The following is a 230,686-nucleotide window of genomic DNA, read 5'->3' as shown; positions in this document are numbered from 1 at the left end:
AAGGAGTAACACGCATATCTGTATTATTAATATAACGTGAGATGATACTGCAGTCTGTTTTATCAGTTTTTGTAGTAATACCAAGGCTTTTAGCATAGTCTCTCCCACCTTGGTTGAATGACGTACACCTCATAAAGTATAGGCACATAATTTTTCGTATCCACCAGTTGCCTCAAGACCAATTTTGGTTACATTATGCAAACGTAAAAAGTCCAGCATTTCATCAATGGATTGTACATTGTTTTCAAATATTTTATAATGCTCAAGTGGGTGAATGTGGAGATCTAATTTACTTTTGCTAACATCAATGCCAGCAATAATGTTTGATGAATTCATAATTCCTCCGTAATAATAACATATACTGCATTTTCCAGCCTTATATACGAGCCTAAAAGCTCAATCAGTTGTTCGGAACTTTCAGTATAATAAACCAGAGAAGAGAACCTTGCTGAACAACGATTCTTATAATCAAGGGGCGTGACGGTTCCTCTTCTCTGTGTGTCTTTAATATCACTACTTTGATATTTATAAAGACTTGTTCTTAACATATAAGGGAAGTGTCCTCTAGGTAAGATTGTGGAGTATTCGTTGTAGCATTTGGCTGTTCAATTACGCTAGTTGATTCTTTAGGTATACTATTTCCTTCAAAATTTCCATCTTTTTATTATGTTCTCTTTAGCATTTTGAGAGTGAATTATTCTAGTTTTGATATTTAACCGTTTTGTATCTGCTGTAATGATTTCACTTCCAATTTGCTATTCTTTACATATTGAATTGCAAGCACTAACGCTTTACTCCCAGAAGCTGTGGTACTGTAAGCTATATTTTGCAAAATAGCAGTTCTCCTGATATCTTTGCTATCTGAAACTGATTTCACACCTTTTGAGGTATTGATCACTAGATTTATTTTTCCATCTTTGAGCATATCAACTATGTGGGGTCTGCCTTCTCTCACTTTATTTACAGTTTGTGCAGCAATGCCATTATTATTCAGATAAGAAGCTGTACCTTTGGTTGCATATATTTCAAAACTCAGTTCTTTCAACATTCGTACAACAGGCAATATATACTCTTTATCATCATCTTTTACTGAAACCAGAGCTGTTCCTTCTGTTGGTAACTTGTATCCTGCAGCCATGTGCGTTTTTGCAAGTGCAGCTTCAAATGATGAGTCAATTCCCATCACTTCTCCTGTTGATTTCATTTCAGGACCAAGTAGAGTATCAATTCCCGAAAAACGCGTGAATGGAAAAACAGCAGCTTTAACTGCAAAATGATTGAAAGGCTTGTTTTCCTGATTCAATTTTTTACCCAAAATAACCTGAGTGGCAAGCTTTGCAATAGGAATATTGATTACCTTGGAAATAAAAGGAACTGTGCGACTAGCCCTTAAATTCACTTCAAGTATGTATACATCACTAGACCTCTTGCATAACTCGATTTCTGAAGGCAATTTTGTCGTCAAAGCTTGTCTGCGCTCCTCAAATACATTCGAGTATTCTGTGGTGCTCATCTGCACTTTTCCTAAAGATTTCTCATCACAAACAGGTTCTGCAAGAGGTCTATTCTCTTGAACAGCAAACTGAATGTTTATCAGACCTTTCACTTTTAATGCTAATGCTATTCTCTCAGTTTGGAGCTCGATCTCTTTTATTACTTCGTCACTCAATGTATTTGTCGGTATTGAGCATGTTGAATCGCCAGAATGAATACCAGCTTCTTCAATGTGCTCCATGACCGCTGCAATGAAAACTTTTTCCCCATCACATACAGCATCAACGTCAACCTCAACTGCATTGACTAAAAATTTATCAAGAAGCAGCGAACCATGCTCAAAGATTTTAGTTTGATCTAAGACGTACTCTTTAAAGCTCTGAGTATCGTGTCTAATCGACATGGATTGACCACCGAGGACATATGATGGCCTGACTACTAGTGGAAACCCCACCTTTTCTGCATTGGTTAACGCTTCTTCTACTGAATGGCAGATAGAACTTTCAGGTTGTTTTAAATTAAGTTGCAAAGCAAGATTTTTAAACCTCATGCGATCTTCTGCAAGGTCAATAGAATCAAACGAAGTTCCCAGAATTTTGAAACCTCTCTCGTTAAGCACTTTGGCTAACTTTAAAGGTGTTTGACCACCTATTTGAACTATTACACCAACCAGTGTGCCATTTTCTTGCTCTTTGCTTAGTATTTCAAGCACATCCTCTGCAATCAGTGGGGCAAAATATAAACGATCAGCGGTATCGTAGTCAGTTGAAACAGTTTCTGGATTACAGTTGATCATTATTGTTTCATACCCCATTTCTTTGGCGGCAGAAGCTGCATGTACGCATGCATAATCAAATTCAATACCTTGACCAATGCGGTTTGGACCACTTCCTAAAATGACAACCTTTTTTCGGTCAGAAATGTCCGCTTCGCATTCTGTCCTATTTGTAATGTTTCCCTCATAACAGCCATACATATAAGCAGTGCTCGATTCAAATTCAGCTGCACAGGTGTCTACACGCTTATAAACTTGTTTGATGCCAAATTTTTTTCTTGTTTCTTCGATTTGCTCTACTTTCTTATTGCTTAATTTCGCCAATCTTGCATCTGAAAATCCCATTTTTTTCAGCTCTAACATTTCATATGCAGTTCCAGGGAGGCCGTTTTCCTTGATTTTTTGTTCAGCCAAGATGATTTGCTGTATATTCTGCAAAAACCATAAGTCATAACCTGTAATTGAATTTATTTCTTCTATGCTAATTCCGTGGCGCATTGCGTCAGCAGCAATCAGTAATCTGTTTGGTAGCAATTTTGCTAATTGAGATTTTACGTGATCAATATCAATGTTCTCAGGAAACACTTCATCAAGTCCTGTAAGATCAGTTTCAAGTGAACGAAAAGCTTTCTGCAGTGACTCATTAAAAGTGCGGCCTATAGACATTACTTCTCCCACTGATTTCATGGAGGTTGATAGTTCACAATTCGTTCCTTTAAATTTCTCAAACTCAAATCGAGGAATTTTAGTGACGATATAATCAATCACTGGTTCGAATGCTGCTGGTATTATTGGAGCACAGTCGTTACGTATTTCGTCGAGCGAATAGCCAATAGCAAGTTTAGTTACAACTTTTGCAATAGGATAGCCTGTTGCTTTCGAAGCAAGTGCAGAAGAGCGAGAAACCCTTGGATTCATCTCAATCACAACGAGGCTTCCATCTTCTTTAGGATTCACTGCAAATTGAACATTTGCACCACCGGCACTAACATCAATTTCTCTCAGCACTGCTATAGATGCATTTCTCATTTGTTGATATTCAGCATCACGCAGAGTCAAAGCAGGAGCAACCGTAATACTATCTCCGGTGTGCACTCCCATCGGATCAACATTTTCTATCGAACAGACTATTATGCAGTTATCTTTACAATCGCGGATAACTTCCATTTCATACTCTTTCCAGCCGATAATTGATTCATCTATCTGAACTTCATTTATTGGCGAAATTTTGAGAGCACTTTCTGCGATATTGAAAAACTCCTCTTTATTATATGCTATGCCACTACCTGCACCACCAAGAGTGAATGATGAACGAATGATTGCTGGTAATCCAACGTAATCCAAAGCCTTTTTTATTTGTTCTTGATTTTTTATAATGATACTTTTGGGGTATTTCAGTCCTATTTTATCCATGGATTGGCGGAATAACTCTCTATCCTCTGCTTTTTTTATTGCTTCTCTATTTACCCCCATTAATTCTACGTTGTATTTGTCTAACACTCCATCATCTGCAAGTTTTATTGCACAATTGAGCGCTGTTTGCCCACCCATTGTTGGCAATATTGCGTCTGGCCTCTCCTTAATTATAATTTTCTCTATGATTTCAGGCAGTACCGGCTCAATATACGTCGCATCAGAAAACTCAGGATCTGTCATTATAGTTGCGGGGTTGGAGTTAACCAAAATGACTTTATAACCTTCGCTTTTTAATACTTTACAGCTTTGCGTTCCGGAATAATCAAACTCGCATGCCTGACCTATAACTATTGGGCCTGCTCCTATTACTAATATAGATTCTATATCTGTGCGTTTCGGCATAATTACAATAACGGTCTCTATTCAAGTAATGTTACCAATCTTTCCTGTATATGTGAATTTTTATTAAACCTATTAGCTAATTACTTTTAGGCTTGACGCATAACTGTACGAACATTGCAATTTGCGTGGCAGATTCCAGTGCTTGACACACAGCTGTACAAACATTCATTTTTGAAGGTAAATTGCACAGCAAATGATGTCATTCAAGTAGCTGACACTGGTTCCTTTATGACGGCAGTGCCCAGAGGTGTCATCCCAGTCTGGGATCCAGAAAACTTAACTTTAAATAAGTGGCTGCATAATAAAGACTAGATTCCAGACTGGAATGACACCATAGAGGCACTGGGATGACATCCTTCCTAGTGGAGATTACTCTCAAATCACAATGTTCATACAGTTGTGGGCTTAACGGTATCTTTGCAGATACTATGGTAATTTATTCGGGAGATTTGCTGAGCGGTAAGATTTTTCCTGATATGCTGCAGTCTTCAGAAGCTAATTCCACAAATTTATCTGTTAGTTTATCAGGTGACACCAATTCAGATCCAGGAAATGCCTGCTCACTACCCACAGGTCCTTCCGTGTATACAGCATTTACACATAATTTTGTATGTTTTGTCTCAGATGCATATATCTGCACCATTATTTCTAGTGCAACTTTACTTGCAGCATACGGCATCCAATATGGATAAGAGGAAGGAGAAAGTGTCACTTCTGAGGTCATGAATATCGCTCTTCCAGCATTAGACTTTTTTAGCATTGGATCTAAGTTTTTTAGTAAGTACCAATTGGCAGTAAAATTTGTATTCATTACGTTCTGTAGCTCTTCAATCTCACAGTCATGAATGGGGTTCAGTTTGCCTAAAATTCCAGCACACGCAACTAATATATCAAGTGCTCCAGATTCTGATAATTTCAGGCTTTCTATCATGTTTGTCAGTATCTTTACATTCTCAAAGTCTAGAAGATCAAGCTGAATTAGTTTCACAGAGCCTTCTTTAAATTCTTCAAGCTCTTCAATTTCATTATATAGTGGCTTGAGATTATCAAGAGATCTTGAAATCAGAATCACACATGCACCTTCTCTTATAAACCTTTTTGCAACAGCAGAGCCTATTCCACCTGAAGCTCCGGTGATTAAAGCTACTTTACCTTCTAACTTACCCATTTCTTTCTCCTTAGCGAGATCCATTGAAATATTTTAGCTGAAAATTGAATTTTGCTCCATATATAAAAATCAAACTTAGCATATAAAAAAATAGTAATGACACTACCACACCACCTAAACTTCCATATATCAAATCCAGTTGGTCAAAGGAAGCTTTTAAGTATTGCTTAAAAGCTGAAGCAGAAATCGTCCAAAGAATAACAGCTACACAAGATCCAGGAAATACGTCTGATAAATTTTGTTTTATGTTTGGTAACATAAAATATAGCCAAGAGACTACTGTGAAAAGTACAAATTCAATAAGTAAATACCTAGTATAACTTAGCCCCTGATAGGAAAAATCAATTAGCATTGGTACTAGTGTAGAAAACACTATAGTTAGAGTTATAATAAGCGTGATTACTAAAAATTGTAATATACTTAGTACTCTTCTTAATATATAAGGCGGCGAAACCGGAACTTTATAGGCCTTATTGAGTATTGTTCTAAGCCCTTCAATTGTCGATGAAGCGGTCCAAACAGCACCTACAATTGCTAAAGTTAGTAAGCTTTGCGGCGGGCCTGATATTATCTCCCTAATACGCGGCATCAAAGATGATAAAATATCCTGTGGCATGTTATCAATGATAAATACCCAGCCAATGTTGTACTGGTCTAAAAAATTTGCGAATGTTGACGCCACAGCCATTAAAACGATGAGAAAAGGAAATATTGATAACAGAATTAAAAATGATAAATACCCTGCATGCTCCACTCCATCATTATGAATTGTGTCAATCAAAGCACGATAAAGGCAATAAACGATGCTGTAAAATTTCTGTAGCACTGTAATATAAACGAACCAAGAAAAGTATTCTAAATGAAATAAAGGATACTTTTAAGCAAAAAATCCTCACCATTTACTTAAACTTAATCAATGTGATAGATAATCAAATATGAAACAGAAATTATCGGAGGCATAATGAAAAATTTTCTTCTACTTGTAGCTTTAATTCTCTCCTTTGCGTTTGATGCAGGTGCTCCTCCTACAAGTACTACTTTTGTTGATACAAATGATACAACATCATCGGTGATATGCAAGATAATAGGCTATACTCATGGCATAGGTGGACCAATGATCACAATAGTGATAATTGGTGCAGCGTTGCTTGCAATATTCGGCAGAATGCCGTGGCCAGCGCTTTTTGCACTCGGTGCATTCACTGCTGTGTTTTTTGGCGCTCCTGTAGTCGTTTCAAAAATAACACCAGGAAGTGTGATTTGTAAAGACGGTGCAGTAGCAAATAAGTAATAGAAATTGTTGGAGGCACAAACGTAGTTTTCTTTACTTGAAAGTGGTAAGTTTTACCACTTTCAGTGTCTATGACTACCTAATAAATTCTCTTTCTGTAATCATATCAGTTAAAGTCTGGATTCCAGCGCCACGCGCTAGAATGACAAGGCTTATCGTCATGCCGCCGCATACCGTCATACCGCGATTCATTCGCGGTATCTCATCAGCTAACAAGCAGCAGGATGACGGTTGTCGTTTAGCTATAAATGTTTAAGAAATTTACCAAATGAAAAAAAAGGCAAAAGAAGCCCCATGGTGGTTGGCTATTTACTATGTACTAAAATATCGGCGTTTTTTTATTCTAAAACGCTTGATTAAGAGCGATTTAGCTGCTTTTAACTTGCAACTAACCTACACCGCAAGTGTTTAAGAAATTTACTAAGCAGGAAAAAAGGCAAAGAAACCCCGTAGTAGCTAGCATTCAAATTCTCCCTTGTCAATTTGACGTTTTTTGCTGTCTTAAACGCTTTGTAAGCGCGTTTCGGCTTATATAGGTAAAAACCTAAAAATTTTTAAAGATATGCGATGCACGTAGTGCGAAAAATTAAACACGAGACGCCAAATACCCTAAGTTTTTTGTCATTAACCTGCACAGATTGCGAAGATAAATAAATAGCTTCAGTTTCATGATAAGAGGGCTGGCGGAGTTTGTCAAGTAGGTTTTGCATTTAATTCATTTGATAATTCAAAAAACTTGAAAGAATAAAGATAGCTATTGAAATTATCTTGATTTACATCAGTTATCCAAGTTTGACATTGAATACTTAACACTTCCTCCATTAACGCCTTTCTGTAATGTTTATCCAGATGAGACATTATATCATCAAGTAGAAGAAGTGGTGCCTTATTGTAATGAATACACCTTGCTTTTACACTGGATAAAATAATAGAAAGCAGTAATAACTTTTGTTCTCCAGTGGAGCACAGATTTATTGGTACGTTTCTTTTTTGACAAAAAACCCGAAAATTATCGTTATGCACACCAAAGGTTACTCTACCAGTCAATGAGTCTTTTTCTCTGTTTTCCTTTAGACGATTCTGAAAATATTCTGCAGTATCGTTCAAAGTTAGCTGGCTGCTGAATTTCAAACTTGCCTTCGGAAAAAGCTCACTGGAATGGTTATCAATTGTGTCTTGTAGTGTCTTTAAAACAGACGATCGCATACGTAAAATACTAACTGCATTAACGGCCATTATGTTTTCAAGACTAGAGAGCCAGTTTTTGTTCAAAATGTTCTTCCTCAATAGTTTACTTCGCTCATGTTTAGCTTTTCTATATTTCATGTAGCAGCAAGTGTAATTTTCCTCAAACAGTGAGACTATACGGTCTAAAAATTTTAATCTGTCACTTGGAGAATTAAGAAGAACATAGTCCATTTGTGGAATCAGCCATATTACATTGGATATCTTATACAAAGATGAATAACTCGATTGCGTTTTTCCATCAATTTGTATTAGTTTCTTATCAAAACTCTTTGCGATACCAATTGAATTAAAATCCATTCCATTAAAAAAATCATAGTGCACTATCCAATCTTCATTACTGAATCTATTTTGTATCTCACTGGCTTTTGCTTTTTTCATTCCATTGCTTTTAGCAAGCAACGAGATTGCTTCAAGTATATTAGTTTTACCAATACCGTTTTTGCCAGTTATTACAACTGAGCTATCATCTGAATCCAGTTCAAAGTTTGAGTGGCTACGAAAATTATGTAATTTCAGCTTTTTTATGTAGCAATGGGTAGCCATTAACCTATTCTTTAGTTTATATTCTCTTTACTTCTTCCAGAACCTCATCAACATGTCCACTAACTTTTACATTTTTCCAGATCTTCACTATTTTACCTTTTTTATCTATTAAAAAAGTAGTGCGTTCTATTCCCATATACTTTTTGCCAAACATACTTTTCTCTACCCAAACACCATATTTTCCCAACATTTCAGCATTCTCATCAGAAACTAAAGAAAACGGCAGAGAATATTTTGCTTTGAAGTTAGTGTGACATCTAACACTATCTTTTGATACACCAATTATCACTGTGTCAAGGAAAGAAAAATCATCTATTTTATCTCTAAAGCCTTTTGCCTCCATTGTACAACCCGGAGTATCGTCTTTAGGATAAAAATAAAGAACTACATTTTTTTTATCAAAAAATTCACTCAGTGATAAATTTTCACCAGAATCTGTTGGTAAGCTAAAATCGGGTGCATTATTTCCTACTGCTAATTCCATACCTTGCTCCATTAATAACACTTCTATCTATAGTAGTATATTGTAGTCAGAGTATCAAATTTTATATATAGCTAACAGATAAGATTCTTGATGGGGGCTTATTGATGAATTTCTGCCTACCTTCTCGGCTTGCCGCTTTTGATAAAGTGTGGTTTTCGTCTGATGTAAGGCCATATCAAATAGATCCTATTAAAAATCAATCGAATCTTCACATGTTTGTTCTTCATAAAAGAAGTTCAATGTTATCGTAGTACCAAGTTTTGCTTCACTTTTAATGTCAAAAGTTCCACCCATTAACTCTACTAATTTCTTGCTTAGCGGCAATCCGATGCCCGTACCTTCGTTTCTATACCCCGAATCTGCTTGGCCAAAAACAGACATAACTTTATATATGTCCTGCTGCATTATCCCTATTCCATTGTCATGAAACTCAATAGTTAATAAGTTTTTTTCTATATTTTCTTTTACCACCATTCTTATTAAACCACCCTTTGGGGTAAATTTGATTGAGTTTGATAATAAATTTATTATAACTTGTTTCATTCTCTTAGGATCTGCAATAACTAATAATTGCTTATTAGGTATCTCTTTTTTTAAATTAATCTCAGTTTCTCTTAATTTAGGTAATAGCATATTTATGCATGAATCCACTATTTTGTTCAGGTTAAACTTCACTTTTTCTACTGTTAAACTACTTGATTCAGCTTTAGAAAAATCGAGCACATCGTTAATTAAAGCAAGTAAATGCGTCCCTGCATTATATATATCGTCTGCATACTCCTTGTATTGAGAGTTATCCATTGAACCTAAAGTTTCATTTTTGATCAACTCTGCAAATCCAATAATAGCATTAAGAGGTGTGCGTAACTCATGTGTAACGCTTGCAAAAAACTTTAGCTTGTTTGCATTTTCTTGCTCTAATGCCTCTTTTATCTGCTGTAATTCAATGTTAGTTTTATGTTGCTTGGCCAGCATTTTGGTATTAGAAAAGTGCAAATAGAACATTATTAATATTAAAATTATTAATAATAAGCCTAAAAATAGGCCATATGCTATAACATAAGAATTATTGTAGCTTCGAAGAATCTTCAAAAAAAACGACGGTTTAGCGCTATTTTCATGGAATATAGGGAAAATAGAAGTTAATGTATTTCCTGTAGTATAAAATATTTCTTGGTTACTTAATAGTTTATCAATTTCATCGTTTGTAAGTAACTGTTCATAATCATAATCTTGAGTGTTAAAATTACTGAATATTATTCTGCCGTTTTGATCATACAGTATTAAGCTGAAATCCTTTACTTTGCTCACTGATTGTAATAATTCAGCACGTAGTTTTACTAGTTGGTTTATGTAGTCAAAATTTTTGTATTTAATGTGATGCTTTTCTATTAGTAAATAATGGTATTTTTTTATTATGCCATTTTCCAGTACGCTTTTTAAGTTTACACTTGAATCACGGTAAGAAGAAAGGAAATTACTCCTTAGTAAATAATTACAATATATCACACTGAATAAAATCATAAAAATTGATGAGAATAATGCGATAACTTTTGTGTATTTGTTTTTCCCCAGTGCAGAAAACATTAATTTACCTATCTTATACATATCCTTACTCATTGCGAAACAACGGCTTTTATGTTATTAATAATAAAATTTAGCATATAATATTTTATGACAATTTCTCCTATTTTGCCAGTTTATTCTCCTGTTAATATAAATTTTTCTCATGGCAAAGGTATCTACCTATATGATGTTGATGGTGAGCGCTACGTAGATTTTCACTCCGGAATAGCCGTTAGTAGCTTAGGTCACACTAATTCGCGATTAATTAGTGCTCTTAAATTGCAAGGAGAAAAATTATGGCATATATCAAATACCTATAATATACCTGCTGCCAATAATTTTGCAGAAAAATTAATAAACAATAGTTTCGCTGACACTGTATTTTTCTCAAATTCTGGATCAGAGGCAGTAGAATGTGGACTTAAGATTGCTAGGATCTATCAAAATGGAAAAGGCAATAAAAATCGTCACAGAATTTTAACATTTCATGGTGCATTTCATGGAAGAACCTTTTTAACTTGTGCTACAAACGATAAACAGAAATTTTCTGAATTACTAAATCCCTACATTGATTGGTGTGATAACATCGAGCCCAATATTGAGAGCGTAAAGAAAGCAATTTCAAGTGGTATAGGCATTATATTAATAGAACCAATACAAGGGCAAGGTGGTATCAAAGTAATGAATGAAGTCTTTATGAAAGAACTAAGAAGGCTGTGTGATGAAAATGACATATTGTTATTTTTTGATTGCGTACAATGCGGTGCTGGTAGGACAGGAAAATTATTCGCATACGAACATATAGGAGTGGAACCTGATATATGTGCTCTTGCAAAGGGAATAGGAGGGGGGTTTCCGCTGGGGGCTTGTCTTGCAACTGAAAAGGCTGCTAAATATATGGCAGTTGGTATGCACGGTTCCACTTTTGGTGGCAATCCGCTTGCAACCTCAGTAGGTAATGCTGTGCTCGAAGAATTGCTCAGCCCCGGCTTTTTGAAAAATGTTGAAATTAGAGGTAAATACTTAAAAAATAAACTAGAAGACTTAGCAAGTAAATTTCCAATAATAGAGGAAGTAAGAGGGAAAGGGTTAATGCTTGGAATAAAAGTGAAAGCAGACAATCAAAAGTTTGCAGAAGAGTTAAGTCATCGCGGCTTGCTTACTGTTGGGGTAACATCAGACAACGTTGTGAGAATTTTACCTCCACTCATTATCACTGAAAAAGAGATTGATGAAGGCATCGAGATTTTGACTCAATATTTATCTGAGAAATCTTCTGATTAGATACTTGCATTAATATGAACGACAATCTGGTATGCTTAGGAATTATTACCTCTCCTCACGGAATTAAAGGAGCTGTTAAAGTAAAAACCTTTACTGAAAAGCCTGAAAATATCTCCTTATATGGTAAGCTAATAAGTGGTGATGAGAATTATAAAATAGACTCAGTATCCGTCATAGGTGATAATTTAGTAATAGCTACAATAAGCGGAGTAAATTCCCGTAATGAAGCAGAGCTTTTAAGGAATAAGAAGCTATATATAGAAAGAAGCAAGTTACCAGAGCTAAATGATGAGGATGAATTTTACCAAAGTGACCTTGTAGATATGGAAGTAAGGCTGAAAAGTAATGAATTATATGGCTATGTAAAATCTGTGTATAATTTCGGCTCAGGGGATATATTAGAAATTTTAGTTATCAGCACAAAAAAACGTATTATGCTGTCTTTCACTAAAGAGATATTTCCACATATAAATATAAAGGGGAGGTATATAGTATTAAATATACCAGAATTTATTGACTAATAAAGACTTTGATATTTATATAAAGCTATTTATAATTATAAGATCAAATTGAAAATGTAATTATGGCAGAAAGAGCTAACGATATCAGACCAGGTCAGGTGTTGGAACATAACGGCGGATTATTTTTGGTTGTAGGTATTATGCATACTCAACCTGGTAAAGGTGGTGCATACATACAAGCCGAAATGAAAAACATCAAAACCGGAGCAAAACACTATGAAAGATTTCGTTCTGATGCAACAATCAGAAGGGCAATTTTAGATGAAGAGGAATATGTTTACCTTTTCACTGAAGGAAACATTGTAAATCTTATGCATCCAAGTAATTACGAGCAAATCACTATAAATTTGGACTTATTGGGAGAAAAAAAAATTTATTTACAGGATAACATGAAAATTAAAGTTGTAGCTTATCAAGACAAAATAATTTCTGCGCATGTGCCTGATTATGTTACACTTGCTGTGAAAGAAACAGAGTCTGTTATTAAAGGACAAACTGCTACTGCTTCTTATAAGCCTGCAATTTTGGAAAACGGAATGCGCGTTAACGTGCCTCAATTTATAAAAGAAGAGGATAAAATTGTAGTATATACTCCAGGTGACAGCTATTATGAAAGAGTGAAAGAGTAAAAGGAAGAATGTCCCTCTCATCACCACGAATTAATGTGATGCTTGATTCTGTGCGTAATGCTTCCAAGCAGCTTATGCGCGATTTTAATGAATTGCAAATTTCTAATGTTAAATCAGCAGACTTTATTAATAAAACTTATTCAAAATCCAAGCAAACCATATACGATTGCTTGCACGACTACAAACGAGACTATGGTTTTATTTTTGAAGATGATACTGATCAAGAAGTAAAAGATAACACTTATACCTGGTTTATTATGCCTATAGAGGGCAGGGAGAACTTTTCTAGTTGCATGGTTTATTTTGCAGTATCAGTCTGTCTCATTCATAAAAATAAAGTTGTGGCAGCTGTAATTGATGCTCCGGCTCTTAGAGAAACTTTTTGGGCAGAAGAAAAGAAAGGTGCTTTTCTTGAGGATTTTAGATCTCGTCATGTAAAAATGCGAGTGAAAAGCCGTGAAGGGGGTCTAATAGATGTAAGTGGTAATTTGTTAAATAAATTGCTGCCTGGCAATAGTAATGTACGCTCCATAGGTTCAACAATTTTAGGCTTTGCATACCTTGCGGCAGGAAGGCACAGTGGAATAATTTACTCTGGAGTTAACAAATATAAAGCCTTGCTCGGTAGACTTTTTCTGCAAGAAAGCGGTGGAAGGCTAACGGAAGACAACGGGCTAATCATTGCTGGAGATATAAAACTATAGCTAAAGTAATTTATGTTCACCTACAATTTGATAAGCGTAAAACTCGTCATTCCGCTACTTGTTAGCGGAATCCATGCTGAGATATCGCAAATAAATCGCGGTATGACGTAGGGCTGTACTAGCTATAGCATAAGCAGGCTACAGAGATAGACAACTTTTCGAAAACTTTTACAAGAGATTCTGTTAAATGCTCTATCATTTCATCGGTATGATAAGGTGTAGGGGTAATACGGAAACGCTCAGTTCCTCTTGGAACTGTCGGGTAATTTATATGTTGAACATATATTCCATACTCATCAAATAATAATTTTGATGCTTTTTTGGATAACTCTGAGTTGCCAATTATTATTGGAATTATATGAGTTTCTGTTGGAATGAAGTTAATTCCTGCATTTCTCAGTGAGTTTTTTACTTTTTCAACGACTTGCTTTTGCTTTTCCCTTTCAATGTTGCTCGATTTTAGGTGCTCAACGCTTGCCTTTGCTGCCGCTGCTAAAACAGGCGACATAGCAGTGGTAAAAATAAATCCTGGAGCGGAACTTCTTATTACATCTACCAAGCTCTTTGAAGACGCTATATACCCACCCATCACTCCAAAAGCCTTTGATAGTGTACCTTGAATAACGGTTATTCTATCCATCAGACCTTCTCTTTCTGCAATTCCGCCACCATGTGAACCATACATGCCAACTGCGTGCACCTCATCCAAATAGGTAATTGCATTATGTTGATCTGCCAGGTCGCATATTTCTTTAAGCGGAGCTACATCACCATCCATTGAATATACGGATTCAAGTGCTATTATTTTTGGTGTCTTTTTGTCTATAGACTTGAGTAACTGCTCTAGATGATTAACATCATTGTGTTTAAATATATGTTTTGGCCTTTTTCCTGATTTTATGCCTTCTATCATCGAAGAATGGTTCTTCTCGTCTGAAAAAATTACTACGCCCGGAATAACAGATGATAAAGTGCTAAGTGTTGTCTGGTTAGCGAGGTAGCCACAAGCAAAAGTTAAAGCAGCCTCTTTTTTATGCAAACAAGCTAAGGATTTTTCAAGTTCAACAACCTCTTTTGTTGTACCAGATATATTTCTTGTTCCTCCAGCACCAACAGATGAATTTTGGATAGCGGCAATTACACTCTCATTTTGTGACATTCCCAAATAGTTATTACTGCACCAGACTATTACTTCCCTATTTCTTTCATAGTCCATAATGTGGGGGAGCCTACCTGGTAATGACGCAAAGTGCGTAAATTCACGGTAGCGCCCCTCATCTTTTATATCTTTTATTTTATTCAAGAATATTTCTTCGTAGTTTACCAAGTCCTTATTTACCGATAATTAACATAATTATAATAAATTATTAAATGGTAAACTACTATATTTATTATACATGTACGGCAGTAGGTACTTTCCCCGTGTTGAAAGATTTTTCAACCTCGTTGTTTTCAACTTGGCTTTTAGGTGTACAGCAGTATATAACTGCAGCAGCAACCAGACAACAAGCTCCAACTGCTATTCCTGCAGCTAGCATTTCCAAATAAACTGCAATAGCTACTCCTGAAACAACTCCAGCTACTGCTAACGTCCATGTAGCTATGGTAGGCCACTTACTCTTTTGCGTATTTTGTGTTGCAGTAATAGAGGTTGATTGATTGTTTATAGCACTAGTTTTTTCTACTGCTGCAGGCTTTTCCTTACTGTTAATAACACCTCCAATTGCAGACACATTGTCAGCATTCGAAGAAACTTCACTTACCCCCAACTTCTTTTCACAACCCGTAATTTCTGGAGTTGTGGTAAGTGTACTATTGCTTCCGGTATTATTAGAACTTGTAGATTGGTCTCCTGAATTTGGCAAATCGTTGTTCAGTGAAATATTAACATTACCTTGTTTTGTATTATGGTTTTTAATTTCTTTTTTAATTTCTTCTACTTTACCCTTAAAGGGACCTTCTTTATTTTTTACATATTGTAGTACAAGAGTAGGAGAGTTACTTTTTAGAATATTTTCGAGTTCTTCTCTTGAGTTAGTACTGGTTTTGCTTATAAGTCCATCAATCTTTTTCTTAACAGGACTGGCAAGTTGCTTAACACCTTTTTTTCCGCTGCCTTTTTTGATTTCACCCTCCTCAAAATTATTAATTAAAGGCTCCTGCGTTGAAACCCCTGTGTTATTTAAGATAGCATTTTCTTCCTCCCCTGCAAGAACATTTTTTTCTGTCTGTTGACTGCCAGCGCTTTTGGATTTTGGGTTTCTTTGACTGCTTGGTTGATTGTTATTCTCTTCATTTACTACAGCCGTATCGCCTTTTATAACAGGTGATACTGCATTATCACTGCTGCTTCTTTTATTAACTTGTGTATTCGCTTGTGTCTGTATATTTGCTTTACTGGAAGTATTGATTAATTTACTACTTTCTAACAAATTTCTAATTAGATATAGATGACTCAAAGTATCTCTATTTTTTTGATACTCATTACGAGTCATACTTGGAGAAAGTTCCATACTTATTTTTTCAAGCTGTTCTGCAATTACTGGTAAAGCTTTCTCAAATTCTTCCTTGCATATTGCCTGAAGAGCTGCGAATTTTAGGTCAACATGCTGACATAAGGGTACAACAACTCCACAACTAGCTTCTTTTATTGCATTTCTCAGTATATTTTGTATGGTTTGCCTGACTACTTGCTGTTTATTATTGAGTATGCTTTGATAAATTTGAACATGAGCTAGAACACTGACTATAATGTCTTGACTTTCAGTATTAGACAATGCAATCAGAATTGATTCATATATTTCATCAAACTCGTTGTTTTTAGATTTATGATCAAGATAATTAATAACATCATTGCTGCATTTAGCACATTTTTCACACAAGTGCTCGATAAATGCAATATTACCAGCATCCAATGCAGTTTTCAGAATTAAATCATAAATTTCTTTTCTGCCACGAGCTCCTATGTTTTTCAGGATTTGTTGCCCTAGTATTGTAATAACTTTATCATCTGCAAATGCTTGTTCATATACATCGTAAATGGCACGATCTGCACTATTAGTGTATCGTTTGCACAGGTATTCAATGACAGATGTGTGTTCCTGGCTTATCGCAGTTTCTAACAAGGTAGCAAAGCTCTTTTTTAATAACTCTTCTGTTGAGGCTTTTTTAGTTAGCTCATTAGTATATCTTTCAAATGCATCTAGCACTATCGTGATGAATTCTTCATTTTTGATCAGAGACGCTGTTTCAAGCACACCATACAAAGGATCAGGTTTACTTGTTTTTAACACCTGTCCAAAATCTCTTAAAACGTATTCGACAAAAACTGCATTTAATAATTCTTGCTCTTTTCTTAATGCTATAACTGAGAAAAAGCCAATCTTATTGGATTGGCCAAGTTGTATGGATTGATCTTTTAATTTATCATAAATCCCATCAGTATCATGGAATCTTCCTATAAAAGCTTTAACGTATTCTTGACCACCAACAAGTACAGGTAAAAGACTTAAATTTCCTTCAGCAAAAAGAAAATCCTGATATTGCTCTACTAGCTTGTCATTAGCTGCAATTGCCAATAGTACCAATTCTTTTACTGAATAATCATACTTGAAACCCTCTTGATCAAATTTATATTGTGATAGTACATTTGAATATATATGTTGATGGTTGCTTCCGTTTTGTAACTCCAAATTAAGTTGATTTGAACAGAAATCTTTGAGATTTTCATTATCCAGCGTAATAGACCTGCCTTCATAATCTTCAATATTTTGTACAACCTTGTCTAATTCTTCACAATTATCTTCTTGTATAGCTTGATTTAAGATATTTATAATCTCAGCAAAAGTTAAGTTTTTAGGAATGATACCATATGAATCTTCATCTTTTAACTCTACAGTAAACGACCTATCACAACCATCAGGAAAGTTTGCAAGTATTGCATTCTCTAAACTTAGATCTTCAGGGGGTGTGCTACATGGAGTAGCTGGTATCTCTTGACTTTCGCTATCTAAAACTTCAAACTCTTCTTCAATACCTGAATCTTCAGAATCTGGTTTTTCAAAACCATGCCAACTTTTGATTAATCTTTCAGAATTTGATTGGCCCTGTGAAGTTGTATCTTGTGATACAAAGTCTCTAAAATTGGAACCAAACATGTTTTACCCCCTAACTAGCAGCTAAGCTAAGTATAGCATTAAACAGAAATCTTGCCAAGCAAATTATTCAGTCTCTTAGCAAAGCTGCTCGCGTCATCCATCTCTTCGCCTTCCACGATGCAAGCTTGGTAAAACAATAAGTGAACCATGTCCTCCAATGTTGGGTTTTCACCACTTTCAGCATAAGATTTCATTATACTCTTTATTACAGGATGCTTAGTGTTAATTTCAAGCACCTTTGGCGTGCGGTAATTTAGCTGCTTTTGTTCACGCAAAAAACGCTCCATGCGAAGATCCATAGCACCTTCATCAACCGCTAGGCATACGGGACTATCAGTCAATTTTTTGGAAATTTTTACGCTTTTTACTGAATCTCCAAGCACTGTGGTAAAATATTGCAATATAGTTTCCTCAGTTTTTTCTTCATCCGATTTGTTTTCTTCATTTTTCTTATCTTCTTCTGAAGAGAATTTTTCCAAATCAACATCAGCGCGAGTCACAGACTTAAACTTTTGATCTTTATATTCATGAATTACACTAGTCCAGAAATCATCCACTGGATCAACGAACAGAAGAACCTCCAGCCCTTTACTGACGAACCCCTCAAGTTGCGGACTGTTTTTCACTGAATCGAGGCTATTTCCGGTGAGATAATAGATATGTTCCTGCTCAGGCTTCATTCTGCTTATATAGTCATCAATGCTGACTAATTTCTCATCACCAGTACTATGAAATCTGCAAATTGAGAGTAGTGCTTCTCTCTCATCAGTTGGCATAGCTTCACAAAGACCTTCCTTTAAAACTGCACCAAAATTGGTCCAGAATTTTGTATATTCCTCTAAATTCTCTTTTGCTTTTCTACCGAGCTCTGATATCACGCGCTTAGTGAGGGATTTTCTGATCTGCTCAACAACACGATTATTCTGCAACGTTTCTCTGCTGATATTAAGAGGCAAGTCCGGTGAATCAACAATACCTTTCAAGAAACGTAAATACTGCGGTATGATCTGTATGTTATCTTCAGTGATAAATACTTTATTTACATATAACTTCACAGAGCAACGTCTATCTGGATGGAATAAATCAAAAGGTTTAATAGAGGGAACATAAAGCAAATTTGTATATTCTATTGCACCTTCATTTTTATTATGCAATATCATCCAAGGCTTCCCGCCAACGTGGGCAACACTGCGGAAAAAATCGTTGTGCTCCTCTTGAGTAACGTCATTTTTTGGCTTAGTCCAAATTGCAGCCTTACTGTTTAACTTTTCACTTTTTCCTTCTTCATCTATGAATTCAACAGGAAAATTTATATGATCAGAGTAAGTAGTGACAATGTTTTCAACACGAAATTTATCTAAAAACTCACTCTCTTCAGGATGCATAATGAGCGTAATTTTGGTTCCGCGAGGGACTTGATTATCTGATTTACTTATTGAATATTCTCCATCTCCCTTGGATTTCCAGACCCAAGACTCCTCCTCTCCAGCTTTTCTTGATTCTACTATTACTTCTGATGCAACCATAAAGCTTGAGTAAAAACCAACACCAAACTTCCCAATCAGCTCCACAGTTTGGCTTGAATCCTTGCTATTCTTAATCGCATCCAAAAACTTTTGCGTACCAGAGCTTGCAATTGTACCAAGATTGTCTATTAAATCCTGTCTATTCATTCCAATGCCATTATCAGTGATATATAGCTCGTTCTTATCTTTATTGGAGCTGATAGTGATTTTTAATTCGTTACTCAAATCTAGCAAATTAGGGTTTAGTTGAGATTCATAGCGCAACTTATCACATGCATCTGATGCATTTGATATTAATTCACGCAGAAAAATGTCTTTATTGGTGTAAAGTGAATGAATCACTATATTCAGTACTTTCCCTACCTCAGCGTCAAATTTTAAATTTTCAGTTTCTTGTACATTATGCATTTTGAGCTCCATTATTTGCCTACTACCCTAACAATTTAAGTATTGAATCACGATCTTTCAAGGTCACGTACACCAAAATTAATGTGGGTGTAGTTATTATGACACCCAATTTATGGGATCTCTTGCATAACAAACTTTTGGCAGCGCATTGGATGAAACGAAAAACTTACTTGACACCCTTCGCCAGCCCCCTTATCATGAAACTGAAGCTATTTATTTATCTTCGCAATCTCTGCAGTGGATTAATGACAAAAAAACTTAATGTATTTGGCGTAAATCATGCTTAATTTTTTGCACTATGTGCACCTCATGTCTTTATCAAATTTCTAGCTACACAAGCTGAAATACGCTATTTAAAACATCAAAAAACGCCAACTTAAAAAATGGATAGTGAATAATTAGCTACCCTAGGGTTTCTTTGCCTTTTTTTCTGTTTAGTAAATTTCTTAACGTTTATAATTTAGATTAGTTGCGGCTTAAAAGCGGCTGAATTTCGCTTGTCAAGCGTTTAAAACATAAAAAACGCCAATATTTTAAAGCGGATAATAACCCCAGGGCTTTTTTTGCCTTTTTTTTCGCTTGGTAAATTTTTTAATACTTAGATTAGTTGCAATTTAAGAGACCAGAAATGGTCAGTGCTTGGCACTGGAATAACGTCCTCCTTTGTTATCCCAGTGCCCAGACACTGGGATCCAGGAAACTTAATTGCAAGTAATGCATTAGATTTGGTGAGTATGGGTTTTATGTTATAGAATGAAACACTTTTGGTGAATTTGTAAAGAAAACTGGATCCCAGTGTTTGGGCACTGGGATGACACCATTCTTTTTCCTGGATTCCAGACTGGAATGACACCATTTGTTGTGTTTAACAAAGTTCGTACTTAGCTTCATATTAGCCGTAAATATTTAAGAAATTTACTAAACGAAAAAAAAGGCAAAAGAAGCCCTGGGGTTATTATCCGCTTTAAAATATTGGCGTTTTTTATGTTTTAAACGCTTGACAAGCGAAATTCAGCTGCTTTTAATTGCAACTAACTTACGCTGCAAATGTTTAAGAAATTTACTAAGCAGAAAAAAAGACAAAGAATCCCCGAGTTAGCTAGTCTTTTACTATCTCTGTCGAGTATTGGCATTTTTTGATGTCTTGTAACGCTTTATAAGCGCGTTCAGCTTATTTAGATAAAAATCTAGATGTAGATGAAGTTTTGTAAAGACATACAGTATCTATATACTGCAAAAAATTGAACATAAGACGCCGATACATTAAGTAATCCTTACCTTTTAATCTGCAGATTGGCGAAAGCAAATACAATAGCTTCACTATCATGATAAGTGGGCTGGCGAAGTTTGTCAAGTAAGTTTTTTCGTTTCTATTTCCAATAAAAGTTCGTTATATGGTTATGCAAGAAGTCTAATGAATCGCGGCATGACGTCTTAGCTATAGATGCTGGTCTGTGTGATTTCAAGAGAAGCTTAGTAGATAAGTTGTGTTTTAAACCAGATTCGGTATTTTAAACTGAACATTTTCAATAATACCACCTGGCATAACTGAAATTTTTACACTCAGGTTTACTTTTAGGTAGTCCATTAATTCATCAACCAATATGTCAGGAGCGGAAGCACCTGCAGTGATTCCTATCTTTTCTACGCCCTGGAACCAGCTTTTATTTACACATCTGTAATTATCAATCAAGTAGGCTCTTTTTCCTCTAGCAGTGCACAGATCTAATAAGCGGTTTGAATTTGAGCTATTTTTACTTCCTACAACTAATACCATGTCTACAATTTCAGCTAGCTTTTTAACAGCATTTTGTCTGTTTTGCGTTGCATAGCATATGTCCTTTAAATCTGGACCTGTTATGCCTGGAAACCTTAATTTCAAGGCAGCAATAATGTCACGGGTATCGTCGATGCTTAACGTAGTTTGTGTAACATAAGACAAATTATCTGGATCTTTAACCTTTAAATCATATACATCCTGCAAAGTTTGCACTAAAGTGATAGGATTGTTTACTCTTCCCCTAATTCCCTTAACTTCTGGATGGTTTTCATGCCCAATGAGAATTAATTCTTTACCACTGTTTTCATACCTTTTTGCTTCTTTATGCACTTTGTTGACTAAAGGACATGTTGCATCAATCACTTGAATACCCTTTCTTTTTGCCTCATCTTCTATATTTTTTGATACTCCGTGCGCGCTGAAGATCAGTATTCCTTCATTATCTTCAATTTCCTCGATACTGCTTACAAAAACCACTCCTTGTTTCTTAAAGTCCTCTACTATATATTTATTGTGAACAATTTCGTGTAGCACATAAACTTGGCGCTCGTTTTTGTATTTTTCTAAAGTAATAGCTAATATGTCCACAGCTCTTTTTACCCCGGCACAAAAACCTCGTGGTTCAGCTAAGATGATTTCCATTTTTGTCAAATCAAGTAAATATGCAAGCATTACTTAAAAATAAGCTCCGCTCACTGTGTTTTATAGTACCATTATTTATATTTTATATAATAATTATTTTTCGCATATTCTCTTTAACATTTGATCAACTTACTACTTCAGAAAATTTTAGAAAAGATAATATAGTACATAAACAACCTGATATTTTAGATAGAAATGGAGTGGTAATAGCAACAAATGTGCCCACAACATCACTATATATAGATGCAACCAAAGTAAAGAATCCGGAAAGTATAGCAGCACAACTGTGTTCTACTTTGCATGACCTCGAATACAAGAACTTATATAGAGTACTTACTTCAGAAAAGAAATTTGCTTGGATAAAGCGGCACTTGACTCCAAAAGAATTACTAGCGATCAAAAACGCTGGTGTACCAGGAGTAAATTTTTATGACGACATAAAGCGTATATATCCTCACAGTAATTTATTTTCACACGTGCTTGGTTATACTGACATAGATGGCAACGGTATTGCAGGAGTTGAGGCATATATAAGTAAAAACAAACAACATTCTGTTATCCAAGTACCTGATATACAGTTGTATGAATGTTGCAACTTGAAAGCAATTCCTGCACAACAATTCCCCACACAACAGATGGTGTCATCCCAGTGCGTGACACTGGGATCCAGATATAAAAATACTGACAAATTACGTGATGAACAACGGATTCCAGAAACATATGTCAAAAACAATGTTTGTGATGAAATTGCGCATAAAACTGGATTCCAGTGTCAGTGCACTGGAATGACACCAGACCAAGCTTCTGCACAATCTTCTGTCATCCGACAGGGATGGTCACGCTCTGCTGATCAATATGTTCAACTATCCTTAGATACACGAGTGCAAAGCATAGTGCATGAAGAGCTAACTAAAGCTGTAAGCAGATATCAGGCACTTGGCGGAGTAGGAATTGTTTTAAATGTGAGAAATAGTGAAGTCATCTCGATGGTCAGCCTACCTGATTTTAATCCCAACTTACAGAATAAGGCAGAAGACGTACAAAAGTTTAATCGCGCCAGTCTTGGGGTATATGAGATGGGGTCGGTATTAAAATACTTTACAATAGCCGCAGCGCTTGATGCGAACGCTACAAAAACTAGCGATTTATATGACGTATCAACACCAATCACCATTGGAAAGTATAAAATTCAGGATTTTCATAAATCTAAAATTCCAAAAATTACTGTGCAAGATATATTTGTAAAATCATCCAACATTGGTGCAGCAAAAATTGCAGTCAAACTAGGTATTGAAAAACAGGTAGAATACTTTAAAGCTATGAAGCTATTTTCTCCTTTGAAAATAGAAATACCAGAAAAATCCACACCGATAATCCCGGATAAATGGAGTGAAAACACTTTAATAACAGCATCTTATGGTTATGGCATAGCTGTAACTCCTATACATCTTGCACAAACTGCAGCAGCATTAATCAACAATGGGATATTTCATAACGCAACCTTGATGTTGAATAAAAGAAGTATAGGAGAGCAAATTATCTCAAGAAAAACTTCCAGGGAAATGAGAAAATTATTACGTGCAGCAGTAACAGATGGCACTGGCAGAAAAGCAAAAATAAAGGCATATTCAATAGGAGGAAAAACTGGATCGGCGGAAAAAGTTGTAGATGGTAAATATAGCAAAGATGCAAACATAGCATCATTTATAGGAGTGCTAACTATGCTTGACCCAAGGTACATAGTGCTAATTGCTATTGATGAGCCTCAAGGGATGCACCATACCGGGGGAGTAATTGCTGCGCCTATAGTAAGAAACATTATAAATAGAGTAGCACCTATACTAAATGTTACACCTGAGATGTAAAATTATGATTGCTTTACTATAATTTCAAATTTATCATTACCAAAATCCTTATTAATATACCAAGAACCATCATCTTTAGTTACAAATTCAAGACCTTTAAGGTCTTTTTTTATTGTCTTTCCATCTTGACCATCAATAGCGATATTAATATCGAATGTAATAATGTCTAGATTTATCATAGCTTCTTTCCCGCTGCACGAATTTAGACTGAACTTGCCTAACATGACATCATTAAAACTCACTTCCCCTGTATAGACATCACACTGACCGTCCACACAACACGTAGTTTCAATATAGAAAAGATCTGACATACAAAATACCTTAAAAAAAAGAACTAAACATATATGGCCACTACACCACACCGCTAACAAGTAGTAAAGCGTCGATAAACCTAAGTTACTTTAGCTACGTAGCCATAATACAGCTAGAAATGTAAAATTCAACAGTTAATTGTGTGATTAATAGAGAAGTCTTATTTAGTACACCTTATAGGAATGGCTGTTTAGTTTTTTTGTTAATCTTTTTTACCATGCTGTCAATCATATGCTTTATCCCTTGATATACAGAGTATGTACTTTCGTCGCTACGCATATAAGCAGAACAGGAAAATACATTATGTTCTTCGTCTTCTATTGATAACTCTGTATCGCATTTTATGTGCTCGCCGCCAAGCCTTTCTATCAACTGTTCTCTGTCATCTCCTATAGTTACCTTAACCTTACTTTCTTCTTTACCTATCTTGCTACTTAAAATTGAAACAATGATGGCTGGAGATATGCATATCGCTCCTATTGGCTTTTTTGTAACAAAAAATTCTGAAACTAATCTTTCAAATTCAGGCATTACTGTCACCATGTCTTTACTTTCAGCTAAGTCAGATAAATTTTTCGCAACCCCGTATCCACCAGGTACAACTAGCATGTCAAAATTTTCAGCTTTGGCTTCTTTTAAGTCATATATTTCGCCTCTTGCGATTCTTGCTGCTTCCACAAGTACATTCCTTTTTTCTTTTGTTGCCTCTTTTGTTCTATGATTCATAACTTGTGTGATATTGATATCAGGTGCAAAGCATTTAACATCCACTTCCTGCTGATCAAGCACAAGCAAACTTAAAACCGCTTCTCTTACCTCTGCACCGTCAAGGTGACCACACCCTGATAAGACCACAGCAGCTTTTAATTTTTTTTCACCCATAAAGTACCTTGATTTCATATAATCTAGATATTTTAATACAAATTCTATATTTGGAAAGGGGTATGTTATATCAATTATAATATAATTAATGATTAGTATGTATAATTAGGCATATTTATAATCAACGAAGCTGAATATGGAATCTAGCAATAGTATGTTTTTTGACACTGACTATCCAGAACTAAGAAAAGCTATTTCAGATATAATAGAAAGTATTGCACAATCCTCACAAGAGGGGAAAAAAGAGTTATTTACAACCCTATCAGAACAAGTTAAAGGGATGAACCTCAAAGATTTAGGTTTAGCAATTAATGACCAAGGCTTGCAAAAGGAAGTAAATAAAGAATTATTTATAAAACTCATTGAAGAAGCACTTAAAGGGTTAACTTCTGAAAACGTTGACTCAAAAATAATAGAAGAGGCGTTAAAATCTGTTAATCAGCAAGCAATAAGTAATGTTATAAATAATAATAAAGGTCCGCTGGACAATCTAGTCAATTATTTTAAATCAGCATCTGCAAATGAAAAAATAGGAATAGCTTCTGCTGGAATGGTATTAGGAGCAGCATTTTCTCCGCTTATTGTGCTTGCTACATTAATAGCGCTTGTAGCTATTGGAGCACGTTATGTAGGAATAGGTATAGGAAAGGCAGGGGAAAAAATAAAAGAAGGTGCGATTGAAACAGGAAAAGCAGTAAAAAGTTCATATAAGGATTTAATAGATAAATTACCTACGATTCAAGACAGAGAGAATAACTTTAGTAGATTAAGAACAAACGTGCTTGAAACTATTGCAAACATTAGTCTTAAAGATAACGAAGGCGTTGACGCTAAAAAAGGTTTTGATGATGGGAAAAAAATATTAGAAATGCTTCAAAATGAAAGGCAGCGATCTGCTATACAAGAGTTAGTAAAGAATGGAACCATTCAAAATTTTTCAGAAGATGATATGAGCAGACTTCTGGAAAAGGGCCTCAGTACTCATGTAGCAGATATGAAAGCACTTAATGATCTTATAAATAAATTTCAACCTGCAATTATGGCTATTGGTAACGGTAAAATAGAAGATGTAGAACAAAAAGTTAATGAGAAAGCTCAGGAAATGGAGCCAGATTCTCAATTAGGTGATTCAAGTACTGAACGAGTGAGTGAAGAAGAAAATAAAACCCTCTGATGGCTTGGGGAGGGAATGGGAAAGATAGGGATCTACTCCTTTCTATCCACTTTCTTGAGCAATCCACTTCCACATCTAACACACATCTCAGTGATTATAATATCCAATTTTTGATCATGTTTTTCTACAGGTAAATCTTTACAATATTGTTTCTCATAGGCTACACCTATAAATATTTTTCCAAGTGGCCGCAGTTTTTCTATCATTGTATCATACCAACCACCGCCAAAACCTAATCTATTAAAATGATCATCAAAAGCAATAACAGGAGTAATGATTGTGTCGGGAATTACATCTTCATTTGTTTCGTTCCATTCCTCAAATTTTAGTAACTTATTTTTATTAGGAATTGCTACTTTATAATCTAAATCGAGTAAACTATGCATCAAAGGCACAACATCTATTTCCTCATCCATTGGAATGTAAGCTGCTATTGTTTTGCCTTTAACGTAGCTTAAGTTCTGATTAAAGAGATTAATAAGGGAATTTGCCGCATAACTGGAATAACTTTCATCAATATCTTTTCTTATAGCTCTATATTGCTCTCTTATTTCCTTTTTGTGCTGTTTAATATCTTTGAACATGATCTATCCATTTTGCAGTAAGTTTTTCTTGTAAACTATTTTGCTTCAAGCGCTCACTTAAAAAGTCAAAGTCAACACACCCCATATCCTGGTCTTGATTACTGCAACTATAAACAAAACTCCTTTCTCCTGTTTTCGCATTTATATGTTGCTGCACACACTGAGCGCAGATTTCTTTCATCATACACTGCATAGGAGAATTAACTGATGATATCGCTATGTGGCCTGATTTCAGATATGGCTTTAAAATTGTTTTTCTAGCTTCATTCACAGCTTTCATCATTTTGTCAGAACCAATAGTGATAATTTTATCTATAACGTTCAAATTAATACCTAATCTTCCTTGTTGATAAGAGACTATTGCATCAACTATATTACCATGAAAGGATTTATCTTGATCTCTGCTTGTTTCTATCAATCCTTCTTCACATGCCCAAACTACTGCATTTGATGCACGCTCTATCAGTGCTCGTTTAAATACATCACTTAACTTCTTATAGCCAGCAAAGTACAAAACCTTGTTATTATTTTCAAGACATGCCTTCCCTATCGAAAATAACACTGCATTTCCAACTCCACCACCAATTAGCATTATATTCTTCATGTGCTATTTTAACTGCATTTGTTCAAATTTTTTGAAATTTTATAGAACAAAGTAATTTATATAGTTCTATACACAAAGACAAGGACACTCTCTGACTTCAACTATACCGATAACTGATAGCTGCATTTTTACGCATATCATCTAATAACAAGTTGCTTTGTATCATAATCTTTTGTTGGTACATTTTCTGTTTGATTGCTTCTATACCCGCTACATTACTCTTGATATCACACAACATCATCAACTTTGCAGTGCCATTTTCTCTCAATTCTACTATTTCATTCACACTTGTTTTACTAAATAAAATCTGTAAATCAGGATTTAAATCTCGCATTTTTATTTCAAATTCCTTTGCGTTTGGCAACTTAAAATTATCTGCCAATTTATCAAAATTTAAACAATTAACTTTTTGCTCCTTGAGATTATCTAATAAACTTTCTGAACCTTCAACCACAATCTGTTTTAATTTTAAAGTGCTTTCCAGCAGTGCATGATTAAGTTGTACTTTATCTATTACTTTTATAACAGAGTAACCTTCACTAAAACTGAATGGACCTGCTATGTCGCTGGTTTCTAATCCTTCTAAAACGCTCTTGAGTTTTCCTTTTAGCTGACTTAAATTAACTGTTGCTTTACGCATCTTTATTGGAGATTCTGGGTTATTACTGTTGCGTAATTTTTTTACTAAATCTTCAGCTATACCATAAACGTCCTTGTCTTTTTGATCAGGAATTATAAACTCTTGGAACGTGATAAGATAATCCGGCTTTTCTGTTTGCCTTTTTACATCATCTACTTCTTTATCGCTTATATTAATAAATGGCACAATTCTTACTTCAATAATTTTGCTCCACAGTAACTGACATTTTATTTGTTTTCTTAAAATACCAAGATCTATATTATGCTTCTCTATGTATTGATCAACTTCATTAGCCTTAAGTTTAAAACTTTGGGTTAAAAATAACATAATAGCATTATCTAACTCCTCGTTGCTCAATTTTATATTCAGCCTCTGTGCTTCATTGATAATGATAATTTCGTCTATTAGCTCCCTAAGCACTTGAGGCTTTGCTTCTTTTTGATTAACACTTTGAGTGCCAAACAATGAATTTATAAAGTTGATGCGTTTTTCGATATCTAAATTTGAAATTGGTTCACCATTTACATCTGCAACAATTTCAATCTCGGTTGCAAGCAACCTAAGTGGCAACACTATCAACAGTAAGATTAGTATTTTATACATACAAGTAAAGTTGTTTAGTTAATAACCAATTCTATAATAAATACTGAGTCAATGCTAGCCAACTTTTTAATAGTGACCTCAGTGACAATGGAAATAAAAACCATTGCAACAAAATCAGGTACGCTGGTAAATAGGCTAAAAACATGCTAATATAGCGAATTTAGACCGTGCTCAAAACAGTATACGGAAGGAGAGGGATTCGAACCCTCGATACGACTTTTGGGTCGTATAACGGTTTAGCAAACCGCCGCCTTCAGCCGCTCGGCCACCCTTCCAAATTTAGAACCTAAAGATTATATAATACCAAGACCTCTACCGCCTGTCTAATGCTTTTAATTGCAATATTTGTATCTGTTCAGATGCATGGCTAATGCTGAAACAAAAATTCCAGTGCTCCCTTTCTTGTCATCCCAGTGCCCAGACACTGGGATCCAGGATTTTGATTAGCACTAAGTTGGTGAGCATATAAGTGTTATGTTAAAATATAACGTTTTTACGGAAAGTCTGGATCCCAGTGGGCTTTGTTGCATCGCTCTTCGGATAGTAGGTAACGTACAATAAATTCATGAAGCTATCTCAAACTTAGCCATGCCTATTTCAGTAAATTTGTTAAGCAAATAACACTTGAGTAGCAGTTCCTTCTCACGATTAATTTCAGATTTGCTCCTAAAACTAAACCCAAATATTCGCTTCAACCTTGAGAAAAATCCTTCAATATACGATCTTTTTCCGTAATTTACTTCTTCTTTCCATCTTTTTATACCATTCTCACCATGTAATTTCATTAACTGAATAGCGGCATTTCTATCAAGCATATAATCCAATTTTGGATGCTCTGCTGCGTTGTTTTTCGGAGGAATTTTCGTTTTTATACCATATTGATTACACAGCTTATAGAGCTTTTCTCTGTCATATGCCCTATCTGCATATAGTACTTTTATGACATACTGAAAATCGACTTCTTTTAGCAAATCACAAGCTCCATAGTGATCAGAGTAGACACCGTTACTGTATTTTACAGCTATGGCTTTTTTGCTGTTTGTATTCAACATTACATGCAATTTTCTTGTCTGTTCATAGCTGCGATACTTTCTATCTTCGCTATTTTCTTTGCTATGACCAGGAGTGTTGTTGTATATACTAATTCCTGTACTGTCTATAGCAATTTCGATATCTTCCATATTATTTTCTGCAATCATTGATCTTAATATTGAGTTTCTTAAACCTTCTTGATGATTGTGAATAGCTGATAACTTGCAAATTTTTCCCAATTTGCTCAAGGTATCCTGCTATAAACCCAACTGTTTGCCTCAGGCCTATTCTAAATAAACAAGTTATTATGTGCACCAAAATTACAACTTTATCGCTATAAATATTGTTGCCACCTGGTATTTTTGGACCATTCTCGTACCACTTTTCTATGGCTTCGTTGGTATAATGAAAAATATTTCCTCTTTTTTCTAGAAATTTGTTATATTCGCTATGGTTACTGACCCTCATTTTTTGTGGCATATTTTTTCTTTCAAGGTTAAATGGCTATTTTATAATGAATTTTGTCAGTAGCCACCAGATTTTTCAGTTGCTATGCAACAAAGCCATCCCAGTGTCAAGCACTGGGATGACAAGAGGGGAGCTACTTGAATGACAAGAAAATGGTACTGGCATAATAAGAAAGAAACACTGAGATGGTGAAAGAAAGAATATACGCGAGCAGCACCCATAGGGTAGCGCGTGACGCTGGAATCCAGTTTTTTCCTATTACCACAAACCGTAGCTTCATTAGTTAGAATAGCATAACTAGCGAGTACGAAACGGAGAAGTTTTAATTTGAACTACAGTTTCAGTGCTATTTAACATATATGCCTTCATACGCAAAAATGCCAGTATATGATATCATGCCAATCAATATATAATTGAATTATGGTAGAAAAGCTCTCTAATATTAAAGGCTCAAATACTCCTTTGCTTGGTCAGTTAAAACGCGTCCTCTTGGTGTGCGCTTTACAAAACTAATTTTGATTAAATAAGGTTCTACTGTTTCTTCAATATTGCCAACATCCTCAGATAGTGCAATAGATATAGTGTCAATTCCAACAGGTCCTGAGGTGTTGAATAAAAATCTTAGATAATTCATATCAAGTTTATTGAGTCCCATTTTATCTACACCCAATTTTAGTAATACAGAATCAGCGACTTCATAAGTGATTTTTTTATCATCTTTCACTTCAACAAAATCCCTTATTCTTCTGAGTAACCTCAAAGCAATTCTTGGAGTGCCGCGCGCACGGCAGGCAATTTCCCGTGCTGCATCCTCTTCAATTTCAGCAGAAAGAACTCTTGCGCCTCTTTTTATAATATTAACCAGCTCCTCAAAGGAATAAAACTCAAGATGCAAAGGAATGCCAAAACGATCTCTGAGTGGCGCAGAAAGTAATCCAAGCCGTGTTGTTGCTCCAATTAGCGTAAATGGTGGTAGATCTATCCTTAAAGTGCGAGTAGATGGGCCTTCACCTACTAATATGTCCAGGCAGAAATCTTCCATAGCAGTATATAAAACTTCTTCAATGCTGCGATTTAATCTATGGATTTCGTCGATAAATAGGACATCTTTTGCATTTAAAGTGGTAAGCACTGCGGCCAAATCTCCAGCTTTACTAAGTAAAGGACCAGAAGTTGCGCGAAAGCTAACTCTTAATTCTTTAGAAACAATTTGTGCTAAAGTTGTTTTGCCAAGCCCTGGAGGACCGTACAATAAGACGTGATCTAAAGCTTCAGTTCTCGTCTGTGCAGCGTTTATAAACACTTTTAAATTTTGTATTAAGTCTTTTTGTCCGACAAAATCATCAAGTTGTTCAGGTCTGATGTTGATATTGCGCGCATCTTCAGTATATTCTTTACCGCACGATATTGATTTCATAATGTTGAGAGCTCCTTAAGCGCCATGCGAATAATATCCTTAGTGTCCAGATTTGGCCTGTATTTTTTTATCGTATCATAAGCTTTCATTTTTTCATACCCAAGATTGATCAATGCTGAAAGGGCATCTTCATTGATTGGATGAAAATTATTGTTATTTATTTCTAGTTTACTCACTTTGCCACTCAATTCAGTGATGATTCGATTTATGAGTTTCAGGCCAAGTCCACTCATCTTGAGTGTTACTTTATCCTCATTCATAATTGCCAAAAATAGCTGTTCTGGAGTTAATTTGCCCAAAATTGACATTGCAGTTTTATAGCTAACGCCGCTTACTTTGACAAGCAACCTCAAGCACTGCTGTTCTTCTTCGCTTATAAAACCATATAGCTGAGCGACATTTTCTCTGTTATTTGCATAGGTTTCGATAAGTAATTTAACTCTACTTCCGATGGAACATGCATTTAAAGTTTTGGCAGAAAGGTGCACTATATAGCCAACATCATTCACGTTCAGGATTATGTGATCACTGCGCACTTCATCAACTATTCCGCTTAGATTTCCTATCATTTTTAGCACTGTATAGGGTTCAGTTTAGATACTCCTGGATCTTAGGTCAAGCAAACGAACATTATAACAGGGAAACGTGGCTAAAAAACCACTTGACAAACTCCGCCAGCCCCCTTATCATAAACACTGAAGCTATTTATTTATCTTCTCTGTACAGATTAAATGACAAAAAAACTCACGTATCTGGCGTCTCATGTTTAATTTTTTGCACTATGTGCACCTTATGTCTTATAAAATTTCTACCTACATAAGCTGAAACGCGCTTATAAAGCGTTTAAAACATAAAAAAACGCCAACTTAAAAAATGGATAGTGAATAACTAGCTACCCTAGGGTTTCTTTTGCCTTTTTTTCTGTTTAGTAAATTTCTTAACGTTTATAATTTAGATTAGTTGCGGTTTAAAAGTAGCTGAATCGCGGTTATTAAGTGTTTAGAATAAAAAAACGCCATACTTGAAAGTATAATGTAAGTAATTAGCCAATCATGGGGCTTTTTTTGCCTTTTTTTTCGTTTGGTAAATTTCTTAATGTTTATAGCTAAACGACAACCGTCATCCCGCTGCTTGTTAGCGGGATCTATGCTAAGAGATACCGCGGATGAATCGCGCGGTATGACGGTTCGTGGTGGCATCTCGTCATCCCGCTACGTGTTAGCGGCTAAGAGATACCGCGGCGGTATGACGTCTTAGCCATAGATTACCTGATCTCACCATCTTTCCGGTTGTTTTATACATAATTCTCGGATTTTGAAAGTTCACTTTGAATAAATTGCTCATATTCTTTATCCTCTGGTTCTTCAAAAATCTCAGGATAATGTTTACTGGAACGAGTAATTATTGAAATTAGCTCTTGCTTTGTTTTTCTTAGTAAAACCTTTCAAAGAGAGTCTGTTCATCTGGGCGCGTAGACGATCGATACTCCTTTCTATCAAGTGCAACCAAAGCAAAACCTGTTGCAGCCATATGCTTACATGGATCATAATACACAAATGCAGGACAGGAACATGTTCCACTCAAAAGAGGACCATCGTGCTTTAGTGTTACTCGATATACATTTGATCCAACTACCTTTGATTTAGCTTGAGATTCATTAACAGATATAATCTGTACCTTTCTTTTGTCAAAATAATCCCTTCCTCTGGAGCGGTAGGGTTCTTTGATAAGACCTGTGATATCTTTATAATACAGTCTCATTTTTACCTCCTTTAAAACCCTCAATTTTCTAATATATCCTTTCTTCCATAAAAATTTATTAACTCACCACGACTTTTATATGGCCCTGCGGACAATTTTATAGTGCTATAGCTAACTCAAGAAAGGTTTCCCTACGTCACACCGCGATTCATTCCATAACTGTATGAACATTCATTTTTGAAGGTAAATTGCACAGCAAATGGTGTCATGAAAGTAGCTGACACTGGAATCCAGCCTTGCCGTAATCTCATCAAGAACGTTGTGTTTTAACATAAAACGGCTACTTTTATACTTAGAGTTTGTCCACAAACCAAGGAATACGTAGTATATAAAGAAAGAATATTGAGGTAAGAGATGAGGAAAAAATATCCAACAGATTTAAGTAAAAGGGAATGGGCAAGAATAGAAAAACACTTCAGAGTATCGTACAAGAAAGGAGGAAGGCCACCAAAATACAGTAAGTGTGAGATAGTAAATGCAATTCTTTATATACTGCGCACAGGATGTCAATGGCGCTATTTACCACACGATTTTCCGCCGTGGAAGGCTGTGCATGAACAGTTTAGAAGATGGAAAAAGCAGAGAATTTTTGAGAAAATGAACTATGATATCACTAAATATAGTAGGTCAAAAATGGGAAGCCGAGCGCATGCATAGTGGACAGTCAATCGGTAAAAACCACGGAAAAAGGGGGGGCAAAGGTTATGATGGTGCGAAAAAGGTAAAGGGGAGAAAAAGACATATAATCACAGATACTCAAGGATTTGTGCTTGGTTGCTATGTAGGAGCTGCAAGCGAAAATGACAGAGATGGGGTGAAGATGGCATTGGACAATATGAAGGAAAAATACAGCAATATTAAGAAAATGTGGGCTGATATGGGATACCAAGGAAAAGATTTAAAGGATTACGTAAAGAGAGAATATGGGATAGATATTGAAATTGTCAAAAGGCCTCCATGTAGGTTTTGGGTGCATAAAGATACACCACTAGAACTATTGCCACAACGGGATCCTGGATTTTCAGTACAGCCGAGAAGGTGGGTGGTAGAGAGGACTTTTGCTTGGATCAATAGAAATAGAAGGCTATCAAAGGAGTACGATTTACTTACAACATCTACTGAAAGTTTCATATATCTGGCTATGAGTAAAGTTATGTTAAGTAGGGAATATGCTTGATTTACTGGTTTGTGGACAACCTCTTACATAACCATATAACATTGGGAATAGAAACAAAAAACTTGCTTGACACCCTTCGCCAACCCCCTTATAATGAAACTGAAGCTATTGTATTTGCTTTCGCCAATCTGCAGATTAAAAGGTAAGGATTACTTAATGTATCGGCGTCTTATGTTCAATTTTTTGCAGTATATAGATACTGTATGTCTTTACAAAACTTCATCTACATCTAGATTTTTATCTAAATAAGCTGAACGCGCTTATAAAGCGTTACAAGACATCAAAAAATGCCAATACTTGACAGAGATAGTAAAAGACTAGCTAACTCGGGGATTCTTTGTCTTTTTTTCTGCTTAGTAAACTTCTTAAACATTTGCAGCGTAAGCTAGTTGCAATTAAAAGCAGCTTAATCTTGCTTGTCAAGCGTTTAAAACATAAAAAACGCCAATATTTTAAAGCGGATAATAACCCCAGGGCTTCTTTTGCCTTTTTTTTTATTTGGTAAATTTCTTAACGTTTGTAGCTAAACGACAACCGTCATCCCGCTACGTGTTAGCGGCTAAGAGATACCGCGGCGGCATGACCTCGTCATTCCCCTACGTGTTAGCGGTATCTCTAGATCCCGTGACGGTATGACGGTTCGCGCGGTGGCATGACCTCGTCATCCCGCTACTTGTTAGCGGGATCTAGAGATACCGCGAATGAATCGCGGTATGACATAGGGAACCCTTTCTTGGGTTAGCTATAGATTTACTTCGCATATTCAGCTAATTTTTATTACAATTACAACAAAATAATTTTGGCTTTGATGAAAACTGTATATGTATGTCAATCCTGTGGTCACAGCACTGGCAGGTGGGTAGGGAAGTGTATTGCATGTGACAATTGGGATACAGTTGTTGAGGAAATAGCAGTAAAAACGGGCAAAAGAAGTATATCTGCGCCAATTTTAATAAAGACGTTATCGGGTAGCGAAATTATCACTCCAAGTCGTTTTTTAACAGGAATAGAAGAATTAGATAGAGTTTTTGGTGGAGGTATCGTTCAAGGTGCTAGCATTTTAATTGGTGGCGAACCTGGAATTGGGAAATCTACCCTTTTGCTTAGAATTGCAGCTAATGTTGTGCAACTTTCCTCTTTTGAATGTCTTTATGTATCCGGCGAGGAATCTTTAGAGCAAGTGAGCCTCAGAGCAAAGCGTCTTAAGATAAATGAACCTAAAATTAAGCTTTTGTCTACAGTGTCTTTAACTGATGTAGTAGCAACAATAAAGGAAAACAAAAGTATTAAATTCTTAGTAATTGACTCTATACAAACAATGTATGATAGCAGAATTATATCAGCACCAGGAACTGTAACTCAGGTCCGCACTTGCGCACATGAATTAACCATTCTTGCGAAACAATATGGTATTTCCCTCTTAATAGTTGGCCATATAACTAAGGATGGACAAATAGCTGGACCTAAAACTTTGGAGCATATGGTGGATACGGTATTATATTTTGAAGGTGAAAATAGCAATCAATACCGCATTTTGCGTACTATTAAGAATAGATTTGGCCCTGCAAATGAAATTGGTGTTTTTGAGATGTCTGAAGCAGGACTTGTGCCTGTTGATAACCCATCATCATTGTTTCTGATGGCCCATGACAGAGAAGTAGTTGGCAGCGCCGTATTTGCAGGAATTGAAGGTTCAAGACCAATTTTAATGGAAGTGCAAGCATTAATAGCAGGGACTAATATGGCAACCCCAAGAAGGGCAGTAGTTGGGTGGGATATTAATCGATTGGCTATGATCATTGCGGTGCTAAATGCTCGTTGCAAAATGTTTTTGCATGATAAAGAGATATACCTAAACATTGCAGGGGGACTCAAAATACAGGAACCATCGGCTGATCTTGCTGTTGCTGCTTCCCTTATTTCAAGTGTAGTAAATTTACCGCTGCCAACTTCTTCAATAATCTGCGGTGAAGTTGCACTTTCAGGAGAAATTAGGAACATCTCGCATGCTGATCTCAGACTAAAAGAAGCACAAAAGTTAGGATTCAAAAAAGCAATTATGCCTAAAAATGGCAATTATTCTTCTCATGATATTGAAATAATCAAGCTTGGTCACGTAAGGGAATTAAGAGAAGTCTTTAATTACAATTAAATAACGCTTCAGCAAATTCTTTACTAGTAAACTCCCTTAAGTCCTCTATATTTTCGCCAATTCCTATAGCATGTAACTTTATCTTATAAGCTTCTGCAAGTCCAATTACCACTCCGCCCTTAGCAGTGCCATCTAACTTTGTTACGATTAGCCCGGTAACATTAACCATTTTGCTAAATGCTTCTAATTGGCTATAGGCATTTTGGCCGGTAGTTGCATCAAGAACTAAAATAACGTCATGAGGGGCAGTATCATCCAATTTCTTTATCGTTCTATATATTTTTGATAACTCCTCCATAAGGTTCACATTATTTTGCAGCCTTCCTGCTGTGTCAATTAGAACAACATCAACGTTGTCTTTTATAGCTTGACTTACAGCTCTATATGCCACACTTGCAGAGTCGCTACCGTACTCTCCAGTAACAATCAAGCAATCAGAACGTTCTGCCCAAATGTTTAATTGCTCACTAGCAGCAGCTCTAAATGTGTCGCATGCAACAAGCATAACGGATTTTCCCATTTCCTTATATTTATATGCAAGCTTACCTATAGTTGTGGTTTTACCATTACCGTTTACTCCGCATACCATTATTATATGTGGTTTTTTGTTCAAAATTAACGGTTGCACAACTGGGCTCAATATAGCTTCTATTTCGTTCATTAACTGCTGCGAGATAATATTATACTCAACTTCCTTGTCAAACTTGATGCTTGTGAGCCTGTCAATAATCAACTTGGAAGTTTTATGACCAATATCCATGCTAATTAGCAATTCTTCTAGCTCATCTAAAAGCGACTGATCTAATTTTTTTTTGTTAGAGAAAATACTTTTTACTCCGTTGCTAAAGCGAGAAGAAGTTTTTAACAAGCCTTTATAAAGGTTACCAAATAAACTCAAGAGAATACTCCTTTTTAGTTACAATATAGAGAATGACATGCACTACATGTATTTGTAAAGTAAATACACTCGTAACCCATATATTTTGTGAGTAAAATATACTGTTTGCTAGTGCATTTTTCTTTAGTTTTTAACCTAAATATGTTATAATGTAGAATAGCGGTTCACAGGTAATTTTATGAGTTATAATGAGAAAATTTTAGATCATTACGAAAATCCAAGAAATGTTGGCTCTCTGGATAAAAATGATCCAAATGTTGGTACTGGTTTAGTTGGTGCACCATCGTGCGGTGATGTAATGAAATTGCAGATAAAGGTCAATGACAAAGGTGTTATTGAAGATGCAAAATTTAAAACTTTTGGTTGTGGTTCTGCCATTGCTTCAAGTTCCTTGTTAACAGAGATGATAAAGGGGAGAACCATCAGTGACGTTACACAGATAAAGAATACTCAAATAGTGGAAGAGTTGTCTTTACCTCCAGTGAAGATACACTGTTCGGTACTTGCTGAAGATGCTATAAAGGCTGCTATTCATGACTATCAAAGTAAACAAAATAAAGGTGGACATTGAGAACTAAAGCATGAGTGAATATCAAGGAGTAAACGCTATAAAGAAAGATAAAAAACTTATTACTATAACTGCGAAAGCAGTAGAAAGGATAAAGTATTTATTGGACCAAAAGAAGCATACTAACCTTGAGAAATCAGAAGAAGCAATAGGAATAAGAGTGCTAATTAAACAAAAAGGATGTTCTGGTTTAAAATATGATATTGAATATGCGTATGATACTCGTCCTTTAGAGTCGATAATTGAGGAAAACTGCAGTGATGACCAAAAAGTTAAAGTGTTGATCGATCCAAAATCCGTCATGTTTATTCTTGGCTCTGAAATGGATTATGTAGAAGAAAAATTTTCATCGGGTTTTGTTTTCAAAAATCCTAATGAGAAAGGAAAATGTGGTTGTGGAGAGAGTTTTCATGTCTAGCAGCTATTTTACATTGTTTGAAATTGAACCAACTTTCAATATCAGCTTTGATGAGTTAGAGAAAAAATATATTGAGCTAAGCAAGACTGATATAAATGAAAGACAGTCCAAAAACATGGAAAATATCAACAAAGCTTATCAAGTGCTAAAGTCACCACTAGAACGTGCTGAGCATTTGTTGAATCTTTTTGGTGTGGGAAGCCCAAAGGATCATCCAAATTCTGAAATATTAAATGAATCAATGGAAATAAGAGAGTACTTACTAGACTGCGATGATCTACAATTTGCAAGCAGGATGATTGATGAAAAAATAAAAGATTGCGTTAAAAACCTAATTAACACTTTTGCTGTAAAGAATTTTGATGGAGCTGCTACACAAGTCTTAAGATTGAAATATTTATATAAGTCATTTGAGGAGGTGAAAAAGAATGCAACCAATTCAAATTTCTGAACCAAATTCAAGTGAAGTAGTTTTTGGTATAGATCTTGGTACCACCAATTCTTTAATTGCCATGGTAAATAAAGCTGGCAACGTGGAGATATTTAAAGATGAGCAGGGAAGAGAGCTACTGCCTTCTGCTCTTTCATATGAAAATAATACATTGAAAACTGGCTGTGACGTCGGTCAAAATGCAATCTACTCAATAAAGCGTTTAATGGGTAAAAGTGTTGAAGAATTAAATAAAGAAGGCGTCAATTTTGAAATAGATCATGAAAGCGAAAAAGTTATTAGAATAAAATGCGCAGAGGAAAAGTATCTTACTCCTGTTGAGATTTCTGCTGAGATATTAAAAGCTTTATGCAAGAGGGTAGAAGAGTCTACAGAGATGAAAGTAAAAAAAGCAGTGATTACTGTGCCAGCTTACTTTGACGATTCAGCACGTAACGCAACTAAATATGCGGCAAAATTAGCTGGAATAGAAGTTCTTCGCCTCGTTAACGAGCCAACCGCTGCAGCGCTTTCTTACTCCATTGAAAAGAACAATAACAGTGGAATATATGCAGTTTATGACCTTGGTGGTGGAACATTTGATATTTCGATATTGAAATTGCATCAAGGAGTGTTTCAAGTTCTTGCAGTTGGTGGTGACACTAAACTCGGTGGAGATGATTTTGATCATTTGCTTAACCTTATTGTGCTTGATAAGTATAGAGAAAAGGTAGGTTTAAACAAAGAATGCTCTAGTGTCATCCCAGTCTGGGATCCAGAAAGTTTGATTACAAATGAACACACTAGAAAGTTATATAATAAGAACTGGATTCCAGTGTCAGCTACTTGCATGACAACACTTATTGAATCACGTATTGTAAAAGAATACCTGAGCGAAAACACCGTAGGCACTTTTGAATTCAATATTAACGGTGAATTATTTGAATGCGAAATTACCAGAGAAGAATTTGAACATGCAATCAGTTCTTTGGTCAATAGGACTATCAATATAGTCACTCGTACTATAAGTGATATAGATCTTAAAATTGATGATATAAAAGGAGTAATTTTAGTTGGTGGTGCAACTAGAACACCATTGGTTCAAAATTCACTAGTCGAACTTTTTGGAAATAAAGTACTAAATGACGTGGATCCGGATAAAGCAGTTGCCATTGGGGCAGCTCTGCAGGCTCATGATTTAACTTCGAGCTCAAAAGATAGGAATATTCTCCTGGATGTTCTACCTTTATCACTTGGCATAGAAACTATGGGAGGCATAGTTGAAAAAATCATACCAAGAAATACACCACTACCAGTTTCAGAGATAAAAGAGTTTACAACTTATGTTGATGGGCAACTAGCAATGAAAATTCACGTTTGTCAGGGAGAACGTGAAATGATAGAGGATAACAAATCTCTAGCGCAGTTTGAACTAAAAGGTATACCGCCACTGCCTGCAGGTTCTGCAAGAATTGAAATAGAATTTACAGTTAATGTTGACGGAATCTTGACTGTTACTGCAAGAGAAAAAGCTACTGGAATTGAGCAGACAGTTGAAGTAAATTCAAATTTTGGCTTGAGTGAAGCTGATGTTCAAAATATGGTTAACCAGTCAATAAACAGCTTTGATGAAGATATGAAGGCTCGTTCCCTTGCAAGTGCTAAAATTAATGGAAATAAACTCATACACTTGGTTGAAAACAATAATAACCTTTTCACTGATCAAAAGTTGAAAAACCTATTACAAAATGCAAAAAACGCTTTACAAGGCAATGACATGAATGAAATTAACAACACTATCGCCGAGTTAGAAAATTCCTCTTTAGAGTTGTGTGAATTAACAAATAGGTAGAAAAAGCTTACACAACCTTGTGCAATACCCTATTTAACCTCAAGGCAACAGGTAACCTGAAATTAAATGGTAACCAATCAACCTTTCCTAATTTAAATGATAAACCAACTATGCTTACACGCCCAATGATATTTTCCATTGGTACAAAACCAACTTCAGGAAACCTGCTATCCAAAGAATTATTTCTATTGTCTCCCATAACAAAAAATTGATCGTTAGGTACATAATAAACCGGAGTGTTATATGATAGCTTATTAGAAATGTTATCTACCAAAATCTCATGCTCCTTGCCACTTAAAAGCGTTTCTATATATCTTGGTATGTTACGATTCGACTCATAATCAAAAAAACTTTCAATTTGCCTTCGCTCTACTTTCTGATCATTTAGGTATAATTCTCCCTCTATCATTTGCACTTTGTCACCTGGTGTTCCTATTACTCGCTTAACAAACCTGATGCTGTCATTTCTTGTGGGTTTGAAAACTACTATGTCGCCACGCTTTGGAGGGGTATAAAAAATCCTGCCGCTAAAAATGTTTGGAGAAAATGGAAAGGAGTGTTTACTGTAACCGTATGAATATTTACTAGTAAAAATGTAATCCCCTTCAAGTAGGGTGCTTTTCATTGAACCAGAAGGTATATGAAATGGCTCGAATAAAAAACTACGTATTGATAGCGCAATCAACAGTAAAAAAAACAATGAAGATAAAAATCTTCCCGTTCTTATCACCCAGTTTTTGCTTAGTTCTTCCAACTTTTCCAACTTTGTTTTTCTTATAGATTAAGCTTATTATAATACATAAATTAAAAAATGGTAATATGAAATTTTACTTGTGAATGTCATTCCTCTATTCAAAACAATTTTGAAAAGGCGGTTCATTTCTTTCAACGGTGTCATCCAAGTAGCGTGACACATAACTGTACGAACATTGCAATTTGCAGGTGGCAGATGAAAGTAGCTGATGCACATCTGTACGAACATTTGCTTTTGTTAAGGTAATATGGTGTTATGAAAGTAGCTGACACTGGAATGGCTTTGTTGCATCGCTACTTATGAAAGGCTAACTATAGTTAGGATTATAAGTAACCTATTGAAAATCTTGTTTTTTTGCAATCAATCTGATCAAATTTAAGAATAGTAATTTGTTATTTATATTAATAAATTTAATTCTATTGAAAATAGCTAAAGCATTGAAATTCTTGAATTTTAGCCGGATTGGTAAATGGTAGTGAAATTTCTTTTACTCAAATTTAGGTATTCATTGACCGTTCTTGTTATAAATACCAGAATAATAAGCTACTGATATTCGCTATCTTTTTTATCTTTAATCCATCATAGCTAGCGATGCAACAAAGCCCACTGGAATCCAGGTTGTAACCGTTCACGGATTGTGAGAATGAATAAAGAACTAAGCAGTCGTAACTTTTGGAAGGGATTTTGGCCATTGAGACGTGATGTCAAAAATATCGACAACATTCTTTCCACAAATCTTTCTCCATGTTCCGACCAGGTGAAAAAGCTGTTTTTACGATAGCCGTCTGATTTGCCGTTCTGCAAGGTTGTTGATTGACTTCAGGCTTTCGTAAAAACTTCCACACCATATCCTCGGCCTTAACATCTTAATGGCCATTCTCAAACCATTTACAAGCCTTGTCATTTCATGCCCCCCCTTTTTGAATTAGTTGTGTAGCATCTTTTAATATTAGCAAGGCCTATAATAGTGCAACACTGCCTTACGTATTGCCAATCCAAATTCTACTTGCTGTAAAATAACACAATCTGCTACATCGCTGCTAATCTCAATCCCTCTGTTTATTGGCCCTGGGTGCATAACAATCGCATCTGGTTTTGCGTATGATAGCTTTTGTGAATCAAGTCCATACAAATAAAAATATTCTTTCTCTGAAGAACTATTATTCATGCGCTCTTTCTGCAATCTCAAAAGCATAATTACGTCAGCATCCTTTATACCTTCAATTAATGAATAATGGACTGAATCTACTTCAGGAAAATGCTTACAAATCAAAGTTGGTGGTGCAACCAAGTTTATCTCTGCTCCAAACATTTTTAGCAATCTTATATTTGATCTTGCAACTCTACTGTGCAGAATATCTCCACATATCACAACTTTGAGGTCCTTTATTTGCTTTTTGTGATTGCTGATTACAAGATAGTCTGCAAGAGCTTGAGTTGGATGTTCACTACTTCCATCGCCTGCATTGATTAGCGAGCAGTTAACATACTTTGCCAGTGTATTAATGATACCACTACTTTTATGCCTGATTATTATGTAATCAGGATTCATTGCATTTAATGTTTTGATCATGTCTTTTAGATCTTCTCCCTTGTTAATAGAAGAAGATCTTATTGGCAAAGTTACAACATTTGCTCCAAGGCTTTTTGCTGCTATTTCAAAAGACGCAAGTGTACGCGTTGAATCTTCAAAGAATAAATTTATTACTGTCTTATTTTCCAAGATATGACTATTTGCAACTTCTTTTTTAAGGTACTGGTTGGCCAACTCAGTTATATTTTCTACATCATCGACTGTAAGGTCTGAGATGTTTAACAAATTCCTTCTCTTGTTCATAGTTTCCTTTTCAACTATTTGAACCTATTCTACTTTCTTATTACCTTTTTTCAATAGACTTCTTGTGCAGCAATTGTTTTGGTGAAAGAACGGAAAAAGATAGTAAAGTCAAAATTAAGTTAGAAGGAAGAAAAAGTTCAGCGAGTCAAGAGTAAGGTATATTAGCATAAATCTTTCATCCCAATGTTTAGTGGCGCTGGGGATTACTTCCACTTACACTCATCCGCTATCATAACAGCCTCAAAAAGATGCTTCTCAAGTTCACTTAGAGGCAAATCACTTTGTGAATAATTTCCCCAAGATTTTAGTATATCGGAAGTTTCAACGCCTTCAATAATAGGATATTCTTGGTTTTTTTTAGCGTATAACTCTTGAGCCTGCTTGCTTACTAAAAATTCCAATAAGACTATAGCATTTTCCCTGTTTTTTGCGTTTTTTGTTACTGCTGCACCACTGATGTTTACCATTACACCGTGATCGTTGCGATTAGGAAAAAAAGCCCCTAGCTTGTCTGCAACATTCTTTTTATTTTCTGATGAAAGAATTCTCGCAAAGTAGTAGCTGTTTACTATTGCAACATCTCCCTCACCCGCTGCTACGGCGTAAATTTGATCAGTATCACCACCACTTGGTTTTCTTGCCATATTGCTCACAATTCCGCTTACCCATTCTTTCGTCTTTTCAAAACCATTATTTGCAATCATAAAAGCAATTAACGATCTGTTATATGGACTTGTAGAAGAACGCACTAATATTTTTCCTTTCCATTTTTCATTTGCTAAATCTTCATAAGTACTTAAGTCCTTAGGGTCTACTGACTCTTTATTGTAAACCAATATCCTAGCTCTTTTTGTAAGACCAAACCAATAATCTTCACTGTCTCTAAATCTTGCAGGTATAACACTTTTTAAAACCCCTGAATCTACTTGAGATAAAAGTCCTCTTTTTTTTGCTAGAATTAAGTTGATTGCATCAGCAGTCAAAAATAAGTCAGCTTCACCACCGTTTTCCATTCGTGAAAGTAGCTGAGAATAATCATCAATGATGTAACGTACTTTAATACCTGTATTTTTCGTGAATTCATCAAACAAAGTACGTACTAATTCTTCTTTGCGCGATGAATAAACATTTACCACTTGTGAGTCATTAGTTCCGTCGTTTCTGTATAAATAAGTAATAACTATCAATATAATTGCTATTAAGGATGTGAATATAAAGGCTTTTTTCATATTGGATAAAAAATAACTTCTTTCAGTTAAAGTTACCAAGATGGTACAACTTTAGCAAGTGTAAAGTTCGTTAGATAAATCATAAAAACTTCCTTGACAAGCTTCGCCAGCCCCCTTATTATAACACTGAAGCTATTTATTTATCTTCGCAATCTCTGCAGTGGATTAATGACAAAAAACTTAATGTATTTGGCGTAAATCATGCTTAATTTTTTGCACTATGTGCACCTTATGTCTTTATAAAATTTCTAGGTTTTTACCTAATATAAGCTGAAATGCGCTATTTAAAACATTAAAAAACGCCAACTTAAAAAATGGATAGTGAATAACTAGCTACCCTAGGGTTTCTTTTGCCTTTTTTTCTGTTTAGTAAATTGTATCCGTTCAGCGGAGTGGTAGAATAAGGTAGACAAAGCAAGATAATAAAGATAATCATAGAGCAAAAGTGAGGTAATGTGGTGAACCTTTGAGAACTTTGCAAAAATTTACAGCAAAAAATAGAAAAACTGAAAGCAGAGATAGAAAACTTAAAAGCAGAAAATAAAGCTTTAAAGATAGAGAACGCTGAATTAAAGGAAAGGCTCGGTTTAAATTCAAAAAACTCATCCCTGCCCAGCTCAAAAGAGCTATACAAAATAAAAAAGGACAAGCCAAAAAGCGAAAGGAATGTTGGCGATCAGGTTGGGCATAAAGGAAATTTTCATGCCACAATGGAAGCGGATAAAGTAGTAAAAATAGAGTTGCCTAATATTTGCGAATGCGGAGGAGAGCTTGTAATATGCGGAAAACCTTATGTTCACCAAAAAGTTGATCTTCCGGAAATTAGGCCTTATGTAGTAATTGGAACATGGTCGTTGTTGGAGATGCAGAAAAAGAAAAAGTAGCAAGTTACCAGAAGGTGTTACGCCAGATACATTTGGTCCAAGGGTTAAGTCTATAATTGCAGCACTCAGCGGATTTTACAAAAACTCAAAGCGTGAAGTGGCTAGTATCATAAATGACATTTTTAATTTGAACATAAGTGTTGGCAGCATATCAGAGGTTGTCCACAAACCAGTAAATCAAGCATATTCCCTACTTAACATAACTTTACTCATAGCCAGATATATGAAACTTTCAGTAGATGTTGTAAGTAAATCGTACTCCTTTGATAGCCTTCTATTTCTATTGATCCAAGCAAAAGTCCTCTCTACCACCCACCTTCTCGGCTGTACTGAAAATCCAGGATCCCGTTGTGGCAATAGTTCTAGTGGTGTATCTTTATGCACCCAAAACCTACATGGAGGCCTTTTGACAATTTCAATATCTATCCCATATTCTCTCTTTACGTAATCCTTTAAATCTTTTCCTTGGTATCCCATATCAGCCCACATTTTCTTAATATTGCTGTATTTTTCCTTCATATTGTCCAATGCCATCTTCACCCCATCTCTGTCATTTTCGCTTGCAGCTCCTACATAGCAACCAAGCACAAATCCTTGAGTATCTGTGATTATATGTCTTTTTCTCCCCTTTACCTTTTTCGCACCATCATAACCTTTGCCCCCCCTTTTTCCGTGGTTTTTACCGATTGACTGTCCACTATGCATGCGCTCGGCTTCCCATTTTTGACCTACTATATTTAGTGATATCATAGTTCATTTTCTCAAAAATTCTCTGCTTTTTCCATCTTCTAAACTGTTCATGCACAGCCTTCCACGGCGGAAAATCGTGTGGTAAATAGCGCCATTGACATCCTGTGCGCAGTATATAAAGAATTGCATTTACTATCTCACACTTACTGTATTTTGGTGGCCTTCCTCCTTTCTTGTACGATACTCTGAAGTGTTTTTCTATTCTTGCCCATTCCCTTTTACTTAAATCTGTTGGATATTTTTTCCTCATCTCTTACCTCAATATTCTTTCTTTATATACTACGTATTCCTTGGTTTGTGGACAACCTCTCAAATCTTACTATTACCAACAAATATGAGGTTCGTGAGCAAGTCGCCATCCTTCTGCTAAATCAAAGAGACGTTTATATCCTTTCCAAAGAGTAATTGGTCCTGGTTTTGGGTCGCTTTTTCTTGCTAAATGACCTCCAAGTTCACGAAACGGCTTCTTTTATAGTAGGGGCTATATTTGGACATGGTTTCCTGTGTATTTTAACATATAAAACTTTCCATTCTTCCTCAGCTAATAAGGCAGTACATGGTAATGTTGGGTTAGTTCTTGCAATTGATGTAATAAAGAAAATTCTCCAAGCAATAATGCTCATGACTGTTAAATACCTCATTAATCTTTCTGCTGTTCCAAGTCTACATTCCTCAACTTTGAGACCGGATTTAAAATTTTATGTAATATCTCTATTTTCCATCTAAGGCAATATCAACTAATTTTTTCAACAGCTTCATCGAAAGTATTAACTGAAAGATTCGTTAATAGCATCCATTCTAGCGGTTTTTTTTTAAGGGAAGGGGAGTTTTCTCAACAACATAAACTGCATAAAGTGGTAATTTAGGTAGTTCTTCCGTCTTATGCCTAATATTATTCTTAGATGGATTCATCATAAACTTTCCAAATCTAACTTCCAAACGTGCTGTTCTTTTTGGCTTATTATCTTTTACAGGAACTTCAACTTCTACCGTACCTGCACAATGAGAGGATTTAATAAATGCCCATAACTTCTGCTCACCTTTTTCAGGATATCGAGATTTTCTATTTACTGCTCTATCTCTGCATGCTCTAACTAGCACTGCCGAATTAAGACTATGTGCAAGCTCAAAAAAGTCATATATATCTGCTTCTCTATCGCATACAGTTATAGTCTCAGTTTGAGTTGGATCAATAATATTATTTGTTTTTCTTAAAGTTTCCAACCACTTTACGCTTTCTTTATCTTCAATGCGATCGCTCTTTTTTTTAAGGTTCTCAGTTTCTTCAGGTCTTGAATAAACTTTTTGATCTAGTATCCCTAGTACCAAACCTTCTATACTAACGGCAAGAGCTGTACGCATTATAATACCTTTTGCAGTATCATAACTGGACAAATTTGCTAATCCGCTTGTTTTTTTATGGTTATTATATACAATGTAACTGGTATCTTGAATGACAAGAACCCTCTTGTGAGCTTTTGTTCTCTCAACTGTTTTATCAATGTGTGAAGCTAGAATATCGACTTCTTTTACGTTCTCATTTTAAAAAAAACGATATGCTGCTTTTGCTTCTGACCAACTTCCGCATGCCTCATTAATTGAGCTTTCAGGTAAACTTATCAAACTGTCAGCAATATTTACTAATCGGTCAGTTAATCTTTTATCTCCAAGTACAGCATCTCCAAATTCATTTTTAGCCCATTCATTACTCTCGTTTGCCATTTTTATACCCTCAATATTTGCAAACTCTAATATTGTAATACTTTATTTATAAGTACATTTATATTTGTGGGTAATAGTAAGGAATGACACCGTCTTGGATGGAAACCAGTGTCAGCTACTTTCATGACAGAGGGGGGTGGGATGACAGAAGATGATGGAGTGACAGGGAGTAATACAAAAAGTTTCGTCATCCCCATTGAATCGGCTTTAAAATCGATGTTCAAAGTTGAAATTTCCCTAGAAGATGCGGGAAAAATCAGAAAAGGTCAGGAAGTTGTATTAAATAACTTGCGTAATTTAAAGAATCATGATATTTGTTGTGCGGTGGTGGGTAGTGTACCTATTGCAATCTGCAGTTTTATTTATGGTTGTGTGAAACCTATTCGTGTTTTTAATATTTAAAATGAGGTTTAGATGTCGATAACATCCGAAAAGAAAAAGAGTTTGATAAATATATATGCAATTAAAGAAGATGATACAGGCTCATCTTTTGTACAATGTGCAATTTTGACCGAGAGGATCAGTAACTTAACTGAGCATTTTAAAGTGCACAAGCATGACCATCACTCTAAGCGTGGTTTACTTATATTGATAGGTAGAAGACGCAAGCACTTAAATTATATAAAGCGTAAATTTGGTAATGAAGCCTATCAGGAATTAATAGAGAAGTTAGGCATTAGAAAATAATCGAGGAATTTAATATGTTTAAAATTATAAAAAAATCTATAGAGTGGGGTGGTCGTCCCTTATCTTTAGAAACAGGAAAAATAGCACGCCAAGCTCATGGTTCAGTAGTTGTAAATTACGGTGATACTTCTGTTTTGGTAACTGTTGTACGTAAAAAGAAGGAAGAAAGCGTTGATTTCCTACCTTTAAATGTGCAGTTTATCGCAAAAAGCTATGCCATGGGTAAGATCCCTGGCGGGTTTTTTAAAAGAGAAGGCAAGCCATCTGATAGAGAAACTTTAATCTCAAGAGTAATAGATAGAAGTATAAGACCACTATTCCCAGAAGGATTTCATGATGAAATTAGTGTGGTGTGCAATCTATTAACTTATGATACAGTCAATCCTCCTGAAGTGCCAGCATTGATTGGTGCTGTTGCAGCTCTTGCAATTTCTGGTGTTCCCTTTCACTTTACTATAGCTGGAGTGATGGTTGGTTGTGATGAAAATAATAACTATATACTCAACCCTTCTGTTCAAGAGATGAAAGCAAGCAGCTTGGATCTGTTTTTGTCTGGTGATGAAAATTCAATTTTAATGGTTGAATCAGAAGTGAAAGAGCTCTCTGAAGAAAATGTTTTTAATGCAATAAAATTTGGCCATGAACACCTTAAGCCTGTCATTAAGCTCATAAAAGAGTTTGCTGATACAATTGGCAATAAACCTGAGAGCTTTGCCCCTATTGATGCATCAGATATAACACAAGAGCTCGAAAAATACGGTAAAGATTTTGAAAAAGCATATTCGCAAACAGTAAAACAAGAGCGAGTTCAAGCTCTAGAAGCGATCAGAGAGAATATATTGAATACTCTTAAAGAAACTGGAAAAGACGAAAAGTTAATTACGTATGCAGTAAAAAACTTTGAAAGATCTTTAGTACGTGAAATAATTAGGAAGAAAAGTGTAAGGATAGACGGTCGTAAGCATGATGAGATACGTCAGATAGAAGTTGAAGTTGATATTCTGTCCAAAACTCACGGTTCTGCACTATTTACAAGAGGCAATACTCAGGCACTGGTTGTTACTGCTCTTGGCACCACTCAAGATGAGCAAATTGTGGATGATATTGAAGGGGATAGACGTGAGCATTTCATGTTGCATTATAACTTTCCCTCATTTGCTGTTGGAGAAACTTCTGCTGCGCGTGCACCAGGAAGAAGAGAAATCGGTCATGGCAAACTTGCTTGGAAAGCAATTCATCCTGTTTTACCCGATAAGTCTGAATTTCCTTATACAATAAGAGTAGTGTCCGAAATTTTGGAGTCTGATGGTTCTTCTTCTATGGCAACAGTTTGTGGGACTTCTCTTGCTTTAATGGATACGGGTGTGCCAATAAAGGCCCCTGTTGCTGGAATTGCTATGGGTCTCATCAAAGATAAAGACGAGTATGTAATACTTTCCGATATACTTGGTGATGAAGATTATCTTGGGGATATGGACTTTAAAGTAGCAGGAACTAGTGAAGGGGTTACGGCGCTACAAATGGACATGAAAATTTCTGGTATAAGCTTTGAAATTGTTGAAAAATCTTTAGAACAGGCAAAAGCTGGAAGATTACATATTTTAGAAAAAATGAATGCAGTGATTTCAGAACACAGTGATGATGTCAAAGACCATGCACCAAGGATGTTATCATTTTACATAGATAAAGACAAAATTTCTGCTGCTATAGGTTCTAAGGGGAAAAATATACGCAGTGTGTGTGAAAGAAGTAATGCAAAAATTGAAATAGGAGATGATGGTAAAGTTTCTGTTTTTGCTACGAGTGGCACTGAAGCTGAAATTGCAAAGAGTATGATGATTGATTCAATAACAGAACTAGAACAAGGTTCTATAGTTGATGTCAAGGTTGTAAGAATAGAGAAGTCTATTGTAGAGCTTGAATTTCTTAATGGCAGAAAAGGAAAAATGCACATAAGTGAAGTAGCTAATGAACATATAGATTCTATAGAGAGCGTACTTAAACAAGATGATACTTTCAAAGCACTAGTAATTGACTTCGAAAAAGGTGGGTGTCCAAAGTTGTCAAGACGTCGGGTTGATCAAGAGACGGGAGAGTTTTTTGAAGGTGAGCTTTACAACGAGGAAAGGAAAGATGGTCCAAATGACAGGGATAATTATTACAATAATTCATTTAGTAGAAAACCTGGAGGAAGTCACCATAAGAGGCCTCCTCGTCCTCGTTCTGGTTTCAGCAATAGAAATAGGCCGAAATTTGGTAATAATGATTCATCATCAGGTTTTTATTAAGAGTAAACTTCTTGCGTTACCTCTCGTCATTCCAGTGCTTAACACTGGAATGACACCCTTTCTGGTGAAGGTTGTTCTCAAATCACAATGTTAGTACAATTGTGGTGTTAGCTATAGCTAACCCAAGGTATCCGTTCAGCGGAGTGGTAGAATAAGGTAGACAAAGTGATCTAAAAAGATAATCATAGAGCAAAAGTGAGGTAATGTGGTAAACCTTTTAGAACTTTGCAAAAGTTTACAGCAAAAAATAGAAAAACTGAAAGCAGAGATAGAAAACTTAAAAGCAGAAAATAAAGCTTTAAAGATAGAGAACGCTGAATTAAAGGAAAGGCTTGGTTTAAACTCGAAAAATTCATCTCTACCGAGCTCTAAAGAATTGTACAAAACAAAAAAGGACAAGCCAAAAAGCGAAAGGAATGTTGGCGATCAGGTTGGGCATAAAGGAAATTTTCATGCTACAATGGAAGCGGATAAAGTAGTAAAAATAGAGTTGCCTAATATTTGCGAATGCGGAGGAGAGCTTGTAATATGCGAAAAACCTTATGTTCACCAAAAAGTTGATCTTCCGGAAATTAGGCCTTATGTAGTATAGCATTTCTCATAATAGTCCGAACAGGTCATAGGAAGGCAGAATCAACAGCACGACGAAAGGATTCGAATAGAGGAATGTTTTTCCTGGCTCTGTTTTTTATAGCAAACCAATGATGCTCAATTTTGTTGAAATCTGGAGAATAAGGCGGCAGATACAAAATTTCTGCACCAACCCCTTTAGCAAGCTTTATCAGACTTATGAAAAGTAGCATTGTCAAGAATGACAGTCTGTCCAGGTTCCAAGATCGGTGTCAAAAATTGCTCAAACCATCCATTAAAAACATCCATATTACAGTGGCCTTCAAAGGTTAACGGAACAACTATCTTTCTTCCACTTAAGGCTGCAACCATACTGATTCGTTGAGTTTTCTTTCCAGATTTTAAGGCATAAAACCGCTGTCCTTTCTGGCAATATCCTTAGGGGTAGTCTTCGGTGTTATCAATGCCAGACTCATCTATATACACTAAGTTTTTAGGTTCTTTTGTCGCTATAATTTTCAAAAATTCAGCACGTTTTTCTTCGTTTCTTTCCTTGTATCCATATGTCTTTTTTTGCGCGTAAATCCAATTTTTTTAAGGGCTCGATAGATCGTTTGGATACTAACGTTGTTCCAAAGTTTAGCCATTTCCGATAGAGTCTTTCCTCCGTGTTCTCTGGCAAATTTGGCAAAGGTACCCCAGTCGGTAATTTTGTGATTGTAACCCCCATTTCCAAGTTTTTTTGATTGAAAGTCTCCTGTTTCTTTTCTTCTTTGCTGCCACTCCCATAAAGTAGTTCGTCCAATCTTAAATCTTGCTGCCACTGTTTCTCTGCTTTCTCCTTCGTCTAGCGCTTCCATTGCTTTTTTTCTTAAATCATAACTATATGCTGCTGGCATTCAACCTCCTTATCATCATCTACCCTTATCCTATCACATCCGGACTTTTATGGAAAGAGCTATACTTGGTAGAGTTAAATTTCCTGGATCCAAGTAGTCGGCTACTCGGATGACAGAAGAAGGTACTGCCGTCATAAAGGAACCAGTGTCAGCTACTTGGATGATACCTTTTTTCTACTTAGTTTGGGTTATGCAAGAAGTCTATTATAATCAGGCTTTAAGTGTGCGGAAGTAATTTTTTTCGTTAAAGTAAAAAATTTTTTCTATAGCTGATCAAAGTGGGATCAAGAGAAACTTACCACTTTCTTTACAAAGGGTTTGATGTTACCATTTGACTGCCTATTCTGAATTTATTGAATGAACGTTAACATAAAGAATCTAGTTCATGCTTTCTCTAAATTGCCAAGTTTAGGGCCATCATCATCACGCAGGTTAGTTATACATTTACTCCAAAACAAAGAAAAAGTTATGCTACCACTTGCATCTTTGATTAAAGAGCTAGCAGATCTTATAATAGAGTGTGAAGTTTGCGGAAATCTAGATACTAAGTCACCTTGTTCTATTTGTACTAACCCAAAACGTGACACTAAGTTACTGTGTGTAGTAGAAGAATTAGGTGATCTATGGGCGTTTGAAAAAGGAAATATATATTCAGGTTTATACCATGTTTTGGGTGGCAGATTGTCTGCAATAAATGGCATAGGTCCAAAAGAACTCAACCTTGACACTATTCTGAAAAGAGTGACAGAGTCTAAAATTGAAGAGATAATTATCGCAATTAATCCGACATTAGAGGGCCAAGTTACTGCACAATATATAATTGAATTGCTAAAAAATTTGGATGTGAAAATATCACGCCTTGCTTGCGGCATACCAATGGGCGGAGAAATTGACTATCTTGATGAAGGAACGCTGAGGATAGCACTTACTTCAAGACAAGAATATGAGTTAAATATAAAATAAGACATGTGCTTAAAAAAACTTATATCGCTAATAACATTCAAAAAGAAAAAAATAGTGCCACCACTTAAAGTGGTGGCTTGGGAAAATGACCACCTAAACTATAAGCAATTTTCAGGTAAATTCAACACTATAATTAAAACAATTGATCAGTCTTTTACAATAATATCTTTGGAAGGATATGATGGATGGGGCAAGACGTTTTTTTTGAAAGAATGGGTAAAAGAGTTAAAACAGCAAAATGAAATTGCAGCTTATTATAGTGCATGGGATATCAATGCATTGGACCAACCACTGCCTTCTTTTTTAAATTTCCTATTTGAAGATTTATTTGTATCGTATAAAGTAAAAAGAAGTGTTATACAACAGTTCAAGAACATAAACCAAGAGCTATTTTCTCTAAACACACTAGGAAAGCTGATCAGTAAATCTCCACTTGCTATGCTTTCAGTATTTCTTGATGCTGCAAAAGAGGCTGATAAAAAAGACATAGGTTTTGTCTTGAGTGAATTAAGTCTTCTCCAAAGAAGAAAAGAGAGTACTAGAGATTTTAAAACACAGTTAGCGGATGTGGTTAATAAAATCAGAAAAGACAAAAACATTTATATAATGGTGGATAATCTTGATGTGTGCCGTCCTAAATTCGTTGTCGATTTTTTGGAATCTATAAAGTATATGCTTGATGTGGAGGGGCTGGTTTTCATTATTTCTGTAAGTAAAGATAAGAGTAATGTACAAAGAGCAATCAGCACAATACTTGGACCAAATTTTGACCTAAAATCTTTTACTGATCTCTCTTTACATTTGCCAAAACAACCGATAGAAAAATTTACAAAAGAACTATTTGAAAATATTAAATTACCGAAAAAGTCAAAAAATTTGATTGTAGATAGTTTTATATTTTATACAGAAAGCCTGTCACTATCGTTAAAAACAATAGAATACTGCGTAAAAAAAATAAAGCTGTGTCTTCTGAATCACACAAGAGAAGAATTACCTGATCCGAATTTGTTTTCATTTTTGGTAATACTGCAATCGATAAATATTGATATATATGAGGAATTAGGTTTTTCATATCAAAGAGCATTGGAAAAAATTGAAAATGAATATAAATCTTTAGTTCTAAATGGTCAAGAAGAATGGGAAAAACTTAAAACCTCTCTAGAAACTGCTTTTGCAGAGAGGGAGTCAAAAATTAACAAAGCTATAAAGGATATACTATTTTGAAAAGATACCCTACCTTTACATATACAAAGATAGGGTAACATTTGATTAACGCCCTTTTACTATGTCATTACCTTGTTCAAACTTTCTGATTAATTCGCTTACATTGACATTAGATAATTTTTTACCTGCAGATTTGTCATTATGTGAAGCATCAGGTTTACGAAGGTCTTCCTTACTGTTACTCCTAGTAATATTACATCTAACAATGTTTGAATTATTAGACTTATCGCTTACATCTGAAATATTGCTTTTTTCACTACATGAAGACGAATTACTCGACATATTGCCTAAGCTAAAGAGCTTTTTACCTTGATAGATTGGATTCCAATCAAGTGGATTATAAGTTTTTTTGCTAGTCTCAACCTTTTGGTTATTTTGCTGTTTAGGAGAAAAACCAAGTTTTTCTCTTTCTTTCTTGCTTAGCGTTTTGAGAAATTTTACGGTTTCTAATTCATCAGTTGCTTGTACTTTATGTAAATCAAAGCTTTTTTGATGGTTATCCTGCTTAACATTTTCCATCATTTTATCTTTTATTGTTCTATCCTCATCATCAGAAGTGCTGCTACTAATATCACTGATACCACTATCCCCTGAATTGCGGCGTTGTTTGTTAGGAGTGCTATGAATGTTGTCTTCCATGAGTTTTTGCATTGTTGGGCCAAATGTTCTTCCAAGATTGCTACTCACTGTTTTATTACTATCATTTGCTTGAGAATGAGGTACATTTCGCTCAAAAATTGCTTTTATTCCAGCAAATTTAGCTTGGGAAGATTTCGGAGGAACAGGTGGGGCAACCATGCCTTTTGAGTTAACCTTTCCTTCATTTTGAGGAAAAATTTTTGGATTATTTTTTTCTACCGTAGTATTCATTTTTTTACCTCTAAACCTATTAACTAATAAAAGTATAAACTTAGAGGTATTAATTTTGTAATAACAATGCTAATAGATTACCGCAGTTTCAATAAGCATCACCAGAGGATTCTCTATATAATGCTTAAAGGCATTCAAAAACTTTGCTCCGAGTGCCCCATCAACTGCTCTATGGTCAACAGAGAGCGTTACTGTCATTATTTCTGCTATTTCTATTTTCTCATTCATAACAATTGGTTGTTTTTTAGATGCACCAACTGCCATAATGCAAGATTGCGGCGAATTGATTATAGCACTGAAGGCTTTTATACCAAACATCCCTAAGTTGGAGATAGTAAACCCTCCTCCTTGAAACTCTTCAGGTTTCAATTTTCCAGATCTTGCTCTGCTTACTAAATCTTTCACTTCTTTTGATATAGATAAAATACCCTTTTTATCAGCATTTTTTACTATAGGAGTAATTAGCCCATCTTCAAGTGCCACAGCGATTGAAATATCTATATTTGAATATCTCAGTATTTTATTATCTATCCACGAAGAATTTATATCAGGAAATTTTTTCATGCTGAAAGCTGCAGCTTTTATGATTAGATCATTAATTGTTACTTTATTGTTTTCATCTGCTGAGTTAATCTCGTTTTTTAACGATATTAACTTATCAACCTGGCAATCTACAGTTAAATAAAAATGTGGAACATTCTGTTTTGATTCAGTCAGGCGCTGTGCTATCACTTGGCGCATGTTGCTTACTTCAACTATGGTATCTTTCTCAGGACTTTCAGTATGTATACCACTGCCTAAAAACTCCAACACATCAGCCTTAATTATGCGACCATATGGTCCTGTACCTTTTAATTGCTGCACATTAACCCCTTCATTTTGAGCTATTTTCTTAGCTAATGGGCTTATTTTTGTTCTACCTTCTGCATAACCCTCTGTCATCTGAGTAGCTGACACTGGGATCCATTCTTCTTTTCTAGATCCCAGCGTCAAGCACTGGGATGACATTGAGGGGTTGGATTCCAGCGTCACGCGCTGGAATGACACCGAAGAATGACTTATTGGCTTTCCGTTTAAATCTTGGTGTTCTGATTTTTGATTATCAACAGCACTTTTTGTCACTTCCTTTTTAACTGCACTATTGATGGAAGTTGAAGTATAGTTGTTAAGTGGACTTTCATCTTCTCCTTCTTCCAGCATTAAAGCTATTGGTTGATTTACAGGCACGCCACTTGCTCCTTCTGTTACTAAAATTTTTGCTAAAACTCCTTCATCTATAGATTCAAACTCCATTATGGCTTTATCAGTCTCTATCTCAGCAATTACGTCGCCTACTTCAACTTTGTCTTGTTCTTTTTTATGCCACTTTACAATTTTTCCTCCAGTTTTGCTCATTGTCGGTGAAAGAGCAGGCATTAATATTTCTATAGGCATTGATTTTGCATTTAAAGATCTATTCAATTTTTAATTTACTCTTTATCTTATGTCAACCTAATCGTGAATTATGATGAATAAGTCTGTTACACTATCCCTCACGTTATCCCAGTGCGTGACACTGGGATCTTGGTTCAGTACTATTATCCTATTGTTTTTATTATTTAGCCATAGCTTGTTTGCTAACAACTTTGTTTCAACCAAATCAAATAAGATCAACATGAGAACGGGGCCAGGGTTTCACTATCCTGTAAAATGGATATACACTTGCAAAAATCTGCCCCTGAAAGTGATAGAAGAGTTTGAGAGTTGGAAAAAGGTCTGCGATATAGATGAAGACTGCGGATGGATAAAAGGCAATCTTCTTAGTGATAAGCGCTACGCGATTGTAAAAGAAGATACTTATGGATATCAAAAACAGAGTGTAGACAGCAAGATTACTATGAAAATAGACAAGTTTGTTGTGATGAAGATAGAAAAATGCAACGAAGAATGGTGCTTTCTTTCCACCCCAAAACGCAAAGCATGGGTACAAAAAAAACATATATATGGGGTTGATTAGGTTGACAGAAGATCTGAATTAACACTAGTTTCTGGGCCTTCTGTAGCATGCTCTTCAGATGAAGCAGAGGGTTCTTGAGGCTCTGGAGACTGTACAGGGTTATCACAGAAACTCCTTAACATCTCCTCAGCGGATGAATCTAAAATTTGTACAATAGACTTTTCACTCTGCTCTTTTAGCGATTGATCCACTCTAGAAATCAACTCAGAAAACTCGCTACCTGATTTTTCAGCTTCATTTTTTATTTTACTTTCTACGCTTGCAATATTGCCTTGTTCAATTTCTTCTTTTGTTATGTTGAACGAATTTGCAGCATCTTGATATCCAATCTTGCAATTTCCACAACCAATTATGCAAAAAGCAATAGAATTAGATATTTCGCTTGCAGCCCACTTATGTATAGCGTAAGCCAAATAATTGTCATGGTATTTAATGCTAAATTGTTGTTCTATTAGCTCAGAAATTTTATTCTTTAGAGACATAAAGTACCCTCCTTACATTCGTTATACCTTTTTGTTAAGATACAGCAATTACACCATTTACTACATGCTTTACTTTAATTAATTATTAAAACGAGAGCATAATTTTCAGAGTTATATCTTTTTACCTTAACAATTCTTTTTTGAGTTCCTCTTTAATTATCCCACTTATATTCACGTTAAGATCCCCTACCCAAAAATCAGTCATAGTTTCAAGATCGTATAGATCCTCTATTACTTTTTTAATAGCAGCATTTATTTCTTCTTCGTCAAATTCCTTTATAATAGGTCTAATCTTCACATACCCTGGAGAGCCTTTACCATAAATTCCTTTGCTTTTATTAATGCAGCCACCTGCACCAGATCTACTGCTTCTCAAACCACTTCCACACTCTACTGTTTCATACTTGATTTCACCATTTTCTATATATGCTATTTGATTGTCTTGTGTAGACTCCAGTTTATCTGCCTTTACAATTTTCTCCTCTAGCTTTAAATCTTGCTTATGAATTACTGTTTCCCCATAACCCTTACCACCGTATGTTCTATACTCACCTCCACCTGCAACAGTAATCAGTTGCTGGCAATGTTGCTTCTGCGAATTGCACATTTCTATGAAAACAGGTCCCCCGTCCTTATCTGAGAGGTTACTTTCCTGGTTACCCCCTCCCCCTGTGACTTGCACCTTAATTATAGGATAATTAGGATCGATTTTCAGTTTAGCTTTAATATAATCTCCTGGCATCCCTACTCTGCTTTCAGTAGAATGGCATTTTTGATTGTCACAGCCACTACCTTGTATATGACCTGCTTCACCACTTCCCCACGCTTCTATTTTAATACGATCAAATTTTATTGATAAGTCATCTGTATAAACATCTTTATTTTTATGATCATAGGATTTTTCATTATTTTTTTCAAGATCTGGTTTCTTATTTTTCAGATGTTCCTTGATTATCTCTTTTAATTTTTCTTTTAATTCCTTTTTGAGACCTTCTAAATCGAACCTACACAATTTATCAGCGTAAAAGACCTCCGTTCTGTTTGCTTTAATTGGTGCTTCTTGTTGTGTGACAACGCCATTTGTATTTTGTGAAATCTTTGTATAAAAAGGTTGAGTGTTTTCTTTGTCTACATATCGTGTTGAACGGCTGCATGTTCCAGTAAAGCAGATACAACCATCATCACCTTGATTACATTTTTCTCTATGCTCTACATCCGTCAATTTGTATACTACTTTCAGTCCTTTACTAGATTTAAATGTATCGTCTATCTCATCATTTCTTTTTACACAGTAACTGCATTCTCCCTTCTTCTGCTCATTTTCATCAGGGAAGAAAACATACTCTTGCTTATTAAATATTATTTTATCCAACCTCTCTTGAGTTTCTTTCAAAGGGTAAACTATTTCCTTGCTTGGAAGATAATAGAACTGATTTGATTCCTTGGAGTAAACAGCATTGTATTTAGTATATCTTGTTCCCATTAATTTTAGTGGTATTATTTTATTTTCTCTTTTAAGAACAAACTCCTCTGGTTCTGGCTGCCATCCAGAAAGACAAAGCATTTTACTGTTAGAATTTCCTTTATACTTTACTTCTATTTCCGGCTGCCCAGAGTTATTAAATTCACATTGAATAGATTTGTCTTTTAACTTTTTCTCAAAATCATTAAAACTATAAAAACTTCCGCCTTTAGAACATTTAATTTGCACATCAGGAACATAGCCATATTCTTTCAGAACTTTAAATTGTTGCGGATTACTTTCTAATATACCTTCTATAATATTATCAATATTACTATCAGTTGTTTTTGCTACTATTGCTGGTTTTACTACTTTTAAAGATAGGGGGCCAATGTTTATAGGATGGTTGAGGTCAGTATTAACATTAAAAGTACAGGAACCATTACTATAGGTTCCATGTGCTTTAGCACAAGTGCTCTCACTCATCTTCATTTCTACTTTCAATGTATTTTTATTTACTATCTCCACTATCTCAGGTTCTGGAGCAGGTGGTGCAGGAAAACAGCGGACGAACTGTGGATTTTGTTCATTTATACTTTGAGTTCCAAGGTATTCAGCACAGAGCTGGCCCTTTTTTCTATAGGTTTTGAAGTAGTACGTGATGCCATCTTTGTCTAAAATAGAGCGCCACTCAGCTTTATTTTCTCCATACCCTTTAGGGAAATCTAATTTTTCTCCAATCTCTCCGTCTCTTCCTTTCAGATCACCAATGATTACCTTAACCTTAGGATTAAAGTAATCATTGTCTTTATCTGTTATAGGAACAATTCTAACTTGTGGAGGTGAAATTGCAAGTTGCTCGCAAAATGGAGGGGGACTAGGTGCAAGTGGCACGGGAGCACATTTTACTGCCGTTTGGTAGCAGGTATCACAGACTTTTTCCATCTCCCCAGGACGAAAAATATTCTCATCCGAAAATACTCTAGAACCCCATGAAGAAGTTCCTGACATACAAGCCCCTTTTTGACTGCAAGCACATATTTTAGGAGAGTTAGCGAATCTTCTTTTTTCCTCATCAGTAACACCGTTTGCCCATTCCCATTTAAGACCCCGAGCAATTTCTCCTCCAGCTTTTGTTTTATCCCCTTCCCAATCAATAAAAGCTGCAGCAGAAACTCCAGCTCCTGTACCTTGCGTTCCATATATCTTGCGGCAGGATTCCCCACTTTGTAAGTCATAACAATAACTTTGTCCATCATAAGCACATACTCTAATTTTGGGATTAAAGTAACCATCAACTCCTTGATCTTTTATTGCTTGCACCTTAATTTCCTTTACCCAATCTCCACCAACTATTGCTTCCAACCAAGTATTACTTTCTACAAATGTTGGACAATCAGCATATCCTTGATACGAAAGACCAAGTATCAAAAAAAATATCAATAAGAAATTAAGCCTTACACTTCTCATAAAATACCGGTAACCACTCATTAACTTCTTCTCCTTTTTCCTTTATTGCCTCGTACATATACTTTATCGTCTCTTTGTTAGCTGAAAGTACATGTATTTCTTGCATATTCTTTAAATCTAAATTTAAAGTTACTAATCCTTTATACTGTTTTATCAAAAATAAACCTTCCTGCGTTGGCGTCTGCAGAATTATATTCAGCTCCTCTTTTGATAAAGAAAATGCTTTCATGTATAATCTATTTGCATTGACGTTCGGCATCAAGATTCTTGTATCAACATGTTTATCTAAATATTGAGTAAATTTGCTAGCAAATGCGAGATTTAAATTTTCAGTACTTAGGATTACTACAACATTTAGTTCCGTCATTCTTTGCATCCAGTTATCAAACTCTTTCTCTGTAGGAAAAATATTACTTATCTCCCATGCTTCATCCAAAACAAGTATTGCAGGCGAGCCATCACATTTTGCCTCAAAAGAATATAAAAAATAGTAAAGTATCACGGACATACATTCCTTTTGTTTTGTAAGGTTTGCGGTGTTGAGAGATATAATTTTTGTTTCCCAGTCAATATCTGATTCATTACCATCTTGAAATAAGTAAGCAAAGTCACCATCGTCACACCATCTACTTATCTTACCCCCAAGGAGCAAGAGCACCTCAGAAATTTGTGAAATAGAACGTGATTCCTTGGGTATAGCAAATATAGAATCCACAATTTTTCTTATCTTTTCTTCTACGTCCACCAAGCTCGTATCGGCTACCATTCTTCTGATCAGTTCAACCAACATATTGCGATTGGAAGCACTATCTTCAATGTTTAGTGGATTAAATTTTAGGCTTTTGTCCTTATATTTTGGATCGATTATGTAATATTTACCACTCACTGCTTTAGTAAAAATTATTGATTTTCCAGTGTTATCCAATATGACAATTCTTGGGTTAAACTTTCTTGATTCTGATAATAGAAAATTAATGAGTGAAGTTCTGCCTGAATTTGGAGCTCCGAGTATCGTAGTATGGCCATTATTTCTTTTTCCATGAAAATTAAAGAAGTAAGGATTTCCTTTTTTTGAGAAAAAAATCATTACCGCTTCTTTCCACCTTCTTCCTTTTAATGTACCTGACGTAAAATCGTGCAGCATAGCAAAGCTGCAAGCGTATTTTGTTAAGATATTTTTCGGTTGCGTAATAAAAGCAAAATTGCCTGGAAGTTGTGCCCAAAAATGACTTTCCATATGTAAATCAGTTCTAAACATCATGAAGCCAACTAATGACATTATAGAAGATAAATCACTAATACTTTCAGCTAACTTATTCCTATCATCTGCAAATATTGTAAAAATAATTTTCTGTTGGCAGAAGTCTATACTAGAGGTCTTTTCAAGCTCTATTATTTCTTCAATTCCTGAGCTTTTAAGTAAGGTATTATCCTCACTAATTTGCAGCATGTTGATTTGTTTTTTAAATTCTTTTATTGCTTTGTTATTACTAGTAAATATCATTATTTCTGTAATGATAAATTCAGATTCAAGCTGCAAGCATCTATCTATATTACCTAAAGAGATTTCCCGGTATTCTTTTATGCTGAAAATAGAGCCAAATTTCTGTTGATTTTCAAATATTGTTTGAAACGTATTGAAACCAAAAGCTATTTTAAAATTTCTAATATATTGCGACAGGTCCCTTTCATGTATTGGATAATCTTTGTGCGTTAATGTAACAATATAGTGGAGAAATTCTATCATTTCAGAATATATTTTACCTTCACTAAACCTTAGACTCAGTTTTTTAGCTCCAAAAGGTCCTAAATCATTTTGAATTACGTCAGTTATCTTTTGCAACTCCTGATGGCTTTCTTGTAAAGACAACTTATGCTTATTCTTTATTCTATTGAAAAAAAACGAATTATTAGTATGCTTGCCAAAATCGCTAAACAATATTACAATGTATAGTTCATTTATATACTGTAATTTACTATCAGTTAGTTTATTAAACCACGTTGAATGTAGGTTGTCAGAGAAGTCTTCAGTTTTATTCCATTTCAAGCTCAGTTTATTGCGCTTTCTAACGGTATGAATCCAAACGGTAAAATACAGGCTATTAATATTTTTTGATATGCTTTTTCTAATTTCAGTTCTGAGGTCGCTGTAGTTATCAACAGAAGAATAATCTTCTAACTTGATTATTTTTAACAATTCTCCCTGTTTTGTTAGTATGGTTTCTTCATCGTAATGACAAGCATAAGGAACAAAATCTAAATCAATGCTTTCTAGTAATGCTAAGTTGTTCTTTTTTTTAAGCTTAGAGTTAACTGTTGGTACTTTTAACTGCATATGCGTATTCAATAAAGATAATTAAAAAAGATAAAAATACTATCTTAATTTTTATCTTTTTTTTCGCTATCGGATTGTAATTTTATATCTTTCGCAAAGTTAAATTTTTCTTTTAAGTAGTCTGTTGCCTTTTCTGTACTACCGAACACCAGGACCAGTACACCAAACATTATCATAAAAAAGATTAGACCTCTGAACACTACTGCAAGTATCACTGCAGCTATACACAACCCTATGATTGTTGAAGGACTCATATTTTCTACAGTATCTTTAACTGAAAATGAAGAAATAAAATTTTTTACCGTTTCTTGTATACCCTTTAATTCATCACTCGCCGAACTTGCTTCGCTAGAATATGATGCAAAAATGAAACTTAATAAGGCTATAAAAACCAAAACTTTATTCAATTGAATGCGCATCAACTAAACACCTTTTAAACATTCCTCAAATATAACAACTTTTATATCAATAGGCAAGAACTGAATTCACTTATCCACTACAAGTAACACATATTTAATTTTTACCGCTGCGAACATGCTGTAAGCTCTTATCATCAACAAGAGGACTCACATTAATGGATGTTAATTTACTTGATAGGAAGTTTGAATGCAATTCAGCTACTGCTGCTATAGCAAGCACTGCAACCATAGCAAGTAGTCCTGCTCCTATCAATCCTGATGTCATTGCTCCTGCAACAATGCACCCTATTGTGGAGAGAGCACAACCTGCTACAAATGCAACGTGAAGATTTCTGTTATTGGGTTGTTTTTCAAGTGGAGTATCTTCACCCTTTTTCTTATTCAAAGGAAATTTCTGCACGATTGTAATGGCGTTTTTTCTGTCCCTTTTTTCTTCGGGTTGCATTGAATCTTTTGCCTGGCTGCCTGTCATCTGAGTAGTTTGACTATTTGTATCCATACTTTCTTTTTCTCTGGATCCCAGTGTCACGCACTGGGATGACACCTGTGGTGACTCTTTCTCAACTTGATCTTCAATCTTTTTATTATATTTAGAAGGAAATCTTCGTCCACTTGGCCCTTTGGACCTTGTTTTAGTTAGTTGTGCTAATTTTGTCTTTCCTTCATCCTCTGGTTGTAAGCCATTATCTCCTTCAACAGAGCTCAATGTTGAGTTTAAACTTTCCTCAGATGAAGTGCTTGCTATTGATGTTAAACTGTTTTTTCTACTATTTATTGGTGATATCGAGTTTTTTTCACTCAGTCCAGGTGAGTCTATTCCACTATCTGAGTCATTGCCACTACTGAGTTTAGAAGTTTGCTTCTCCTCTATTTCTTTCACAACCTTGCTATATTTTTCAAACACTTCCTCTGTAACATCTGAATTACTAAGTATTTTATTATCACCACTTTTTTTCTCAGCTACATTCAAGGGTGTTTCTTGTGTGTTGTTTTGCTCTTCAATATGTTTTAGCTGCATTTGATCTTCAATATTTTCTTCAACAGCATTTGGTATTGAGCTTACACTGCTGCTCCTGTTAGTAATATCCAAAATTGTTTGTACTATTGCTGCCTTTTTTTTTGAGTCTAGTTTTTTTGACTCTGTTATTTCTGCTTTCAACGCTGGAAGAAAGTGTTGGATATAATTATTATAATGTTCTCTTTTTTTCCCCACTGATTTTTCTAACTCAGCTAATGCTTCAGGACTAGTTCCTTGCTTGGATGACTCTAAGTGTTTTGCAATAGCCTGCTCATTTTGTCGTTCTCTCAGTATTTTTTCCAATTCAGCCAATGTTTTAGGACTAGCTACCTGCTTGAACAACCTTTTGCATTCTTTGGAAGTCTCATCTTGATTTTCTTGATAATTTTCTGCTGTTACCTTTTTGTATATAGTGTTGCTCAATTGTTGGTTAATATCTCCTTCCTTACTCTTAGGTTTTTTAAAGGGACTGTGCATAACATTCCTCCATACATAATAAAATGTATAGATACCTCTTTAGCGTTAATTTTACATTAAAACTGGGCAATTATGCCATATTATAAATAATTGCGGCAACTTGCTTATTGGAAGGTCGCTTAACTATTTGCTTTCTGGGCTTTCTACTTCTACAGATTTGCTATTAATATGATTCTTTGCTTGTTGAACTAACATATCCACTACTTCTTTTACAGGCTTTTCCCTATCAACCATGCCAACACTTTGGCCGGCCATTAAAGATCCTGTTTCAACATCTCCTTCAATCACTGCCCTTCTTAAAGCTCCAGCCCAGAACTTTTCTATTTCAAGCTGCCCATCTTCTTTTGAGATCTGTCCCTTTTGGTATTCATCAATAACTTCTTTTTGACGCTTCATGAAGTCATCGCTTGCTTTGTTGGCTATAGCTCTTACAGGAATTACAGGAAAATCAGCACTTATCTGTACAGAAGGTATTGCATTACGTGCGGCCGATTTAATAAACACTTCCTTAAAATTTTTGTGGGCAAGTGACTCATTAGTGCAGACAAATAATGTACCTATTTGACAGCCACTTGCTCCCATTTCCAGGTAATTAACTATCATTTCACCTCTTCCTATTCCACCTGCAACAAACACCGGTATTTGTTCATTTTTAAAATGAGGCAATATCTCTTGTGCAAGAACAGAAGTGCTAACTGGACCTATATGCCCACCTGCTTCCATTCCTTCTATTATCAATGCATCTACTCCCATTTTTACTAACCTTTTCGCAAGGCTTAATGCTGGTGCAAAGCACATAACTTTAATGCCTGCACCCTTGATTTTTTCTATATTAGGCTTTGTTGGCAGTCCACCGGCAAGCACTATATGGCTCACTTTCGTTTCAATACACACATCTATCAACTCACTCAACTTTGGGTGCATAGTAATTAGGTTTACACCAAATGGCTTGTTAGTTAATTTTTGTGTCTCTATGATTTCTTTTTCCAGTAAGTCTGGGAACATTGCACCACATGCAATCACACCAAAACCACCAGCGTTTGAGATTGCTGAAACCAAGTTTCTCTCTGAAACCCAGCTCATAGCACCACCCATTATCGCAAACTCACTGCCAAGAAAATCTGTTCCTTTTTTCCAGAGGCTACTTAACATATAACCTATATCATGCGTTTAAAAATGTTTTGCTTATCTATAAATGTGTGCTTTAAGGCGCCAAGTATATGTAAGATTATAAAGAGTACCATAAAATATGCAAGCATCGAATGTAGCTCGTTAGCCGTGTTAGCTAGATCTTTGTTTTGATTAATCAACAAAGGGATATGGAAAAAATATTTGATCTGTTTGCCAGAAGCAGAAGACATGACATAGCCAGATAGTGGCATTAGCACCATTAAAGAATATAAACCAAAGTGCACTGCTTTACTTGTATTGATTACAAACCGAGAAAAATTTGCTGGAAGTGGTGGAACATAAGTAAAGACGCGAAAAAATATGCGTACTATGATTAATCCAAGAATAGTGATACCGCAAGCCTTATGAATAGCGTATATGTTGAACTTAATTTCATTGCTAAGTGGTAAGCTTTTCATATAAAGTCCAGAGCAAAGCATACCGATAATAAAAACAGCCATCAACCAATGGATAACTCTTAAACCTAGGCTATATTTATCGTCTTCCATTTTGATTACCCTAAAGTAGCATTTATATAATAGAAAAACTATTTTTCAATCAAAATTATTAAAGCAATTTAGATTTACCGACAATGTAGCTATACAAATTCGACCCAGCCGAGAGTCAAGTAGCAGGCACTGGCATCTAAGTCATAGAAACGGATCAAATGCAAAACTTACTTGACACCCTTCGCCAGCCCCCTTATCATGAAACTGAAGCTATTTATTTATCTTCTCTGTACAGATTAAATGACAAAAAAACTCACGTATCTGGCGTCCCATGTTTAATTTTTTGCACTATGTGCACCTTATGTCTTTATAAAATTTCTAGGTTTTTACCTAATATAAGCTGAAATGCGCTTATAAAGCATTTAAAACATCAAAAAACGCCGATTTAAAAAATGGATAGTGAATAACTAGCTACCCTAGGGTTTCTTTTGCCTTTTTTTCTGTTTAGTAAATTTCTTAATGTTTATAATTTAGATTAGTTGCGGCTTAAAAGCAACTAAATCGCGGTTATTAAGCGTTTAGAATAAAAAAACGCCATACTTGAAAGTATAATGTAATACCAATTCCCATTACAGGGCAAACAGATGGACAATGATGGAAGAAAAGCCATACTGAAGTAAGTAAAATAGCGAGGTTTAAATGGCATTAAGATCAAAATTATTGGATGAAAAAGTAGTAGAATCAGCAAAAGAAATGCTGAAGAAAGTAAGGAATAATGCATATGTTTCAAAAAAACTAAATGCTGTAATTGCAGCAAAAAAGTACAGTATAACGGCTGTAGCAAAAATATATTGCATTTCAAGAAGCGCACTAACTTCGTGGGTAAAACTCTTGAAAATTGGCAGAGAAGAAAAACTGTTTGCTCCTTCACAACGTCGTAGAAAAACTAAATTAAATCAGGCTCAACTACAGCAAATTGAAGAGTGGATAGAAGAAAATCCTAATATCACCATTAAAGAAATGAGAATAAGAATCCAGGAAAAGTTCGGATTAAATATCAGCAAATCTACAGTACACCGCCATATGCAAAAGATGAAATTCTCATATATTACACCAAGACCAGTTCATAATGGACAAGATAAAAGCAAACAAGAGGAATTCAAAAAAAAATCTCAATTGAGCTATTAGCAAGTATCCAGAAAAAGAGCTATTTTTCTTTGATGAATCACGGTTTGGCACACATTCAAAAGTTGGACATGGGTGGTTTAAAAAGGGGATTAGAACACAGGTTAAAACAAAATTAGGTAGGCAAAATTTCTATCTCTATAGTGCAGTTAATCCTAGAAATGGAGAGAGTTCTAGCTTATTTGCACCAAATGTCAACACTGATTGCATGAACATATTTCTTGAGCAAATTTCGCAATATCTAGAAACACGAGAGGCTTTTCTCGTTATGGACTGTGCTAGTTGGCATAGGTCAAAAAATTTAAAGGTACCTAAAAATATCGACATTATATACCTACCTCCATACTCACCTGAGCTAAATCCTGTTGAGAGGCTTTGGTTATATATAAAACAGAACATTTTGCGCAATAAAATATACGATACAATTGCTCTACTTGAGGGTGCTTTGTGCAAATTTATTACTTCTCTTGCCAGCTCCACAATTAAACAACTCTGCAATGTTTCCTATTTGACTGGACAACAATGAGAATTGGTATTAGTTAGACTTCGTGGTAAATATGTTGCCGTCCACTTCCGCCTAACAAGTATAATGCGGCTTGACAAATTTATTGTCATCTCAGACCGCGGAGAGAACCATATGCTACTTTTAACTTATGTAAAATTACCAAGGATTATGGAGAAGATATGCTGTTTTGATTTGTGTGAAAATTATTGTTGACTTATGTGCAATTAGAGAACCTAAGTCACTTTAGCTATAATTCAGAATTGAGAGCTTTTAATAACTCTCTAACTCCCACTTAGGTCTTGGTGCAAAATTGAGAGAATCTATATAGCTTTTCTGTAACATTTCAATTCCTGCCCATCCAACCATTATTGCATTATCTGTACATAGGTTGTTGGGAGGAAAAAATATGTTTAAGTTTATGTGTTGTTTTAATTTTTCTCTCAAGAAATTATTTGCTGCAACTCCACCGGTAATCACAAAGTCATTGATTTTGATATTTAAAGATTCGGCCATAATAATCGCATTACTAACCCTGTCCAGCAGTATGTTACTAATACACTCTTGAAACGAAGCACATACATCACACACATCTTGCTCGCTCATTTTAAGTTCTTGCACTAAGTTTTTTACTGCTGTTTTAATTCCAGAAAACGAAAAGTTACATCCAGAACGTTTTATCATTGCCCTTGGCAATTTAAATCTTGCACCATTGCCTTTTTTAGCTAACTTTTCAATTAATGGCCCTCCGGGATAGCTTAAACCCAGCATCTTAGCAACTTTATCAAATGCTTCTCCTAGTGAATCATCGAGCGTTTCTCCAAGTTTAATGTATTTACCTACATCCTGTGCAATTAAAAATTGACAGTGACCACCTGATATTAGTAGGACTAAAAATGGAAATTTTACCTCATGCAGTAACCTAATAACCAATGCATGCGCTTCTAAGTGATTCACTGCAATGAACGGTTTTTGTGCCACATGTGCAATTGCTTTAGCCATCATTGTACCAACTATTAATCCACCTATGAGTCCTGGTCCTGATGTTGCTGCAATTGCATTGAGGTCACAAAAGTTAAGGTTAGATTTTTTTACAGCGCTTTTTATCAGGCCACTTAAATGTTCCATATGAGCACGTGAAGCTATCTCAGGAATCACCCCACCGCGTTTTTTGTGTTCTACTTGAGAAAGAATCTTGTGAGCAAGGACTTGCTTGTCACTATTTACAATCGCTACTGCAGTTTCGTCGCAGCTTGTTTCAACAGCTAAAATGGTTTTCATGTATATTCGAGCACTTTATTATCAAAACTATATCTTGAAACGCTGTAGAAGTTAACTGCAAAGTTAACTTCTACAGCTAAAAGATTTACCGACAACCGTCATCCCGCTGCTTGTTAGCTGATGAGATGCCGCGAATGAATCCACAACTGTACGAACATTATGATTTGAGAGCAATTTCCACTAGGAAGGTGTCATTCCAGTGCCTCTATGATGTTATCCCAGTGCTTGACACTGGGATCCAGCTTTTTCATAATCATCAAAATGTTGTATTTTTACATAAAATGGCTATTTTTATGCTTACCAACTTAATAAAATTCCTGGATCCCAGTGTCTGGGCACTGGGATGACACCCCACTGGCTTTGTTGCATCGCTCTTCGGATAGTAGGTAACGTACAATAAATTCATGAAGCTATCTCAAACTTAGCCATGCCTATTTCAGTAAATTTGTTAAGCAAATAACACTTGAGTAGCAGTTCCTTCTCACGATTAATTTCAGATTTGCTCCTAAAACTAAACCCAAATATTCGCTTCAACCTTGAGAAAAATCCTTCAATATACGATCTTTTTCCGTAATTTACTTCTTCTTTCCATCTTTTTATACCATTCTCACCATGTAATTTCATTAACTGAATAGCGGGATCTAGAGATACCGCGGCGGTATGACGATAAGACACAAAGCCTAATGGAAAAAACTGCGAACGCCAGTGAAAAACATAGCAATTTTATTTTCATTTGCAGCTTTTATCACATCTTGATCTTTCAGCGAGCCGCCGGGCTGAATTATAGCTGTAATTCCATGTTTTGCACTTTCTACTATGCTATCTGGGAATGGAAAAAATGCATCTGAAGCAAGCACTGCACCTTTACATTTTTCACCTGCTTTTTTCACTGCAATGTTCACACTATCTATTCTGCTTGTTTGCCCTGCGCCGATGCCAATAGCACAACCATCTTTTGCTATAACTATTGCGTTGGATTTCACATGTTTACATATTTTCCAGGCAAAAATAAGATCTTCCTTTTCTTTTTCTGTTGTAGTGCACTTTGTTACTTGTTCTGCTTTTATTGTGTGGTCATTATTTTCTTGCACCAAAAACCCACCAATAACATTTTTAGTTTGGTATTTCACATTTTGTTGAAAAGATTTATGAATAATCACTCTTAAATTTTTCTTTCTTTGTAAAATTTTTAGTGCCTCATTGTTTACCGATGGTGCTATCACTACTTCCAAAAATATCTCGTTTAATTTTTCCGCTAGCTTTAAATCTATCTCCCGGTTTAAGGCAACTATACCACCAAAACTGCTTACTTCATCGCACGATAGAGCTTTTTCATATGCCTCCAAAGCATTATTACCAATAGCAGCGCCACATGGGTTATTATGCTTGATTATCACTGCTGCAGGCTCTTTAAACTCAGAAATTATGTTAAGTGCGGACTCTATATCTACTATATTATTATAACTCAACTCTTTTCCATGTAGTTTTTCCAACGGATATTCTGTAAATTGATTACTATAAAATGCAGCTTTTTGATGGGGATTTTCACCATACCTGAGTTCTTGTACTTTATGCCCGTATAGAGCAAAAAACTCTGGTAACTCATTATTTTTACTCTGGGATAAAAACCAACTGTGAATATTAGAATCGTAGTGTGCAGTGAGAGCAAATGCTTTGGTTGCTAAGTGTTTTCTATATTCCAATGTTGTTTCATTGTTATTTTTTATCATCTCAGCTTTTAGTGCTTCGTAGTCTTGAATGCTAGAAATAACTGAAGTAAAACGAAAGTTTTTTGCTGCAGCTCTAATTAATGCCACCCCGCCGATATCAATTTGTTCTATAATTTGCTCTTCATTTGAGCTGCTACTTACTGTCTCCCAAAATGGGTATAGGTTAGTTATAAGCAGGTCTATTGGCTCAATTTCTAGATCTTGCACTTCCTTTTTGTGCTTTTCTCGATCATAAAGTATTCCTCCATGAATTTTAGGGTGTAAAGTTTTTACTCTACCACCCAGTATCTCTGGAAATTGCGTATAATCTGATACTTCTTGCGTTTTTATTCCGGCATCAGATAGTGCTTTATAAGTATTGCCCGTTGAAAGAATTTCTATTTGTTGCTGCGTTAAAAACGATGCAAGATCAATTATATTCGTTTTATCGTATACTGATATTAAAGCTCTTTTTATTTTCATTTTTATATGGAAAGTTTTTTAAGATTATATCTAAGAAAAGAAAATTTGTCTATATATAGCTACTACGTCATACCGCCGCGGTATCCACAACTGTACGAACATTGTGATACAAGAGACCAAGAAAGATGTCACCCAGTCTGGGATGGCTTTGTTGCATCGCTCTTCGGATAGTAGGTAACGTACAATAAATTCATGAAGCTATCTCAAACTTAGCCATGCCTATTTCAGTAAATTTGTTAAGCAAATAACACTTGAGTAGCAGTTCCTTCTCACGATTAATTTCAGATTTGCTCCTAAAACTAAACCCAAATATTCGCTTCAACCTTGAGAAAAATCCTTCAATATACGATCTTTTTCCGTAATTTACTTCTTCTTTCCATCTTTTTATACCATTCTCACCATGTAATTTCATTAACTGAATAGCGGCATTTCTATCAAGCATATAATCCAATTTTGGATGCTCTGCTGCGTTGTTTTTCGGAGGAATTTTCGTTTTTATACCATATTGATTACACAGCTTATAGAGCTTTTCTCTGTCATATGCCCTATCTGCATATAGTACTTTTATGACATACTGAAAATCGACTTCTTTTAGCAAATCACAAGCTCCATAGTGATCAGAGTAGACACCGTTACTGTATTTTACAGCTATGGCTTTTTTGCTGTTTGTATTCAACATTACATGCAATTTTCTTGTCTGTTCATAGCTGCGATACTTTCTATCTTCGCTATTTTCTTTGCTATGACCAGGAGTGTTGTTGTATATACTAATTCCTGTACTGTCTATAGCAATTTCGATATCTTCCATATTATTTTCTGCAATCATTGATCTTAATATTGAGTTTCTTAAACCTTCTTGATGATTGTGAATAGCTGATAACTTGCAAATTTTTCCCAATTTGCTCAAGGTATCCTGCTATAAACCCAACTGTTTGCCTCAGGCCTATTCTAAATAAACAAGTTATTATGTGCACCAAAATTACAACTTTATCGCTATAAATATTGTTGCCACCTGGTATTTTTGGACCATTCTCGTACCACTTTTCTATGGCTTCGTTGGTATAATGAAAAATATTTCCTCTTTTTTCTAGAAATTTGTTATATTCGCTATGGTTACTGACCCTCATTTTTTGTGGCATATTTTTTCTTTCAAGGTTAAATGGCTATTTTATAATGAATTTTGTCAGTAGCCACCAGATTTTTCAGTTGCTATGCAACAAAGCCATCCCAGTGTCAAGCACTGGGATGACATCGTTTACTATGTGCCATATTGCAATGTTCGTACAGTTGTGGGCGGCATCTCATCAGCTAACACGTAGCGGAATGACGAATTTGTTGTTTTTCAAATCGTAGAGCCACTTTAGCTATAAATCAACAAAAACTAATTTCCGCTTTTGATAGAGCTTGCAACAATTTGTTTTGCTTCTTCTACACCAACCCATTCTCCAACTGCTACTGTTTTTCCCTTTTCTAGATCTTTATAATGAGAAAAGAAATGAGTAATTTTATCTAGTAGATTTTTAGATAAATCAGAATAGTTCTTTATATTGTCATAATAGCTATCAACACTGGAAACAGGCACTGCTAATATTTTCTCATCTTCTCCTTTTTCATCTTTAGTGAGTAATGCGCCTATTGGACGTACCGATATTAAAACACTAGATGCTAAGGGAAATTGAGTTAGCACCAAAACATCCACAGGGTCACCATCACCTGCGCAGGTATTTGGTATAAATCCATAATTGCAAGGATAAGTCATTGAGGTAGATAAAAATCTGTCAACTTGTAACAACCCAAGCTCTTTATTAAATTCATACTTTACAGGCTCAGCATTTGCACTTATTTCAATTACCACATTCACCGCATTTGGTCCCGCTGTTATTTTACTTAAATCCATAAATTACCTCTTAACTTAAGAATAAGCATTATACAATATGTGCTTTTAAGTTGCTACATTTATGTAGTTCTAAGCTTATTTTGCATGGAGCGGTATTCTGCACATCATCGACTGTTGAAAGTGGTGGTTTCTGTGATAATTGAAATAAAGCATATACTATTACAATAGTAAGCACCGCACCAACTATCAGGTTAGTAAGGTTGTCTTGTGGCAAAACATTCTTTATTGAGTTGAACAATTTTTGCTCCATAAAGAAATAATCAGCAACATATAACCCAACAGATAATACAAACATACCTAAAATAAGTTTACAGACTGTGTTTTTATGGTCCTTTTCTTTTTTCTTGCTGACAATGAGATCTGGCCTATATTCATTCTCTTCTGGCAACACTGAGTAGTATATATTCTCAGGGCTCGTTATTAATTGTTCAAATTCATCACTATTTTGGTTCTTTAACAGTTGCTCTAGGGTGTTTTTTGTATTTATAGGACATATTAATCCATTCATTTTCAATTCTTCCTCTTGCCAATCCATATTTTCACAGTCGGCTGTATATTTGATGGTTCCATCTCTACTTAGTAACTCGATTTTGCTTAACATTTGTGATAATCTCACAATGTAATCAAAATACAGTGGTGTATTGATCATTTTAGCTTTCTCATTAATATATTGATTAAGCGATAAAATATCTTTATCTTTGGAAATATCATTATCTTTGGTATGTATAGAAAATATGCCATAACTAGAAAATAGTAATGCTATATCTTTATCTACTTTTATATTGTGGATAGAATAATAGTGATCGATTACTTCTTTACATAAGCTAAATTCTTTATCAAATTCATTTGCATAATTTATCTTTAGTAACTTTTTAACATTATTAAGTACTTGTTTCTCAAAATCATTATTATTGTTAAATAAAGTTTTGCCTTTTGGATTCGCTAAAATATTAAGAAGCTTTAATTTTTTTTGATCTTCTGTTGATTGCTCACCACTAATTATTGAACTTAACTGTTCCTCTAATTCACCCTTGCTAACTGACATATATATCTTGTCGATTACTTCTTGAGTATTGAGCTGAACATTTTCTATAAGAATTCTATAAGCTTGAGCATAAATTAAGAATAGCCCTTGTAGACTAAACTTTAAGTTAAAATACTTATCTAATGGTTCTTTTTCTTTTCCAATGAATTCAGGCAAACCAAAATGATTTCTATGATCTCTCCATTTTAATCCAGCATGTTGATAACTGCCCCAACGAATAAACAAAGCCTCTAATAAATTGCCCTTGCCAACAATTTTTATTAATTCTTCAACTTCTTTAACCATTGCTAAAACCTATAATGTTCTACTTTATAGTATAAGGGATACATGGCAAAATAGCAATAAATGTTATTAGACTTCTTGCATAACCCAAACTAAGTAGAAAAAGGTATAGCTATACCGCCGCGGTATCTCAGCCACTAACAAGAGATCCCGCTAACACGCAGCGGGATGACGAGACTTATCTTTATGCCGCCGCGAACCGTCATACCGCGATTCATTCGCGGTATCTCTTAGCCGCTAACAAGCAGCGGGATGACGGTTGTCGTTTAGCTACAAACATTAAGAAATTTACCAAATGAAAAAAAAGGCAAAAGAAACCCTAGGGTAGCTAGTTATTCACTATCCATTTTTTAAGTTGGCGTTTTTTAATGTTTTAAATGCTTTATAAGCGTATTTCAGCTTGTGTAGGTAAAAACCCAGAAATTTGATAAAGACATAGAGTGCACATAGTGCAAAAAATTAAACATGAGACGCCAGATACGTGAGTTTTTTTGTCATTTAATCTGTACAGAGAAGATAAATAAATAGCTTCAGTTTCGTGATAAGGGGGCTGGCGGAGTTTGTCAAGCAAGTTTTTTTGTTTCTATTCCCAATGTTATATGGTTATGCAAGAAGTCTATTGTATGTTTACACTCTGCATTAAAGCTTTTAGTTAAGAGCATATCCATCCACCGCCGATAACTTGCTCATCTTTATACGCTACACAGGCTTGACCTGGACTGATGCCAAAGTAATCGTCGTTTAAAATGACACAGGCTTTATTTTTTTCGTCAGTTGAATGTATTGTTGCTAAACTTCCCGCATGTGATGATCTCAGCTTCACAGTTACTTCCATACCTTCCTTTGGTTGTTCTAACCAATTTAACTCCTTGATCAATATTTTTTTTTGCATTAATACGTTGATCGGACCTACTATAACCTCATTATTTTCTGTATTAATTTTTATCACATAAAGAGGTTCATTGTGTGCGATACCCAAGCCCTTTCTTTGCCCCACTGTAAAATTTACTATGCCACTGTGCTCGCCTAGCACTTTTCCATTAACATCCACTATTTTACCTTTCTGTACAGATTGTGGAGCTAATTTAGCTATTGTTTTACTATAGCTTTCGGAAACAAAGCATATATCTTGACTGTCCGGCTTTTCAGAAATTTGTAAGCTGAAATACTTTGCTAATTTTCTTATATCACTTTTATAGAACCCACCTAGTGGAAATCGCAAAAGCTTCAATTGCTCTTGAGTTGTAGCAAACAAAAAATAACTTTGATCTTTACTTTTATCAATGCTTCTGCACAACTTTACCTCACCATTTTTTTCTAACCTTCTCACGTAATGTCCTGTTACGAGCACATCCGCACCAAGATTTTTTGTAACTTGTAATAGATCACGAAATTTTACCGTTTGGTTACATCTCACGCATGGTATGGGAGTTTCCCCACGCATATAGGTACTCGCAAAATCCTCTATTACTTCCTTTTTGAATATTTCCTCATAGTTTAAAATATAGTGAGGAAAGCCAACACTTTCAGCTACACGCTTAGCGTCATAAATATCCTGTCCAGCGCAGCATGCACCCTTTCTTGCGTTAGCATTACCGTCAGTGCCATAGAGTTGAAGAGTCACACCTATCACCTGGTACCCAAGGTTATGTAGCAGTGCTGCAGCAACCGAGCTATCAACTCCCCCGGACATTGCAACAACAGCCTTAGTCTGGTGCGGAGTTTTATCTTTTAGCAGAGGTTCAATTTCAAATTCTTTTAGCATAACCGCCTTAATTTATAAACGCAAATCTTGTGTCATTCCAACATACAACTGTGCAAACGTTTTGATTTGGGGGCAATTTACATAGTAGATAATGTCATGAAAGTAGCTGACACTGGAATCTAGCTTCTATTACACAAATTCATTAAAACAGCATATTTATTTGTAATCAAGTTTCCTGGATTCCAGTGTCAGCTACTCGGATGACACCCTTTTCTGCTAGAAGTTGCCTTCAAATTACTTGGTGCATGACACTGGGATCTCATTTATATTACATAATTCCATCAAAACAATTCGATAAACTACCTTCAAAAATAATTTAATCTTGCTTGAATAAAACATGGCCAAAATAATCCATGTTTTCAAGCACTTTTCCACTACCTAAGGCAACACAACAAAGTGGGTCATCTGCAACACGAACCGGTAATTTTGTTGTTTCACTGATAACTTTACCTAGATTACGTAATAATCCACCACCACCGGATAAAACTATTCCTCTATCGACTATATCAGAAGAAAGTTCAGGTGGAGTGCTCTCCAGCGCAGTCTTAATAGCAGAAATTATCTGATGTACAGGCTCTATTAAACTCTCTGCAACTTGGTATTCTGATAAAAGCATTTCTTTTGGCATGCCACTCACTAAATCCCTGCCTTTAATTATCATTCCCTCTTTGTTATTTTCACCTGGCAGACTGGCTGAACCTATGCTTTTCTTAATTTTCTCAGCGGTTGTTTCACCGATTAATAACTTATGATTTTCACGAATATATGATTTTATTGCTTCATCCATAATATCGCCACCTACTCTGGCAGAACGTGAATAAACAATTCCGCCTAAAGAAATAATTGCAACTTCAGTTGTACCGCCTCCTATATCAACAATCATAGAACCCTCAGGTTCAGTAACCGGGAGCCCAGCTCCGATTGCTGCAGCCATTGGTTCTTCAATTAAAAATACTTCACTTGCACCAGCACTTTCTGCTGCATCTTGTATAGCACGCCTTTCAACTGGCGTGGATCCAGATGGAACGCATATGATAATATTAGGCTTATTAACAGTGAATTTTGTGTTTGCACTGCGTATGAAATATTTTAGCATTTCTTCCGCACTTTTAAAATCAGCAATAACTCCATCCTTTAAGGGCCTTATCGCCTCTATTTCTCCAGGCGTTTTTCCAAGCATCATTTTAGCTTTTTTACCAAAAGCATAAGGAACGTAGCTTCCTTTTTCTTTTATTCTTGCTACAACTGAAGGCTCATCAAGCACTATTCCCTGATTTTTCTGATAAACTAAAGTGTTTGCAGTGCCAAGATCTATAGCAATATCGCTAGCAAATAAACCTTTGAAAGTGAAAAGACTACAAAACTTTTCGGTTAATTTTCGAACAAAATTCATACGCAACTCAAGAAAATCATTTATTAAGACAAATTATACTTTCCAGATAAGTAGCTAATGCAGCACTCAACGTCTAAACCCTTACCTGTTACTTTTTTTAACAGTTCCAGGCCACACTTTGCACTGTATATATTTTGAGATAACCAACTGATAAGTAAACTAAAATCTCCTTTTATTATAGCACTTAATGATTCGTAATGATTCTTTTTAACGCAAGAGAAAATCTGCACAGCAGCAATTAAAGCAATAATTTTTATAGGAAAGTAGCCCATAACACCGCTTGCCCAATATTCATCTTGAAAATAAGTGTTTAGCTCATTTTCAGCTTTTACTGGAATTTTATAGTGCTTCATACCTTCCAGCCACGCATCATGCAGGTCTTTGACTTCCAATGTACCATTTATTATATCTTGTTCTAACCTAGTTCTCAACATAATATGAGCTAACAGACTAAATTCATCTGCATTTTTTAAAAAAGAAGAAAGGTTTATTTCATTGAAAATCAAGTACAAATTTTCAACACTGCTAACTTTCTCGTTAGTTTTGCCTTCTATAGCAAATTTCTCTTTTATGTGTGGTTGAATAAACTCAATAAATTCTCTGGATGTTCCAATCATCCTTTCCATGAATAACCCTTGAGTTTCATACATAACATGTCTCGTAATTGGGCTACTTATAGAATTTTGCGCTAAACATTTTTGATAAATTGCATAACCACTATGCCGTAAAAGAGAAAATAAACCATAACAAAAGTCAGATTCATCATAATCTATAGGGTAGTAATAAGAAGTACGAACCTCATGCAGTGCGACACCCATTTGCTGTAAACATGACGAGCCAAGTTCAATCTGCTTCTGAGTAGCAACTTTTTGTATATTAGTAACCTTATCCTTTTTCTGCTTTTCAATTATTTTATCTACATTTCCACTAAAGAATTTGCCTACCTTGGGAAATATTTCCTTTATATTCTTTTCTGTGATATCAGAGTCATAGTCAGCAAGCAGTGAGTCGTATTTTGAGCATTTTAATTGCTGCGATTTTATAGAAGCTACTTCGCGAATGAGTTTGATTAAATCAGTAAAACGTTCTTTTAGTTTTTCCAAGTTACTGGCTTCAGAATTGGTTAGCCTCCATAAACTTTGGCATTCAACTTTAGCTTTGGACAAAGATTTTACTAAATCAATAGGAACAGCACTGTTGCTCTTATGTATTCTCTCTATTAACTTTAGCTGCTGAGTATTTGCACTTTTTTTGTTACCAAGAGCATCTGCTAATGATTCCTTTATTACGTCATGAGAGATAATTTCATGTCTGATTTCTTCTAGAAGGCTCATTTGTTCAACTTTGTCCTCTATATTCAATTGGCTTTGGTTTAGTACTTTTAGCGTATTTTCGATATTCTTTACCCTATATAATACTTCCTCTAAAAACTTATAAGATTGCATATTTGTTCATTATTTTAGAAAACATCTGTTTAATACCGTAATAGATTAATAATAAAGTTAAAAGTATATTTGCTTAAAGTACAATAAAAAATTGTACTTTTTATTCTTTTATTGGATTTTTCTACTCAGAGTCCAGCATATTATAGGAAAATTAATTGTAAGGTTGTAGAAAAAGTATTTAGTATTTTATTTCTCTTGACTATATTACAATATGGAGAGATATTAGCTACTGAAATTAAAGTTACGCACTATTTAGAATTTATGGAGGTTTAGTAATGTGGAGTAGACTGGTTATAATGTGCTGTTTTTGTTTATTACTTACTGGTGTAAGTTCTTGCCCAAAAAAAGGAGCAAATACAACAAATAAAATAAATTCTGTTGTTAAGCAGATAGGTAATAAAAGAGTTTTCTTTGGTTATGATGAATCTAGTATTGCTGAAGTAAGTGCAGATGCATTACTTGACGTAGTGGAGGTGTTACAAGATAACCCTGACGCGAAGGTTACTTTAACTGGTCACACTGACAACCGTGGTTCTCATGAATATAATCTTGCGCTAGGCGCTAGAAGGGCAGATGCAGCTAAAAAATTTATGGTTAGTTGTACACCCTACATAGAAAACAGAATAAAAACTGCTTCTAAAGGTGAAACTGAGCCTTTGGTTAATGTAAAAGATGATTCTAGAAATTCTAAATATGAAAAAGAGCATGCTAAAAATCGTAGAGTGGAATTTTCATTTTCTGGAATAAAGAAATAGTTTCTTGCATTAAAACCTGGATCCCAGTGTCAAACACTGGGATGACATAAAGAAAGGGCACTGGGGTAGACAAAAAAGGACAAACTTGTCATATTTCGTTGCTTGTTAGCGGGATCTATATATACCACAAATAAGTCGCGGTATGACGTAAGAGATCTGACCTGTCTGGCCATCAAGAGACATAATGGAATTAGAGTTATTATTTCAAAATGTGGTTAATAGTTTTGCTTTCTATAACAATCAAGTTGCAGTTGCAGTATCAGGTGGTGTAGATAGTATAGTCTTACTGCACTTAATGACTAACTGGGCAAAAAAAAACAAGCTTTCACTTCCTACAGCATTAACAGTAAATCATGGGTTACGTCCAGAGTCTCAAAAAGAAGCTGATTTTGTTGTAAGTTATGCAAAGGAACTTGGAGCAAAGGAATCGTTCATATTAAATTGGGAGAAGCAAAATATTAAAGGCAATATTCAGTTACAGGCACGAAAAGCACGGTATAAGTTACTAGCAGAGTGGTGTAAAAATAATAATGTTAAATATTTACTTGTTGCTCATCACAAAGATGATCAAGCAGAAACGTTCTTGTTAAGATTAGAGCGAGGTAGTGGCGTAGATGGATTATCATCAATGGACTACAAGTCTTTCCTAAATGGTATTTATATATTTAGGCCATTGTTAAATTTTAGTCGTAGTGAAATAGAAAAGTACGCTAAGCTTCATCGGTTAAAATGGGTCGAAGATAGAAGCAACTATGACTTAAAATACAGGCGAACTTTATACCGTAACTTACTTAAAGCAAGTGATAATCAAGAGATTTTAACAGAGCGAATATGCCTCACAGCCCTTCATATGAAAAGAGCTGCAAAAGCGTTGATGCACTACACACGCCTTGCGTTTAATGACTGCGTTAATGTGCATGATCTTGGTTATATTGAAATTAAACTAAGTGAGTTTTATCAATTGCCAGAGGAAATAGCCTTGAGGCTTCTTCTTTACTCCATAATGGCAATTGCCAGTAAACATTATAAACCAAGGTACAACAGCCTTATCGTAATATTTAATAAAATATTGCAAAAGGATAGTAATGTTAACTGTACACTTTCTGGGTGTAAAATAAGAAAACATGGAGAAAATATCTTGATAATTAGAGAATCGTCAAAGATACAAGAAATTACCTTAAACCTACCTTTAAATGAATCTACTCAATGGGATAACAGATTTAGCTGCACAATACTCGGAAATCAAGAGTGTTCAGTTATCATCGCTCCATTAAAAAAAACACAAAAAGTTCCTGAATTTCTGAAGGATTACAACTGCTGCCCTGAAGTTTTCTATTCTTTGCCTGTAGTGCTAAAAGATGGAAAGGTGCTTGCTTATCCTGATGTAAATTATAACGGAAAAAATACCAATGACGATAAGGTTCAATGCATTATTAATAGCACGATAAAACAAAATTTGGTAAGCTTGATTAGTATTTAGTTAGAAATAGAAATGAAAAAATTTTTAGAAGGCTTATTGATCTGGTTAGTAATTATTGTTCTTATTTCAGTTGCTTATATTCAGTTCAGCGGAAATGTAGGTAAAAGTAAAACAATTATACCTTTTTCGGAATTTTTAACCAGATTAGAAGACAATGATGTAGAAAATATTGTCATAAAAAACCAGAGCATTGAAGGCAAGTTCAGGGACGGTTCAAGTTTCAATTCAAGCGGTGTCATATATAGCGACCTAATAAAAAATTTACATGATAGAAAAGTGAGATTCTCCTTTTCAACTGGAGATTCTGCCATGAACGTAATTGGTGGATTACTTATCTCATGGGTCCCAACATTTATCTTTATTGGCTTCTTGCTATTCTTTCTTAAACAAACACAAGCGGGGGGCAACAGAACTATAAGCTTTGGCAAGTCAAGGGCTAGACTCATTACTAGTGGAAAAAAAGTAACATTTGATGATGTTGCCGGAATTGATGAAGCAAAAGAAGAGCTAGTAGAGATCGTTGATTTTCTTAAACAAAAGCAAAAATTTCAAATATTAGGTGGAAAAATACCAAAAGGGTGCCTTTTGATTGGCTCTCCTGGAACTGGTAAAACTTTACTTGCTCGTGCAATTGCAGGAGAAGCTAATGTGCCATTCTTTAGTATTTCTGGATCTGATTTTGTTGAAATGTTTGTGGGTGTTGGTGCAAGTCGCGTTCGTGATATGTTTGATCAAGGCAAGAAAAATGCTCCTTGTATAATTTTTATAGATGAAATAGATGCGGTGGGTAGACATCGTGGCATTGGTCTTGGTGGCAGCAATGATGAAAGAGAACAAACATTAAATCAGTTATTAGTTGAGATGGATGGCTTTGAGTCTAATGAAGGTGTAATAATAATTGCTGCGACTAACCGTCCGGATGTCTTAGATCCAGCACTGCTTAGACCTGGTCGTTTTGACCGACAGATTACTATTTCTTTACCCGATATAAATGGGCGTGAAAAGATATTAAATACTCATATAAAGAAAATATCAATAGCACCAGATGTAAACGTGAAAACAGTTGCAAGAGGAACACCAGGCTTTTCTGGAGCTGATTTAGCAAATTTAGTGAACGAATCTGCACTTATTGCTGCAAGAAGAAACAAGAAGATTGTTACCATGGACGATTTTGAATATGCACGTGATAAAGTGATGATGGGCGTAGAAAGACGATCCCTAATTATGACAGAAGAGGAAAAGAGACTGACTGCATACCATGAAGCTGGTCATGCGATAATTGCTGTTAATATGCCTGCTTCTGATCCTATACACAAGGCAACAATTATTCCACGCGGTAGAGCACTCGGTTTAGTTATGAGACTACCAGAAACAGATAGAGTGTCCCTCACAAGAGAAAAGATGATAGCAGATATTACTGTTGCTATGGGTGGAAGAGCGGCAGAGGAGCTAATTTTTGGCTACGATAAAGTCACAAGCGGTGCATCTTCGGATATAAAACAAGCATCTGATTTATCACGCGCTATGGTAACAAAATGTGGAATGAGTGACAAAATAGGTCCGATCTATCACAATCGCGAACAAACCATGCATGGTTCTGAGATAATTTCTGAAGATACGTTAAAACTTATAGATGAAGAAGTGAAGAAAGTTGTGTCTTCTTGCTATGAAAAAGCAAAAGAGATTTTGACCAAGCATAAGAAAGGCTTAGATCTCATTGCCGAAAATCTACTGGAGTTTGAAACTTTAACAGGAGATGAAATAAAGGACATATTAAATGGGAAAAAAATTGTTAGAGAGGAAAATGAGAAGAATGAGAAAATAAAAAAATCCTCTCTCTATGAGAGTTGACCTCATCTTAAAAATGTTAATCAGCTAACGCTGCAATAAAACAATTTAGAATTGTAACTGTCAATATAAATTGTATTAAAATATTCATAATATTGCATTTTCATCACAATAATGCTATCATTCAGTTAGTATTAATGTTTAATGAGGTGTGAGTAATGATTGATATAGCTTCTATTGGTGTAAGTACAGTTATTGATCAGAATTATAGAAGAAAAGCACAATTATGTTTATCAGGATTATTTGTAACTGTGTCAATAGCAACTGTTACCTGGTTTATTTTCCCTGCGTCACAAAATGTATTAGCTCCGTTTTTACTTCCGGCTATGTTCTTGCTCTTCACTTTATCGATGGGTTATTACATGTTCATATTTAGTTGTGAAGAAAAATCTTTGGTAAAGAATGTTCTTGGTATGGTTGAACCGGCTGAATCGGTAAAGAGAGTGCATTGCCAAGAAAATATTAAGTCCTTATTAGCAGAAGTGAGAAGTACTACGAAAGATAGGTTTCGCAACGTGCTTGTTAATCTTTGTTTTGAAGATCGTAGTAAAGCACACAAACTTGCATTATATGTGAAAGAAATTGACGATATTGTGTCTTCAATAAAAAATAAAGACCTCTTAGACCATTTTGATCAATTTTTTACTATTACTGAAGTAAGCAATAAAAAAAATAGAAGTGAATTAATGAACCTCGCAAGGGCATATAAGATGATAAGTGAAGAAGATCCAGACAAAATACAGGGTTTTTAGCTACTCAAACAAAAAGTTATTCATATGAAATAATGTTACCTGAAATTGATAATTTTCTATCACAAGCTAGGTGATTTTATCAATAATTTCATTGTGTACGTGATTATCATTTTTTGTTTCAATTCCAGTGATAACACTGCACCTAACGGGCTCTTTTATGGCTATTTCCTGAAATCCTTTTCTGACCTTATTGTAAAAATTAACATCCATTTCTTCATATTTATTCTTGTCTTTTGCTCTATTTAACCCAACTTTAACATCAATATCTAGAATAAATGTAATATCTGGACATTCAATTTCCACTAGCTTATGTAAGTCCCCTATTAGCCCTAAGTCAACTCCAAACCCATATCCTTGATATGCAATAGTTGAATCAATAAACCGATCACAAATCACTATTTTTCCTTCTGCAAGAGCTGGTAATATTAATTTTTTCATATGTTCGCGCCTCATCGAGATAAGTAGCAAGAGTTCAGAAATAGAATCAATATTATTCGTTAACAATACTCCTCTTACCTTCTCTGCAAAGTTAGTGCCACCTGGTTCTCGAGTCAATACCACATTATTTTCGCCGCGAATTTGCTTAAAATGATTTGCAAGTAGCTTAGATTGTGTTGTTTTACCAGAGCCGTCTATTCCTTCGAAAGTTATGAACATAAGTTTTATAATTATAATACTAAAAAAGAATATGCAAACAGTATACATAGAAACCGTTTGACATTTAAATAATAAGACCGTAAATTACATGTGGTATAATAATATTCTATGGTTGCTCTGAATACTCCTAAAGTTGATTTTAGTTTTACTGCAAAAGATTTTAATCTTTTGGGAGTAGACAATAAATATTATGCATTAAGTGACTGTTGTGGAAAAAATGGTCTTATTATAATGTTTATATGCAATCACTGTCCTTACGTTCAGTCAATTATTAGCAATCTGGTAAGCGATGTTGATCAATTGAAAAAAGATTATCAGGTAAACACCATTGCAATAATGCCAAATGATGTAAATGAATATCCAGAAGATTCCTTTGAAAATATGATTAATTTTGCCAAGGAAAATAAGTTTACATTTCCATATTTAATTGATAGTACACAGAAAATAGCTAAAGAATACGGGGCTGTTTGCACTCCTGACTTTTTCGGCTTTAATTCCAATTTAAACCTTTGCTATCGTGGACGTTTTAACGACACAAAAAAAGAAAAGGTTCAAAGCTATGAAGTAGGAAGTAGTGACTTATTTCAAGCTATGAAATTTATTGCAGAAACTGGTAATTCTCCAATTGACCAAAAATCAAGTATTGGCTGCTCAATTAAATGGTCTAATTCTACAGGTTAAATATCATGCACAGTGGCTCTCAGCATTTGTTTGATATTATAATTTTACTTTCTGCTGCTGTGTTTATAGTCATAGCATTTTGGAAAATGAATATTAGTCCAGTGCTTGGTTACTTCGTTGCAGGTGCAGTTATTGGTTCTCACGGATTTAATCTGATACACTCAGCTGAAGCAATGGATAATCTTGCAGAATTTGGTGTAGTTTTTCTATTATTCATTATAGGCCTTGAATTGACATTTGAACGCCTGATCGCTATGCGTATTCATGTATTTGGGTTCGGTTCTCTTCAAGTTATAGTTACCATGGTAGCAATATGGTGCATCGCTCTTGCTTTCGGAGTGAATACGAATATAGCAACAGTGATTGGTGGTGGGCTTGCGCTATCCTCAACAGCAATAGTGTTGCAGGTTCTGCAAGAAAAAGGTTCTCAAGCAAGTCAGGTTGGTAGATTGTCGATAGCAGTGCTATTAATGCAAGATTTTGCAGTGGTACCATTAATAGTATTGGTACCTTTACTTACTGGCAATTCTGAGCACAGCCTGATAAGCTCATTGGCAGGTTCATTGGTGCAAGCAGCTATTGCATTAGTGCTGATATTTATAACTGGTAGATTATTGCTTAGACCTTTATTTTCGGTTATTGCTAAAATGGAAAGTAATGAGGTCTTTATATCAACAACGCTTTTAATAGTATTAGGAGCAGCATTTATTACTGAGCAATTCCATTTATCGTTGGCATTAGGTGCATTTGTCGCTGGATTGTTAGTTGCAGAAACAGAATACAGACACTCAGTGGAACACGCGGTACTACCATTTAAAGATTTGTTTCTTGGCTTATTTTTCATGACTGTTGGTATGTCCATCAATACCGAACTTTTACTCAATAAGTTGCCACTAATCACCTTATTATCGATTATCCTTATCGTTTTAAAAACATCTATCATATATATATTGTGTAGATTTTTTGGGTTTAAGAGTGCACCTGCTATACAAGCTGGGTTACTGCTTTCACAAGGCGGTGAATTTGCGTTTATTTTATTTCGCTTAGCGGATGAGCTAAATGTGCTACCAAGTGAAATCGCTCAAGTACTTATGATGGTAACTACAGTAACCATGGCTTTCACTCCTCTTTTATCGGGGCTTGGAGATTGGATAGCAAACTCATTTAGCACTGAGAAAACAATATTAGATGATGAAGCTGTTGAAACAGATACACAAGATCTTTATAACCATGTGATAGTTGCTGGATTTGGTAGAGTGGGATATATGGTAACAAAAATGCTTACTGCAGAGCATTTAAGTTACGTTGTTGTAGATATTCAATCGAAAATAGTCAAAGAAGGAAAAAGTGATAGTTTTCCTATATATCTTGGAGATGTTACAAGATGTGAAATTTTAAAATCGGTAGGAATAGAAAGAGCTCAAGCTCTCGTTATTTCAATAAAGAATGAAGTTACTATAAAAAAAGTTGTTTCTTTAGTTGCAGCAAATTTTCCGCATGTAAATATTGTAATACGCTTACCAGATCTGAGTAATGTGGAGGTTTATAGAGATCTAGGAGCTAGTAAAATTATTCCTGAAACATCTGAGATAGGATTGCAGCTAGGTGGAGCTGCACTGAGCCTTAGTGGTATTAGCGAAAGTGGAGTTACGTCTTTAAAAAGTAGATTTAGAAAAGGCAATTATAGTATGTTAAAAGACCTTGGTAGTGATAAAGATGAATAACTACTTCTCTAATTTTATGTACAGAAAGCTTCAAGCTTTGTTGAGGTCAGATGCATGGCTAATGCTGAAACAAAAATTCCAGTGCTCCCTTTCTTGTCATCCCAGTGCGTGACACTGGGATGGCTTTGTTGCATCGCTAGCTATGATGGATTAAAGATAAAAAAGATAGCGAATATCAGTAGCTTATTATTCTGGTATTTATAACAAGAACGGTCAGTGAATACCTAAATTTGAGTAAAAGAAATTTCACTACCACTCACTAATCTGGCTAAAATTCAAGAATTTCAATGCTTTAGCTATTTTCAATAGAATTAAATTTATTAATATAAATAACAAATTACTATTCTTAAATTTGATCAGATTGATTGCAAAAAAATAAGATTTTCAATAGGTTGCTTATAATCCTAACTATAGTTAGCCTTTCATAAGTAGCGATGCAACAAAGCCCACTGGCATCCAGATTGGGCACTAAGTTGGTAAACACGAAAGCGCTTTACAACGTTTTTGATGGAACTGTGCAAAAGGACTGGATGCCAGTGGGCTTTGTTGCATAGCAACTGAAAAATCTGGTGGCTACTGACAAAATTCATTATAAAATAGCCATTTAACCTTGAAAGAAAAAATATGCCACAAAAAATGAGGGTCAGTAACCATAGCGAATATAACAAATTTCTAGAAAAAAGAGGAAATATTTTTCATTATACCAACGAAGCCATAGAAAAGTGGTACGAGAATGGTCCAAAAATACCAGGTGGCAACAATATTTATAGCGATAAAGTTGTAATTTTGGTGCACATAATAACTTGTTTATTTAGAATAGGCCTGAGGCAAACAGTTGGGTTTATAGCAGGATACCTTGAGCAAATTGGGAAAAATTTGCAAGTTATCAGCTATTCACAATCATCAAGAAGGTTTAAGAAACTCAATATTAAGATCAATGATTGCAGAAAATAATATGGAAGATATCGAAATTGCTATAGACAGTACAGGAATTAGTATATACAACAACACTCCTGGTCATAGCAAAGAAAATAGCGAAGATAGAAAGTATCGCAGCTATGAACAGACAAGAAAATTGCATGTAATGTTGAATACAAACAGCAAAAAAGCCATAGCTGTAAAATACAGTAACGGTGTCTACTCTGATCACTATGGAGCTTGTGATTTGCTAAAAGAAGTCGATTTTCAGTATGTCATAAAAGTACTATATGCAGATAGGGCATATGACAGAGAAAAGCTCTATAAGCTGTGTAATCAATATGGTATAAAAACGAAAATTCCTCCGAAAAACAACGCAGCAGAGCATCCAAAATTGGATTATATGCTTGATAGAAATGCCGCTATTCAGTTAATGAAATTACATGGTGAGAATGGTATAAAAAGATGGAAAGAAGAAGTAAATTACGGAAAAAGATCGTATATTGAAGGATTTTTCTCAAGGTTGAAGCGAATATTTGGGTTTAGTTTTAGGAGCAAATCTGAAATTAATCGTGAGAAGGAACTGCTACTCAAGTGTTATTTGCTTAACAAATTTACTGAAATAGGCATGGCTAAGTTTGAGATAGCTTCATGAATTTATTGTACGTTACCTACTATCCGAAGAGCGATGCAACAAAGCCATCCCAGTGTCACGCACTGGGATGACAAGAAAGGGAGCACTGGAATTTTTGTTTCAATATTTGTACATAAGCCATGCATCTGAACAGATACAATGTTATAACTAGAGATAATTTTTAAATGATTGATATTTATGAACTACGACTTTTCTTGTTGTCCACTTGTTCAACATTACCCTTCTCAAGTTTACTATCTACTTCTTTTGTGTGTTCATCATCTATACTAGTTTCATCTTTTATCTTACTAGGGTAATCTTCCTGCGATTTTTTATATGCTTCCATGTTGTCATATATAGGGTTACTGATGATTTCTATTTTTTCAGGTGTGAAAATCCTTGCTAAAAATCTCCTTATTATTGGTATTGACCTTAAGAGATCTCTTAGCTTTGAAGATTCTTGTCTTTTGTTTAGAGACTGTTGGTCTATTTTAGAGGTTTTTACACCATACTTTTTATCATCAAAATTTATTGTAGGCTTTCTTTTATTCGAAAGAACACTTTGGGCCTTTGATCCATTGGTTCCTTCAGGTCCTTGAGGTGTAGAAATTGCAGGTTTAACCTTAGTTTCATCGTATTCCTTACTCATCTTTCATTTCATTATGTAATATTACTAATATTGCATAATAATAGCTAAATTACAATTAATTGCAAGGTAAAAATATTAAAACAATTGTAAATTTTGTCAGTAAAAATATAATAGAACTTTGAAATTAGAGGTTCATCTATATGGGATACAAAATTGCTGTTATTGGAGCAACCGGAAGAGTAGGGCGTGAGGTATTAAGCACGCTTGCTGAATTTCAAGATGAGGCGATAGATTACGTTATTGCACTTGCATCGAAAAAATCAGAAGGGAAGAAGGTGAGCTTTGGTGACAAAGAGTTAACAGTTTTATGCCTTGAGGATTATGACTTCGTTGGAACTAATGTAGCCATTTTCTGTGCTGGATCTCATGTTTCTGAAGAGTATGTACCAATTGCAACACAGGCTGGATGCATCGTGATAGATAACAGTTCCCATTTTAGAATGAAAGAGGGTGTGCCACTCATTATTCCAGAGATTAATAAAGAAAAAATTATGGAATATAAAAACCACAACATAATATCCAATCCAAACTGTACTACAATACAGATGCTGCTAGTACTACATCTATTACACCAAAAAGCAAAAATAAAGAGAATCGTTGCTTCAACTTATCAATCAACTTCTGGTGCAGGCAAAGCAGCAATGGATGAGCTCTATGACCAGACAAAAAAAATCTTTATGAACGAAGCTAAAAAACCCAAGATATTCTCTAAGCAAATAGCATTCAATTGCATTCCCCATGTAGGAGAATTCATGGAAAATGATTCTACAGAAGAGGAATGGAAGATGCAAGAGGAGACAAAAAAAATTTTAGAGGAAGATATAAAAGTTACTGCAACTTGTGTAAGGGTACCCGTCTTTATCGGTCACGCTATGGCAGTAAATGTGGAATTTGATCAACATATCACTGAAGAACAAGCTCGTGAAGTGCTAAGTGAAGCCGAAGATAGTGGAGTTTTAGTGTACAACAGGCGTGAAGATAGTGAATACATAACTCAAATTGATGTTGTACAGGAGAATGCTGTATATGTATCGCGTATTAGAAGAGACAATACTGTTGAGCACGGATTAAATATGTGGATAGTGGCTGACAACCTGCGCAAAGGCGCAGCATTAAATATAGTGCAGATTCTTGAGATTTTGATAAGAGAGCATTTGTCAATCAAGTGCATATAGAGCGCACGTACGTTGTAATTCGAAGGAAATTTGTATACCACATGGCAGCGCGTGACGCTGGAATGGCTTTGTTGCATCGCTACTTATGAAAGGCTAACTATAATTAGGATTATAAGCAACTTATTGAAAATCTTGTTTTTTTTGCAATCAATCTGATCAAATTTAAGAATAGTAACTTGTTATTTATATTAATAAATTTAATTCTATTGAAAATAGCTAAAGCATTGAAATTCTTGAATTTTAGCCGGATTAGTGAGTGGTAGTGAAATTTCTTTTACTCAAATTTAGGTATTCACTGACCGTTCTTGTTATAAATACCAGAATAATAAGCTACTGATATTCTCCACCTTTTTTATCTTTAATCCATCATAGCTAGCGATGCAACAAAGCCGGCTGGATTCCAGTGGGCTTTGTTGCATCGCTCTTCGGATAGTAGGTAACGTACAATAAATTCATGAAGCTATCTCAAACTTAGCCATGCCTATTTCAGTAAATTTGTTAAGCAAATAACACTTGAGTAGCAGTTCCTTCTCACGATTAATTTCAGATTTGCTCCTAAAACTAAACCCAAATATTCGCTTCAACCTTGAGAAAAATCCTTCAATATACGATCTTTTTCCGTAATTTACTTCTTCTTTCCATCTTTTTATACCATTCTCACCATGTAATTTCATTAACTGAATAGCGGCATTTCTATCAAGCATATAATCCAATTTTGGATGCTCTGCTGCGTTGTTTTTCGGAGGAATTTTCGTTTTTATACCATATTGATTACACAGCTTATAGAGCTTTTCTCTGTCATATGCCCTATCTGCATATAGTACTTTTATGACATACTGAAAATCGACTTCTTTTAGCAAATCACAAGCTCCATAGTGATCAGAGTAGACACCGTTACTGTATTTTACAGCTATGGCTTTTTTGCTGTTTGTATTCAACATTACATGCAATTTTCTTGTCTGTTCATAGCTGCGATACTTTCTATCTTCGCTATTTTCTTTGCTATGACCAGGAGTGTTGTTGTATATACTAATTCCTGTACTGTCTATAGCAATTTCGATATCTTCCATATTATTTTCTGCAATCATTGATCTTAATATTGAGTTTCTTAAACCTTCTTGATGATTGTGAATAGCTGATAACTTGCAAATTTTTCCCAATTTGCTCAAGGTATCCTGCTATAAACCTAACTGTTTGCCTCAGGCCTATTCTAAATAAACAAGTTATTATGTGCACCAAAATTACAACTTTATCGCTATAAATATTGTTGCCACCTGGTATTTTTGGACCATTCTCGTACCACTTTTCTATGGCTTCGTTGATATAATGAAAAATATTTCCTCTTTTTTCTAGAAATTTGTTATATTCGCTATGGTTACTGACCCTCATTTTTTGTGGCATATTTTTTCTTCAACAGTTAAATCGCTATTTATAATGAATTTTGTCAGTAGCCACCAGATTTTTCAGTTGCTATGCAACAAAGCCATCCCAGTGTCAAGCACTGGAATGACACCATTTGCTGTGCAGTTTACCTTCAAAAATGAATGTTCGTACAGCTATGGAATAAATCGCGGTATGACGGTTCGCAGCGGTATAGTAACTCGTCACCCCGCTACTTGTTAGCGGCTGAGATACCGCGGCGGTATGACGTAGAAGCTATACTTTTATACTCACCAACTCAGTATCCAATCTGGATCCAAGTAGTCAAGCTATTCGGATGACACCCTCATAAAGTGAAATGAGATCCCGCTAACACGTAGCGGGATGACGGGAAAAGAGGTACTGGGAGACATCCTTCCTGGTAGACCCAAATCACAATGTTCGCACAGTTGTGCGTCACGCGCTGCCGAACACTGTATGGTTATACAAGAAAAATTAAGGCTTAAAAGGAATTTTAAGTATCAGGACTCAAGGTTTTTATTCCTTCTTAATAAAACATAAAAAGCCCCTTTACCACCATGTTTTTTCGTAGCTTGTTGGTAGTATAGAACCATATGCTGGATTTTAGTGTCATTTAACCATTTATTTAAGTTACTCTTTATAGTGTCTGTTTTATTTGTTGCACTGCCGTATCCCGTAATTACCAATAAACATCTATTTCCTGCTCGATAATTTTTGATAATAAAATCTATCAATTTACAGTAAGCATCCTCTATATTATAGCCGTGCAAATCGAGCTTATCGCTTATAAAACATTTACCCCTATCAATCTTTGATTTTGTGTTGTAGTCAAGACAAAATGATGAGTTACTATTATTGGTATTAAGAAAATTCCCTTGTAAGTCGGAGGTACCTTTATCAACCATAGACTTTATATTTACTTTATGATCAACTTTCAAAGTAACTTTTCCACATTCTATTGGCTTAACATTTTTTTGCCAATCCAACTCATCGTCCGACATAAACGCATTAATCGAATTGTATAATTTTACAACAATATCCAAACATAGTAAAATGTTGCTTATTCTATAAAAACCCGATTTTCAATAATACGATGAAATCGTCAAAAACTAATGAGAATTTTTGGCTGTATGGAAAGCACACCTGCATGTCAGCACTGAAGAATAAAAATAGGCGGTGTATAGAACTGTTAGCAACAGAAAATTTCTATAGAGAGCACAAAAAAGAAATTAGGCAATGTGTAGACAGTAAGGGCATTAAAGTTCGATTAGTAGAAAACAAAATACTTAATGACGTTGTACCCAAAGGTGCTAACCATCAGGGAATTGCTTTAAATGTTGCCCCTATTCTTTATAACTTAAGCGTTGAAGAAATAGCTGAAAGCTCAAACGACAGCTCTACTATAGTCATTTTAGATCAAGTCACTGACACGCACAATATTGGGTCGATTTTAAGAACTTCAGCTTGTTTTAATGTCAACGCATTGGTTTTACCACATAACCATTCACCGAGTGAAAATGCATCTATTGCAAAAGCAGCAAGTGGGGCTTTAGATATTGTTCCGCTAATATACGTTACAAATATAGTAAAAACTATGCAGTATTTAAAAAAGGTCGGCTACTGGTGTTACGGGTTTGATTGCAATGCTAAAGAAAATATAGATGAAATAAAGAGTCTTGAGAAAAAAAGAGTAATTATTTTTGGTTCTGAAGAGAAAGGAATGCGGAGGTTAGTTAAAGAAAATTGTGATTATCTTTTAAAGATCCCAATATCAAACGTAATTGACAGCTTAAATGTTTCAAATGCAGCAGCAATAGGCCTATATTCTATTTATATTAAAACAAATGCCAGCGCATAGCTGTTTATAATAAAAACACTTGATAAAAATGTGGTTTTATATTATAATGTGTTAAATAATGGACAAAAGGAGTTATATTATGTCTTATATGAGAAATGAACAGGATATTCGCTCTCAAGGCGTTTACTATAGCGCTGGGCTTAGAAGTTACCTAACTAAAGTATACAATTACATGGCTTTAGCTTTGGGCGTCACAGGGCTTGTTGCATTTTTAACAGTATTTTCTGGTCTTTTTCAAGTAATTTATTCTAATCCCGTTCTATCGCTTGTGGTGATGTTATCTCCGGTTGCATTGGTGTTCTACATGTCTTATAGAATTCAACACCTAAGTGCTCAGTCTGCCGTTGCTATATTTTTCTCGTTCTCAGTGTTAATGGGGCTTTCCTTATCTTATGTTTTTATAGTTTATACTGCAGAAAATATAGCAAGGGCGTTTTTCATTACATCAATCATGTTTGGCTCTATGGCTTTATATGGCAATACTACAAAAAGAGATCTTACAAGTATGGGCTCTTTCTTGATTATGGGAGTTTGGGGGTTAATCATTGCGTCTATAGTAAATTTATTTCTTGGAAGTAGTCCTCTCCACTTTGCAATATCGTTCATATCAGTAATAGTCTTTACCTTAATGACTGCGTATGATGCTCAAAGAATCAAGGACGTTTATTATAAACATAATGACGGATCAGAAGTTGCTACTACTAAATTGGCAATACTCGGTGCAACTAATCTTTATTTTGACTTTATTAATATATTTCTCAATCTACTCAGGTTACTTAACTTGTTCAACAATAGGGATTAGATGTTTTCCTTTTTAAGGAAAGGCAGTAAGAATTCTATAGTTTTCTTTTTAGTATCTTTAGTTGTGTCGATGATATGTCTTGCATATGCATCGGTACCTCTATATAGCATTTTCTGTAAAGCTACTGGGTATGGTGGCACAATAAGAAAAGTAACTAACACAACAACAAATATAACTAACCAAAAGATCAGGGTCCATTTCAATGCTGATATAATGTCCGATCTACCTTGGGAGTTTAAATCAGAAACTAACTACGTTGACGTAAACATAGGAGAACAAAGTTTAGCGTTTTATTACGCAAAAAATCTATCTGATCAGCCTTCATTTGGAATGGCGGTGTATAACGTTACGCCTTTCAAAGCAGGTAAGTATTTCAATAAAATTGCATGCTTTTGTTTTGAAGAACAAATGTTGCTACCAAAACAAAAAGCAGCTATGCCCGTATCTTTTTATATAGATCCTGAGATAATGCTTGATAACAATACAAAAGATTTGAGCGAAATAACACTGTCATACACGTTTTTTAAGCTTAAGTAACAGAATGTTTGCAAACCATGTCATTTCAGTAATCAATAGGGTGTCATCCAAGTAGCTGACACTGGAATGACAGGAGGTAACGCAAGAAGTCTATTGATTGTGAAAACAATAACTTTGCAAAATATTAATTGTTAGATAACATAATCAAAGTTTTTGTCTTAATATTCATCATGGTTAGAGCTATACAAATTAAAAAAACTGGGGGACCAGAAGTATTAGAATTTGTAGATAAGAGCATAGGTGAGCCAAAAGGCGAGGAAGTCTTAGTGCGTCACACAACTATCGGCTTAAATCGTTATGATTTAGAGCACAGAAAAGGTACACGCAAAATTAAAAATTTACCATCAGTGCTTGGAGTGGAAGCAGTTGGGGTTATTGAAAAACTTGGTAAAAAAATCAGTGATGGATTCAAAGTTGGAGACAGAGTTGGATATTGCACAGCTCCTCCAGGGGCATATTGTGAAAAGCGCATTATACACCAGAAATATCTGATAAAAATTCCAGATGACATATCTGATGAAGTTGCTGCTGCAGTGCTGTTTAAAGGTATGACAGCTCACTATTTAGTTAATCAATCTTATAAAATCAGGCCTGGTGCTTTCGTGCTAGTTCATGGAGCTAATGGTGGCTTAGGGCAAATAATATGTCAATGGGCAAAGGATAAAAAAGGTGTAGTGATAGGTTCTGTAAGCTCTGATGAAAAAATGAAGATAGCTTTACAAAGTGGCTGCACATACGCAATAAACTACAATGATAAAGACTTCGTTTCTAAAATTATGGAGATTACGCAAAACGGAGGAGTAGGTGCAGTGTATGACCCCATAGGTTACGCTACAAGTAAGCTCTCTTTTGAATCTTTAGGCAGGTTCGGCATATACGTTTCCTATGGGCAGATATCAGGTAACGCTCCTATTAGTTTTTCTTTACTTAGTTCACGTTCGTTATTTGCAACTGGAACCTCAATATACCATTATAAGCATGATAGATTCACATTAGTGCTTACCACAATGGAAATCTTCGAGATGATAAGAAAAAAACTTTTAACTGTACGGATCAATAAAAAATATAAATTTGATGAAATAATTCAAGCACATCACGATATGGAAAATAGAAAAACGAGTGGGTTAAATATTATTAAAATCTCTCAAATAAATTAATAGTTAAAATTAACCATTCATTAAATTATATCAACTAGAATTTCACATATTTAATTCTCCTTTTGGGGGAATTAAAAGCATATAGCTAAACTGACTTAGGCTTACCGACGATTTGAAAAACCATCATTTCGCTACTCGTTAGCGGAATCTATACCGCGAATAGACTTCTTGCATAACCCAAATTAAGTAGAAAGAGGTATCATCCGAGTAGCTGACACTGGTTCCTTTATGACGGTAGTAGCCCCCCTTCTCCTGTCATTCCAGTGCTCTCTTCTTGTCATCCCAGTGCCCAGACACTTGTATCTTTATGATGTGAGGCATTAGAGCTAAAATACCTCACAGGGAGGGTGAAGCTGATGCGACACTAATGCCATTAAGGCCGAATCCCAGATTTTGCTTCCCTCCCATAGAGTTAAAGACTGAACAGTATCTTTTGGAATTATATCCCGTATTACAAGGTTAGTCTAAACTCTCAGTTTATTTATAGTCTTGGAGGCAATTTTATGCAAGTAAATGCTATTTTGGGTGTGGATATTTCAAAAAAGAAATTTGATGTTTGTTAGAGGTTGTCCGGAAACAAGTAAATTCAAGCATATTCCCTCTTTAACATAACCCTACTCATAGCTAGGTATATGAAATTCTCAGTGGATGTTGTGAGTAAATCATACTCCTTCGATAGCCTTCTATTCCTATTAACCCAAGCAAAAGTCCTTTCTACAACCCATCTTCTTGGCTGTACTTTAAACCCTTGTTCTCTTGTTGGTAGTAGCTCAGGTGGCGTATCTTTGTGCACCCAAAATCTACATGGAGGCCTTGTAACAATTTCAATATCTATGTCATATTCTTCCTTTATGTGATTCTTTAAATTTCTTCCTTGGTATCCCATGTCAGCCCACATTTTTTTAACTTTAGTATATTTTGTTCTCATATTGTTTAATGCTATTTTAATACCATCTCTATCATTTTCGTTAGCAGCGCCTACGTAACAACCTAGTATAAAACCCTGAGTGTCTGTAATTATATGCCTTTTTCTACCCTTTACTTTTTTACTTCCATCATAGCCTTTGATCCCCCCTTTTCTGTAGTCTTTACAGATTGACTTTCCATAAGATGGTACAAGCCTCCACCTTCTAGGTGGAGAAACTTTAGTTTGTCAATGTCATAACTGTACTTTATAAAGTATAGTTATGACGGAATATGACAAAGGAAAACACACTGTATTTTATCATAGGTACCATATAGTCTGGATTACAAAATATCGGTACAGAGTATTAACTAAGGCTATGAAGGAGAGAATACGAACAATCATAGCAGAAGTATCTGAAGAAATGGGGATTAAGATAGAAAACGGAGTAATATCATCAGATCATTTACATTTATTCGTAGTAATACCTCCTCATATAGCTGTGAGTGATTTTGTTCAAAGAGCCAAAGGCAGGTCTTCACGCAAAGTTCAACAAGAATTTCCAGAGCTAAATAAAATGTACTGGGGAAAGCGTTTTTGGGGAAGAGGATACTTTAGTGCTACCAGCGGACATATCACAGATGAAGTCATTAATGAGTACATCAATAAACATACAGATGCACATCAGCCTCATTCTATATCTAGTATAAGATTGGAGTAGCTTTAGCTTCTCATCGCGCTTCCAGCGCTATATCCAACCTTTCGGCTCTCAGCCGATAGTGGTTGAGTATCTACTATACAGGCACTCGGCTGCTCATTCCTTCCTATTTTTCTTCTACTATATTTTGTAATTTCATAATTCATTTTCTCAAAAATTCCCTGCTTCTTCCATTGCCTGAACTGCTCATACACAGTCTTCCATAGCGGAAAATCATTTGGTAAATACCGCCATTGACACCCTGTACGCAATACATAGAAAATTGCTTCTAATATTTCTCTTTTGCTATACTTTGGCGGCCTTCCTCCTTTCTTGTATGATACTCTGAAGTGTTTTTCTATTCTTGCCTATTCCCTTTCGCTTAGATCTGTTGGATACTTTTTTCTCATCTTTACCCCGTACTAAAATTTCAGATATTATAGCCTTTTACTTGTTTCCGGACAACCTCTAATACCAATTCCCATTACAGGGCAAACAGATGGACAATGATGGAAGAAAAGCCATACTGAAGTAAGTAAAATAGCGAGGTTTAAATGGCATTAAGATCAAAATTATTGGATGAAAAAGTAGTAGAATCAGCAAAAGAAATGCTGAAGAAAGTAAGGAATAATGCATATGTTTCAAAAAAACTAAATGCTGTAATTGCAGCAAAAAAGTACAGTATAACGGCTGTAGCAAAAATATATTGCATTTCAAGAAGCGCACTAACTTCGTGGGTAAAACTCTTGAAAATTGGCAGAGAAGAAAAACTGTTTGCTCCTTCACAACGTCGTAGAAAAACTAAATTAAATCAGGCTCAACTACAGCAAATTGAAGAGTGGATAGAAGAAAATCCTAATATCACCATTAAAGAAATGAGAATAAGAATCCAGGAAAAGTTCGGATTAAATATCAGCAAATCTACAGTACACCGCCATATGCAAAAGATGAAATTCTCATATATTACACCAAGACCAGTTCATAATGGACAAGATAAAAGCAAACAAGAGGAATTCAAAAAAAAATCTCAATTGAGCTATTAGCAAGTATCCAGAAAAAGAGCTATTTTTCTTTGATGAATCACGGTTTGGCACACATTCAAAAGTTGGACATGGGTGGTTTAAAAAGGGGATTAGAACACAGGTTAAAACAAAATTAGGTAGGCAAAATTTCTATCTCTATAGTGCAGTTAATCCTAGAAATGGAGAGAGTTCTAGCTTATTTGCACCAAATGTCAACACTGATTGCATGAACATATTTCTTGAGCAAATTTCGCAATATCTAGAAACACGAGAGGCTTTTCTCGTTATGGACTGTGCTAGTTGGCATAGGTCAAAAAATTTAAAGGTACCTAAAAATATCGACATTATATACCTACCTCCATACTCACCTGAGCTAAATCCTGTTGAGAGGCTTTGGTTATATATAAAACAGAACATTTTGCGCAATAAAATATACGATACAATTGCTCTACTTGAGGGTGCTTTGTGCAAATTTATTACTTCTCTTGCCAGCTCCACAATTAAACAACTCTGCAATGTTTCCTATTTGACTGGACAACAATGAGAATTGGTATTAGGTATATTTTCAAACTCACCAATTAAAGTTTTTATATCTTGTGGTAAATCAGAGACAAATTCCATGTATTCCTTACTTTTTGGGTGGTATAAGCCCAGTGTATAAGCATGTAGTGCTTGTCTGTTGAAATTACGAATAAAACTAGAGTTTTTAGCATATTTTGTGCTTTTACTACTATTTTTCCCATAAACTTGATCACCAACTATAGAATGTCCTATGTGGCTCATGTGGACTCGAATTTGGTGCGTTCTACCTGTTTCTAAAGTGCATTTAACGAGGCTTGCTTGTCCTATAACTTTCTCTACTGAGTAATGAGTGATTGCTAATTTGCCCGTTGTTTTTGTAACACACATCATTTCTTTATTACCACGCTTTGGAGCAATGTTAGTTTCTATAGTTCCCTGCTGGGAAGATAATATTCCCCAAACTACTGCTAAGTATTCCCGCTTTATTTTGCGATTCGATAACAATTCAGACAAAAAACTATGGGCTGCTTCATTTTTTGCAATTACCATTAGCCCACTAGTATCTTTATCGAGTCTATGAACAATTCCTGGTCTTACATCAAGGTGAGCGATAACTGCGTTCAAAAGCGTATCATTGTTTGTCCCAGCACCTGGGTGCACTGTTAATCCACTTTGTTTACTCAGAACTATAATGTCCTCATCTTCATAGACGATATCAAGTTTTATGTCATAATTAGGCTCAATTGATGTGGATATGTCAGGTTGAACGAGATGCACCACATACTCTTCATCTGGTTTTACTATGTAGTCATTATTAATTATCGGTGTGCCAAGTAATTTCACCTGCTCATTTTGTATCAATCTTTGCGCTTTGCTGCGTGATATGTTGCATTTTTCAGCTATATAGGTGTCTAACCTTAATTTCTCTTTATCATTATTAACACTTAAGGTTACTTCTAAGTGGTCTATAACAACTACCCCGCGCGAGCTACTGCAAATGCTGCTTGAATATTTTGATCTACAAAATCAACTTTTGTACTAGGAAGATCACCTTGTTTTTTAATATGGCAAATTGTTTGAGAGCCATCTTTCCAGTGAATTATTATTTTGTTATCAAAATCCCGTAATGTTGCCTCAACCTTTTTTTCTTTATTATCTTTTTCTTCCAGCTTAATAGATTCTAATAAATAATATAGAAAGTCACTTGGGTTGCCATTGATTTTTTCTTTCCATTCATCTGTTTTTTCTTGTTCAGATTTTTTTTGCTCTAACTTTTCCTTCTTTTGCTGCAGCTTATTTTGTTCTGCTTCCAGCTCTAACTTTCTAACTGTGTCACGTAGTTCTTTGACTTTATTTTCTAACACTAATAATTTATTAGTATTATTTCCATTGTTAGCTTCTAAATCAGGCGTACTTGGTTGAGCTTGCTTCTTTTTTATTTCTTCTAATTCATTCCTTACTACGTTTAATTGCATCTTCAATTCCGTTTTTTCCTTTTCTGTATCCTCTTTTAACTTTTTTAGCATGCTAAGGAACTCGTTATTATTAGACTGCGTAGTTGATTGAAGCCAGCCTACAAAGCGGCTTGGTTCAAATCGTTCAATCTTATCTTCAGCAATTTTAATAGCATTCTCTAACCTAGAAAAAGTACCTTCAATATCTAGTGAATGTGCTTTTTTTGTCAATTCTTTAGTGTTGTTTAAAACTTCTGAAATTTCTGCATGTAGCCAATCTAAATCTTTTTTGATGTCTTCTCTGATTTTTTTTAGGTGATCAAGCGTTTCTTTAATGTTAATATTTGCAGGCTTTAAAAGACTATTATCAAGTAAATCGCAAGCTTTTTTAAGGTTACTGTCAAATGAGTTGCAAAGCGGACTAAGTAGTTTTTTCATTAGAGATATTAGTTCATTTTCCCTTTTACCAAGCTTATTTTCTACTACTGATACAACCATGCCCTTTCCAGACCAGTATGGAAATAGAAGACCTAAAGAACTGTGTTTTCTAATAGTATGATTTTCATGATCCACGCTATTACTTATTAGATTGCTAAGTGTTGATATGATGCATAAAAGAATAGCGACTAATAAAGCTATTAATATTATTGGAGCATTAATGGATTGTGATATTGCTGAAACTACTATAATAGCACCAAATACATATGATCCTGTAAACAAGAGAATCCTATTTCTATTTTCTGCTTCTATATCTTCTAGTATTTTTCTCTGCGTCTTAGAAATTGGTAAAACTATTGAAAGCTTTTTCCTCTTACGATCTAAATTTGTTACAATTTCAATTTTTTCGGCTTCTTGAACAATCTGGCTGTACTGTTCATCAACTTGATAGTTTCCTACTTTTTTATCTATCTCATTCTCTTTTATTTTTTGTGTATTTATAAAGTTTATAACAGCAGTAAATAAGAAAACTGCAAGAGGAATAAAGGCAAGAGGTGCTGGCGTGAACGCAAATCCAGCAATACTTACTATAACAGGCTGAATAGAAAAGGTAGTAAATGCTATAAGAGTAGCAATGGTACTTGCTATCGATATAGTACCAGAATACTTTCTTATAGAGCTCAAAATTCTACTGGGCTAGTCAGAAAGTTTTCTAAATCCTAAAAAATCAAAATAGTCTTTGAAAGGATCTTTAGTGTCTGTAACCATAACATTTTTCTAGTTTAAACTTATTTAGGTATACATTAACCAAACCTTAAAATCAAGTTTCTTAATTTTTCAACATGTGCCAAGGCCTATTAGAGCGCACTTTATTAATCTTTATGTAACGATTTGTTAACCAAATTGAATGTGTGCCATATGTTTTTAGATTGGCATATTTGATAGTTTTAGTATTACAAACTGAATAGTCGAATTCACTTAATTGAATTATTAAATCAACTTTATCACAATTTTCTAGAATATCTTCTTCCTTATAAGCTAGCAACACTGATTTATTATTTCCTTTATTATATATACAGCCATAATCGTTACACTTTAGCCTTTTATCTGAGTTATTGTATTTTTTATGATTCAAAATTTGGTTCTGCCCATTTTGCTTCGCCCATGTTTTGACAACAAAGTTCCTATTTTTCCTGGTGAGAGAATATAGTAAGTTATCACTTTCTTTTACAGCAACATTATCAGCATTTATTAGTATGTCGGGGGTTTTATATGCGGTGCTAAAGCAAATACCCAGCACAATAAAGAAAATTCCGAAGAAACGCCAATTTCTTTCCCACAAGCACAGCCACAATAAACCAAGTGTTATTATAATAATTGATGATGCAGGAAAAGTGCGAATGGGAATAACCAAATACTGAAGACTAGCGATAGCGTTTGTTATATACAAAATGCTGTCAATTGGGCGTTCTATAAGTGGCGCTATAATCCATTCAATACCGAAAGGAATCAACAAAACATAGATTATTCCAAGTGGAATAATAATTAATGTAACTATTGGTATAGCAACTAAATTTGTGATAATGCCACTAATTGAAAAATAATTAAAATTGTATATCGTGTACGGAACAGTTGCTAAACTTGCTATTACTGAGCTAATCATTATCGACACAAAATATTTCATTATTTTTATTTTGAACAATTTATTAGCATTAATTTGATAACTGGCAACCAGTGCCAAAACAGCAGAAAATGACATCTGAAAGCCAGGCTTTAAAATTACTTCTGGTTCTATGATAAGTATCACTGCAGCAGCAAACGCAATTGCTATTAACCCTCGATATTTTCTCTCTATCATTATTGCAACGAGTACTAAAATCACCATGATGTAGGCACGCTGAGCAGAAATTTGCATACCAGTAATCAACAAATAAAACGTGGTTGGCAAAATGGTAAGAAATGCAGATATTTTCTTGGTGTTATACTTAAGAGTCAAAGTTTCAGATATTGCGAATAAATTACGAAACACTACAAAAAACAGACCAGCAACGAATGATAAATGCAAACCAGATATGGCAAACAAATGTGCTATACCTGAATCTCGTATCGCGTCCATAGTTTTTTGATCTATGCCGTCTTTTTTACCGATCAGTAATGCAGAAATTATGTCTACATGTGGTTTTTTGATATTTTGCTGCAGGTTTTCATAAATGTATTGACGGAAAGATTCTATATACTCTAGAAATTTCCTTGCTTCAGCCTTTTTGTGCAGGGTTATTTTGCTTGTTGCAAAACCTGTTGCACTTATTTTCTGGTAATATGCTATTCTTGCAAAATCGTATGCATACTCCGAAGGCGCAATTTTTGGAGGGAAGAGTTTTGCTGATAATTTTACTTGATCGCCTATTTTAATGCCTTTTTCCACTTTGGTTCTAACTGATATTCTGATGTTATCTAGAGCTCTATCCGGTGTCATTCCAGCGCGTGACGCTGGAATCCATATCTTTTTTTTCTGGGTAAGGTCAAGTACTGGGATGACAAAAGGGGGCGCTGGGATGACAGGAGAGGATTTTGAGATAGTAGGGGATTTTTCAACAGAAAGCAGAAATTGTTTATATGAGCCCCTGTCGTTAATATCCTTCACTGTGGCAACGATATCTTTTACATATCTCTCTTTATCAAGAATTTGAGTATCAACTAAAGCTGTTCTTAATTTACTAGCTGTAAATCCTATGAGCACTGCAATTAAAGCGATACACAATATCGCGTACCTTTTACACAATATTGCAATCAAAATTAGTGTGGGTAAAAGCAAAAGAAAAATAGATATGCAGCTTGGTTCAAAACTTAGGGAAAAATAGGTTAGAATTCCTACACACTGAAAAACAGGAAACCACAGTATCAAGTTATATTGTTCATTGCGCAGATTGTTACGTATATAACTAACTATTATGTCAAGAAAAGTTAATAAGTGTGTCGATATTTGCATGTGGTGAAATTTTATTTTTCTTTTTTCATTATTTGTATATATAATAACTAAATAAGCAACGACGCGGGATGGAGCAGCTCGGTAGCTCGTCAGGCTCATAACCTGAAGGTCGTAGGTTCAAATCCTACTCCCGCAACCATTTTTAAGGATATAGTTGTTCCACTTTCCAATCGCTTCCCTCAACAAGAGTGTATCTAAATCTAATATGCTTCCTATATTCACCTTCTTGCCAAAATTCAATTACTTTTGGGATTACGCAAAATCCCACCCAAAAATCAGGACGAGAAACTTGTGTATTGTGAAATTCTTTTTCCTTCAATTTTATAGCTTGCTCAAAATCTTGCCAATCTTTCAGAATGCTCGATTGTTTTGAGCACCATGCGCTAATTTGACTACCCAGCGCTCGAGAAGAGAAGTATTTGTCAGTTCTTTCATCGTTTAGAAGTTTAACCTCTCCTTCAATTCGCACTTGCCTAGCAAATTCTATCCAATGAAACACTAACGCAGCTTTGGGGTTCTCAGTCAATTCTTTCCCTTTTTTACTGTTTACGTTAGTGAAAAACACAAAACCTTCTTTGCTATATTCCTTTAGTAATACCACTCTTGCAGATGGAATACAGTCTTTGCTACAAGTTGCTAGCGTCATTGCAGTTGGTTGTTCACACGGAGAATTAAGTACTGCTTTGTACCACTTTGAAAACAAATCAAATGGATCTTTTTCAAGTGAAAATATCATATCAAAAAATAAAATCTTAATTCTGGCACGCGTTGCAAAAATAAGTGCTACGGCCATTTTGTCGTATAAGTGTTATGATATTATTGCAAATCTTGCAAGGTTTTTGAACTTTACCATATACGTAAAAGTTATTTTGAAAGTATCCAGCAGATCCAGATGGCTGTGCATAATCTTTCAGTGTTGAACCACCTGCAGCAATTGCATCACTCAGAGTATTTTTTATTTCAGCAGCAAGTTTTTCGCACTCTCTATAGGTCAAGTTTTTTGCTGACCTGAGTGGTGATATACGGGCTCTAAACAAGCTCTCAGAAGCATATATGTTGCCTACGCCAACTATTGATTTATTGTCCATTAACGCTGATTTGATATTCACTTTTTTGTTTTTCAGCAACTCCTGTAAATAGTCTCCACTGAATTCATCCGTGAGGGGCTCTATTCCAAAATCGCTAAAAAAATCCGTTTCTTGTTCTTTATTTAAAACGATAACTAATCCAAATCTTCTTGGGTCATTAAAAATTATTGAAGTATTGTCAGAAAATAAAAATACCACGTGATCATGCTTATTCCGCATTTGATCGTGGTCAGCATATATAAGCTTTCCGCTCATGCCAAGATGTATGATTACAGCCACACTACCATCTGTATTCCAGATGGTATACTTACCTCTACGCTTGATGTTGCGTATGACTTTGCCCTTTAGCATATCATCAATATTTTTTGTTATTGGGGCACGTAAATTCCAATTATTCACTATAACATTACTGATTTGCTTGTTTTTAATTTTATCAAGCAAAAAATTAGAGATTACTTCCACTTCCGGTAGTTCTGGCATGATACCTCCTTCAAAACTTAAGTTTCTGATGGTAATTTTGTCGTTCTCAAATACATTCGAGTATTCTGCGGTGCTTTCTCCTAAAAATTCCTCACCACAAACGAGTTTTGAAAGGGTTCTCTGTCTACTCTGTTGCTGCTTTTTTCTTTTCAAAATATTTTGCTTTAAAGCTTTCGCTAATCTTTTTTTCTCCTCTTCTTTTTCCTTATTCTTTTTTGTGTTATTCATTATCATAATATATAAACTTGCCGTTGTAGCTCAGGTGGTAGAGTACGTCATTGGTAATGACGAGGTCCCAAGTTCGAGTCTTGGTAACGGCACACTGATTATACTTATAATATTGCATAACTTGTAAGCAAGGCTTAGAAGAAAGTTACAGAGGTAAGTTGTCATGCTTTTTCCATATCCTTTCTACCTTCTTGTTTTTGAGTAGCTCTAATGCTTTACAAAAGTGATACCTTGTTTTACTTGGCACTATAATGTCATCAATGTATCCATATGATGCAGCAAAAAATGGGTTAGCAAATTTTTCTTTATATTCTTTAATTAACGTTTGCTGATCTTTTTCGTGTCGAAATATAATCTCAACTGCACTTTCAGGGCCCATCACAGCTATTTCAGCAGTTGGCCAGGCATAATTTATATCACCTTTTAGATGTTTCGAATTCATAACAATGTATGCACCACCATACGCTTTTCTAGTGATAAGGCTAATTTTCGGCACGGTCGCTTCAGCGTAAGCGTAAAGCAGTTTCGCTCCGTGTTGTATTATATTATTGTATTCTTGATTTGTACCCGGCAAAAATCCTGGAACATCAATAAGTGTGATGATCGGAATGTTAAATGCGTCACAAAACCTTACAAACCTCGCAGCTTTTCTTGAAGAATCAATATCCAAACATCCTGCAAGGTGCATAGGTTGATTTGCAACAATACCGACAGTATTTCCTCCAATTCTACCAAAACCAGTTATGATATTACGAGCAAAATCAGGTTTCAGTTCAAAGAAATTCCTTTCATCACAAACTTTTTCAATGAGTTCATACATATCATAAGGAGTATTAGGATTGCTAGGAATCAGAGTATTTAAAGATTCATCAATATCATTAACTGAATCACAGGTTGATTTAGGTTTCGGTGATTCTTGATTATTTGCTGGTAAGAAAGTAAAGAATTCACGCATTTTTAGCAGCATTTCAACATCATTATTGAATGCAAAATCCGCTACTCCTGTTTTGCTTGTATGAATTTTTGCTCCACCGAGGTCTTCGAAACTTACATCTTCGTAGGTAACCTTTTTTACTACATCTGGCCCGGTTATAAACATATATGAACTGTTTTTCACCATGAAAGTAAAGTCAGTTAATGCTGGGGAATAAACTGCACCTCCTGCACATGGGCCCATAATTAAAGAAATTTGTGGTATAACACCCGATGCATTTACGTTTCTTTGAAAAATTTCTCCATAACCAGCAAGAGAATTTACTCCTTCCTGAATTCTGGCTCCACCAGAATCATTTAGTCCGATAATTGGAACTCTGGCATTAATTGCCATATCCATAATTTTGCATATTTTTTTTGCATGTGACGCACCAAGTGAACCACCAAAGACAGTAAAATCCTGAGAATAAACAAAAACTTTTCTGCCATAAATAGTACCATGACCAATCACTACCCCATCACCTAAAAAATTAGCATTTTGCATGCCAAAATCATTTGCATGATGTTTTACGAATTTATCGTATTCTGCAAAAGAACTTTCATCGAGCAATATACTGAGCCTTTCTCTAGCAGTTAATTTCCCTTTTTCATGTTGTTTGGTAATCCTGTCAGAACCGCCTCCTTTTTCAGCTTCTAGTGCTTTGGTTTTTAGATTTTCTAGTATTTTAAAGTCTTGCATACAATAAAGTAGTTTTCAAATTAGTTGTAGACTTTATTAAGTTTACAAACCCTACTAACTATACACATACACTATTGCTATATGCAACAATGTATGTATGATAATTGTTAATGCTCTGGTGATTCATGGTCATACCAATTCTCATTGTTGTCCAGTCAAATAGGAAACATTGCAGAGTTGTTTAATTGTGGAGCTGGCAAGAGAAGTAATAAATTTGCACAAAGCACCCTCAAGTAGAGCAATTGTATCGTATATTTTATTGCGCAAAATGTTCTGTTTTATATATAACCAAAGCCTCTCAACAGGATTTAGCTCAGGTGAGTATGGAGGTAGGTATATAATGTCGATATTTTTAGGTACCTTTAAATTTTTTGACCTATGCCAACTAGCACAGTCCATAACGAGAAAAGCCTCTCGTGTTTCTAGATATTGCGAAATTTGCTCAAGAAATATGTTCATGCAATCAGTGTTGACATTTGGTGCAAATAAGCTAGAACTCTCTCCATTTCTAGGATTAACTGCACTATAGAGATAGAAATTTTGCCTACCTAATTTTGTTTTAACCTGTGTTCTAATCCCCTTTTTAAACCACCCATGTCCAACTTTTGAATGTGTGCCAAACCGTGATTCATCAAAGAAAAATAGCTCTTTTTCTGGATACTTGCTAATAGCTCAATTGAGATTTTTTTTTGAATTCCTCTTGTTTGCTTTTATCTTGTCCATTATGAACTGGTCTTGGTGTAATATATGAGAATTTCATCTTTTGCATATGGCGGTGTACTGTAGATTTGCTGATATTTAATCCGAACTTTTCCTGGATTCTTATTCTCATTTCTTTAATGGTGATATTAGGATTTTCTTCTATCCACTCTTCAATTTGCTGTAGTTGAGCCTGATTTAATTTAGTTTTTCTACGACGTTGTGAAGGAGCAAACAGTTTTTCTTCTCTGCCAATTTTCAAGAGTTTTACCCACGAAGTTAGTGCGCTTCTTGAAATGCAATATATTTTTGCTACAGCCGTTATACTGTACTTTTTTGCTGCAATTACAGCATTTAGTTTTTTTGAAACATATGCATTATTCCTTACTTTCTTCAGCATTTCTTTTGCTGATTCTACTACTTTTTCATCCAATAATTTTGATCTTAATGCCATTTAAACCTCGCTATTTTACTTACTTCAGTATGGCTTTTCTTCCATCATTGTCCATCTGTTTGCCCTGTAATGGGAATTGGTATTAGTTAATTTGTAGGTGTAATGTGGCTAGAAATGTTTTGAATGAAAATGAGTACCACGCTTTAAAGCAGTTGTTTTTAACATTTAATATTCAAAAGGAGGATGTGGTAAATTCTGACATTAAGAATATTAAGAAAAAGCTTAGTCAACAATACCGTAAATTATCGTTAAAATATCACTCAGATAAAAACCCAAACAATAAAGAAGCGGAGGAGAAATTTAAGGTTATTGCATTAAATAAGCCATTTTTTGAAGAATTTATAATAGAGCCATTGGAGAAAGGTCTCAATAAAAGAAATAATTTAATAAAAGAATTACGCGGTAAGTTGTGGAGTCGCAGTTATGAAGAATTGCAAAAATACTTAGATGATAAGTGCAGAAATAAACTCTATAATAAGCAGCAGTCAATTAACAATAATGTAACTGCTTATGTAAAATATTCTTCTTATTCAAATCTCTTAGGAGTTCTTTTAGTATCCTTCACATCAATTGCATTTTTAATAATTAATGGTATTTCTTCTAATGTACCAATAGCAGTAGGTTTTCTTGCTCCCTTGTTAGCAGGATCTATTTTGAGTCTAGCTGTTAAGAGCATTTATACTAGAAATGGGAAAGAGTTTAATCATCAGACTAATATTTTATTATTGTTTAACTTTGACCAAGAATGCGAAAATTTTTCAAAGAGTGATAGGACTAAATTAAAGTGGCTAAAAAATTCAGTTATTTTGAGCAACACAATCTGTACATCTTTAATGTTTTTCGGTGTGGGATTAGATTTAGTTGCCAACGGCTTTGGTATAACTAACTCTATGATGTTATCCGGCTTATTACTTTCATTACCATTCACGCTTTTAATTGTTACTTCACCTATTTTAAATGCTGCAAGTAATTATATTCTCAAAAAGACAGCTATAAATTCAATTGAGGAGCAATTTAAAGGTGATGATCAGTTTATAGAAGTCGATAACGAAAAGCCAAGCAGTACTATGAGCAATCAAAGTTATTTCCCCATCGGTCAGTTAATATCATCAAAGTTAGCTATTCTCCATAGCGAAGTCTCTAGCTAGGAACAATGAGCCACAGATCAGTATGGTTTTGACGTTTTGGATAGAGGCTTTTAATATGTGATTTGATATTGCATCGCCAATTGACTCACACTCCATTGCTTTTATTCCTATGTTATTGGCTTTTTCCCTAATCAAGTTTGTATTTGTTGCTTTAGGCTCAGATTTAACACAAACCGCACATAATAACTTGATATATGGTTTTAAGTGTTCTAAGAACTCTTCTACATTTCTGTTACGAGTAACACCAAAAATTATACAGACACCTTCAGCAAAGTTATCTCTTACCCACTGAAATAGTACTCTAGCACCATCATTATTGTGCGCACCATCTAAAAATAATTGCCAATCTTTTGGTAGTAAAGAAATTAAATTGCCCTCTTTTATACGCTCCAGTCGTGCAGGCCAATAAGTGCACTGTAAACCTGAAGTGATATCCTCTTCTCCAATATCAAATCCATATTTTCCACTCAAAATGCTACATGCTGCAATAGCATTGCCTGCATTGATTATTTGGTGATCACCCTTTAAAGACGGCAAAGGAAATTCTATTGATTGAATAGCTGATTGGAAAACCATTTTGTTGTTCTTTTTTTTGCAATTCCATTCAAAACCTCCTCTATACAGAGGAGATTTCTTATTTATTGCATGGAATTCTAGTGTATTCATTATAGATTTTTCTTGTGGTACTATTACGCAAGGAACATTAGGTTTCATTATTCCAGCCTTTTCACCTGCTATGGTCTCTACAGTAGGGCCAAGATATTCCGTATGATCAAGTGCAATGGAAGTAATTATTGTTAAAATCGGACTATCTATAACATTTGTTGTATCAAGTCTCCCACCCATACCCACTTCAATTAAAGTTATATCGGCTTTATGACGAGAAAAAGCTAAAAAAGCTGCAATAGTTGCAGCTTCAAACAGAGTGATAGGTTGTTCTGCAATTACGGCACGGCATTCTTCTAACAAGCTATATAATTCATTATCGTCGATATAACTGCCTGCAATAACTATTCTTTCATTAAAATTCACCAAATGTGGAGAAGTGTATGCGTGTACCTTATACCCTGCTGCTTGCATTATATATCTTATAAATGCTAGTGTTGAGCCTTTCCCGTTAGTTCCAGCTATATGAATTACGGGAGGCACTTTTTTCTCGGGATTATCTAGTTTACTTTCCATAAGATGGTACAAGCCTCCACCTTCTAGGTGGAGAAACTTTAGTTTGTCAATGTCATAACTGTACTTTATAAAGTATAGTTATGACGGAATATGACAAAGGAAAACACACTGTATTTTATCATAGGTACCATATAGTCTGGATTACAAAATATCGGTACAGAGTATTAACTAAGGCTATGAAGGAGAGAATACGAACAATCATAGCAGAAGTATCTGAAGAAATGGGGATTAAGATAGAAAACGGAGTAATATCATCAGATCATTTACATTTATTCGTAGTAATACCTCCTCATATAGCTGTGAGTGATTTTGTTCAAAGAGCCAAAGGCAGGTCTTCACGCAAAGTTCAACAAGAATTTCCAGAGCTAAATAAAATGTACTGGGGAAAGCGTTTTTGGGGAAGAGGATACTTTAGTGCTACCAGCGGACATATCACAGATGAAGTCATTAATGAGTACATCAATAAACATACAGATGCACATCAGCCTCATTCTATATCTAGTATAAGATTGGAGTAGCTTTAGCTTCTCATCGCGCTTCCAGCGCTATATCCAACCTTTCGGCTCTCAGCCGATAGTGGTTGAGTAAGAAAGCTTTTTATGCGATCAAGAGAAAAATCATTCGGCCTGCTACCAAGTGGCTTAGGCCAATGAGGCATATATATCATAGATTATTGTTACATTTTAATTCACCTATCACACTTGCTATGCCATGCGTGTCAATCTTCTCACTAAATTGAGAACGTTGATTAATAGCAATACTTATTCCACTCATTACAACATCACTTATCAAGAAAGAACTGTGATTTTTAGTAACTTTAAAATCAATATTTGTAAATTCTTCATCACCGTAAGAGAACCTTGTGCCAATTAAGCAAGTTTCATCGTCAACTGCTTTTGTACTCATTATGATCATTTCACTATTACTCATGTATTTAGATAAAATTTTAACGCACAAACGTGTAAGATACACTTCATACTCTCTTAAGAAATCTTCCCTTTCCTTCTGGGTAGTCAAAACCCCATATTTTCCCATGACAAATCGAGATATTTCTTTGAGGTTAACATTATTCTGAATGACCTCCTGAAGCTTTTCGTGTACATGCTCTAGGTTTTTTCTATTTCCTTTTGTAGATATGCTGTCTACTTGTTGCTTCATAGTATGCACAAAAATTTTGTGATCTGTACAACTAGTGTAAGCTCTTGAAGAAATTACAATAAAAACAATAATGATTAAAACTTTAGTAATATTCATAAGATATACTTAAAATGCAAAGTTTGATAAAGATTAAATAATAATCGCTGACTTTTAATATACCTATAGACATGCCCTGTGTAAATCATCTATAATTCAAGTAGGGGTCTGTGCTATGCGTTATGAGTTAAGTTAAATTTCCCGAGCGATAATTTCTAGAGAAGGGAATTGCCTCTGCTGGTTTCGTTGAAACTAATATGCGATGCCCACCTTAACTTCAGGTCTCAGGAATCTACTAAGGCTGACGGTAGATACGGATCCTTTTTTGATTGGTACTAAATTTATGCTTCATCAATACAGAGAACAAGGTACCTTCCTATGTTCGCCTAATGAAGTATTCCAAATTGTAATTGATGTTGAAAGGTATCCTGATTTTGTTCCTTGGTGCAAAGCCGTTTATATAAAAGAAAAAATTGACAATCAAATGGTTGTGGACCTTCTAGCAGCTTTTCATGGAATTAAAGGAAGATATACATCAGAGGTAACCTTTCTTTCTCCAAGTAGAACAAATGAAGGTTGGATAAAAGCTGTATCATCAAATGGAATATTTAAACATCTATGCAATAAATGGCAATTCATTCCCATAGATGAAAATAAAACTATGGTAAAGTTTTATATAGAGTTTAAGTTTAAGTCCAACTCATTTTCAACCCTATTAAACTCAGTATATAAATATACACAAAGTAAAATAATTGCTGCATTTAAAGATAGGGCTGAAAGCCTTGCTAAACAAAAGTTATCTTGACATTATTAATATAAATGTATAATTTTTTTTAGTAAGTTAAGTGTTTAGATTGTAATGATTTTTAGACTATTGTTTTTATTAATTTTCATAAGTGTTAATTCTTATGCAGTTGTTAAGCAAGATTTATACGATAGCCAATACATTCAAAAAAAACCCAATGAAATAACATCAAATGAGCTATTATCGCCATTACCTGATGATAAATTATTAGGAGATCCAAAAGCACCAATTCTAATGATAGAATATGCTTCATTAACTTGCTATCACTGCTCTCTTTTTCATAGGAATGTTTTTCCTAAAATTAAAGAGAAATATATAGACACAGGTAAGATGTTATATATATTTCGTCATTTTCCTTTGGATTACAGAGGGCTAAAGGCTGCAATGCTAAGTCATTGCTACGAAAAACAAGAAGACTACTTTAATTTTAACAAAGCTGTTTTTAACTCAATAGATTCGTGGAATTACTACAATTTAAGTGATTTGACTTTACTACAAAGAATTGCTGCACTAAGCAACTTAAAGCAAGATGCATTTAACCAATGCATTAATGATAAGAAAATAATGGATAAAATCGTAAATGATAAATCACTGGCAATTAATAAACTTGGTATCACAGCCACTCCAATATTTTTCATCAAGCTTAACGATGATAAATCATATATAGAGCATAATAAAGTTAAACATGGAGGGTATAAAGAGCTGAAATATTTCACTAATGTGATAGATAAATTATATGGAAAAGCTATAGTGAAGTAATACCACTGTAGCTTACCATATAAAAGACTCTATGCTGAGTCATTGTTTTTCACTACTGTTTGTTGTTTTTTACGCTCAAACTCTCTTTTTTTACTGTGCCAAGTGTAGTAATACATAGCGATTTTATTCTCTATTAATACTATTGTCCCATCATAAAACTGAACCATATCCATAACTTTTCTCTGAGCTTCATCAAAACGTTCTTTATACTTTTCACGATAAGCTGGATTATGTAGTAACATAACCCCTTCATTCTTGTTAGATTTTTTGTTTAACGTTTCAACTTCACCAGCAATAGTATAAGACATATAACCCCCTCTAATTGATTATAAAAATTATATTTTAAAAAGAGAAATGCGCATAAACAATCCCTTTAATTCTAGCATAATAATCGACTGTTTATTATACTAGTTAACTATAGTACGATATATAATAATTTTTGTCACTTAAAATTTTATACTATGAAATAATAACTTAAAATAAATGTTTTTATTATTTTAAACTATATTATTATATTTATAAATTGTGTATGAATTAAGTCTCCCTAATTTATAATATATGCGTAATAATTTTAGTATAAAATTGTCATACATAAGAAATCTATTTGCAAAAGAATATAAAAAAATAGAAGAATATTGTATTCTTGAAAAAAAGCAACATATTCAAATTGGCCCTGAAGAAGGAAAGCTATTAAGTTTATTTATAAAAATCCAAAAAATCAAAAGTATTGTTGAGATTGGCACGTTATACGGTTACTCGTCGATTTGCATGGCAAAAGCTCTACTAAAAGACGGTCATATATATACAATAGAAAATAATCCTCAACACTCAAGAATAGCAAAAAAAAATTTTAGTGCTTTTAATCTAAGTGATAAAATTACTCTAATAGAAGGCGATGCACTGGAAAAAATTAATGAATTATCAGCAAAAGCACCATTTGACATGATATTTATTGATGCTGACAAAAGTAGTTATCCTGAGTATTTAGATTGGGCAGAGTCATACATTAAACAAGATGGGCTAATCGTTGCAGATAACACTCTACTGTTTAACACAGTATTTTTAGAATCGCCTCCAAAAGAAGTATCAGAAAAATCATGGCATGCCATGAGGGAGTTTAATAATAGATTATCAGATGAAAAAAAATATTTCTCTATATTGATTCCAACTGATGAAGGAATGACTGTAGCTTTAAAGCTAACATAAGTTAAAAATCAAGGTCAGCATAATGTTTAGGAGGGATTAAACCAGAAATCCTCTCTAATAATATCTCACGAAAACAAGGCTTTGATTTAACAATGGAGTACCATTCTTTTAAAATTTTACTTTTTTCCCATGGAAAACTACTTACATAATCCATTACGGAAATATGCGATGCTAAAGTAATATCAGCTAAAGTGAACTTATCAGTTGCAAGCCAAACGTTCTTGTTAATTAAGTGTTCGATGTATTCCATATGGCAAGGCAGGTTATGCTGAGCTGCATGAAGAAATCTAGAGTCAGGGCTGCGGTTAGTAATTACTTTTTCATTCATAATATACTTAGTAACTTCATTGTAAAATTTGTTATCGAACCAATTGATTAGAGCGCGTATTTTAGACTTAATAATAGTGGATGAACCAAGTAATTTGACGTCGCTATTGTAAGTCTCTTCTATATATTCACAAATGGCATTACTATCCGCTATTACAAAGTTATTATCTATTAACACTGGTACTTGCCCGGTTGGATTGATCTCCATAAATTCATTCCGCTTTTCCCACGGATTTTCATACACTAGATCACAGCCTAATTTTTTTTCTTTTAGAAAAGCTCTAACTTTTCGTGAAAATGGACAAAGAGGAAAATGATATAAAATCATAATGTTCCTCTTTTGGTATACCAATATCCTTTTTTTGTTACTCTATGGCTTGACCTACAACTGTACGAACTTTCTTTGTAGTCGACAGAAGTTTGCGTAGCAGGTGGTGTTATTCCAGTGCTTGACACTGGAATCCAGTTCTTGTTATACAATTGCCTAGTGCGCTCATTTACAGTTAAGTTTTCTGGATCCAAGTAGTCAAGCACTGGGATGACATCCTTTTCGGTAAAAATTGCTCTTATATCACAACATTCATACAGCTGTATGCCTAGGCACTGGGATGACATAAATAAGCGCTGAAATGACATAAATAAACATTGGAGTGACAATCTTGTAGTGACTTGCATGACAGCTAACTTCTCGTTTATTTTAAAGTAATGTTGCAAGAGGTCTAACATATAAATTATAAGACTAATATAGGATATACCTTGCTAAATAAAAAAAAAAGTATAATATTTTATAAGGTATGCAGGCAAAAACTCTGTAATTTGGTCAGATCAGAAATGAAGCAGCCATATCAGAACCTTTTTGGGTTGCATACCTATTTCATTATTTGTTTTATCCGAGGCTATGAATATAGCATTAAAACATCGTCCTAGTAGCTTCAAAGATCTAGTAGGTCAAGATATATTAGTGCGTGTATTAGAAAATGCTTTTATTTTAAACAAAATCCCACAATCTATACTGCTCTCTGGTAGTAGTGGAGTTGGTAAAACCACCACTGCAAGGATAATAGCTTTATGTTTGAATTGTTCCCTGGGGCCAATTTTTGAACCTTGCGGATCATGTGAAAATTGTCTAGCAATAAAAAATTCAAGCCATCCAGATGTAATTGAAATCGATGCGGCAAGTCACACTAGCATTGACGATATTAAAGTAATCCTGGGAGATATTTGCTATTCACCTATAAGCTCTAAATTCAAAGTCTACATTATAGATGAAGTACATATGTTATCCAGCAGTGCATTTAACGCATTACTTAAAACCCTAGAAGAGCCACCATCTAGTGTAAAGTTCATTTTAGCAACTACGGAAATAAAAAAAATACCAATAACTATTATTGCACGTTGTCAAAGATTTGATTTACACAACATTCCTGTAGCTAAAATAGTGGAACGTTTAAATGATGTTGCACAAAAAGAGAGTTATTCCATTGAAAAGGGAGCATTAGAATTAATTGCACGACATTCTGGAAATTCAATGCGTAACGCCTTGTTTTTGATGAATCAAGCAGTGCTATATAGCAAAGATGGTGCAATATCCACTAAAAATGTGACAGACATACTTGGCCTAGTGGATAAAGATATTATATTCGATCTATTAGGAGCAATATTAGATGGTGATTTACAAAAAGCTCTATCAGTGTTTGACAAGGCGATAAAAACAGCAAACCCACTTAGTATTTTTGAAGGTCTATTGCAAACAATTCAGTTAATATGCCGTTTTTTAATTACGAAAGAGATTGATAGTGCAGTTACAGAGCATGAAAAGAATAGGATAAAAGATTTAAGTATAAAGAGATCTTTAATATTTTTTTCGAGATTGTGGAAGGTGTTGCTTAAAGGTATTCAAGATATAAAAACTTCAACATGCAACGATGTTGCTGCTGAAATGATGCTAATTAGTCTTTGCTATCTCTCTGATCTACCTTCTCCAGAACAGGTGATCAAAAAAATTCTTTCACAGAATGTAGAGCAAGGAAATAGACAGGGCAGACCTGTTGCACCTTCCCCCTCTGTCATCCAAGTAGCTGACTACTCGGATCCAAAAAAATATGTGGAAAGTAAACAACAACCCCACTCTGTCATCCGAGTAGCTGACACTGGGATCCATGTGGAAAATAAACAACAAAATTACGATTTTGATAAGATTTTGCAACTATTAAGGCGGAGTAACCAAATTTATCTTTACAAACAACTGTGTAATAATCTACAATTAATAGATTGTAAACCTGGATATTTAAAATTAAAAGCTGTATCTAAGTTGGATAGTAATTTTTGCAATGATTTAAAAAATTACTTAAGCCAGGTGACTCAGCAAGAGTGGGTTATTGCAGTTGATACAGGTTATATAAACAGGGAAGTGAGTAATTTAAATTATGCACCTGCAGTTAAGGATATCCTTGACACGTTTAAAGGTGCAAAAGTAGTTAATATAGAAAATAAGGAGTAAGTTGTGGATTTTAGTCAAATAATGAAACAAGCGCAAGAGATGCAAAAAAAGCTTGCAGAAGCTCAAGAAAAATATGTTGGAAAAGAGTTTCAAGGTATTTCTGGTGGTGGCAAAGTTTCTGTATTAGCGGAAGTCATAAAAATAGGTAGCTATAAAGCTAAAAAGGTGAACATAGACTTAGAACTTATGAGAAATGAGGAAAAAGATATAGTAGAGGATTTAGTAACAGCAGCGTTTAATGATGCCGTTAAAAAAGCAGAAGAAGATATGGCGAATGCAACTTCTGATCTTGCAGGTATGATGGGTTTACCATCTGGGTTTAAACTTCCTTTTTGAATTTACTACTGAAGTTTCTTTTAGTGTAAGTATTTTTTTTCTAATATTCCCAACGCTAGTACTTCTTCATATAATGTACCTATACTAGCATAGCCCTACGTCATACCGTGATTCATTCCACAACTGTACAAACATTGCAATATGGCACGATATCACATAGTAAACGATGTCATTCCAGTGCTTGACACTGGAATCCAGCCTTGCCGTAATCTCATCAAGAACGTTGTGCTTTAACATAAAACGGCTACTTTTATGCTTACCAACTTAATAAAATTCCTGGATCCCAGTGGGCTTTGTTGCATCACACTTTATGAGATGGTGATTTATGGTAAATTCATGTAACTATCTCAAATTTAGCCATACCAATATCAGTGAATTTATTAAGCAAATAGCATTTGATTAGCAGTTCTTTTTCTCGATTTATCTCAGATTTATTCCTAAAACTAAATCCGAATATTTGCTTTAATCTTGAGAAAAACCCTTCAATATAAGATCTTTTCCCATAATTTACTTCTTTTTTCCATTCTTTCATGCCATCTTCACCGTATAATTTTATTAACCTAATAGCAGCATTCCTGTCAGACATATAATCTATTTCTGGATGTTCTGCCGCATTGTTTATTGGTGGAATTTTTGTCTTTATATCATATTTGTTACACAACTTATAAAACTTGTGCCTATCACATGCTCTATCTGCATATAGTGCTTTTATGGCATGCTGAAAATCAACTTCTTTTAGCAAATCACAAGCTCCATAGTGATCAGAGTAGACACCGTTACTGTATTTTACAGCTATGGCTTTTTTGTTGTTTATATTCAACATTACGTGCAATTTTCTCGTTTGCTCATAGCCACGATATTTTCTGTCAGTGCTATTTTCCTTGCTGTGACCAGGAGTGTTGTTGTATATACTAATTCCTGTACTGTCTATAGCAATTTCGATATCTTCCATATTATTTTCTGCAATCATTTATCTTAACATTAAGTTTCTTAAACCTTCTTGATGCTTGTGAATAGCTGATAACTGCCAAATCTCTTCCTATTTGTTGCAAATACCCTTTTATAAACCCGACTGTTTGTCTTAAACCAATTCTAAAGAAACTGACGATTATATGCACCAAAATCACAACTTTATCACTATAAATATAGTTGCCGCCCTGCATTTTTGGACAATTCTCGTACCAATTTTCTATGGCGTCATTGATATAACAAAAAATGCTTCCTCTTTCTTGGAGAAATTTGTTATATTCATGGCAGTTACTGACTCTCATTTTTTGTGGCATATTTTTTCTTCAACAGTTAAATGGCTATTTATAATGAATTTTGTCAGTAACTGCCAGTTCTTTTCACTTGAGCGATGCAACAAAGCCATCCCAGTGTCACGCACTGGGATGACATCATCCTTTTTTTTGGATTCCAGCGTCATGCGCTGGAATGACACCTCTCTTGGGCTCTCTTAGCTATAAATATTAAGGAATTTACCAAACGAAAAAAAAGGCAAAAGAAGCCCCGTGGTTGGCTAATTATACCAATTCTCATTGTTGTCCAGTCAAATAGGAAACATTGCAGAGTTGTTTAATTGTGGAGCTGGCAAGAGAAGTAATAAATTTGCACAAAGCACCCTCAAGTAGAGCAATTGTATCGTATATTTTATTGCGCAAAATGTTCTGTTTTATATATAACCAAAGCCTCTCAACAGGATTTAGCTCAGGTGAGTATGGAGGTAGGTATATAATGTCGATATTTTTAGGTACCTTTAAATTTTTTGACCTATGCCAACTAGCACAGTCCATAACGAGAAAAGCCTCTCGTGTTTCTAGATATTGCGAAATTTGCTCAAGAAATATGTTCATGCAATCAGTGTTGACATTTGGTGCAAATAAGCTAGAACTCTCTCCATTTCTAGGATTAACTGCACTATAGAGATAGAAATTTTGCCTACCTAATTTTGTTTTAACCTGTGTTCTAATCCCCTTTTTAAACCACCCATGTCCAACTTTTGAATGTGTGCCAAACCGTGATTCATCAAAGAAAAATAGCTCTTTTTCTGGATACTTGCTAATAGCTCAATTGAGATTTTTTTTTGAATTCCTCTTGTTTGCTTTTATCTTGTCCATTATGAACTGGTCTTGGTGTAATATATGAGAATTTCATCTTTTGCATATGGCGGTGTACTGTAGATTTGCTGATATTTAATCCGAACTTTTCCTGGATTCTTATTCTCATTTCTTTAATGGTGATATTAGGATTTTCTTCTATCCACTCTTCAATTTGCTGTAGTTGAGCCTGATTTAATTTAGTTTTTCTACGACGTTGTGAAGGAGCAAACAGTTTTTCTTCTCTGCCAATTTTCAAGAGTTTTACCCACGAAGTTAGTGCGCTTCTTGAAATGCAATATATTTTTGCTACAGCCGTTATACTGTACTTTTTTGCTGCAATTACAGCATTTAGTTTTTTTGAAACATATGCATTATTCCTTACTTTCTTCAGCATTTCTTTTGCTGATTCTACTACTTTTTCATCCAATAATTTTGATCTTAATGCCATTTAAACCTCGCTATTTTACTTACTTCAGTATGGCTTTTCTTCCATCATTGTCCATCTGTTTGCCCTGTAATGGGAATTGGTATTACATTATACTTTCAAGTATGGCGTTTTTTTATTCTAAACGCTTAATAACCGCGATTTAGTTGCTTTTAAGCCGCAACTAATCTAAATTATAAACATTAAGAAATTTACTAAACAGAAAAAAAGGCAAAAGAAACCCTAGGGTAGCTAGTTATTCACTATCCATTTTTTAAATCGGCGTTTTTTGATGTTTTAAATGCTTTATAAGCGCATTTCAGCTTATATTAGGTAAAAACCTAGAAATTTTATAAAGACATAAGGTGCACATAGTGCAAAAAATTAAACATGGGACGCCAGATACGTGAGTTTTTTTGTCATTTAATCTGTACAGAGAAGATAAATAAATAGCTTCAGTTTCATGATAAGGGGGCTGGCGGAGTTTGTCAAGGGATTTTTGACGAAATGATTCTGAAAGCAAAGAGCGGGAGAAGGGGTTCGAACCCTCGACCTCAACCTTGGCAAGGTTGCGCTCTACCAACTGAGCTACTCCCGCAATTAAATTAACCTAAATTTACTTAATTATAGGCATATACAGCGATTTGTAAACCCCGTGTACACGAAAAATGTGAGAGCCCATAAATTTGCGTGGTTCCTTCTATGATCTTTTCGTATACTTAAGACTCATTTTTGATTATCATAGGTTTTCAATTGTGCCAAAAAATGTATTAATTTTATGGGAATATTTTTATATAAAGACGACTTGCCAGCTAGTTCAATACCAGATGATATAAGGTCTATAGCTGTTGATACCGAGGCAATGGGGCTACTTCATAGCAGAGATAGATTATGCCTTGTGCAGCTCTCTTTTAATGATGGCAACGCTCACTTAGTTCAACTCAAGAACGATTATACAGCGCCAAATTTGAGAAAAATATTAGAGGATAAAAATATAACTAAAATATTTCACTTCGCGCGATTTGATGTAAGCATAATACGTTATTACTTGGAAACTTGGGCACTTCCGTGCTATTGCACAAAGATAGCTTCACGTTTAGTTCGTACTTACACAGATAATCATAGCTTAAAAGAGTTGTGCTTAGAGCTGCTTGATACCAAACTAAATAAGCAGCAGCAATCTTCTGATTGGGGAGATGAAAATTTAACAGACAAACAAAAAAGTTATGCTGCATCTGATGTTTTGTATCTCCACAGGATAAAGGAAAAGCTAGACTTAATGCTGGAACGTGAAAATAGAAAAGAATTGGCCCAAAAGTGCTTTGAATTTCTTCCTACTCGCATTGAGTTAGACTTAATGGGTTGGGAAAACGTGGATATCTTTAACCACCAGATGTAATAGAAGTTTTTTGTTTGTGCAAAACACTTTAGGGCAATTTTTCAAGCTCTGCGGTAAGAATTTAGTTGATTAACTGCTAATAGATACGCTATATTTTACAAAAATTTAGGTATTTTATGAGTGATGATATTACATCGGTAAATGATCAAAATTTCAAATCTGAAGTCACTGACTATAAAGGGTTTGTTCTGATAGACTTTTGGGCAGAATGGTGTGGGCCATGTAAAAGTCTAATGCCACGTATCGAACAATTGGCTAAAGACAGAAAAGGCAAGATTAAGATCTGCAAATTCGACATAGATGAAGGGACTGAAGTGCCAAGTAAGTATGGAGTGCAATCTATACCCACTTTAATCATATTTCAAGATGGTAAGGAAATTGCACGCAAAATTGGTGCAACAAATGATTTGTCAAGTTGGGTTGATAGTGAAATAAGCTAATAGACAAATTTGCTTTTGTGTGTATTATAAATATTGATAAAAGGGATTGTAGCTCAGTCGGTTAGAGCAGTTCGCTCATAACGAATTGGCCGTAGGTTCGAGTCCTACCAATCCCACCATTGTATTGATCTTAGCATGATCGTAACAATGAGAAAACTATAGTATATGAACTATATATTAATGTAATGGGGGAAATGATGGAATTTACTAAGTCTCTAAATAACAAGTTAGATGAATTGCGCTTACTAAATCATCCATTTTACCAGTCATGGAATACAGGAAGCTTAAGCTTGCAAGCTTTACAAACCTATGCTAAAGAATATTATCACCACGTTGCTGCGTTTCCTCGTTATATCAGTGGTATACATTTTTTGTGCCCAGATCTAAAAATGCGACAGGTTTTGCTTGGTAATTTGATAGAAGAAGAACAAGGTGATGAAAATCATCCAGAGTTATGGAAGCGTTTTGCTGAAGGACTTGGAGTAGCACGGTCTGATCTTCTTGAAGATGCACAAGTTAAGGAGACACAAGAATTAGTTGACGGTTACTTTGATATTGTACGATCAGATTTTGCTTCCGGTTTGGGTGCACTTTATGCTTATGAACGTCAAACTCCAGAGGTTTCTAAGTCTAAAATTGAAGGTTTAAAAAAACACTATTCAATAAGTGATGAGCGTTCTCTTCAATTTTTTACGGTCCATATGCATGCTGATGAATGGCATTCTGAGGAATGTGCAAATCTTATTGAAGATCTAGATGAAAAAGAGCAAGATAAAGTTATGCAGGGTGCTCAAAAGGGAGCAAGGCTCTTGTGGGGTTTTCTTGATGGAATGATGAATGCTAGCGTGTGTTAGTAGTTGTAAGTAGCTTAAACTCAGTGATGTTGGAATGCAATGTCTGCATGTAATCTTCTTATATCTGACTTACGGCTTTGGGTTCATTTAGGCTATAGTGCAGAAGAGAAGTATCATTCTCAATTAGTTAGTGTTAATATTGATTTTACCTTTAAATCCCCCCCTTTAGGACTTACAACTGACCGGCTTGAGGATACTATATGCTACTTGGAGGTAGTTCAGAGTATTCAATCTCTCGTTCAAAGCAAGCAATTCAACTTAATCGAGCATTTAACTCATGATATATACAGGACCATTAATAACCTTGTGATGCAAAAAAAGCTTATTATTTCTTCTATAGGCGTAACTATTCACAAAGTTGCACCACCTGTCCCCAGTGTGCATGGAGGTGTTTTCTTTACTTATCGTAATGCGTTGCAAGAATGATTTACATTTCTATTGGCTCAAATATGGGGAATCGCTTTTCCCATTTACAAAAGGCTGCTCAGTTACTGCAGGAACGCTATTTTAAAAATTTAAAATCTTCAATTATTCTGGAAACTAAGGCTATTTTACCGAATGATGCTCCACCTGGGTGGGACAGGCCATTTCTAAATATGGTTGTGTATGGAAGTTGTTCTTCTTCTCCTGAAGAGCTGTTAAAGGGCCTTAAACAAATTGAATGTGACATTGGCCGTCTGCAGGTCTATGAAAAATGGGCACCTCGCGTTATTGATTTGGATATTTTGTTATGGGATGACCTGACACTTGATACACCCTACCTTAAGATTCCTCACCCAGAATTGATAAACAGACCATTTTTGCTTCACTTGATGGCAATGCTGAGTCCCATGGCAGTAGTTAACAAAACGTTTGGTACTGTTAACCCTAACATTAAGGATTGCTTTTTAAGGAGTTTTACGCTTTCACCAGAGCTTATAGGTATTGTCAATATTACTCCTGATTCATTTTCAGATGGTGGTCTTTATTATGATGCAGATCAAGCAACCAAGCAGGCACTGCGGCTGTTATCAGATGGTGCAAGCATAGTTGAACTTGGTGCTCAATCAACAAGACCTGGCTCCTCAATACAAACTCCAAAAGCAGAGTATGCACGCTTAAAACCAGTGCTTGATGACCTTAATCAATATATGAAAGTTGGTGACATTAAAGTCAGCATTGATAGTTTCTGGCCAGATGTTATTTTGAACGTTTTGGAGCACTACAACATTGCCTGGGTAAACGATCAGAAGGGAGATCTAGATGATAATACCTTAAAAGCGATTGCTAGCAGTGGATGTAGTATCGTTATTATGCATTCACTCTCCATACCACCACATAGTGACAACATTATCCCAAGTGACATTGATCCAATTGATACCATAAGTAATTGGGCAGAAAGGAACATTAATAGATTACTAGCTCTAGGTTTTGATCAAAGCTCGATCATTATTGATCCTGGTATTGGTTTTGGCAAATCTATGTACCAGAATATCCAGATTTTACGCAGTATAGAAACGTTACAAAATTTTGGCTGCAAAGTTCTGGTTGGTCATTCTAGAAAGTCATTTATTTCTTCTTTTTCTACAGAACCTGTCTTTAACCGAGATTTAGAAACAATTGCTTTATCATCTGCATTGCACAACAAGGTTGATTTCCTTCGAGTGCATAATGTGCGTGATCACATGCGATTCTTTGTAGCTCAAGCTGCTTTACAGGGATGCTAGTTATCGGAATTATGGCTGTTGATCCCAAGGGGGTAATTGGAATAAATAATGGATTGCCCTGGCATTATCCAAGTGAGTTAGATCATTTTCGTCAGGTAACTGACAAACAAGTTATTGTTATGGGAAGAAAAACATTTGAAACTATGCCTCAAAACATATTGAAGGATCGTATCCCTGTTGTTTTTTCTCGTAACAAATTAAATTCTTGTTTTAACAGAGGAGTAAAATGCACTATTATTTCTTCTATGCAAGAGTTTTTGTCAATCCAAAGTAGTTCTAAAGTCTTCATGATTGGTGGAGCACAAATAGCGCACCTTTTTTTGGAGTATGATCTAATTTCAGAGTTTATCATAACAGAAATTCACAGACTTTATAAAGGTGATGTATATTTCAACTTAACACTTCTTGATGGATGGTATAAAACCGCTCTTGCTCAAACAAAAGATTATACTATATGCAAGCTGACACGTTAATATGCATGTTGAAGCAATTTATACCCACCGCATTGAATGTGGAGAAGTATTAGAGCAGGTTCTTGATCGCTATGTTTCAGAGTTGCTAAGAGAGGAAGTTGTTCTTGCTATCACATCAAAAATCATTTCTATTTGTCAAAAACAAGTGGTTTGCAAAACTGCTTGTTCTAAAGAAGAGCTAATCAAAAGAGAAGCTGATGCAATTGTTGATGTAGACCATAATTCTTACGGCATCTATTTAACAATCAAAGACAATATCTTAATTCCATCTGCTGGTATTGATGAATCAAATGGTAATGAAATGTATATTTTATACCCAAAGGATGTTCAGAAAACAGCTCTATCAATATGGAACTATCTCAAGACAAAACACTGCATAAAACATCTTGGTATTTTGATTACAGATAGTAACATAACACCTATGCGCCTTGGGGTTACGGGCGTTGCTCTTGGTTGGTGTGGATTTGAACCACTTTATTCCTATATAGGCAAGCCAGATCTTTATAATCAACCACTGCAAGTAACACAACTCAACCACTATCGGCTGAGAGCCGAAAGGTTGGATATAGCGCTGGAAGCGCGATGAGAAGCTAAAGCTACTCCAATCTTATACTAGATATAGAATGAGGCTGATGTGCATCTGTATGTTTATTGATGTACTCATTAATGACTTCATCTGTGATATGTCCGCTGGTAGCACTAAAGTATCCTCTTCCCCAAAAACGCTTTCCCCAGTACATTTTATTTAGCTCTGGAAATTCTTGTTGAACTTTGCGTGAAGACCTGCCTTTGGCTCTTTGAACAAAATCACTCACAGCTATATGAGGAGGTATTACTACGAATAAATGTAAATGATCTGATGATATTACTCCGTTTTCTATCTTAATCCCCATTTCTTCAGATACTTCTGCTATGATTGTTCGTATTCTCTCCTTCATAGCCTTAGTTAATACTCTGTACCGATATTTTGTAATCCAGACTATATGGTACCTATGATAAAATACAGTGTGTTTTCCTTTGTCATATTCCGTCATAACTATACTTTATAAAGTACAGTTATGACATTGACAAACTAAAGTTTCTCCACCTAGAAGGTGGAGGCTTGTACCATCTTATGGAAAGTCAATCTTCTTGATGCACTGGCAACATCTGCTGTTTTAGTTATGGGAGAAGGGGCAGAGCAAACACCGATGGCAATAATTAGTGGTGCACCAAAGGTTCACTTTCTTACTCATCCGCCAACTACAGAAGAAGAAAAAAGTGTGAAGATATCTATGGAAGAGGACCTTTACTCTCCTCTCCTCATGCGAGCCCGCTGGTTAAAGAGTTAAAGAGGAACTTAAAAATTTGCTATTAGACTTCTTAGAGTTTGTCCACAAACCAAGGAATACGTAGTATATAAAGAAAGAATATTGAGGTAAGAGATGAGGAAAAAATATCCAACAGATTTAAGTAAAAGGGAATGGGCAAGAATAGAAAAACACTTCAGAGTATCGTACAAGAAAGGAGGAAGGCCACCAAAATACAGTAAGTGTGAGATAGTAAATGCAATTCTTTATATACTGCGCACAGGATGTCAATGGCGCTATTTACCACACGATTTTCCGCCGTGGAAGGCTGTGCATGAACAGTTTAGAAGATGGAAAAAGCAGAGAATTTTTGAGAAAATGAACTATGATATCACTAAATATAGTAGGTCAAAAATGGGAAGCCGAGCGCATGCATAGTGGACAGTCAATCGGTAAAAACCACGGAAAAAGGGGGGGCAAAGGTTATGATGGTGCGAAAAAGGTAAAGGGGAGAAAAAGACATATAATCACAGATACTCAAGGATTTGTGCTTGGTTGCTATGTAGGAGCTGCAAGCGAAAATGACAGAGATGGGGTGAAGATGGCATTGGACAATATGAAGGAAAAATACAGCAATATTAAGAAAATGTGGGCTGATATGGGATACCAAGGAAAAGATTTAAAGGATTACGTAAAGAGAGAATATGGGATAGATATTGAAATTGTCAAAAGGCCTCCATGTAGGTTTTGGGTGCATAAAGATACACCACTAGAACTATTGCCACAACGGGATCCTGGATTTTCAGTACAGCCGAGAAGGTGGGTGGTAGAGAGGACTTTTGCTTGGATCAATAGAAATAGAAGGCTATCAAAGGAGTACGATTTACTTACAACATCTACTGAAAGTTTCATATATCTGGCTATGAGTAAAGTTATGTTAAGTAGGGAATATGCTTGATTTACTGGTTTGTGGACAACCTCTAAGCTATGGGAACGCTGGCGCATTAGATTTTGATTTTATATTAGAAAATGAAAAGCTAAAAAATAAAATGAAAGGACAGAAAGTAAGAGTTATAGTGCTGACATTAGCCAACTGAGAAACAGAGTTTTTGACCGAGATTTTGGAGCAAAGCTTATGTGTTAAGGTGGCACATAGAGGAGTGCTATAAACGACTCAAAGTAGGAGCAGAGTTAGAGAATTTTTCTGGAGAGGCTGTATTACAAGAATTTTGGGCAAACTTGGTCATGTGCAATATATTATCGCTTCATATATGTGATGCACAAGGGCCTTGGAACCCAGATCAAATTACTGAGTATCGTTTAAATTTTTCAGTTTTATTTAGTGTAATGAGACAGAAACTCTATCAGGTACTTATTGCACCAAAAAACTTTCAAGCCCTTTTTAAGTATACGCGCTAAAGTTAAAATCCGACCGGGACAGCCGCAATAAAGTAGATAAGCCTAAACGCCATCATGTCTTTAGGAGAGTTTGCTAATGAAAGTTCTTAAGTTGACGCCATTGGCTGAACGGATACGGAATGACACCATCCTTTTTTTTGGATTCCAGACTGGAATGACACCTCTGGACACTTCCGTCGTAAAGGAACCAGTGTCAGCTACTCGGATGACACCTTTTTTCTACTTAGTTTGGGTTATGCAAGAAGTCTAATGAAGTGAAAATAAATTTATTTACCAAAATAGAGTTGCCTTGGTCTACAGATCTTAGTTTCTTTATCATTTATCATTTCATACCACTGAGTAACCCAACCAGTGGTTCTTGCAAGTGCAAAAATAGGCGTGAACATATTTGAGGGAATATCGATAGCATTCATTATTATACCTGAGTAAAAATCAACATTTGGATATAACTTACGCACAATAAAATATTCATCCTTTAAAGCTATTTCTTCAAGTTTTTTTGCAATTTTAAGCAGTTCATTATTTTGTTCTAGTTTACTTAGAACCTCATGGCAAGCGCCTTTCAATATACGCGCGCGCGGATCATAATTTTTATAAACACGATGTCCAAATCCCATCAATTTAAATGGATCTTTATCATCTTTAGCTTTTTCGATGAATTTATCTATATCTCCACTTTGCTCTATCTCTTTTAGCATATTTATAACTGCCTCATTAGCTCCACCATGTGCTGGTCCCCAAAGTGTAGCAACTCCTGCAGAGAGGCTTGCAAACAGATTAGAACCAGCCGATCCCACCAATCTGACAGCCGCCGTAGAAGCATTCTGTTCATGATCAGCATGGAGAGTAAATATTTTATCCAGAGCTTTTGCAAAAAGGGTGCTTTTATCATTATCAACAGCATCGCCAAATATCATCTTTAAGAAATTTTCACTGTAACTTAATTCATTGTTAGCATTTATGAATTCCTGATTGTTGATATGCCCATAAATCATTGCAATAATTGTGGAAACTTGCGCTATTGCAGAAATTCCAAAATCTAGATCTTCACCATTGATATTGTTGCCATGCTTTTCATGGTAAGATGCTGACAAACTTGCAAAACATGCAACTAAGATTGACATAGGGTGAGCAGTTTTTGGAAATGCTTTAATTACATTTGTAACTTGCTCTGATACTTTGGATGATTCTTGTATTTTGAGAAGAAATTTTTTGTGTTGCTCTGAACTGGGTAATTCACCATAGAGCAATAAATAAATCACAGCAGTAAAATTATTATTCTCTGCCAAATCAGCTATATTATGTCCCCTATATTTAAGAACTCCTTCATCTCCATCAATGAATGTAATTGTAGAAGAGCATGAAGCTGTAGAAACAAACCCTGGATCGTAAGTGAATAATCCTGTCATCTTATATAAATCCTTGATATTTAACACATCAGGACCTGTTGTTCCGCTTAATACAGGTAGCTCGATTTTTAATCCATTACTTAGTTCTAATAGCACTTTTTTATCCATCACTTAAGCTACTTAAATTTTATACAGAATATACAAACTGAGGAGTATATATTAATACAGTTAACTTTACATTAACCGTATTAAGCGGTCATCAATGCTTTTACTTTTGCATTTAAGCGACTTATTTTACGCGCAGCAGTATTCCTATGAATAACACCTTTATTCACACACTTGTGTAAATTAGATTCAGCATTCCGAAATGCCAGAACAACATTTTCTTTGTCGCCAGACTTGATTATATCAACCAATTTTCTAATAGCGGTGCGAGTTTTACTTTTCCGCATCTTATTTATTAAAGTGCGTTTTGCTATTACCTTTATCATTTTTTTAGCACTCTTATGATTTGCCATATATTAATACCTAAAATACTGTACTTTCCTTTTAATTATAAAGTTTTTTTGTTAATTTGCAATATCAGTTTTTTCTATGGTTAATCTACTGCTTCTCTCTTCAATAATTTTTTCTAAACTTTGCAAGAATTCATTTTTGTTTAACCCAGAATATATTGGGGGCAATATTTCTATTACTGCCTTTCCGGGATTTTTTCTCAGAGAAAGTATGCTTTTTGGCCAAAACAAACCAGTGTTTAAAGCAACCGGTAACACAGGAACAGATAATACGCTATATAAAGCAGCAATACCTGGTTGATATTTTATATTTTGGTTTATAGTTGTTCTTGTACCTTCAGGAAATATTATTATGCTTCTATTTTCTTTTATACGCATTTTTGCTAGTTTGATTATATGGCGTATAGAACTGATACCATCTGAACGGTTAATAAAAATCATTTTCAGCGCTATAAGATGCAAACCAATGAATGGAATCCATTTCAATTCACGTTTTAAAATAAAAACCGCTTTTCTAAATAGTAGTATAAAAATAAATGTTTCAAATGGAGATTGGTGTTTAGATGCAATGATAAAAGGTTGCTTAGGGATGTTTTCCATTCCCCTCACTTCATATTTAATGCCACATAATAAACGCAGCATGAATAATACAACTCTCACCGAACAGACGAGGAAAATGGTTATTACACACTCAGAAAAGAAAATTACAGGGAGAGTAATGAAAGTATAGAATACCTCCCATAATATAAGAAAGAAATTAAACAATAAACTTGAAATCACAAACTCACATAAATTTATTTAAATTTAACTTTATTACAAATTAAAAACAATAAATTTAATTATTGATCATCTGAGTAATAGGATGCGAATCAGCTAATTTGTCCTTTAACTTTTCGTTAGCAATATGAGTATATATTTGTGTTGTAGAAAGGTTAGTATGGCCAAGAACTTTCTGTATCAACACAATATTTGCTCCGCTATCCAGTAGATGGGTAGCAAAAGAATGCCTAATCACGTGTGGAGAGATCTTATTTTCATCAATATTGCATTTTCTTGCTAACTCCTTCATTAATTGAGCGACCCTCTGCCTTGTAATTGGTTTATTAGGTTTATCACCTGGGAATAGCCAATCAGACTCCTTTCTGTTAGAGAGCAGATTGTCACGAACTGATAAATAATTTCTAAGGCTCTGCAATGCTTGTTCATTAAAAAGAATTTGCCTCTCTCTACCACTTTTTCCTTTTATTATTATATAGCATTCTTTGTTATTACTGTTTATTAAATGCGACACTTCACATAATTTCATACTAATTAGTTCAGAAACACGCATTCCAGAAGAGTAAAGGATATCTAAAATCGCACATAGCCTTTTACTGCTTATCTCTTTATTCGATTCGCTTGCTGATTTTCTCACTGCGTCCATTAGCAAAAATATTTCTTCGACACTTAAATACTTAGGCAAAGGACGAGAAACTTTTGGATTCTTTAATTCAGCATCATTAGCCGGCGCTGGATTAAAATCTATTATTCCGTCATTAAATAGACACTTATAGAAATTTTTCATAGCGGATATTTTTCTTGATATAGAGCTACTTTTATATTTTTTTTGTGTACATAAAGATTTCACATAATCTTTAATATTGGTTTTGTTTACACCAACCAAGGTAGTGCCGCTTTCCAATAAAAATTCTTCAAGCTGGTGTAAATCCGAACGATAACTTTCCAGAGTATTTTGTGTAGCGGACCTCTCTGAAGCTAAAGCATCTATGTAATATGTTATGTAAAGATTTTCTTTTTTATTTTGCGACTGTTTATTTTTCATTATCAGCCCCTATATTTATTTCTTTGGCTATAATTTGATTAGAAGTGTTCCCTGTGTTTCTTATGAGAAAATATGAGACAAATAAAGCATTTATCAATAGAGTGAACATCACAAACTTTTGCTTTAACCTTTTTCTTAAATTTAATCTTACTCTTATCATAGTTAAATTATAACGTTAAATCTATAAAAAACACCTTATAAAGTGAGCTCTACTATAAATATAGAATACTTCTTAGCTGTATCTATCTATATTTATTATAACATAACATTGATTATAATTCTAACATGGACAGATAGAGATTTCAATTACGTTAGTGTTATGGGTGTTAATAAATTTTTAATATACACCTTTACAAAAGAAGAAATCAAATGGCATCTTTTTTTAATAAAGTGCTAATAAAAGGAACGGTCACATTCGACCCTATAGATTCATTATCTATCTTCTCTATAATTTTATCAATGCTATAGAAAGAACGTTCTATTCTTGCTAAAATATAATTAATCACTTTTAAATCAATTTTTAACTGTTTATCTGAAAATCGTTTTATTAGCATAATTCTTAATAATTCCTCGCTTGCAGGCAAAATTTTTACGCTGATAGTTGATAATATTCGAGAACTTAAATCTCTTAATTTGAAGTTAAGCTTTTTTGGTGAAATTGAAGAAGTGATTAGCAGCCTCTTGTCACTTTCTTTCATGTAATTGTAACAATGTAATAACATTGCTTCATCTTTAATGTTTTGTACGTCTTCTAAAATAAAAGCATCGCTATACCTAATCTCGCTTACGAAGTTATTCACATTGATAAAAATTGCATCGTTTATTGATTGCCAAATATGAGCAAGATGAGTTTTACCGGAGCTTTTAGGTCCAAAAAGAATCAGACATTTCCAAGATAAATCATTAACTACCGAATTATACACGTGCTTATTTTCATCTAAGACGATGTAATTCTGCCGACTATAATCAGCTTGATTGTTGTTAAATAAATTTAATTGCACGTTGAACCTCTTACGTAACCTCTTTCTGGTAGTAATTTTTGCGCAGAAATTTACTTACGCTCCTCAAATGTGTCAGGTATTCTGGGCTCATTTCTCCTCTTACCATAAATTGATTATGCAAAAGGTCTGTTAGCCGTTTTTATAAAGCTCACTTTTAAAATATTTATTGATTGCATATTCTACTGATACATTGAACATTGCTATTATTGGAATAAAAAGTAATATACCTATAAATCCAAAATATGAAGCGCATATAGTAATTCCCAGAATAATTACAGTTGGATGTATATGAACTTTTTTTCCTATTAATAAAGGAACTAATATGTTTGAATCTATTAATTGCCCAACACCAAATAATAGCAAAACAGCAGCACTTTCAAACCATCCACTAAATTGAGTGATAGCGCTCAAAAACCCAATAATGGTATATAATAATGGCCCTACGTAAGGTATGAACGTTAACATTCCTGATAAAATTCCAATAACAATAGAGTGTTTCAATCCGATTATGCTCAGGCTTACAGAGTAAAAGATCATCATGACAATACATACATTTACCTGCCCCTTTAGATAATTAGATATAATGAAATCCACTTTGAAAAAATAATCTGCAATTTTTCCCCTGTAAGGAATAGGGATTAATTTATTAGCTTTTTCTATAATTAAAGGCCAATCACGTAATATATAGAAAAACACTACAGGAGTAATCACCATTAATGATACCGTGTTAAAGCTTGAACTTAACACTTGGATTATAAAGTTACTAGCAATATCAAGAGCATTCATGAAATAAGATACATAGTTGCTGTAATTTTCTGCTAGATTTTTAGATAAGTGATCAAATAAGCTATCCTCGATTTTTATATTAAGAAATTCTAATACAGAGGGGATTACTTTAAGCTCTAATGAAGGCACTTTACTCACTAAGAAATTTAATATTGAAGTAATTTGAACATATATAATAGGTAAAACAAATGTTATGACTAGTATAAAAGCTATTAATAAAACAAGTATTATAAAAATTACAGAACATGAACGTGGTATTCTATACTTTTCAAACTTAATTACTAGCGGATTAAACAAATATGCAATAATAATAGATATTAAACATGGAAAAATCATAGTACGCATCAGGAATAACATCCCTATTATAAAAAGCAGTATGAAACAAATAGTTATATGACGTTTTTGCATGTGTTTAGCATAGCTAATTTACTGAAAAATATGCAATTTATTTTTCCTATGTTGAAAGTATTTTACGATTTGTAATACTATCGTTTTTTACTAAAATTTAGTTGTTTAATCCGCAGGCGAAGATAGATTTTGAGCTCTCTAAATATCTCTTTTGCTATTATAATTATGCTAGTTAATAGGGGAAGTAACTTTTATATGATGTCAGAAATTTTATTTTTCGGAAAGAATCTTGGATAGAGAGGAAAGCTTCTACAAAAAGAAATATGTGCGCTAAGAAATACAAAATAGCAGCATTAATAGTTGCAGCGGGAGTAGGCAGTAGATGCAATTCTACGATTCCTAAGCAATATATAAAACTGGCAGGTAAATCTGTTTTATTTCATACAATTAAAAGATTTCTGGCTAACCAATATATAGATTACATAAGAATAGCAATTAATAGAGACCATGAAAGTTTCTATGAGAAAGCTATATCACTAATTACAGACACTAAATTACTAAGCCCTGTATACGGAGGAGAAAACAGGCAAAGTTCAGTTAAACTAGGGCTTGAAAGCTTACAAAAAGTTAACCCAGATTTTGTAGTTATACACGATGCTTGTAGGCCTTTTGTGTCAGATGTTCTGATAGATAACTTGGTTGAATCTATGATTAATGATCAATATACAGGAGTAGTTCCAGCAATAGAAGTTGAAGACACTATGTCATTGGTGAGTAATAGTTTTATTGAATCTACGATTTCAAGAGGAAAGCTCAGAGCCATACAAACCCCTCAAATTTTTAATTTCAAAGAATTATTATCATGCCATCAATCAGTCAAAGAATTTACTGACGATTCATCACTAATGGTAGAGCACAAAAAACATGTTGCGATCATTAAAGGTGAGAAAAGCAATTTTAAGTTAACCACAAAAGAGGATATCAATATGGCAAAGCTTCTTTTTGAAGAGCCAAAATTTCGTGTCGGAGCCGGTTATGATATACATAAGTTCATTAAAGTTCAAAATGGTGCTGAAAGCTTTATAAAAATTTGCGGTGTGAAAATTGAACACAACATGGCAATAGAAGCGCACTCTGATGGTGATGTTGCAATACATGCAATCGTTGATGCAATACTCGGAGCACTGGGATGTGGCGACATAGGAGAGCACTTTCCTCCTAGTTCCTCTGAATGGAAAGATTGCAATTCATCTCACTTTCTTGACTTTGCTGCTAAAAAAGCAAAAGAAAAAGGGTACAGCGTGTCTAATTTAGATATTACTATAGTTTGTGAAGAGCCTAAAATATCGCCTTACAAAGTAGAAATGAAGAAATTCATATCAAAAGCATTAGAAATTGATGATGAATTTGTAAATATCAAAGCAACCACTGCAGAGAAATTAGGTTATATTGGAAGAAATGAAGGAATAGCAGTGCATGCTTCTGTGTTATTGCATACAAACTTTTATTGGGAATAGAAACGAAAAAACTTACTTGACACCCTTCGCCAGTCCCCTTATCATGAAACTGAAGCTATTTATTTATCTTCGCAATCTGTGCAGGTTAATGACAAAAAACTTAGGGTATTTGGCGTCTCATGTTTAATTTTTCGCGCTACGTGCATCGCATGTCTTTAAAAATTTTTAGGTTTTTACCTATATAAGCCGAAACGCGCTTACAAAGCGTTTAAGACAGCAAAAAACGTCAAATTGACAAGGGAGAATTTGAATGCTAGCTACTACGGGGTTTCTTTGCCTTTTTTCCTGCTTAGTAAATTTCTTAAACACTTGCGGTGTAGGTTAGTTGCAAGTTAAAAGCAGCTAAATCGCTCTTAATCAAGCGTTTTAGAATAAAAAAAACGCCGATATTTTAGTACATAGTAAATAGCCAACCACCACGGGGCTTCTTTTGCCTTTTTTTTATTTGGTAAATTTCTTAATATTTATGGCTAAACGACAATCGTCATCCCGCTACTTGTTAGCGGGATCTAGAGATACCGCGGCGGCATGACGTAGGACTGCTGTCATTCAAGTAGCTGACGCTGGAACCCAGCCTTGCTGTAATCTCATCAAGAACGTTGTGTTTTAACATAAGATCAGCCACTTTTATGCTTACCAACTTAATAAAATTCCTGGATCCAAGTAGTCAGGCTACTCGGATGACACCTTCACAAAGTGAAATGAGATCCCGCTAACAAGCAGCGGGATGACGGGAAAAGAGGTGCTAGAATGACACCGTTTACTATGTAACATCTCATCATATCACAATGTTCGTACAGTTGTGGCGGTATGACGTAGAAAAACTGTTAACTTAAATCTATATTGACATGTCCCATTTTACGCTTATCCCTAACCTCTTTTTTCCCATATATGGTTAAACTAGCTTTTTCGTTGCTCAAATACTTATGAGAATCATATATATCATTACCTATTATATTTTTCGTCATACAAGGAAAGCGTAATACTACTTCCTGCATAGGTAACCCGCATATTATCCTAACTAGCTGTTCAAATTGACTAACGTTACATGCATCCAAGCTCCAGTGGCAAGAATTGTGAGGTCTGGGAGCTAGTTCATTAACTAACAATTCGTTATCTTTAGTAACAAAAAATTCAATAGCCAGAATTCCTATTACATCAAGCGCATTTGCTATTTTCTTTGCAGCTCGTTGTACCTCTTGAGTTAATTTGCTATCTATTTTAGCTGGCACTGTTGAAGTATCAAGTATTCCATCAACGTGGTAATTTTCTGCTATAGGAAAAAAAGCTACTTTACAGTTTTTATCTCTTGCAACGACTATTGAAACCTCTTTCAGTAAATCAACACTTGCTTCAAGAATGTACTCTGTATTCCAATCAAAGGAAGCAAATTGCTTCACTTCAGAATCATTCTCAAGCACATATTGTCCTTTTCCATCGTAACCCATTTCTGTTGTTTTCAGCCTTATTGGATAGCCAAAAGCTCTACTGCTTTTCAGTAGCTCATTATAATTTTGTATACTCTTATAGTTAGCAGTTTTTATACCCAAGTTTTTAATAAAATCCTTTTCTCTCAGTCTGTTCTGCGAAATGTGTAACGCTTTTTTACCCGGATAAAAATTTACATCGATATCAATTGCACTACATGGAATATTTTCAGACTCAATAGTAACTAAATCCACACTCTGTGCAAAAGATTCAAGAGCTTTCTTATCAGAGAAATCTGCTATTGTGAAATCATCAGCAACAGAGCAAGCCGGATCGTCTTTAGCACTGGCAAAAACATGTGTTTTTTGTCCAAGTTTTGTTGCAGCGATAGCAGTCATTTTACCTAATTGTCCACCACCTATTATTCCTATTACTTTTTTGCTAAGCGCATCTGGTTCGTTCATACTATAAATTGATATTTCCTAATTAAAGTATACTTGAAAAATCTATGAAAAAAGCATATAATTAGAATATTATCTTTTTATCATGAATATTCTATAATGATTCTAGAATACACATTGACTACCAACTTTGTTGAAGTTACAGTTTTACCAATTTACATTGAAGAGCAATCCATTCCTTATGAAAATTGCTATGTATGGATGTATAACGTTAAGATAAAAAACAAAAGCCAATCAACTATTCAATTGTTAAGTCGTCATTGGCAAATAATAGATTATAAGGGCAAAGTAAATGAAATTGCCGGAGTTGGTGTTATCGGAGAACAGCCTGTGATAAAATCTGGAGAGGTATTTAAATACACAAGTGGAACATACTTAAATGTACCGTCAGGAATAATGCAGGGTAAGTATGAATTTCTGAATGAAGAAAGCATAAAAGTTTTTGAAGTTATGATACCACCCTTCTCTTTGGATAGTCCATACATCAAAACTAGACCCCATTAACTGTCAAAATAGTTTATTTGTAACCAGACTGCATTCTGTGATTTTTAGCAAAGCACGATCTTTCATTTGAGCTTTCTTCAATTTAAAATAAATACAGAAACTAGCTATCTTCAAAAATATGGTTGAATAATTGTTAATAATAGTGTATAATTATTAATATTTTCAAGCATTTTTGCCATGGCTCTCTCAAAATTTCTCGATCCTCGCAATGATTTGTGTTTCAAAAAAATCTTTGGAACGGAAAAAAATAAGAATATCCTGATCCACTTTTTGAACGATATTTTAGGGTTTACTGAGATAAATGCAATACAAGAAGTTGAGTTTCTTAGCACTATTATGGATCCCGAAGTTGCCTCTGATAAACAAAGTATTGTTGATGTTCTCTGCAAGGATTCTCACGGAAATAGATATATAGCAGAAATGCAGCTCGCTAGAGACAAGGGCTTCGAAAAACGCGCTCAATTATATGCCGCTAAAGCCTACTCAAGACAATTAGATAAATCTGGCAACTACATTGATTTAAAGAAAGTCTTCTTTATTGCTATATCAAATTGTAACTTACTTCCTGAAGAAGTTGATTATATTTCTACTCACAATATACGTGATATAAAAACTAACGGCCATTACTTAAAAGATTTTCAGTTTGTCTTTATTGAGTTGCCTAAATTCGCAAAAAATAAAGTAGAGCAGTTAGAAAGTATAGTAGAAAGGTGGTGTTTCTTTTTTAAATACGCAGAAGAAACAACAGAAGAGGACTTAAAAGAGATAGCAGAAAAAGCGCCAATAATAAAGCTAGCATATGATGAATTAGACAAGTTTCGTTGGAACGAAAAAGATTTAGTAGCCTATGAAGAAAGGATAATGGATCTACGCAAAGAAGAAGCTATTCTTGAATACAGACTTGATCTTGCTGAAGAGAAAGGTATACAAAAAGGTATAGAGAAAGGGAAAATTGAAGAGAAAATTGAAGTCGCAAAAGCAATGCTGGCTAATAATGTTGATGTCAACACTATTGTTAAGTTTACTGGCCTTTCTATTAGTGAGATTGAAGAATTAAGTGGAAATCTGTGAACAGTTACGTTTATTTTTTATCCTTATCATCAAGTGTAAATAAGGTTATTGTAGAGATTAAGCCTATTATAACTATTATTAACGAAAATGGGGCAGCTTCTCTATAGCGCTCATCGCTTACAAGTTCATATATTCTAGTTGATATAGTTTCAAAATTAAATGGTCTTATAATAAGTGTTGCTGTGAGCTCTTTGATAGTATCCATAAATACGAGCAAAAATCCCGATAATATACTCTTCTTGATGAGAGGGATATGAACATTCAAACATGTGGAAATAGGTCCATGACCCATAGTATATGCAGTCCACTCAATTTCATTTGGTGTTTTTTTGAGCCCTGACTCTACCGCCTTGAAAGATATAGCAAAAAAACGGAATAAATATGAGTAAACTAATGCGCCAATAGTTCCTACTAAGCTAATTTCCACAACATATTGAGTAATGAAAGAGGATATTCTGCTTAAAAATATTATTATACTAATTGCGATAATTGCATTTGGAATTGCGTAGCCTAAAGAAATGAGACGCGCTATATTGTTGATTACCTTATTTTTACGCGCCGTATATCCAATCATTATTGCAATGCTAATTGAGATTAATGCGGTGATAAATGATAAACTAATGCTATTTGCTATTATGTTATAGAATCTTGCTTCGTATATGAAAAACCCCTTCTCTATGCTCCAATATATGAGCGGAATCATTGGCAAAATAAAACCTATTAATATCGGCAATACACACATAAGATAAGCAAAGATCAACTGTATAGCGCCACTTATACTCCGTTTGTTGTGATAATCTGAATTGGTATTGATTGAAGAGTAGGATATTCCTTTTTTTTGTAGTTTTTTTTCGATAGCTATTAGTGTTGCAACGAAAATCAACTCTGCAACTGCTAAAACAGTAGTTGAATATTTGTCATGCAGTAAAAACCAGGTGCGATATATTCCTGTCGTAAAAGTATCGATAGCAAGAAACTGTGGTGTGCCGAAATCTGTAATTACTTCCATTAGTACCAAAGACAACCCAGCTATAATTGATGGGCGTATGGAGGGTATGATGACAGAAAACAGGCTCTTCAATGAGGAGAACCCAAGTGTTGACGCAACAGTGACTGAGTTACTAACATTCTTTAGACTTGAGCGGACTAACATATAAACGTATGGATATAGGCTGAATCCCATTACTAATATTCCACCACCTAGGGATTTTATTTCAGGAAACCAATAGTCACCTTTGCTCCACTCTAAAATGTCTCTTAATGAGCTCTGCACCGGACCTGAAAACTCTAGTGTATTTACATAGACGAACGCTACTATATATCCAGGAATCGATATTGGAAAGAACAAAGCAATCTCAAAAATTTTACTTCCAGGAAATGAAAAAAATGTGGTAAGCCAAGCTGGAATTACTCCAAATATAAAGGATATTCCCCCCACTCCTATCATCAAAATTAACGTATTCAGTATATATTCAGGGAAAAGTGTGCTGATTACCCATCCAGAATTTGCTGATTCTGTAAATAGAATCGATATTAACGATAGTATAGGACAGACGAATAATATACTTACTGAAAATAAGAATATATTTTTAAATACTCTCAAAAACATTAATTTGGATCTATATTTGATATTAAAATGTTATATGTAAAAACTAAAGATATCCAGTAATTAACAGCCGTACTATTGAATATCTTTATAATTTTGTATATCATGTTTTTAGTTGATAAGTGAATAATCATGAGCTTCGTCATTGCAACTTTCTATCACTTTGTAGAACTCTCTAATTATTATGACATGAAAGACGAAATAAAAACTGTATGCGACAACATTGAATTAAAGGGTACTATACTCCTTGCAGAAGAGGGTATTAATGCAACCGTATCTGGTGAAAGAAACGCGATTGATAAAATATTCGATTTTCTACGTTCTGATTATAGGCTAAGGGACCTTACATGGAAAGAGAGTGCAGCAGAATATCAACCATTTAGCAAGATGAAGGTAAAATTAAAAAGAGAGATTGTGAATCTTGGTGTAGGCAATCTTGATATTTCCCTTAAGGGTAAATATGTTGATCCAGAGCATTGGGATGATTTTACTTCTCAACCTGACGTTTTAGTAATAGATACACGAAATGAGTATGAAGTGAAATTAGGCAAGTTTAAGAATGCAATTAATCCACACACACAATGTTTCCGTGAGTTTCCTCAGTGGACAGAGTCATTTTCTGAGAGTAAAGACCTGAAAGTGGCTATGTACTGCACTGGTGGGATTAGATGCGAAAAATCTACAGCATATATGAAAAGCCTTGGATTTAGTGATGTTTACCATCTTAAAGGCGGCATTCTTTCTTACCTTGAAAAAACTTATAATAAAAATGGTAATTGGAAAGGAGAATGTTTTGTTTTTGATGATAGAATTGCTGTTGATAACTCACTTACTCCAAGCAACACAATAAAATGCATATTCTGCTCAAATCAAGTTTCAACTGATAAACTGAAATCAGTTCCACGTGGCCAAGTGGTTTGTTTCAACTGTAAACTTTAGCATTAGAAAAAAGCTCCTGTACTAGAATTTAACACGGATCTTCAACAACTCCTTCGTGGTTGCATATTGTTTAATTCAGTGCTTTCAAGATATGTACTCACAGCATAACCCACCCCAGCTCCGAGTAACGCGCCAACCACAGCAGATGCAATAAACGCTGCAACAGAAACACCAACAGGAGTTAAAGCAGCAGCCCCTAAACAATATGCTGCAACTAGACCAATAACTAAACCAACTGTTGCTCCACAAATATAGTATTTGCTACTGCTTTTAAGTTTTTCTTGCGAGTTTGATACCTCATCCTGCAATTTTACGTTTGCACCTTTACCGCTAATCTTGTAACCAATTATATTAAGTGAAGGAAGATTTTTTTTGAGTTTATCTAATTCTTTTGCAACTTCATTGCTAATCTTGCAACCAATTAAATTGACTCAACCACTATCGGCTGAGAGCCGAAAGGTTGGATATAGCGCTGGAAGCGCGATGAGAAGCTAAAGCTACTCCAATCTTATACTAGATATAGAATGAGGCTGATGTGCATCTGTATGTTTATTGATGTACTCATTAATGACTTCATCTGTGATATGTCCGCTGGTAGCACTAAAGTATCCTCTTCCCCAAAAACGCTTTCCCCAGTACATTTTATTTAGCTCTGGAAATTCTTGTTGAACTTTGCGTGAAGACCTGCCTTTGGCTCTTTGAACAAAATCACTCACAGCTATATGAGGAGGTATTACTACGAATAAATGTAAATGATCTGATGATATTACTCCGTTTTCTATCTTAATCCCCATTTCTTCAGATACTTCTGCTATGATTGTTCGTATTCTCTCCTTCATAGCCTTAGTTAATACTCTGTACCGATATTTTGTAATCCAGACTATATGGTACCTATGATAAAATACAGTGTGTTTTCCTTTGTCATATTCCGTCATAACTATACTTTATAAAGTACAGTTATGACATTGACAAACTAAAGTTTCTCCACCTAGAAGGTGGAGGCTTGTACCATCTTATGGAAAGTAAAGTAAGATTTGTAAGTTTGGTTAATTCTTTTGCAACTTCAACACCAATATTGCACCCAGCTAAATGAAGTGAAGTAAGATTTTTGAGCTCAGCTAATTCTTTTACAATTTCAACACTAATCTTGCACTCAGTTAAATCAAGTCTTGTGATATTTGGTATGCCTACTAACTTACTTACATCCGTGTAATCTAACCTACATAAAGCTGGAGTGTCGCCCTGTGTGTAAAATATCATTTATCCCACCACATTATTAGAGTATATTTTAACTTTACCTAATATTTCAATAACAGTCTACTTCTTACCCTTAATCAACTCTAAAGCCTTCTCCAGATCTATACTCTCAATATCTGCACTCTTGCCCAAAGCAACGTTTGTTTTACCGCATTTTATATAGAATCCGTACCTACCGTTGCAGATAAAAACTTCTTTTCCCTTTTCATTAACCCCGAGAGATTTTAACTCTTTGCGTGGACTGTTTGCAATAATTTGTACAGCTTCGCTCAATTCTGTATTCAGCACCTCTTTGGAGCTTTTCTTAAGAGAAAAGTATCTACCATCATAGAAAATATAGTACCCAAATCGCCCAAGGCCTATTTTTACTTCCTTTCCGGTTTCAGGGTGTTCTCCGATTACTTTTGGCAAGGAAAGTAACTGAGTAGCGGTGCTCAGATCAATCTCATTAACATTTATATCTTTTGGTATGGAAACCGTTTTTTTCTTTTTTAACTCGTTATTAAACTCAAGATAAAGTCCAAAAGGACCCTTTTTGATCATCACTTCTTGGTTTGTTATATCATCTATACCTAAACTTTTTGGATATTCTGAATTGTCGTTACTGCCCGTAATTTCTTTTGTATGGTTGCATTCAGGATAGTTAGAACATCCAAGGAACACCCCGGCTTTTCCAAAGTTCAATTTCAATATGCCACCTAAGCAAGCAGGACATTTCGTATTCACCTCTTTTTTTCCTTCTTCTGAACAAAACCAATCGATTACCAAATCGTGAATGCCGCTGAAAACTTCATCATGCGTCATTTGCTTAACAGAGTTTACATGACCAAAAAATGGCACCCAAAAGTGGCCTAATTCTTTTTTCCAATCTGCATGTCCATTTGAAATTAAATCAAGCTTTTCTTCCATTTGTGCTGTGAAATCATACTCTACACAACGCTGAAAAAAAGTTTCTAAAAATATAGTAACGATTTTACCACGACTGCTTGGAATAAACCTTTTGCTATCCAATGAAACGTACTCACGATCTTGTAATACCGAAATAATTGTTGCATAAGTTGATGGTCGACCTATACCGATTTCTTCCATTTTTTTTACGATACTTGCTTCACTATAACGAGGTGGCGGTTGAGTGAAATGTTGTTTTGGCTCAACTGAAATCAGCTTGCATGCTTCCCCTTCCTTCATGGCAGGTAGCAGGCCTTCATTTTCGGCTTCCATGTTATCTTGATAGACTCTATAAAAACCATCAAAGAATATACTCGACCCACTTGCTCGCAGAACTACTTTTTGATCAGTAGAACTAATTTCAACTACCACTTGATCAAGGATCGCCGACTCCATTTGACTTGCAATGGTCCTTTTCCAGATTAAATCGTACAATTTAAATTGCTCTGGCGTTAAGTAATCCTTAATACTACCCGGCGTTCTATTGATATCAGTTGGACGAATTGCTTCATGTGCTTCTTGAGCATTTTTGACCTTTTTTACATATTTACGAGGAGACTGCGGTAAATATTTATCACCATATAATGACTTAATTGACCCTCTAATTGAGTTTATAGCCTCATCTGCAATATGAAACCCATCTGTACGCATGTAAGTTATCAACCCTACAGTTTCACCACCAATATCGATACCTTCATATAAATTTTGCGCTATGCGCATAACACTTTTCACATTAAAATACAGTTTATTCACTGCATCTTGCTGAAGACTTGAAGTAATAAACGGAGGAAGTGGGTTTCTCTTAACTTGCTTGCGTTCTACTGTGCTTACAGCATATTGCCTTGACTCAATCTCCCTGACTAAGTTCTTTGCTTCTTCTTCATTCTTAATATCAAATTTTTCTAGCTTTTTATTGTCATAGTGGCTTAGCATAGCAAAAAAAGCCTCATCTTTGCTATTTTGCATTTCTGCCTTTATGCTCCAATACTCCTGTGTTATAAATTTACTAATTTCATCTTCTCGTTCGCATATAATCTTTAATGCAACAGACTGCACGCGTCCTGCAGACTTGCTCCCCGACAATTTTGTCCACAGCAGTGGTGACAAACTAAACCCAACTAGATAATCCAAAGCTCTACGTGCTTGTTGTGCACGCACTAAATCCATATTTATTTCACGTGGATTTTTTATAGCCTCTTGTACTGCTCTTTTTGTTATCTCATTAAAGACTACTCTATAAATGTTGTTTTCATTACTGATTGCTTTCTTTTCTTTTAATGTCTCTATCACATGCCAAGCCATTGCTTCCCCTTCTCTGTCTGGGTCTGTTGCAAGATATATATCTGATGTTTTGCTTGCGGCTTTTACTAGCTCTTTTATATATTTTTCTGCTTTTTCAATGGTTTCATACTTTATAGCAAAATCATTATCCGGATCGACAGAGCCGTTTTTTGCTGGAAGATCCCTCACATGTCCAAAGGATGCAGCTACTTTGAACTCTTTACTCAAATATTTACCTATTGTCTTTGCTTTCGCAGGTGATTCAACTATTAATAATGCCATATTGTTAATTATTTTAGTACTTAAAGATAATATGTTGAGAAATATACGATGAAAAGTAAAAAAATATTTTAATAGGTCTTGTGAATTTTACAAAGTAGGTTGTTCATGGTTTCCAGAAAACCCTTGGACGTTGCTATTTTCAAGTGACTTTGAAGGCTGATTACAATAGTATATGATCGCAGCAGCAACCAGACAACAAGCTCCAACCACTATTCCCACCGCTAACATTTCTAAGTGAACTGCAATAGCTACTCCTAAAGCAACTCCAGCCACTGCCAGTACAGAGGCAGTTACAATAGGCAGTTTGCTCCTCTTTTCACTTCGTGAACTTGGTTGTATATTATTGTTCTGGATGTCATTTTCTTGATCTGAAACTAGTATTTTAGTACTGCCACTTTCAGAAGCTATGCTACTAGAGTTACCGTTGGTTGTTAAAAATTCTGGTTGTGTACTTTGTTGATTACCATTACTTTCGAGTTCTGAAGAAGCCTCACTATTACTTGCACCTATGTGTTTAATAATGCCAGTTATTTCACTTACAGGCTGAGGAACTTGCTCATCAACACTAGAAGAACAAGCTTGATCAATGTTTTGATCATCAGGGCTCTCGCTTGATAGGTTATTCTCTATAACCTTTGCAAACGCTCTTACTTTCAATGTAGGAGCATGCCTTTCTGCAAAATTTTCAAAATCTACGAAGTTAATTAGAGTGATTCCTCCATTTCCTAACTCTTTTCTAAAGTCATCTTTGTGAACTTTAAAAAAGTTTTCTATACCAGCAAATATCATTGCTTGAAAATCACGCCTATAATGCGTTGATAAAGCATCAATTAGCGGCTCATGATTGTGCAGAAAAATTTCTTTTTTTATTTCGTTAGCTTTATTAATTAGAGTATAAGCATATTCTGGATATTGCCTTTGTAAGCTTTTTTGGTTATCAAACTTACTGCATATATCTTCATTTTTTTCCCATATACTTACTAATGTACTAGTGTCACTTTCCTTCAAAAAGTCATGTAGTAACTTATCTTCCTCCTCAAGTTTTTCGTATTCACCTAGGCACCTATTCCAATATTCTGACATTTCCCTTGTAAAATTAGAATTATGTTGTACTAGATATTCTGGCTTTTGTGCATTGGAACCTTGTAACTTAATTTCATGTGCTATCAGAAACTCCGCTGCACTTTTGTGTTTCTTTTCAACAGCCAAATGCAAAGGAGTTTTGCCATCTGCGTTTTGTAAATTAACATCAGCCTCTGCTGCTAATAGAGCATTCACTGTATCTGTATGGCCATTCACAGCAGCCCAATGTAAAGGAGTCCATCCATTTTCACCCTTCACATTAACACTAGCCTTACTTGCTATTAGAACTTCTACTATCTCTTTATGGGCATTTTTAGTAGCCCAATGTAAAGGAGTTTTGCCACGCGCGTTTTGTAAATTAACATCAGCCTCTGCTGCTAATAGAGCATTCACTGCATCTGTATGGCCATTTTCAGCAGCCAAATGTAAAGGAGTATCGTAAAGCCAACAATCTCTCACATCAACATCAGCCCCTGCTGCTAATAGAGCATTTATTGCATCTGTATAACCATTTTCAGCAGCCCAATGTAAAGGAGTCCATCCATTTTCACTCTTCGTATTAACACTAGCTTTACTTGCTATTAGAACTTCTACTATCTTTTTATGGTCATTTGCAATAACCCAATGTAAAAGAGCCCATCCATAATTCCATAAACCATCACTCGTATTAATATTAAATTCTTCTGCCTCCAATAGAGCATTTACTGCTTTTGTATGGCCATTTTTAATAGCCAAACGTAAAGGAGTTTCTCCATTATCATCTATTGCATCAATATCAGCCCCTTTTGCTAATAAAGCATTTATTGCACCCGTATGGCCTGTTTCAGCAGCCCTATGCAAAGAAGTTTGTTCCTTCTTACTTTTTGCATTAATATTAACCCCCGCCCCCGCTTTTATTAGAGCATTTACTACCTCCTTGTGACCAATTTTGGCAGCCCAATATAAAGGGGTCAGTCCATTCATATCTTTCGTATTAACATCAGCTCCATTTGATATCAGAGCTTCTACTACCTTTTTGCAGCCATCCCTAGTAGCCAAATATAACAATGTAAGTTTAAAAGAGGCAAGACCTGTATATAAGGTGAATTTATAATTTATGTTAAATCTATCATTTTTCCAATCCTGGAATGTACTTAAATCTATCCTCTGTAACCTCTCTTTTATCTTTTCGATTATGTTACTCTGATTTAAATCACCATCAGCATTTACTGCACTTAATATTTTTATCCACTGTTCATATTTCATAACTTTTCTCTACTAAACACTATACAAGCGTTTTATCCAGTACTTCAGCAACTGTCAATTTTGCTAACAAATCACGTAAAAATTTGTAGAAAACACTGGACTCCGTAGCATTACAAAAAATCCAATTATTTTCTTGCATTACTCTCTGTCATTCTGTTGCTCCTTTCTTGTCATCCCGCCGCGAACCGTCATACTGCCGCGGTATCTTAGCATAGATCCCGCTAACAAGCAGCGGGATGACGAGCTTATCGTCACGCCGCCGCGAACCGTCATACCGCGATTCATTCTCGGTATCTCTAGATCCCGCTAACAAGTAGCGGGATGACGGTTGTCAGGCTAGCTGTCATCCCAGTGCCCAGACACTGGGATCCAGGATTTTGATTAGCACTAAGTTGGTGAGCATATAAGTGTTATGTTAAAATATAACGTTTTTACGGAAAGTCTGGATCCCAGTGGGCTTTGTTGCATCGCTCTTCGGATAGTAGGTAACGTACAATAAATTCATGAAGCTATCTCAAACTTAGCCATGCCTATTTCAGTAAATTTGTTAAGCAAATAACACTTGAGTAGCAGTTCCTTCTCACGATTAATTTCAGATTTGCTCCTAAAACTAAACCCAAATATTCGCTTCAACCTTGAGAAAAATCCTTCAATATACGATCTTTTTCCGTAATTTACTTCTTCTTTCCATCTTTTTATACCATTCTCACCATGTAATTTCATTAACTGAATAGCGGCATTTCTATCAAGCATATAATCCAATTTTGGATGCTCTGCTGCGTTGTTTTTCGGAGGAATTTTCGTTTTTATACCATATTGATTACACAGCTTATAGAGCTTTTCTCTGTCATATGCCCTATCTGCATATAGTACTTTTATGACATACTGAAAATCGACTTCTTTTAGCAAATCACAAGCTCCATAGTGATCAGAGTAGACACCGTTACTGTATTTTACAGCTATGGCTTTTTTGCTGTTTGTATTCAACATTACATGCAATTTTCTTGTCTGTTCATAGCTGCGATACTTTCTATCTTCGCTATTTTCTTTGCTATGACCAGGAGTGTTGTTGTATATACTAATTCCTGTACTGTCTATAGCAATTTCGATATCTTCCATATTATTTTCTGCAATCATTGATCTTAATATTGAGTTTCTTAAACCTTCTTGATGATTGTGAATAGCTGATAACTTGCAAATTTTTCCCAATTTGCTCAAGGTATCCTGCTATAAACCCAACTGTTTGCCTCAGGCCTATTCTAAATAAACAAGTTATTATGTGCACCAAAATTACAACTTTATCGCTATAAATATTGTTGCCACCTGGTATTTTTGGACCATTCTCGTACCACTTTTCTATGGCTTCGTTGGTATAATGAAAAATATTTCCTCTTTTTTCTAGAAATTTGTTATATTCGCTATGGTTACTGACCCTCATTTTTTGTGGCATATTTTTTCTTTCAAGGTTAAATGGCTATTTTATAATGAATTTTGTCAGTAGCCACCAGATTTTTCAGTTGCTATGCAACAAAGCCCACTGGGATCCAGAAATTTTAATTGTAAGTAAGCATACTGGGTTGATAAGTATAAAAGTAGCTAGAAAATAAACATTTTTGATGAGATTATATGGAAAACTGGATGCCAGTGTCAAGCACTGGCATGACACCCTTCACGGACTTTTAAATTACTTTAGCTATAAATATTAAGAAATTTACCAAATGAAAAAAAAGGCAAAAGAAGCCCTGGGGTTATTATCCGCTTTAAAATATTGGCGTTTTTTATGTTTTAAACGCTTGACAAGCGAGATTCAGCCGCTTTTAATTGCAACTAACTTACGCTGCAAATGTTTAAGAAATTTACTAAGCAGAAAAAAAGACAAAGAACCCCCGAGTTAGCTAGTCTTTTACTATCTCTGTCGAGTATTGGCATTTTTTGATGTCTTGTAACGCTTTATAAGCGCGTTCAGCTTATTTAGATAAAAACCTAGATGTAGATGAAGCTTTGTAAAGACATACAGTATCTATATACTGCAGAAAATTGAACATAAGACGCCGATACATTAAGTAATCCTTACCTTTCAATCTGCAGATTGGCGAAAGCAAATACAATAGCTTCAGTTTCATGATAAGGGGGCTGGTGAGGTTTGTCAAGGAAGTTTTTTCGTTTCTATGTTGTCAGCTACTTGGATGACGCCAATCTGAGTTAACTACACCAACTCACATTCAGCAAAAAAGAAAGCTATCTCCTTACGAGCATTTTCTAGACTATCCGAGCCGTGGACTCTATTTTCACTAATATCATCAGCAAAATCACCCCTGATTGTGCCTTTATCTGCCTGCTTTGGATTGGTAGCTCCCATGATTTGTCTGTATTTACTTACTGCATTTTCACCAACTAAAACTTGAACTACCACAGAACTAGAGGTCATAAACTCTACTAATTCCCCAAAAAAAGGCCTATCTTTATGAATTTCATAAAACAGCTCTGCTTGTTTTTTTGTTAGTAACATCATTTTTTGTGCTGTGATTTTCAGCCCAGATTGTTCGATGTAGGAATTTATATTGCCTGTAATATTATTTTTTACTGCATCAGGTTTTAAGATTGAAAGTGTCTTCTCAATTGCCATATTATTTCCTTATATAGAATAGTACATTTATAGATTTATTTTATTACAAATTTTAATTTCATAGAAGTGATTTTTTATCTATAATTAAGGACAAATCATCAAGGAGGTATTGTATGGGTAAATGTTGTAAAAATAACACTACTAAACAAGCTGAATCTACTACTAAAAAATTAGTAAGTAACTTTAAGTCATCGCTTTTGTGTGGAACAAAAGGGTTTTTGACTTTTAGTCTGGCATTTTTAAGTTATTTGGAATATAGTTCACATCATAATACAAAATTAAAAGAAGGTGCTGCCTTTGCAATGAAAAGAAACACTATTCCATTTCTTGAAATGACAATCATAGCACCGCTTGTTTGTTTTGCACTGCCAGCTATGCTAGGCAGTATGAGCCTCATGCAATGCGCACTTTTATGTGCTGCCTTAATGATTGCCACATGTTTTATTGTCAGAACTTTTCATCTGCGTGAGAAGTTAATGGAAAAAATCACTAACCATAGTAGAAAAGAAATAGACGCGGAATTTAAGAAAGATACTATAAAATTTCCTATTTTTGATCAAAATAGAAAACACATCGAGTATAATTCGCCCAATTCAGGGCAACCACTGAATGAAACGAGTAGCACCTCTCTTTTCGTTAAAGTTTTACTTTTCCCTCTAAAGGTTCTTTTGAAGGTCCTGCAAAGTTGTATAATGCTATCTTTAGCTGCTGTTGAACTTCTTGAAACCGTGCCAAGTTTTTGTGTTGATCTGTTTTTTGATAGAAGTTTTGAATCCACACAGAGTAACATGCAGAGATTTGGCCACTTATTGTATGCAAATGTGAGAAATTTAGTGCCTATAACTAAATTTGATGAGTGTGTAGCTAATTTTATAGGTACCCCGAAAGTAACTTGTTGTAGTAGTGCGTAGGTGAAAAAGGCAGTTATCTTATTTAATCTTGGCGGGCCTGATTCACTAAATGCGGTCCGTCCTTTTTTATTCAACCTTTTTTATGACAGGAGAATAATCAATCTACCGAATCCCTTTCGGTTTCTTTTAGCAAAGTTTATATCTGCGAAACGAGAAAATACTGCACGAAAAATATACGAGGAAATTGGAGGTAAATCGCCAATTCTAGAGAATACAAAAATGCAAGCTAATGCTTTAGAACTAAAATTAAACGAAAATAGAAACCATGTACACAAGGTATTCATCTGCATGCGCTATTGGCGTCCATTTGCTAACGAAGTTATTGAAAGTGTAAAACAGTTTGATCCTGATGAAGTGATTCTGCTGCCACTGTATCCACAATATTCAACTACCACAACTCTGTCATCCATCGAGAATTGGCAAAAAAATGCTAAACGGTATGGCCTAAAATGCAATACAAAAATGATTTACCGTTATTATGATAACCAAGATTTTATTGAAGATCACGCTAATCTGATAGCTAAGTACTATAAATTGGCTAGCAAAATCGGTAAACCAAGAGTCCTATTTTCAGCCCATAGCTTACCTCTTAGTATTATTAAAAAAGGCGACCCTTACGCTTCACAGGTAGAAAGAAGCGTAGAGTTAATAGTAGAAAAGTTAGCTATTAATAACTTAGATTGGTCAATATGTTATCAGAGTAAGATTGGTCCTGTAAACTGGCTAGAGCCAAGCACTGAAAGTGAGCTATTACGCGCAAAAATTGATGGTGTACCTGTAGTTCTATCACCTATATCTTTTGTTTCTGAGCATTCAGAAACTCTAGTTGAACTTGATATAGAATATAAAGCAATTATCAAGGATGGATATTACTTTCGCGTGCCAACTCTCAGTGCCGATTCTTTGTTTATTAAATGCTTGGCTGATTTATGCATAAATCTCCCTTAAAGCCCTGATTTATAGTGCTTTTCTTTTAGGATTTTATGTGATAGAATAACAGAAAGTTATTATTTTATTAACTATTTCATGCCAAGCAAGCTAAAAGAAAAATCAAATACGGTTGCACAAAAGGTACATGATGCTTATAATCATGATATCAGGAAGGCAATCTGCATCACAACAGGTTTAACAGCCCTATTGTGTAAGATTTCACTGCAATTTTGCTGCGAGTTCATTGACAATAATAGATCCAATATCTTTCTTATACGGAATGTTGCTCGACTAGTAAAGTTTCCGACATCTATTCTATACATTGCCCATTCTGCATTTACTCTACAGGATCTAATTAAGGATTACAGAAACCCTGAGAGTAAAAAAGAGCCGGCAAAAATTGTGGGTAAATCGGCTAATCTTGCAAGCAGCATCATAGAAGCATTGATGATGTTGAAAGTCATCCATTTTTTTACTAGGAGTAATGCAGACGTAATAAGTCACATTCACTTAACATCAACGATCCTATTTCTGTTTATTTCGGAACCTATAAGCTACTATTATTCATGGAGAAAATACCTAGATAATAAGGATCCTGAAAAGTCTGCTAAGTGTAAGAAGGACCTTATTATCAGCACATTAACTTTGTCATTAGGTTTGTTAAACTTCATATTAAAAAGAATGGAGACTGCAACCATACCAATAAACTTAGGTAATGGTATAATCTATAATTTCAACTTAAGCGTAACAGTTAGCATAATATATAGTGCAGTATTTCTGGCAGTTCAGCTTGACAAATTGTTTCAACAACCTGTCAATGATGATCCTTCCACTGAACTTGATAGTGCTGGCCATAACCATATTCAGCACGGTAATGATGGTAATGATCTGCCCGATGGTAACGCTGTGGGAATGTAAGGGTTAGAGGTGAAAAGATTTTATTTCTACTGCCAACGCTAGTACTGCTAATTTGCTAACAATACTCCAAAGTGACAGAATTTTACCTTCCACAACCTGGCTAACATCATGAAACTCACAGTCAGTGGCATTCAAGCTAGAATATACATCTTTTCTGCTATTACATCGGTATAAGTAACATGTTGGAGTATCTCCTATATAGTATATTAGCGGTTCTGCAGAACTGCTTTTAAACATGTCAATGGTTGGTACACCTTCTTGTATAATAACGCTATTGATTGCTATTCCTTCTTTTATCTTTTTCATTTTATGACGCTTTTTTTTATTGAGGTTTAATATTTCCTCTCCACTTGTTGCTGTTATAATGCCCATCCCATATGTGCCATTGCTTGCTTTGATAAAAACGTAAGGTTGTGTTTTTATTTCATATTCCTCATATTTTTTTTGCACTAGAGATAATATTTGGTCAACTTTAGTTGCTACTGCTCCTAGTGACAAATCATCATCAAAATCAACTCCATCACAGCTCTCTGTAAGCACAGAAATTAGCCATGGGTCTATTTTAAATTCGCCACAAAACTCAGATGCTAATTCTTGATAGATTTCAAAATACTTAAATTTCTGCCTGCTATGCCAACCGTATAGTGGGCTTGGTACTATATCTTGCTTTACGTCTTTCAGCGTGTCTGGAATGTGGCTCGTCATATCACGGTTCAGTATAATAACATCAGGCACAAATCCTGAAGTTGTCTTTAGCAGAGAGTTTTCTTTCACAACAGTTTCATACTGTTCTATTAAATTGTATACTTCATTATGTAAAAGGCCAATTCTAGCTTCAAAACCTGCGAGTTGCAGTACTTTCTCTATAACAAATACGTTTTCTATATACATTTTATTGCGTGTATAATTTTCCGGTATTATAAGAACCTTTTTGTATTGATGTCTTTTAAAGTAGCTTTCTATCAATCTTGCTGCCATTGTTCTTGATTCTTCACTTAAGTTATTGAATCCTGCAGGAAATAAATTAGCGTCCACTGGGGCAATTTTGTAGCTGGAGTTTCTAAGATCTATAGAGCTATAAAATGGCGATGTAAGGCCATTAAATTTTGCTTCGAACCAATTATTTATACTTTTTTCCAAATCTGGGTGAATTATGTTTTGCATCTGCACTTTAAATGTTATAAGGAAGGTATTATGTTATAAGCTATAGTTGAACATATTTAGTAAATTTGACTAAAGATTAAAGTATAATGAGATTCTTATTTAAAGTGATAGAAAAATGATTCAACACGATAACAATAAAATGTATGGCACTACTATACTGTCAATTAGAAAAGATAAAAGTGTAGTAGTAATAGGTGACGGACAAGTTTCACTGGGCCACACTGTTATAAAATCTGGAGCAAAAAAAGTTAGGCGTCTTTCTGGTGATTCCGTAATTGCTGGATTTGCCGGGGCAACAGCCGACGCATTTACTCTTTTTGAAAGATTAGAATCTAAACTTGACAAGCACCCAGGGCAATTAGTGAGAGCATGTGTTGAACTTGCAAAAGACTGGAGAATGGATAAATATCTGAGGAAATTAGAAGCTATGATGATCGTTGCGGATAAATCTATTTCATTAGTAATTACGGGAACAGGTGATGTTCTTGAACCTGAAGATGGAATCGCAGCTATTGGCTCTGGGGGAAATTTTGCTCTATCTGCAGCAAGAGCTTTAATTGACATTAAAGGAATATCAATAGAGGAAATTGCGAAAAAGGCTATGAAGATAGCTGCTGACATATGTGTTTATACAAATCATAATGTGATTATTGAAAAAATAGAGGAGTGATATGTCTTCCAAGCAAAAAACTTTATGCACCAATTTTTCCAATCAGCCTATAACCCTTTCAGAAGGACGGTCTTGTAGTAGTGACACCTACGATGAAAAAAATGACCTCTATAAAGATACTAAGAGTGGTTTTGATTCAAATGACAGCGATGTTCAAGTTAATGACAGTACTCAAGTTTTGTTAGATGACCTGCCACCACAGAAGATAGTTAAAGAATTGGACAGATTCATAATCGGACAGGATGATGCAAAGCGTGCTGTTGCTATTGCGCTCAGAAATCGTTGGCGTCGCAATCAGGTTCCATTTCCATTGCGTGATGAAATCATACCTAAGAATATATTGATGATCGGTCATACAGGGGTTGGTAAAACTGAAATAGCTCGCCGCTTAGCAAAACTTGCCGGTGCACCGTTTATAAAAATTGAGGCAACGAAGTTTACTGAAATAGGATACGTTGGACGTGACGTTGATTCGATAATACGTGATTTAGTTGATGCAGCAATAGTTTTAGTTAAAGAGAAAGCCCGTAAAGCCTTAGCTAAAAAGGCTTTAATTTTAGCTGAGAAAACAATAGTAAACTCTATGGTAGGCGAAGATGCAACCGAAGAGAGTAAAAAAATTTTTAGAGAAAGGTTGAGGAATAAAGAGTTTGAGGACGGAGAAGTTTCTATTAACGTCAGAGAGAGCAAGAGTATGTTACCTACTTTCGATATACCAGGCATGCCAGGTGGGCAAGTTGGTGTGATGAATGTAACAGAAATAATGGGCAAGATGTTTAACGGGAGCAAAAAAACAAAAACTATTACGGTGAAGGTAAAAGAAGCGCGTGAAATATTAATTAATGAAGAAAGTGAAAGGCTAATGGATGAAGATAAGATAATCAAAGAAGCCATTGATCTTGTTAGTAATGACGGTATAGTATTTTTGGATGAAATAGACAAAATTGCAGCGCGTACAGAAGTAAAAGGTGAAGTAAACAGAGAAGGAGTGCAACGCGATCTGTTACCATTACTTGAAGGAACAACTGTTACAACTAAGTATGGCCATGTAAAAACAGACTATATATTATTTATTGCATCTGGTGCTTTTCATCAGTCTAAACCATCTGACCTCTTACCGGAATTGCAGGGCAGATTACCGATCAGGGTAGAACTTAAGGCACTTACTCAAGAAGATTTAATAAGAATATTAAAGGAACCAGAATCTAGTTTGTTAAAGCAGTACATAGCTTTAATGAAAACAGAAAATGTGACACTTGAGTTCACTGATGATGGTATAAAAACCATAGCTGAAATAGCGTTTACAGTTAATAGGCAAGTGGAAAATATAGGCGCAAGAAGGCTTCACACTGTTATGGAGAAGCTTTTAGATGAGATAAGTTTCATTGCTTCTGAGAAAAATAGCGAAAAATTCATTATAGACAGCAAGTATGTAAAAGATAAACTTGAGTCAATTTCGAAGCAGCCTGATTTATCTAAGTTTATACTTTAGGAAAAACGAAAAGCCTACTTTAAGTAGTATAGAAAGTGTTCAGAAGGTCAGCCAGTAGACCTAAAATTTCAGCTATATTCTTTAGGCTGTTTTTCAACAGTAGAATGGTGTGCTGCGACCTCTTGCTTAACATCTAAGCTTAAGTCAATTATTGAGATATTTTCTTCATCATAATCTATGTCTTTTATTAACATATCGTCAGTAATAGTCAAAAGGTCAGGCGGAGAAAGAATAGTTCTTTTATTACCAGCTCTCATTCCCACAACTCCAAGCTCTATAGCAAGTGGTATTTTTTTATCGCCAACCCTAAATTGCACTGTTTGATCTTTGGCTATATATTCTCCATTATGCTCCTTTACGCTATATTTAACCGATATCTCATCACCGCACCTTACTTGTTTTCCAGTCTTGTTAATTAAGTCATTAAAAACCATCAGATTATTTACTGAGTCGGGATATTTATCCTTTACTTCGATCAGTTTGACGTAATAAGAATTAAAATTCATTTTGTTATCATTGGCAATAGTAACTACACGCTCTCCGCCTTCTTTCATACCTATTACCCCTAAACTCACTTCTTTTAGGTTATCTTGACCTATTTTCAAAGTAACATCAGAAACTTTGCTAGGGAGTGTTGCTAAGTTATTATTAGAAATTTTATATATTTGCAGTAGGACTTCCAGGCCGCAGAAAGCCTTGCTGCCACTGCCTTCAGTAATTTCATAAAAATTTATCGAATCTTCTTCTTTTTGCTGCGTCATTTCTTCTAAATATTCTGTTAGCCCATGCTTTTCAATATAGCGGTCAAGTGCTGATTCAAGTATTGGCTTCACTAGGTAATGTGCTATCGTCTGTATCAAACCACCATGCGTGGCACTTATCTCATAAAGCTTGTCCTTTTTTTCCGGTTTACCTTTGTTTATATAGACAATAGTAAACACAAAAGCAGAAGTTAAAGTGAGAATCATTACTATGGAAATAAGCATTTGTAATATAATTTTTCTAACCATCTTTCTTTACTTGATTCAATAAATCATATAAATAATTAGTATCCCCTGAAAGCGCACTCAAATTATCCAAGCCTTGTTTAAAGAGGCCGTCTATATAGTTCTCTACTTCACTTTTACCAAGCACAGACATAAGATTATTTGTTTTATCTTGTTCGTAGTCTTCAATATCATCCTTAGCTTGAAAGATAAGCCCTAGATTTATTCCATAGTTATATAACGCTTTACGTTGCTTGTCTATAGCATTTCCTATTATAGCGCCTATTTCACATGAAGCTGCAAATAGTTTTGCGGTTTTCATCAAATGAATTTCTTTTATTTTGTTAAAATCTGCACCAATATCTAAAGCCTGTCCTCCCACCATTCCCCTAATTCCTATTGCCTGAGAAAGAACTTTTATGATCTCACAGCGTTTCTCATTTAACGAAGATAATACCTCAAAAGCCAGAGTAAGTAGTGCATCTCCGGCAAGCACTGCTGTTGCTTCATCAAATTTTTTATGGCAGCTTAGCTGGCTTCTGCGAGTATCACTGTTGTCCATGCACGGTAAATCATCGTGAATTAGAGAGTAAGCATGAACAAATTCAATTGCTGCAGCAACTGATATTACTTTTTTAGCTTCCGCGTTAAACACTCGCGATGAAGCTACGACTAAAAAGGAGCGTATATGTTTTGCAGGAGCAAGGAGTATATAACGCATAGCTGATATAAGCTTATTCTCGCTATTTTCGGGTAAGAGTCTATTTACTTCTACAATAAGCAAATTTTTTGTTGTTTCGTCTAGCATTTTTGAATTGTTAATTGTTTAGCACGTAACGCTAGCCAGCTAGGGCAGTAGAAAACTTTACTGTAGTTTACCAGTTATAAAAGATATTGCAAACATAAAAATTTTTTATAACATCAAAGAATAGGTTATTTTTTTGGTAAGAAATGTGAATAGCGAACTAGCAAAGAGCACTAGAGAAGACATAGAAGAAAAAGTAAAAAAGATTATACTAGAGCACATTAGTAAGGATGTAGAGAAATTCAACAGCTCTTCAAAGCTTTCGGAGCATGGTACAGACAGTTTAGATGCAGTTGAAATCATCATGGCGGCAGAAGAAGAGTTCGGAATAGAAATTCCAGATGAAGACGCACAAAAAATGGAAACTATGGAGCAAATAGTTGAGTACATTAATAATAAAAAAGGCTAATAGTTAGTGTTAAATGAGCAGAAGAGTAGTAGTCACTGGTGTTGGTTTAATCACTCCACTAGCGGCAGATGTTGACAACACTTGGTCAAGGCTAATAAAAAGTGAGTCTGGCATAAAAGCAATCAATACGGATAGATTTGACTCTTCTGATCTTGCTTGCAAAATTGCAGGGCAGGTGCCGTTGCAATCAGACAACATTGAGCACCATTTCAATCCACTAGATTATATTTCTGAGAAAGACTCAAAAAGGACAGATCGTTTTATTCATTACGGTATTGCAGCAGCTATTCAGGCAGTAGATGATTCATTAATTTTGGAAAGCCAAAATATCAATCGGGAACGCGTTGGTGTAACTATTGGCTCTGGTATAGGTGGTCTTCCGTCAATTCAGGAAAATGTAATTACCATGCAGGAAAAAGGGCCCAGACGTGTCAGTCCATTTTTTGTCCCTGCAAGTCTAATAAATTTGATATCTGGCCATATTTCTATTAAATACGAATTTACAGGTCCAAACGATTCAGCAGTAACCGCATGTGCAACAGGTGCGCATGCAATCATAAACTCAGCAAGAACTATAAAACTTGGTGAAGCGGATGTTATGATTGCAGGTGGAGCAGAAAGTGCACTGTGTAGAGTTGGAATTGCAGGTTTTGCATCTATGAAGGCGTTATCAACTAAATTCAATGATAAACCCAAAGAAGCTTCAAGACCATGGGATGCAGAACGCGATGGTTTTGTTATGGGTGAAGGAGCAGGTATATTGGTGTTGGAAGAATACGAACATGCAAAAAAAAGGGGGGCAAAAATACATGCTGAACTGGTTGGGTACGGACTCACAGGAGATGCGCACCACATTACAGCACCACATCCAGAAGGAAGAGGCGCATTTAAGGCAATGCAGCTTGCTTTAAAGAGCGCACAAATTAATCCCAATCAAGTAGGGTATATCAATGCACATGGAACTTCAACGCCACTTGGAGATAAAATTGAAGTAATAGCAATGAAACAGTTATTCGGTGACTACGTTTATAAAATACCTGTTTCTTCAACTAAATCTTCTATAGGACATTTACTTGGTGCTGCAGGGAGCGTTGAAGCAATATTCAGTATTCTTGCGTTAAATAATGGAGTTATTCCGCCAACCTTAAATTTACACAAGCCTTCAGAAGGATGTGATTTAAATTTTGTACCGTTTAAAGCTCAGGAGCATAAAATTCAATATGCACTTTCTAATTCGTTTGGTTTTGGTGGCACTAATGCATCGCTCATATTTGGACAAGTTTAGTTGATGTTACCCCAGTGTCTTCCTCTTGTCATTCCAGTACCCTCCTCTTGTCATGCAAGCAGCTCTCCTACTGTCATCCCAGCACGTGACACTGGGATGACAAACGGTTGTGAAAGGGAATACATATAAAAATTAAACTATCAATAGCAATTCAAAAAGAAAAAATATTCTATTCATCCCTGAAGAAGTATTTTATTGACAATTTATGAATAAAGATCAGTAATGCAGAAAAGGAATTGATAGGAGTATGCATGAATTTAACCACTATTAATTGTACGTTATTTGTTGTAATTACATATTTTTTGACGTGCATTATAGCTTGGTGCTTACCTTTCAAATACATAACATTATTAACAACATTTGTTCCGGCTTCAGTTGCAATTTTGCTAACCATTTATAATAAACAGAAGGTAAGGGATCTTTTTAAACTTAGTTCGCCAAAAAACTGTCTATTAGGGTTTATACTTATTCTGGTAAGTATGCTAATTTCCAATGGTCTTTTGTCAATTTACTGCGGTTTTTCATTTTTCCGAGAGTCTTTTACGTTAGACCGTGTAAAGGATTTGAGTGCAGTTTTGAGTCCATTAGTGATGTTATTTGTTTTATTATCAACCTTTGTGATGTGGATCATTATGTCTCTTGGTGAAGAGATCGGTTGGCGTGGCTATCTTTTGAAAAATCTTAAAAGCAAAATATCAAATTTTTATATCAGAGCAATTATTGTCGGTATTATTTGGTCAGTATGGCACATACCAACTTATGTGGTTGCTGGCTCAGCTTTGTGGAAGGATGGCTTTACATTCCCGACTATTTGTGCTTATACCCTTTATATTTGTGCAATGTCTATAATGTTTACCTGGTTGTTTGAAAAAGACAACTCGATTTGGCCAGTAACTATTGCTCATGCAACAAATAATCTTGTGTATAGTGTTTTGAGCATCCTAATGCCGTCTCCTCCTCTGTCAACTTTCGATGCAGTAATTCGCCTTACATTAGGAGCAGCTGGTTATTTCATTGTTGCAATTGGTGTTATTTGGTTTGATAAAGCTCGAGAGCGTCATTTGAGTAATTCATAGTATAAAATTTCGGGGGCAATTCGCATCAGGTGTCATGCAGGTAGCATGACACTGGGATGATGAGGAAGAAAAAGCAAATTTTGCCTTTTACGGTCAATCTATTATACTTAGTAAGACTTCAATAAACTAATGAATTATACTTTATATCTAATTAAATGCACAAGATATTAATAAGAAATAACTACAAACCTTTGGTCGGAAAAATCAAGATTAATGGCTCAAAAAATGCTGTTTTACCAATAATGGCAGCAAGTCTATTAAGTAGCTCCCCGGTAATTTTGCATAATGTACCTGATTTAATTGATGTGCATCTAATGTCTAAGTTGCTTGAAAGTCTTGGAGCAGAAGTAAACTTTATGCACAATAAAAATTATAAAGCGAACCATACTTTGAAAATTGACTGCAGCAATATCAACAATCACGTGATGCCATATAAAACCGCAAGTAAGCTAAGAACTTCTTTTCTAATATTGGGTCCAATGCTTAGCAGATTTGGCAAAGCGAGAACAGCATTTCCTGGTGGATGCAACATTGGAAAGCGTCCCGTTGATATGCATATTAAAGCATTAGAAGAAATGGGAGCTAAAATTGAAATTGACGGCTATAATATAATTGCAACAGTGAAAGGAAAGCTACAAGGAAAAGAAATCACATTTGAGAAAATAAGTGTTGGCGCAACAGAAAATGTAATAATGGCAGCAACATTTGCAGAAGGAGTGACAACAATAAACAATGCTGCAACTGAGCCGGAAGTTCTTGATTTAATAGATTTTCTGAAGAAAATGGGTGCTGATATTGAAATTGATAATACAAAGGTCATAATAACAGGAGTTGAAGCACTAAATGGATGTGTTCATAAAATAATACCAGATCGCATAGAAGCAGGCACCTATGCACTAGCTGCTATAATAACCGGTGGTAAGTTGGAGTTGGAAGGAATAAATCTATCTGATATAAGGTGTATTACAAATGAGTTGGAGACTATAGGAGCTATGGTTGAACTGTATGATGGAGGCATTGTTATTTCCAGAAAAAATGGCTCTATTAAGTCTGCTAACGTTGCGACAGATCCATACCCCAATTTTCCCAGTGATATGCAACCACAACTGATGTCTGCAATGTGCATCGCTGATGGGATATCAGTAATTGAAGAGAACATTTTTGAAAACAGATTTACACATGCAGATGAATTGAGAAAGTTAGGTGCTAATATCAGCATCGAGAAAAGCAAAGCTACTATAAGTGGAATAAAAAGCTTATCTGGAGCTAATCTATATGCTACTGACTTAAGATCAACAGCAGCTTTGGTGCTTGCTTCTTTGGTAGCCGGTGGAGAAACTATAATAAACAATTCACATCATTTATGGAGAGGATATGAAGCAATGCATGAAAAACTCAATTCATGTGGAGCTGATATCTCCATTTCGTCTTGAGGATATTTTATGAATGAAGCAACCAAACGAACTATAGTAAAAGAAATAGATGCAATCTTATATGAAGAACATAAGGTATTAGACCATGGATTTATTCGAGTAGTGGATTATATGGGCTCTGATAGCGCTATAGTTCAAGCTGCTCGTGTTTCTTATGGTAAGGGAACAAAACAGATAAGTCAGGATGAAGCACTTATAAAGTATTTAATGAGACATCATCATACAACTCCATTTGAAATGTGTGAAATTAAGTTTCACGTGAAACTTCCAATTTTTGTTGCAAGGCAATGGATAAGGCATAGAACTGCAAATGTGAATGAATATTCAGCAAGGTATTCAATACTTGATAATGAATTTTATACACCTAAACCAGAACAAGTTGCAAAACAATCTGACAATAATAAACAAGGTAGCGGGGAAGCTTTTGATCCAGATACCTCAAAGGAAATAATAGATTCTCTAACAAATGACTCTAATTTAGTATATTCTCATTATGAAAAATTTATTGAGCAGGGGCTTGCAAGAGAAATTGCCAGAACTAACCTAATGCTTAATTACTACACGCAATTTTATTGGAAAATAGATCTGCATAATCTCCTTCATTTTTTGAAGCTTAGAGCTGATGAGCATGCCCAATATGAAATCAGAGTTTATGCAGAAGTTATGCTGGATATAATAAAAAAATGGGTTCCACTGGCCTACAATGCCTTTGTTGAATATTGCCTAGAATCAGCCTGTATTTCAAGAACTGGTCTAGAAATAATTCGCAAATTAATTAAAGGGGAAAACGTTACTAGAGAAGAAAGTAATATTGGTAAAAGAGAATGGGGCGAGCTGATGTCTATACTTGATAAACAATCTTAAAGATAAAGGCATACGTGTCAATCTCCTCTGTCAGTTAACTCTCGTTCACCAGATTGAATCTTGCTTTTTACATCACATTAACTCATCACTTTTATAGAACATCTCATTAAAATCATTTAGAGTTCCAAAATCCTGACCCTTGATAAACAGGTGATCATTAGCAACATGTGCTTCATCAAGAGTAAACAGCTCGTAATGATGATTGTGAGCGGGCCTAACAATTTCATTATATAAAACCATTACTTGTTCGTAGTTATATCCATCGCCAGCATGATATTTACCACGTACGGTATCATAAAAATTCTTTACATCATCATATGTCACTTGCAGCTCCACCTTATACTTTCCCACTTCAAGAGGACTTCCTGTCTTTATTTTTAAGGGATGTTGTGAATTTGCAACACTGTTAGAAGTTTCTGCTTCAATATCAGAATTTTTATCCATATTTTCTATCACACTTGCCATAACAGTTTCTTGTTCATCTTCTGTTGGTTTTGTTTGTTTTTCAGTCTTATTACTGCTACTGTCAGTTTCCACAGTTACTTTTTTTACTTCTATATCTTTTTGAGCTTTCTCATTACTTTGCTTGTGTATTTCATCTCCATGCAATTTTTTCTGCAGAGCTTTTTTCGTATCAGCATAATCATCACGATTGCTTTGCAAAGCTGGTTTATAACTGCTGCTATCATCCGCTTGCATTTGATCTATATAGTTAGATTCTTCTTCCTGTATAGTATTTTTTGCGTTATCCTCACCAACCGTTCCTTTCTCCCCAGACTTGGCTTCACTCTCTACCACAACTTCTTCGTCTACTTGCTCATCATCAATTGTAAATTCAGTACCTATCTGATTGCTATCTTCCTCCAATTCATTAGATAATTTTTCAGATAGCTGGTCACCACTCAAATATGGTTCCTTTGAATATTTAGCATAATTATGGGGATCGGTTCTGTTTTCTGAATAAAACCCACTTTCAAAGTCTGAGTAGGAGCTTTGATTGAGCACAAAAAATAAGTTTTCATAATTAACCAGCATATCACTATCAGGGCTAACAAAATTTAAATATTCATCGCCTTCCCATTCTGGGTGGTGTCTATACTCTGCTATGTAGTATTTACTAGAGTCGAGAGGTATCTTGTCACCTTCTTCCCCATCAAGTTGTAAAACTACTGCTGAATGCCCATTACCTAAATCATTACCTTTTACCACTTTGAATATTTTAATCTCATCCTTTTCTACAAGTTCTTTTAACTCCTCGTTCTTTTCATTTAACTCTTCCTCCCTTTGTCTTTCTGCTTCTCTTTCTCTTGCCAATCTTTCTGCTTCTTCATCAGCTTTCTTCTGCAGTTGTGAGAATACATTTTGTAATATATCTTGTGTGGTTAAGCTATTTGTGTTGCTTAAAAAATTATCTAACACATTTGATGCAATTGGTGACAATTCACCGTGATCATCAAATACTTTTTCCTTTGCTTTATCATAGTGATTTGGGTTATAGATTGCATACAGAGGATAAAAACCATAATCTGCAATTGACGCTCCGTCAGGTGATAGTTCCATTGAGAATCCATAGTAATTAAGTGGAAGATTGGAGGTTAAATATTTACCGTTATCATCCCTAACGTGTAGCTCACTTCTACCATTGTGCTCACTATATTTGTTGTAGTAGATATAAAAATTCTCATGGTTAAGATTGAAGTGATCATCTAGATTATCGAATTGAATTGTACTGCCAAGCTTCTCCCGCAAAAGATTTTTGCTTTCATCTGTAAGCTTTATATGTGCAGAAAAGTAGTATCGATCTATAGGTTCGCCTTTTTCTATTTCAAAGGTCAAAGTAATCTTGTCGTTGACCATTGGTAGCCTCCACAAATTCTATAAATCATTTTATTTATCAATCATACGGTCTGTACTATGAAAAATGTGTTAAACATTAAGATTTTCTCTGTACCGATTCATCTATATTGCCAAGCTTAATAAAGTTACAAGCTCTTTAAAACAATGTTAAACTCAATCACTATGGCAAAAACAGTTGACGTATTACTACCACTTCCAATTGATCAGTTATTTTCATATGCAATTGAGGAAAGTACTGAGATTTTACTTGGAGATTACGTAGTAGTGCCATTTGGCAAAAAACGCTTAATCGGAATAGTTTGGAAATACAGTGATAAAAGTAACCGAGAATTAAAATTTATTGAGCAAAAAATCGATTTACCAAATATTAGACCAAAATTGATTGCATTTGCAGAGTGGGTTGCGCAATACAACTTAATACCTATTGGTATGCTTGCCAAAGTGATAATGGGAGGAGTGTTAAAAGTAAATCACATAGATAAATTGGTTTGTGTTGAACAAAAGCAGGAAATAAGTGAAATAAGCTGCAAATTGAGTCCTGAACAGCAGGTAGCTAGTGATAAAATAATCAGCAATTTGAACGAATATTCAGTGACTTTGCTTGACGGTGAGACCGGGTCTGGAAAAACCGAAGTTTATCTCTCTGTGATTGCACAATTGATTAAGAATTACACTGCCGTTCCAAATGCTGCTCAGACTTTACCATCCCAGTGCCCAGAGACACAACTGTACGAACATTGTGATTTGGGTCTACCAAGAGGGTGTTATCCGAGTAGCCTGACACTGGGATCCAGTTTTTCATATAACCTCATTACAAATGTTTATTTTAACTTAAAACCAATACCTAATTTACAATCAAAATTCCTGGATTCCAGTGTCAAGCACTGGAATGACACCTTTGTACTCAAGGCAAAACCCACTGTAACATTTAGCATACCGTCTTTGCCACGTACTAGTATGACACCAGAATATGTTGAAATGACATCAGGAGAAGGTAATGCGCAAGTGCTAATCCTCTTGCCTGAAATTGTTTTAACTTCACAATTGGTAAACCGTATTCATGGTCAGATATCAAAAAACTTAGTTGAATGGCACTCAGAGCTCACTCCAAAAACTCGCCGGAATAATTGGCTCAGCATAGCGAATGGAAATGCGCAGATAATTATTGGTGCACGGTCAGCGCTTTTTTTGCCTTATAAAAACCTAAAATTGATTATCGTTGATGAAGAGCACGACTCATCTTTTAAACAAGAACAGGGAATTATATATAATGCTCGAGATATGGCGATAATCTTAGCCAAATTTGAAAATATTCCGATTATTTTATCATCAGCTACTCCACTGCTTGAAACGATTCATCATGTTAAAAACGGGAATTACAATCATGTAAAGCTAACTAAACGATTTGGTGGTGCAGAATTGCCACTCATTAAAGTAGTAGATATGAGGAACAACAAGCAATGGATCTCCTCTGAGCTTTTTGAAAGCATCAAACAAACCATAGAGAAAAAACAGCAGGTTATGCTTTTTCTAAACCGCAGAGGGTATGCACAACTGGCAATTTGTAAAAAGTGTGGATATAAAATTTCCTGCTTAAATTGTGCTGTTTGGCTTACATATCACAAGAAAAAAAATGCTCTTTTGTGCCATCATTGCTCTTATCAATTAAAACTTCCAGAGAAATGCTCTAATTGCCAAAGTGAACAGCCATTGTCCCTCTACGGCATAGGAATTGAAAGGTTGCTTGAAGAAATGGTGAAATTAATACCAAACGCAAAAACTGCGATGATAAGCAGCGATCAGAAGTCGGTTAGTAACGTAATTGACTTGATATTGAAAGAAGAGGTGAACATTATAATCGGCACACAAATAATTGCTAAAGGGCACAATTTTCCCAAATTAACTTTGGTTGGAGTAATGAATGCAGATTTGAGTCTCGAAAATTCTGATTTGAGAGCAGCGGAAAAGACGTATCAATTATTGCACCAAGTTGCAGGCAGATCAGGAAGGTTTAATGAAAAAGGAATGGTAATAGTGCAAACCAATAATCCTGAAAGTTCAATAATAAAAGCATTGCTGCATCAAAAAAGAGACTCATTTTATGAAATCGAACTTAAGTCAAGACGCGAAGCCAAAATGCCACCATTTAGCAGATTAATAGCGCTTATAATCTGTGGTAAGAATCAGATTGCAACACAAAAAGCAGCGAATGAAATAGTAAAATCTCTTCTTTGTCATCCAAGTAGCTTAACTACTTGTATCCAGGAAAAAAATGTAGGTGTAGACAAAAAGGAATTTGAAATTCTTGGCCCATCACCAGCAGCGATAAATTTTTTAAATAATAAGTATCGGTATAGGGTATTATTAAAAATACACAATAAACACAGTTTATCTATACAAAAAAAGCTGAAATATTGGATTAAAAATTGTAACTTGAATTCGAGTATTGCAGTGATAATAGATGTTGATCCTGTGAGTTTTTTTTAACGAGTTCCGTTAAGCCTTCTTGCCAATTACCACAACATTCTCACTGAGAAAAAAATAATCAGGTACAGCCATATTTTTCGGTGCAGGACCCCCAATTACTCGACCTGATGTATCATAATATGAACCGTGGCAAGGACAGAACCAACCATTACCATCTCTTGTAGCGTGGTCAACCGGTACACACCCAAGATGTGTACATATTCCAAGCATAATTAACCATTCGTCTTTTCCTTCGTATACTCTCTGCTCATCTAATTGAGGATCCCTCAAGCTCTTCACATTCACAGCTCTTGCAGCCTCAATTTCTTGCTTTGTGCGTCTACGAATGAATACTGGTTTACCTTGCCACTTTACTTTTACTCCGTGTCCTTCCTGAATTCCAGACAAATTCACCTCCACCGTGGAAGTTGCTAGAACTTCAGCAGAAGGATTCATAGATTTAACCAGTGGCCAAAGTCCACTTGCGGCTCCTATACCTGCCATAGCGCATGTAGTTAATGTTATAAAATCTCTCCTACTCTTATTTTTAGTAAGATCTTTAACAGGAGGTGTTTTTTTATCCTCTTTGTCTGCCAGTGGTTTTTTATTTTTAGTTAATTTTTTGTCCATTGATCTTTACTTAGCCATAAGTATATATTTTAATTTAAATACTGCGTATTAATCAACAAAAACTTGCGCTTTTTGTTTAACCTATACTACGGTTAAGAAGCGATAGAGTTTTCAACTTCAAAAATACTATCTTCAGTGGAATCAGGATCTTCAATTTTCGCTACTGACACCACTTTTTCTCTACTTTCTGTTTTAAACAGAGTGACTCCTTGAGTGCTGCGTCCTGCAATTCTAATCTCATTGACCGAAATGCGAATTAACTTTCCTTTATCTGTAATAAGCATTATATTATCACCCTGCTCAACCGGAAAACTAGCAACAACATTACCGTTTCTGCTAGTAGTAAGAATATTGGTGATACCAACACCACCCCTGTTAGTTACTCTATACTCATACGCAGAAGTTCTTTTACCAAAGCCATTTTCAGTAATAGTTAATATAAACTCCTCATTCACTGCAAGTTTTAAGAATAATTCGTTATCTATTCCTAAATCATTCAAAGTCTTTTCCAATTTAGAATCAATGGAGTTATTAATTGCAGTCCCCAGTCTTTTTGCAAGTGGAACTTTTAAGTAAAGTTCTTTTGTTTCTGTTGCTACACCTATCCCATTTAATATGGTCATGGATATCACGCTGTCATTCTTTACAAGTTTGATACCTCTTACGCCATCTGAATTGCGACTCTTAAATTGACGCACATCACTTACAACAAATCTGATACTTTTTCCAAGCGTTGTTGAAAGTAAAACATGGTCAATTTCATTACATACCTTAACCGATACTAATTTGTCTCCTTCATCGAGCTTTATTGCTATTTTTCCATTGCTTGGAATATAGTGAAAGTCCGCTAAAGAGTTACGCCTTATGTTTCCATAGGCAGTAGCAAAAACTATGTTTTGATTTTCGTCATTTTCACTTGGCAATGGCATGATATTAGTTATAGTTTCACTATCGCTAAGCGGAAATATGTTAACAAGCGCTCTTCCACGTGCAGTTGGTTCTGCAAGAGGCAACTTATAAACCTTTAATCTATAGACTCGGCCAATATTAGAAAAGAATAAGAGGCTAGTGTGAGTATTTGTCACAAATAATTCTGTAATTACATCTTCTTCTTTTAATCCCTGTCCTAGCTTTCCTTTTCCACCACGACGCTGAGTTCTGTAGTGAGAAAGTTTCACACGCTTGATATAACCATTCATAGTTACGGTTATCACCATATCCTCTTGTGGAATTAGATCTTCAGCTTCAATGTCCGCGTCTGACTCCTCTATTGAAGTTTTTCGCGGCACAGCAAATCTGTTCTTTATTTCTTGTAGATTGTTTTTTATTTCTTTCATCAACTTCTCTCCTGAGCCAAGAAAAGCGATATATTCTTTTATCAGGTTGATCATTGAACTTAGCTCAGCTTCTAATTTGTCTTTTTCAAGGCCTGTTAAACGCTGCAGTTTCATATCAAGGATAGCCTTAATCTGTAGCTCAGTTAATCTATACACTCCATCTTTCAAAAAGCTTGAGCTATCTGAAATCAACTCGATAATAGTGTTGATTTCATTCGAAGTTTTCCATTCTTTATTTAAAAGTTCTCTACTTGCTTCCGCAGGATCTTTTGCACCGCGGATGATTTTTATCACTTCATCTATGCTGAGGACCGCAATGTAGAGCCCTATGTATATATGAGCTTTTTCTCTCGTTTTTCTTAGACGAAATTCTGTTCTCCTGATTAACACTTCTTTTCTAAAGTCAACAAAAGCAGCTATGATTTCTTTTAACGACATCAAAGCAGGCCTGTTGTTATTGAGCACTAAAGTGTTAACACTAAAACTACTTCTTAGTGGAGTTAGCCCCAATACTTGATTAAGTATAAAACTTGCTTCAGCATTTCTTCTGAGGTCAATTACTACTCTAATACCAGACTTATCGGACTCATCCCTAATTTCTGTTATACCATCAATTCTTTTTTCTTTTACAAGCTCACCTATCTTCTCAATTAATTTTACTTTATTTACCTGGTAAGGTATTTCATCAATCACTATTGCTTGCCTATCTTGTGGCAGATCTTCTATATGAGTCTTGCCTTGCACAACAATTGATCCACGACCAGTTGCAAATGCTGATCTTATTCCAGACCTTCCAAGAATTGTTCCCCCAGTTGGAAAATCCGGCCCTGGCATCACTTCAAGTAACTCATCCAAAGTAACTTCAGGATTATCTACGTATAACATACAAGCATCTATTATTTCTCCAAGGTTGTGAGAAGGAATATTGGTTGCCATACCAACTGCAACACCACTTGCACCGTTTACCAATAGATTCGGAAACTCTGCAGGCAGCACAACTGGTTCTGTTTCATTTCCATCGTAGTTTGGCCTAAAATTAACTGTATCTTCATCAATATCATTCAGTAAAAAGTGCGACACTTTTTGAAGTCTTGCTTCTGTGTATCGCATTGAAGCTGGTGGATCTCCATCTATCGAACCAAAGTTACCTTGCCCATCAATAAGTGGTAAAAGAAGAGAAAAATCTTGAGCCATCCTGACCAAGGAATCGTAAATAGCTGCATCACCATGTGGGTGATATTTCCCCATTACGTCCCCAACTATACGAGCCGCTTTTTTATATGGCTTACCGGCATCGAATCCAGCTCTTGACATTGCATATAATATGCGCCTGTGAACAGGTTTAAATCCATCCCGCACGTCAGGTATAGCCCGGCTTATGATAACGCTCATTGCGTAGGAGAGATAAGAATCTTCCAGCTCTTTTACTATTGAGATTGGTACTATATTATCCTGCATTTTTTATACTTTAATTGAAGTAATTAATAATACTAACATTCAGTTAAGCAAATGGGCAATGACAGACTTGAACTGCCGACCTCCTCGGTGTAAACGAGATGCTCTACCAGCTGAGCTAATTGCCCCTTTAGATTTAATTCTATAGCTCAATATTATTATTGTAAACAAAAATAGCAATAAATTGTATCCGTTCAGCAGAGTGGCAAAATAGGTAGACAAGGTGATCTAAAAAGATAATCATAGAGTAAATGTGAGGTAAGTCCTTACAATAAATGGTGTCGTCCAAGTAGCCGACACTGGGATCCAGAAAAAAGAATGGTGTCATTCCAGTGCTTGACACTGGAATCCAGCTTTTTCATAATCATTAAAACGTTGTATTTTAACATAAAACAGCTATTTTTATGCTCGCCAACTTAATAAAATTCCTGGATCCCAGTGGGCTTTGTTGCATCGCTACTTATGAAAGGCTAACTATAATTAGGATTATAAGCAACTTATTGAAAATCTTGTTTTTTTGCAATCAATCTGATCAAATTTAAGAATAGTAATTTGTTATTTATATTAATAAATTTAATTCTATTGAAAATAGCTAAAGCATTGAAATTCTTGAATTTTAGCCGGATTAGTGAGTGGTAGTGAAATTTCTTTTACTCAAATTTAGGTATTCACTGACCGTTCTTGTTGTAAATACCAGAATAATAAGCTACTGATATTCTCCACCTTTTTTATCTTTAATCCATCATAGCTAGCGATGCAACAAAGCCATCCCAGTGTCAAGCACTGGGATGACACCCTCCTAATAGGCCAAAATCACAATGTTCGTACAGTTATGCATTTGTTGTGTAAATTACCTTTGCAAACAAATGTTCGTACAGCTCTGTTTCACACACTTTGCTTCAATATTTGCACATTAGCCACTCCCTTGAACAGATACGATAAATTAGATTTAGGTGAGCTATAAGCTTTTATGAAATCTTTGAGTGCGTGCTGTGAAGTTTTATAAATTTTAGTCTTGCTGTCACTTTGTATAAAGGTATTTTTTCACTCACATCTTTCGAAGTTGTAGCCATGTTCAACAATTTTAAGTAGAATATTGTAGCATTTTGAAAATCTGAAAGTTTATCTAGAATAACAGCTAAATTATAAGTATAAAAAATATTGTTTTCATCGAGGGAAATAGCAGTTATCATATACTCTTTACCTTTTACATAATCCTCCTTTTTCATATAGATCATACCTAAATTTGCTAATAAAGGAGCATAATTTTTATGTATATCATACAATTTTAACATTTTACTCAACGCCAGATCAGGATCATATTGTGAGATTATCGTCAGAAAATTTTTTAATATGTAAGGGTTACTAGGGTGTTCTTTTAACAGTCTTGTGTAAATCTCTACAGCTTTTTTGTATTCTTTATTAGCGTAATAAATATTTCCCAATCCAATTAAAGCATTTTTATGATAAGGAAACTTTGCGATAATCTGATTAAGGAGAGAAATAGCTGCTTCATTATCTCCTGATTCAAAGGAATCTTTTGCTTTTTTTAAAGTAGAGTATATGTCAAAACTCTTGCCAGAATTCTGCGAAATTTTGATATTAAATTTGTCACTTTTTCTCTCAATAACATCAAGATCTTTATATTTTTTATCAGCTTTTATATGCTTGACAACACTATCGAAGGCCTTTTGTATCTCCAAATTTTCACTAGCATAGGTAACAGAAGACCTCCATAAAATCACAACGCAAATTAACATGCAGATAAACATAGGTCCTAGTGTTGTGGCATTGGCTGCAGCGTGTAACCAGTAAACCTTATTTCTTTGAGCTATGCGTAACACATTACAAATTCATAAATGCTAAATTACCTATCTCATACAATAATAAAGATATTATTAATTAGCGGGACGAACATGCTGTGTAGCTTTTCAGAATGCATTTATCTTTTGTCTTCCATATTTCGCTTTATTTCCACAAAAATGCTTCAATTTATCTTAACATTTTGTCAACTACCTTTGTAGATTTAAAAGGGCATTTTTACATATTCCATATGGCTGCCAGTTGCACCCCTCACATGCGTACTCGAATTTCTTTAAAGACATTTTCTCCCTAATCTTTTTTACTGCCTCATTCCAAGTTAAAGTCTCGCCAATTTTAATTCCTAAAATTTCCATATGCCTTCTATCTAGCTCTAAAACTTTAGCTTGTGTGGTGCATTTACCTTGTTTAGTCTGATTTGGACAAGCACTACAGATATTATCAAGGTTACCAACTACTTCGATTTGAGTACTAATTACTTTGCTTGCTATCCTTTTATAATTTTCTACAAAACCCTGAGAATACCCATATCCCCGAAACGCGAGGGTGCACATGAAATGATGAGGGCGGAATTTTATCATTTTTTCAAATATTGCAAAGCTGCTACAAGTAGAAAAATTTTTACCAAACCAGGAAGGATAAATGGTAAAACACCCACCATTATTGCTTGTCCCAGACCCAAGTAAACAGCAAGCCAACTAACACCACAAATAAAGATTACAACTGTACCAGCCAGACAACTTAAAGAATTACACACAAATGATTTATATTTAGAGTTCAGTAATTCATTTACTTTGCTCATTACCATAACAGCAGCTAAACAGCCAATTAAATATCCACCGGTTGGTCCAAGAAGAGCGTGATAACCACCAGAAAAATTCGCAAGAACAGGCAATCCTGCTGCACCAAGTGATAGATATGTAAGCACAGAATAGAATGCTGTTCTGCGGTTAAATTTAAGCCCAATAAGCATTACTCCTAAAGTTTGCAATGTGATAGGCACAGGCTGCAATGGTATACTTATTTGAGCCATCAAGAATAAAAGTAAAACGCAAGACAATATTTCAGCCAGTGTTGATCTGCTGCTAGATTGTGTTATAAACATACCTTCCCAATAAAAATAACTTATTAAATGTAATATATGTGTATGAGAGGTTTTGCAATTTAAATTTTGCTTATATTGTGCTACAATGAATTATTTATGCACTATTAAATTAAAAATGATGAGTAAACAAGATCTATTATCGTTGATGAAAGCAAGACACAGCGGACGTTCATACGATCCTACAAGAGCAATATCTCAGGAAGACATGGATATTTTAATGGAAGCTGTAAGGCTGACTCCCTCATGTTTTGGTGATGAACCCTGGAGATACGTAATATGCAACAAACAGAACAATCAAAGCGCATGGGAAAAGCTGCTAAATTGCCTTGATGAATCTAATCAAAAATGGGCAAAAGATGCACAAGTGTTAATCATATCTTTAAGTGCTAAAAACTTCCGTAAACAAGGTAAAGGAGAAAATCTTTGGGCTAATCATGATACTGGTGCAGCAAATTATGGACTTATGTTACAAGCTGCAGTTATGAACTTAATGGCCCATCAAATGGGTGGATTTGATAGAGATAAAATAGTGAAAGAGTTCAATATACCCAATGACTTTAACGTAATGTCAGTGATAGCGGTTGGTTACGAAGAAGAGGGTGCTGAAACAAGTAAGAAGAAAAGAAGACCAATAGAAGAAATATTTTTTTATGATGAGTGGCCAAAATTCTGAAAATTTTATCAAAATGCACGGCACTGGTAACAATTTCGTTATCATAGACTCGCGTTCAACAAACAATTTAGACTGGAACCATAGACAAATTGCTGATCAAAGCAGTTGTGATCAAGTGATAATTATAACAATGTCTAATGCTGCAGACTGTTTTATGCATATCTATAATGCTGATGGAAGTCGAGCTGAAATGTGCGGAAACGCAGCACGCTGTGTTGGATATTTGATAATGTCAGAAAAAGGTGCTGAATACTCCATTATTGAGCTAACAAGCAAACGCATTTTAGAGTGTTTTAAAGTGGGTGATAAATCCATAAAGGTTAACATGGGTAAACCTTTGCTAAAATGGCATGAAATTCCCTTGTCTACTGAGTGTGACACTCTTCACTTACCTATAGAGCTTGAAATGCTAAAAGATCCTGTTGCAGTAAATATTGGCAATCCTCACATAGTTTTTTTTGTTGATAACATAAGTGAAATACCATTGCGAAATTTAGGACCAAAGCTAGAAAATCACGCATTATTTCCTCGGAAAATTAATGTTAGTATTGCACAAGTTGAAAAGTCTGGAGAAATAGCTTTAAGAGTTTGGGAAAGAGGTACAGGCATTACTGCATCATGCGGTAGTGCAGCCTGTGCAGCACTTGTTGCATCCACACTACGTGGATATCTGGTTGCCCAACAGACTTCAGTAAATTTACCAGGAGGCAAGTTATTAATCGAATGGGCAAATAACGTATTCATGACCGGTGATATAGGGTTTTTGTGATCCTAATTCTAGTGATGCATTACTTCCAATACCTTCTTACCAATTACTGCAGGGGTTTCAGCAATTGCAATTCCAGCGCTCCGCATAACTTCTAGTTTTGCACCAGCACTTCCACCGCTGGAAGAGATGATTGCTCCAGCGTGTCCCATACGTCTTCCTGGAGGTGCCGTTTGGCCTGCTACAAAACCAACGATTGGCTTTTTAGTTTTTTCTGTTTTTACAAAATGTGATACATCTTCTTCTTCGTTTCCACCTATTTCACCAATAACTACAATACCATGAGTATCGTCATCTTTTAAAAAGAGCTCCATACAGTCAACAAATGTCATACCATGAACTGGATCTCCCCCAATTCCGATACATGTGGATTGACCAAGACCAACAGCGGTTGTTTGTGCTACTGCCTCGTAAGTTAAAGTTCCGGAGCGAGACATAATTCCTATGTGTCCACGCTTATGGATATGGCCAGGCATAATTCCTATTTTGCATTCTTCAGGTGTAATAATTCCCGGGCAGTTGGGACCAATCAATCGACTTTTTGAGCCGATAAGCGCACGCTTAACTTTCACCATATCAAGTATAGGAATGCCCTCTGTAATACAAATTATCAATTCTATTTTTGCATCTATTGCTTCAAGTATTGCAGCAGCAGCAAATTTAGCAGGTACATATATAACTGTAGCATTTGCACCGGTTTTTTCTTTGGCTTCTGCTACAGTATTAAAAACCGGTAAATTAAGGTGAGTGCTACCACCCTTTCCAGGAGTTACACCTCCCACCATTTTCGTTCCGTAATCAATTGCTTGCTCTGAATGAAATGTGCCTTGTGCACCAGTAAAACCCTGGCATATTAATCTTGTATCTTTGTTTACTAAAACGGACATGCTTTATTTTACCTCTTTTACTATCTTTTGCGCAGCTTCATCTAGCTCATCTGCAGCAATAATATTTAATCCTGACTCTTCTAAAATTTTTTTTCCTTCTTCAAAATTAGTACCTGATAATCTAACCACTAGAGGAACTTTAATGCTCATTTCTTTTGCAGCCGCAACAATTCCACTTGCGATAATATCGCAACGCATTATACCACCAAATATGTTAACCAGAATTCCTTTTACGTTGCTATCAGACAATATGATTTTAAATGCTTCAGTTACAGTTTCTTTACTCGCTCCACCACCAACATCCAAAAAGTTAGCAGGCTCTGCTCCGTAGTATTTTATTATATCCATTGTTGCCATAGCAAGACCTGCACCATTTACCATGCAACCAATACTGCCATCCATTTTGATGTAACTGAGCCCATACTTTGAAGCCTCTATCTCTTCTTTCACTTCCTCATCATAATCACGAAGTTCCATAATTTCTGGGTGACGATATAAAGCATTATCATCGAAATTAATTTTTGCATCGAGCGCAATAAAATCTCCAGAATTTGTTTCAACCAGTGGATTAATTTCAATTTGGCTCGCATCAGTTGCAATAAACGCATCATATATTTTTTTTGCAATGTTCGATATCTTTTCTATTTGTTCTGGACTCAAATGAAAACTGCTGCTTAACTTGCTGCTATCAAAACTTGTAGCAGGATCAATATCAAATTTCACAATTTTTGCAGGAGAATTTTTTGCCACTTCTTCGATGTCCATTCCACCTTCTGAGGAAAATATGAATATTGGCCTACTGAGCTTCGGGTCGATTACCAGGCTTAAATAATACTCTTTCTTAATGCTTGAGCCTTCTTCAACGTACACTTTTCTTACTTGCTGCCCGCTTGGCCCTGTTTGATGAGTAACTAAAGTCATACCAATCATGTCCTTTACAAACTGTTGAGCTTCTTCAACTGACTTTGCTAGCTTTACGCCACCGGCTTTACCCCTACCACCTGCATGAATTTGAGCTTTAACTACAAACACGTCAGATTTTAATTGACTTACTTGAGTCTTTACTTCTTCTGCAGATGTAGCAACAAAACCTTTTGGCACTGGGACATTAAATTTATGCAAAACTTCTTTCGCTTGATATTCGTGAATATTCATAAAATAACCAATGATAAACTATTAACTTGAGTACAAACTACCAACCATAACGTTGCCTTCTGCACTCTTGTTGGTACCTCTTTTTTTTAGCTTCAGCTTTCTTTTTAGCTCTTTTTTCTGATTTTTTTTCATGATATTGTTTTTTCATTTTCAACCCTCTTCCTTCCTTTTGAATTGTTTTTTTCAATACTGGAAGAGCTCTGTCTACATCACCATAATGGACTGATACTTCTATCAAACTCTATACCTCCTTCGGTAATCATTTCAAAATCTATTTATAAATTAGAAAATTAACATTGTCAATTATTTTATAAACTTGAGCGTTAAAATGTAATATGCCATAATTTACATGGTAAATAATGTCATTCCAGTGTCAGCTACTTGCTTACTGATGGAGATTGCTCTTATGTTACAGCGTTCTTACGATTATGCTAACATCGGGGCGGAGAGATTTGAACTCCCGACCCTTTGGTCCCAAACCAAATGCGCTACCAGGCTGCGCTACGCCCCGACTTCTTTACTCAGAGTATCAATAACTCAGGCAAAATGCAAGATTCATTTGTTTACTTTAGAAAAAATATAATATGAGATTTAATATTATCTTAGAATATGTTTTTTATTAGCTCCTCTTTAACAACAGACTGCTTCGTAGAAAGTCTACAGGGTTTTTGTGCGCGCAACACTGAACCAGATTTCTTTATGACCCAAACCTTAGCCATATTTAAAAATCTAGCTACACCAATTGGTGAAAGTGAGTGCAGCAACTACAGCAGTATCGACCCTTAAAATTCTTTTTCCTAGACTCAATTTTTGACAAAACTTATCGGCAAGATCAAGTTCATAAGATGAAAAACCACCTTCAGGACCAACAATAATAGCAACATTTTTTTTGCCTTTCAGCACTTTATCAGCTTTACCTGTTTCATCACACAAAACAAAATTTTTACTTTGGGAATCAGGTAACTCACAAAAGTTAATAGGAGGCAAAATCTCTGGTATACTTATCCTACCTGATTGTTCCGCTGCTTCGATTGCTTGTAATTTTGCTCTACTTAGGTTAATATTTTTTACCACTGTACGTTCTGTTGAAATAAATTGAATGCAGATTACTCCCATTTCAGTTGCCTGTCTTACTATGTTGTTCAAAGCAGCACTTTTTACCATGGCACAATACAGGTATAAATTTTCCTCATATTGCTGTTGTTTAGTGCATTCTTTGGGTGTAACTTCTGTCAATTTACGCGATATATTAACTACTTCTCCTAACCATTCTCCATCTTTTCCATTAAAAAGAGAGAGATTATCATACTTCTTAAGCCGCATTACATTGCAAATATAGTGACTTTGTTGTGGATTAAGTGCTAAACTCACGCCTTGTGATAAAGCTTCTTCAACATAGAGCCTAATTTTTCCCATTCAAAACTTTAATTATATTCTACTTGAGTGACTCTTACGGGATTTGAACCCGTGTTACCACCGTGAAAGGGTGGTGTCCTAACCACTAGACGAAAGAGTCAACTTGAATCTAACTAGGTTATATCGATTACATATATAAAGTCAATTCAATTATTTTGAATCACATAGTTAGAGGGATATATCAGTAATCTTATATCGACAGCCTCCTATTACTCCATGCTCAATACTCACTGAACCTATCTCAGATTTAGGAGCTAATTCTAATTGTTGTTCAACTTTTGTATCGGAATCATAGCCAGAATCGTAGCCAGAATCTCTACGCTCATATTTCTGCCTTATTTCTTCTACACTAAAGCCAGCCTTGGTCTTAATTTTTTGATCATTAGTCTGTTGCTGACTTATCGACTTATTAGCACTTAGCTCATTTAGCTTCACTTGCCAATCATTCACTTTATCTTGCACTAACCCATGGCAAGTTCCAGAATTAGCTTTTATGTCTTTTGCTTTTCTTTCTGCTCTTTTCTTGGACAAATCTACCCTAGCATAAATAGGTTCTGACGACTGTTCTGGCTCTTTCTGTTTTAGGCTAGTAGGCTTTTTTGTTCTGAAAGATCATCTATAGTGCAATAAATAGGTTCTTCTGATATACTCAAATAACCACTATCTTCCAATGATAAATTTTCAGTGGATTTTTTATGTGAATCATATATTTCAGCATAAATAGATTCTTCTGATACACTCAAATAACCATTCTCCCCTAATGAGTTACTAACCTTAGTGTCATACACCTCAGCGTAAATGGGCTCTTTTGAAGGCAAAGCATCATAGCTAGTATTCTTTGACTTATACTCAAAAGTTCTAGGAGGTTTTTGTTGTATAGCTTCAATATTCAAATCATCTGTAGAATAATACTCTGCGCCTTTTCCTAGTAAAAAGGAAACTGTGGGGTGAAGAATTATCTCTGCTGGTAAGTTTTTCTCACTATCCAATTTTAGATTTTTTGATTCTGCTAAACTCTCAATAACACGAATTATAACATTCTTTCCATTCTCATCTATTGAGTGGATATCAGCTCCACGATTAATCAGCAATTCCATTATTTTGTGATCTGTAGCATGTCCTAAAGCCTGATTTAAAGCTTGATTATTATTTATATCAAATGATCCTGTATTCTTGAGAGACATAGTCTTTGAAAAGAATTTTCTAAAACTATTTAATGCATCATAGAGAATGAGAGTCAGTTTAACACCTTTTATGTCATTGTTTTTGACAGATTTAATTAAAAAATTATCTATTATGCCCATGATTATACCCCCTATATAAAAGCTCACTACCATGGTACAATTTTAAACTATGATGATTTATTTTCTACTAATAGCAGCTCTCTATAACCACTTAACAAGTGGTGGCATTGACATCATAATTGCATCTGGATTGCCGTCAGTCATTAAACCAAACCTTGTGCCACGATCGTATAACAGATTGAATTCTACATATCTGCCACGTTTTATTAATTGATTTTCTCGTTGTTCTTTTGTCCAAGATTTTTGCATATGTTTACGTATGACGTGCGAATAAATTTCCAAAAAGGCTTCACCTACTGCTTTTGTGAACTCAAAATCGTTTTCCCAGTTGCCAGAACTCAGATTATCATAGAAAATGCCACCAATGCCACGCGGCTCTTTTCTGTGTTGTAAGAAAAAATAATTGTCACATTGCTCTTTAAATTTTGGATAATATCCGGTGTCAAATCTATCACATGTCATTTTGATTGATTCATGGATATACTTGCAATCTTCTTCATTTTTATATATTGGCGTAAAATCCATTCCTCCACCAAACCATTGTTTTGAAGTATATATCAGCCTTGTGTTCATATGTGCTGAAGGGATAAGGGGCGATTGCATATGAGACACTAAAGATATACCGCTTGCCCAAAACTCTCCGTTACTTTCACTTGCACCAGGAATTTCATTAATGGCTGAATCTGCAAATTTTCCGTGTACTTTTGAAACGTTTACTCCAACTTTTTCAAAAACATTACCAAAAATAATTGTAGATTCACCACCTCCACCACCTGGGCGATCCCACTTTCTCTTTTCGATCTTTGGCTCTGCGGATGATTGTTTTTCAATTAATAAGAAAGATTCTATGATCTTATCTCTTAGTGCACAGAACCATTTAAATGCTTGTGTTTTTTGTTTTTCCATAATATCCTCTTGCTAGCTTATTAACATTGTTATATCTGATATTTAAGGAACTTAATTAGATTTGGATGATAATTATCTATCAAAGACGTTAATAAATCTATAATAATTAAATCAATATAATAGAACATTTTCGTATGTACAACAATGCCAAGTAACAATAATGAATAAAAGATACATAGATAACAAAAAAGAGAACAGGGTTGACTTCATACTAAGAAATTACGGAATGTCAATTGTTGTGATGGCAGTTATTATGCTCTTACCTCCAGTAGCAATATCGATACTCTACTTTTTTGATATATATAGTCAGCATATTAATATAGAGATTAATTTATTAGTTAGCATTCTAACAACTCTCTTTATGATGTATAATGTAAAACGCTACAGATACCTACTTAATACTATAGAATTTCAAAATGCAATATTTGCAAATGCACTAAATCATAATACAGAATTTTGCCTTATTTTACATAAGGATGAAGGTATTATTTATGCTGATGCAAGGTTCTACGAAAGGTTTAAAGATCATATAGATGATGACATTACGTTAGCCAAGATTCTTGAAATAGGAGATGTTTCAGAAGCAGACAAAAAAGTACTCTATCATGCACTAAAAAATAACTCTTCTGTACAGGTATGCATTTCCTTAAACAAGAAGAATAGAGTATCTAACTTTCTTTTGCTCTTTGAGCCGATACCAGATAATCCCCAAATTGCTATAAATAGTAATAAGATTTTAAATTTATCATTAGTGCCAATAGCAAGGCCAGATGGGTATTTTGTATTAAAAGCAACACAGATAAACAAGGAGCAGATATATGAAGAGTTAATAGAAAAACACAGCATAGGAACTTACATTGCAAATGCCAAAGGGGTGATTTTATCTGTAAATAAAAGATTTTTAGACATATTTGAACTAAAAAAACTGGAAAAAGGTAGCTCAATCAGTGATTTTATATCTCAATCTAAATATAACAATACAACAACCGATAATGAAATTTTGTTTTTTACTATAAGTGGTATTCCATTCAAGGCTTATATGAGCACTGCTATATTTTGTGATAAATACAACCATAGCTATATATATGGCTTTATAACACCAACCGAATCAAATATTGTTGATTATCAATTACACCCTTGTTTTGCAAATTCATCAATTGCTATTGCACAATGTGACATAAACGGCAACTTTGTAAAGAAAAATACGGCACTAATAAAGCTTGCAGGGTCAGATAATAATTCAATCTTTACGTTGATATTGGATAGTTATCATGTGAAAATACGTGAATATTTTTCGAGTAATAGAATAAATAATGCGTCTTTTGATGTACAGCTCAACGGCGGTAATAACATAAAAATATATTTCAATAAGTTTCTTCATAATAAAATGATCTTCATACTTTGTTATTTTATTGACAATACTGAACACAAAAACCTAGAGATAAAGCTTGAGCATTATCAAAAGATGCAAGCTATAGGGCAGTTAGCAGGTGGTATTGCGCATGATTTCAACAATATATTGACTGGGATAATAGGATTTTGCGATTTGCTTTTACTCCAACACTCAGCTGGTGACCCATCTTTTGGAGATATAATACAGATACAGCAAAATGCAAAGCGTGGATCAAATTTAGTAAGACAATTGCTTGCTTTCTCAAGAAGACAGACCTTGCAGCCAAAAATTATTGATGTAAATAATACTATAGCTAATCTTTATGAAATGATAAAAAGATTAATAGGTGAAAATATAAAATTTAATATTTATTATGGTAGAGACTTGGGTGCTGTTAGGGCTGATCAAGGGCAATTAGAGCAAGTTATACTTAACTTAGCAGTCAATGCTAGTGCTGCTATGGAAAAGGGCGGAGAATTAACTATACGAACCTTTAATCAAAAGATTGACTCATTAAATTCTACACCTCAGGATATGTTTTCTCCAGACAAGGAAGCGATTGAACATGGAAATTATGTTGTGATTGAAGTAATTGATACTGGATGTGGAATGACGAGTGATACAACTGAAAAGATCTTTGATCCATTTTTTTCTACCAAAGATATTACCTCTGGTACAGGTCTTGGCCTCTCTACTGTATATGGCATTATTAAACAAACTGAAGGATACATCTATGTTGCTAGCAAAGTAAATCATGGAACTAAATTTAGCATATTTTTGCCCATGGTTTACATATCAGATGAAAATGATAGAGAGGAAGATAGTGAAGAAACAGAAAAACCGGTAGTAAGTGAAATTAAAGGTAATGGTATAATTTTATTAATCGAAGATGAAGATTCAGTAAGGGAATTCATCTCTAAAGCACTCAAAAGAAAAGGATTTGATGTAATAGAAGCAAGCATAGGCAGCGAGGCGCTAGAAATAATCAGTAAAAAAAGTCAACACATAGATCTTATAATCACTGATGTAATCATGCCAGAGGTGAGCGGCCCAGAAATAGTTAAAGAAGCATTGATCCATAGGCCAAATATCAACGTTATTTTTATTTCTGGGTATGCAGAAGATGCTTTTTTAAAGAGTGATGACATCAATATAGAAGATTTTCACTTTTTGCCAAAACCATTCACTCTGAATGAATTAGGAAACAAGGTTCAAAGTGTGTTACACAAAGTAAAAAAGACAGTCTAATTTTAGTGTGGTTAGCAACAAAAAAATTTTCTAATGCAAAAGTTTCTTGCATATATACAATAGAATTATTTTATACATAAGATAAAAGGCGTGAGCAAGATTGTTGCAATAGTAAATCAAAAGGGTGGAGTTGGCAAAACCACAACTAGTATAAATTTGTCGACAGCCTTTGCTGCTGTAGGAAAAAGCACTTTATTGGTAGATCTTGATCCTCAAGGAAATGCTAGCACCGGACTCGGGATTTCTTATCGTAGTAGGGAAGAAAAAAACATATACAAAATACTACTAAGCAGCGAAAATAGATTGATAGAATCGGCAATTTTCAATATAAAGGAAATTCCAAATTTATCACTAATTTCGTCAGTAGTTGATTTATCAGCTGCAGAAATTGAATTATCGCAACTTGAGCGAGGAAAATTTGTGCTAAAAAGCGCATTAGAGAAGATACGCGATAATTATGAGTATATAATCATCGATTGCCCTCCATCACTTGGGCTTCTAACCATAAATGCTTTGACTGCTGCTAATTCTATTATTGTCCCTCTTCAGTGTGAATTTTTTGCTTTGGAGGGATTGAGCCATTTAGTTAAAACTGTAGAGCTGATAAAAAGAAATAACCTAAACCCTTTTTTGGCAATAGAAGGGATAGTGTTAACAATGTATGACAGGCGCAACAAACTCAGTGAACAGATTAAAAACGATATTTGCCAGTATTTAAATGATAAAGTATACAAAACTATCATCCCATTGTATGAGACTGTTATTCCACGTAACGTACGGTTATCAGAAGCGCCTTCTCATGGAAAACCCGCTATTGTGTATGATCTTAAGTGTCCTGGTGCACAAGCATATATAAGTTTGGCAAGGGAAATTTTAAAAAAGCACGCGAGCAGTTGTAAGGAGAAGAAACTAGTAAGCGAGGGCGTAGTATGAAGGATGATAGACGCCTCGGCAGAGGTCTTGCCGGCCTCATAGGCGATAATTATGATAATAAAGAAGATCGACAAGAGCATTTGCCTATTTCATTACTGCACCCAAGCAAATTTCAACCGAGGAAACATTTTGACGAGGAGTCATTAAGAGAACTTGCAAATTCGATAAAGAAAAGTGGCATTATACAGCCTATCGTGGTACGCAAAGATTCAAATGATGATGGTTATGAAATAATAGCTGGAGAACGTCGTTGGCGAGCAAGCAAGATTGCAAATCTTGATAGTGCACCGGTTATCATAAAAGATCTGAGCGACAAGGAATGCTTGGAAGTATCCATTATTGAAAACATACAAAGGCAAGATATTAATCCAATAGAGGAAGGTGAAGCTTACAGAAAACTGATAGATGAGTTTTTCTATACACATGAGGAATTAGCTTCAGCTATAGGCAAAAGCCGCAGCCACATAACCAATATGATTCGGATGTTGTTGCTCCCTGATAGGGTGAAAACAATGATCAATGAGAAAAAATTGTCTATGGGTCATGCAAGAGCGTTGATTAATGTTGAAAATGCGGAAAGTATTGCAGAAAAAATAGTTTCTCAGGGCTTAAGCGTTAGACAAACTGAAAAACTGATAAAGGACCTACATCAAAACAACAATCAAAAAGAGCAGAGATATACTAGAAATCAAGATATGACAGTAATAGAAGGCGCTATATCTTCTCAACTTGGTTTAAAGATCAAAATTAATGACAACAATTCTAAGGGTAAAGTTATGATACGGTATGATAATCCAAATGAATTGGATTTGATATTGAAAATTTTGAATAGGAAACTTGAGGCATAGCTAGTAGTTGGCTAGCAAAGCAACAAACCAATATCAACTGTTGGTGTCATGAAAGTAGCTGACACTGGAATCCAGGAATTTTATTAAGTTGGTAAGCATAAAAGTATAACTTCTACGTCATACCGCCGCGGTATCCGCTAACAAGCAGCGGGATGACGATTGTCAGGGTAGCTGTCATCCCAGTGCCCTGACTACTTGGATCCAGGAAAAAGAATGGTGTCATCCCAGTGCGTGATACCCTAGTAGAAATCGTTTTTGTAATTGCAACATTCGTGCAATCTTTAGCCATAAATATTTAAAAAATTTACCAAATGAAAAAAAAGGCAAAAGAAACCCCGTGGTGGTTGGCTATTTACCATGTACTAAAATATCGGCGTTTTTTTTATTCTAAAACGCTTGATTAAGAGCGATTTAGCTGCTTTTAACTTGCAACTAACCTACACCGCAAGTGTTTAAGAAATTTACTAAGCAGGAAAAAAGGCAAAGAAACCCCGTAGTAGCTAGCATTCAAATTCTCCCTTGTCAATTTGACGTTTTTTGCTGTCTTAAACGCTTTGTAAGCGCGTTTCGGCTTATATAGGTAAAAACCCAGAAATTTTTAAAGACATGCGATGCACGTAGTGCGAAAAATTAAACATGAGACGCCAAATACCCTAAGTTTTTTGTCATTAACCTGCACAGATTGCGAAGATAAATAAATAGCTTCAGTTTTATGATAAGGGAGCTGGCGAGGCTTGTCAAGGAAGTTTTTCGTTTCATCCAATGCGCTGCCAAAAGCTATGCAAAAAGTCCAATGAGTTAACTCCCATATATCCTGAGTAATTCTTGTGCATTAGCTTTGATTAGGATAGGGCATTTTCTATCATTTAATAGGGAACGCAATATTTCAGTTGCACCCTTAACGTCGTTATTGTGTATCTTTACTATAGCGATGGCTTCTTGGCTTGAATAAGGGTATACTGTGCTTGATTCTAAATTATCAATTTTGTCTTTATTTATTTTTTCACCGTTGGAGTGAAGTAAGCTCATTACTTCTAAATATTGTGCTAACTCACGCAAAACACCAGGAGCATCTTTATCATCTGCCAAATCATTATAAATAGATGCTGTGTCTGTTGGCATTGAATCTGAGATATGATTGAATGCGCGTTCAAAATTTGCTAAATACTCCCAATTTGAATCTATTTCTTCTAGCAGCGGCTTATTATCTTTTTTTAAGAATAATACTTCGTAAAACTTGTCACCTGCAGTTATAGATTGTTTTGTGTTATCAATGTTGCGCAATAAGTATAATGTGATGCCAACTAACATTGGCGCGAGTGCAAGCAGAAAGATGTATTTTTTCATGGTAATATTCCAAATAGTTATATATTTATACATTAATGCTTTTGATTTGCAAAAACATATTGACATAGTGATTATATCATATAATAATATTCTTAAAGTTGTTTGAATAGTTGGAGATTAAAATATTTCTAAAGTAGAAATAAAGACAGCAGTATTAAGCTAAATTATTTCTTGTCGGATTTATCCGATGTACCCTCAACCTTTTATAGGTTGAAGTCTAAATTTGAGAGTTTGATCCTGGCTCAGAATGAACGCTGGCGGCAGGCCTAACACATGCAAGTCGAACGGAGTTATATTGTAGCTTGCTATGGTATAACTTAGTGGCAGACGGGTGAGTAATGTATAGGAATCTACCTAGTAGTACGGAATAATTGTTGGAAACGGCAACTAATACCGTATACGCCCTACGGGGGAAAAATTTATTGCTATTAGATGAGCCTATATTAGATTAGCTAGTTGGTGGAGTAATAGCCTACCAAGGCAATGATCTATAGCTGATCTGAGAGGATGATCAGCCACACTGGAACTGAGATACGGTCCAGACTCCTACGGGAGGCAGCAGTGGGGAATATTGGACAATGGGCGAAAGCCTGATCCAGCCATGCCGCATGAGTGAAGAAGGCCTTTGGGTTGTAAAGCTCTTTTAGTGAGGAAGATAATGACGGTACTCACAGAAGAAGTCCTGGCTAACTCCGTGCCAGCAGCCGCGGTAATACGGAGAGGGCTAGCGTTATTCGGAATTATTGGGCGTAAAGGGCGCGTAGGCGGATTAGTAAGTTAAAAGTGAAATCCCAAGGCTCAACCTTGGAATTGCTTTTAAAACTGCTAATCTAGAGATTGAGAGAGGATAGAGGAATTCCTAGTGTAGAGGTGAAATTCGTAAATATTAGGAGGAACACCAGTGGCGAAGGCGTCTATCTGGTTCAAATCTGACGCTGAGGCGCGAAGGCGTGGGGAGCAAACAGGATTAGATACCCTGGTAGTCCACGCTGTAAACGATGAATGTTAAATATGGGAAGTTTTACTTTCTGTATTACAGCTAACGCGTTAAACATTCCGCCTGGGGACTACGGTCGCAAGATTAAAACTCAAAGGAATTGACGGGGACCCGCACAAGCGGTGGAGCATGTGGTTTAATTCGATGCAACGCGAAAAACCTTACCACTCCTTGACATGGAAATTATACCTATTCGAAGGGATAGGGTCGGTTCGGCCGGGTTTCACACAGGTGTTGCATGGCTGTCGTCAGCTCGTGTCGTGAGATGTTGGGTTAAGTCCCGCAACGAGCGCAACCCTCATCCTTAGTTACCATCAGGTAATGCTGGGGACTTTAAGGAGACTGCCAGTGATAAACTGGAGGAAGGTGGGGATGATGTCAAGTCATCATGGCCCTTATGGAGTGGGCTACACACGTGCTACAATGGTGGCTACAATGGGCTGCAAAGTCGCGAGGCTAAGCCAATCCCTTAAAAGCCATCTCAGTTCGGATTGTACTCTGCAACTCGAGTGCATGAAGTTGGAATCGCTAGTAATCGTGGATCAGCACGCCACGGTGAATACGTTCTCGGGTCTTGTACACACTGCCCGTCACGCCATGGGAATTGGTTTCACTCGAAGCTAACGACCTAACCGCAAGGAGGGAGTTATTTAAAGTGGGATCGGTGACTGGGGTGAAGTCGTAACAAGGTAGCAGTAGGGGAATCTGCAGCTGGATTACCTCCTTAGGCTTTGCGCATAACTTACCATTTTTAATGATGGTGTTGTTATGTGCTATACTGCTGTCTTTACTTCTACTTTATTTTAATTTCCCGATAACGGAATTTTATGAGTGATAGACCTCTTTCTCCACATTTACAAATATATAAAGTACAAGTTACTAGTTTTTTCTCTATTATGCATAGATTGACTGGTATCTTGCTATTCCTTTTATTAATGATACTTTCTTGGTATTTCATATTACATGTTTACTTTCCTGAGTTACTTATAGTAAGGTACTTAAATGCATTATTATTCACTCCTGTTGCTAAATTAGCTTATGTCTTATGTTTTATAAGTTTTGTATATCATTTTCTTAATGGTATTCGTCATTTATTGTGGGATGCTGGGCTTAATTTAGAAATTACTGGCGTTTCAAGGAGTGCTATACTGCTGACAGTAACGCTACTTCTTTCTACTATGGCTTTTTTATTTATGTTTGTATGAGTCAGTCTGGAAATTCAGTACATCATTGGTGGGTTCAGCGTGTTTCTGCGGTAATTTTACTGTTCCTGTTTCCTTGGTTTATCTATTCATTTTCTTGCACATTTTATACTGATAGCTCTTTGTCTTTTAGTGAAAAATTTATTAATCACCCTCTAGAGCTTTTATTTTTTGTTGTGTTGTTGTTTTGCATTTTTTGGCACGCAGTTCTTGGAATGCAGGTAGTATGCGAAGATTATATACACAGCGTACCTTTGAGGATTTTTACAATTACATGCATAAAGTACTTATCAAGCATTACTTATATAACCCTCGCTTTTACAATCTTTATCTTCTACAGGCATATTTTCTTGTAAAATCACCGGTGCTGTGTTAATATATCATTAGTGTACTAGTTTTATTATTGAACTATAGCATTATAGCGATTTTGGTTTGACAATATGTTTGAAGCATTAAAAAAGGGAGCAATAGATCTTACACTTAAAGCAAAAGGTCTGCTTACTTCACCTGAATCTCAAGTTTACGTCGAAGACCTTAGAAAGGTAATGATGTATGATGGAAGGAAATGCCAGTATCCAAAAAATTATGATCAAATTGTACAGTCTGCTAAAATCATAGAAAACAGGGATATGCATGGAAATGCTATACTAGATAAAGATAAAAATCCAACCTATAAACTTTTGTATGGTCAAAAAGATGAGAATGGAGAACAACCAAGTTTCAGATTATCTTTAGTTACCAAAGATAAAGATAATGATAGATCTTATTTTACTATCAATTATATAGACAATCAGGGTAAGCAAATTCCGATAAATGAGTTGCATAAGTCATATTTTGAGCCATTAGGCTTTTCGAGAATGGATTTGAAAAAACACGTGCCAATTTTTGAAGCTGAAAAAACTAAGGATCCTCAATATCCATTTGAATTAACTAATTCTTCTGTGCTAACTAAAGAGGTAAAAAATAAAGAAGGTAAAGTTCAGGAAGTTGTTGATGAAAAAGGAAGAAATGGAGAATTATTATACACTAGTGATTACAAGAAGCTAAGCACCCATTTTTCAGAAATTAGAGATCAGGATGGTAATCTAGAGCTAGATAAAAGTCTTATATCTGTTCCTATCGTTTTTGCTACAAGCTTGGCTAAAGTTTGTACTAAATTGTTGACTTCTCTTCCTATAAAGTTAGGGGAGCATTTAATAAGCAAACAAAACCCAATTGCAAAGTCTTTTGGCTATCTTTTGTTCACCCCTGCGATGGCAGTGAAGAATTCAGTAAATATGGTAGCTACAATACTTAAGGCCCCAATTTTATTGTTTGTAGCAAATGAGAAAAAATATGGTGATGCTTACTTTACTATGTGGAAACACCAATTGAAAGGATGTTGGGAAGAAGCAAAAAGTGACTTTAATGTTATTAAAGGTGAAGAAAGGCTAAAGCCGGATCATGGGAATCGTGATTCACTAGTGGGCACATGGGATGAGCTTAACGCTAGAAGGCCAAAGAAACAAGGGGATGATAAAGAAGTTAGCAAGAGTAATGAAATACTAAAGAGTCCTGAGGAAGAACAAAATAAGGGTAATGAAATATTAAGTGATAAAAGAAAAGGTCATGTTGAGGAATTACAAAATAGAAGAAATTCACAGCAAGGGCAAGGCGCTACACATGATCACTCTCATTAGCAATTACTTTAAATCAACATTTACTTTCTTTATTAACTATTCCACAACAAAAACTTGCATGTATTTTGCCCTCAGTATAAGATATTAATTATTTAATTAATATCTTAACTAAATGCGCCCTGTAATATTGTGTGGTGGTAGTGGTAGCAGACTTTGGCCTTTATCTAAGCCAAAGCAATTTCAGAAAATATTTAGTCAGAACACTATGTTTCACAACACTTTGTTGAGGCTAAAAAGCGATTATATGCCGCCCATAATTGCTACAAATATACAGTACGAGTCATTAGTGATGGAGGAATTGCATGCACTGCAAGAATATAAAGTGATTTTCGAACCAGTGAAAATTGGAACAGCAGCGGCAATATTAATTGCTGCACTTCTCTGCAATGAAAACGAGACAATGTTAATTCTGCCTTCAGACCATTTTATAGGTGATTTGAATAGTTTTTATGCTTCTACTCAAAAAGCGTCTAAGTTAGCCTCTGAAACTAACTCTATAGTCACTTTTGGGGTTAAGCCTCATGAATTCAATTCTGAATACGGCTATATAAATGCAGTATATGATCAGAAAGAAAAATGTTATATAGTGAAAGATTTTACAGAAAAGCCCGAGCGTAAGTTAAGTAACGATCATTATTGGAACTCTGGAATATTTGTGTTTAAAGCAAAACGCTACATAGATGAGATTAAAAAATCTGCCCCGAATCTTTACAATTTATGTTTTAAATATTTCACACCGCAAGAGAGATTTCTGTATTTAAAACAACGAGATTTTGCAGGAATTGAAGGCATATCCATTGATTACTTGGTGATGGAGAAAGCAAAAAACGTTGCAATGATAGAAGCTAATTTCGATTGGTTGGATGTTGGAACTTGGAATTCAGTTTTAGAATTGAGTGAGAAGTTTAGTAAAGAACCGGCATCATTTCAGCATGTGATTAGAGAAAAAGAACCAGTTTCAACGACAGAAAGTAATAAAAATTTATTGAGTGGAGCTTGTAAGCAACCAAACAAAAGTCTAATTTCATTTATTCATAAAGTTAAGAAAGTAAAGGTGATAAGGAAAGAAGTTAAACCATGGGGATTTTGTAGTATAATTTTAATGAGCGAAAATTTTCTTATAAAATATCTTTTTATCAATCCATTAAGCTGCACTTCTAAGCAATTCCATCACTATAGAGATGAATACCATATAGTGCTATCAGGAGTTGGATATGTTAGTTTAGAAGACAAAGAATATGCTATAGCAAAGGACCATATGATAGAAATCCCAAGGGAAGTTTCCCATAGGATTGAAAATAGAAGCACAAGCTTTCCACTTGAAATAGTTGAATTTCAGATAGGAGAGCATTTATCTGATAATGATATAGTGAGATTGGATGATGTATATGGAAGAATATGGTAACGCCATAAATGCATTTGTTGGCAATTTATAATATGGGTATAGCTGCTTTATGTAAAAAATAATATTTACTAAATCTTAATATTTTAAACCTATACCCATATTTTAATAAATAATGAGTTGTAATTAATATGAAGGATCCATTTAAAAGTGACAATTATAGAGAAAATCTCGGTTTCCTTAAAGAAGCTATAAAAGCAAGAGATGAGTTAGTAACTATTAGACATTATAATAAAACGGTAAGGGGTTTATCTCAGGCATTAAAGCGTTTTACAGATAAGGCAGAAGATGTAGCTAAGTTTGTTATACGTAGTGACTCAATTGATTATGTAAAATCGATGAATGGAAAGCCATCAGGTCTTAAGATATTAAAGGAAATATTGAATAGAATCTCGGGAAGAAATGTTCCAGTTAAGAATATAAGTAGTTTTATTGATAAATTACCTCCTTCTACTTCAATGACAATCTTTGAATATCTAGAGGCTTATCGTAAAATTTCAGGTTTGGAGCAAGTTGAAAGAGGAAATATTGCAATAGCTCCAGAAAAGCCAGAACGCAGTTTTCTAAAAGAAGATAGACAAGTAGAAGTTAATTATAATGATTCAGGCCATGGAAATTCATTAGATGAAAAGCCTGGATACAAAGAGATATCAAATTATCAAGAGAAGAAGAGTAAAATTTTAACAGAAAATTCACAAAGTTCAAAATCGCCTAGAGAAGAGCTAATTTATGTAACAGTTCCTAAAGAACATATGGAAGCAAAAAGAGAACTTAAACAAAAACAACAATCTAAACCTCCAATATTGCCAAAATCATCAATAGCACCACCATTGCCAAAAAAAATGTTTACTGCTGGTCAAGAAGTTAGACAAAAACCAAAAGTAGTAGGAACTGTTCCTAAATCAACTAAAGATAAACCTGAATTACCACTAAAACTTAAAAAGTTAGGTCATACTGATCAAAAATCAAGCACAAAGCTAGAAATGGTAGTATCTTCTATGGAAAAAGAAATTAATTATAATATCGATATTAAAGTACAAGAGATAAGAAAAAAATTCAAACAAAATCAAGCAAAAGAAAGTCCTAATGCGCAAACTATTGAAAGCAGGACCCCTCCTGTTGCACAAGTGAATATAGATGTGGAGAAAAAAACTAGGCCATCACCAAAAGTTGCTTCCCAATCTCGCTTATTTCCAATGAGGGATGAAATATCTCAGATGAATCCCTTATCAGCAAAATCTGATCCGAGACCTCATGTTAGCAAAAATGCTCTTCTCACAGATGTAAATGTAAAGCAACTAGTTGTACAATTTGAAAATTATGGAAGGAAAGAATTATAACTTATTGAATAAACCCAATAATATTCTTGATTTTTTCTATGTTATAAAAGCACAAGCTCTCCACTTGAAATAGTTGAATTTCAGATAGGAGAGCATTTATCTGATAATGATATAGTGAGGTTGGATGATGTATATGGAAGATTTTGAAATTCTAATGTTAAAGATACTCTATAAGTCTGCTAAATTTAAGGAAGCAAAAATCTCTAGTTTTTAAATAAAGAAAAGTCTACAATTATACGAAGTTTCAAAAATATAATGTCTAACCTCAAAATATTTTGTAATGTCCATTGCCTTTGAAATTACTATGGCTGCTTGCTATTTGCGAGCAAGAAATGCCAGATTTTGCTCTATAATGACTTTGTTCTCTATTATCGGCATTGCCCTTGGAGTTGCAACACTAATAGTGGTGATGTCTGTGATGAACGGATTCAGAGCAAAGTTGCTTGACTCAATACTTGGCATTGATGGCCATATTAACGTTTATTTTGATAGGAACATAAATTCAGATTACTACGCAGTTTCAAAATCTATTGAGAGAATTCCTGGTATATTAAAAGCTACTCCTATGACCAATGATCAAGTTATTATTGTAGCAAATGGTAAAATTGCAGGTAGCGTAGTGCGAGGTGTGTCAACTAAAGATTTGCTTGATAGTACTGCCGTTACAAATAATGTAATTATAGGTGATGTAAAAAAATTTGATGAAGGGATAATAATAGGAGCACGCTTAGCAGAAGTTTTGAACATTGACTATGGCGACGAAATTACGTTTATATCATCTGAAGAATTTGATGCATTACTTGGTGAAATGCCGCGAATGAAAAAATATAAAGTTATAGCAATATTTGATATGGGTATGTTTGAGTATGATAATACCTTGATATATATGCCTCTAAAATCAGCACAAGCCTTTTTTAATTATAAAAATAGCATAAAAAATATAGAAGTACTTGTAGACGACGTTACTAGAGCTGATAAGCTGGCAGATGCTATAGAAAAAGAAATAGGAATGGAAGCTGAAAGTTGGCAATCACAGCAAAGCCATTATTTTAGTGCTTTAAAAACTGAAAGAAATGTGATGTTTTTAATTCTCACTTTGATTATAGTTGTAGCAGCGTTTAATATTATCTCAAATTTAATGATGATAGTGCAAGAAAAGAAATCCGCGATTGCAATTATGCGTACATTTGGTGCAACAAGTGGAAGCATTATGCGTATATTTTGCGCTTGTGGTCTATTAATCGGTTTTACGGGAACTTGTCTTGGCTGTATTATAGGTGTCGTTTTTTCTCTCAATATCGAAAGCATTAGAGTGTTTTTAGAAAACATTACTAACGTCAAGCTGTTTGATCCCATGATATACTTTTTTTCAAGTTTGCCAATGATATTAGTTCCTCAAGATGTAGTGAACATTTCTGCACTTGCATTATTCTTATCATTTTTAGCGACAATTGCTCCTGCATTGCAGGCAGCTGCACAAGATCCTGCGGAGATACTACGTTATGAATGATACTCAGCAAAAGTACATAGGTTGGTTCTTAATTGTATTGTTATTTACCGGTTACATCACAATAAATAACATAATCTTTTTAAAAATAAATCAGCAAGAGAGTGAAAACAATGTGAAAGCTTTAACGGAAAACATGGATGAATTTAGAATGTTGCTTGAAGTTAATCAATCTAGAATAGAAAAAAAGATATTTGACCTCAAGAGAAGTCAGCATACTCAATGTGAGCAAGGTGATAATAACTCAAGATGTAAGAACCTTGCAAAATTGCTATTACTTGTGGTTAAAATGAAGAATTCGTTATTGCGAGAAGCAAAATTTGATAACCATATAAATTCAATAAAGCCTTTGATATCAGAGCTTGACGATCCAGAGATAGAAAATGCAGTAGATGAATTAGAAAATTTGAAAGAGATAAATACCTTACACGAATTGAAGTTATCTTTTGAAAAAACTATTGATACTATCGATTACAACAAAAGTACATTGTCTAAAAAAATCATTTCAAACTGGATAAAGGTAGACGACCGAAATGATCCATCAAGAGTAAAATTCGCAGAAATTGAGGAGTCAATAAATGATAATGATTGGCAAAATATAACTGTTACAGTAAGCAATTTAACACATTCAGAATTCAAGCCATGGCTGAATAAATTGAATGGTTTTATTGTAGCTTCTAAGAATATTTCAACAATATATCATCACTTATTACAATATATCTCATGATTTATTTTATAATTTTCGCTTTTTCGTTTTTATTTGGTATATGGGTCAAGGTAAGTGGTGAAGTAATAAAATTGGAATTAGGCAATTACACTATAAGTATTGATCTATATTTCATTATTTTTACTTGTGTAGTTTTATTATTTTTATTAATTACACTTGTACGCTTTTTTTCCTCCATTTCATCAACATTTGCCAACATAAGAAATAGAAGAAGGGATAGGGAAGAATTGCTTCTCTTTGAAGCTTTCTTTAGCATAGACTTAGACAATATAGAGAATGCCCAAAAGCTAGTTAAAAGTCTGAGTGAGGAGAGCGATAGGTTGTCTTTAATAAAGCTCTTTAACTCAGGTAAGACGGGAAATTACAGCTTTTTCAGTAACGGTTTAACAAATATTGCAAATAAAAATCGTAACTTAGCTCTACTTCTAGCCAATAAGCTGATTGTCCACCTCAAACAAGAAAAAGTAGTCTTTCAAAAATTTATAGAATATTGCTCTAGTTCAATTAACGATAAAATGCTATCTATTCCCTTTCAAATAGAGCATGGCATATTGAAAGAAGATTGGATTAATGCAATTTTGAGGTTGAAGGAAGCAGTTAAGTCCAATATTTTTCTCCCCTTTGATCATAAAGAAATGTTTGCAGTGTTTTATTGCGCTTTAGCAAAGCAATATGAAAGTAAAGGAAATTTTAAGGAGGCTATAAAGTCTTTATTTAGAGCACAACGTTATAGTGCAATTTTTCAGCCCATCAATTATTTAAAGGCAGAATTATATATTAAACTTGGAAAAATCAGAAAAGCTTCTGCAGTGCTAGAGGCAGAGTATACAGTAAATCCTACTCCTCAGTCAGCTAAAATGTACATCAATTTAAATAGTAAAGGTGCTGAAAGACTATACAACTTACGCCCTGATTATTATTTTAGTTACTGTTTACTTGCTTTGTCCTCAATGAGTTCAGGTAAATATGATCTTGCAAGTCAATATTTAGACACTGCTATGAAAAAAGCCAATTACATGTCAATCTACTTTATTGTAATACAACTCAAGGTTACATTGCAAGAACACGACAAGGTAATTTATTGGCTAAACAAGATGGGCTCAGAAGCTTTGCCTGATCCAGGCTGGAAATGTAAAAATTGTAACAGGGAACTAGAACAATGGGACCATAAGTGTTCAAGTTGTAATAGTTTTAATTGTGTTTATTATATATTATAAAATTCCACAAAGTGTAGAAATTACCATTAGGCTACTTTCACATTGATATTGCTGAAGTTAGAGCACTTTCTTAATATAATCCTTATCTCCAAACAATAAACCTGCAAGTTTCTTAGCTAGACTTGGTTTTAATGTCAAAAAAACTTGCTTTTAGACACTAACAGTTATATATTTTAATAAATCAGGGTTGTATACAAAATGAAGAGCTTAAAGGAATTATCCTTAAGAATTAAGAATATTAGGTCTGTACAGAAAACCACGAAAATAATGCAAATGGTTTCTGCAGCAAAGTTGTTACAAAGCCAAAAGAAGTTATTAAATTCAAAATTATATGTATCTAAGCTGCATAACATTATTTTTTCATTAATGCTATCAGTTGATCAAGAATTACTGGCAAAAATTCTAAATGTCAGTAACGACGGTTCTTACCTAGTATTCATTATTGCGTCTGATCGTGGCTTGTGCGGCAACTTTAACTTTTCTATTGTCAAATTTAGTCAAGAGCGTGTAAATAAGTCAATCGCAAATGGCAAAAAAGTAGATATTGTATTTCTTGGTAAAAAAGCTTTTGATGTAGGTAAAAATAGATTTGACTCTAAAAGTATCTTAAAAATTGAAAATAGTAAGGGAATCACGTTAAAGCACGTAGAAGCTTTGGTTGATGGTATAGATTTAAGTAAATACGATAAAGTTAAAGTTTTTTATAGTAAATTCTATAATACCTTCACGCAAAAACCAATGTTGGAAACAATAAAACCATGGAGTAAAGACTCATCCTTGATTGATAGCTCTCTGGCTGGTCCAACAACAGATTACGGCTATGAGTATGAACCACAAAATATTGAATTTATTTTAAAATCTTTGGTTCAAGATTACGTTGTAATTGCTCTTTACTCTGCTTTACTTGAAAGTGCAACGAGTGAGAATAGTGCTAGAATGGTTGCTATGGAATCAGCAAACAGAAACACTAAAGAGATACTGAACAAATTAGCATTGCTTTATAATCGTTCTCGTCAAGCAGCGATTACGACTGATTTAATTGAAGTTATAGGTGGTGCAGAATCTTTATAGAAATCTAAGGAATAGAAAATGAATATATTAAATATTGCAGCAGATATTACTAAACTAATAAAAAAGCAAAATCAAGATGCGGAAGTTACAATATATGAAACTAATAAGACTTCAGTTTCTCAGCGTCTATCAAAAATTGAGCAAATATCACAATCTAAAAATTGCACTGTAGGAATCAGAGCTATAGCAGGTAAAAACAAAGCTGCGTATATTTCTACAAACGATTTGAATAATCTGAGTGATACAGTAAGCCAAGTGGTAGAAATGGCAAAGAATGCGCCAGAAGATCCTTGCATTAATTTTGCTGTAAATGGTAGTAATTATATCTCTTCTGCAGATTTAAGTATCTCAGATAATAATGTTGTAACCGTTGATAACCTAAAAGAAATTGCTGAAGCTGCAGAAAATTCAGCCTTTGCACATAAGAGTATCACTAATTCTGAAGGAGCCTCTTCTTCATACGCTTTAGTGAATACAGTATTATCGACTGTTTCTGGTTTTATTGGCTCGTTTAGTAAATCAACCTTTGCTAATCAGGTCTCTGTTGTTGCTGGAAGAGAAAGTGAAATGAAGGTTGGTTACGATTATGATATAGCATGTAATTTTAGTGATTTAAAGTTGCCAGAGTTAATGGGAAAAGAAGCAGCAAAAAGAGCAGTTGATCAATTGAATTCACGTACAATGAAAACTGGTAAATTTCCAGTTATTTTTGAAAAAAGAGCAGCAAAAGGGCTAGTAAAAAGTTTTGCTTCTGCTATAAATGGGAGCAGTATTATAAGCAACAGTTCTTTCTTGAGGGGTAGTTTAAACGCTCAGATTTTTAACGATAGAATTAATATTATCGATGATCCATTGTTGCCAAGAGGCATAGCATCGAGACCATTTGATGGAGAAGGGATAACTAGCAAGAAAAATATATTTGTAAAAAACGGAATATTACAAAATTGGATTTTAGACTTATACTCGGCTAGAAAATTAGACTCAGAAACAACCGGAAGTGCAACTCGTGCAAGTAATGCTGCAGTTATTCCTGCAGCTAGTAACCTCTACATTGAGAATGGTGATGTATCGTTTGAAGAATTAATTCAGGAAGTGAAAGAGGGAATATATGTAACTGATTTATTTGGTTTTGGTGTCAATTTAATCAATGGCGATTACAGCCAAGGCGCTTCCGGATTTTTTATAGAAAATGGAAAAATAACGTATCCAATACATGAGATTACCATTGCTAGCAATTTGAAGGATATGTTTAGCAATTTAGTCGTTGCAGATGATCTAACTTTTTGTGGGCAATTTAATTCACCAACGATTAAAGTTAGCGAAATGACGGTTGCAGGTTCGCTTAACGATTAAAAAATTTATTTGCATCAAGTACAACAATTGTGTATTATTGTCATGTAATGTTAAGAATAGACTATGGAGTATAAAGGTTTAGTTTCAATAGCTAAGCTTAAAGCATTCTCAATCGTAATTTCAAAGTTTTTCATCACATTAGTAATGTTAGTTAATAATTTAGGAGTTGTTTAAATGGAATTTGGTAATGTAAAATGGTTTAATGCCGAAAAAGGCTATGGTTTCATCAAGCCAGAAGGTAAAGGGGGTGACGTTTTTGTACATATTAGCACATTGGAACGTTCGGGAATAAGACCTGAGGCACTTAAAGGAGAGAATAAAGAGAAGGGAATAAAAGGAGAAAGGGTGAGTTATGAGGTTAAAGAGGAGCGCGGTAGAAACGGAGAAGATAAAAAATCTGCAATAAATTTAAGATTGGAAGATTAATCTATTATGAAGTCTTTTAACAGGATTAACGTATTGTGAATAATTTTCATGAGATGGGTCTCCCAGCTTCGCTTAGACAAGCTCTAGATAAAAATAATCTTTTCGTCCCAACTCCGATTCAAATACAAGCGATTCCCTTAGCGCTACAAGGTAAAGATATTCTCGGATCTGCTCAAACGGGGACTGGAAAAACTTTAGCATTTGCTATTCCGTTGGTTGCTAAGTTGCTGAATGAGCCTAACACTGGTTCAGCTTTAGTCATCGTGCCAACCAGAGAGCTTGCGCATCAGGTAACAAATGAGATAAGAAAACTCTTATCTCAAAATTCTGCACTAAGGGTCGCTTTGTTGATTGGTGGTGAGCCTATTTTTAGGCAGCTAAATCAGCTTCAGAAAAAACCACAAATTGTAATAGGTACTCCTGGTCGTATTATAGACCATATTGAGCGTAAAACTTTGATTAATCGCAATGTTAGCGTTCTTGTGCTTGATGAAACGGATCGTATGTTTGATATGGGCTTTGGAGTTCAGATTGAAGAAATTATGAAGCATTTGCCTAAAATAAGGCAAACTCTTATGTTTTCTGCAACTCTTCCTGGAGATATAGTAAAACTTGCTGAGAAGTACCTTAATCGACCAGAACGTATTTCTGTTGATTGTGAGGCTACAACTTCTGTAAAAATTAAGCAAGAAATTGTTTATGCATCAGAATCAGAAAAATATGAAAAGCTTGTTACACAACTATGTCAGCGCGAAGGATCAATCATTATCTTTGTCAAAACAAAGCGAGGAGCGGATCAGCTAGCTAACAGATTGCACAAAGATGACTATAGCGCTTTAGCAATTCATGGTGATTTAAGGCAGCACAAGCGCGAAAGGGTCATTAATTCTTTTCGTCGTGGCCGTAATCAAATCATGGTTGCAACAGATGTTGCTTCTCGCGGCCTTGATATTCCCCACATTCAACATGTTATCAATTATGATGCACCACAATCGCAAGCTGACTATATTCATCGTATAGGTAGAACTGCACGCGCTGGAGCTGAAGGGTATGCGCTGTCTTTTGTTACACCTCAAGATAAGAGAAGACTGCCTGCACTGGCAGACAAAGAAGGAGAGCTAAATTTTGATTGTAGTGTGCAATTTAAAAAACGTAACAGCAAAAAGGTCTTTAAAAGGCCAAGTACGTTAAAGACTAAATACGGTAGAAAAAAGATCAATGCATTTAAGAAGAAAAGCAGAGTACTAGAAAAAGCGTATTAAATAGGATTTACCTACAATTTGATAAGCGTAAAACTCGTCATTCCGCTACTCATTAGCGGGATCTATGCTGAGATATTGCGGTGCTATGACGTAGATCCAGAGTGGGATTCAAATTGGCTACAGCGAACTGCTGGATTTCAATTTTTTTAATAATTGTGTGCTATTCATTATATATGAGTTCCCACTTTTAAAGAGAATAGGAGATGATTTCCAAAAACTTAGAGGCAAGTTTGAATAGAGCACTATTCATTGCTTCTAATTTTAATCTTAAATATGCGAAAGTAGAACATTTATTGCTGGCGTTAACTAAAGACGTGGATGTAAATTACGTTTTATCAAGATGTAATATCAGAGCCGATGAAATCATCAGTATGGATAACATTCTATCAAGATGCAATATTAAGGCTAATGATTATAATAATAATATAAAAGGGTTTTTACAAAGCAGTTCTGAATTGATTATCAGTGGGGTTAAACCTAGCTCAATGTTTCAATGCATAATACACAGAGCAATAATACGGGCTCATAGCTTGGGGAAAAAAGAAATAAATGGAGCAAGTGTTCTAGTAGAAATTTTGTCTGGGCAAGATTTATACGTTGAAGATCTATTGCAGAAACAAAGTGCGAAAGATTCCAATTTGATTTACCACATATCTAACATGAAATATTCTAACGATATAGATGAATACACCACTAATCATAAAGTAAAACTTGATAAAAATAATGATGCTCCTACTACAGTAAATAAAGGTGAGCTACTAAAAGATGAGGAAATTCTACAAAGTTATTGTAAAAATTTAAATGACTATGCAAGAAGCAAAAAAATAGATTATGTTATTGGTCGTGATTATGAATTAAATCGCACTATAGAAATATTATTGAGGCGTAGAAAAAACAACCCTTTATATGTTGGAGATCCAGGTGTTGGCAAAACCACAATAGTTGAGGGTTTGGTACTCAAAATCATTGAAAACAGTGTTCCAAGTGCGCTCAGGTCCAGTATAATTTATGCTTTGGATTTAGGGTCACTCCTTGCAGGGACACGCTATAGAGGTGATTTTGAAGAGAGAATAAAATCTATAATAAAAGCGATTGAGGCAAAACCAGGTGCTATCCTTTTTATTGACGAAATACACACTATCATTGGAGCAGGTTCTACAAGTGGTAGCTTTCTTGATGCAGGTAACCTACTCAAACCTGCGCTTGCAAGAGGTACACTGCGTTGTATAGGTGCAACCACATATAGAGAATACAGCGCTAGTTTTGAAAAAGATAAAGCACTAGCGAGAAGGTTTCAAAAAATTAATGTTAAAGAATCTTCTGTTAATGAAACGATAAAGATACTAGATGGTATAAAGCACTACTATGAAGGGTATCATGGAGTATATTATACAAAGAATGCCATTAGGTCTGCGGCTGAACTTTCGCATAAGTATATTACTGGGCGAATATTACCTGATAAAGCGGTTGATGTTATTGATGAGGCAGGGGCATATTGTAAATTGCTAAGAAACAGGGGTAAAATTGTAAATAGTAGAGATATTAAGAATACCATTACTAGAATTACAAATGTGCCTTGCGGATCTGAATCTGATGATTTGCAGAAAGTAAAGTCTTTAAAAGCTAATCTAGAGAAGGTGATTTTTGGCCAAGAGCAGGCAATAGAATCTCTTGTTAATTCTATTAAAATTGCTAAATCTGGGTTGAGAAATTACAATAAGCCTTTAGCAAATTATCTTTTTGCAGGGCCAACCGGTGTTGGTAAAACCGAGCTAGCAAAACAATTAGCAGAAAGCATGGGCATGAATCTTATACGCTTTGATATGTCCGAATATATTGAGTCTCATACGATATCAAGGATGATTGGTTCTCCTCCTGGATATGTAGGTTATGATCAGGGTGGATTACTCACAGAGTCTGTATCTAACAATCAATATAGTGTTGTGTTGCTTGATGAAATTGAAAAGGCCCATAGCGATATCTATAATATATTGCTACAAATTATGGATTATGGTTGTGTTACAGACACTTACGGACGTAAAGTTGACTTTTCCAATATAGTCTTAATTATGACAACTAATGCAGGAGCAGCTGAACGCAGCAAAAGTTTTGTTGGCTTTGGGCATAAAAAATTTAACACTGGTGATAGTGAAAAAGCGATAGAACAGGTTTTTAGCCCTGAATTTCGTAATCGTCTTGATGCGATTATTTCTTTTTCCGACTTAAGTACGGATGTGATTTTGCATATTGTGGATAAATTTATCCTAGAACTGAAAAAGCAACTGACGCAAAAAGGCATAAACTGCTTAGTAGAGGATGAAGTGAAATCTTATCTTGTACAAATGGGTTATAGTAAGGAAATGGGAGCACGTCCGATAGAGAGACTTATTGAAAAAGAGATAAAAAGTTACTTAGCGGAAGAAATACTGAATCGTAAATTAATAAAAGGAAAGAAATTAAGAATCTATATGAATAAAGTAAAAAATAAAATTGCTTTTGATATAGTTTAAAATCCTTGTATTGAACTTCATCTTTGTTACAATCTATAACTTAAATTCAATTTGAATTATAGTGATAAGTGATAAAGTAAAACAAGTCCTGAGCTACTACGAAAGTGAAAACCCTGGGGTAAAAGCAAATCTTACTCGTATTCTCATGCATGGAAAGCTTGGCGGCACTGGCAAGTTAGTGATTCTGCCAGTAGATCAAGGATTTGAGCATGGTCCAATTAAAAGTTTTGAAGTTAACCCTGATGCTTATGACCCACATTATCATTTTCAGCTTGCGGTTGATTCGGGAGTAAGTGCATATGCTGCTCCACTTGGTATGATTGAAGCTGGTGCTGCAACTTATGCTGGAATGCTCCCACTTATTTTGAAACTTAATAGTTCCAACTCTTTACATTCAAAGGATCTAACCTCTGATCAGGCAATAACCTCTTCTGTGAAAGATGCGCTGCGTTTGGGATGCTTAGCTGTCGGATTTACTATATATCCTGGTTCTGCTAAGTGTTTCGATATGATGGAGGAAGCCCGTGGAATCATAGCTGAAGCCAAATCTTATGGACTTGCAGTAGTGCTATGGTCTTATCCACGCGGTGAAGGGATTTCCAAAGAAGGTGAAACAGCAGTTGATGTTATTGCCTATGCTGCGCACATGGCAGCTTTGCTTGGCGCTAATATAATAAAAGTAAAACTTCCAACTAAATATTTGGAAAGGGAGAAAATAGAAACAGAAAATATTGAATCATTATCTAAAAGAATTGAATATGTTAAAAGGTCTTGTTTTGCAGGGAAAAGAATAGTAGTTTTTTCTGGTGGTGAATCGAAGGAAGTAGATAACATATACAATGAAGCGAAAGAAATTAAGCAGGGTGGCGGTAATGGTTCAATCATTGGACGTAACACTTTTCAACGCAAAAGGGAGGAGGCTTTATCTATGCTAAAAGATATAATGGATATCTACACATAAAAAACGGCTGGGTGGCAGAATGGCTTATGCGGAGGACTGCAAATCCTTTTATACCGGTTCAATTCCGGTCCCGGCCTCTTTCATTCTCTATATCTTGTAAAAGTTGCTCAATTCAACAGTAGCTTTAAGTGTGTAACCTATAGAGAAAGCTTATCCATAGTAAAATCAATTTCTTTTCAAGTTATGGTTATACTCTTATAGCGTTTCATGGTAAAAAATAAACTAAAAATAAGCAAAGTGTTTTACAAACGTAATTTACTATTTTTACTACCGCCCGAAGTTGCTCACTCTTTGGCAATTATGGCATTAAAGAAAATACCTTATAAGAATCCTATAGAGCTACCAGAATCTTTGAGTGTGAATTTTTTTGGTAATAAGCTCAGAAGCCCCGTAGGTCTGGCTGCAGGTTTTGACAAGAATGCAGAAGTTATAAGGCCTATGCTCTCATTTGGTTTTGGGTTTATTGAAACTGGTACTGTAACTCGTAATCCACAATATGGAAACAAAAAGCCAAGAATTTTTCGGTTAATTAAAGATCAAGGGGTAATTAACAGATTGGGATTTAACAATAAAGGAATAGACTATTTTCTTAAACAAATAGATGAAACCAAGCTTGATGACTGCATTTTTGGCATCAACATAGGAAAAAACAGTACATCAAAGGACCAAATCAGCGATTATGTTGACTTAATAAAGATAGTATATGGAAAGAGCAATTATATAGTGCTGAACATCTCATCCCCAAACACGCCTAATTTACGCAATCTGCACAATAAGCAAGAATTATCGGAATTGTTGAAATCCGTAACTCTAATCCGAAAATCAATTGATAATTCTAAATCCATACCAATAATATTAAAAATCTCACCAGATGTAGATCAGCAAACGAAAGAAAATATCGCTGAGCTTGCGTTGGAATATAAGATTGACGGATTAACAGTAAGCAACACTACGGTAAGTAGAGATAATCTGCATTCTCACCATAATGAGAGTGGTGGGTTGAGTGGCAAACCGCTGTTTAAACTTTCAACCGAGTTATTGGGCGATATGTACAAATTTACTAAGGGCAAAATATTATTGATAGGGTGCGGAGGAATCTCAAGTGGTGCTGACGCATATAAAAAAATAAAGGCAGGAGCTTCTTTGGTGCAGTTGTACACTGCTCTCATATACCACGGACCTCAAGTTGTAAACAAAATTAATCTAGAACTTGCAGAACTAATAAGGAGAGATGGATTTAGTAACATTAGTGAGGTGGTGGGTTGTATACATTAATTTTGGAAGTTGGTGGTATTATTTTAATAAAATAAAACTAATTCTCTGGTATAAAGGTGGTAGAAAGTGCTTTTCTTTTAAATAATGGGTATGAAGAGTTTGAATGATGCAATATCTAAGATCATTGATTATAAATTTACAAATTATGCAATATTAGAAGAGGCACTAACTCACCCAAGCGTAAATAAAAGGAATAGCAAAAACCAGATTGTAAGCTACGAAAGACTAGAGTTTTTGGGCGATAGTGTTTTGAATATGGTTGTATCTGCCACACTGTTTAAACTATTTCCTGAAGAAAAAGAAGGAGCATTGGCAAAAAGAAAGACGGATTTAGTTTGTGGCAACACCATTGCTAATGTTGCTAAAGAAATAAAATTAGGCAGCTTTATCATCATGAATAATAGTGAACGCTGCAATGGAGGGAGATGTAACTTAAAAAATTTAGAAAACTCGCTTGAAGCACTAATAGGTGCAATTTATATTGATGGCGGGCTTGAAAATGTTGAAAAATTTATTATCCAATATTGGGAAAAGCTAGCTAAAGGCATGCTTGACCCCCCTCAAGATCCTAAAACCTCACTGCAAGAGTGGACTCAGAAAAACAAATTGCCTTTACCAGAGTATGAGCTTGTAAAACAAACTGGACCAGCGCACAATCCTGAATTTACTATATCAGTTTGCATAGAAGATTATGGTAAAGTTTCTGCATGCGCTTCTAGTAAAAAGATTGCTGAACAAAAAGCTGCTGAGTTGATGCTAGAAAAAATTGGAAAAGACGCTTCAGTTTAGGCAAAATAGGCATTAATGTAAATTTTAAGGAAGCTAATAGCGTTTAGGGTAAATGGTCAATTTAAGGAGAAGCATAGTATTATTCATAAAAAAGTTGATCTACCAAAAATCAAGCCTTATGTAGTGGAATATCAATGGCTGTTGTCGGAGATGCGGAAAAAAAGAAGTAGCAAGTTACCAAAAGGTGTTATGCCAGATACATTTGGTCCAAGAGTTGTTTTGTGAAGTTGACAGACTCAACCACTATCGGCTGAGAGCCGAAAGGTTGGATATAGCGCTGGAAGCGCGATGAGAAGCTAAAGCTACTCCAATCTTATACTAGATATAGAATGAGGCTGATGTGCATCTGTATGTTTATTGATGTACTCATTAATGACTTCATCTGTGATATGTCCGCTGGTAGCACTAAAGTATCCTCTTCCCCAAAAACGCTTTCCCCAGTACATTTTATTTAGCTCTGGAAATTCTTGTTGAACTTTGCGTGAAGACCTGCCTTTGGCTCTTTGAACAAAATCACTCACAGCTATATGAGGAGGTATTACTACGAATAAATGTAAATGATCTGATGATATTACTCCGTTTTCTATCTTAATCCCCATTTCTTCAGATACTTCTGCTATGATTGTTCGTATTCTCTCCTTCATAGCCTTAGTTAATACTCTGTACCGATATTTTGTAATCCAGACTATATGGTACCTATGATAAAATACAGTGTGTTTTCCTTTGTCATATTCCGTCATAACTATACTTTATAAAGTACAGTTATGACATTGACAAACTAAAGTTTCTCCACCTAGAAGGTGGAGGCTTGTACCATCTTATGGAAAGTCAAGGAGAATGAAAGTTTTAAAAAATAGCATATTTTTTAATTATAAAAATTTGATATTAACTGTTGTTGGTTGATTGAGTAAAAACCAGTGAATGGTCACGTTAAAACATATTTTTAAATTTCTGCCAAAATCCTGGTTTATTATCATTAACCTTTGTAAATGTTATATTTAAACTGTATTTCGGATCATTTGGCACGTCGTATTTTATGCTAAATGTTGAAACTTTATCGTTATTGTAAATATGTACATCATCATATGATAGCTTTGTTGTGTAACACTTTACATACTTTTGCTTATCATGCACTAAATCACCTGACTCCCTTTCTAGTTCCACAAATTTCGTTTTTTTCTGACATTCCTTCATTTTTATTAAATCCTTATCTAGTGATATTGAAACTGGCAACGTATTTCCAGCATATTCTTTAGCTAAAAGTTCACTTTGAGGATACATTTTTATTTCCCTGCCAAAATGTGAGTCTATGAAATTATTACTCCAAAATTTATCGCCAGAATGCACGTACTCATCAGTAGCATACGGCACCCCACCATAATTGCATTGAACTTTGTAATCTCCAACACCGTTGTTTTGAAAAAAATCATGAATAGCAGTGTAGCTACCGGCAGCATCATTTATATAATCCATTACTTTATTCCTTAAATTTTTAGTTCATTATATCATAATCATTATGCCAATCAATCAAAAAAGCTCTCCCTTGCTGTTTTTAAAACTGATTTTGAGCAAGCGCTCTCGATTAGTTGGGAGCGTATTTGTAAGATTGTGACATTCGTGCCTCCCAGTTTTTCACATACTGCTGAATCAATTTAGGATAATCTGTAATAATTAATAAATTTTCAGCATTTCCTTTTTTAGCTGTCTTACTAAGGTTAAATGACCCTGTGATGACTTTTTGATTGTCAACAATCATTATCTTATTATGAGCAATCTTTGGCTTATCATCGATCCAAATTGGTACTCCACCTGAAAATAATTCATTTATAACACTATATTTTGAGTAGAGTTGCGATTTATCTAAGATGACTTTAACATCAACACCGCGTTCTTTAGCATTAATCAAAGATTTTGCAACTGTTCCAAGAGTAAATGTATATTCTTGAACTAAGATAGATTTTTTAGACTGATCTATTACGTTGATTATCGGTACAGCACAATCTTCTCCAGGTGAAAAGCAAACCGTAGCTTTTGGGCAGGGCGAAAATATAAAACCCGCATAGTAATACAGAGAAAAACACATTAACAAGAATAAAAAGTGAAAAAGCCTCACAACAACCCACCCCCGGATATACTGCGATAGGCTACATTATAATTTAATCACCTGTCAATAGACTTCTTGCATAGTTTTTGGCAACAACCGTTAGAAACGAAAAAACTTACTTGACAAACTCCGCCAGCCCCCTTATCATGAAACTGAAGGTATTCAGTTATCTTCATCTGTGCAGATTAAACAGCAAGAAAACAACGTAGTTGGCGTCTTATTTTTAATTTTTTGCACTATGTGCACCTTATGTCTTCACAATATTTCTAGGTTTTTACCTACACAAGCTGAAACGCGCTTATAAGTCGTTTAAGACAGTATAGTACGCCAATTTGCAGGATTAGGGAGTGACAACTAGCTAACACGGGGTTTCTTTTGCCTTTTTTTCTGCTTAGTAAATTTCTTAAACATTTAAACTAAGGTGAGTTGCATTTAAAAGCAGCTAAATTGCAGTGTTTAAGACTTAAAAAACGCCAATGTTCTAAAATAGATATTAGCTGGGGCTTCTTTTGCCTTTTTTTCGCTTGGTAAATTTCTTAATGTTTATAGCTAACATGAAGCTAAGTACGAACTTTGTTAAATACAACAAATGGTGTCATCCCAGTGCTCCTTTTTTTGTCATCCGAGTAGCTGACACTGGGATGGCTTTGTTGCATCGCTCTTCGGATAGTAGGTAACGTACAATAAATTCATGAAGCTATCTCAAACTTAGCCATGCCTATTTCAGTAAATTTGTTAAGCAAATAACACTTGAGTAGCAGTTCCTTCTCACGATTAATTTCAGATTTGCTCCTAAAACTAAACCCAAATATTCGCTTCAACCTTGAGAAAAATCCTTCAATATACGATCTTTTTCCGTAATTTACTTCTTCTTTCCATCTTTTTATACCATTCTCACCATGTAATTTCATTAACTGAATAGCGGCATTTCTATCAAGCATATAATCCAATTTTGGATGCTCTGCTGCGTTGTTTTTCGGAGGAATTTTCGTTTTTATACCATATTGATTACACAGCTTATAGAGCTTTTCTCTGTCATATGCCCTATCTGCATATAGTACTTTTATGACATACTGAAAATCGACTTCTTTTAGCAAATCACAAGCTCCATAGTGATCAGAGTAGACACCGTTACTGTATTTTACAGCTATGGCTTTTTTGCTGTTTGTATTCAACATTACATGCAATTTTCTTGTCTGTTCATAGCTGCGATACTTTCTATCTTCGCTATTTTCTTTGCTATGACCAGGAGTGTTGTTGTATATACTAATTCCTGTACTGTCTATAGCAATTTCGATATCTTCCATATTATTTTCTGCAATCATTGATCTTAATATTGAGTTTCTTAAACCTTCTTGATGATTGTGAATAGCTGATAACTTGCAAATTTTTCCCAATTTGCTCAAGGTATCCTGCTATAAACCCAACTGTTTGCCTCAGGCCTATTCTAAATAAACAAGTTATTATGTGCACCAAAATTACAACTTTATCGCTATAAATATTGTTGCCACCTGGTATTTTTGGACCATTCTCGTACCACTTTTCTATGGCTTCGTTGATATAATGAAAAATATTTCCTCTTTTTTCTAGAAATTTGTTATATTCGCTATGGTTACTGACCCTCATTTTTTGTGGCATATTTTTTCTTCAACAGTTAAATCGCTATTTATAATGAATTTTGTCAGTAGCCACCAGATTTTTCAGTTGCTATGCAACAAAGCCCACTGGGATCTATTTTGCATGTAACTCCAATTGTGTTTTGGCATAAAACGCGACGCGTATTAGACTTATTTGCAAGCAAAGCTTGCTAGATCCAAGTAGTCAGGGCACTGGGATGACATCATAGGGACACTGGGATGACACCCTGACAATCGTCATCCCGCTACTTGTTAGCGGATGAGATACCGCGGCGGTATGACGGTTCGTGGCGGTATAATGAAGCTTGAAAGCGGATCACCTTTCACGACCCGTGTTTACTTCATTCACTTTAGGAGTATTAACAGGCGTTATTGCCGGGTTCTCAAGCTTTGTTGCCTGCTTCAAACCCTCGCTTACACTTTTGTCCTTTAAAATTTCATCAAGCTGCTTACTCTTTTGTTGCTCTTCGTTATTTGACGTATCTCTTTGAGCATCTTCTTTCATGCCACGAGCATTCTCTACATCCTTTTCACCTTCACCTAAAAATTTTTCTAATATTTTCTTAACAAAGCGCTTCAGAAGACTCAAAAACCCTTCTTCTTTTTGATTTTCTTGTGGTTGAGGCGTGTTATCTTTTTTGTCCGGCTCAGTGTTGAGCTTCTCTTTTACAGAACTCTTGCTCACTGAGGGATTAACGGTTTGTGAATCGTGCTCTGATGCTGTTTGCACAGAAGCTTCAGTAGTCTTTTTTTGTGTATTATGTTCAAGGTCTTTAACTGCTGTTGTAGTTTTTCTCGGAGTGTCTTGGAGTTTTTTGTCACTTTTTGGCTCTGCAACTTTTTCACTTGTGAAGATGCCCTTCCCTTTATATTGTTGGTCAAGCTCAGCAATTCTTTCAAAATCTTGACGTACTTTTTCATCTGCACGTCCTTTTTGACTTTCAAATTTCTGACTCAATTCTGCAACGTTTTTCATTTTGTTCTCAAGCTCCTTACTTTTCACAGCTTTTAGAGCCTCTGTTCCTTTTGCGATATAATTAACCTTCTTTTCTAATGAGGTACCTTCTGGAAAAGCACCTGGAGAACGTTCAAAAACATCTTTAAACTTTTTTTCAACACTTTCTTTAGATGTCTGGGCCATACCTGTTACCTATTAAAACATATCATATAATCAGTATATTAGCTAATTATATAAAAAACAGTTAACATAACTTGTGGTAAAAAGTGTTTATCAAGGGCGTCCTATTTATATCTCTTTCATTAAAATGCTATTTACTTATTAAGTTAAAATGTATAATTATGTAAGAAATGAAAGATAGCCCATTAGTAGTAGTATTCGATTGGGATAATACCTTAGTTGACACTCAAGATAACATTTTTAATGCTATTAAGCATACCATAAACTCAATGGGGTATAGTAATAAAGCTGCTGATAGAAATTCCCATGAGTCGAGAAAGAGCTATATGGTCAATTTGTTTGGCGATCAGTGGAAAAAAGCAAATCACATATATCAACAATACTTAGATAATGCGCTATTACAAAACATTGCTCTGAATCAAGGAGTAGAGGAAATGTTGCAGACACTGAAAAGCCACAATGTTTATCTAGCAATAGTAAGTAATAAGAAAAATACTAATTTACGTGAAGAAGTTACCTATTTTAAACTAGATTCTTACTTTGAAAGAGTGGTTGGGTCATGCGATACTGCAGAAGATAAACCATCTGCAACCCCACTGCTATTTGCATTAGAAGAGAGTACGTTGCCTATAAATAGAGAAAATGTGTTTTTCGTTGGTGATAGCATCACAGATGTTCTGTGTGCACAAAATGCCAATTGTTTACCTATTATATACGGTCAATCAATAAGCGGTTATGAAGATTTGTTATGTTTTCAACATTTTGATAAACTTACAGATTTTGTAATAAAGTATTTAGAAGATAGGTAATGACCGCTGTTACAGAGATTGCCAGTATAACAAGACGCTTTTGCGCGTATTTAATAGATGTAGCAATTTTATTAATTCCAACTTTATTAATTATACTGCTATTAGAGGATTCTCCGTTGATCTTACATCTATCATACATGTGTGTAAATTGTAGTTACTTCACATATTTTATATCTTCAAAGGCCCAAGCAACTCCCGGTCAACAGTTAATGAATATGTATACTATCAATTTAGATAATTCTAAAATAGACTTGAATTTAGCGTTTGACAGAAGCTCTTCCCAGTTTTTTCTTCCTTTGTTAAACAGTGTAGTAGTTGTCCTTACTGAATTTTTGCGAGATCAGGAAGTATTAGTGAATGTCTTGAGTGCATTGAAAGTAATTATAGTGCTACTCACTCTCTGCTGGTATCTAGTTGCTTGCTTCTCTAAGAAAAAACAGACATACCACGACATGCTATTTAATACGGTTGTTATCAAAGGAACTATTAAATGAGTTGCTATAACTATCGTTATCATATAAATTATGCTGATGAATTGAACTAAGGGAAGATTATGAATGAAGAGATAGTAAAACATTTGAACAAATTATTGACCAATGAGCTGACTTCTGTACGCCAGTATCTTTTGCATTTTGCGATTCTCAAAAACAATGGAATTAATAGACTTGCAGAAAAGGTAAAAAATGAGCTTAACGAAGAACTTGAACATGCAAACAAGTTGGCAGAAAGAATTTTGTTATTTAAAGGAGTCCCAAATTTTCAGGATACAAACGAAATATCAAAGTATGATGGAAAGTTTACAAAAGACACAATACGGAAAATCTTAGAAGCTAATTTGAAATTAGAGGGAAAAGGTATTAAGGATATCAAAGAAACGATTTCTATCGCTGAGAAAGAAAAGGATTTTGTTAGTGTAATGTTATTAGAAGAGATGTTAAAAAATGAAGAAGAGCACTTTCATTGGATTGAGAAACAGATCGATCTTATTGAACTAATGGGTGTTGAAAACTATTTAAGAACACAAATATAGAGTGTTAAAAAAGATAGTATTTATTTTAATTATACCTTGCTCACTTCTTTTTTTATTAGGGTTATGGCAAATATTCAGATTGAACTGGAAGAATAATATTATTAAAAGTATGAGTCTTCCAGTGGTTCATCTATTGCCCAATAACGACCTTGAAAAATTTAACTATAGGCATGTCAAGATTGATGGGATTCTAAGTGATATAGAACTATATGTTTTTGCAGGGCAACACGGCTATCACGTGCTGTCTCCTATGTTGCTCACCACTGGACGTTACATGTTGGTGAATAAAGGAATAGTTAGAGAAAAAAAGGAGAAAAAAGTAAAAATTGAAAAAGTAGTTGCAGATGGAATTTTATATTGCGATAGCAATAAAAGTAAAAATTGGTTTATCAAGAACGATACTGCTTCGAATACATGGTTTACCCTGAGTACAGAAGAAATTTCCAATGAGTTAGGTATTAAGCTAGAGAAGTGTGTATTGTGGCCGAACAATTTTGGCAGCAAAGTAGCTATACAGCCAATGAAGCATTTGGAATATGCAATCACTTGGTTTGCACTTTCCTTAACTTGGTTGATTATGTGCGTAATTTACTATAGGCAAAACCTCAATGTATCTGTTCAGCAGGGTGGCAAAATAAGGTAGACGAAAAAAGACAACTATAGGAACAAATGGGTGTCATTCCAGTGCTTGACACTGGAATGGCTTTGTTGCATCGCTCTTCGGATAGTAGGTAACGTACAATAAATTCATGAAGCTATCTCAAACTTAGCCATGCCTATTTCAGTAAATTTGTTAAGCAAATAACACTTGAGTAGCAGTTCCTTCTCACGATTAATTTCAGATTTGCTCCTAAAACTAAACCCAAATATTCGCTTCAACCTTGAGAAAAATCCTTCAATATACGATCTTTTTCCGTAATTTACTTCTTCTTTCCATCTTTTTATACCATTCTCACCATGTAATTTCATTAACTGAATAGCGGCATTTCTATCAAGCATATAATCCAATTTTGGATGCTCTGCTGCGTTGTTTTTCGGAGGAATTTTCGTTTTTATACCATATTGATTACACAGCTTATAGAGCTTTTCTCTGTCATATGCCCTATCTGCATATAGTACTTTTATGACATACTGAAAATCGACTTCTTTTAGCAAATCACAAGCTCCATAGTGATCAGAGTAGACACCGTTACTGTATTTTACAGCTATGGCTTTTTTGCTGTTTGTATTCAACATTACATGCAATTTTCTTGTCTGTTCATAGCTGCGATACTTTCTATCTTCGCTATTTTCTTTGCTATGACCAGGAGTGTTGTTGTATATACTAATTCCTGTACTGTCTATAGCAATTTCGATATCTTCCATATTATTTTCTGCAATCATTGATCTTAATATTGAGTTTCTTAAACCTTCTTGATGATTGTGAATAGCTGATAACTTGCAAATTTTTCCCAATTTGCTCAAGGTATCCTGCTATAAACCCAACTGTTTGCCTCAGGCCTATTCTAAATAAACAAGTTATTATGTGCACCAAAATTACAACTTTATCGCTATAAATATTGTTGCCACCTGGTATTTTTGGACCATTCTCGTACCACTTTTCTATGGCTTCGTTGATATAATGAAAAATATTTCCTCTTTTTTCTAGAAATTTGTTATATTCGCTATGGTTACTGACCCTCATTTTTTGTGGCATATTTTTTCTTCAACAGTTAAATCGCTATTTATAATGAATTTTGTCAGTAACTGCCAGTTCTTTTCACTTGAGCGATGCAACAAAGCCCACTGGCATCCAGAAAACTTCACTTTAAATGAGCACACCAGGTGGCTGTACAATAGAAACTGGATTCCAGACTGGAATGACACCATCTACTACTCAAATTACCTGCAAATTGCAATGTTCGTACACCAAAACGCGGTATCTTGTTGTAGATTCCGCTAACAAGCAGCGGAATACCAAATTGTAGAAGTTGCCTTAGCCCTCCTAACCCTCCCTTCAAAGCAGTCTATTCTATAAATTTTTTTACCATGCTTGATTTCAAGCCACGAATAAAATCTTCAATACTACAAGGATTTCTCCCTTCCATTTGTACAACTTTAGGAATTAAAGTGCCACCTTTTAAACTTATGTGCATATTATCGTTAACAATCTTACCTTGTTCTGAAGCGAGAGCTTCAAAATCAGCATCAAGTATCCTGATACGTTTATTCTCTATCTTGATGAATGCTTTTGGGTAAAACGCTTTAACTTTTCTATAAGCAACTTCACAGGCATCACTTGCATAAATTTTATAGTCTTCCACTTTGTCAGCGTAACATGCATCGTTATCGTTCTGTTTTAAGGGAAGCTGTTTTTCAATTTCGTTTAGCACTTTCAGCAGTAAATCACTGCCTAGCTTAGATAATTTATCATGCAATGTCTTGTAATTATCGTTCTTTTCGATAAGAAATTTTTCCTGTTTTAAAATAGGGCCGGAATCTAATCCTTCATCCAGTTGCATAATGCTAACCCCGGTTTCTTGATCTCCTGCTAAAATTGTGTGCTGTATCGGAGCTGCACCGCGCCACCTCGGTAGTAATGAAGGATGAATATTAATACAACCATATTTAGGAATATTCAAAATTTCTCTTGGAAGTATCAATCCATACGCAGCTACAACTGCAACGTCTGGCTTGAAATTTCTAAATTTTTCTTGCTCTGCCGAGAACTTTAGAGAGATAGGAGTACATACCTCTATGTTACTTTCTTCAGCGATAACATGTACTGGAGATTTCATTGGCTTCTGTCCACGCCCCGAAGGTTTTGGAGCCTTGGTGTATACTGTCACCACTTCGCTCTTTGATTTCAGTAACAAGCTCAGAGAATTAACAGCAAATCCTGGTGATCCCATGAAAATAATTCTCATGGTGTTTTTGCTTTAAGAATTCTCCGCTAATTTACCACTTACAGTTTCTACTAATTTGGCAAAATCATCCTTATAATTAACTGCCATCTCAGCAAGAATTTTTCTATTTAAATCAATGCCGGCAAGTGTAAGACCATGCATAAACCTACCATAAGTAAGCCCATGCTCTCTTGCTGCTGCATTAATACGTATTATCCATAAGCTACGGAAATCACGTTTACGGGTTCTTCTGTCTCTATAAGCATATTGCAGTGCTTTTTCAACTCTTTGTAATGCAATTCTATAACAACTTTTTGCGCGCCCTCTATAACCCTTTGCCAGTTTCAATATTTTTTTATGACGAGCGTGAGTAGTGACTCCACGTTTTACCCGAGCCATTTTATTTTACCTCCATTTTGTTAAATACCGTAAGGCATATGAAGCTTAACTATACGCGAGTCAGATTTACCAAGAATCGTTGTACCGCGCTGATTACGAATATTAGATTTACTTCTCTTTACCATGCCATGCCTTTTGCCTGACTGAGTAGAAATAACTTTACCCTTAGCTGTAAGGTGAAAGCGCTTTTTCACAGAAGATCTGGTTTTTAATTTTATTTTCTTCATATTCCAAATAAATTTACAAGCACTACTATTGAGTTCTTTAATAGTAATTAAGCATTAGTATAAATAATTTTATTAAAGAATCAAATTAAAATTGCATATTAAAGGAGTTTAAAAGTAATTACGCCCAATATGTGTGTTATACCTTCTTTATTCCCAAGTGGCAACAATACTTGCCTCATTTTAACACTTTCACTTTCTTCCTCTTCATTGATCGGGCATTTACTCTCTATTACAGTATCAAGTTTATCAATAACTGCATCTATTTTATATAGTCGCAAAAATGGTGCATCAATTGCATACTTATTATCAATGCGCGTCTTTTTCTCAAAACCATAGAATTCAACAGCCTTTTCTCCTGCATTTTCACAAATATAACCTTGATCCTTGAGTTCAATGACAAAACAATGCTGCCATGATTCCATTATTTCTGCAGTGTCTATTTCATGCCTTTCTGGCCAATCTCTGTCTGATCCTTTCATGTCATTCCAGTGTTGAGTCACCACATTTGCTATTCTTTTTTCTTTGCCTACATAAATTTCCATTCCAATTTCCACATATAAAACACAGATATGAGGTAAATTTATCGTGAATATATTGATTTTTTCTTACCACAAGGTGCATGTCACTAGAAGTTCTGAGATCTAGAGAGTGGTATTGATTTTATTTCCATTACAACTTATTATTTATAGATAACCTCAATAAAAACGATGAAGCTAAACGAAATCAGAGAAAGATTTATAAAATTTTTTGTAAATAATGACCACGAGCAGGTTTCTTCTTCTCCTTTGATTCCAGAACATGACCCAACGCTCATGTTCACAAATGCTGGTATGGTGCAGTTTAAAAATATTTTTACTGGTGCTCAAAAAACTGAAATGAAACGTGCTGTCTCAAGTCAAAAGTGCCTAAGAGCAGGCGGTAAACACAATGATCTGGAAAATGTTGGCTATACAACTCGGCATCACACATTTTTTGAAATGCTCGGAAATTTTAGCTTCGGTGATTACTTTAAGGAAACTGCGATAGAATTTGCGTGGGAATTTATCACTAAAGAGTTATCTCTTGATAAAAACAGACTATCCATAACCGTCTACCATACTGATGATGAGGCGTACGAGATTTGGCGTAAGATAAGTGGCTTTTCAAGTGATAAAATCATAAGAATTACAACGGATGATAACTTTTGGAGTATGGGAAGCACTGGTCCGTGCGGTCCATGTTCTGAAATTTTTTATGACCATGGGAGTCCTAATTTACAAGAGGGCGATAGAATTGTTGAAATCTGGAATCTGGTATTCATGGAGTTTAACAAAGATGAAGAAGGTAATTTACACAAATTGCCAAAAAAATGCATCGATACTGGAATGGGCCTTGAAAGAATAGCGGCTGTTATGCAAAACGTCCATGATAACTATGATATTGATCTATTTTCTGCTCTGATAAGTAAATCACAAGAGTACTGTGGAAGAACGGAAAATAAAATAGCGCATAAGATCATAGCAGATCATCTTCGCGCGGCTGCATTTCTCATCGCAGAAGGAGTGCTTCCTGGAAATGAGGGCAGGAATTACGTATTACGCAGATTAATTAGGAGAGCCACACGTTATATTCACCTGCTTGGATATAATGATTCCCTACTCCATCGTATTTTTCCAGTGTTGATAGATAGCACGAGTTCGGCTTATATGGGAGCTGAATTAGTCAGAGCTAAAAGCTTAATAGAAACGACGTTAAAATCAGAGGAAGAAAACTTTAAAGACACTTTGATGAAAGGTATCAATCTCCTGGAGAAATTCACTACAGATTTAAAATCGGGCGATACTTTGCCTGGAGAATCAGCGTTTAAGCTATATGACACCTACGGATTTCCTTTGGATATTACACTTGATATTTTAAAAGAGAAAAAAATAAATTTTGACCAAAAGGGTTTTGATGATGCAATGGGAGAACAAAAAGAGAGAGCACGTGCTAAATGGGCTGGATCTGGTGAAAAATCTGTTGAGCAAGTATGGTTTGATTTGATCAATAAATTTGGCAAAACAAAATTTGTTGGTTATGAGTTCAATGAAGTAAGTGATGCGAAAATACTAGCTATAGTTTCCTCTAAAAATGAAGTAATTGATTCTGCAAAGGAGGGAGAAAAGATAACCATTATACTTGATAAAACACCTTTTTATGGCGAGTCAGGTGGACAAGTGGGAGATACTGGCAATCTGATCAAATCTGATAGAAGTATTATTATAGTCGAGAATACCAATAAGGTTAATGACCTATATTTGCACAGATGCATAGTTAAGTTCGGTTCAATTTGTAAAGGTAACACAGTTGCAGCAAGCATTGACAAGGAAAGAAGGCAAACCTTAAGAAGAAATCATTCAGCTACACATCTTCTGCACTTTACACTCAGAAAAATTCTAGGTGATCATGTCACTCAAAAAGGTTCCCTAGTTGCACCGGATAAGTTACGATTTGACTTTAGTCATAACACTCAAGTTACTCAGGATCAGCTATTCTTAGTAGAAGATATGGTAAACTCTCTAATCAGAGAAAACCTTTCTACGTCTACAAAAATTCAGAGCATGAATCAGGCAATAGACGAAGGAGCTATGGCGTTATTCGGCGAAAAATATAGCGATCAAGTAAGAGTAGTGAAGATTGGAGATTCAAGGGAACTGTGTGGTGGCACACACGTTGAACATACTGGAGAAATTGGTTTGTTTAAGATAGTAACAGAGAGTTCTGTTGCTTTTGGAGTGAGGAGAATTGAAGCTTTAACTGGTCAGGAAGCAATCAATTATGTACGTGATAATGAAATTAACTTAAAAAAAGTTGCAGAATTCGTAAAAGCGCCAGTGAGTGAAATAACAAGCAGATTAAGTATTTTAAGTCAAGAACACAAAAAATCCGAAACCAAAATAAAAAACCTATATAAAAAGCTTGTGAGTGCAGAGAATATAAAAAGCACCGAAATAAATGGAATAAATTTTATAAGCCACACTTTCACTGATATTCCAGCAAATGTAATAAGAGAGTTTGTTTTGCAGCAACAAAAACCAAAAACGGTAATAGCTTTTACGGCAACAGAAAAAGATAAAACAGTCTTGATTATTAAAGTAAGTAAAGACTTAATCAATAAGATTAGCGCAAAAGAACTAATATCCATAGCAGTTAAAAAGAACTGTGGTGGGAATGCTGAACTTGCACAAACAGGCTGTGATAGCAATAAAATAGATGATGCCATTACAGCCATTTATAGCAAAATAACAGCTTCTAAGCACTCTACGTCATACCACCACGAACCGTCATACCGCCGCGGCGCTAACAAGCAGCGGGATACTTAACCATCGTCTACACCGTCATACCGCGATTCATTCGCGGTATCTCTTAGCATAGATCCCGCTACCTGTTAGCGGGATGACGGTTGTCAGGCTAGCTGTCATCCAAGTAGCTCGACTACTTGGATCCAGGAAAAAGAATGGTGTCATGAAAGTAGCTGACACTGATTCCTTTATGATGGTGTCATCCCAGTGCCCAGACACTGGGATCCAGGAAACTTAATTGCAAGTAATGCATTGGATTTGGTGAGTATGGGTTTTGCGTTATAGAATGAAGCACTTTTGGTGAATTTATAAAGAAAGCTGGATGCCAGTGGGCTTTGTTGCATCGCTCAAGTGAAAAGAACTGGCAGTTACTGACAAAATTCATTATAAATAGCGATTTAACTGTTGAAGAAAAAATATGCCACAAAAAATGAGGGTCAGTAACCATAGCGAATATAACAAATTTCTAGAAAAAAGAGGAAATATTTTTCATTATATCAACGAAGCCATAGAAAAGTGGTACGAGAATGGTCCAAAAATACCAGGTGGCAACAATATTTATAGCGATAAAGTTGTAATTTTGGTGCACATAATAACTTGTTTATTTAGAATAGGCCTGAGGCAAACAGTTGGGTTTATAGCAGGATACCTTGAGCAAATTGGGAAAAATTTGCAAGTTATCAGCTATTCACAATCATCAAGAAGGTTTAAGAAACTCAATATTAAGATCAATGATTGCAGAAAATAATATGGAAGATATCGAAATTGCTATAGACAGTACAGGAATTAGTATATACAACAACACTCCTGGTCATAGCAAAGAAAATAGCGAAGATAGAAAGTATCGCAGCTATGAACAGACAAGAAAATTGCATGTAATGTTGAATACAAACAGCAAAAAAGCCATAGCTGTAAAATACAGTAACGGTGTCTACTCTGATCACTATGGAGCTTGTGATTTGCTAAAAGAAGTCGATTTTCAGTATGTCATAAAAGTACTATATGCAGATAGGGCATATGACAGAGAAAAGCTCTATAAGCTGTGTAATCAATATGGTATAAAAACGAAAATTCCTCCGAAAAACAACGCAGCAGAGCATCCAAAATTGGATTATATGCTTGATAGAAATGCCGCTATTCAGTTAATGAAATTACATGGTGAGAATGGTATAAAAAGATGGAAAGAAGAAGTAAATTACGGAAAAAGATCGTATATTGAAGGATTTTTCTCAAGGTTGAAGCGAATATTTGGGTTTAGTTTTAGGAGCAAATCTGAAATTAATCGTGAGAAGGAACTGCTACTCAAGTGTTATTTGCTTAACAAATTTACTGAAATAGGCATGGCTAAGTTTGAGATAGCTTCATGAATTTATTGTACGTTACCTACTATCCGAAGAGCGATGCAACAAAGCCATCCCAGTGTCAGCTACTCGGATGACAAAAAAAGGAGCACTGGAATGGCACCATTTGTTATGTTTAACAAAGTTCGTACTTAGCTTCATGTTAGCCATAAATATTTAAGAAATTTACCAAATGGAAAAAAAGGCAAAAGAAGCCCCATGGTTAACTAGTTCTGACGCTGGTTTCCATCCAAGACGGCAGTAGCCCCTTCGGTGTCATTCCAGTGTCAAGCACTGGAATGACAAAGGAGAGCAGTGTCAGCTACTTGGATGACACCTTTTTTCTACTTAGTGTGGGTTATACAAGAAGTCTATTGTATGGCTATTGCTGGTCGTATATTACTTATAGCTTATCTATTCAAATTGCAACTTTGTTTTTCATAATTAATTATTGACAGAAATTATTAATTGGGTTATTATTAAATTATCGTTAACAAGTGAGGCAAAGAAATGATGATATCCAATAATTCTTCATTGCTAAAAGATAGTCAGGAGCTTACTAAAACTAAGCAGACTATATGGAAACCTTTAATTGCTGTTTCATTATTATCTATATTTAGTTTCATATCTGGTCAATATCTTCCTTATGTTATTATAGCAGTTTCTGGTTCTGGTCCTATTGCAGCAGTTCCTTTAGCAATTTTTGCTGTTTCTACGGTTGTTGCACTTATTTCAGTGACATATCTTGTTAAACTGGCTATTTCTAGAGATGATAATAAGAAAGAAGTAGGTCTTAATGGATAGAAATTCGGCCATACTCCATCTCAAGAACCACAAAAATTTGTGTGTAAAAATTGTACTAATCTGGAGAATAAATCAAATGTACCTACTCCTCAATCACCTCCAGTAACGTTTGGAACACAACCAAATCCAAGTGTCAGTGTACCACCGCCGCCACCTCCTCCATTGCCACAAGATGCTGCACTACCACCTCCGCCTCCGCATTTTTTTACAGCTTCCAAGCGTACGGAGCAACCTAAGAATGATGCACCGAAGAAGGCTGGTGAACCTGAGAATAATAATCATTCTACTCTGTTTGAACAGATAAGAGGAGGTACTACGTTAAAAAGAGTGGGCAGCAACAAAATTTTACAAATGAATTGAAAGCAAAATTAGAAAGTAGTGGGGGCACTGACAAAAAAGAAACACCAGAAGAGTTTGCTGCAAGAATAGATAGGGAGCAAGCAGAGAGAAAGAAGTCGGATGATAATGATTCAGATTAGACAAAGAGACTTAAGGAGAGAGTAGCAGTCATGCAGTTCTCAGATAGTGAAAGTGAGCATTCTGATTCTATTAGCGATTCAGATTGGACTACAGATGAAAGCAAAGACAAACAAAAAGAGATAGAGCAGGAAAAAGAGGAGCAGACAAAACACACAAATTCCCCATCAAGCAAGGAAGAAGGAAGCGGGGGTCTTGACAGTGGTATAGGATCTAGAGCCACATCTCCGATACATCCTGAACAAGAAACAGAGGAGTCACCGGTACCGCCAAGTTCGTGTGTTGATTCACCACAAGTAAATAATGTTGACTCAGTGGATAATGAGGTGCAAGATTCACCTCCTCTTTCTGTTGAGGATCGCATAGCACAGTTTGGTGGAAAAGCGTTGCGATGCCAAAAGGAAAATGTTGTACAAGGACTATGATAACTATGAAATGGTCAGCCATGCACTTTCCTTCCTTTTCAAAATAAGTTTACCTACAGGTCTGATTGTATTAAGATTACTTAATACAATCAGATCTATTATATGCGTTTATCCAAATATTACCTGCCAACTCTAAAGGAAAAGCCTGCCCATGCTAAAATTATCTCCCATCAATATTCTTTGCGTGCAGGTTTAATAAAGCAGATAGCATCTGGCATCTATACGTGGTTACCACTTGGTCTCTTAGTGCTTAAGAATATTGAAGATATTATCAGAGATGAAATGAACAAATCCGGTGCTATTGAAGCATTAATGCCTTGTGTGCAACCAGCAAGTCTTTGGCGAGAATCAGGGCGTTACGATGATTACGGTAAGGAAATGCTACGCATAAAGGATAGGCATGAGGAAGATATGCTTTTTGGTCCAACGCATGAGGAGATAGCAACTGATTTAATTAGAGATGTGGTAAAAAGTTACAAAGATTTGCCACTTTGTTTATACCAAATTCAATGGAAATTCCGTGATGAGGTAAGACCACGTTATGGTGTTATGAGGGGCAGGGAATTTTTGATGAAGGATGCATACAGTTTTGATGTAGATTACGAAGGTGCACTGAATTCATATAATTTGATGTACAAAACTTACATAAAAATCTTCAAACGCATGGGATTTACTCCAATTGGAGTTCGAGCTGATACGGGGCCAATTGGAGGAAATTTGAGCCACGAGTTTCATATATTGGCAAACACTGGTGAGAGCACTTTATATTATGACAATAAATTTTCTGAACTACTAGAGAGTGAAGATATTGAAAGTTTAAAGAGTATATATGCAGTTGCAGATGATATGCATGATCCTGAGACTTGCCCTATATCACAAGAACAGTTAAATGTTAGTAAGGGTATTGAAATAGGGCATATTTTTTATTTTGGTGATAAATATTCGAAGCCTATGAAGGCAAGTGTTACTTCTCAAGATGGAAAAAATGTCAATATACATATGGGTTCGTATGGCATTGGGGTTTCAAGACTTGTTGGTGCAATAATAGAAGCTTTTCATGATGATAAAGGAATTATCTGGCCAGAATCGGTAGCTCCTTTCAGAATTGGTTTAATCAATTTACAACCGAAAGTAACGGAGGCTGCAGATAAAATATATAAAGCTTTGAAAAGCGATGAAGTGCTTTACGATGATACGGAAGGGAGTGTAGGAGTAAAATTTTCTAGAATGGATCTGATAGGCTTGCCGTGGCAAATAATTGTCGGAAAAAAGGCAATAGATGAAAAGATAGTTGAAGTAAAAAATAGAGCAACTGGAGAGGTAAAGGAAATGCAGATTGAAGAAGCAGTAAATCACTTTAGCACAAAATGATACACGGTATCGGCACTGACATAGTATATATACCAAGAGTATCGAGGATATTACAAAAATACGGGGAAAAATTTCTCAATAGAATCTACACTGAAAAAGAAATAGAGCTAAGTAGAAAGTATAATAGTCAAGAAATGCGAGCAAGGTATTTTGCTAAACGCTTTGCAGCAAAGGAGGCTTTTGTTAAAGCACGAGGTAGTGGTCAGGGTATTATAATGAAAGATATAGAAATATACAATGATGTAAGAGGCAAGCCATATCTTACCGTTAGCAAGGATTTTATCTCCAAAATTCATCTTTCTCTAAGTGACGATGGAGATTACGCTACTGCATTTGTTGTAATTTGCGTCTATAGCTCACACAGATAAAGTTTACTCTTTTGTCATCCTATGGCTTACTGTATGAACATTCATTTTTAAAGGTAAACTGCACAGCAAATGGTCAGTGCTTGACACTGTCCTCCTTTGTCATCCCAGTGCCCAGACACTGGCTTTCTGCAATCTCATCGAAAACGTTTTTCTATGCTAGTTTGCTTGCTCACAAGCAAACTTTCCTGGATCCAAGTAGTCAGGGCACTGGGATGACATCTTTGTTGTGTTTAACAAAAACAAATGTTCGTACAGTTGTGGAATGAATCGCAGTATGGCTATAGCATACACAAACAACTAAAAAAACATAGCGGTTTTTCTATGATTTTAGTATAATTCTAGCTTTACCTAAACAAAAAGATGAATTATTTAATGGACTGTGTTTTAACGTCTCTTTCCTTACCATTTTCAATTACCGAGAATTATTTATTAATTACTGCGTTGATTCCACTTTTAAGTGCGTTAGTTATTTTTTTTACTGGTAAATGGCCCAGAGTGAACAATAGTATCACTGTCACTTCTTCTGTACTTCTATTTGCGTATACGTGTCTGTGCACTTTATATTGGGTGTACGGTGATCATTCTCAATTTATCCTCATGGATTTTGGTAATAATTTGCACATTAGTTTAAAGCTAGAGTCTACCGGAGTAATATTCAGTTTATTGATATCGTTTTTATGGATACTAACCAGTGTATATGCAATATGTTATATGCAGAATAACTATGCTGATAGCAATCACTCAAGTTTTCTATGCTTTTTTTCAATATCGATTAGCTGTGCAATGTTTATTGCTTTTTCTGGAGATTTGCTCACTACATTTGTCTTTTATGAGCTTCTAACTATTAGTACATACCCTCTGGTTACTTACAACTCAACAAATGAATCAATGATTGCAGGACGCTATTACTTTGGCGTGCTATTTTTCTCTTCTTTGGTATTATTTTTTCCTGCAATAGGCCTTTTATATAATGAATTTCATACTTTAGACTTTGTAAGTGGTGGAATATTCAAATTTGATACTTCACTCATCACTTTTATTGCAGTGTGTTTTGCTATGCTAATTTACGGAATAGGAAAAGCTGCATTAATGCCAATGCATTTTTGGTTACCAAAAGCAATGGTTGCACCAACTCCTGTGAGTGCACTACTGCATGCTGTTGCTGTTGTGAAATCCGGAGTTTTCATCATCATAAAAGTTATATTATACACTTTCGGCGTCGATAATATGCAACGTTTTGTGCAGCAAAATTGGTTTGCTGGAGGGTGGCTTCCGTACGCTGCTGGATTTACTATTATTACTGCATCATTGATTGCACTAAAGCAAAAAGAATTAAAGAAGTTGCTTGCTTACTCTACCATCTCTCAATTGTCGTATATTATATTATTCGCTTCAATTTTTAGTGATCTCAGCATGAGGGTTGCAATTTTTCAATTAGTTTGCCACGCATTTGCAAAAATCACTTTGTTTTTCGTTGCCGGAGCAATAATAACGAGAGCAGGTGAGAAATATATAGATAAGATTTACGGTATAGGACGCAGTATGCCAATTAGCATGACAGCATTTGCTATAGGTGCATTGTCTATGATAGGGGTGCCGCCTGCTCCGACTTTTTGGGGTAAATTTCTCATTTTTCAAGCTGTTTTCAACTCTGGCAATGTAATACTTTCTGTGTTTGTAACTCTAGTGTTAATTGTTAGTACTATACTCAACGCTCTGTACTTTTTACCGATAATTTACAATGCCTTTTTCTTAAAACCTTCTCAGAATTACTTTATTAAAAAAACACCAATTCTTCTAGTTTTACCTCTAGTTATTACTGCTATGTGCACTTTGGTTATTTTTTTTAGCTACCAAGTAATATTTTAAAATCTGTATTTATAACCATTAACAATAAATTTAAATGGTATTATACCAGCCAGAGTTGCTTTTATATTCGACAAAGTGAAGCTAATCTCCACAGTATTCTCCTTATTTTGCTCGGTTGTAAAAACTACAGTAGCATTTCCAGCAAATGTAACTAAGTCCTTGGTCGATCGATCAATAGATAATGTTATTACATTTATGTTGGCGATTTTTCTTTTAGATAAAGACAAATTACCAGCTTCATTATTCGTTTTTTCCTGAAAGCATTGATAGATTTTATGTATAGAATTGTTTCTTATAAAATTTTCTTGGTACTTCGGTTCAACGATCTTAATGGACTCGTATATTTCAATGTATTTACTTATTAAGTACCTCGCTGTGGAAGTGTATTCATCTTCCTTTTTACTGAAACTAAGCTTATGCATTGCAGAGAACTCATCTTCTGCGTGGTTCATATACTTCACAAAATTTAAATCTTTTTTAATAGGAAATAACAGGTATATGTTTAATGTTAATAAACATAAGCATACCAGGAGAAGCGATACTATTAATGCCATCCAAGATCTTTCTGCTACACAAAACAGATACCTATGGCAGTACCATTCGACTGCTTTACTGAAATAACTTTTGTTTTTTACTGATTCAAGCAATTTATCTTCCATAACACAATGCTACCAAATCCAATTATAATAACAACAAGATTAGATACTCTAAAAAACTTTAAAATATGTCTAAATTTTCCAAAATAGGATGAATGATTATATCACCTTGTTCCGCAATAAGGTAGAATTTGTCGATTTTGCTCACATCTATATTTATCATTTTTATACTGAAATTTTCAGGATTGTAAATATTACTTTCAGCACTTTTGTGATAATTATAATAATGTAATTTATTTTGATCATCAAAATAACCAAATTCATCAGCGAGGGTTCCCACTTTGCTACCTTTACCATCTTTGACTAGCCTAAATAGATCAATTGCATGGTTTTGAGATCCAGGCTCAATAGGACCTTCTGCAGCAAAAAACTTAGGTGCATGACCAACATATTCCTTAAATTTTAGATTATGAGTCTTTTTTACACTACCAAAATCCACAAATTTATATTCATCTGAAACGCCAGAATATTGTGGATCATACTTTTTATATTCAAAAAACTCATTACCTAAAAAATTACAAAACGTTAATTTATAATTATCATGATCGGATTTAACGACTTTAAGGTAATGAAAATCTCCAGGAATCTTTACTTCCTCTTCCGTAATATGATTACGTACAACAAGCTCACCATTTAGCATATGATAGCCAGTTTTTGGCAAAGTAGCTATATTGATTGTCTTGTTTAGCTTAAAATTTGCTTCATAAATGCCACTTAACAACTCCTTTCCTTTTTCTAGGGTTACGTCTTGATCTGAAGCTATATTCTTAATTAAGCTTAATTTTTTCTGCATGTTCAATATGGCTTTCGTCAAAACTTCTATTGATTGCCATACAGTTAATTTATTATCAGTCAAATTATATACTTCGAGTATTAAATTAACAGAATTTTATCATGAATTTATGTTAAAAGTATTATACTTCGTAAACTTATGTCATGATATTAACTACATTAGCTAAAACATGCTTTTTATCTAAGTGAAGTTGCTTAGCAACAACGAAAAGTTCATCTATTTTTTTCCACTGACTTAGCAGAATTTCAACACCATTTACCTCTCTCTTTATGCTTTCTAAAATGAAGGCCTGAATTATATATGATGCTAGTTCTAGTTCGATTTCGCTATTAATTACTTTATTAATCATATTGGGATTCTTTAAATCATGAAGAAATTTATAAAAGCATTTGTATGCTTCATAAGCATCACTACTTATTGTATTTATTATCATTCCTGGCATTCCAGGAAATAAAGTAATCATTTCGTCAAACGTTTGATTATCAAATTTACATTGAGATGAAGCAACTTGCTTTGTTTCATCATAAGTTAATGGGAGTAAATTTAGCTGAAAGCACCTACACAAGATAGTGGTTTGTATATCATATGGCTTATGGCTAATTATAAATATCTTAGAATTTTTTGGCGGCTCTTCTAATATTTTCAATATTGCGTTTTTAGCGTTATTAGTCATTGCCTCTAAGCTATCTATTATAGCTATTTTGTGTTCTGATTGAATGGGACTTAAGTGTAGAAAGTTTTTCATTTCTCTGACTTTTTCTATTCCGATAGTATCACCTTCAACAATGTGTAAGTCCAATGCTACTTCATTATAGTTTTTTATGAGTAACCAATTGGAGAAGGATTTTGCAAGTGTTGCTTTTCCTATACCTTTTTTACCACAGATCAGCCAAGACTGAACAGATAAGTTGTTCATTATTTTTTTTTTGGCTTGGTTGTGGCCTATTACTTTTTTCATTCTTTCTCCTATAGATTTTAGTTTGAAAATGCGTTGTTTACTGTTTGTAATGAAATTGCACCTTCCCTTAAAACCTTAATCTTATCTTCGGTTAAGTCAATAATAGTAGATTCTATACCAGAAACTAGTTCGTCATCTTCAATCACTACAGATAAATGTTGCTTAATGGATTGTGGTATATCGTTTGCCTTACATACACTTTCTTTTCCTGAAATATTTGTACTAGTTGCAACTATTGGAACTTTCAGTTTGTTTAGTATTGAAATTGCAATAGGATGCTCAGGAATTCTGATACCTATACTATCTTTAAAGAATTCGTTTGGCAATATGTTGTTGTTTTTAAGTGGTAAAATATAGGCAATTGGTCCAGGAGAAAAGTGGTTTATTAAATCAATATATCTTTCCTTTACCTTTGCTATTTTTGTCAAATTGTAAATATCACTAACAAATATAGACAGTGGTTTATTTTGAGAGCGTTTCTTTATCTGATATATTTTTCCTATAGATTCATTATCTAGTGCATTACAAGCAAGAGCATACACTGTTTCTGTTGGAAAACACACTAATAAATTGTTCTGTATTGCATTTATTATTTTAGATACCATATAGCTAAAAACTTATTCACAACAACCAGATCAGTTTTGTTGCACTGTATCTTATATAGTAACTGCTAGTTTTTGTAAACGTAATGCAACGCAGCTTACCATTTGTTATGCAGATTTGCTACAACCCAAACTCTTCATTGAC

216 protein-coding genes, 9 tRNA genes, 1 rRNA gene, 2 other RNA genes and 21 pseudogenes (2 of these 249 cut by a window edge) are annotated in these 230,686 nt (G+C 35.0%); 119 read left to right on the top strand and 130 right to left on the bottom strand.

All coding sequences use genetic code 11. From position 1 onward, the window contains the following. The 4 genes from LA754_RS06565 to carB all read right to left on the bottom strand — a co-directional run. A protein-coding gene (locus tag LA754_RS06565) for a hypothetical protein (protein ID WP_077188453.1) crosses the window boundary here: on the bottom strand, positions 1-133 show its 5' portion. Its footprint begins 245 nt before the window's first position; only the first 133 of its 378 coding nucleotides appear in the window; its start codon is at positions 131-133; its stop codon lies beyond the left edge, outside the window. After that, positions 130-336: a hypothetical protein gene (locus LA754_RS06560; protein WP_077188452.1), complete on the bottom strand. Its 207-nt coding sequence runs from the start codon at positions 334-336 to the stop codon at positions 130-132. Before LA754_RS06560 ends, LA754_RS06565 begins: the two co-directional genes overlap by 4 nt. Then, the gene (locus LA754_RS06555) at positions 333-548 is read right to left on the bottom strand and encodes a hypothetical protein (RefSeq protein WP_006279709.1); all 216 of its coding nucleotides are present in this window, start codon (positions 546-548) and stop codon (positions 333-335) included. The genes LA754_RS06560 and LA754_RS06555 overlap by 4 nt, the downstream gene beginning before the upstream one ends. Before the next feature lie 164 nt (positions 549-712). Continuing rightward, positions 713-4,087, bottom strand: coding sequence for a carbamoyl-phosphate synthase large subunit (gene carB / locus LA754_RS06550; protein WP_006279710.1), 3,375 nt, complete (start codon positions 4,085-4,087; stop codon positions 713-715). 171 nt (positions 4,088-4,258) lie between these two features. Between carB and LA754_RS06545 the strand changes: the two genes are divergently transcribed. Next, positions 4,259-4,399, top strand: coding sequence for a hypothetical protein (locus LA754_RS06545; protein ID WP_186799898.1), 141 nt, complete (start codon positions 4,259-4,261; stop codon positions 4,397-4,399). A gap of 124 nt (positions 4,400-4,523) precedes the next feature. Here LA754_RS06545 and LA754_RS06540 read toward each other — a convergent pair whose 3' ends face one another. Together LA754_RS06540 and LA754_RS06535 are read right to left on the bottom strand one after the other, a co-directional pair. Next, a complete protein-coding gene (locus tag LA754_RS06540; protein WP_006279711.1) occupies positions 4,524-5,279 on the bottom strand; it encodes an SDR family oxidoreductase in 756 nt (251 codons plus the stop codon). Then, complete coding sequence (locus tag LA754_RS06535) at positions 5,266-6,081, bottom strand: YihY/virulence factor BrkB family protein (protein WP_006279712.1); 816 nt, start codon at positions 6,079-6,081, stop codon at positions 5,266-5,268. The genes LA754_RS06540 and LA754_RS06535 overlap by 14 nt, the downstream gene beginning before the upstream one ends. 135 nt (positions 6,082-6,216) lie before the next feature. On the opposite strand from LA754_RS06535, the gene LA754_RS06530 reads away from it, so the two are divergent. Next, positions 6,217-6,546: a TrbC/VirB2 family protein gene (locus tag LA754_RS06530; RefSeq protein WP_006279713.1), complete on the top strand. Its 330-nt coding sequence runs from the start codon at positions 6,217-6,219 to the stop codon at positions 6,544-6,546. Between the two features lie 693 nt (positions 6,547-7,239). Here the strand turns inward: LA754_RS06530 and recF are convergent. The 3 genes from recF to LA754_RS06515 form a co-directional block, all read right to left on the bottom strand. Then, positions 7,240-8,337, bottom strand: coding sequence for a DNA replication/repair protein RecF (recF, locus tag LA754_RS06525; RefSeq protein ID WP_006279714.1), 1,098 nt, complete (start codon positions 8,335-8,337; stop codon positions 7,240-7,242). A gap of 16 nt (positions 8,338-8,353) precedes the next feature. Then, positions 8,354-8,821 carry a thioredoxin-dependent thiol peroxidase gene (gene bcp, locus LA754_RS06520; RefSeq protein ID WP_006279715.1) on the bottom strand — a complete coding sequence of 156 codons (468 nt, stop codon included), beginning with the start codon at positions 8,819-8,821 and terminating at the stop codon, positions 8,354-8,356. A 189-nt stretch (positions 8,822-9,010) separates the two neighbouring features. Next, positions 9,011-10,429, bottom strand: a complete 1,419-nt coding sequence (locus LA754_RS06515; RefSeq protein WP_006279716.1) for a sensor histidine kinase — start codon at positions 10,427-10,429, stop codon at positions 9,011-9,013. Between the two features lie 66 nt (positions 10,430-10,495). On the opposite strand from LA754_RS06515, the gene LA754_RS06510 reads away from it, so the two are divergent. The 4 genes from LA754_RS06510 to LA754_RS06495 all read left to right on the top strand — a co-directional run bounded on the left by LA754_RS06510 (position 10,496) and on the right by LA754_RS06495 (position 13,525). Continuing rightward, positions 10,496-11,671 (top strand): aspartate aminotransferase family protein, encoded by a 1,176-nt coding sequence (locus LA754_RS06510; RefSeq protein WP_006279717.1) that lies wholly within the window; start codon positions 10,496-10,498, stop codon positions 11,669-11,671. A gap of 14 nt (positions 11,672-11,685) precedes the next feature. Then, positions 11,686-12,192 (top strand): ribosome maturation factor RimM, encoded by a 507-nt coding sequence (gene rimM / locus LA754_RS06505; RefSeq protein WP_006279718.1) that lies wholly within the window; start codon positions 11,686-11,688, stop codon positions 12,190-12,192. A gap of 62 nt (positions 12,193-12,254) precedes the next feature. Beyond that, positions 12,255-12,821, top strand: coding sequence for an elongation factor P (efp, locus tag LA754_RS06500; RefSeq protein WP_006279719.1), 567 nt, complete (start codon positions 12,255-12,257; stop codon positions 12,819-12,821). 8 nt (positions 12,822-12,829) lie between these two features. Continuing rightward, on the top strand, positions 12,830-13,525 hold the full coding sequence (locus LA754_RS06495) for an inositol monophosphatase family protein (protein ID WP_006279720.1): 696 nt from the start codon (positions 12,830-12,832) through the stop codon (positions 13,523-13,525). Positions 13,526-13,643: 118 nt separating this feature from the next. Here LA754_RS06495 and hemA read toward each other — a convergent pair whose 3' ends face one another. The 5 genes from hemA to ispH form a co-directional block, all read right to left on the bottom strand. Continuing rightward, positions 13,644-14,852: a 5-aminolevulinate synthase gene (hemA, locus tag LA754_RS06490; protein WP_006279721.1), complete on the bottom strand. Its 1,209-nt coding sequence runs from the start codon at positions 14,850-14,852 to the stop codon at positions 13,644-13,646. Between the two features lie 64 nt (positions 14,853-14,916). After that, the gene (locus LA754_RS06485; protein WP_457923639.1) at positions 14,917-17,682 is read right to left on the bottom strand and encodes a host RNA manipulator TomO; all 2,766 of its coding nucleotides are present in this window, start codon (positions 17,680-17,682) and stop codon (positions 14,917-14,919) included. Between the two features lie 38 nt (positions 17,683-17,720). Continuing rightward, on the bottom strand, positions 17,721-19,616 hold the full coding sequence (htpG, locus tag LA754_RS06480) for a molecular chaperone HtpG (protein WP_077190606.1): 1,896 nt from the start codon (positions 19,614-19,616) through the stop codon (positions 17,721-17,723). 598 nt (positions 19,617-20,214) lie between these two features. Continuing rightward, positions 20,215-20,469 (bottom strand): hypothetical protein, encoded by a 255-nt coding sequence (locus LA754_RS06475; RefSeq protein WP_218914978.1) that lies wholly within the window; start codon positions 20,467-20,469, stop codon positions 20,215-20,217. A 639-nt stretch (positions 20,470-21,108) separates the two neighbouring features. Next, positions 21,109-22,038: a 4-hydroxy-3-methylbut-2-enyl diphosphate reductase gene (gene ispH, locus LA754_RS06470; RefSeq protein WP_264329845.1), complete on the bottom strand. Its 930-nt coding sequence runs from the start codon at positions 22,036-22,038 to the stop codon at positions 21,109-21,111. A 20-nt stretch (positions 22,039-22,058) separates the two neighbouring features. Here ispH and LA754_RS06465 point away from each other — a divergent pair, with 20 nt between their 5' ends. Then, positions 22,059-23,903, top strand: coding sequence for a peptidoglycan D,D-transpeptidase FtsI family protein (locus tag LA754_RS06465; protein WP_006279597.1), 1,845 nt, complete (start codon positions 22,059-22,061; stop codon positions 23,901-23,903). Between the two features lie 2 nt (positions 23,904-23,905). Here the strand turns inward: LA754_RS06465 and LA754_RS06460 are convergent, their stop codons facing one another. Then, positions 23,906-24,214, bottom strand: a complete 309-nt coding sequence (locus LA754_RS06460; protein WP_049973601.1) for a hypothetical protein — start codon at positions 24,212-24,214, stop codon at positions 23,906-23,908. A 175-nt stretch (positions 24,215-24,389) separates the two neighbouring features. Further along, a complete protein-coding gene (gene elbB / locus LA754_RS06455) occupies positions 24,390-25,097 on the bottom strand; it encodes an isoprenoid biosynthesis glyoxalase ElbB (RefSeq protein ID WP_022626165.1) in 708 nt (235 codons plus the stop codon). Positions 25,098-25,233: 136 nt separating this feature from the next. On the opposite strand from elbB, the gene LA754_RS06450 reads away from it, so the two are divergent. Continuing rightward, positions 25,234-26,271, top strand: coding sequence for a hypothetical protein (locus LA754_RS06450; protein ID WP_077188444.1), 1,038 nt, complete (start codon positions 25,234-25,236; stop codon positions 26,269-26,271). A 32-nt stretch (positions 26,272-26,303) separates the two neighbouring features. On the opposite strand, the gene LA754_RS06445 is transcribed toward LA754_RS06450, so the two are convergent. From LA754_RS06445 to LA754_RS06410, 8 genes and pseudogenes are all read right to left on the bottom strand, one after another. Continuing rightward, the gene (locus tag LA754_RS06445; RefSeq protein WP_077188443.1) at positions 26,304-26,855 is read right to left on the bottom strand and encodes a 5-formyltetrahydrofolate cyclo-ligase; all 552 of its coding nucleotides are present in this window, start codon (positions 26,853-26,855) and stop codon (positions 26,304-26,306) included. Continuing rightward, positions 26,839-27,459, bottom strand: coding sequence for a ferredoxin reductase domain-containing protein (locus tag LA754_RS06440; RefSeq protein ID WP_006279429.1), 621 nt, complete (start codon positions 27,457-27,459; stop codon positions 26,839-26,841). Before LA754_RS06440 ends, LA754_RS06445 begins: the two co-directional genes overlap by 17 nt. Positions 27,460-27,556: 97 nt before the next feature. Further along, a complete protein-coding gene (locus tag LA754_RS06435) occupies positions 27,557-28,702 on the bottom strand; it encodes a SurA N-terminal domain-containing protein (RefSeq protein ID WP_077190587.1) in 1,146 nt (381 codons plus the stop codon). Between the two features lie 184 nt (positions 28,703-28,886). Then, positions 28,887-28,977 (bottom strand) — tRNA-Ser (locus LA754_RS06430). Positions 28,978-29,265: 288 nt separating this feature from the next. Further along, positions 29,266-30,214, bottom strand: a pseudogene (locus LA754_RS06425) (IS5 family transposase). Positions 30,215-30,644: 430 nt separating this feature from the next. Further along, the gene (ruvB, locus tag LA754_RS06420; protein WP_077188597.1) at positions 30,645-31,619 is read right to left on the bottom strand and encodes a Holliday junction branch migration DNA helicase RuvB; all 975 of its coding nucleotides are present in this window, start codon (positions 31,617-31,619) and stop codon (positions 30,645-30,647) included. Next, entirely contained in the window at positions 31,616-32,188 is a 573-nt protein-coding gene (gene ruvA / locus LA754_RS06415) for a Holliday junction branch migration protein RuvA (protein WP_077188598.1), read from the bottom strand. Before ruvA ends, ruvB begins: the two co-directional genes overlap by 4 nt. Positions 32,189-33,050: 862 nt before the next feature. Next, a complete protein-coding gene (locus tag LA754_RS06410; protein ID WP_077188599.1) occupies positions 33,051-33,380 on the bottom strand; it encodes an SWIM zinc finger family protein in 330 nt (109 codons plus the stop codon). A gap of 354 nt (positions 33,381-33,734) precedes the next feature. On the opposite strand from LA754_RS06410, the pseudogene LA754_RS06405 reads away from it, so the two are divergent. Together LA754_RS06405 and radA are read left to right on the top strand one after the other, a co-directional pair. Beyond that, positions 33,735-34,557: pseudogene (locus tag LA754_RS06405) on the top strand (IS5 family transposase). An 808-nt stretch (positions 34,558-35,365) separates the two neighbouring features. Beyond that, positions 35,366-36,709, top strand: coding sequence for a DNA repair protein RadA (gene radA, locus LA754_RS06400; protein ID WP_077188308.1), 1,344 nt, complete (start codon positions 35,366-35,368; stop codon positions 36,707-36,709). On the opposite strand, the gene ftsY is transcribed toward radA, so the two are convergent. After that, a complete protein-coding gene (ftsY, locus tag LA754_RS06395; protein ID WP_006279965.1) occupies positions 36,696-37,607 on the bottom strand; it encodes a signal recognition particle-docking protein FtsY in 912 nt (303 codons plus the stop codon). The two genes, radA and ftsY, sit on opposite strands and share 14 nt — an antisense overlap. A 178-nt stretch (positions 37,608-37,785) precedes the next feature. On the opposite strand from ftsY, the gene iscU reads away from it, so the two are divergent. From iscU to LA754_RS06375, 4 genes are read left to right on the top strand one after another with little or no spacing between them, the layout of a single operon-like run. Further along, positions 37,786-38,178, top strand: a complete 393-nt coding sequence (gene iscU / locus LA754_RS06390; protein ID WP_006279966.1) for a Fe-S cluster assembly scaffold IscU — start codon at positions 37,786-37,788, stop codon at positions 38,176-38,178. A gap of 10 nt (positions 38,179-38,188) precedes the next feature. Then, positions 38,189-38,593 carry a HesB/IscA family protein gene (locus LA754_RS06385; RefSeq protein ID WP_077188307.1) on the top strand — a complete coding sequence of 135 codons (405 nt, stop codon included), beginning with the start codon at positions 38,189-38,191 and terminating at the stop codon, positions 38,591-38,593. After that, positions 38,586-39,044, top strand: a complete 459-nt coding sequence (locus LA754_RS06380; protein WP_077188306.1) for an iron-sulfur cluster co-chaperone HscB C-terminal domain-containing protein — start codon at positions 38,586-38,588, stop codon at positions 39,042-39,044. The genes LA754_RS06385 and LA754_RS06380 overlap by 8 nt, the downstream gene beginning before the upstream one ends. Next, positions 39,022-40,875, top strand: coding sequence for an Hsp70 family protein (locus tag LA754_RS06375; RefSeq protein WP_457923638.1), 1,854 nt, complete (start codon positions 39,022-39,024; stop codon positions 40,873-40,875). Before LA754_RS06380 ends, LA754_RS06375 begins: the two co-directional genes overlap by 23 nt. Positions 40,876-40,882: 7 nt before the next feature. Here the strand turns inward: LA754_RS06375 and lepB are convergent, their stop codons facing one another. From lepB to LA754_RS06355, 4 genes are all read right to left on the bottom strand, one after another. Beyond that, positions 40,883-41,629, bottom strand: coding sequence for a signal peptidase I (lepB, locus tag LA754_RS06370; protein ID WP_077188309.1), 747 nt, complete (start codon positions 41,627-41,629; stop codon positions 40,883-40,885). A gap of 772 nt (positions 41,630-42,401) precedes the next feature. Continuing rightward, a complete protein-coding gene (locus tag LA754_RS06365; protein WP_255317428.1) occupies positions 42,402-42,533 on the bottom strand; it encodes a hypothetical protein in 132 nt (43 codons plus the stop codon). Between the two features lie 45 nt (positions 42,534-42,578). Then, positions 42,579-43,466: an aspartate carbamoyltransferase catalytic subunit gene (locus LA754_RS06360; RefSeq protein ID WP_006279948.1), complete on the bottom strand. Its 888-nt coding sequence runs from the start codon at positions 43,464-43,466 to the stop codon at positions 42,579-42,581. Positions 43,467-43,669: 203 nt separating this feature from the next. Beyond that, positions 43,670-44,695: a Fe(3+) ABC transporter substrate-binding protein gene (locus tag LA754_RS06355; protein ID WP_006279947.1), complete on the bottom strand. Its 1,026-nt coding sequence runs from the start codon at positions 44,693-44,695 to the stop codon at positions 43,670-43,672. Between the two features lie 497 nt (positions 44,696-45,192). Between LA754_RS06355 and LA754_RS06350 the strand changes: the two are divergent. Then, positions 45,193-45,740, top strand: a pseudogene (locus LA754_RS06350) (DUF6444 domain-containing protein); the annotation flags it as partial. A 16-nt stretch (positions 45,741-45,756) separates the two neighbouring features. Here the strand turns inward: LA754_RS06350 and LA754_RS06345 are convergent. Together LA754_RS06345 and LA754_RS06340 are read right to left on the bottom strand one after the other, a co-directional pair. Beyond that, positions 45,757-46,579 (bottom strand): annotated as a pseudogene (locus tag LA754_RS06345) (IS5 family transposase). 72 nt (positions 46,580-46,651) lie between these two features. Then, positions 46,652-48,051 (bottom strand): annotated as a pseudogene (locus LA754_RS06340) (IS4 family transposase). A gap of 108 nt (positions 48,052-48,159) precedes the next feature. Here LA754_RS06340 and LA754_RS06335 point away from each other — a divergent pair. From LA754_RS06335 to LA754_RS06320, 4 genes and pseudogenes are all read left to right on the top strand, one after another. Beyond that, positions 48,160-48,453, top strand: a complete 294-nt coding sequence (locus LA754_RS06335; protein ID WP_236718489.1) for a hypothetical protein — start codon at positions 48,160-48,162, stop codon at positions 48,451-48,453. Positions 48,454-48,465: 12 nt separating this feature from the next. Further along, a complete protein-coding gene (gene rpsO / locus LA754_RS06330) occupies positions 48,466-48,738 on the top strand; it encodes a 30S ribosomal protein S15 (protein WP_006279944.1) in 273 nt (90 codons plus the stop codon). A 14-nt stretch (positions 48,739-48,752) separates the two neighbouring features. After that, positions 48,753-51,026 carry a polyribonucleotide nucleotidyltransferase gene (gene pnp / locus LA754_RS06325; protein WP_077188412.1) on the top strand — a complete coding sequence of 758 codons (2,274 nt, stop codon included), beginning with the start codon at positions 48,753-48,755 and terminating at the stop codon, positions 51,024-51,026. Between the two features lie 205 nt (positions 51,027-51,231). Further along, positions 51,232-51,615, top strand: a pseudogene (locus tag LA754_RS06320) (DUF6444 domain-containing protein); the annotation flags it as partial. A gap of 28 nt (positions 51,616-51,643) precedes the next feature. Here LA754_RS06320 and LA754_RS06315 read toward each other — a convergent pair. From LA754_RS06315 to LA754_RS06305, 3 genes are all read right to left on the bottom strand, one after another. Next, entirely contained in the window at positions 51,644-51,829 is a 186-nt protein-coding gene (locus tag LA754_RS06315) for a transposase (protein WP_259348473.1), read from the bottom strand. Continuing rightward, positions 51,795-51,974, bottom strand: a complete 180-nt coding sequence (locus tag LA754_RS06310; RefSeq protein ID WP_457923743.1) for a transposase — start codon at positions 51,972-51,974, stop codon at positions 51,795-51,797. Before LA754_RS06310 ends, LA754_RS06315 begins: the two co-directional genes overlap by 35 nt. 140 nt (positions 51,975-52,114) lie before the next feature. Continuing rightward, the gene (locus LA754_RS06305) at positions 52,115-52,495 is read right to left on the bottom strand and encodes a helix-turn-helix domain-containing protein (protein ID WP_353285821.1); all 381 of its coding nucleotides are present in this window, start codon (positions 52,493-52,495) and stop codon (positions 52,115-52,117) included. A gap of 357 nt (positions 52,496-52,852) precedes the next feature. Between LA754_RS06305 and recR the strand changes: the two genes are divergently transcribed. Together recR and LA754_RS06295 are read left to right on the top strand one after the other, a co-directional pair. Beyond that, a complete protein-coding gene (recR, locus tag LA754_RS06300; protein ID WP_010963080.1) occupies positions 52,853-53,458 on the top strand; it encodes a recombination mediator RecR in 606 nt (201 codons plus the stop codon). Positions 53,459-53,461: 3 nt separating this feature from the next. Continuing rightward, positions 53,462-54,682, top strand: coding sequence for a KAP family P-loop NTPase fold protein (locus LA754_RS06295; protein WP_077190565.1), 1,221 nt, complete (start codon positions 53,462-53,464; stop codon positions 54,680-54,682). Positions 54,683-54,727: 45 nt separating this feature from the next. Here the strand turns inward: LA754_RS06295 and LA754_RS06290 are convergent, their stop codons facing one another. Both LA754_RS06290 and LA754_RS06285 read right to left on the bottom strand, forming a co-directional pair. Then, positions 54,728-55,552, bottom strand: a complete 825-nt coding sequence (locus LA754_RS06290) for a hypothetical protein (RefSeq protein ID WP_006280062.1) — start codon at positions 55,550-55,552, stop codon at positions 54,728-54,730. 69 nt (positions 55,553-55,621) lie between these two features. Then, positions 55,622-56,986: a pyruvate dehydrogenase complex dihydrolipoamide acetyltransferase gene (locus LA754_RS06285; RefSeq protein ID WP_077190567.1), complete on the bottom strand. Its 1,365-nt coding sequence runs from the start codon at positions 56,984-56,986 to the stop codon at positions 55,622-55,624. A 70-nt stretch (positions 56,987-57,056) separates the two neighbouring features. On the opposite strand from LA754_RS06285, the gene LA754_RS06280 reads away from it, so the two are divergent. Continuing rightward, the gene (locus tag LA754_RS06280) at positions 57,057-57,548 is read left to right on the top strand and encodes an SH3 domain-containing protein (RefSeq protein WP_007551030.1); all 492 of its coding nucleotides are present in this window, start codon (positions 57,057-57,059) and stop codon (positions 57,546-57,548) included. On the opposite strand, the gene LA754_RS06275 is transcribed toward LA754_RS06280, so the two are convergent. The 7 genes from LA754_RS06275 to LA754_RS06245 form a co-directional block, all read right to left on the bottom strand. Continuing rightward, positions 57,545-58,030 (bottom strand): WBM0748 family T4SS-associated protein, encoded by a 486-nt coding sequence (locus tag LA754_RS06275; protein ID WP_006280057.1) that lies wholly within the window; start codon positions 58,028-58,030, stop codon positions 57,545-57,547. The genes LA754_RS06280 and LA754_RS06275 overlap by 4 nt on opposite strands. Positions 58,031-58,151: 121 nt before the next feature. After that, on the bottom strand, positions 58,152-60,962 hold the full coding sequence (locus tag LA754_RS06270) for a hypothetical protein (RefSeq protein ID WP_457923637.1): 2,811 nt from the start codon (positions 60,960-60,962) through the stop codon (positions 58,152-58,154). Beyond that, a complete protein-coding gene (locus tag LA754_RS06265; protein ID WP_077188410.1) occupies positions 60,943-63,297 on the bottom strand; it encodes a VirB4 family type IV secretion/conjugal transfer ATPase in 2,355 nt (784 codons plus the stop codon). The genes LA754_RS06270 and LA754_RS06265 overlap by 20 nt, the downstream gene beginning before the upstream one ends. Positions 63,298-63,341: 44 nt before the next feature. After that, positions 63,342-63,716 (bottom strand): hypothetical protein, encoded by a 375-nt coding sequence (locus tag LA754_RS06260; protein ID WP_006279398.1) that lies wholly within the window; start codon positions 63,714-63,716, stop codon positions 63,342-63,344. Between the two features lie 94 nt (positions 63,717-63,810). Further along, a complete protein-coding gene (locus tag LA754_RS06255; RefSeq protein ID WP_457923636.1) occupies positions 63,811-65,211 on the bottom strand; it encodes a hypothetical protein in 1,401 nt (466 codons plus the stop codon). A 123-nt stretch (positions 65,212-65,334) separates the two neighbouring features. Then, on the bottom strand, positions 65,335-66,363 hold the full coding sequence (locus tag LA754_RS06250; protein ID WP_006279352.1) for an NAD(P)H-dependent flavin oxidoreductase: 1,029 nt from the start codon (positions 66,361-66,363) through the stop codon (positions 65,335-65,337). Positions 66,364-66,368: 5 nt separating this feature from the next. Next, a complete protein-coding gene (locus tag LA754_RS06245; RefSeq protein ID WP_077188404.1) occupies positions 66,369-66,890 on the bottom strand; it encodes a cytochrome b in 522 nt (173 codons plus the stop codon). Between the two features lie 639 nt (positions 66,891-67,529). Here LA754_RS06245 and LA754_RS06240 point away from each other — a divergent pair. Then, positions 67,530-68,541 (top strand): IS630 family transposase gene (locus tag LA754_RS06240; RefSeq protein WP_410530061.1). Its coding sequence is split into 2 segments (ribosomal slippage): positions 67,530-68,009 and positions 68,011-68,541, totalling 1,011 coding nucleotides; the frame shifts between segments, so codons are not numbered across the junction. A gap of 249 nt (positions 68,542-68,790) precedes the next feature. Here the strand turns inward: LA754_RS06240 and tsaD are convergent. Then, a complete protein-coding gene (tsaD, locus tag LA754_RS06235; protein ID WP_077188403.1) occupies positions 68,791-69,798 on the bottom strand; it encodes a tRNA (adenosine(37)-N6)-threonylcarbamoyltransferase complex transferase subunit TsaD in 1,008 nt (335 codons plus the stop codon). A 125-nt stretch (positions 69,799-69,923) separates the two neighbouring features. Between tsaD and LA754_RS06230 the strand changes: the two genes are divergently transcribed. After that, a complete protein-coding gene (locus LA754_RS06230) occupies positions 69,924-70,145 on the top strand; it encodes a hypothetical protein (RefSeq protein WP_077188402.1) in 222 nt (73 codons plus the stop codon). A gap of 55 nt (positions 70,146-70,200) precedes the next feature. On the opposite strand, the pseudogene LA754_RS06225 reads toward LA754_RS06230, so the two are convergent. The 8 genes and pseudogenes from LA754_RS06225 to LA754_RS06190 all read right to left on the bottom strand — a co-directional run. Continuing rightward, positions 70,201-70,431 (bottom strand): annotated as a pseudogene (locus LA754_RS06225) (IS5 family transposase); the annotation flags it as partial. Between the two features lie 47 nt (positions 70,432-70,478). Beyond that, the gene (gene purH / locus LA754_RS06220; RefSeq protein WP_077188401.1) at positions 70,479-71,990 is read right to left on the bottom strand and encodes a bifunctional phosphoribosylaminoimidazolecarboxamide formyltransferase/IMP cyclohydrolase; all 1,512 of its coding nucleotides are present in this window, start codon (positions 71,988-71,990) and stop codon (positions 70,479-70,481) included. A gap of 190 nt (positions 71,991-72,180) precedes the next feature. Next, positions 72,181-73,129: pseudogene (locus tag LA754_RS06215) on the bottom strand (IS5 family transposase). 242 nt (positions 73,130-73,371) lie between these two features. Next, positions 73,372-73,887 carry an inorganic diphosphatase gene (ppa, locus tag LA754_RS06210; RefSeq protein WP_077188435.1) on the bottom strand — a complete coding sequence of 172 codons (516 nt, stop codon included), beginning with the start codon at positions 73,885-73,887 and terminating at the stop codon, positions 73,372-73,374. Between the two features lie 28 nt (positions 73,888-73,915). Beyond that, the gene (locus LA754_RS06205) at positions 73,916-75,217 is read right to left on the bottom strand and encodes a WD1261 family protein (RefSeq protein ID WP_457923635.1); all 1,302 of its coding nucleotides are present in this window, start codon (positions 75,215-75,217) and stop codon (positions 73,916-73,918) included. Between the two features lie 649 nt (positions 75,218-75,866). Continuing rightward, positions 75,867-76,979 carry a tRNA 2-thiouridine(34) synthase MnmA gene (gene mnmA, locus LA754_RS06200; RefSeq protein ID WP_006279545.1) on the bottom strand — a complete coding sequence of 371 codons (1,113 nt, stop codon included), beginning with the start codon at positions 76,977-76,979 and terminating at the stop codon, positions 75,867-75,869. Between the two features lie 316 nt (positions 76,980-77,295). After that, a complete protein-coding gene (locus LA754_RS06195; RefSeq protein WP_006279546.1) occupies positions 77,296-78,372 on the bottom strand; it encodes a rod shape-determining protein in 1,077 nt (358 codons plus the stop codon). 23 nt (positions 78,373-78,395) lie between these two features. Next, the gene (locus LA754_RS06190) at positions 78,396-79,817 is read right to left on the bottom strand and encodes a gluzincin family metallopeptidase (RefSeq protein WP_006279547.1); all 1,422 of its coding nucleotides are present in this window, start codon (positions 79,815-79,817) and stop codon (positions 78,396-78,398) included. 275 nt (positions 79,818-80,092) lie between these two features. On the opposite strand from LA754_RS06190, the gene LA754_RS06185 reads away from it, so the two are divergent. The 4 genes from LA754_RS06185 (at position 80,093) to LA754_RS06170 (ending at position 84,652) form a co-directional block, all read left to right on the top strand. Then, the gene (locus tag LA754_RS06185; RefSeq protein ID WP_457923634.1) at positions 80,093-80,572 is read left to right on the top strand and encodes an OmpA family protein; all 480 of its coding nucleotides are present in this window, start codon (positions 80,093-80,095) and stop codon (positions 80,570-80,572) included. A 184-nt stretch (positions 80,573-80,756) separates the two neighbouring features. Continuing rightward, on the top strand, positions 80,757-82,052 hold the full coding sequence (tilS, locus tag LA754_RS06180; protein WP_077190580.1) for a tRNA lysidine(34) synthetase TilS: 1,296 nt from the start codon (positions 80,757-80,759) through the stop codon (positions 82,050-82,052). A 12-nt stretch (positions 82,053-82,064) separates the two neighbouring features. Further along, positions 82,065-83,903: an ATP-dependent zinc metalloprotease FtsH gene (gene ftsH, locus LA754_RS06175; RefSeq protein WP_006279697.1), complete on the top strand. Its 1,839-nt coding sequence runs from the start codon at positions 82,065-82,067 to the stop codon at positions 83,901-83,903. Positions 83,904-84,058: 155 nt separating this feature from the next. Further along, complete coding sequence (locus LA754_RS06170; RefSeq protein ID WP_006279696.1) at positions 84,059-84,652, top strand: hypothetical protein; 594 nt, start codon at positions 84,059-84,061, stop codon at positions 84,650-84,652. A gap of 66 nt (positions 84,653-84,718) precedes the next feature. Here LA754_RS06170 and tmk read toward each other — a convergent pair whose 3' ends face one another. Beyond that, positions 84,719-85,309, bottom strand: a complete 591-nt coding sequence (gene tmk / locus LA754_RS06165) for a dTMP kinase (protein ID WP_049973615.1) — start codon at positions 85,307-85,309, stop codon at positions 84,719-84,721. Positions 85,310-85,417: 108 nt separating this feature from the next. On the opposite strand from tmk, the gene LA754_RS06160 reads away from it, so the two are divergent. The 4 genes and pseudogenes from LA754_RS06160 to LA754_RS06145 all read left to right on the top strand — a co-directional run bounded on the left by LA754_RS06160 (position 85,418) and on the right by LA754_RS06145 (position 89,287). After that, positions 85,418-85,990: a thioredoxin family protein gene (locus LA754_RS06160; protein WP_006279694.1), complete on the top strand. Its 573-nt coding sequence runs from the start codon at positions 85,418-85,420 to the stop codon at positions 85,988-85,990. Positions 85,991-85,995: 5 nt separating this feature from the next. After that, the gene (locus LA754_RS06155; protein ID WP_077190578.1) at positions 85,996-87,714 is read left to right on the top strand and encodes a monovalent cation:proton antiporter-2 (CPA2) family protein; all 1,719 of its coding nucleotides are present in this window, start codon (positions 85,996-85,998) and stop codon (positions 87,712-87,714) included. A gap of 54 nt (positions 87,715-87,768) precedes the next feature. Continuing rightward, positions 87,769-87,918 carry a hypothetical protein gene (locus LA754_RS06150; RefSeq protein ID WP_353285738.1) on the top strand — a complete coding sequence of 50 codons (150 nt, stop codon included), beginning with the start codon at positions 87,769-87,771 and terminating at the stop codon, positions 87,916-87,918. Between the two features lie 420 nt (positions 87,919-88,338). Then, positions 88,339-89,287 (top strand): annotated as a pseudogene (locus LA754_RS06145) (IS5 family transposase). Between the two features lie 175 nt (positions 89,288-89,462). On the opposite strand, the gene LA754_RS06140 reads toward LA754_RS06145, so the two are convergent. Further along, complete coding sequence (locus LA754_RS06140) at positions 89,463-89,915, bottom strand: hypothetical protein (RefSeq protein ID WP_077188596.1); 453 nt, start codon at positions 89,913-89,915, stop codon at positions 89,463-89,465. A gap of 140 nt (positions 89,916-90,055) precedes the next feature. Here LA754_RS06140 and LA754_RS06135 point away from each other — a divergent pair, with 140 nt between their 5' ends. Beyond that, positions 90,056-91,090 (top strand): aspartate-semialdehyde dehydrogenase, encoded by a 1,035-nt coding sequence (locus LA754_RS06135; RefSeq protein ID WP_077190494.1) that lies wholly within the window; start codon positions 90,056-90,058, stop codon positions 91,088-91,090. Between the two features lie 452 nt (positions 91,091-91,542). Here the strand turns inward: LA754_RS06135 and LA754_RS06130 are convergent. After that, positions 91,543-92,491: pseudogene (locus LA754_RS06130) on the bottom strand (IS5 family transposase). A gap of 33 nt (positions 92,492-92,524) precedes the next feature. On the opposite strand from LA754_RS06130, the gene LA754_RS06125 reads away from it, so the two are divergent. Then, positions 92,525-92,713, top strand: coding sequence for a hypothetical protein (locus tag LA754_RS06125; protein ID WP_338482635.1), 189 nt, complete (start codon positions 92,525-92,527; stop codon positions 92,711-92,713). Between the two features lie 278 nt (positions 92,714-92,991). Here LA754_RS06125 and LA754_RS06120 read toward each other — a convergent pair whose 3' ends face one another. Further along, positions 92,992-93,492 (bottom strand): Smr/MutS family protein, encoded by a 501-nt coding sequence (locus LA754_RS06120; RefSeq protein ID WP_077188595.1) that lies wholly within the window; start codon positions 93,490-93,492, stop codon positions 92,992-92,994. Positions 93,493-93,584: 92 nt separating this feature from the next. On the opposite strand from LA754_RS06120, the gene rlmB reads away from it, so the two are divergent. From rlmB to LA754_RS06100, 4 genes are all read left to right on the top strand, one after another. Beyond that, positions 93,585-94,349 carry a 23S rRNA (guanosine(2251)-2'-O)-methyltransferase RlmB gene (gene rlmB, locus LA754_RS06115; protein WP_077190490.1) on the top strand — a complete coding sequence of 255 codons (765 nt, stop codon included), beginning with the start codon at positions 93,585-93,587 and terminating at the stop codon, positions 94,347-94,349. A gap of 79 nt (positions 94,350-94,428) precedes the next feature. Next, positions 94,429-95,151, top strand: a complete 723-nt coding sequence (locus LA754_RS06110; protein WP_006279377.1) for a Bax inhibitor-1/YccA family protein — start codon at positions 94,429-94,431, stop codon at positions 95,149-95,151. Then, the gene (locus LA754_RS06105) at positions 95,152-95,688 is read left to right on the top strand and encodes a cytochrome c oxidase assembly protein (protein WP_006279376.1); all 537 of its coding nucleotides are present in this window, start codon (positions 95,152-95,154) and stop codon (positions 95,686-95,688) included. It begins immediately after the preceding gene. 170 nt (positions 95,689-95,858) lie between these two features. Further along, a complete protein-coding gene (locus LA754_RS06100) occupies positions 95,859-96,845 on the top strand; it encodes a quinone oxidoreductase family protein (RefSeq protein WP_077188593.1) in 987 nt (328 codons plus the stop codon). Between the two features lie 586 nt (positions 96,846-97,431). Here the strand turns inward: LA754_RS06100 and LA754_RS06095 are convergent. Then, a pseudogene (locus LA754_RS06095) lies at positions 97,432-97,955 on the bottom strand (IS5 family transposase); the annotation flags it as partial. 77 nt (positions 97,956-98,032) lie between these two features. Between LA754_RS06095 and tnpA (LA754_RS06090) the strand changes: the two are divergent. After that, positions 98,033-98,470, top strand: a complete 438-nt coding sequence (gene tnpA / locus LA754_RS06090) for an IS200/IS605 family transposase (RefSeq protein WP_006279552.1) — start codon at positions 98,033-98,035, stop codon at positions 98,468-98,470. Between the two features lie 41 nt (positions 98,471-98,511). Here the strand turns inward: tnpA (LA754_RS06090) and LA754_RS06085 are convergent. Then, a pseudogene (locus LA754_RS06085) lies at positions 98,512-98,808 on the bottom strand (transposase); the annotation flags it as partial. Positions 98,809-99,000: 192 nt separating this feature from the next. Between LA754_RS06085 and LA754_RS06080 the strand changes: the two are divergent. Then, a protein-coding gene (locus LA754_RS06080; protein WP_410530061.1) for an IS630 family transposase occupies positions 99,001-100,012 on the top strand; the annotation gives its coding sequence in 2 pieces (ribosomal slippage) (positions 99,001-99,480 and positions 99,482-100,012; 1,011 coding nt in all). On the opposite strand, the gene LA754_RS06075 is transcribed toward LA754_RS06080, so the two are convergent. The 3 genes from LA754_RS06075 to LA754_RS06065 all read right to left on the bottom strand — a co-directional run bounded on the left by LA754_RS06075 (position 99,991) and on the right by LA754_RS06065 (position 104,871). Beyond that, positions 99,991-100,959 (bottom strand): RluA family pseudouridine synthase, encoded by a 969-nt coding sequence (locus tag LA754_RS06075; protein ID WP_077190557.1) that lies wholly within the window; start codon positions 100,957-100,959, stop codon positions 99,991-99,993. The genes LA754_RS06080 and LA754_RS06075 overlap by 22 nt on opposite strands. A 5-nt stretch (positions 100,960-100,964) precedes the next feature. Continuing rightward, positions 100,965-102,566 (bottom strand): hypothetical protein, encoded by a 1,602-nt coding sequence (locus tag LA754_RS06070; protein WP_236718534.1) that lies wholly within the window; start codon positions 102,564-102,566, stop codon positions 100,965-100,967. Positions 102,567-102,711: 145 nt separating this feature from the next. Next, positions 102,712-104,871 carry a ComEC/Rec2 family competence protein gene (locus LA754_RS06065; protein WP_077188324.1) on the bottom strand — a complete coding sequence of 720 codons (2,160 nt, stop codon included), beginning with the start codon at positions 104,869-104,871 and terminating at the stop codon, positions 102,712-102,714. A 62-nt stretch (positions 104,872-104,933) separates the two neighbouring features. Here LA754_RS06065 and LA754_RS06060 point away from each other — a divergent pair. Further along, positions 104,934-105,010, top strand: a tRNA-Met gene (locus LA754_RS06060). A 3-nt stretch (positions 105,011-105,013) separates the two neighbouring features. Here LA754_RS06060 and pdxH read toward each other — a convergent pair. Together pdxH and mutM are read right to left on the bottom strand one after the other, a co-directional pair. Next, positions 105,014-105,607 (bottom strand): pyridoxamine 5'-phosphate oxidase, encoded by a 594-nt coding sequence (gene pdxH, locus LA754_RS06055; RefSeq protein WP_022626142.1) that lies wholly within the window; start codon positions 105,605-105,607, stop codon positions 105,014-105,016. 16 nt (positions 105,608-105,623) lie between these two features. Then, positions 105,624-106,439, bottom strand: a complete 816-nt coding sequence (gene mutM / locus LA754_RS06050; RefSeq protein WP_010963068.1) for a bifunctional DNA-formamidopyrimidine glycosylase/DNA-(apurinic or apyrimidinic site) lyase — start codon at positions 106,437-106,439, stop codon at positions 105,624-105,626. 247 nt (positions 106,440-106,686) lie between these two features. On the opposite strand from mutM, the gene LA754_RS06045 reads away from it, so the two are divergent. Beyond that, positions 106,687-106,759, top strand: a tRNA-Thr gene (locus LA754_RS06045). 53 nt (positions 106,760-106,812) lie between these two features. Here the strand turns inward: LA754_RS06045 and LA754_RS06040 are convergent. Beyond that, positions 106,813-108,339 (bottom strand): acyl-CoA carboxylase subunit beta, encoded by a 1,527-nt coding sequence (locus LA754_RS06040; protein WP_077188322.1) that lies wholly within the window; start codon positions 108,337-108,339, stop codon positions 106,813-106,815. A 141-nt stretch (positions 108,340-108,480) separates the two neighbouring features. Next, a protein-coding gene (locus tag LA754_RS06035) for an IS630 family transposase (RefSeq protein ID WP_410530061.1) occupies positions 108,481-109,492 on the bottom strand; the annotation gives its coding sequence in 2 pieces (ribosomal slippage) (positions 108,481-109,011 and positions 109,013-109,492; 1,011 coding nt in all). A gap of 185 nt (positions 109,493-109,677) precedes the next feature. On the opposite strand from LA754_RS06035, the gene LA754_RS06030 reads away from it, so the two are divergent. Further along, a complete protein-coding gene (locus tag LA754_RS06030) occupies positions 109,678-110,640 on the top strand; it encodes a J domain-containing protein (protein ID WP_077188321.1) in 963 nt (320 codons plus the stop codon). Here the strand turns inward: LA754_RS06030 and LA754_RS06025 are convergent. Then, positions 110,608-111,822: a bifunctional folylpolyglutamate synthase/dihydrofolate synthase gene (locus LA754_RS06025; RefSeq protein WP_457923633.1), complete on the bottom strand. Its 1,215-nt coding sequence runs from the start codon at positions 111,820-111,822 to the stop codon at positions 110,608-110,610. The two genes, LA754_RS06030 and LA754_RS06025, sit on opposite strands and share 33 nt — an antisense overlap. 80 nt (positions 111,823-111,902) lie before the next feature. Between LA754_RS06025 and tnpA (LA754_RS06020) the strand changes: the two genes are divergently transcribed. Further along, on the top strand, positions 111,903-112,340 hold the full coding sequence (gene tnpA, locus LA754_RS06020) for an IS200/IS605 family transposase (protein WP_006279552.1): 438 nt from the start codon (positions 111,903-111,905) through the stop codon (positions 112,338-112,340). Positions 112,341-112,342: 2 nt separating this feature from the next. Here the strand turns inward: tnpA (LA754_RS06020) and LA754_RS06015 are convergent, their stop codons facing one another. Both LA754_RS06015 and LA754_RS06010 read right to left on the bottom strand, forming a co-directional pair. Next, the gene (locus tag LA754_RS06015) at positions 112,343-112,480 is read right to left on the bottom strand and encodes a hypothetical protein (protein ID WP_457923632.1); all 138 of its coding nucleotides are present in this window, start codon (positions 112,478-112,480) and stop codon (positions 112,343-112,345) included. Between the two features lie 5 nt (positions 112,481-112,485). After that, positions 112,486-113,076 (bottom strand): MlaC/ttg2D family ABC transporter substrate-binding protein, encoded by a 591-nt coding sequence (locus LA754_RS06010; protein WP_186809128.1) that lies wholly within the window; start codon positions 113,074-113,076, stop codon positions 112,486-112,488. Between the two features lie 102 nt (positions 113,077-113,178). Between LA754_RS06010 and ssrS the strand changes: the two genes are divergently transcribed. The 3 genes from ssrS to LA754_RS05995 all read left to right on the top strand — a co-directional run bounded on the left by ssrS (position 113,179) and on the right by LA754_RS05995 (position 114,580). Further along, positions 113,179-113,340, top strand: a non-coding RNA gene (ssrS, locus tag LA754_RS06005) — 6S RNA. Between the two features lie 19 nt (positions 113,341-113,359). After that, positions 113,360-113,821: a type II toxin-antitoxin system RatA family toxin gene (locus tag LA754_RS06000; RefSeq protein ID WP_077188318.1), complete on the top strand. Its 462-nt coding sequence runs from the start codon at positions 113,360-113,362 to the stop codon at positions 113,819-113,821. 54 nt (positions 113,822-113,875) lie between these two features. Then, positions 113,876-114,580, top strand: a complete 705-nt coding sequence (locus tag LA754_RS05995) for a DsbA family protein (RefSeq protein ID WP_077188317.1) — start codon at positions 113,876-113,878, stop codon at positions 114,578-114,580. Between the two features lie 29 nt (positions 114,581-114,609). On the opposite strand, the gene LA754_RS05990 is transcribed toward LA754_RS05995, so the two are convergent. Then, positions 114,610-114,888: a DUF2671 domain-containing protein gene (locus LA754_RS05990; protein WP_006279425.1), complete on the bottom strand. Its 279-nt coding sequence runs from the start codon at positions 114,886-114,888 to the stop codon at positions 114,610-114,612. A gap of 250 nt (positions 114,889-115,138) precedes the next feature. On the opposite strand from LA754_RS05990, the gene LA754_RS05985 reads away from it, so the two are divergent. Then, on the top strand, positions 115,139-115,786 hold the full coding sequence (locus LA754_RS05985) for an O-methyltransferase (protein ID WP_077188316.1): 648 nt from the start codon (positions 115,139-115,141) through the stop codon (positions 115,784-115,786). Position 115,787: 1 nt separating this feature from the next. Here LA754_RS05985 and LA754_RS05980 read toward each other — a convergent pair whose 3' ends face one another. Together LA754_RS05980 and LA754_RS05975 are read right to left on the bottom strand one after the other, a co-directional pair. Then, a complete protein-coding gene (locus LA754_RS05980) occupies positions 115,788-116,441 on the bottom strand; it encodes a glutathione S-transferase family protein (RefSeq protein ID WP_065094500.1) in 654 nt (217 codons plus the stop codon). A 92-nt stretch (positions 116,442-116,533) separates the two neighbouring features. Next, positions 116,534-116,650, bottom strand: a pseudogene (locus tag LA754_RS05975) (WPE palindromic element domain-containing protein); the annotation flags it as partial. 246 nt (positions 116,651-116,896) lie between these two features. Here LA754_RS05975 and ffs point away from each other — a divergent pair. The 3 genes from ffs to LA754_RS05960 all read left to right on the top strand — a co-directional run bounded on the left by ffs (position 116,897) and on the right by LA754_RS05960 (position 118,949). Then, positions 116,897-116,996: signal recognition particle sRNA small type (ffs, locus tag LA754_RS05970), an RNA gene on the top strand. A 15-nt stretch (positions 116,997-117,011) separates the two neighbouring features. Then, positions 117,012-118,613: a DNA polymerase III subunit gamma/tau gene (dnaX, locus tag LA754_RS05965; protein WP_077188314.1), complete on the top strand. Its 1,602-nt coding sequence runs from the start codon at positions 117,012-117,014 to the stop codon at positions 118,611-118,613. 21 nt (positions 118,614-118,634) lie between these two features. Next, a complete protein-coding gene (locus LA754_RS05960; RefSeq protein WP_077190539.1) occupies positions 118,635-118,949 on the top strand; it encodes a YbaB/EbfC family nucleoid-associated protein in 315 nt (104 codons plus the stop codon). Between the two features lie 84 nt (positions 118,950-119,033). Here the strand turns inward: LA754_RS05960 and LA754_RS05955 are convergent, their stop codons facing one another. From LA754_RS05955 to LA754_RS05935, 5 genes and pseudogenes are all read right to left on the bottom strand, one after another. After that, a complete protein-coding gene (locus tag LA754_RS05955; RefSeq protein WP_182319668.1) occupies positions 119,034-119,186 on the bottom strand; it encodes a hypothetical protein in 153 nt (50 codons plus the stop codon). 97 nt (positions 119,187-119,283) lie between these two features. Beyond that, positions 119,284-120,232, bottom strand: a pseudogene (locus LA754_RS05950) (IS5 family transposase). After that, positions 120,217-120,375, bottom strand: a complete 159-nt coding sequence (locus tag LA754_RS05945; protein WP_236514364.1) for a hypothetical protein — start codon at positions 120,373-120,375, stop codon at positions 120,217-120,219. The pseudogene LA754_RS05950 and the gene LA754_RS05945 overlap by 16 nt, the downstream one beginning before the upstream one ends. 109 nt (positions 120,376-120,484) lie before the next feature. Next, positions 120,485-121,496 (bottom strand): IS630 family transposase gene (locus tag LA754_RS05940; protein WP_410530061.1). Its coding sequence is split into 2 segments (ribosomal slippage): positions 120,485-121,015 and positions 121,017-121,496, totalling 1,011 coding nucleotides; the frame shifts between segments, so codons are not numbered across the junction. A gap of 501 nt (positions 121,497-121,997) precedes the next feature. Next, positions 121,998-122,070 (bottom strand) — tRNA-Gly (locus LA754_RS05935). A gap of 180 nt (positions 122,071-122,250) precedes the next feature. On the opposite strand from LA754_RS05935, the gene LA754_RS05930 reads away from it, so the two are divergent. The 8 genes from LA754_RS05930 (at position 122,251) to LA754_RS05895 (ending at position 126,930) form a co-directional block, all read left to right on the top strand. Continuing rightward, the gene (locus tag LA754_RS05930; protein ID WP_077190483.1) at positions 122,251-122,871 is read left to right on the top strand and encodes a ribonuclease D; all 621 of its coding nucleotides are present in this window, start codon (positions 122,251-122,253) and stop codon (positions 122,869-122,871) included. 116 nt (positions 122,872-122,987) lie between these two features. Beyond that, positions 122,988-123,311: a thioredoxin gene (gene trxA / locus LA754_RS05925; RefSeq protein ID WP_006279168.1), complete on the top strand. Its 324-nt coding sequence runs from the start codon at positions 122,988-122,990 to the stop codon at positions 123,309-123,311. A 42-nt stretch (positions 123,312-123,353) separates the two neighbouring features. Next, a tRNA-Ile gene (locus tag LA754_RS05920) sits at positions 123,354-123,430 on the top strand. Between the two features lie 78 nt (positions 123,431-123,508). After that, a complete protein-coding gene (locus LA754_RS05915) occupies positions 123,509-124,165 on the top strand; it encodes a CADD family putative folate metabolism protein (RefSeq protein ID WP_457923631.1) in 657 nt (218 codons plus the stop codon). 39 nt (positions 124,166-124,204) lie between these two features. Beyond that, positions 124,205-124,591 carry a dihydroneopterin aldolase gene (locus LA754_RS05910; RefSeq protein WP_007548841.1) on the top strand — a complete coding sequence of 129 codons (387 nt, stop codon included), beginning with the start codon at positions 124,205-124,207 and terminating at the stop codon, positions 124,589-124,591. Beyond that, complete coding sequence (gene folP, locus LA754_RS05905) at positions 124,588-125,871, top strand: dihydropteroate synthase (RefSeq protein ID WP_077190481.1); 1,284 nt, start codon at positions 124,588-124,590, stop codon at positions 125,869-125,871. Before LA754_RS05910 ends, folP begins: the two co-directional genes overlap by 4 nt. Next, positions 125,865-126,344, top strand: a complete 480-nt coding sequence (locus tag LA754_RS05900; protein ID WP_006279286.1) for a dihydrofolate reductase — start codon at positions 125,865-125,867, stop codon at positions 126,342-126,344. The genes folP and LA754_RS05900 overlap by 7 nt, the downstream gene beginning before the upstream one ends. Position 126,345: 1 nt before the next feature. After that, complete coding sequence (locus LA754_RS05895) at positions 126,346-126,930, top strand: coenzyme F420-0:L-glutamate ligase (protein ID WP_457923630.1); 585 nt, start codon at positions 126,346-126,348, stop codon at positions 126,928-126,930. Between the two features lie 10 nt (positions 126,931-126,940). On the opposite strand, the gene tnpA (LA754_RS05890) is transcribed toward LA754_RS05895, so the two are convergent. Continuing rightward, complete coding sequence (gene tnpA, locus LA754_RS05890) at positions 126,941-127,378, bottom strand: IS200/IS605 family transposase (protein WP_006279552.1); 438 nt, start codon at positions 127,376-127,378, stop codon at positions 126,941-126,943. Positions 127,379-127,438: 60 nt separating this feature from the next. On the opposite strand from tnpA (LA754_RS05890), the gene LA754_RS05885 reads away from it, so the two are divergent. The 3 genes and pseudogenes from LA754_RS05885 to LA754_RS05875 all read left to right on the top strand — a co-directional run. Continuing rightward, a complete protein-coding gene (locus LA754_RS05885; protein ID WP_457923629.1) occupies positions 127,439-127,675 on the top strand; it encodes a hypothetical protein in 237 nt (78 codons plus the stop codon). Between the two features lie 93 nt (positions 127,676-127,768). Beyond that, a pseudogene (locus tag LA754_RS05880) lies at positions 127,769-128,591 on the top strand (IS5 family transposase). Positions 128,592-128,628: 37 nt separating this feature from the next. Continuing rightward, positions 128,629-129,129, top strand: a pseudogene (locus tag LA754_RS05875) (IS4-like element ISWosp8 family transposase); the annotation flags it as partial. Positions 129,130-129,318: 189 nt separating this feature from the next. On the opposite strand, the gene LA754_RS05870 reads toward LA754_RS05875, so the two are convergent. From LA754_RS05870 to LA754_RS05845, 6 genes are all read right to left on the bottom strand, one after another. Further along, entirely contained in the window at positions 129,319-130,569 is a 1,251-nt protein-coding gene (locus LA754_RS05870; RefSeq protein WP_077190516.1) for a citrate synthase, read from the bottom strand. Positions 130,570-130,649: 80 nt separating this feature from the next. Further along, positions 130,650-130,919: a 30S ribosomal protein S20 gene (gene rpsT, locus LA754_RS05865; RefSeq protein ID WP_006279236.1), complete on the bottom strand. Its 270-nt coding sequence runs from the start codon at positions 130,917-130,919 to the stop codon at positions 130,650-130,652. Positions 130,920-130,970: 51 nt separating this feature from the next. Then, positions 130,971-131,696 carry a lysophospholipid acyltransferase family protein gene (locus tag LA754_RS05860; protein ID WP_006279235.1) on the bottom strand — a complete coding sequence of 242 codons (726 nt, stop codon included), beginning with the start codon at positions 131,694-131,696 and terminating at the stop codon, positions 130,971-130,973. Between the two features lie 55 nt (positions 131,697-131,751). Next, positions 131,752-132,738, bottom strand: a complete 987-nt coding sequence (locus LA754_RS05855) for a tyrosine recombinase (RefSeq protein ID WP_077190518.1) — start codon at positions 132,736-132,738, stop codon at positions 131,752-131,754. A gap of 365 nt (positions 132,739-133,103) precedes the next feature. Next, positions 133,104-133,739 carry a DnaA ATPase domain-containing protein gene (locus tag LA754_RS05850; protein WP_077188602.1) on the bottom strand — a complete coding sequence of 212 codons (636 nt, stop codon included), beginning with the start codon at positions 133,737-133,739 and terminating at the stop codon, positions 133,104-133,106. Positions 133,740-133,868: 129 nt separating this feature from the next. Next, complete coding sequence (locus LA754_RS05845) at positions 133,869-134,933, bottom strand: AI-2E family transporter (protein WP_077188603.1); 1,065 nt, start codon at positions 134,931-134,933, stop codon at positions 133,869-133,871. 263 nt (positions 134,934-135,196) lie between these two features. Between LA754_RS05845 and LA754_RS05840 the strand changes: the two genes are divergently transcribed. Next, positions 135,197-136,390 carry a bifunctional 2-C-methyl-D-erythritol 4-phosphate cytidylyltransferase/2-C-methyl-D-erythritol 2,4-cyclodiphosphate synthase gene (locus tag LA754_RS05840; RefSeq protein ID WP_077188604.1) on the top strand — a complete coding sequence of 398 codons (1,194 nt, stop codon included), beginning with the start codon at positions 135,197-135,199 and terminating at the stop codon, positions 136,388-136,390. An 827-nt stretch (positions 136,391-137,217) separates the two neighbouring features. On the opposite strand, the gene LA754_RS05835 is transcribed toward LA754_RS05840, so the two are convergent. Continuing rightward, the gene (locus LA754_RS05835) at positions 137,218-138,282 is read right to left on the bottom strand and encodes a 5-(carboxyamino)imidazole ribonucleotide synthase (RefSeq protein WP_006279559.1); all 1,065 of its coding nucleotides are present in this window, start codon (positions 138,280-138,282) and stop codon (positions 137,218-137,220) included. A gap of 99 nt (positions 138,283-138,381) precedes the next feature. Between LA754_RS05835 and apaG the strand changes: the two genes are divergently transcribed. Together apaG and LA754_RS05825 are read left to right on the top strand one after the other, a co-directional pair. After that, complete coding sequence (gene apaG, locus LA754_RS05830; protein WP_179951370.1) at positions 138,382-138,783, top strand: Co2+/Mg2+ efflux protein ApaG; 402 nt, start codon at positions 138,382-138,384, stop codon at positions 138,781-138,783. Positions 138,784-138,960: 177 nt separating this feature from the next. Beyond that, positions 138,961-139,854 (top strand): Rpn family recombination-promoting nuclease/putative transposase, encoded by an 894-nt coding sequence (locus LA754_RS05825; RefSeq protein ID WP_006279557.1) that lies wholly within the window; start codon positions 138,961-138,963, stop codon positions 139,852-139,854. 10 nt (positions 139,855-139,864) lie between these two features. On the opposite strand, the gene LA754_RS05820 is transcribed toward LA754_RS05825, so the two are convergent. Continuing rightward, complete coding sequence (locus tag LA754_RS05820) at positions 139,865-141,463, bottom strand: ABC transporter permease (protein WP_006279556.1); 1,599 nt, start codon at positions 141,461-141,463, stop codon at positions 139,865-139,867. A 129-nt stretch (positions 141,464-141,592) separates the two neighbouring features. Here LA754_RS05820 and trhO point away from each other — a divergent pair, with 129 nt between their 5' ends. Continuing rightward, on the top strand, positions 141,593-142,399 hold the full coding sequence (trhO, locus tag LA754_RS05815; protein ID WP_006279554.1) for an oxygen-dependent tRNA uridine(34) hydroxylase TrhO: 807 nt from the start codon (positions 141,593-141,595) through the stop codon (positions 142,397-142,399). 41 nt (positions 142,400-142,440) lie between these two features. Here the strand turns inward: trhO and LA754_RS05810 are convergent, their stop codons facing one another. Continuing rightward, a complete protein-coding gene (locus LA754_RS05810) occupies positions 142,441-142,707 on the bottom strand; it encodes a hypothetical protein (RefSeq protein ID WP_006279553.1) in 267 nt (88 codons plus the stop codon). Positions 142,708-142,771: 64 nt separating this feature from the next. Between LA754_RS05810 and LA754_RS05805 the strand changes: the two genes are divergently transcribed. Then, entirely contained in the window at positions 142,772-142,894 is a 123-nt protein-coding gene (locus tag LA754_RS05805; RefSeq protein WP_457923628.1) for a hypothetical protein, read from the top strand. A 2-nt stretch (positions 142,895-142,896) separates the two neighbouring features. Here LA754_RS05805 and tnpA (LA754_RS05800) read toward each other — a convergent pair whose 3' ends face one another. From tnpA (LA754_RS05800) to ndk, 6 genes and pseudogenes are all read right to left on the bottom strand, one after another. Further along, a complete protein-coding gene (gene tnpA, locus LA754_RS05800; RefSeq protein ID WP_006279552.1) occupies positions 142,897-143,334 on the bottom strand; it encodes an IS200/IS605 family transposase in 438 nt (145 codons plus the stop codon). 22 nt (positions 143,335-143,356) lie between these two features. Further along, a complete protein-coding gene (locus LA754_RS05795; protein WP_006279551.1) occupies positions 143,357-143,659 on the bottom strand; it encodes a leucine-rich repeat domain-containing protein in 303 nt (100 codons plus the stop codon). 57 nt (positions 143,660-143,716) lie between these two features. Continuing rightward, positions 143,717-146,167, bottom strand: a complete 2,451-nt coding sequence (gene topA, locus LA754_RS05790; RefSeq protein ID WP_077188609.1) for a type I DNA topoisomerase — start codon at positions 146,165-146,167, stop codon at positions 143,717-143,719. 87 nt (positions 146,168-146,254) lie between these two features. Next, complete coding sequence (locus LA754_RS05785) at positions 146,255-148,495, bottom strand: ankyrin repeat domain-containing protein (RefSeq protein WP_077188610.1); 2,241 nt, start codon at positions 148,493-148,495, stop codon at positions 146,255-146,257. A 501-nt stretch (positions 148,496-148,996) separates the two neighbouring features. Next, a pseudogene (locus LA754_RS05780) lies at positions 148,997-149,945 on the bottom strand (IS5 family transposase). A 756-nt stretch (positions 149,946-150,701) separates the two neighbouring features. Then, on the bottom strand, positions 150,702-151,121 hold the full coding sequence (gene ndk, locus LA754_RS05775; protein WP_006279846.1) for a nucleoside-diphosphate kinase: 420 nt from the start codon (positions 151,119-151,121) through the stop codon (positions 150,702-150,704). A 113-nt stretch (positions 151,122-151,234) separates the two neighbouring features. On the opposite strand from ndk, the gene LA754_RS05770 reads away from it, so the two are divergent. From LA754_RS05770 to LA754_RS05760, 3 genes are all read left to right on the top strand, one after another. Continuing rightward, a complete protein-coding gene (locus LA754_RS05770) occupies positions 151,235-152,032 on the top strand; it encodes a hypothetical protein (RefSeq protein WP_006279845.1) in 798 nt (265 codons plus the stop codon). Next, positions 152,033-152,980 carry a ferrochelatase gene (hemH, locus tag LA754_RS05765; RefSeq protein WP_006279844.1) on the top strand — a complete coding sequence of 316 codons (948 nt, stop codon included), beginning with the start codon at positions 152,033-152,035 and terminating at the stop codon, positions 152,978-152,980. 78 nt (positions 152,981-153,058) lie between these two features. After that, on the top strand, positions 153,059-153,880 hold the full coding sequence (locus LA754_RS05760; RefSeq protein WP_006279842.1) for a hypothetical protein: 822 nt from the start codon (positions 153,059-153,061) through the stop codon (positions 153,878-153,880). Between the two features lie 3 nt (positions 153,881-153,883). On the opposite strand, the gene gshA is transcribed toward LA754_RS05760, so the two are convergent. After that, on the bottom strand, positions 153,884-155,044 hold the full coding sequence (gene gshA, locus LA754_RS05755) for a glutamate--cysteine ligase (RefSeq protein ID WP_006279841.1): 1,161 nt from the start codon (positions 155,042-155,044) through the stop codon (positions 153,884-153,886). 115 nt (positions 155,045-155,159) lie between these two features. Between gshA and hslV the strand changes: the two genes are divergently transcribed. Both hslV and hslU read left to right on the top strand, forming a co-directional pair. Further along, entirely contained in the window at positions 155,160-155,714 is a 555-nt protein-coding gene (gene hslV / locus LA754_RS05750) for an ATP-dependent protease subunit HslV (RefSeq protein ID WP_006279840.1), read from the top strand. Position 155,715: 1 nt separating this feature from the next. Further along, entirely contained in the window at positions 155,716-157,206 is a 1,491-nt protein-coding gene (gene hslU / locus LA754_RS05745; protein WP_006279839.1) for an ATP-dependent protease ATPase subunit HslU, read from the top strand. Between the two features lie 68 nt (positions 157,207-157,274). Here hslU and LA754_RS05740 read toward each other — a convergent pair whose 3' ends face one another. Next, positions 157,275-158,216, bottom strand: a complete 942-nt coding sequence (locus LA754_RS05740) for an FKBP-type peptidyl-prolyl cis-trans isomerase (protein ID WP_006279838.1) — start codon at positions 158,214-158,216, stop codon at positions 157,275-157,277. Next, positions 158,209-159,000 (bottom strand): polyprenyl synthetase family protein, encoded by a 792-nt coding sequence (locus LA754_RS05735; protein WP_006279837.1) that lies wholly within the window; start codon positions 158,998-159,000, stop codon positions 158,209-158,211. Before LA754_RS05735 ends, LA754_RS05740 begins: the two co-directional genes overlap by 8 nt. A gap of 145 nt (positions 159,001-159,145) precedes the next feature. Between LA754_RS05735 and acpP the strand changes: the two genes are divergently transcribed. From acpP to LA754_RS05720, 3 genes are read left to right on the top strand one after another with little or no spacing between them, the layout of a single operon-like run. Then, entirely contained in the window at positions 159,146-159,406 is a 261-nt protein-coding gene (acpP, locus tag LA754_RS05730) for an acyl carrier protein (protein WP_006279836.1), read from the top strand. Between the two features lie 13 nt (positions 159,407-159,419). Continuing rightward, positions 159,420-160,691 (top strand): beta-ketoacyl-ACP synthase II, encoded by a 1,272-nt coding sequence (gene fabF / locus LA754_RS05725; protein WP_006279835.1) that lies wholly within the window; start codon positions 159,420-159,422, stop codon positions 160,689-160,691. Positions 160,692-160,694: 3 nt separating this feature from the next. Continuing rightward, complete coding sequence (locus LA754_RS05720) at positions 160,695-160,820, top strand: hypothetical protein (protein WP_255324044.1); 126 nt, start codon at positions 160,695-160,697, stop codon at positions 160,818-160,820. 40 nt (positions 160,821-160,860) lie between these two features. Here the strand turns inward: LA754_RS05720 and LA754_RS05715 are convergent, their stop codons facing one another. Further along, positions 160,861-161,085: a hypothetical protein gene (locus LA754_RS05715; protein WP_236717763.1), complete on the bottom strand. Its 225-nt coding sequence runs from the start codon at positions 161,083-161,085 to the stop codon at positions 160,861-160,863. On the opposite strand from LA754_RS05715, the gene LA754_RS05710 reads away from it, so the two are divergent. The 3 genes from LA754_RS05710 (at position 160,994) to thyX (ending at position 164,064) form a co-directional block, all read left to right on the top strand. Then, the gene (locus LA754_RS05710) at positions 160,994-161,767 is read left to right on the top strand and encodes a CPBP family intramembrane glutamic endopeptidase (protein WP_414517168.1); all 774 of its coding nucleotides are present in this window, start codon (positions 160,994-160,996) and stop codon (positions 161,765-161,767) included. The genes LA754_RS05715 and LA754_RS05710 overlap by 92 nt on opposite strands. Positions 161,768-161,922: 155 nt before the next feature. Then, the gene (gene murA / locus LA754_RS05705) at positions 161,923-163,200 is read left to right on the top strand and encodes a UDP-N-acetylglucosamine 1-carboxyvinyltransferase (RefSeq protein ID WP_006279833.1); all 1,278 of its coding nucleotides are present in this window, start codon (positions 161,923-161,925) and stop codon (positions 163,198-163,200) included. A 9-nt stretch (positions 163,201-163,209) separates the two neighbouring features. Then, a complete protein-coding gene (gene thyX, locus LA754_RS05700; RefSeq protein ID WP_006279832.1) occupies positions 163,210-164,064 on the top strand; it encodes an FAD-dependent thymidylate synthase in 855 nt (284 codons plus the stop codon). 72 nt (positions 164,065-164,136) lie between these two features. Here thyX and LA754_RS05695 read toward each other — a convergent pair whose 3' ends face one another. After that, on the bottom strand, positions 164,137-165,921 hold the full coding sequence (locus tag LA754_RS05695) for a hypothetical protein (RefSeq protein WP_006279830.1): 1,785 nt from the start codon (positions 165,919-165,921) through the stop codon (positions 164,137-164,139). 162 nt (positions 165,922-166,083) lie between these two features. Between LA754_RS05695 and priA the strand changes: the two genes are divergently transcribed. Next, complete coding sequence (priA, locus tag LA754_RS05690; RefSeq protein ID WP_457923627.1) at positions 166,084-168,408, top strand: replication restart helicase PriA; 2,325 nt, start codon at positions 166,084-166,086, stop codon at positions 168,406-168,408. Between the two features lie 9 nt (positions 168,409-168,417). Here priA and petA read toward each other — a convergent pair whose 3' ends face one another. The 3 genes from petA to LA754_RS05675 all read right to left on the bottom strand — a co-directional run bounded on the left by petA (position 168,418) and on the right by LA754_RS05675 (position 171,937). Beyond that, positions 168,418-169,017 carry a ubiquinol-cytochrome c reductase iron-sulfur subunit gene (gene petA / locus LA754_RS05685; RefSeq protein ID WP_006279828.1) on the bottom strand — a complete coding sequence of 200 codons (600 nt, stop codon included), beginning with the start codon at positions 169,015-169,017 and terminating at the stop codon, positions 168,418-168,420. Between the two features lie 92 nt (positions 169,018-169,109). After that, positions 169,110-171,812: a DNA gyrase subunit A gene (gene gyrA / locus LA754_RS05680; RefSeq protein ID WP_006279827.1), complete on the bottom strand. Its 2,703-nt coding sequence runs from the start codon at positions 171,810-171,812 to the stop codon at positions 169,110-169,112. Positions 171,813-171,864: 52 nt separating this feature from the next. Continuing rightward, positions 171,865-171,937 (bottom strand) — tRNA-Val (locus LA754_RS05675). Positions 171,938-172,563: 626 nt separating this feature from the next. Between LA754_RS05675 and LA754_RS05670 the strand changes: the two genes are divergently transcribed. Beyond that, complete coding sequence (locus LA754_RS05670) at positions 172,564-172,773, top strand: hypothetical protein (RefSeq protein WP_353285735.1); 210 nt, start codon at positions 172,564-172,566, stop codon at positions 172,771-172,773. 4 nt (positions 172,774-172,777) lie between these two features. Here LA754_RS05670 and LA754_RS05665 read toward each other — a convergent pair whose 3' ends face one another. From LA754_RS05665 to LA754_RS05655, 3 genes are all read right to left on the bottom strand, one after another. Continuing rightward, a complete protein-coding gene (locus LA754_RS05665) occupies positions 172,778-173,653 on the bottom strand; it encodes a tetratricopeptide repeat protein (protein WP_006279826.1) in 876 nt (291 codons plus the stop codon). A gap of 168 nt (positions 173,654-173,821) precedes the next feature. Beyond that, entirely contained in the window at positions 173,822-174,211 is a 390-nt protein-coding gene (locus LA754_RS05660) for a DUF1284 domain-containing protein (protein WP_006279825.1), read from the bottom strand. After that, entirely contained in the window at positions 174,208-174,735 is a 528-nt protein-coding gene (locus LA754_RS05655) for a biotin transporter BioY (RefSeq protein WP_006279824.1), read from the bottom strand. Before LA754_RS05655 ends, LA754_RS05660 begins: the two co-directional genes overlap by 4 nt. Before the next feature lie 85 nt (positions 174,736-174,820). On the opposite strand from LA754_RS05655, the gene LA754_RS05650 reads away from it, so the two are divergent. Both LA754_RS05650 and dapF read left to right on the top strand, forming a co-directional pair. Continuing rightward, positions 174,821-175,408: a nitroreductase family protein gene (locus LA754_RS05650; protein WP_006279823.1), complete on the top strand. Its 588-nt coding sequence runs from the start codon at positions 174,821-174,823 to the stop codon at positions 175,406-175,408. After that, positions 175,389-176,177: a diaminopimelate epimerase gene (gene dapF, locus LA754_RS05645; RefSeq protein ID WP_006279822.1), complete on the top strand. Its 789-nt coding sequence runs from the start codon at positions 175,389-175,391 to the stop codon at positions 176,175-176,177. The genes LA754_RS05650 and dapF overlap by 20 nt, the downstream gene beginning before the upstream one ends. An 8-nt stretch (positions 176,178-176,185) precedes the next feature. Here dapF and sucD read toward each other — a convergent pair whose 3' ends face one another. From sucD to hemF, 9 genes are all read right to left on the bottom strand, one after another. Continuing rightward, positions 176,186-177,061, bottom strand: coding sequence for a succinate--CoA ligase subunit alpha (sucD, locus tag LA754_RS05640; protein ID WP_006279821.1), 876 nt, complete (start codon positions 177,059-177,061; stop codon positions 176,186-176,188). A 3-nt stretch (positions 177,062-177,064) separates the two neighbouring features. Further along, positions 177,065-178,216, bottom strand: coding sequence for an ADP-forming succinate--CoA ligase subunit beta (sucC, locus tag LA754_RS05635; RefSeq protein ID WP_006279820.1), 1,152 nt, complete (start codon positions 178,214-178,216; stop codon positions 177,065-177,067). 37 nt (positions 178,217-178,253) lie between these two features. After that, positions 178,254-178,454, bottom strand: a complete 201-nt coding sequence (gene rpsU, locus LA754_RS05630; RefSeq protein ID WP_006279819.1) for a 30S ribosomal protein S21 — start codon at positions 178,452-178,454, stop codon at positions 178,254-178,256. A 199-nt stretch (positions 178,455-178,653) separates the two neighbouring features. Then, positions 178,654-178,727, bottom strand: a tRNA-Pro gene (locus tag LA754_RS05625). A 218-nt stretch (positions 178,728-178,945) separates the two neighbouring features. Next, positions 178,946-179,632 (bottom strand): 16S rRNA (uracil(1498)-N(3))-methyltransferase, encoded by a 687-nt coding sequence (locus tag LA754_RS05620; protein ID WP_006279818.1) that lies wholly within the window; start codon positions 179,630-179,632, stop codon positions 178,946-178,948. A gap of 28 nt (positions 179,633-179,660) precedes the next feature. Then, positions 179,661-179,732: transfer RNA gene (locus tag LA754_RS05615), tRNA-Glu, on the bottom strand. 68 nt (positions 179,733-179,800) lie between these two features. Then, entirely contained in the window at positions 179,801-180,163 is a 363-nt protein-coding gene (locus tag LA754_RS05610) for a hypothetical protein (RefSeq protein WP_223823129.1), read from the bottom strand. A 50-nt stretch (positions 180,164-180,213) separates the two neighbouring features. Further along, positions 180,214-180,936 carry a hypothetical protein gene (locus tag LA754_RS05605; RefSeq protein ID WP_236717764.1) on the bottom strand — a complete coding sequence of 241 codons (723 nt, stop codon included), beginning with the start codon at positions 180,934-180,936 and terminating at the stop codon, positions 180,214-180,216. Positions 180,937-181,017: 81 nt separating this feature from the next. Further along, entirely contained in the window at positions 181,018-181,842 is an 825-nt protein-coding gene (gene hemF / locus LA754_RS05600) for an oxygen-dependent coproporphyrinogen oxidase (protein ID WP_006279817.1), read from the bottom strand. A 160-nt stretch (positions 181,843-182,002) separates the two neighbouring features. On the opposite strand from hemF, the gene LA754_RS05595 reads away from it, so the two are divergent. The 3 genes from LA754_RS05595 (at position 182,003) to LA754_RS05585 (ending at position 186,264) form a co-directional block, all read left to right on the top strand. Next, complete coding sequence (locus LA754_RS05595; RefSeq protein WP_006279816.1) at positions 182,003-184,483, top strand: response regulator; 2,481 nt, start codon at positions 182,003-182,005, stop codon at positions 184,481-184,483. 90 nt (positions 184,484-184,573) lie between these two features. Next, positions 184,574-185,416 (top strand): ParA family protein, encoded by an 843-nt coding sequence (locus tag LA754_RS05590; RefSeq protein ID WP_006279815.1) that lies wholly within the window; start codon positions 184,574-184,576, stop codon positions 185,414-185,416. After that, the gene (locus LA754_RS05585; RefSeq protein WP_006279814.1) at positions 185,413-186,264 is read left to right on the top strand and encodes a ParB/RepB/Spo0J family partition protein; all 852 of its coding nucleotides are present in this window, start codon (positions 185,413-185,415) and stop codon (positions 186,262-186,264) included. Before LA754_RS05590 ends, LA754_RS05585 begins: the two co-directional genes overlap by 4 nt. A 112-nt stretch (positions 186,265-186,376) precedes the next feature. On the opposite strand, the gene LA754_RS05580 is transcribed toward LA754_RS05585, so the two are convergent. Beyond that, positions 186,377-186,553 (bottom strand): hypothetical protein, encoded by a 177-nt coding sequence (locus tag LA754_RS05580; RefSeq protein WP_174930890.1) that lies wholly within the window; start codon positions 186,551-186,553, stop codon positions 186,377-186,379. Positions 186,554-187,062: 509 nt separating this feature from the next. Next, complete coding sequence (locus LA754_RS05575) at positions 187,063-187,677, bottom strand: hypothetical protein (RefSeq protein WP_006279813.1); 615 nt, start codon at positions 187,675-187,677, stop codon at positions 187,063-187,065. Between the two features lie 153 nt (positions 187,678-187,830). Between LA754_RS05575 and LA754_RS05570 the strand changes: the two genes are divergently transcribed. The 18 genes from LA754_RS05570 to rnc all read left to right on the top strand — a co-directional run bounded on the left by LA754_RS05570 (position 187,831) and on the right by rnc (position 207,329). After that, positions 187,831-189,335: ribosomal RNA gene (locus LA754_RS05570) — 16S ribosomal RNA — on the top strand. Between the two features lie 100 nt (positions 189,336-189,435). Continuing rightward, entirely contained in the window at positions 189,436-189,813 is a 378-nt protein-coding gene (gene sdhC / locus LA754_RS05565) for a succinate dehydrogenase, cytochrome b556 subunit (RefSeq protein WP_077190574.1), read from the top strand. After that, a complete protein-coding gene (gene sdhD / locus LA754_RS05560) occupies positions 189,810-190,166 on the top strand; it encodes a succinate dehydrogenase, hydrophobic membrane anchor protein (protein WP_010963113.1) in 357 nt (118 codons plus the stop codon). Before sdhC ends, sdhD begins: the two co-directional genes overlap by 4 nt. 84 nt (positions 190,167-190,250) lie before the next feature. Beyond that, positions 190,251-191,489 (top strand): hypothetical protein, encoded by a 1,239-nt coding sequence (locus LA754_RS05555; protein ID WP_253303522.1) that lies wholly within the window; start codon positions 190,251-190,253, stop codon positions 191,487-191,489. 112 nt (positions 191,490-191,601) lie between these two features. Beyond that, positions 191,602-192,894: a sugar phosphate nucleotidyltransferase gene (locus tag LA754_RS05550; RefSeq protein ID WP_006279926.1), complete on the top strand. Its 1,293-nt coding sequence runs from the start codon at positions 191,602-191,604 to the stop codon at positions 192,892-192,894. A 128-nt stretch (positions 192,895-193,022) separates the two neighbouring features. Next, positions 193,023-194,231: a hypothetical protein gene (locus tag LA754_RS05545; RefSeq protein ID WP_006279925.1), complete on the top strand. Its 1,209-nt coding sequence runs from the start codon at positions 193,023-193,025 to the stop codon at positions 194,229-194,231. A gap of 280 nt (positions 194,232-194,511) precedes the next feature. Continuing rightward, the gene (locus LA754_RS05540) at positions 194,512-195,741 is read left to right on the top strand and encodes a lipoprotein-releasing ABC transporter permease subunit (RefSeq protein ID WP_006279924.1); all 1,230 of its coding nucleotides are present in this window, start codon (positions 194,512-194,514) and stop codon (positions 195,739-195,741) included. Beyond that, complete coding sequence (locus LA754_RS05535; RefSeq protein WP_006279923.1) at positions 195,734-196,465, top strand: hypothetical protein; 732 nt, start codon at positions 195,734-195,736, stop codon at positions 196,463-196,465. The genes LA754_RS05540 and LA754_RS05535 overlap by 8 nt, the downstream gene beginning before the upstream one ends. After that, positions 196,462-197,682: a hypothetical protein gene (locus LA754_RS05530; protein WP_006279922.1), complete on the top strand. Its 1,221-nt coding sequence runs from the start codon at positions 196,462-196,464 to the stop codon at positions 197,680-197,682. Before LA754_RS05535 ends, LA754_RS05530 begins: the two co-directional genes overlap by 4 nt. Before the next feature lie 198 nt (positions 197,683-197,880). Next, a complete protein-coding gene (atpG, locus tag LA754_RS05525; RefSeq protein WP_006279921.1) occupies positions 197,881-198,753 on the top strand; it encodes an ATP synthase F1 subunit gamma in 873 nt (290 codons plus the stop codon). An 18-nt stretch (positions 198,754-198,771) separates the two neighbouring features. Further along, complete coding sequence (locus LA754_RS05520; protein ID WP_006279920.1) at positions 198,772-200,106, top strand: TldD/PmbA family protein; 1,335 nt, start codon at positions 198,772-198,774, stop codon at positions 200,104-200,106. 174 nt (positions 200,107-200,280) lie between these two features. Next, positions 200,281-200,532, top strand: a complete 252-nt coding sequence (locus tag LA754_RS05515; protein WP_006279919.1) for a cold-shock protein — start codon at positions 200,281-200,283, stop codon at positions 200,530-200,532. Positions 200,533-200,567: 35 nt separating this feature from the next. Further along, positions 200,568-201,794, top strand: coding sequence for a DEAD/DEAH box helicase (locus tag LA754_RS05510; RefSeq protein ID WP_049973634.1), 1,227 nt, complete (start codon positions 200,568-200,570; stop codon positions 201,792-201,794). A 203-nt stretch (positions 201,795-201,997) separates the two neighbouring features. Next, positions 201,998-204,304, top strand: coding sequence for an AAA family ATPase (locus LA754_RS05505; RefSeq protein WP_006279917.1), 2,307 nt, complete (start codon positions 201,998-202,000; stop codon positions 204,302-204,304). Positions 204,305-204,368: 64 nt separating this feature from the next. Next, a complete protein-coding gene (locus tag LA754_RS05500) occupies positions 204,369-205,265 on the top strand; it encodes a class I fructose-bisphosphate aldolase (protein WP_038228077.1) in 897 nt (298 codons plus the stop codon). A gap of 5 nt (positions 205,266-205,270) precedes the next feature. Beyond that, positions 205,271-205,342: transfer RNA gene (locus LA754_RS05495), tRNA-Cys, on the top strand. Between the two features lie 130 nt (positions 205,343-205,472). After that, the gene (locus LA754_RS05490) at positions 205,473-206,540 is read left to right on the top strand and encodes a quinone-dependent dihydroorotate dehydrogenase (RefSeq protein WP_006279915.1); all 1,068 of its coding nucleotides are present in this window, start codon (positions 205,473-205,475) and stop codon (positions 206,538-206,540) included. Between the two features lie 90 nt (positions 206,541-206,630). Further along, positions 206,631-207,329 (top strand): ribonuclease III, encoded by a 699-nt coding sequence (gene rnc, locus LA754_RS05485; protein ID WP_006279914.1) that lies wholly within the window; start codon positions 206,631-206,633, stop codon positions 207,327-207,329. A gap of 302 nt (positions 207,330-207,631) precedes the next feature. Here rnc and tnpA (LA754_RS05480) read toward each other — a convergent pair whose 3' ends face one another. From tnpA (LA754_RS05480) to LA754_RS05460, 5 genes and pseudogenes are all read right to left on the bottom strand, one after another. Continuing rightward, positions 207,632-208,069, bottom strand: a complete 438-nt coding sequence (tnpA, locus tag LA754_RS05480; protein ID WP_006279552.1) for an IS200/IS605 family transposase — start codon at positions 208,067-208,069, stop codon at positions 207,632-207,634. 190 nt (positions 208,070-208,259) lie between these two features. Next, complete coding sequence (locus LA754_RS05475) at positions 208,260-208,802, bottom strand: hypothetical protein (RefSeq protein ID WP_006279913.1); 543 nt, start codon at positions 208,800-208,802, stop codon at positions 208,260-208,262. 109 nt (positions 208,803-208,911) lie between these two features. Continuing rightward, entirely contained in the window at positions 208,912-209,442 is a 531-nt protein-coding gene (locus LA754_RS05470; RefSeq protein WP_049973633.1) for a phospholipase D family nuclease, read from the bottom strand. 680 nt (positions 209,443-210,122) lie between these two features. After that, a pseudogene (locus LA754_RS05465) lies at positions 210,123-211,071 on the bottom strand (IS5 family transposase). Positions 211,072-211,386: 315 nt separating this feature from the next. Continuing rightward, a complete protein-coding gene (locus LA754_RS05460) occupies positions 211,387-212,211 on the bottom strand; it encodes a hypothetical protein (protein ID WP_022626161.1) in 825 nt (274 codons plus the stop codon). A 167-nt stretch (positions 212,212-212,378) separates the two neighbouring features. On the opposite strand from LA754_RS05460, the gene LA754_RS05455 reads away from it, so the two are divergent. The 4 genes from LA754_RS05455 to LA754_RS05440 are packed head-to-tail and all read left to right on the top strand — an operon-like array spanning position 212,379 to position 214,690. Beyond that, on the top strand, positions 212,379-213,017 hold the full coding sequence (locus LA754_RS05455) for an HAD family hydrolase (protein ID WP_077188431.1): 639 nt from the start codon (positions 212,379-212,381) through the stop codon (positions 213,015-213,017). Further along, positions 213,017-213,511, top strand: coding sequence for an RDD family protein (locus LA754_RS05450; RefSeq protein WP_077188432.1), 495 nt, complete (start codon positions 213,017-213,019; stop codon positions 213,509-213,511). The genes LA754_RS05455 and LA754_RS05450 overlap by 1 nt, the downstream gene beginning before the upstream one ends. A gap of 59 nt (positions 213,512-213,570) precedes the next feature. Continuing rightward, on the top strand, positions 213,571-214,047 hold the full coding sequence (bfr, locus tag LA754_RS05445) for a bacterioferritin (RefSeq protein ID WP_077188433.1): 477 nt from the start codon (positions 213,571-213,573) through the stop codon (positions 214,045-214,047). Position 214,048: 1 nt separating this feature from the next. Beyond that, a complete protein-coding gene (locus LA754_RS05440) occupies positions 214,049-214,690 on the top strand; it encodes an SURF1 family protein (protein WP_077188434.1) in 642 nt (213 codons plus the stop codon). A gap of 104 nt (positions 214,691-214,794) precedes the next feature. On the opposite strand, the pseudogene LA754_RS05435 reads toward LA754_RS05440, so the two are convergent. Continuing rightward, positions 214,795-215,743, bottom strand: a pseudogene (locus LA754_RS05435) (IS5 family transposase). Positions 215,744-215,830: 87 nt separating this feature from the next. Between LA754_RS05435 and LA754_RS05430 the strand changes: the two are divergent. Beyond that, a pseudogene (locus tag LA754_RS05430) lies at positions 215,831-215,966 on the top strand (WPE palindromic element domain-containing protein); the annotation flags it as partial. A gap of 87 nt (positions 215,967-216,053) precedes the next feature. Here LA754_RS05430 and fmt read toward each other — a convergent pair. The 4 genes from fmt to LA754_RS05410 all read right to left on the bottom strand — a co-directional run bounded on the left by fmt (position 216,054) and on the right by LA754_RS05410 (position 218,100). Beyond that, positions 216,054-216,953 carry a methionyl-tRNA formyltransferase gene (gene fmt, locus LA754_RS05425; RefSeq protein WP_077188399.1) on the bottom strand — a complete coding sequence of 300 codons (900 nt, stop codon included), beginning with the start codon at positions 216,951-216,953 and terminating at the stop codon, positions 216,054-216,056. A gap of 12 nt (positions 216,954-216,965) precedes the next feature. After that, complete coding sequence (gene rplT / locus LA754_RS05420) at positions 216,966-217,331, bottom strand: 50S ribosomal protein L20 (protein WP_006279340.1); 366 nt, start codon at positions 217,329-217,331, stop codon at positions 216,966-216,968. Between the two features lie 20 nt (positions 217,332-217,351). Continuing rightward, positions 217,352-217,558: a 50S ribosomal protein L35 gene (rpmI, locus tag LA754_RS05415; protein ID WP_006279339.1), complete on the bottom strand. Its 207-nt coding sequence runs from the start codon at positions 217,556-217,558 to the stop codon at positions 217,352-217,354. Positions 217,559-217,656: 98 nt separating this feature from the next. Further along, a complete protein-coding gene (locus LA754_RS05410) occupies positions 217,657-218,100 on the bottom strand; it encodes a PAS domain-containing protein (RefSeq protein WP_006279338.1) in 444 nt (147 codons plus the stop codon). A gap of 165 nt (positions 218,101-218,265) precedes the next feature. On the opposite strand from LA754_RS05410, the gene alaS reads away from it, so the two are divergent. Next, positions 218,266-220,899, top strand: a complete 2,634-nt coding sequence (gene alaS, locus LA754_RS05405; protein ID WP_077188397.1) for an alanine--tRNA ligase — start codon at positions 218,266-218,268, stop codon at positions 220,897-220,899. 167 nt (positions 220,900-221,066) lie between these two features. Here the strand turns inward: alaS and LA754_RS05400 are convergent, their stop codons facing one another. Continuing rightward, positions 221,067-221,222: a hypothetical protein gene (locus LA754_RS05400; RefSeq protein WP_236514716.1), complete on the bottom strand. Its 156-nt coding sequence runs from the start codon at positions 221,220-221,222 to the stop codon at positions 221,067-221,069. A gap of 74 nt (positions 221,223-221,296) precedes the next feature. On the opposite strand from LA754_RS05400, the pseudogene LA754_RS05395 reads away from it, so the two are divergent. From LA754_RS05395 to LA754_RS05350, 10 genes and pseudogenes are all read left to right on the top strand, one after another. Beyond that, positions 221,297-222,245: pseudogene (locus LA754_RS05395) on the top strand (IS5 family transposase). 257 nt (positions 222,246-222,502) lie between these two features. Further along, a complete protein-coding gene (locus tag LA754_RS05390) occupies positions 222,503-222,673 on the top strand; it encodes a hypothetical protein (RefSeq protein WP_156768664.1) in 171 nt (56 codons plus the stop codon). Between the two features lie 55 nt (positions 222,674-222,728). Then, positions 222,729-223,022 carry a hypothetical protein gene (locus tag LA754_RS05385; RefSeq protein WP_236717761.1) on the top strand — a complete coding sequence of 98 codons (294 nt, stop codon included), beginning with the start codon at positions 222,729-222,731 and terminating at the stop codon, positions 223,020-223,022. 39 nt (positions 223,023-223,061) lie between these two features. Further along, positions 223,062-223,382: a hypothetical protein gene (locus tag LA754_RS05380; RefSeq protein WP_236717762.1), complete on the top strand. Its 321-nt coding sequence runs from the start codon at positions 223,062-223,064 to the stop codon at positions 223,380-223,382. Beyond that, positions 223,379-223,501 carry a hypothetical protein gene (locus tag LA754_RS05375; protein WP_255324038.1) on the top strand — a complete coding sequence of 41 codons (123 nt, stop codon included), beginning with the start codon at positions 223,379-223,381 and terminating at the stop codon, positions 223,499-223,501. Before LA754_RS05380 ends, LA754_RS05375 begins: the two co-directional genes overlap by 4 nt. A 30-nt stretch (positions 223,502-223,531) precedes the next feature. Next, positions 223,532-223,924 carry a hypothetical protein gene (locus LA754_RS05370; protein ID WP_236514298.1) on the top strand — a complete coding sequence of 131 codons (393 nt, stop codon included), beginning with the start codon at positions 223,532-223,534 and terminating at the stop codon, positions 223,922-223,924. A 102-nt stretch (positions 223,925-224,026) separates the two neighbouring features. Beyond that, the gene (proS, locus tag LA754_RS05365; protein WP_077188395.1) at positions 224,027-225,295 is read left to right on the top strand and encodes a proline--tRNA ligase; all 1,269 of its coding nucleotides are present in this window, start codon (positions 224,027-224,029) and stop codon (positions 225,293-225,295) included. Continuing rightward, positions 225,292-225,663, top strand: coding sequence for a holo-[acyl-carrier-protein] synthase (locus LA754_RS05360; protein WP_006279473.1), 372 nt, complete (start codon positions 225,292-225,294; stop codon positions 225,661-225,663). The genes proS and LA754_RS05360 overlap by 4 nt, the downstream gene beginning before the upstream one ends. A gap of 11 nt (positions 225,664-225,674) precedes the next feature. Next, on the top strand, positions 225,675-225,929 hold the full coding sequence (locus LA754_RS05355; RefSeq protein WP_174930867.1) for a hypothetical protein: 255 nt from the start codon (positions 225,675-225,677) through the stop codon (positions 225,927-225,929). A 106-nt stretch (positions 225,930-226,035) separates the two neighbouring features. After that, complete coding sequence (locus LA754_RS05350; protein ID WP_077188396.1) at positions 226,036-227,532, top strand: proton-conducting transporter transmembrane domain-containing protein; 1,497 nt, start codon at positions 226,036-226,038, stop codon at positions 227,530-227,532. On the opposite strand, the gene LA754_RS05345 is transcribed toward LA754_RS05350, so the two are convergent. The 5 genes from LA754_RS05345 to LA754_RS05325 form a co-directional block, all read right to left on the bottom strand. Beyond that, a complete protein-coding gene (locus tag LA754_RS05345; RefSeq protein WP_006279471.1) occupies positions 227,529-228,191 on the bottom strand; it encodes a hypothetical protein in 663 nt (220 codons plus the stop codon). The two genes, LA754_RS05350 and LA754_RS05345, sit on opposite strands and share 4 nt — an antisense overlap. 58 nt (positions 228,192-228,249) lie before the next feature. After that, positions 228,250-229,044, bottom strand: a complete 795-nt coding sequence (locus LA754_RS05340; protein WP_006279470.1) for a hypothetical protein — start codon at positions 229,042-229,044, stop codon at positions 228,250-228,252. A gap of 73 nt (positions 229,045-229,117) precedes the next feature. Next, on the bottom strand, positions 229,118-229,939 hold the full coding sequence (locus tag LA754_RS05335) for an AAA family ATPase (RefSeq protein WP_077188393.1): 822 nt from the start codon (positions 229,937-229,939) through the stop codon (positions 229,118-229,120). A 17-nt stretch (positions 229,940-229,956) separates the two neighbouring features. Beyond that, positions 229,957-230,544, bottom strand: a complete 588-nt coding sequence (locus LA754_RS05330; protein WP_006279468.1) for an L-threonylcarbamoyladenylate synthase — start codon at positions 230,542-230,544, stop codon at positions 229,957-229,959. 118 nt (positions 230,545-230,662) lie between these two features. Next, positions 230,663-230,686, bottom strand: partial view of a hypothetical protein gene (locus tag LA754_RS05325; protein ID WP_457923625.1) — the 3' end only. 447 nt of this gene lie beyond the right edge of the window; the window shows 24 of its 471 coding nt (coding positions 448-471); its start codon lies off the right edge, out of view — the gene reads right to left on this strand; its stop codon occupies positions 230,663-230,665.

The sequence above is a fragment of the Wolbachia endosymbiont of Muscidifurax uniraptor genome (genome assembly GCF_054149795.1).
This window is presented reverse-complemented; position numbering and strand designations above follow the sequence as displayed.

Coding starts and splice junctions, on each gene's coding strand:
- LA754_RS06560 (WP_077188452.1), bottom strand. CDS start 336: ATGAATTCATCAAACATTATTGCTGGCATTGATGTTAGCAAAAGTAAA.
- LA754_RS06555 (WP_006279709.1), bottom strand. CDS start 548: ATGTTAAGAACAAGTCTTTATAAATATCAAAGTAGTGATATTAAAGAC.
- carB (WP_006279710.1), bottom strand. CDS start 4,087: ATGCCGAAACGCACAGATATAGAATCTATATTAGTAATAGGAGCAGGC.
- LA754_RS06540 (WP_006279711.1), bottom strand. CDS start 5,279: ATGGATCTCGCTAAGGAGAAAGAAATGGGTAAGTTAGAAGGTAAAGTA.
- LA754_RS06530 (WP_006279713.1), top strand. CDS start 6,217: ATGAAAAATTTTCTTCTACTTGTAGCTTTAATTCTCTCCTTTGCGTTT.
- recF (WP_006279714.1), bottom strand. CDS start 8,337: ATGGCTACCCATTGCTACATAAAAAAGCTGAAATTACATAATTTTCGT.
- bcp (WP_006279715.1), bottom strand. CDS start 8,821: ATGGAATTAGCAGTAGGAAATAATGCACCCGATTTTAGCTTACCAACA.
- LA754_RS06515 (WP_006279716.1), bottom strand. CDS start 10,429: ATGTATAAGATAGGTAAATTAATGTTTTCTGCACTGGGGAAAAACAAA.
- LA754_RS06510 (WP_006279717.1), top strand. CDS start 10,496: ATGACAATTTCTCCTATTTTGCCAGTTTATTCTCCTGTTAATATAAAT.
- rimM (WP_006279718.1), top strand. CDS start 11,686: ATGAACGACAATCTGGTATGCTTAGGAATTATTACCTCTCCTCACGGA.
- efp (WP_006279719.1), top strand. CDS start 12,255: ATGGCAGAAAGAGCTAACGATATCAGACCAGGTCAGGTGTTGGAACAT.
- LA754_RS06495 (WP_006279720.1), top strand. CDS start 12,830: ATGTCCCTCTCATCACCACGAATTAATGTGATGCTTGATTCTGTGCGT.
- LA754_RS06485 (WP_457923639.1), bottom strand. CDS start 17,682: ATGTTTGGTTCCAATTTTAGAGACTTTGTATCACAAGATACAACTTCA.
- htpG (WP_077190606.1), bottom strand. CDS start 19,616: ATGCATAATGTACAAGAAACTGAAAATTTAAAATTTGACGCTGAGGTA.
- ispH (WP_264329845.1), bottom strand. CDS start 22,038: ATGGAAATCATCTTAGCTGAACCACGAGGTTTTTGTGCCGGGGTAAAA.
- LA754_RS06465 (WP_006279597.1), top strand. CDS start 22,059: ATGCAAGCATTACTTAAAAATAAGCTCCGCTCACTGTGTTTTATAGTA.
- LA754_RS06460 (WP_049973601.1), bottom strand. CDS start 24,214: ATGTCAGATCTTTTCTATATTGAAACTACGTGTTGTGTGGACGGTCAG.
- elbB (WP_022626165.1), bottom strand. CDS start 25,097: ATGGGTGAAAAAAAATTAAAAGCTGCTGTGGTCTTATCAGGGTGTGGT.
- LA754_RS06450 (WP_077188444.1), top strand. CDS start 25,234: ATGGAATCTAGCAATAGTATGTTTTTTGACACTGACTATCCAGAACTA.
- LA754_RS06445 (WP_077188443.1), bottom strand. CDS start 26,855: ATGTTCAAAGATATTAAACAGCACAAAAAGGAAATAAGAGAGCAATAT.
- LA754_RS06440 (WP_006279429.1), bottom strand. CDS start 27,459: ATGAAGAATATAATGCTAATTGGTGGTGGAGTTGGAAATGCAGTGTTA.
- LA754_RS06435 (WP_077190587.1), bottom strand. CDS start 28,702: ATGTATAAAATACTAATCTTACTGTTGATAGTGTTGCCACTTAGGTTG.
- ruvB (WP_077188597.1), bottom strand. CDS start 31,619: ATGAAATCAATATCGTGCGGTAAAGAATATACTGAAGATGCGCGCAAT.
- ruvA (WP_077188598.1), bottom strand. CDS start 32,188: ATGATAGGAAATCTAAGCGGAATAGTTGATGAAGTGCGCAGTGATCAC.
- LA754_RS06410 (WP_077188599.1), bottom strand. CDS start 33,380: ATGAGACTGTATTATAAAGATATCACAGGTCTTATCAAAGAACCCTAC.
- radA (WP_077188308.1), top strand. CDS start 35,366: ATGAAAACTGTATATGTATGTCAATCCTGTGGTCACAGCACTGGCAGG.
- iscU (WP_006279966.1), top strand. CDS start 37,786: ATGAGTTATAATGAGAAAATTTTAGATCATTACGAAAATCCAAGAAAT.
- LA754_RS06385 (WP_077188307.1), top strand. CDS start 38,189: ATGAGTGAATATCAAGGAGTAAACGCTATAAAGAAAGATAAAAAACTT.
- LA754_RS06380 (WP_077188306.1), top strand. CDS start 38,586: ATGTCTAGCAGCTATTTTACATTGTTTGAAATTGAACCAACTTTCAAT.
- LA754_RS06375 (WP_457923638.1), top strand. CDS start 39,022: ATGCAACCAATTCAAATTTCTGAACCAAATTCAAGTGAAGTAGTTTTT.
- LA754_RS06365 (WP_255317428.1), bottom strand. CDS start 42,533: ATGACAAGGCTTGTAAATGGTTTGAGAATGGCCATTAAGATGTTAAGG.
- LA754_RS06360 (WP_006279948.1), bottom strand. CDS start 43,466: ATGAACAAGAGAAGGAATTTGTTAAACATCTCAGACCTTACAGTCGAT.
- LA754_RS06355 (WP_006279947.1), bottom strand. CDS start 44,695: ATGAAAAAAGCCTTTATATTCACATCCTTAATAGCAATTATATTGATA.
- rpsO (WP_006279944.1), top strand. CDS start 48,466: ATGTCGATAACATCCGAAAAGAAAAAGAGTTTGATAAATATATATGCA.
- pnp (WP_077188412.1), top strand. CDS start 48,753: ATGTTTAAAATTATAAAAAAATCTATAGAGTGGGGTGGTCGTCCCTTA.
- LA754_RS06315 (WP_259348473.1), bottom strand. CDS start 51,829: ATGCTACTTTTCATAAGTCTGATAAAGCTTGCTAAAGGGGTTGGTGCA.
- LA754_RS06305 (WP_353285821.1), bottom strand. CDS start 52,495: ATGCCAGCAGCATATAGTTATGATTTAAGAAAAAAAGCAATGGAAGCG.
- recR (WP_010963080.1), top strand. CDS start 52,853: ATGAACGTTAACATAAAGAATCTAGTTCATGCTTTCTCTAAATTGCCA.
- LA754_RS06295 (WP_077190565.1), top strand. CDS start 53,462: ATGTGCTTAAAAAAACTTATATCGCTAATAACATTCAAAAAGAAAAAA.
- LA754_RS06290 (WP_006280062.1), bottom strand. CDS start 55,552: ATGAATACTACGGTAGAAAAAAATAATCCAAAAATTTTTCCTCAAAAT.
- LA754_RS06285 (WP_077190567.1), bottom strand. CDS start 56,986: ATGCCTATAGAAATATTAATGCCTGCTCTTTCACCGACAATGAGCAAA.
- LA754_RS06280 (WP_007551030.1), top strand. CDS start 57,057: ATGATGAATAAGTCTGTTACACTATCCCTCACGTTATCCCAGTGCGTG.
- LA754_RS06275 (WP_006280057.1), bottom strand. CDS start 58,030: ATGTCTCTAAAGAATAAAATTTCTGAGCTAATAGAACAACAATTTAGC.
- LA754_RS06270 (WP_457923637.1), bottom strand. CDS start 60,962: ATGAGAAGTGTAAGGCTTAATTTCTTATTGATATTTTTTTTGATACTT.
- LA754_RS06265 (WP_077188410.1), bottom strand. CDS start 63,297: ATGCAGTTAAAAGTACCAACAGTTAACTCTAAGCTTAAAAAAAAGAAC.
- LA754_RS06260 (WP_006279398.1), bottom strand. CDS start 63,716: ATGCGCATTCAATTGAATAAAGTTTTGGTTTTTATAGCCTTATTAAGT.
- LA754_RS06255 (WP_457923636.1), bottom strand. CDS start 65,211: ATGCACAGTCCCTTTAAAAAACCTAAGAGTAAGGAAGGAGATATTAAC.
- LA754_RS06250 (WP_006279352.1), bottom strand. CDS start 66,363: ATGTTAAGTAGCCTCTGGAAAAAAGGAACAGATTTTCTTGGCAGTGAG.
- LA754_RS06245 (WP_077188404.1), bottom strand. CDS start 66,890: ATGGAAGACGATAAATATAGCCTAGGTTTAAGAGTTATCCATTGGTTG.
- tsaD (WP_077188403.1), bottom strand. CDS start 69,798: ATGAAAACCATTTTAGCTGTTGAAACAAGCTGCGACGAAACTGCAGTA.
- LA754_RS06230 (WP_077188402.1), top strand. CDS start 69,924: ATGCCGCGAATGAATCCACAACTGTACGAACATTATGATTTGAGAGCA.
- purH (WP_077188401.1), bottom strand. CDS start 71,990: ATGAAAATAAAAAGAGCTTTAATATCAGTATACGATAAAACGAATATA.
- ppa (WP_077188435.1), bottom strand. CDS start 73,887: ATGGATTTAAGTAAAATAACAGCGGGACCAAATGCGGTGAATGTGGTA.
- LA754_RS06205 (WP_457923635.1), bottom strand. CDS start 75,217: ATGGTTAAAGAAGTTGAAGAATTAATAAAAATTGTTGGCAAGGGCAAT.
- mnmA (WP_006279545.1), bottom strand. CDS start 76,979: ATGCTAAAAGAATTTGAAATTGAACCTCTGCTAAAAGATAAAACTCCG.
- LA754_RS06195 (WP_006279546.1), bottom strand. CDS start 78,372: ATGAATTTTGTTCGAAAATTAACCGAAAAGTTTTGTAGTCTTTTCACT.
- LA754_RS06190 (WP_006279547.1), bottom strand. CDS start 79,817: ATGCAATCTTATAAGTTTTTAGAGGAAGTATTATATAGGGTAAAGAAT.
- LA754_RS06185 (WP_457923634.1), top strand. CDS start 80,093: ATGTGGAGTAGACTGGTTATAATGTGCTGTTTTTGTTTATTACTTACT.
- tilS (WP_077190580.1), top strand. CDS start 80,757: ATGGAATTAGAGTTATTATTTCAAAATGTGGTTAATAGTTTTGCTTTC.
- ftsH (WP_006279697.1), top strand. CDS start 82,065: ATGAAAAAATTTTTAGAAGGCTTATTGATCTGGTTAGTAATTATTGTT.
- LA754_RS06170 (WP_006279696.1), top strand. CDS start 84,059: ATGATTGATATAGCTTCTATTGGTGTAAGTACAGTTATTGATCAGAAT.
- tmk (WP_049973615.1), bottom strand. CDS start 85,309: ATGTTCATAACTTTCGAAGGAATAGACGGCTCTGGTAAAACAACACAA.
- LA754_RS06160 (WP_006279694.1), top strand. CDS start 85,418: ATGGTTGCTCTGAATACTCCTAAAGTTGATTTTAGTTTTACTGCAAAA.
- LA754_RS06155 (WP_077190578.1), top strand. CDS start 85,996: ATGCACAGTGGCTCTCAGCATTTGTTTGATATTATAATTTTACTTTCT.
- LA754_RS06150 (WP_353285738.1), top strand. CDS start 87,769: ATGGCTAATGCTGAAACAAAAATTCCAGTGCTCCCTTTCTTGTCATCC.
- LA754_RS06140 (WP_077188596.1), bottom strand. CDS start 89,915: ATGAGTAAGGAATACGATGAAACTAAGGTTAAACCTGCAATTTCTACA.
- LA754_RS06135 (WP_077190494.1), top strand. CDS start 90,056: ATGGGATACAAAATTGCTGTTATTGGAGCAACCGGAAGAGTAGGGCGT.
- LA754_RS06125 (WP_338482635.1), top strand. CDS start 92,525: ATGAATTTTGTCAGTAGCCACCAGATTTTTCAGTTGCTATGCAACAAA.
- LA754_RS06120 (WP_077188595.1), bottom strand. CDS start 93,492: ATGTCGGACGATGAGTTGGATTGGCAAAAAAATGTTAAGCCAATAGAA.
- rlmB (WP_077190490.1), top strand. CDS start 93,585: ATGAAATCGTCAAAAACTAATGAGAATTTTTGGCTGTATGGAAAGCAC.
- LA754_RS06110 (WP_006279377.1), top strand. CDS start 94,429: ATGTCTTATATGAGAAATGAACAGGATATTCGCTCTCAAGGCGTTTAC.
- LA754_RS06105 (WP_006279376.1), top strand. CDS start 95,152: ATGTTTTCCTTTTTAAGGAAAGGCAGTAAGAATTCTATAGTTTTCTTT.
- LA754_RS06100 (WP_077188593.1), top strand. CDS start 95,859: ATGGTTAGAGCTATACAAATTAAAAAAACTGGGGGACCAGAAGTATTA.
- tnpA (WP_006279552.1), top strand. CDS start 98,033: ATGACGGAATATGACAAAGGAAAACACACTGTATTTTATCATAGGTAC.
- LA754_RS06065 (WP_077188324.1), bottom strand. CDS start 104,871: ATGCAAATATCGACACACTTATTAACTTTTCTTGACATAATAGTTAGT.
- pdxH (WP_022626142.1), bottom strand. CDS start 105,607: ATGATATTTTCACTTGAAAAAGATCCATTTGATTTGTTTTCAAAGTGG.
- mutM (WP_010963068.1), bottom strand. CDS start 106,439: ATGCCAGAACTACCGGAAGTGGAAGTAATCTCTAATTTTTTGCTTGAT.
- LA754_RS06040 (WP_077188322.1), bottom strand. CDS start 108,339: ATGCAAGACTTTAAAATACTAGAAAATCTAAAAACCAAAGCACTAGAA.
- LA754_RS06025 (WP_457923633.1), bottom strand. CDS start 111,822: ATGGAAAGTAAACTAGATAATCCCGAGAAAAAAGTGCCTCCCGTAATT.
- tnpA (WP_006279552.1), top strand. CDS start 111,903: ATGACGGAATATGACAAAGGAAAACACACTGTATTTTATCATAGGTAC.
- LA754_RS06015 (WP_457923632.1), bottom strand. CDS start 112,480: ATGCCTCATTGGCCTAAGCCACTTGGTAGCAGGCCGAATGATTTTTCT.
- LA754_RS06010 (WP_186809128.1), bottom strand. CDS start 113,076: ATGAATATTACTAAAGTTTTAATCATTATTGTTTTTATTGTAATTTCT.
- LA754_RS06000 (WP_077188318.1), top strand. CDS start 113,360: ATGCTTCATCAATACAGAGAACAAGGTACCTTCCTATGTTCGCCTAAT.
- LA754_RS05995 (WP_077188317.1), top strand. CDS start 113,876: ATGATTTTTAGACTATTGTTTTTATTAATTTTCATAAGTGTTAATTCT.
- LA754_RS05990 (WP_006279425.1), bottom strand. CDS start 114,888: ATGTCTTATACTATTGCTGGTGAAGTTGAAACGTTAAACAAAAAATCT.
- LA754_RS05985 (WP_077188316.1), top strand. CDS start 115,139: ATGCGTAATAATTTTAGTATAAAATTGTCATACATAAGAAATCTATTT.
- LA754_RS05980 (WP_065094500.1), bottom strand. CDS start 116,441: ATGATTTTATATCATTTTCCTCTTTGTCCATTTTCACGAAAAGTTAGA.
- dnaX (WP_077188314.1), top strand. CDS start 117,012: ATGAATATAGCATTAAAACATCGTCCTAGTAGCTTCAAAGATCTAGTA.
- LA754_RS05960 (WP_077190539.1), top strand. CDS start 118,635: ATGAAACAAGCGCAAGAGATGCAAAAAAAGCTTGCAGAAGCTCAAGAA.
- LA754_RS05955 (WP_182319668.1), bottom strand. CDS start 119,186: ATGTTAAAGCACAACGTTCTTGATGAGATTACGGCAAGGCTGGATTCC.
- LA754_RS05945 (WP_236514364.1), bottom strand. CDS start 120,375: ATGACGCTGGAATCCAAAAAAAAGGATGATGTCATCCCAGTGCGTGAC.
- LA754_RS05930 (WP_077190483.1), top strand. CDS start 122,251: ATGGGAATATTTTTATATAAAGACGACTTGCCAGCTAGTTCAATACCA.
- trxA (WP_006279168.1), top strand. CDS start 122,988: ATGAGTGATGATATTACATCGGTAAATGATCAAAATTTCAAATCTGAA.
- LA754_RS05915 (WP_457923631.1), top strand. CDS start 123,509: ATGGAATTTACTAAGTCTCTAAATAACAAGTTAGATGAATTGCGCTTA.
- LA754_RS05910 (WP_007548841.1), top strand. CDS start 124,205: ATGTCTGCATGTAATCTTCTTATATCTGACTTACGGCTTTGGGTTCAT.
- folP (WP_077190481.1), top strand. CDS start 124,588: ATGATTTACATTTCTATTGGCTCAAATATGGGGAATCGCTTTTCCCAT.
- LA754_RS05900 (WP_006279286.1), top strand. CDS start 125,865: ATGCTAGTTATCGGAATTATGGCTGTTGATCCCAAGGGGGTAATTGGA.
- LA754_RS05895 (WP_457923630.1), top strand. CDS start 126,346: ATGCATGTTGAAGCAATTTATACCCACCGCATTGAATGTGGAGAAGTA.
- tnpA (WP_006279552.1), bottom strand. CDS start 127,378: ATGACGGAATATGACAAAGGAAAACACACTGTATTTTATCATAGGTAC.
- LA754_RS05870 (WP_077190516.1), bottom strand. CDS start 130,569: ATGGATAAAAAAGTGCTATTAGAACTAAGTAATGGATTAAAAATCGAG.
- rpsT (WP_006279236.1), bottom strand. CDS start 130,919: ATGGCAAATCATAAGAGTGCTAAAAAAATGATAAAGGTAATAGCAAAA.
- LA754_RS05855 (WP_077190518.1), bottom strand. CDS start 132,738: ATGAAAAATAAACAGTCGCAAAATAAAAAAGAAAATCTTTACATAACA.
- LA754_RS05845 (WP_077188603.1), bottom strand. CDS start 134,933: ATGCAAAAACGTCATATAACTATTTGTTTCATACTGCTTTTTATAATA.
- LA754_RS05840 (WP_077188604.1), top strand. CDS start 135,197: ATGTGCGCTAAGAAATACAAAATAGCAGCATTAATAGTTGCAGCGGGA.
- LA754_RS05835 (WP_006279559.1), bottom strand. CDS start 138,282: ATGAACGAACCAGATGCGCTTAGCAAAAAAGTAATAGGAATAATAGGT.
- LA754_RS05825 (WP_006279557.1), top strand. CDS start 138,961: ATGGCTCTCTCAAAATTTCTCGATCCTCGCAATGATTTGTGTTTCAAA.
- LA754_RS05820 (WP_006279556.1), bottom strand. CDS start 141,463: ATGTTTTTGAGAGTATTTAAAAATATATTCTTATTTTCAGTAAGTATA.
- trhO (WP_006279554.1), top strand. CDS start 141,593: ATGAGCTTCGTCATTGCAACTTTCTATCACTTTGTAGAACTCTCTAAT.
- tnpA (WP_006279552.1), bottom strand. CDS start 143,334: ATGACGGAATATGACAAAGGAAAACACACTGTATTTTATCATAGGTAC.
- LA754_RS05795 (WP_006279551.1), bottom strand. CDS start 143,659: ATGATATTTTACACACAGGGCGACACTCCAGCTTTATGTAGGTTAGAT.
- topA (WP_077188609.1), bottom strand. CDS start 146,167: ATGGCATTATTAATAGTTGAATCACCTGCGAAAGCAAAGACAATAGGT.
- LA754_RS05785 (WP_077188610.1), bottom strand. CDS start 148,495: ATGAAATATGAACAGTGGATAAAAATATTAAGTGCAGTAAATGCTGAT.
- ndk (WP_006279846.1), bottom strand. CDS start 151,121: ATGGCAATTGAGAAGACACTTTCAATCTTAAAACCTGATGCAGTAAAA.
- LA754_RS05770 (WP_006279845.1), top strand. CDS start 151,235: ATGGGTAAATGTTGTAAAAATAACACTACTAAACAAGCTGAATCTACT.
- LA754_RS05760 (WP_006279842.1), top strand. CDS start 153,059: ATGCCAAGCAAGCTAAAAGAAAAATCAAATACGGTTGCACAAAAGGTA.
- gshA (WP_006279841.1), bottom strand. CDS start 155,044: ATGCAAAACATAATTCACCCAGATTTGGAAAAAAGTATAAATAATTGG.
- hslV (WP_006279840.1), top strand. CDS start 155,160: ATGATTCAACACGATAACAATAAAATGTATGGCACTACTATACTGTCA.
- hslU (WP_006279839.1), top strand. CDS start 155,716: ATGTCTTCCAAGCAAAAAACTTTATGCACCAATTTTTCCAATCAGCCT.
- LA754_RS05740 (WP_006279838.1), bottom strand. CDS start 158,216: ATGGTTAGAAAAATTATATTACAAATGCTTATTTCCATAGTAATGATT.
- LA754_RS05735 (WP_006279837.1), bottom strand. CDS start 159,000: ATGCTAGACGAAACAACAAAAAATTTGCTTATTGTAGAAGTAAATAGA.
- fabF (WP_006279835.1), top strand. CDS start 159,420: ATGAGCAGAAGAGTAGTAGTCACTGGTGTTGGTTTAATCACTCCACTA.
- LA754_RS05720 (WP_255324044.1), top strand. CDS start 160,695: ATGTTACCCCAGTGTCTTCCTCTTGTCATTCCAGTACCCTCCTCTTGT.
- LA754_RS05715 (WP_236717763.1), bottom strand. CDS start 161,085: ATGGTTAGCAAAATTGCAACTGAAGCCGGAACAAATGTTGTTAATAAT.
- murA (WP_006279833.1), top strand. CDS start 161,923: ATGCACAAGATATTAATAAGAAATAACTACAAACCTTTGGTCGGAAAA.
- thyX (WP_006279832.1), top strand. CDS start 163,210: ATGAATGAAGCAACCAAACGAACTATAGTAAAAGAAATAGATGCAATC.
- LA754_RS05695 (WP_006279830.1), bottom strand. CDS start 165,921: ATGGTCAACGACAAGATTACTTTGACCTTTGAAATAGAAAAAGGCGAA.
- priA (WP_457923627.1), top strand. CDS start 166,084: ATGGCAAAAACAGTTGACGTATTACTACCACTTCCAATTGATCAGTTA.
- petA (WP_006279828.1), bottom strand. CDS start 169,017: ATGGACAAAAAATTAACTAAAAATAAAAAACCACTGGCAGACAAAGAG.
- gyrA (WP_006279827.1), bottom strand. CDS start 171,812: ATGCAGGATAATATAGTACCAATCTCAATAGTAAAAGAGCTGGAAGAT.
- LA754_RS05670 (WP_353285735.1), top strand. CDS start 172,564: ATGCAACAAAGCCATCCCAGTGTCAAGCACTGGGATGACACCCTCCTA.
- LA754_RS05660 (WP_006279825.1), bottom strand. CDS start 174,211: ATGATAAAATTCCGCCCTCATCATTTCATGTGCACCCTCGCGTTTCGG.
- LA754_RS05655 (WP_006279824.1), bottom strand. CDS start 174,735: ATGTTTATAACACAATCTAGCAGCAGATCAACACTGGCTGAAATATTG.
- LA754_RS05650 (WP_006279823.1), top strand. CDS start 174,821: ATGAATTATTTATGCACTATTAAATTAAAAATGATGAGTAAACAAGAT.
- dapF (WP_006279822.1), top strand. CDS start 175,389: ATGAGTGGCCAAAATTCTGAAAATTTTATCAAAATGCACGGCACTGGT.
- sucD (WP_006279821.1), bottom strand. CDS start 177,061: ATGTCCGTTTTAGTAAACAAAGATACAAGATTAATATGCCAGGGTTTT.
- sucC (WP_006279820.1), bottom strand. CDS start 178,216: ATGAATATTCACGAATATCAAGCGAAAGAAGTTTTGCATAAATTTAAT.
- LA754_RS05620 (WP_006279818.1), bottom strand. CDS start 179,632: ATGGGAAAAATTAGGCTCTATGTTGAAGAAGCTTTATCACAAGGCGTG.
- LA754_RS05605 (WP_236717764.1), bottom strand. CDS start 180,936: ATGGGCATAATAGATAATTTTTTAATTAAATCTGTCAAAAACAATGAC.
- hemF (WP_006279817.1), bottom strand. CDS start 181,842: ATGGAAAAACAAAAAACACAAGCATTTAAATGGTTCTGTGCACTAAGA.
- LA754_RS05595 (WP_006279816.1), top strand. CDS start 182,003: ATGAATAAAAGATACATAGATAACAAAAAAGAGAACAGGGTTGACTTC.
- LA754_RS05585 (WP_006279814.1), top strand. CDS start 185,413: ATGAAGGATGATAGACGCCTCGGCAGAGGTCTTGCCGGCCTCATAGGC.
- LA754_RS05580 (WP_174930890.1), bottom strand. CDS start 186,553: ATGGCTAAAGATTGCACGAATGTTGCAATTACAAAAACGATTTCTACT.
- LA754_RS05575 (WP_006279813.1), bottom strand. CDS start 187,677: ATGTCAATATGTTTTTGCAAATCAAAAGCATTAATGTATAAATATATA.
- sdhC (WP_077190574.1), top strand. CDS start 189,436: ATGAGTGATAGACCTCTTTCTCCACATTTACAAATATATAAAGTACAA.
- sdhD (WP_010963113.1), top strand. CDS start 189,810: ATGAGTCAGTCTGGAAATTCAGTACATCATTGGTGGGTTCAGCGTGTT.
- LA754_RS05555 (WP_253303522.1), top strand. CDS start 190,251: ATGTTTGAAGCATTAAAAAAGGGAGCAATAGATCTTACACTTAAAGCA.
- LA754_RS05550 (WP_006279926.1), top strand. CDS start 191,602: ATGCGCCCTGTAATATTGTGTGGTGGTAGTGGTAGCAGACTTTGGCCT.
- LA754_RS05545 (WP_006279925.1), top strand. CDS start 193,023: ATGAAGGATCCATTTAAAAGTGACAATTATAGAGAAAATCTCGGTTTC.
- LA754_RS05540 (WP_006279924.1), top strand. CDS start 194,512: ATGTCCATTGCCTTTGAAATTACTATGGCTGCTTGCTATTTGCGAGCA.
- LA754_RS05535 (WP_006279923.1), top strand. CDS start 195,734: ATGAATGATACTCAGCAAAAGTACATAGGTTGGTTCTTAATTGTATTG.
- LA754_RS05530 (WP_006279922.1), top strand. CDS start 196,462: ATGATTTATTTTATAATTTTCGCTTTTTCGTTTTTATTTGGTATATGG.
- atpG (WP_006279921.1), top strand. CDS start 197,881: ATGAAGAGCTTAAAGGAATTATCCTTAAGAATTAAGAATATTAGGTCT.
- LA754_RS05520 (WP_006279920.1), top strand. CDS start 198,772: ATGAATATATTAAATATTGCAGCAGATATTACTAAACTAATAAAAAAG.
- LA754_RS05515 (WP_006279919.1), top strand. CDS start 200,281: ATGGAATTTGGTAATGTAAAATGGTTTAATGCCGAAAAAGGCTATGGT.
- LA754_RS05505 (WP_006279917.1), top strand. CDS start 201,998: ATGATTTCCAAAAACTTAGAGGCAAGTTTGAATAGAGCACTATTCATT.
- LA754_RS05490 (WP_006279915.1), top strand. CDS start 205,473: ATGGTAAAAAATAAACTAAAAATAAGCAAAGTGTTTTACAAACGTAAT.
- rnc (WP_006279914.1), top strand. CDS start 206,631: ATGAAGAGTTTGAATGATGCAATATCTAAGATCATTGATTATAAATTT.
- tnpA (WP_006279552.1), bottom strand. CDS start 208,069: ATGACGGAATATGACAAAGGAAAACACACTGTATTTTATCATAGGTAC.
- LA754_RS05475 (WP_006279913.1), bottom strand. CDS start 208,802: ATGGATTATATAAATGATGCTGCCGGTAGCTACACTGCTATTCATGAT.
- LA754_RS05460 (WP_022626161.1), bottom strand. CDS start 212,211: ATGGCCCAGACATCTAAAGAAAGTGTTGAAAAAAAGTTTAAAGATGTT.
- LA754_RS05455 (WP_077188431.1), top strand. CDS start 212,379: ATGAAAGATAGCCCATTAGTAGTAGTATTCGATTGGGATAATACCTTA.
- LA754_RS05450 (WP_077188432.1), top strand. CDS start 213,017: ATGACCGCTGTTACAGAGATTGCCAGTATAACAAGACGCTTTTGCGCG.
- bfr (WP_077188433.1), top strand. CDS start 213,571: ATGAATGAAGAGATAGTAAAACATTTGAACAAATTATTGACCAATGAG.
- fmt (WP_077188399.1), bottom strand. CDS start 216,953: ATGAGAATTATTTTCATGGGATCACCAGGATTTGCTGTTAATTCTCTG.
- rplT (WP_006279340.1), bottom strand. CDS start 217,331: ATGGCTCGGGTAAAACGTGGAGTCACTACTCACGCTCGTCATAAAAAA.
- rpmI (WP_006279339.1), bottom strand. CDS start 217,558: ATGAAGAAAATAAAATTAAAAACCAGATCTTCTGTGAAAAAGCGCTTT.
- LA754_RS05410 (WP_006279338.1), bottom strand. CDS start 218,100: ATGGAAATTTATGTAGGCAAAGAAAAAAGAATAGCAAATGTGGTGACT.
- alaS (WP_077188397.1), top strand. CDS start 218,266: ATGAAGCTAAACGAAATCAGAGAAAGATTTATAAAATTTTTTGTAAAT.
- LA754_RS05400 (WP_236514716.1), bottom strand. CDS start 221,222: ATGCAACAAAGCCCACTGGCATCCAGCTTTCTTTATAAATTCACCAAA.
- LA754_RS05385 (WP_236717761.1), top strand. CDS start 222,729: ATGATGATATCCAATAATTCTTCATTGCTAAAAGATAGTCAGGAGCTT.
- LA754_RS05370 (WP_236514298.1), top strand. CDS start 223,532: ATGCAGTTCTCAGATAGTGAAAGTGAGCATTCTGATTCTATTAGCGAT.
- proS (WP_077188395.1), top strand. CDS start 224,027: ATGCGTTTATCCAAATATTACCTGCCAACTCTAAAGGAAAAGCCTGCC.
- LA754_RS05360 (WP_006279473.1), top strand. CDS start 225,292: ATGATACACGGTATCGGCACTGACATAGTATATATACCAAGAGTATCG.
- LA754_RS05350 (WP_077188396.1), top strand. CDS start 226,036: ATGGACTGTGTTTTAACGTCTCTTTCCTTACCATTTTCAATTACCGAG.
- LA754_RS05345 (WP_006279471.1), bottom strand. CDS start 228,191: ATGGAAGATAAATTGCTTGAATCAGTAAAAAACAAAAGTTATTTCAGT.
- LA754_RS05335 (WP_077188393.1), bottom strand. CDS start 229,939: ATGAAAAAAGTAATAGGCCACAACCAAGCCAAAAAAAAAATAATGAAC.
- LA754_RS05330 (WP_006279468.1), bottom strand. CDS start 230,544: ATGGTATCTAAAATAATAAATGCAATACAGAACAATTTATTAGTGTGT.